The organism is Amycolatopsis sp. N2S4-7 (genome assembly GCF_058119595.1).
In genome coordinates this window covers 9,313,273-9,536,526 of the sequence record NZ_CP172299.1, presented here as the reverse complement: position 1 = coordinate 9,536,526, position 223,254 = coordinate 9,313,273, and the positions used below count along the sequence as shown (strand labels likewise).

Annotated in this window: 220 protein-coding genes, 1 tRNA gene, 4 pseudogenes and 1 riboswitch (1 of these 226 only partly in view); of the genes and pseudogenes, 87 read left to right on the top strand and 138 right to left on the bottom strand. The window is 72.5% G+C overall.

Annotated elements, in window-relative coordinates; translation table 11 throughout:
• The 4 genes from ACH54P_RS44990 to ACH54P_RS44975 form a co-directional block, all read left to right on the top strand.
• Positions 1-411, top strand: partial view of a MarR family winged helix-turn-helix transcriptional regulator gene (locus tag ACH54P_RS44990; protein ID WP_489909405.1) — the 3' portion only. It extends 30 nt beyond the left edge of the window; 411 of the gene's 441 nt are visible here — the last part of the coding sequence; its start codon lies off the left edge, out of view; it ends in the stop codon at positions 409-411.
• Positions 408-1,214, top strand: coding sequence for an ABC transporter ATP-binding protein (locus ACH54P_RS44985; protein ID WP_489909404.1), 807 nt, complete (start codon positions 408-410; stop codon positions 1,212-1,214). Before ACH54P_RS44990 ends, ACH54P_RS44985 begins: the two co-directional genes overlap by 4 nt.
• Positions 1,174-1,995 carry an ABC transporter permease gene (locus ACH54P_RS44980; RefSeq protein WP_489909403.1) on the top strand — a complete coding sequence of 274 codons (822 nt, stop codon included), beginning with the start codon at positions 1,174-1,176 and terminating at the stop codon, positions 1,993-1,995. Before ACH54P_RS44985 ends, ACH54P_RS44980 begins: the two co-directional genes overlap by 41 nt.
• A 72-nt stretch (positions 1,996-2,067) precedes the next feature.
• A complete protein-coding gene (locus tag ACH54P_RS44975) occupies positions 2,068-4,146 on the top strand; it encodes a transglycosylase domain-containing protein (protein WP_489917003.1) in 2,079 nt (692 codons plus the stop codon).
• A 7-nt stretch (positions 4,147-4,153) separates the two neighbouring features.
• On the opposite strand, the gene ACH54P_RS44970 is transcribed toward ACH54P_RS44975, so the two are convergent.
• Positions 4,154-4,579 (bottom strand): nitroreductase/quinone reductase family protein, encoded by a 426-nt coding sequence (locus ACH54P_RS44970; protein WP_489909402.1) that lies wholly within the window; start codon positions 4,577-4,579, stop codon positions 4,154-4,156.
• Between the two features lie 157 nt (positions 4,580-4,736).
• On the opposite strand from ACH54P_RS44970, the gene ACH54P_RS44965 reads away from it, so the two are divergent.
• Positions 4,737-5,162: a zinc ribbon domain-containing protein gene (locus tag ACH54P_RS44965; protein WP_489909401.1), complete on the top strand. Its 426-nt coding sequence runs from the start codon at positions 4,737-4,739 to the stop codon at positions 5,160-5,162.
• 362 nt (positions 5,163-5,524) lie between these two features.
• Here the strand turns inward: ACH54P_RS44965 and ACH54P_RS44960 are convergent, their stop codons facing one another.
• Entirely contained in the window at positions 5,525-5,755 is a 231-nt protein-coding gene (locus tag ACH54P_RS44960; RefSeq protein ID WP_489909400.1) for a hypothetical protein, read from the bottom strand.
• Positions 5,756-5,881: 126 nt separating this feature from the next.
• Here ACH54P_RS44960 and ACH54P_RS44955 point away from each other — a divergent pair, with 126 nt between their 5' ends.
• The 3 genes from ACH54P_RS44955 to ACH54P_RS44945 all read left to right on the top strand — a co-directional run bounded on the left by ACH54P_RS44955 (position 5,882) and on the right by ACH54P_RS44945 (position 8,106).
• Entirely contained in the window at positions 5,882-6,316 is a 435-nt protein-coding gene (locus tag ACH54P_RS44955) for a single-stranded DNA-binding protein (protein ID WP_489909399.1), read from the top strand.
• 184 nt (positions 6,317-6,500) lie between these two features.
• A complete protein-coding gene (locus ACH54P_RS44950; RefSeq protein ID WP_489909398.1) occupies positions 6,501-6,782 on the top strand; it encodes a hypothetical protein in 282 nt (93 codons plus the stop codon).
• 313 nt (positions 6,783-7,095) lie between these two features.
• On the top strand, positions 7,096-8,106 hold the full coding sequence (locus tag ACH54P_RS44945) for a pirin family protein (protein WP_489909397.1): 1,011 nt from the start codon (positions 7,096-7,098) through the stop codon (positions 8,104-8,106).
• On the opposite strand, the gene ACH54P_RS44940 is transcribed toward ACH54P_RS44945, so the two are convergent.
• Complete coding sequence (locus ACH54P_RS44940) at positions 8,080-8,919, bottom strand: alpha/beta fold hydrolase (RefSeq protein ID WP_489909396.1); 840 nt, start codon at positions 8,917-8,919, stop codon at positions 8,080-8,082. The genes ACH54P_RS44945 and ACH54P_RS44940 overlap by 27 nt on opposite strands.
• Positions 8,920-8,951: 32 nt before the next feature.
• The gene (locus ACH54P_RS44935; RefSeq protein WP_489909395.1) at positions 8,952-9,614 is read right to left on the bottom strand and encodes a GntR family transcriptional regulator; all 663 of its coding nucleotides are present in this window, start codon (positions 9,612-9,614) and stop codon (positions 8,952-8,954) included.
• 14 nt (positions 9,615-9,628) lie between these two features.
• Here ACH54P_RS44935 and ACH54P_RS44930 point away from each other — a divergent pair, with 14 nt between their 5' ends.
• Positions 9,629-11,299, top strand: a complete 1,671-nt coding sequence (locus tag ACH54P_RS44930; protein ID WP_489909394.1) for a thiamine pyrophosphate-dependent enzyme — start codon at positions 9,629-9,631, stop codon at positions 11,297-11,299.
• On the opposite strand, the gene ACH54P_RS44925 is transcribed toward ACH54P_RS44930, so the two are convergent.
• Together ACH54P_RS44925 and ACH54P_RS44920 are read right to left on the bottom strand one after the other, a co-directional pair.
• Positions 11,296-12,681, bottom strand: a complete 1,386-nt coding sequence (locus ACH54P_RS44925; protein ID WP_489909393.1) for a pyridoxal phosphate-dependent decarboxylase family protein — start codon at positions 12,679-12,681, stop codon at positions 11,296-11,298. The genes ACH54P_RS44930 and ACH54P_RS44925 overlap by 4 nt on opposite strands.
• Positions 12,682-12,907: 226 nt before the next feature.
• The gene (locus ACH54P_RS44920) at positions 12,908-13,819 is read right to left on the bottom strand and encodes a phosphatase PAP2 family protein (RefSeq protein ID WP_489909391.1); all 912 of its coding nucleotides are present in this window, start codon (positions 13,817-13,819) and stop codon (positions 12,908-12,910) included.
• Between the two features lie 110 nt (positions 13,820-13,929).
• On the opposite strand from ACH54P_RS44920, the gene ACH54P_RS44915 reads away from it, so the two are divergent.
• The 3 genes from ACH54P_RS44915 to ACH54P_RS44905 all read left to right on the top strand — a co-directional run bounded on the left by ACH54P_RS44915 (position 13,930) and on the right by ACH54P_RS44905 (position 16,501).
• Positions 13,930-14,619, top strand: a complete 690-nt coding sequence (locus tag ACH54P_RS44915; RefSeq protein ID WP_489909390.1) for a response regulator — start codon at positions 13,930-13,932, stop codon at positions 14,617-14,619.
• A gap of 65 nt (positions 14,620-14,684) precedes the next feature.
• The gene (locus ACH54P_RS44910; protein WP_489917001.1) at positions 14,685-16,019 is read left to right on the top strand and encodes an ATP-binding protein; all 1,335 of its coding nucleotides are present in this window, start codon (positions 14,685-14,687) and stop codon (positions 16,017-16,019) included.
• The gene (locus tag ACH54P_RS44905) at positions 16,016-16,501 is read left to right on the top strand and encodes a hypothetical protein (RefSeq protein WP_489909388.1); all 486 of its coding nucleotides are present in this window, start codon (positions 16,016-16,018) and stop codon (positions 16,499-16,501) included. Before ACH54P_RS44910 ends, ACH54P_RS44905 begins: the two co-directional genes overlap by 4 nt.
• Before the next feature lie 45 nt (positions 16,502-16,546).
• Here the strand turns inward: ACH54P_RS44905 and ACH54P_RS44900 are convergent, their stop codons facing one another.
• The gene (locus ACH54P_RS44900; protein ID WP_489909387.1) at positions 16,547-17,137 is read right to left on the bottom strand and encodes an NADPH-dependent FMN reductase; all 591 of its coding nucleotides are present in this window, start codon (positions 17,135-17,137) and stop codon (positions 16,547-16,549) included.
• A gap of 98 nt (positions 17,138-17,235) precedes the next feature.
• On the opposite strand from ACH54P_RS44900, the gene soxR reads away from it, so the two are divergent.
• Positions 17,236-17,718: a redox-sensitive transcriptional activator SoxR gene (gene soxR, locus ACH54P_RS44895; protein ID WP_489909386.1), complete on the top strand. Its 483-nt coding sequence runs from the start codon at positions 17,236-17,238 to the stop codon at positions 17,716-17,718.
• 1 nt (position 17,719) lies between these two features.
• Here the strand turns inward: soxR and ACH54P_RS44890 are convergent, their stop codons facing one another.
• From ACH54P_RS44890 to ACH54P_RS44880, 3 genes are all read right to left on the bottom strand, one after another.
• Positions 17,720-18,229 (bottom strand): mycothiol transferase, encoded by a 510-nt coding sequence (locus ACH54P_RS44890; RefSeq protein ID WP_489909385.1) that lies wholly within the window; start codon positions 18,227-18,229, stop codon positions 17,720-17,722.
• A 71-nt stretch (positions 18,230-18,300) separates the two neighbouring features.
• The gene (locus ACH54P_RS44885; protein WP_489909384.1) at positions 18,301-18,852 is read right to left on the bottom strand and encodes a hypothetical protein; all 552 of its coding nucleotides are present in this window, start codon (positions 18,850-18,852) and stop codon (positions 18,301-18,303) included.
• A gap of 2 nt (positions 18,853-18,854) precedes the next feature.
• The gene (locus ACH54P_RS44880; RefSeq protein WP_489909383.1) at positions 18,855-19,577 is read right to left on the bottom strand and encodes a hypothetical protein; all 723 of its coding nucleotides are present in this window, start codon (positions 19,575-19,577) and stop codon (positions 18,855-18,857) included.
• 262 nt (positions 19,578-19,839) lie between these two features.
• Between ACH54P_RS44880 and ACH54P_RS44875 the strand changes: the two genes are divergently transcribed.
• Entirely contained in the window at positions 19,840-20,586 is a 747-nt protein-coding gene (locus tag ACH54P_RS44875) for an SDR family oxidoreductase (protein ID WP_489909382.1), read from the top strand.
• Here ACH54P_RS44875 and ACH54P_RS44870 read toward each other — a convergent pair.
• The gene (locus tag ACH54P_RS44870; protein WP_489909381.1) at positions 20,583-21,011 is read right to left on the bottom strand and encodes a DUF6314 family protein; all 429 of its coding nucleotides are present in this window, start codon (positions 21,009-21,011) and stop codon (positions 20,583-20,585) included. The genes ACH54P_RS44875 and ACH54P_RS44870 overlap by 4 nt on opposite strands.
• Before the next feature lie 69 nt (positions 21,012-21,080).
• On the opposite strand from ACH54P_RS44870, the gene recQ reads away from it, so the two are divergent.
• Complete coding sequence (gene recQ, locus ACH54P_RS44865; RefSeq protein ID WP_489909380.1) at positions 21,081-22,922, top strand: DNA helicase RecQ; 1,842 nt, start codon at positions 21,081-21,083, stop codon at positions 22,920-22,922.
• 1 nt (position 22,923) lies between these two features.
• Here recQ and ACH54P_RS44860 read toward each other — a convergent pair whose 3' ends face one another.
• Positions 22,924-23,139: an antitoxin gene (locus ACH54P_RS44860; protein ID WP_489909379.1), complete on the bottom strand. Its 216-nt coding sequence runs from the start codon at positions 23,137-23,139 to the stop codon at positions 22,924-22,926.
• Positions 23,140-23,314: 175 nt separating this feature from the next.
• Between ACH54P_RS44860 and add (ACH54P_RS44855) the strand changes: the two genes are divergently transcribed.
• A complete protein-coding gene (add, locus tag ACH54P_RS44855; protein WP_489909378.1) occupies positions 23,315-24,289 on the top strand; it encodes an adenosine deaminase in 975 nt (324 codons plus the stop codon).
• On the opposite strand, the gene ACH54P_RS44850 is transcribed toward add (ACH54P_RS44855), so the two are convergent.
• Together ACH54P_RS44850 and ACH54P_RS44845 are read right to left on the bottom strand one after the other, a co-directional pair.
• Entirely contained in the window at positions 24,267-25,634 is a 1,368-nt protein-coding gene (locus ACH54P_RS44850) for a vWA domain-containing protein (RefSeq protein ID WP_489909377.1), read from the bottom strand. The genes add (ACH54P_RS44855) and ACH54P_RS44850 overlap by 23 nt on opposite strands.
• Positions 25,631-26,512, bottom strand: a complete 882-nt coding sequence (locus tag ACH54P_RS44845; RefSeq protein WP_489909376.1) for an AAA family ATPase — start codon at positions 26,510-26,512, stop codon at positions 25,631-25,633. The genes ACH54P_RS44850 and ACH54P_RS44845 overlap by 4 nt, the downstream gene beginning before the upstream one ends.
• Before the next feature lie 63 nt (positions 26,513-26,575).
• Between ACH54P_RS44845 and mgrA the strand changes: the two genes are divergently transcribed.
• The 4 genes and pseudogenes from mgrA (at position 26,576) to ACH54P_RS44825 (ending at position 29,572) form a co-directional block, all read left to right on the top strand.
• On the top strand, positions 26,576-27,604 hold the full coding sequence (gene mgrA, locus ACH54P_RS44840) for an L-glyceraldehyde 3-phosphate reductase (protein ID WP_489909375.1): 1,029 nt from the start codon (positions 26,576-26,578) through the stop codon (positions 27,602-27,604).
• A 141-nt stretch (positions 27,605-27,745) separates the two neighbouring features.
• Entirely contained in the window at positions 27,746-28,411 is a 666-nt protein-coding gene (locus ACH54P_RS44835; protein WP_489909374.1) for a TetR/AcrR family transcriptional regulator, read from the top strand.
• Positions 28,412-28,424: 13 nt separating this feature from the next.
• Positions 28,425-29,297: pseudogene (locus ACH54P_RS44830) on the top strand (TIGR03564 family F420-dependent LLM class oxidoreductase); the annotation flags it as partial.
• A complete protein-coding gene (locus ACH54P_RS44825) occupies positions 29,294-29,572 on the top strand; it encodes a cyclic-phosphate processing receiver domain-containing protein (protein ID WP_489909373.1) in 279 nt (92 codons plus the stop codon). The pseudogene ACH54P_RS44830 and the gene ACH54P_RS44825, both read left to right, overlap by 4 nt.
• A 7-nt stretch (positions 29,573-29,579) precedes the next feature.
• Here ACH54P_RS44825 and ACH54P_RS44820 read toward each other — a convergent pair whose 3' ends face one another.
• From ACH54P_RS44820 to sigC, 6 genes are all read right to left on the bottom strand, one after another.
• Positions 29,580-30,359 (bottom strand): SDR family NAD(P)-dependent oxidoreductase, encoded by a 780-nt coding sequence (locus ACH54P_RS44820; RefSeq protein WP_489909372.1) that lies wholly within the window; start codon positions 30,357-30,359, stop codon positions 29,580-29,582.
• Entirely contained in the window at positions 30,356-31,207 is an 852-nt protein-coding gene (locus ACH54P_RS44815; RefSeq protein ID WP_489909371.1) for a helix-turn-helix domain-containing protein, read from the bottom strand. The genes ACH54P_RS44820 and ACH54P_RS44815 overlap by 4 nt, the downstream gene beginning before the upstream one ends.
• Before the next feature lie 76 nt (positions 31,208-31,283).
• Complete coding sequence (locus ACH54P_RS44810) at positions 31,284-32,513, bottom strand: PucR family transcriptional regulator (protein ID WP_489909370.1); 1,230 nt, start codon at positions 32,511-32,513, stop codon at positions 31,284-31,286.
• 135 nt (positions 32,514-32,648) lie between these two features.
• A complete protein-coding gene (locus tag ACH54P_RS44805; RefSeq protein ID WP_086863103.1) occupies positions 32,649-33,107 on the bottom strand; it encodes a (2Fe-2S)-binding protein in 459 nt (152 codons plus the stop codon).
• 11 nt (positions 33,108-33,118) lie between these two features.
• Positions 33,119-35,356, bottom strand: coding sequence for a xanthine dehydrogenase family protein molybdopterin-binding subunit (locus tag ACH54P_RS44800; protein WP_489909369.1), 2,238 nt, complete (start codon positions 35,354-35,356; stop codon positions 33,119-33,121).
• A gap of 163 nt (positions 35,357-35,519) precedes the next feature.
• Complete coding sequence (gene sigC, locus ACH54P_RS44795) at positions 35,520-36,077, bottom strand: RNA polymerase sigma factor SigC (protein ID WP_489909367.1); 558 nt, start codon at positions 36,075-36,077, stop codon at positions 35,520-35,522.
• A 58-nt stretch (positions 36,078-36,135) separates the two neighbouring features.
• On the opposite strand from sigC, the gene ACH54P_RS44790 reads away from it, so the two are divergent.
• Positions 36,136-36,828: a zf-HC2 domain-containing protein gene (locus tag ACH54P_RS44790; protein WP_489909366.1), complete on the top strand. Its 693-nt coding sequence runs from the start codon at positions 36,136-36,138 to the stop codon at positions 36,826-36,828.
• A 29-nt stretch (positions 36,829-36,857) separates the two neighbouring features.
• Here ACH54P_RS44790 and ACH54P_RS44785 read toward each other — a convergent pair whose 3' ends face one another.
• The gene (locus ACH54P_RS44785) at positions 36,858-37,598 is read right to left on the bottom strand and encodes a DUF427 domain-containing protein (RefSeq protein ID WP_489909365.1); all 741 of its coding nucleotides are present in this window, start codon (positions 37,596-37,598) and stop codon (positions 36,858-36,860) included.
• A 100-nt stretch (positions 37,599-37,698) separates the two neighbouring features.
• On the opposite strand from ACH54P_RS44785, the gene ACH54P_RS44780 reads away from it, so the two are divergent.
• Together ACH54P_RS44780 and ACH54P_RS44775 are read left to right on the top strand one after the other, a co-directional pair.
• Positions 37,699-38,898: an ROK family protein gene (locus ACH54P_RS44780; RefSeq protein WP_489909364.1), complete on the top strand. Its 1,200-nt coding sequence runs from the start codon at positions 37,699-37,701 to the stop codon at positions 38,896-38,898.
• 322 nt (positions 38,899-39,220) lie between these two features.
• A complete protein-coding gene (locus ACH54P_RS44775; RefSeq protein ID WP_489909363.1) occupies positions 39,221-41,209 on the top strand; it encodes a P-loop NTPase fold protein in 1,989 nt (662 codons plus the stop codon).
• A gap of 4 nt (positions 41,210-41,213) precedes the next feature.
• Here ACH54P_RS44775 and ACH54P_RS44770 read toward each other — a convergent pair whose 3' ends face one another.
• Positions 41,214-41,675, bottom strand: coding sequence for a pyridoxamine 5'-phosphate oxidase family protein (locus ACH54P_RS44770; protein ID WP_489909362.1), 462 nt, complete (start codon positions 41,673-41,675; stop codon positions 41,214-41,216).
• Here ACH54P_RS44770 and ACH54P_RS44765 point away from each other — a divergent pair.
• Both ACH54P_RS44765 and ACH54P_RS44760 read left to right on the top strand, forming a co-directional pair.
• A complete protein-coding gene (locus tag ACH54P_RS44765; RefSeq protein WP_489909361.1) occupies positions 41,674-42,156 on the top strand; it encodes a MarR family winged helix-turn-helix transcriptional regulator in 483 nt (160 codons plus the stop codon). The two genes, ACH54P_RS44770 and ACH54P_RS44765, sit on opposite strands and share 2 nt — an antisense overlap.
• A gap of 51 nt (positions 42,157-42,207) precedes the next feature.
• Positions 42,208-42,543 carry a nuclear transport factor 2 family protein gene (locus tag ACH54P_RS44760; protein ID WP_489909360.1) on the top strand — a complete coding sequence of 112 codons (336 nt, stop codon included), beginning with the start codon at positions 42,208-42,210 and terminating at the stop codon, positions 42,541-42,543.
• On the opposite strand, the gene ACH54P_RS44755 is transcribed toward ACH54P_RS44760, so the two are convergent.
• Entirely contained in the window at positions 42,540-43,046 is a 507-nt protein-coding gene (locus tag ACH54P_RS44755; protein WP_489909359.1) for a PaaI family thioesterase, read from the bottom strand. The genes ACH54P_RS44760 and ACH54P_RS44755 overlap by 4 nt on opposite strands.
• 131 nt (positions 43,047-43,177) lie before the next feature.
• On the opposite strand from ACH54P_RS44755, the gene ACH54P_RS44750 reads away from it, so the two are divergent.
• Genes ACH54P_RS44750 through ACH54P_RS44740 form a run of 3 tightly spaced genes read left to right on the top strand, consistent with a single transcriptional unit; the run spans position 43,178 to position 46,686 of the window.
• Positions 43,178-43,546: an ArsR/SmtB family transcription factor gene (locus tag ACH54P_RS44750; RefSeq protein WP_489916999.1), complete on the top strand. Its 369-nt coding sequence runs from the start codon at positions 43,178-43,180 to the stop codon at positions 43,544-43,546.
• Between the two features lie 9 nt (positions 43,547-43,555).
• Positions 43,556-44,287, top strand: a complete 732-nt coding sequence (locus tag ACH54P_RS44745) for an HAD family hydrolase (RefSeq protein ID WP_489909358.1) — start codon at positions 43,556-43,558, stop codon at positions 44,285-44,287.
• A complete protein-coding gene (locus ACH54P_RS44740; protein WP_489909357.1) occupies positions 44,284-46,686 on the top strand; it encodes a glycoside hydrolase family 65 protein in 2,403 nt (800 codons plus the stop codon). The genes ACH54P_RS44745 and ACH54P_RS44740 overlap by 4 nt, the downstream gene beginning before the upstream one ends.
• On the opposite strand, the gene ACH54P_RS44735 is transcribed toward ACH54P_RS44740, so the two are convergent.
• Both ACH54P_RS44735 and ACH54P_RS44730 read right to left on the bottom strand, forming a co-directional pair.
• Positions 46,667-46,849: a hypothetical protein gene (locus tag ACH54P_RS44735; protein ID WP_489909356.1), complete on the bottom strand. Its 183-nt coding sequence runs from the start codon at positions 46,847-46,849 to the stop codon at positions 46,667-46,669. The two genes, ACH54P_RS44740 and ACH54P_RS44735, sit on opposite strands and share 20 nt — an antisense overlap.
• Before the next feature lie 41 nt (positions 46,850-46,890).
• Positions 46,891-47,832, bottom strand: coding sequence for a Ppx/GppA phosphatase family protein (locus tag ACH54P_RS44730; RefSeq protein WP_489909355.1), 942 nt, complete (start codon positions 47,830-47,832; stop codon positions 46,891-46,893).
• 253 nt (positions 47,833-48,085) lie between these two features.
• On the opposite strand from ACH54P_RS44730, the gene ACH54P_RS44725 reads away from it, so the two are divergent.
• Complete coding sequence (locus ACH54P_RS44725) at positions 48,086-48,682, top strand: class F sortase (protein ID WP_489909354.1); 597 nt, start codon at positions 48,086-48,088, stop codon at positions 48,680-48,682.
• Positions 48,683-49,154: 472 nt separating this feature from the next.
• On the opposite strand, the gene ACH54P_RS44720 is transcribed toward ACH54P_RS44725, so the two are convergent.
• The 3 genes from ACH54P_RS44720 to ACH54P_RS44710 all read right to left on the bottom strand — a co-directional run bounded on the left by ACH54P_RS44720 (position 49,155) and on the right by ACH54P_RS44710 (position 58,115).
• Positions 49,155-50,195: an LLM class F420-dependent oxidoreductase gene (locus ACH54P_RS44720; RefSeq protein WP_489909353.1), complete on the bottom strand. Its 1,041-nt coding sequence runs from the start codon at positions 50,193-50,195 to the stop codon at positions 49,155-49,157.
• An 88-nt stretch (positions 50,196-50,283) separates the two neighbouring features.
• Positions 50,284-51,495, bottom strand: coding sequence for a fumarylacetoacetase (gene fahA / locus ACH54P_RS44715; protein WP_489909352.1), 1,212 nt, complete (start codon positions 51,493-51,495; stop codon positions 50,284-50,286).
• Positions 51,492-58,115 carry a DUF885 domain-containing protein gene (locus tag ACH54P_RS44710; RefSeq protein ID WP_489909351.1) on the bottom strand — a complete coding sequence of 2,208 codons (6,624 nt, stop codon included), beginning with the start codon at positions 58,113-58,115 and terminating at the stop codon, positions 51,492-51,494. Before ACH54P_RS44710 ends, fahA begins: the two co-directional genes overlap by 4 nt.
• A 134-nt stretch (positions 58,116-58,249) precedes the next feature.
• Between ACH54P_RS44710 and ACH54P_RS44705 the strand changes: the two genes are divergently transcribed.
• The gene (locus tag ACH54P_RS44705; protein ID WP_489909350.1) at positions 58,250-59,284 is read left to right on the top strand and encodes an Lrp/AsnC family transcriptional regulator; all 1,035 of its coding nucleotides are present in this window, start codon (positions 58,250-58,252) and stop codon (positions 59,282-59,284) included.
• Here ACH54P_RS44705 and ACH54P_RS44700 read toward each other — a convergent pair.
• The 11 genes from ACH54P_RS44700 to ACH54P_RS44650 all read right to left on the bottom strand — a co-directional run bounded on the left by ACH54P_RS44700 (position 59,281) and on the right by ACH54P_RS44650 (position 73,448).
• Positions 59,281-60,210 carry an RluA family pseudouridine synthase gene (locus tag ACH54P_RS44700; RefSeq protein ID WP_489909349.1) on the bottom strand — a complete coding sequence of 310 codons (930 nt, stop codon included), beginning with the start codon at positions 60,208-60,210 and terminating at the stop codon, positions 59,281-59,283. The genes ACH54P_RS44705 and ACH54P_RS44700 overlap by 4 nt on opposite strands.
• On the bottom strand, positions 60,207-60,836 hold the full coding sequence (gene lspA / locus ACH54P_RS44695; RefSeq protein WP_489909348.1) for a signal peptidase II: 630 nt from the start codon (positions 60,834-60,836) through the stop codon (positions 60,207-60,209). Before lspA ends, ACH54P_RS44700 begins: the two co-directional genes overlap by 4 nt.
• A 23-nt stretch (positions 60,837-60,859) precedes the next feature.
• A complete protein-coding gene (locus tag ACH54P_RS44690; protein ID WP_489909346.1) occupies positions 60,860-61,504 on the bottom strand; it encodes a hypothetical protein in 645 nt (214 codons plus the stop codon).
• Positions 61,504-62,055 carry a hypothetical protein gene (locus ACH54P_RS44685; protein WP_489909345.1) on the bottom strand — a complete coding sequence of 184 codons (552 nt, stop codon included), beginning with the start codon at positions 62,053-62,055 and terminating at the stop codon, positions 61,504-61,506. Before ACH54P_RS44685 ends, ACH54P_RS44690 begins: the two co-directional genes overlap by 1 nt.
• On the bottom strand, positions 62,001-63,470 hold the full coding sequence (locus ACH54P_RS44680) for an aminotransferase class V-fold PLP-dependent enzyme (protein ID WP_489909344.1): 1,470 nt from the start codon (positions 63,468-63,470) through the stop codon (positions 62,001-62,003). The genes ACH54P_RS44685 and ACH54P_RS44680 overlap by 55 nt, the downstream gene beginning before the upstream one ends.
• A 39-nt stretch (positions 63,471-63,509) precedes the next feature.
• Positions 63,510-63,624: riboswitch (SAM riboswitch) on the bottom strand.
• 81 nt (positions 63,625-63,705) lie between these two features.
• Positions 63,706-64,371, bottom strand: coding sequence for a M23 family metallopeptidase (locus tag ACH54P_RS44675; protein ID WP_489909343.1), 666 nt, complete (start codon positions 64,369-64,371; stop codon positions 63,706-63,708).
• A 239-nt stretch (positions 64,372-64,610) separates the two neighbouring features.
• The gene (locus ACH54P_RS44670; protein WP_489909342.1) at positions 64,611-66,089 is read right to left on the bottom strand and encodes a potassium/proton antiporter; all 1,479 of its coding nucleotides are present in this window, start codon (positions 66,087-66,089) and stop codon (positions 64,611-64,613) included.
• A 97-nt stretch (positions 66,090-66,186) separates the two neighbouring features.
• The gene (locus ACH54P_RS44665) at positions 66,187-66,876 is read right to left on the bottom strand and encodes an ArsR/SmtB family transcription factor (RefSeq protein ID WP_489909341.1); all 690 of its coding nucleotides are present in this window, start codon (positions 66,874-66,876) and stop codon (positions 66,187-66,189) included.
• Positions 66,877-66,939: 63 nt separating this feature from the next.
• Positions 66,940-68,565 (bottom strand): penicillin-binding transpeptidase domain-containing protein, encoded by a 1,626-nt coding sequence (locus ACH54P_RS44660; protein WP_489909340.1) that lies wholly within the window; start codon positions 68,563-68,565, stop codon positions 66,940-66,942.
• Positions 68,566-68,719: 154 nt separating this feature from the next.
• A complete protein-coding gene (gene ileS / locus ACH54P_RS44655; protein WP_489909339.1) occupies positions 68,720-71,887 on the bottom strand; it encodes an isoleucine--tRNA ligase in 3,168 nt (1,055 codons plus the stop codon).
• A gap of 238 nt (positions 71,888-72,125) precedes the next feature.
• On the bottom strand, positions 72,126-73,448 hold the full coding sequence (locus tag ACH54P_RS44650) for an MFS transporter (protein ID WP_489909338.1): 1,323 nt from the start codon (positions 73,446-73,448) through the stop codon (positions 72,126-72,128).
• 64 nt (positions 73,449-73,512) lie between these two features.
• Between ACH54P_RS44650 and ACH54P_RS44645 the strand changes: the two genes are divergently transcribed.
• Positions 73,513-74,259, top strand: coding sequence for an ArsR/SmtB family transcription factor (locus tag ACH54P_RS44645; protein WP_489909337.1), 747 nt, complete (start codon positions 73,513-73,515; stop codon positions 74,257-74,259).
• A gap of 50 nt (positions 74,260-74,309) precedes the next feature.
• On the opposite strand, the gene ACH54P_RS44640 is transcribed toward ACH54P_RS44645, so the two are convergent.
• The 11 genes from ACH54P_RS44640 to ACH54P_RS44590 form a co-directional block, all read right to left on the bottom strand.
• A complete protein-coding gene (locus tag ACH54P_RS44640) occupies positions 74,310-74,903 on the bottom strand; it encodes a hypothetical protein (protein ID WP_489909336.1) in 594 nt (197 codons plus the stop codon).
• Between the two features lie 124 nt (positions 74,904-75,027).
• Positions 75,028-75,882, bottom strand: a complete 855-nt coding sequence (gene wag31, locus ACH54P_RS44635) for a DivIVA-like cell division protein Wag31 (protein WP_489909334.1) — start codon at positions 75,880-75,882, stop codon at positions 75,028-75,030.
• Positions 75,883-75,934: 52 nt separating this feature from the next.
• Positions 75,935-76,210, bottom strand: coding sequence for a YggT family protein (locus ACH54P_RS44630; RefSeq protein WP_072477845.1), 276 nt, complete (start codon positions 76,208-76,210; stop codon positions 75,935-75,937).
• Positions 76,211-76,325: 115 nt separating this feature from the next.
• Entirely contained in the window at positions 76,326-76,928 is a 603-nt protein-coding gene (locus ACH54P_RS44625; RefSeq protein WP_489909333.1) for a cell division protein SepF, read from the bottom strand.
• Positions 76,929-77,025: 97 nt separating this feature from the next.
• Positions 77,026-77,760, bottom strand: coding sequence for a YggS family pyridoxal phosphate-dependent enzyme (locus tag ACH54P_RS44620; protein WP_489909332.1), 735 nt, complete (start codon positions 77,758-77,760; stop codon positions 77,026-77,028).
• A gap of 31 nt (positions 77,761-77,791) precedes the next feature.
• Entirely contained in the window at positions 77,792-78,496 is a 705-nt protein-coding gene (gene pgeF / locus ACH54P_RS44615; RefSeq protein ID WP_489909331.1) for a peptidoglycan editing factor PgeF, read from the bottom strand.
• An 81-nt stretch (positions 78,497-78,577) separates the two neighbouring features.
• The gene (gene ftsZ, locus ACH54P_RS44610) at positions 78,578-79,885 is read right to left on the bottom strand and encodes a cell division protein FtsZ (protein ID WP_489909330.1); all 1,308 of its coding nucleotides are present in this window, start codon (positions 79,883-79,885) and stop codon (positions 78,578-78,580) included.
• Positions 79,886-80,126: 241 nt separating this feature from the next.
• Complete coding sequence (locus tag ACH54P_RS44605; RefSeq protein ID WP_489909329.1) at positions 80,127-80,897, bottom strand: anti-sigma factor; 771 nt, start codon at positions 80,895-80,897, stop codon at positions 80,127-80,129.
• Positions 80,894-81,502: an ECF RNA polymerase sigma factor SigK gene (sigK, locus tag ACH54P_RS44600; protein ID WP_489909328.1), complete on the bottom strand. Its 609-nt coding sequence runs from the start codon at positions 81,500-81,502 to the stop codon at positions 80,894-80,896. The genes ACH54P_RS44605 and sigK overlap by 4 nt, the downstream gene beginning before the upstream one ends.
• Entirely contained in the window at positions 81,495-82,229 is a 735-nt protein-coding gene (locus ACH54P_RS44595) for a DUF1365 domain-containing protein (RefSeq protein ID WP_489909327.1), read from the bottom strand. Before ACH54P_RS44595 ends, sigK begins: the two co-directional genes overlap by 8 nt.
• Positions 82,223-83,491 (bottom strand): NAD(P)/FAD-dependent oxidoreductase, encoded by a 1,269-nt coding sequence (locus ACH54P_RS44590; RefSeq protein ID WP_489909326.1) that lies wholly within the window; start codon positions 83,489-83,491, stop codon positions 82,223-82,225. Before ACH54P_RS44590 ends, ACH54P_RS44595 begins: the two co-directional genes overlap by 7 nt.
• A gap of 82 nt (positions 83,492-83,573) precedes the next feature.
• Here ACH54P_RS44590 and ACH54P_RS44585 point away from each other — a divergent pair, with 82 nt between their 5' ends.
• Both ACH54P_RS44585 and ACH54P_RS44580 read left to right on the top strand, forming a co-directional pair.
• The gene (locus ACH54P_RS44585; protein WP_489909325.1) at positions 83,574-84,839 is read left to right on the top strand and encodes a class I SAM-dependent methyltransferase; all 1,266 of its coding nucleotides are present in this window, start codon (positions 83,574-83,576) and stop codon (positions 84,837-84,839) included.
• Positions 84,839-85,600, top strand: coding sequence for a DUF1295 domain-containing protein (locus tag ACH54P_RS44580; protein WP_489909324.1), 762 nt, complete (start codon positions 84,839-84,841; stop codon positions 85,598-85,600). Before ACH54P_RS44585 ends, ACH54P_RS44580 begins: the two co-directional genes overlap by 1 nt.
• On the opposite strand, the gene ACH54P_RS44575 is transcribed toward ACH54P_RS44580, so the two are convergent.
• The gene (locus ACH54P_RS44575) at positions 85,587-86,090 is read right to left on the bottom strand and encodes a DinB family protein (protein ID WP_489909323.1); all 504 of its coding nucleotides are present in this window, start codon (positions 86,088-86,090) and stop codon (positions 85,587-85,589) included. The two genes, ACH54P_RS44580 and ACH54P_RS44575, sit on opposite strands and share 14 nt — an antisense overlap.
• 239 nt (positions 86,091-86,329) lie before the next feature.
• Here ACH54P_RS44575 and ACH54P_RS44570 point away from each other — a divergent pair, with 239 nt between their 5' ends.
• Both ACH54P_RS44570 and ACH54P_RS44565 read left to right on the top strand, forming a co-directional pair.
• A complete protein-coding gene (locus ACH54P_RS44570; RefSeq protein ID WP_489909322.1) occupies positions 86,330-86,788 on the top strand; it encodes a MarR family winged helix-turn-helix transcriptional regulator in 459 nt (152 codons plus the stop codon).
• A complete protein-coding gene (locus ACH54P_RS44565; protein WP_489909321.1) occupies positions 86,775-87,209 on the top strand; it encodes an OsmC family peroxiredoxin in 435 nt (144 codons plus the stop codon). The genes ACH54P_RS44570 and ACH54P_RS44565 overlap by 14 nt, the downstream gene beginning before the upstream one ends.
• Positions 87,210-87,260: 51 nt before the next feature.
• Here the strand turns inward: ACH54P_RS44565 and ACH54P_RS44560 are convergent, their stop codons facing one another.
• Positions 87,261-87,797: a CGNR zinc finger domain-containing protein gene (locus ACH54P_RS44560; protein ID WP_489909320.1), complete on the bottom strand. Its 537-nt coding sequence runs from the start codon at positions 87,795-87,797 to the stop codon at positions 87,261-87,263.
• A 79-nt stretch (positions 87,798-87,876) separates the two neighbouring features.
• On the opposite strand from ACH54P_RS44560, the gene ACH54P_RS44555 reads away from it, so the two are divergent.
• The gene (locus tag ACH54P_RS44555; RefSeq protein WP_489909319.1) at positions 87,877-89,046 is read left to right on the top strand and encodes an MFS transporter; all 1,170 of its coding nucleotides are present in this window, start codon (positions 87,877-87,879) and stop codon (positions 89,044-89,046) included.
• Here the strand turns inward: ACH54P_RS44555 and ACH54P_RS44550 are convergent.
• The 17 genes and pseudogenes from ACH54P_RS44550 to ACH54P_RS44470 all read right to left on the bottom strand — a co-directional run bounded on the left by ACH54P_RS44550 (position 89,043) and on the right by ACH54P_RS44470 (position 107,720).
• A pseudogene (locus tag ACH54P_RS44550) lies at positions 89,043-89,874 on the bottom strand (NAD(P)H-binding protein). The gene ACH54P_RS44555 and the pseudogene ACH54P_RS44550 sit on opposite strands and share 4 nt — an antisense overlap.
• A 136-nt stretch (positions 89,875-90,010) precedes the next feature.
• The gene (locus ACH54P_RS44545) at positions 90,011-90,847 is read right to left on the bottom strand and encodes a cell division protein FtsQ/DivIB (protein WP_489909318.1); all 837 of its coding nucleotides are present in this window, start codon (positions 90,845-90,847) and stop codon (positions 90,011-90,013) included.
• 3 nt (positions 90,848-90,850) lie between these two features.
• Entirely contained in the window at positions 90,851-92,248 is a 1,398-nt protein-coding gene (murC, locus tag ACH54P_RS44540; RefSeq protein ID WP_489909317.1) for a UDP-N-acetylmuramate--L-alanine ligase, read from the bottom strand.
• Complete coding sequence (gene murG, locus ACH54P_RS44535; RefSeq protein ID WP_489909316.1) at positions 92,241-93,365, bottom strand: undecaprenyldiphospho-muramoylpentapeptide beta-N-acetylglucosaminyltransferase; 1,125 nt, start codon at positions 93,363-93,365, stop codon at positions 92,241-92,243. The genes murC and murG overlap by 8 nt, the downstream gene beginning before the upstream one ends.
• Positions 93,362-94,876 carry a putative lipid II flippase FtsW gene (ftsW, locus tag ACH54P_RS44530; protein WP_489909315.1) on the bottom strand — a complete coding sequence of 505 codons (1,515 nt, stop codon included), beginning with the start codon at positions 94,874-94,876 and terminating at the stop codon, positions 93,362-93,364. Before ftsW ends, murG begins: the two co-directional genes overlap by 4 nt.
• Complete coding sequence (gene murD / locus ACH54P_RS44525) at positions 94,860-96,269, bottom strand: UDP-N-acetylmuramoyl-L-alanine--D-glutamate ligase (protein WP_489909314.1); 1,410 nt, start codon at positions 96,267-96,269, stop codon at positions 94,860-94,862. The genes ftsW and murD overlap by 17 nt, the downstream gene beginning before the upstream one ends.
• A 2-nt stretch (positions 96,270-96,271) precedes the next feature.
• The gene (gene mraY, locus ACH54P_RS44520) at positions 96,272-97,354 is read right to left on the bottom strand and encodes a phospho-N-acetylmuramoyl-pentapeptide-transferase (RefSeq protein ID WP_364564743.1); all 1,083 of its coding nucleotides are present in this window, start codon (positions 97,352-97,354) and stop codon (positions 96,272-96,274) included.
• Complete coding sequence (locus tag ACH54P_RS44515) at positions 97,351-98,859, bottom strand: UDP-N-acetylmuramoyl-tripeptide--D-alanyl-D-alanine ligase (RefSeq protein WP_489909313.1); 1,509 nt, start codon at positions 98,857-98,859, stop codon at positions 97,351-97,353. The genes mraY and ACH54P_RS44515 overlap by 4 nt, the downstream gene beginning before the upstream one ends.
• Positions 98,856-100,400: a UDP-N-acetylmuramoyl-L-alanyl-D-glutamate--2,6-diaminopimelate ligase gene (locus ACH54P_RS44510; RefSeq protein WP_489916996.1), complete on the bottom strand. Its 1,545-nt coding sequence runs from the start codon at positions 100,398-100,400 to the stop codon at positions 98,856-98,858. The genes ACH54P_RS44515 and ACH54P_RS44510 overlap by 4 nt, the downstream gene beginning before the upstream one ends.
• 236 nt (positions 100,401-100,636) lie before the next feature.
• A complete protein-coding gene (locus tag ACH54P_RS44505; RefSeq protein WP_489909311.1) occupies positions 100,637-102,559 on the bottom strand; it encodes a peptidoglycan D,D-transpeptidase FtsI family protein in 1,923 nt (640 codons plus the stop codon).
• Positions 102,559-103,290, bottom strand: a complete 732-nt coding sequence (ftsL, locus tag ACH54P_RS44500) for a cell division protein FtsL (RefSeq protein ID WP_489909310.1) — start codon at positions 103,288-103,290, stop codon at positions 102,559-102,561. The genes ACH54P_RS44505 and ftsL overlap by 1 nt, the downstream gene beginning before the upstream one ends.
• Positions 103,287-104,240: a 16S rRNA (cytosine(1402)-N(4))-methyltransferase RsmH gene (rsmH, locus tag ACH54P_RS44495; protein ID WP_489909309.1), complete on the bottom strand. Its 954-nt coding sequence runs from the start codon at positions 104,238-104,240 to the stop codon at positions 103,287-103,289. Before rsmH ends, ftsL begins: the two co-directional genes overlap by 4 nt.
• A 213-nt stretch (positions 104,241-104,453) precedes the next feature.
• Positions 104,454-104,885 carry a division/cell wall cluster transcriptional repressor MraZ gene (gene mraZ, locus ACH54P_RS44490; protein ID WP_086670270.1) on the bottom strand — a complete coding sequence of 144 codons (432 nt, stop codon included), beginning with the start codon at positions 104,883-104,885 and terminating at the stop codon, positions 104,454-104,456.
• 615 nt (positions 104,886-105,500) lie between these two features.
• On the bottom strand, positions 105,501-106,226 hold the full coding sequence (locus ACH54P_RS44485) for an ESX secretion-associated protein EspG (protein ID WP_489909308.1): 726 nt from the start codon (positions 106,224-106,226) through the stop codon (positions 105,501-105,503).
• Positions 106,223-106,780, bottom strand: a complete 558-nt coding sequence (locus tag ACH54P_RS44480) for a PPE domain-containing protein (protein ID WP_489909307.1) — start codon at positions 106,778-106,780, stop codon at positions 106,223-106,225. Before ACH54P_RS44480 ends, ACH54P_RS44485 begins: the two co-directional genes overlap by 4 nt.
• 12 nt (positions 106,781-106,792) lie before the next feature.
• Positions 106,793-107,377 (bottom strand): DUF3558 family protein, encoded by a 585-nt coding sequence (locus ACH54P_RS44475; RefSeq protein ID WP_489909306.1) that lies wholly within the window; start codon positions 107,375-107,377, stop codon positions 106,793-106,795.
• Positions 107,370-107,720, bottom strand: coding sequence for a hypothetical protein (locus tag ACH54P_RS44470; RefSeq protein WP_489909305.1), 351 nt, complete (start codon positions 107,718-107,720; stop codon positions 107,370-107,372). The genes ACH54P_RS44475 and ACH54P_RS44470 overlap by 8 nt, the downstream gene beginning before the upstream one ends.
• 315 nt (positions 107,721-108,035) lie before the next feature.
• Here ACH54P_RS44470 and ACH54P_RS44465 point away from each other — a divergent pair, with 315 nt between their 5' ends.
• The 3 genes from ACH54P_RS44465 to ACH54P_RS44455 all read left to right on the top strand — a co-directional run bounded on the left by ACH54P_RS44465 (position 108,036) and on the right by ACH54P_RS44455 (position 113,063).
• Entirely contained in the window at positions 108,036-109,103 is a 1,068-nt protein-coding gene (locus tag ACH54P_RS44465; protein ID WP_489909304.1) for an AAA family ATPase, read from the top strand.
• 29 nt (positions 109,104-109,132) lie between these two features.
• On the top strand, positions 109,133-110,407 hold the full coding sequence (locus ACH54P_RS44460) for a DUF58 domain-containing protein (protein WP_489909303.1): 1,275 nt from the start codon (positions 109,133-109,135) through the stop codon (positions 110,405-110,407).
• Positions 110,408-110,573: 166 nt separating this feature from the next.
• Entirely contained in the window at positions 110,574-113,063 is a 2,490-nt protein-coding gene (locus ACH54P_RS44455; RefSeq protein WP_489909302.1) for a transglutaminase TgpA family protein, read from the top strand.
• A gap of 348 nt (positions 113,064-113,411) precedes the next feature.
• Here ACH54P_RS44455 and ACH54P_RS44450 read toward each other — a convergent pair whose 3' ends face one another.
• The 3 genes from ACH54P_RS44450 to ACH54P_RS44440 form a co-directional block, all read right to left on the bottom strand.
• Complete coding sequence (locus ACH54P_RS44450) at positions 113,412-113,816, bottom strand: SCO2097 family morphological protein (protein WP_489909301.1); 405 nt, start codon at positions 113,814-113,816, stop codon at positions 113,412-113,414.
• A gap of 639 nt (positions 113,817-114,455) precedes the next feature.
• Positions 114,456-115,670, bottom strand: a complete 1,215-nt coding sequence (dinB, locus tag ACH54P_RS44445; RefSeq protein WP_489916994.1) for a DNA polymerase IV — start codon at positions 115,668-115,670, stop codon at positions 114,456-114,458.
• A 106-nt stretch (positions 115,671-115,776) separates the two neighbouring features.
• Entirely contained in the window at positions 115,777-116,505 is a 729-nt protein-coding gene (locus tag ACH54P_RS44440) for a methyltransferase domain-containing protein (RefSeq protein WP_489909299.1), read from the bottom strand.
• Between the two features lie 140 nt (positions 116,506-116,645).
• Between ACH54P_RS44440 and ACH54P_RS44435 the strand changes: the two genes are divergently transcribed.
• The 5 genes from ACH54P_RS44435 to ACH54P_RS44415 all read left to right on the top strand — a co-directional run bounded on the left by ACH54P_RS44435 (position 116,646) and on the right by ACH54P_RS44415 (position 121,585).
• On the top strand, positions 116,646-117,539 hold the full coding sequence (locus tag ACH54P_RS44435; RefSeq protein WP_489909298.1) for a ParA family protein: 894 nt from the start codon (positions 116,646-116,648) through the stop codon (positions 117,537-117,539).
• Between the two features lie 3 nt (positions 117,540-117,542).
• Positions 117,543-118,352 (top strand): DNA-formamidopyrimidine glycosylase family protein, encoded by an 810-nt coding sequence (locus tag ACH54P_RS44430; protein WP_489909297.1) that lies wholly within the window; start codon positions 117,543-117,545, stop codon positions 118,350-118,352.
• A gap of 122 nt (positions 118,353-118,474) precedes the next feature.
• On the top strand, positions 118,475-119,533 hold the full coding sequence (gene add, locus ACH54P_RS44425) for an adenosine deaminase (protein ID WP_489909296.1): 1,059 nt from the start codon (positions 118,475-118,477) through the stop codon (positions 119,531-119,533).
• A gap of 388 nt (positions 119,534-119,921) precedes the next feature.
• Positions 119,922-120,482, top strand: a complete 561-nt coding sequence (locus tag ACH54P_RS44420; protein WP_489909295.1) for a GNAT family N-acetyltransferase — start codon at positions 119,922-119,924, stop codon at positions 120,480-120,482.
• A 65-nt stretch (positions 120,483-120,547) separates the two neighbouring features.
• Entirely contained in the window at positions 120,548-121,585 is a 1,038-nt protein-coding gene (locus ACH54P_RS44415; protein ID WP_489909294.1) for a quinone-dependent dihydroorotate dehydrogenase, read from the top strand.
• Here the strand turns inward: ACH54P_RS44415 and ACH54P_RS44410 are convergent.
• From ACH54P_RS44410 to rimO, 7 genes are all read right to left on the bottom strand, one after another.
• Positions 121,557-122,990, bottom strand: coding sequence for an allophanate hydrolase-related protein (locus ACH54P_RS44410; RefSeq protein ID WP_489909293.1), 1,434 nt, complete (start codon positions 122,988-122,990; stop codon positions 121,557-121,559). The genes ACH54P_RS44415 and ACH54P_RS44410 overlap by 29 nt on opposite strands.
• A 405-nt stretch (positions 122,991-123,395) precedes the next feature.
• Positions 123,396-124,382 (bottom strand): phage shock envelope stress response protein PspM, encoded by a 987-nt coding sequence (pspM, locus tag ACH54P_RS44405; RefSeq protein WP_489909292.1) that lies wholly within the window; start codon positions 124,380-124,382, stop codon positions 123,396-123,398.
• 32 nt (positions 124,383-124,414) lie between these two features.
• Positions 124,415-125,260, bottom strand: coding sequence for a PspA/IM30 family protein (locus ACH54P_RS44400; RefSeq protein ID WP_489909291.1), 846 nt, complete (start codon positions 125,258-125,260; stop codon positions 124,415-124,417).
• Between the two features lie 228 nt (positions 125,261-125,488).
• A complete protein-coding gene (locus ACH54P_RS44395) occupies positions 125,489-125,956 on the bottom strand; it encodes a helix-turn-helix domain-containing protein (RefSeq protein WP_489909290.1) in 468 nt (155 codons plus the stop codon).
• Positions 125,957-126,055: 99 nt separating this feature from the next.
• Positions 126,056-126,502, bottom strand: a complete 447-nt coding sequence (locus ACH54P_RS44390; protein WP_489916992.1) for a CinA family protein — start codon at positions 126,500-126,502, stop codon at positions 126,056-126,058.
• An 83-nt stretch (positions 126,503-126,585) separates the two neighbouring features.
• Positions 126,586-127,227: a CDP-diacylglycerol--glycerol-3-phosphate 3-phosphatidyltransferase gene (gene pgsA / locus ACH54P_RS44385; RefSeq protein ID WP_489909289.1), complete on the bottom strand. Its 642-nt coding sequence runs from the start codon at positions 127,225-127,227 to the stop codon at positions 126,586-126,588.
• The gene (gene rimO, locus ACH54P_RS44380; RefSeq protein ID WP_489909288.1) at positions 127,224-128,660 is read right to left on the bottom strand and encodes a 30S ribosomal protein S12 methylthiotransferase RimO; all 1,437 of its coding nucleotides are present in this window, start codon (positions 128,658-128,660) and stop codon (positions 127,224-127,226) included. The genes pgsA and rimO overlap by 4 nt, the downstream gene beginning before the upstream one ends.
• Positions 128,661-128,744: 84 nt before the next feature.
• Here rimO and ACH54P_RS44375 point away from each other — a divergent pair, with 84 nt between their 5' ends.
• From ACH54P_RS44375 to ACH54P_RS44365, 3 genes are all read left to right on the top strand, one after another.
• A complete protein-coding gene (locus ACH54P_RS44375; RefSeq protein WP_489909287.1) occupies positions 128,745-129,266 on the top strand; it encodes an amino-acid N-acetyltransferase in 522 nt (173 codons plus the stop codon).
• A 102-nt stretch (positions 129,267-129,368) separates the two neighbouring features.
• Positions 129,369-129,803, top strand: a complete 435-nt coding sequence (locus ACH54P_RS44370; protein WP_489909286.1) for a phospholipase — start codon at positions 129,369-129,371, stop codon at positions 129,801-129,803.
• Positions 129,804-129,829: 26 nt separating this feature from the next.
• Positions 129,830-130,441 carry a nitroreductase family protein gene (locus ACH54P_RS44365; RefSeq protein WP_489909285.1) on the top strand — a complete coding sequence of 204 codons (612 nt, stop codon included), beginning with the start codon at positions 129,830-129,832 and terminating at the stop codon, positions 130,439-130,441.
• On the opposite strand, the gene ACH54P_RS44360 is transcribed toward ACH54P_RS44365, so the two are convergent.
• Positions 130,434-130,874 (bottom strand): hypothetical protein, encoded by a 441-nt coding sequence (locus tag ACH54P_RS44360; RefSeq protein ID WP_489909284.1) that lies wholly within the window; start codon positions 130,872-130,874, stop codon positions 130,434-130,436. The genes ACH54P_RS44365 and ACH54P_RS44360 overlap by 8 nt on opposite strands.
• A 40-nt stretch (positions 130,875-130,914) precedes the next feature.
• Positions 130,915-133,392, bottom strand: a complete 2,478-nt coding sequence (locus ACH54P_RS44355; protein ID WP_489909283.1) for a DNA translocase FtsK — start codon at positions 133,390-133,392, stop codon at positions 130,915-130,917.
• A 373-nt stretch (positions 133,393-133,765) separates the two neighbouring features.
• Here ACH54P_RS44355 and ACH54P_RS44350 point away from each other — a divergent pair, with 373 nt between their 5' ends.
• The 4 genes from ACH54P_RS44350 to ACH54P_RS44335 all read left to right on the top strand — a co-directional run bounded on the left by ACH54P_RS44350 (position 133,766) and on the right by ACH54P_RS44335 (position 137,671).
• Positions 133,766-134,581: a lysophospholipid acyltransferase family protein gene (locus ACH54P_RS44350; RefSeq protein WP_489909282.1), complete on the top strand. Its 816-nt coding sequence runs from the start codon at positions 133,766-133,768 to the stop codon at positions 134,579-134,581.
• 34 nt (positions 134,582-134,615) lie between these two features.
• Positions 134,616-135,230, top strand: coding sequence for an NAD(P)H:quinone oxidoreductase (gene wrbA, locus ACH54P_RS44345; RefSeq protein WP_489909281.1), 615 nt, complete (start codon positions 134,616-134,618; stop codon positions 135,228-135,230).
• A 49-nt stretch (positions 135,231-135,279) separates the two neighbouring features.
• On the top strand, positions 135,280-136,227 hold the full coding sequence (locus ACH54P_RS44340; protein ID WP_489909280.1) for an EamA family transporter: 948 nt from the start codon (positions 135,280-135,282) through the stop codon (positions 136,225-136,227).
• 76 nt (positions 136,228-136,303) lie between these two features.
• A complete protein-coding gene (locus ACH54P_RS44335) occupies positions 136,304-137,671 on the top strand; it encodes an amino acid permease (RefSeq protein ID WP_489909279.1) in 1,368 nt (455 codons plus the stop codon).
• 6 nt (positions 137,672-137,677) lie between these two features.
• Here ACH54P_RS44335 and ACH54P_RS44330 read toward each other — a convergent pair whose 3' ends face one another.
• The 9 genes from ACH54P_RS44330 to thyX all read right to left on the bottom strand — a co-directional run bounded on the left by ACH54P_RS44330 (position 137,678) and on the right by thyX (position 148,797).
• On the bottom strand, positions 137,678-139,378 hold the full coding sequence (locus tag ACH54P_RS44330; RefSeq protein WP_489909278.1) for a hypothetical protein: 1,701 nt from the start codon (positions 139,376-139,378) through the stop codon (positions 137,678-137,680).
• Positions 139,379-139,453: 75 nt separating this feature from the next.
• Complete coding sequence (locus ACH54P_RS44325; protein WP_489909277.1) at positions 139,454-141,100, bottom strand: substrate-binding domain-containing protein; 1,647 nt, start codon at positions 141,098-141,100, stop codon at positions 139,454-139,456.
• 326 nt (positions 141,101-141,426) lie between these two features.
• A complete protein-coding gene (locus ACH54P_RS44320) occupies positions 141,427-143,124 on the bottom strand; it encodes a ribonuclease J (protein WP_489909276.1) in 1,698 nt (565 codons plus the stop codon).
• Positions 143,121-144,134: a 4-hydroxy-tetrahydrodipicolinate synthase gene (gene dapA, locus ACH54P_RS44315; protein WP_489909275.1), complete on the bottom strand. Its 1,014-nt coding sequence runs from the start codon at positions 144,132-144,134 to the stop codon at positions 143,121-143,123. Before dapA ends, ACH54P_RS44320 begins: the two co-directional genes overlap by 4 nt.
• Positions 144,135-144,236: 102 nt before the next feature.
• Positions 144,237-145,727, bottom strand: a complete 1,491-nt coding sequence (locus tag ACH54P_RS44310) for a serine/threonine-protein kinase (RefSeq protein ID WP_489909274.1) — start codon at positions 145,725-145,727, stop codon at positions 144,237-144,239.
• Positions 145,728-145,805: 78 nt separating this feature from the next.
• On the bottom strand, positions 145,806-146,249 hold the full coding sequence (locus ACH54P_RS44305; protein WP_489909273.1) for a hypothetical protein: 444 nt from the start codon (positions 146,247-146,249) through the stop codon (positions 145,806-145,808).
• Between the two features lie 24 nt (positions 146,250-146,273).
• A complete protein-coding gene (locus ACH54P_RS44300) occupies positions 146,274-147,515 on the bottom strand; it encodes an Nramp family divalent metal transporter (protein WP_489909272.1) in 1,242 nt (413 codons plus the stop codon).
• A gap of 131 nt (positions 147,516-147,646) precedes the next feature.
• A complete protein-coding gene (locus ACH54P_RS44295) occupies positions 147,647-148,045 on the bottom strand; it encodes an ACT domain-containing protein (RefSeq protein WP_489909271.1) in 399 nt (132 codons plus the stop codon).
• Positions 148,045-148,797: an FAD-dependent thymidylate synthase gene (thyX, locus tag ACH54P_RS44290; RefSeq protein ID WP_489909270.1), complete on the bottom strand. Its 753-nt coding sequence runs from the start codon at positions 148,795-148,797 to the stop codon at positions 148,045-148,047. Before thyX ends, ACH54P_RS44295 begins: the two co-directional genes overlap by 1 nt.
• 122 nt (positions 148,798-148,919) lie before the next feature.
• On the opposite strand from thyX, the gene ACH54P_RS44285 reads away from it, so the two are divergent.
• The 3 genes from ACH54P_RS44285 (at position 148,920) to ACH54P_RS44275 (ending at position 150,801) form a co-directional block, all read left to right on the top strand.
• Positions 148,920-149,432, top strand: a complete 513-nt coding sequence (locus tag ACH54P_RS44285) for a toxin-antitoxin system HicB family antitoxin (protein ID WP_489909269.1) — start codon at positions 148,920-148,922, stop codon at positions 149,430-149,432.
• 11 nt (positions 149,433-149,443) lie between these two features.
• Positions 149,444-150,349 carry a DUF4097 family beta strand repeat-containing protein gene (locus ACH54P_RS44280; RefSeq protein WP_489909268.1) on the top strand — a complete coding sequence of 302 codons (906 nt, stop codon included), beginning with the start codon at positions 149,444-149,446 and terminating at the stop codon, positions 150,347-150,349.
• 104 nt (positions 150,350-150,453) lie between these two features.
• A complete protein-coding gene (locus ACH54P_RS44275) occupies positions 150,454-150,801 on the top strand; it encodes a CU044_2847 family protein (RefSeq protein ID WP_489909267.1) in 348 nt (115 codons plus the stop codon).
• Positions 150,802-150,804: 3 nt separating this feature from the next.
• On the opposite strand, the gene ACH54P_RS44270 is transcribed toward ACH54P_RS44275, so the two are convergent.
• Both ACH54P_RS44270 and ACH54P_RS44265 read right to left on the bottom strand, forming a co-directional pair.
• A complete protein-coding gene (locus tag ACH54P_RS44270) occupies positions 150,805-154,668 on the bottom strand; it encodes a trypsin-like peptidase domain-containing protein (RefSeq protein WP_489909266.1) in 3,864 nt (1,287 codons plus the stop codon).
• Between the two features lie 100 nt (positions 154,669-154,768).
• Positions 154,769-155,983, bottom strand: a complete 1,215-nt coding sequence (locus ACH54P_RS44265; protein ID WP_489909265.1) for a winged helix-turn-helix domain-containing protein — start codon at positions 155,981-155,983, stop codon at positions 154,769-154,771.
• A 59-nt stretch (positions 155,984-156,042) separates the two neighbouring features.
• Between ACH54P_RS44265 and ACH54P_RS44260 the strand changes: the two genes are divergently transcribed.
• Positions 156,043-156,600 (top strand): GNAT family N-acetyltransferase, encoded by a 558-nt coding sequence (locus tag ACH54P_RS44260; protein WP_489909264.1) that lies wholly within the window; start codon positions 156,043-156,045, stop codon positions 156,598-156,600.
• Between the two features lie 66 nt (positions 156,601-156,666).
• Here ACH54P_RS44260 and ACH54P_RS44255 read toward each other — a convergent pair.
• Positions 156,667-157,260: pseudogene (locus tag ACH54P_RS44255) on the bottom strand (GtrA family protein); the annotation flags it as partial.
• Between ACH54P_RS44255 and ACH54P_RS44250 the strand changes: the two are divergent.
• Entirely contained in the window at positions 157,214-157,732 is a 519-nt protein-coding gene (locus tag ACH54P_RS44250) for a hypothetical protein (RefSeq protein ID WP_489909263.1), read from the top strand. The pseudogene ACH54P_RS44255 and the gene ACH54P_RS44250 overlap by 47 nt on opposite strands.
• A 65-nt stretch (positions 157,733-157,797) precedes the next feature.
• Here the strand turns inward: ACH54P_RS44250 and ACH54P_RS44245 are convergent, their stop codons facing one another.
• From ACH54P_RS44245 to ACH54P_RS44190, 12 genes and pseudogenes are all read right to left on the bottom strand, one after another.
• Complete coding sequence (locus ACH54P_RS44245; protein WP_489909262.1) at positions 157,798-158,250, bottom strand: tetratricopeptide repeat protein; 453 nt, start codon at positions 158,248-158,250, stop codon at positions 157,798-157,800.
• The gene (gene dapB / locus ACH54P_RS44240) at positions 158,247-158,987 is read right to left on the bottom strand and encodes a 4-hydroxy-tetrahydrodipicolinate reductase (protein WP_489909261.1); all 741 of its coding nucleotides are present in this window, start codon (positions 158,985-158,987) and stop codon (positions 158,247-158,249) included. Before dapB ends, ACH54P_RS44245 begins: the two co-directional genes overlap by 4 nt.
• On the bottom strand, positions 158,984-160,348 hold the full coding sequence (locus ACH54P_RS44235; RefSeq protein ID WP_489909260.1) for a M16 family metallopeptidase: 1,365 nt from the start codon (positions 160,346-160,348) through the stop codon (positions 158,984-158,986). Before ACH54P_RS44235 ends, dapB begins: the two co-directional genes overlap by 4 nt.
• 91 nt (positions 160,349-160,439) lie before the next feature.
• Positions 160,440-162,707: a polyribonucleotide nucleotidyltransferase gene (locus ACH54P_RS44230; protein ID WP_489909259.1), complete on the bottom strand. Its 2,268-nt coding sequence runs from the start codon at positions 162,705-162,707 to the stop codon at positions 160,440-160,442.
• Positions 162,708-162,941: 234 nt separating this feature from the next.
• Positions 162,942-163,211, bottom strand: coding sequence for a 30S ribosomal protein S15 (gene rpsO / locus ACH54P_RS44225; protein WP_003084034.1), 270 nt, complete (start codon positions 163,209-163,211; stop codon positions 162,942-162,944).
• A gap of 131 nt (positions 163,212-163,342) precedes the next feature.
• Complete coding sequence (locus tag ACH54P_RS44220) at positions 163,343-163,846, bottom strand: 2'-5' RNA ligase family protein (RefSeq protein ID WP_489909258.1); 504 nt, start codon at positions 163,844-163,846, stop codon at positions 163,343-163,345.
• A complete protein-coding gene (locus ACH54P_RS44215; protein ID WP_489909257.1) occupies positions 163,846-164,319 on the bottom strand; it encodes an XRE family transcriptional regulator in 474 nt (157 codons plus the stop codon). The genes ACH54P_RS44220 and ACH54P_RS44215 overlap by 1 nt, the downstream gene beginning before the upstream one ends.
• A gap of 122 nt (positions 164,320-164,441) precedes the next feature.
• Positions 164,442-165,404, bottom strand: a complete 963-nt coding sequence (locus tag ACH54P_RS44210; RefSeq protein WP_489909256.1) for a bifunctional riboflavin kinase/FAD synthetase — start codon at positions 165,402-165,404, stop codon at positions 164,442-164,444.
• A 28-nt stretch (positions 165,405-165,432) separates the two neighbouring features.
• Entirely contained in the window at positions 165,433-166,338 is a 906-nt protein-coding gene (truB, locus tag ACH54P_RS44205; protein ID WP_489909255.1) for a tRNA pseudouridine(55) synthase TruB, read from the bottom strand.
• 54 nt (positions 166,339-166,392) lie between these two features.
• Positions 166,393-167,718 carry an MFS transporter gene (locus ACH54P_RS44200; protein WP_489916990.1) on the bottom strand — a complete coding sequence of 442 codons (1,326 nt, stop codon included), beginning with the start codon at positions 167,716-167,718 and terminating at the stop codon, positions 166,393-166,395.
• 165 nt (positions 167,719-167,883) lie between these two features.
• A complete protein-coding gene (locus tag ACH54P_RS44195; protein WP_489916988.1) occupies positions 167,884-169,203 on the bottom strand; it encodes an MATE family efflux transporter in 1,320 nt (439 codons plus the stop codon).
• 95 nt (positions 169,204-169,298) lie between these two features.
• Positions 169,299-170,287: pseudogene (locus tag ACH54P_RS44190) on the bottom strand (DHH family phosphoesterase).
• A 25-nt stretch (positions 170,288-170,312) separates the two neighbouring features.
• Here ACH54P_RS44190 and ACH54P_RS44185 point away from each other — a divergent pair.
• Entirely contained in the window at positions 170,313-171,344 is a 1,032-nt protein-coding gene (locus ACH54P_RS44185) for a TRM11 family SAM-dependent methyltransferase (protein WP_489909254.1), read from the top strand.
• 12 nt (positions 171,345-171,356) lie between these two features.
• Here the strand turns inward: ACH54P_RS44185 and ACH54P_RS44180 are convergent, their stop codons facing one another.
• Both ACH54P_RS44180 and ACH54P_RS44175 read right to left on the bottom strand, forming a co-directional pair.
• The gene (locus ACH54P_RS44180) at positions 171,357-172,505 is read right to left on the bottom strand and encodes an SPFH domain-containing protein (protein WP_489909253.1); all 1,149 of its coding nucleotides are present in this window, start codon (positions 172,503-172,505) and stop codon (positions 171,357-171,359) included.
• 20 nt (positions 172,506-172,525) lie between these two features.
• Positions 172,526-172,753 (bottom strand): hypothetical protein, encoded by a 228-nt coding sequence (locus ACH54P_RS44175; RefSeq protein ID WP_489909252.1) that lies wholly within the window; start codon positions 172,751-172,753, stop codon positions 172,526-172,528.
• Between the two features lie 174 nt (positions 172,754-172,927).
• Here ACH54P_RS44175 and ACH54P_RS44170 point away from each other — a divergent pair, with 174 nt between their 5' ends.
• Complete coding sequence (locus ACH54P_RS44170; RefSeq protein WP_489909251.1) at positions 172,928-173,470, top strand: TetR/AcrR family transcriptional regulator; 543 nt, start codon at positions 172,928-172,930, stop codon at positions 173,468-173,470.
• Positions 173,467-174,090, top strand: coding sequence for a class I SAM-dependent DNA methyltransferase (locus ACH54P_RS44165; protein ID WP_489909250.1), 624 nt, complete (start codon positions 173,467-173,469; stop codon positions 174,088-174,090). Before ACH54P_RS44170 ends, ACH54P_RS44165 begins: the two co-directional genes overlap by 4 nt.
• Here ACH54P_RS44165 and ACH54P_RS44160 read toward each other — a convergent pair.
• The 7 genes from ACH54P_RS44160 to rimP all read right to left on the bottom strand — a co-directional run bounded on the left by ACH54P_RS44160 (position 174,082) and on the right by rimP (position 180,858).
• Positions 174,082-174,906 (bottom strand): alpha/beta hydrolase, encoded by an 825-nt coding sequence (locus ACH54P_RS44160; protein WP_489909249.1) that lies wholly within the window; start codon positions 174,904-174,906, stop codon positions 174,082-174,084. The two genes, ACH54P_RS44165 and ACH54P_RS44160, sit on opposite strands and share 9 nt — an antisense overlap.
• Before the next feature lie 3 nt (positions 174,907-174,909).
• Positions 174,910-175,386 (bottom strand): 30S ribosome-binding factor RbfA, encoded by a 477-nt coding sequence (rbfA, locus tag ACH54P_RS44155; RefSeq protein WP_489909248.1) that lies wholly within the window; start codon positions 175,384-175,386, stop codon positions 174,910-174,912.
• Between the two features lie 18 nt (positions 175,387-175,404).
• Positions 175,405-175,698, bottom strand: coding sequence for a DUF503 domain-containing protein (locus ACH54P_RS44150; RefSeq protein ID WP_364526562.1), 294 nt, complete (start codon positions 175,696-175,698; stop codon positions 175,405-175,407).
• Positions 175,699-175,781: 83 nt separating this feature from the next.
• Complete coding sequence (gene infB, locus ACH54P_RS44145) at positions 175,782-178,799, bottom strand: translation initiation factor IF-2 (RefSeq protein ID WP_489916986.1); 3,018 nt, start codon at positions 178,797-178,799, stop codon at positions 175,782-175,784.
• A gap of 78 nt (positions 178,800-178,877) precedes the next feature.
• A complete protein-coding gene (locus tag ACH54P_RS44140) occupies positions 178,878-179,132 on the bottom strand; it encodes a YlxR family protein (RefSeq protein ID WP_489916984.1) in 255 nt (84 codons plus the stop codon).
• Positions 179,133-179,272: 140 nt separating this feature from the next.
• On the bottom strand, positions 179,273-180,319 hold the full coding sequence (gene nusA, locus ACH54P_RS44135; protein WP_285998235.1) for a transcription termination factor NusA: 1,047 nt from the start codon (positions 180,317-180,319) through the stop codon (positions 179,273-179,275).
• Positions 180,316-180,858 (bottom strand): ribosome maturation factor RimP, encoded by a 543-nt coding sequence (gene rimP, locus ACH54P_RS44130; protein ID WP_489909247.1) that lies wholly within the window; start codon positions 180,856-180,858, stop codon positions 180,316-180,318. Before rimP ends, nusA begins: the two co-directional genes overlap by 4 nt.
• A gap of 108 nt (positions 180,859-180,966) precedes the next feature.
• Here rimP and ACH54P_RS44125 point away from each other — a divergent pair, with 108 nt between their 5' ends.
• Positions 180,967-181,899 (top strand): ferritin-like domain-containing protein, encoded by a 933-nt coding sequence (locus ACH54P_RS44125; RefSeq protein ID WP_489909246.1) that lies wholly within the window; start codon positions 180,967-180,969, stop codon positions 181,897-181,899.
• A 51-nt stretch (positions 181,900-181,950) separates the two neighbouring features.
• On the opposite strand, the gene ACH54P_RS44120 is transcribed toward ACH54P_RS44125, so the two are convergent.
• From ACH54P_RS44120 to ACH54P_RS44100, 5 genes are all read right to left on the bottom strand, one after another.
• Positions 181,951-182,547: a hypothetical protein gene (locus tag ACH54P_RS44120; RefSeq protein ID WP_489916982.1), complete on the bottom strand. Its 597-nt coding sequence runs from the start codon at positions 182,545-182,547 to the stop codon at positions 181,951-181,953.
• A 181-nt stretch (positions 182,548-182,728) separates the two neighbouring features.
• On the bottom strand, positions 182,729-183,742 hold the full coding sequence (locus ACH54P_RS44115) for an aminotransferase class V-fold PLP-dependent enzyme (RefSeq protein ID WP_489909245.1): 1,014 nt from the start codon (positions 183,740-183,742) through the stop codon (positions 182,729-182,731).
• Positions 183,743-183,773: 31 nt separating this feature from the next.
• A complete protein-coding gene (locus ACH54P_RS44110; protein ID WP_489909244.1) occupies positions 183,774-184,538 on the bottom strand; it encodes an isocitrate lyase/PEP mutase family protein in 765 nt (254 codons plus the stop codon).
• A gap of 222 nt (positions 184,539-184,760) precedes the next feature.
• Positions 184,761-185,414, bottom strand: a complete 654-nt coding sequence (locus tag ACH54P_RS44105; protein ID WP_489909243.1) for a GOLPH3/VPS74 family protein — start codon at positions 185,412-185,414, stop codon at positions 184,761-184,763.
• Between the two features lies 1 nt (position 185,415).
• Positions 185,416-186,858, bottom strand: a complete 1,443-nt coding sequence (locus ACH54P_RS44100) for an ArnT family glycosyltransferase (RefSeq protein ID WP_489909242.1) — start codon at positions 186,856-186,858, stop codon at positions 185,416-185,418.
• A 166-nt stretch (positions 186,859-187,024) separates the two neighbouring features.
• Here ACH54P_RS44100 and ACH54P_RS44095 point away from each other — a divergent pair, with 166 nt between their 5' ends.
• Both ACH54P_RS44095 and ACH54P_RS44090 read left to right on the top strand, forming a co-directional pair.
• Positions 187,025-188,260 carry a sensor histidine kinase gene (locus ACH54P_RS44095; RefSeq protein ID WP_489909241.1) on the top strand — a complete coding sequence of 412 codons (1,236 nt, stop codon included), beginning with the start codon at positions 187,025-187,027 and terminating at the stop codon, positions 188,258-188,260.
• Positions 188,235-188,885 (top strand): response regulator, encoded by a 651-nt coding sequence (locus tag ACH54P_RS44090; RefSeq protein WP_489909240.1) that lies wholly within the window; start codon positions 188,235-188,237, stop codon positions 188,883-188,885. Before ACH54P_RS44095 ends, ACH54P_RS44090 begins: the two co-directional genes overlap by 26 nt.
• Before the next feature lie 309 nt (positions 188,886-189,194).
• Here ACH54P_RS44090 and ACH54P_RS44085 read toward each other — a convergent pair whose 3' ends face one another.
• The 3 genes from ACH54P_RS44085 to ACH54P_RS44075 form a co-directional block, all read right to left on the bottom strand.
• Positions 189,195-189,566, bottom strand: coding sequence for a winged helix-turn-helix transcriptional regulator (locus ACH54P_RS44085; protein WP_489909239.1), 372 nt, complete (start codon positions 189,564-189,566; stop codon positions 189,195-189,197).
• A gap of 37 nt (positions 189,567-189,603) precedes the next feature.
• Positions 189,604-190,179, bottom strand: a complete 576-nt coding sequence (locus ACH54P_RS44080; protein WP_489916980.1) for a TetR/AcrR family transcriptional regulator — start codon at positions 190,177-190,179, stop codon at positions 189,604-189,606.
• 66 nt (positions 190,180-190,245) lie between these two features.
• Positions 190,246-190,686, bottom strand: coding sequence for an SRPBCC family protein (locus tag ACH54P_RS44075; protein ID WP_489909238.1), 441 nt, complete (start codon positions 190,684-190,686; stop codon positions 190,246-190,248).
• Positions 190,687-190,709: 23 nt separating this feature from the next.
• Here ACH54P_RS44075 and ACH54P_RS44070 point away from each other — a divergent pair, with 23 nt between their 5' ends.
• The 6 genes from ACH54P_RS44070 (at position 190,710) to ACH54P_RS44045 (ending at position 195,757) form a co-directional block, all read left to right on the top strand.
• Positions 190,710-191,243, top strand: coding sequence for a TetR/AcrR family transcriptional regulator (locus tag ACH54P_RS44070; RefSeq protein WP_489909237.1), 534 nt, complete (start codon positions 190,710-190,712; stop codon positions 191,241-191,243).
• A 10-nt stretch (positions 191,244-191,253) separates the two neighbouring features.
• Entirely contained in the window at positions 191,254-192,999 is a 1,746-nt protein-coding gene (locus ACH54P_RS44065; protein ID WP_489909236.1) for a CocE/NonD family hydrolase, read from the top strand.
• 69 nt (positions 193,000-193,068) lie between these two features.
• Positions 193,069-193,476: a hypothetical protein gene (locus tag ACH54P_RS44060; RefSeq protein WP_489909235.1), complete on the top strand. Its 408-nt coding sequence runs from the start codon at positions 193,069-193,071 to the stop codon at positions 193,474-193,476.
• Positions 193,473-193,658, top strand: a complete 186-nt coding sequence (locus ACH54P_RS44055; RefSeq protein WP_489909234.1) for a hypothetical protein — start codon at positions 193,473-193,475, stop codon at positions 193,656-193,658. Before ACH54P_RS44060 ends, ACH54P_RS44055 begins: the two co-directional genes overlap by 4 nt.
• A 45-nt stretch (positions 193,659-193,703) precedes the next feature.
• Positions 193,704-194,390 (top strand): response regulator, encoded by a 687-nt coding sequence (locus tag ACH54P_RS44050; RefSeq protein ID WP_489909233.1) that lies wholly within the window; start codon positions 193,704-193,706, stop codon positions 194,388-194,390.
• Positions 194,387-195,757, top strand: coding sequence for a HAMP domain-containing sensor histidine kinase (locus tag ACH54P_RS44045; protein WP_489909232.1), 1,371 nt, complete (start codon positions 194,387-194,389; stop codon positions 195,755-195,757). The genes ACH54P_RS44050 and ACH54P_RS44045 overlap by 4 nt, the downstream gene beginning before the upstream one ends.
• Here ACH54P_RS44045 and ACH54P_RS44040 read toward each other — a convergent pair.
• The gene (locus ACH54P_RS44040) at positions 195,723-196,139 is read right to left on the bottom strand and encodes an ester cyclase (protein WP_489909231.1); all 417 of its coding nucleotides are present in this window, start codon (positions 196,137-196,139) and stop codon (positions 195,723-195,725) included. The genes ACH54P_RS44045 and ACH54P_RS44040 overlap by 35 nt on opposite strands.
• An 82-nt stretch (positions 196,140-196,221) precedes the next feature.
• Here ACH54P_RS44040 and ACH54P_RS44035 point away from each other — a divergent pair, with 82 nt between their 5' ends.
• From ACH54P_RS44035 to ACH54P_RS44005, 7 genes are all read left to right on the top strand, one after another.
• Positions 196,222-196,764, top strand: coding sequence for a TetR/AcrR family transcriptional regulator (locus tag ACH54P_RS44035; RefSeq protein ID WP_489909230.1), 543 nt, complete (start codon positions 196,222-196,224; stop codon positions 196,762-196,764).
• Positions 196,765-196,936: 172 nt separating this feature from the next.
• Positions 196,937-197,842, top strand: coding sequence for a LysR family transcriptional regulator (locus tag ACH54P_RS44030; protein ID WP_489909229.1), 906 nt, complete (start codon positions 196,937-196,939; stop codon positions 197,840-197,842).
• A gap of 117 nt (positions 197,843-197,959) precedes the next feature.
• Positions 197,960-199,114: a CaiB/BaiF CoA transferase family protein gene (locus ACH54P_RS44025; protein ID WP_489909228.1), complete on the top strand. Its 1,155-nt coding sequence runs from the start codon at positions 197,960-197,962 to the stop codon at positions 199,112-199,114.
• A 13-nt stretch (positions 199,115-199,127) separates the two neighbouring features.
• Positions 199,128-199,877, top strand: coding sequence for a crotonase/enoyl-CoA hydratase family protein (locus ACH54P_RS44020; RefSeq protein ID WP_489909227.1), 750 nt, complete (start codon positions 199,128-199,130; stop codon positions 199,875-199,877).
• A gap of 2 nt (positions 199,878-199,879) precedes the next feature.
• Complete coding sequence (locus ACH54P_RS44015; protein WP_489909226.1) at positions 199,880-200,626, top strand: acetoacetate decarboxylase; 747 nt, start codon at positions 199,880-199,882, stop codon at positions 200,624-200,626.
• Positions 200,623-201,534, top strand: coding sequence for a 3-hydroxyacyl-CoA dehydrogenase NAD-binding domain-containing protein (locus tag ACH54P_RS44010; protein WP_489909225.1), 912 nt, complete (start codon positions 200,623-200,625; stop codon positions 201,532-201,534). The genes ACH54P_RS44015 and ACH54P_RS44010 overlap by 4 nt, the downstream gene beginning before the upstream one ends.
• A 1-nt stretch (position 201,535) precedes the next feature.
• Positions 201,536-202,726, top strand: coding sequence for an acyl-CoA dehydrogenase family protein (locus tag ACH54P_RS44005; protein ID WP_489909224.1), 1,191 nt, complete (start codon positions 201,536-201,538; stop codon positions 202,724-202,726).
• 9 nt (positions 202,727-202,735) lie between these two features.
• On the opposite strand, the gene ACH54P_RS44000 is transcribed toward ACH54P_RS44005, so the two are convergent.
• Together ACH54P_RS44000 and dprE2 are read right to left on the bottom strand one after the other, a co-directional pair.
• Positions 202,736-203,944, bottom strand: coding sequence for an LCP family protein (locus tag ACH54P_RS44000; protein ID WP_489909223.1), 1,209 nt, complete (start codon positions 203,942-203,944; stop codon positions 202,736-202,738).
• Between the two features lie 206 nt (positions 203,945-204,150).
• Positions 204,151-204,894 carry a decaprenylphospho-beta-D-erythro-pentofuranosid-2-ulose 2-reductase gene (dprE2, locus tag ACH54P_RS43995; RefSeq protein ID WP_489909222.1) on the bottom strand — a complete coding sequence of 248 codons (744 nt, stop codon included), beginning with the start codon at positions 204,892-204,894 and terminating at the stop codon, positions 204,151-204,153.
• A gap of 39 nt (positions 204,895-204,933) precedes the next feature.
• Between dprE2 and ACH54P_RS43990 the strand changes: the two genes are divergently transcribed.
• Positions 204,934-205,932: an RNA polymerase subunit sigma-70 gene (locus tag ACH54P_RS43990; protein ID WP_489909221.1), complete on the top strand. Its 999-nt coding sequence runs from the start codon at positions 204,934-204,936 to the stop codon at positions 205,930-205,932.
• A gap of 172 nt (positions 205,933-206,104) precedes the next feature.
• Here ACH54P_RS43990 and ACH54P_RS43985 read toward each other — a convergent pair whose 3' ends face one another.
• Together ACH54P_RS43985 and ACH54P_RS43980 are read right to left on the bottom strand one after the other, a co-directional pair.
• On the bottom strand, positions 206,105-206,368 hold the full coding sequence (locus ACH54P_RS43985) for a WhiB family transcriptional regulator (RefSeq protein ID WP_003056777.1): 264 nt from the start codon (positions 206,366-206,368) through the stop codon (positions 206,105-206,107).
• A 193-nt stretch (positions 206,369-206,561) separates the two neighbouring features.
• A complete protein-coding gene (locus tag ACH54P_RS43980) occupies positions 206,562-207,194 on the bottom strand; it encodes an endonuclease (protein ID WP_489909220.1) in 633 nt (210 codons plus the stop codon).
• A 158-nt stretch (positions 207,195-207,352) separates the two neighbouring features.
• On the opposite strand from ACH54P_RS43980, the gene ACH54P_RS43975 reads away from it, so the two are divergent.
• Both ACH54P_RS43975 and shbA read left to right on the top strand, forming a co-directional pair.
• Positions 207,353-207,841, top strand: a complete 489-nt coding sequence (locus ACH54P_RS43975) for an RNA polymerase sigma factor (protein ID WP_489909219.1) — start codon at positions 207,353-207,355, stop codon at positions 207,839-207,841.
• Positions 207,842-207,987: 146 nt separating this feature from the next.
• Entirely contained in the window at positions 207,988-208,584 is a 597-nt protein-coding gene (gene shbA / locus ACH54P_RS43970; RefSeq protein WP_489916978.1) for an RNA polymerase sigma factor ShbA, read from the top strand.
• Here the strand turns inward: shbA and ACH54P_RS43965 are convergent.
• On the bottom strand, positions 208,581-209,414 hold the full coding sequence (locus tag ACH54P_RS43965; RefSeq protein ID WP_489909218.1) for a LysR family transcriptional regulator: 834 nt from the start codon (positions 209,412-209,414) through the stop codon (positions 208,581-208,583). The two genes, shbA and ACH54P_RS43965, sit on opposite strands and share 4 nt — an antisense overlap.
• Positions 209,415-209,510: 96 nt before the next feature.
• Here ACH54P_RS43965 and ACH54P_RS43960 point away from each other — a divergent pair, with 96 nt between their 5' ends.
• Complete coding sequence (locus tag ACH54P_RS43960; protein ID WP_489909217.1) at positions 209,511-210,485, top strand: bile acid:sodium symporter family protein; 975 nt, start codon at positions 209,511-209,513, stop codon at positions 210,483-210,485.
• 12 nt (positions 210,486-210,497) lie between these two features.
• Here ACH54P_RS43960 and ACH54P_RS43955 read toward each other — a convergent pair whose 3' ends face one another.
• Both ACH54P_RS43955 and ACH54P_RS43950 read right to left on the bottom strand, forming a co-directional pair.
• Complete coding sequence (locus ACH54P_RS43955; RefSeq protein WP_489916976.1) at positions 210,498-211,391, bottom strand: phage baseplate protein; 894 nt, start codon at positions 211,389-211,391, stop codon at positions 210,498-210,500.
• A gap of 140 nt (positions 211,392-211,531) precedes the next feature.
• Positions 211,532-211,810: a hypothetical protein gene (locus tag ACH54P_RS43950; protein WP_489909216.1), complete on the bottom strand. Its 279-nt coding sequence runs from the start codon at positions 211,808-211,810 to the stop codon at positions 211,532-211,534.
• A 187-nt stretch (positions 211,811-211,997) separates the two neighbouring features.
• On the opposite strand from ACH54P_RS43950, the gene ACH54P_RS43945 reads away from it, so the two are divergent.
• Positions 211,998-212,071, top strand: a tRNA-Ile gene (locus ACH54P_RS43945).
• Between the two features lie 71 nt (positions 212,072-212,142).
• Here ACH54P_RS43945 and ACH54P_RS43940 read toward each other — a convergent pair.
• A complete protein-coding gene (locus ACH54P_RS43940) occupies positions 212,143-213,102 on the bottom strand; it encodes a hypothetical protein (protein WP_489909215.1) in 960 nt (319 codons plus the stop codon).
• Positions 213,103-213,278: 176 nt separating this feature from the next.
• Here ACH54P_RS43940 and ACH54P_RS43935 point away from each other — a divergent pair, with 176 nt between their 5' ends.
• Positions 213,279-214,268, top strand: a complete 990-nt coding sequence (locus ACH54P_RS43935; protein ID WP_489909214.1) for a hypothetical protein — start codon at positions 213,279-213,281, stop codon at positions 214,266-214,268.
• Positions 214,269-214,387: 119 nt separating this feature from the next.
• On the opposite strand, the gene ACH54P_RS43930 is transcribed toward ACH54P_RS43935, so the two are convergent.
• Positions 214,388-214,582, bottom strand: coding sequence for a hypothetical protein (locus ACH54P_RS43930; protein WP_489909213.1), 195 nt, complete (start codon positions 214,580-214,582; stop codon positions 214,388-214,390).
• Positions 214,583-214,646: 64 nt separating this feature from the next.
• Positions 214,647-215,162: a hypothetical protein gene (locus ACH54P_RS43925; protein WP_489909212.1), complete on the bottom strand. Its 516-nt coding sequence runs from the start codon at positions 215,160-215,162 to the stop codon at positions 214,647-214,649.
• 207 nt (positions 215,163-215,369) lie between these two features.
• Here ACH54P_RS43925 and ACH54P_RS43920 point away from each other — a divergent pair, with 207 nt between their 5' ends.
• Positions 215,370-215,651, top strand: a complete 282-nt coding sequence (locus ACH54P_RS43920; RefSeq protein WP_489909211.1) for an early set domain-containing protein — start codon at positions 215,370-215,372, stop codon at positions 215,649-215,651.
• A 3-nt stretch (positions 215,652-215,654) separates the two neighbouring features.
• Here ACH54P_RS43920 and ACH54P_RS43915 read toward each other — a convergent pair whose 3' ends face one another.
• A complete protein-coding gene (locus ACH54P_RS43915) occupies positions 215,655-216,362 on the bottom strand; it encodes a LysR substrate-binding domain-containing protein (RefSeq protein ID WP_489909210.1) in 708 nt (235 codons plus the stop codon).
• Positions 216,363-216,404: 42 nt separating this feature from the next.
• Between ACH54P_RS43915 and ACH54P_RS43910 the strand changes: the two genes are divergently transcribed.
• From ACH54P_RS43910 to ACH54P_RS43895, 4 genes are all read left to right on the top strand, one after another.
• Positions 216,405-216,776, top strand: coding sequence for a DUF5997 family protein (locus ACH54P_RS43910; RefSeq protein WP_489909209.1), 372 nt, complete (start codon positions 216,405-216,407; stop codon positions 216,774-216,776).
• A gap of 68 nt (positions 216,777-216,844) precedes the next feature.
• Positions 216,845-218,056 (top strand): kynureninase, encoded by a 1,212-nt coding sequence (locus tag ACH54P_RS43905; protein WP_489909208.1) that lies wholly within the window; start codon positions 216,845-216,847, stop codon positions 218,054-218,056.
• A 62-nt stretch (positions 218,057-218,118) separates the two neighbouring features.
• On the top strand, positions 218,119-218,565 hold the full coding sequence (locus ACH54P_RS43900) for a MarR family winged helix-turn-helix transcriptional regulator (RefSeq protein ID WP_489909207.1): 447 nt from the start codon (positions 218,119-218,121) through the stop codon (positions 218,563-218,565).
• Positions 218,562-219,401, top strand: coding sequence for a haloalkane dehalogenase (locus ACH54P_RS43895; protein WP_489909206.1), 840 nt, complete (start codon positions 218,562-218,564; stop codon positions 219,399-219,401). Before ACH54P_RS43900 ends, ACH54P_RS43895 begins: the two co-directional genes overlap by 4 nt.
• Before the next feature lie 3 nt (positions 219,402-219,404).
• On the opposite strand, the gene ACH54P_RS43890 is transcribed toward ACH54P_RS43895, so the two are convergent.
• The 4 genes from ACH54P_RS43890 to ACH54P_RS43875 are packed head-to-tail and all read right to left on the bottom strand — an operon-like array spanning position 219,405 to position 222,772.
• On the bottom strand, positions 219,405-220,031 hold the full coding sequence (locus ACH54P_RS43890) for a TetR/AcrR family transcriptional regulator (RefSeq protein ID WP_489909205.1): 627 nt from the start codon (positions 220,029-220,031) through the stop codon (positions 219,405-219,407).
• Position 220,032: 1 nt separating this feature from the next.
• Positions 220,033-221,187, bottom strand: a complete 1,155-nt coding sequence (locus ACH54P_RS43885; protein ID WP_489909204.1) for an NAD(P)/FAD-dependent oxidoreductase — start codon at positions 221,185-221,187, stop codon at positions 220,033-220,035.
• Entirely contained in the window at positions 221,184-221,372 is a 189-nt protein-coding gene (locus ACH54P_RS43880) for a ferredoxin (protein ID WP_489909203.1), read from the bottom strand. The genes ACH54P_RS43885 and ACH54P_RS43880 overlap by 4 nt, the downstream gene beginning before the upstream one ends.
• Complete coding sequence (locus ACH54P_RS43875; RefSeq protein ID WP_489909202.1) at positions 221,372-222,772, bottom strand: fatty acid desaturase; 1,401 nt, start codon at positions 222,770-222,772, stop codon at positions 221,372-221,374. Before ACH54P_RS43875 ends, ACH54P_RS43880 begins: the two co-directional genes overlap by 1 nt.
• 121 nt (positions 222,773-222,893) lie before the next feature.
• On the opposite strand from ACH54P_RS43875, the gene ACH54P_RS43870 reads away from it, so the two are divergent.
• The gene (locus ACH54P_RS43870) at positions 222,894-223,190 is read left to right on the top strand and encodes a PASTA domain-containing protein (RefSeq protein ID WP_489909201.1); all 297 of its coding nucleotides are present in this window, start codon (positions 222,894-222,896) and stop codon (positions 223,188-223,190) included.
• Positions 223,191-223,254: the final 64 nt, after the last annotated feature.

The following is a 223,254-nucleotide window of genomic DNA, read 5'->3' as shown; positions in this document are numbered from 1 at the left end:
GCCGTCCAGGGAATCCGCCGGGTGGTGCGCCGCCGGGCGCGCGCCGGCGTCCCGGGCACGCCGCTGCCCGGCGCCCAGGTCGAGGTCCTGCGCGTGGTGGCCGACCACCCCGGCATCGGCGTCGCCGCGGCCGCGCGGGAGCTGCACCTGGCGAACAACTCCGTCAGCACGCTGGTGAACCAGCTCGTCGACGCCGGGCTCCTGCGCCGCGAAGCCGACCCGGCCGACCGGCGCGCGGCCCGGCTGGAGATCACCGCCGCGGCCGCCGACCGGATGGCGGCCTGGCGCCGCGCGCGGACCGGGCTCGTCGCCGACGCCCTCACCGGACTGTCCGATGAGGACCGGACGGCGATCGGCAAGGCCCTTCCCGCACTGGAAAAGCTCATGGGCATCCTGAAGGAGCAGGCATGACCGACCCCGCGGCGGTGCGCTGCACCGACCTGAGCCACACCTTCGGCACCACCCGCGCCGTGGACGGCGTCGACCTGGAGATCCACGCCGGCGAGGTGTTCGGCCTGCTCGGCCCGAACGGCGCCGGCAAGACCACCACCCTCCGGATGATCACCACGCTGCTGCCCACCGCGCCGGACCGGATCACCGTCTTCGGCGTCGACGTCGCGCGCCGCCGGATGGCCGTGCGGCGGCTGATCGGCTACGTCCCGCAGCAGCTGTCCGCCGACGGCGCGCTGACCGGCCGCGAGAACGTCGCGTTGTTCGCCCGGCTCTTCGACGTGCCCCGGGCGCAGCGCGCCCAGCAGGTCCGCCTCGCCCTGGAGCTGGTCGGGCTGGCCGGCGACGCCGACCGCACGGCCAAGACGTACTCCGGCGGCATGATCCGGCGGCTCGAACTGGCCCAGGCCCTGGTCAGCTCGCCGCGGCTGCTCATCCTGGACGAGCCGACGATCGGGCTCGACCCGGTCGCCCGCTCGTCGGTGTGGGAGCGCATCGCCGAGATCCGGGCGGCGACCGGCATGACGGTGCTCGTCACCACGCACTACATGGACGAAGCCGAGCAGTACTGCGACCGCGTCGCGCTGATGCACGCCGGCCGGATCCGCGCGCTGGGCACCCCGGCCGAGCTGGAGGCCGGCCTGGGCCCGGAGTCCACTTTGGACGACGTGTTCCGCGAAGTCACCGGGAACCGGCTCGGGAGCGAAGAAGGAGGGATCCGCAGTGTCCGTGCCACTCGCCGCACCGCCCGCCGTCTCGGCTGACCCGGGCCCGCTCGGCCGGCTGCGCGTGCTCGGCGCCCGCGTCGGCGCGATGTGCCTGGTGGAGCTGCAGAAACTGCGCCGCGACCAGACCGAGCTGCTCACCCGGGCGATCCAGCCCGCGCTGTGGCTGCTGATCTTCGGGGAGACGTTCACCCGGCTGCGCGCGATCCCGACCGGCTCGACGCCGTACCTCGACTACCTGGCGCCGGGCATCCTCGCGCAGTCGGCGTTGTTCATCGCGATCTTCTACGGCATCCAGATCATCTGGGAGCGCGACGCGGGTGTGCTGGCGAAGCTCCTGGTGACGCCGACGCCGCGCGCCGCGCTCGTCGCCGGGAAGGCGTTCGCCGCCGGGGTCCGCGCGCTCGTGCAGGCCCTGATGGTGCTGGTACTGGCGGCGATCCTCGGCGTCGGGCTGACCGCGAACCCGCTGAAGCTGCTGGCCATGGCCGTCGTCCTGGTGCTCGGTTCGGCGTTCTTCTGCTGCCTGTCCATCGTGATCGCCGGGATCGTCCTGTCGCGGGAGCGGCTGATGGGCATCGGGCAGGCGATCACGATGCCGCTGTTCTTCGGCTCGAACGCGCTGTACCCGGTGGACCTGATGCCGCCGTGGCTGAAGGTGCTCAGCCACGTGAACCCGCTGAGCTACCAGGTCGACGCGCTGCGCGGGCTGCTGATCGGCACCCCCGCGCACCTGGGGCTCGACTTCGGCGTGCTGGCCGCCGCGACGGCGGTGGCGATTTCGGTCGCTTCGGCACTGCTCGGCAGGTTGGCCCGGTGAGGCACATGTCTCACCGAACGGAAGCTTCATTCCCCGGTGGCTAATCTCGGTTTCGTGAATGGTCGCCCTGGCGTGTTCTCTTTGGCCGGATTGTGCGTTCTCGCCGGAATCCTCGTGGCCGGAACGGTGGCGCCCGCCGCCATCGGCGCGGGACTGGTGTCGAATCAGGTGAGCGATTCGGTGGACGCCATTTCCGCCCAGCTCGCCGCGGCCGATCCCCCGCTCACCACGACCGTGACCGATCGCGACGGCACCCCCATCGCGACGCTCTACTCGCAGTACCGCCTCCCGGTCACCGCGGCGGGCGTCGCGACAACCATGAAGGCCGCGATCATCGCGGTCGAGGACCGCCGGTTCTACACCGAAGGCGGCGTCGACCTGCAGGGGATGCTCCGCGCGGCGGTCAACGACAGCACCGGCGGCGCACTGCAGGGCGCGTCGACGATCACGCAGCAGTACGTCAAGAACTACCTCGTGAACGTCGTCGACCGGACCGACCCGGCGGCGCAGCAGGCCGACCGCGAAGATTCGCTCGCGCGCAAGCTGCGGGAGGCGAAAATGGCCGTCCAGCTCAACGACACCACGAGCAAGGACGACATTCTGGCCGATTACCTCAACGTGGTCGAATTCAGCGGAACGGTGTACGGGGTCGGCGCCGCAGCGAAAGCCTACTTCGGGACGACGGCGGACAAACTGACCGTGCCACAGGCGGCGTTGCTCGCCGGAATGGTGAACAACCCGAGCATCTACAACCCGTACACGCACCCGGACCGCGCGCTGCAGCGGCGCAACCTGGTCATCGACGACATGGTCACCAACGGCTCCATCCCGGCGGCCTACGCCGCGACGGCCAAGGCGGCGCCGCTCGGGCTGCTGCCGAACGGCCCCGTGACGCCGTCCGGCACCTGCCTGGGCGCTGCGCCCGACGCGGGGTTCTTCTGCGCCTACGCGGAAAGCTACCTCGTGCGAGCAGGGTTCACCGCGGATCAGCTGGCCACCGGCGGGTACACGATCAAGACGACGCTCGACCCGCGCGTCTCGCAGGTGACGAAGGACGCCGTCGACGCGAACGTGCCGACCACCCAGGACGGCGTGGCCAACACCTTCGCCGTCGTGCAGCCGGGTTCGACCGGCCACCAAGTGCTCGCGATGGTCGCCAACCGGAACTACGGGACCGACCCGGACCAGGGCGAGACGTCCACGAACATCGTGGCCGACGCGAGCAACGAGTTCGGCGCGGGTTCGTCGTTCAAGATCTTCACCTCGGCCGCGGCGCTCGTCACCGGCAAGGCGGGTCTCGAGACGCCGCTGCCCAACCCGGACAGCCAGTGCTTCCCGGTGCCGGACGCGCATTCGTCCTGCTACACCGTCCACAACGACGGTCACTACGCCGACCCGATCACCCTCGCCGACGGGCTGGCGACGTCACCGAACGTCGCGTTCGTCGGGCTGGAGAGCCAGGTGGGGATGCCCGCCGTGCTCGACATGGCCGCCAAGCTCGGGCTGCGGAACACCCTCGCGACCAACGACGCCGGGCGCACGCCGGACCCGGCGTCGGGCAACCCCCAGTTCAGCGAGCCGCAGTCGCAGTACTTCCGGAACCTGCTGTCGTTCACCCTCGGCAACAGCCCGGTGAGCCCGCTGGAGATGGCGAACGTCTCGGCGACGCTGATGAGCGGCGGCGTCTGGTGCCCGCCGAACCCGATCCTCTCGGTGACCGACCGGGACGGCAATCCCGTTCCGGTGGCGCAGCAGGGGTGCGAGCAGGTCATCCCGGCCGGGGTGGCGAACACCCTCGAAGCGGGCCTGAGCAAGGACACCACGGACGGGACGTCCGCCGAAGCGGCGCGCGCGGCCGGCTGGACCCGGCCCGACATCGGCAAGACGGGCACGACCCAGCAGAGCGAGTCCGTCGCGTTCGTCGGCGGCGTCGACGACTACGCGGTGTCGTCCATGGTCTTCGCCGACGGGCCGCACCCGCGGGAGATCTGCCCGGGCACCCCGGTCCACCTCGGCGACTGCGGGCACGGCGCGTTCGGCGGCACGGTCGCCGCGCCGCCGTACTTCCACGCGATGAGCCGGTTGCTGGCGGGCGTGCCGGACCAGCCGATCCCCGGGCCCGATCCGGCGTACCTGACTGCGCGGTCCTAAGGCGGTCCTACCGGGGCTCGAGGAACACGAGCGGGATCTCGCGCTCGGTCTTGGTCTGGTACTGCGCGTAGTTCTTGAAGTCGCCGGTGATCTTCGGCCACAGCTTCGCGCGCTCTTCGGCGTCGGCGATCCGCGCACGCATCGGCCGCTTCGGCGCGCCCTTGAGCGACACCTCGACCTCCGGGTTGTCACGCAGGTTGAGGAACCACGCGGGGTGCGTGTCGTCCCCGCCGCGCGAAGCCACGACGACGAGCGTGTCGCCGTCCTGGTGCGGCGAGGTCAGCATCACCGAGCGGGGCTGCCCGCTCTTGCGGCCGACCGTGGTGAGCTCGAGGACCGGCATGGCGGCGTTCCAGCCCACCCGCCCGCCGGTGAGCTTGATCAGGCCGCGGTGCACGGCGTTCATGGTCTTGAGGACGAAGTCGCTCGGCATGGCCCCAATCTAGTGCGGGCCCACCGCCGACACCGTTCGAGCCGAATGTCCACTTTGCCGGGTCCTTGTCCGGACGGGTTCGCGAAAACCGCCACCGCGCACCGCACGGGTGTGCGACGCTGCGCGGCGAACAAGCGAACCGACAGGAGAAACACCGATGCTGATCTGGGGCTGGCGCACGCGCATCTACGTGCTGGCGATGACGACGTTCTTGTGCGGCCGGTGCGGCAACCCCGCCTCGCACGCGGTGCGCAAGGCGGTCACGAAGTTCACGCTGTTCTTCATCCCGCTCTTCCCGATCGGCGTCAAGTACACCGCCCAGTGCACCTTCTGCGGCATCGAGAACCGGATCCCGAAGGAAGACGCGGTCCGGCTGCAGGCCCAGGAGGAGCAGGGCCAGGCCGGGCAGCAGCAGGCCGCGCCGGGGTACCCGTCCCAGCCGCAGGGGTACGAGCAGCCGCAGCACCCGTCCCAGCAGGGCTACCCGCAGCCGCAGCACCCTTCGCAGCCGCAGGGCTTCCCGCAGCAGGGCCAGTACCCCCAGCAGGGCCAGCAGGGCCAGTTCCCGCAGCAGGGCCGCTGACCGTCCCGGTCAGCCGGAGATCCACCGCCTGGCGGCGTCGACGTGCGGCGCCGCCAGGACACTGACCGGTCACCGTCAGCTTGGGATCCGCTGCCCGGCGGCACAGTCGTCCGCCCGCCAGGCCACTGACCGGCCCACTCGCGCAGCTCCGCTCCGCCACCTCGGCGAGCGCGGCCGCGTCGTCCAGCCCCGGCGGCGCCCTCTCCGGAGAGCACCGCCCCAGTGCCCACGCGGCGGCCACCGCGTGCGTGCCCAGCCGGGGCGAGCGCGGGCCGGGCCGCCGCCGGGCTCCGCGACCTCCCACGCAAGACCACCCATCCGAGTGGGATCTGCGACGACGTGAACGGCGGCGGCGACTGCCTTCACCTCGTCTCGCGTGGCGCGTGCAGGGCCGCCAGCGCACACGCCTGGTCCTCGCACGCGGCCCCCAGCGCGGCCATCGCGACAGCGTCTTCTCGCGCCCGTCCGCCCAGCGTGTGGTCACTTTCGAGGACCGAGCGCGCGGCCTCTTCGAGCGCGCTCGCGACGAGGGCGCACAGGTCCGCCGGCCGGTGGGCCGGCGTGACCAGCTCCTTCTGGAAGGCCGTCGGCACGGCGGCAGGAAACACCCCGGACGGGGGACCGGCATCTCGTCGCCCCGGCCCGGAATTGTCGGTCCCCCGTGCTCTCCTCGACGGCGAGAGCGGTGCACCCCGCACCCGGAGGAGAAGGAGAGACCGATGGCAGGCGAAACGACGGTCACCGTGGTCGGCAACCTGACGGCCGACCCCGAACTGCGCTTCACCCCGGCCGGCGCCGCGGTCGCGAACTTCACGGTCGCGTCCACGCCACGCGTGTTCGACCGGGAGTCCGGCGCCTGGCGCGACGGCGACGCGATGTTCCTGCGCTGCAGTCTGTGGCGGCAGTACGCGGAGAACGTCGCGGAGTCGCTCGGGCGCGGAACGCGCGTGGTCGTCCACGGCCGGCTGAGACAGCGGTCGTACGACACGAAGGAGGGTGAGAAGCGCACCGTGACGGAGCTGGACGTCGACGAGATCGGCCCGTCGCTGCGCTACGCCACGGCGAAGGTGACGAAGGTCAGCCGCGTCACCGGGAGCGAGGGCAGCACGTCGTGGACGCCCGAGCCGGTGGCCGTCGGCGGGCCCCCGTTCTGAGCCCCATCCGCGCGCGGCCGGGATCCGAACAACCGTCGACAGGAAGTCGACTCGGCCTGTATCGGCGGCGGCGACGATGAAGAGGACGCTCCGGCCGGATCTCACCGGATGTGCTGTCGAAATCCCGTCAGCTGGTTCGACGCACAGGTAGGACGAAGCCGAACCACGAGCGGGAGGGACCGACATGAACGGGAACGAGAAGACCGGAACGCCGTCTCTGGTGAACCGCCGGATGCTGGCGATGCTGCGAGCGGTCGGTGCCGGCCGCGGCCGCGTGTCGTGCAGCAGCGAGCCCGACCTCTTCATCGACGGCCTGTCCTGCGGCGACCAGTTCGCGGCCCACGCGCTGGCCCACCAGGGCCTGGTCCGCGCGGCCCGCCCCGGCCGCCCCGGCGAGCTGGTCCCGGCAGTCCTGACCACGGCAGGCCGAGCCATCCTCACCACAGAGCAGCAGCAGGCCGCCTGACTGGCGACCGGCACGACGTTTGACAACTCCAGAAGGAAACGGGCAGCCGCACTCCGGGCGGGGACGCCTGGATCGCTCGCGCCGCCCATGACAGCGGTCGCCGCGGCCGAGGCCGGCCCGGGCAACCGCACGCGCCCTGCCCGAAGGGCCGCCCCGGCGCTCCGGGCGACTTGGCCCCACCCGGCGACATCCCGGACCCGGACGATCGTCGCGGCAGACACCAGTCCGCCGGCCCCGGCCCGAGCGCAGGTTCCGGCACCCGGCCCAACCGCCGGTCCCGGCCCCGCCCGGGATCGCGACTACCGTGGCGGACATGAGCAACACCGAGGCCGCCCCCGCCGAGCTCGCCTGTGGCGACCGGCCGACGGCCGCCGACCCCGATCGGCCGGCCGTCGAGGTCCTCGCCGCGCGCGAGGTGCCGCTGGGCGGTCCGCGGGCGATGCGGGTCCGGCGGACGCTCCCCCAGCGGGCCCGGTCGCTGATCGGCGCCTGGTGCTTCGCCGACCACTACGGCCCGGACGAGGTCACGGCACCGGGCGCGATGGACGTCGCGCCCCACCCGCACACCGGCCTCCAGACGGTGAGCTGGCTGTTCGACGGCGAGATCGAGCACCGCGACAGCCTGGGCACGCACGCGATGGTCCGGCCGGGCGAGCTGAACCTGATGACCGGCGGGCACGGCATCTGCCACTCGGAGGTCTCGACCGCGGCGGCGAAGACCCTGCACGGCGTCCAGCTCTGGGTGGCGCTGCCGGAGCGGCACCGGCACACGGGCCGCGCCTTCGACCACTACGTGCCCTCCGTGAACCGGATCGAAGGCGCCGAGATCCGGGTGTTCCTCGGCTCGTTGGCCGGGCGCACCTCCCCGATCCCGACGTTCAGCCCGCTGCTGGGCGCGGAGATCGTGCTGGGCCCGGACGCCCACATGTCCCTCGGCGTGGACCCCCGGTTCGAGCACGGCGTCCTGGTCGACACGGGCGACGTCGTCGTGGCGGGCACCCGCGTCCGCGCGACGGAGCTGGGCTACCTCGGCGTCGGCGTGCGCTCCCTGACGCTCAGCAACCGGGGCGCCGGACCGGCGCGGTTCCTCCTGCTGGGCGGCACCCCGTTCGACGAAGAGATCCTGATGTGGTGGAACTTCGTCGGCCGCACCCACGAAGAGATCGCGGAGTTCCGCGAAGCCTGGCAGGCGGAGTCGGACCAGTTCGGCAGCGTCACCGGCTACACGGGCACCCCGCAGCGGCTCCCGGCCCCGGAGCTCCCGGCGGTGCGCATCAAACCGCGCCGCAACCCGGCGTCAGGTCAGGAAGCCCGCCACGGCTGACCCGAACGCGGCGGCGTCATCCAGCCAGGGGTAGTGCGCGGCGCCGGGCAGGGCGACGGCCCGCCCGTCCGGGAAGAGCGCGGCGAACTCGACGGCGACGGCGGGGCTGGCGATCCAGTCCAGCTCACCGGCCAGCACCAGCACCGGAGCGTCGACGGCGCCGAGGGCGGCCCGGGTGACCTCGGGTTCGAAGGCGCCCTCGGAGTTGTAGACCCGCGCGGCGGCGCCGTTGCGCTGGCCGGCCTCGGTGGCCTGGTGCCGCCGGGCGGCGTCGTCCCAGCGGCCGTAGTACACCGGCGCGACGGTGGCCCAGTCGACGCTGGTCGCCGCCCGGGCGGCGATCGCCTCGTAAGCCGCGGCGGCGTCGGCGAACCAGGGCTCACCGGCCCGTCGCGCCATGATCCGCCGCCGGTCGGCGACGGGCAGCTGCAAACCGACGGCCCGCGGGCTCGGCGCGACGAGCGCGAGCCGCCGCAGCCGTCCGGGATACCGCGCGGCGTAGAGGACGGCCAGGCTCGCCCCGGCCGAGTGCCCGAGCAGGTCGAACCGTTCGAGGCCGAGGTGCTTGCGCAGCGCCTCGACGTCCTCGACCTGGCGGTCGCACCGGTAGGTCCCGGGGTCGCCGGGTTCCTCGGAGTCACCGGTGCCCCGCAGGTCCAGCACGACCAGGCGCGCGCTGAGCCCGCCGAGATCTCCGAGGTAGGCACCGGCCCGCATCGGGCCACCGGGCAGGCACACCACCGGTGCCTCGGCACCGGAGCCGGACCGGCGGAAGGCGAGCCCGGTCCCGTCCGGCGCGGAAAAGATCGGCATGCTCCCGACCTTCTCAGGGACGGGCACCCCTGTCACCGCTCCCGGGCAAGGTAGGCCTCCAGCGTCGCCAGCCGGTGCCCGCGGGCGAACCGCTCGACCTCGTCCGGTGTTCCCCCGCCCTCGATCAGGTCGAGCAGCCGGTCGTGCTCCTCGACCGACGCCGGTGCGCGCCCCGGGACGGACGAGAACGTGCTGTCGCGGACCGCGGCCAGCCGGGTCCAGCAGCGTTGCACCAGGTCGACCAGGTTCGGGTTCGGGCAGGCGCCGAACAGCACCTCGTGGAACTCGGCGTTCAGCGCGGTGAACGCGAGCGGGTCGAACTCGGCGAGGCTGCGGCGCATCCGGTCGTTGAGCCCGCGGGCCCGCGCCAGTGCCTCCGGCGTGAGCAGCGGCGCGGCGAGGCCGGTCGCCGCGCCCTCGACGATCGCCACGGTCTCCATCGCGTGCCGGTACGCGGTGGGGTCGATCGCCACCACCCGGGCGCCGACGTTCCGCTCGAACTGGATCAGCTCCTCGGCCTCCAGCCGGCGCAGGGCCTCGCGGACGGGCACCGCGCTGACGTCGAGCTCGCGGCCGATCTGGTCGAGCACCAGCCGGTAGCCGGGCCCGTAGCGGCCGTCGAGGATCCTGGCTTTGATCGTCTCGTAGGCCAGCTGGGACTTCGTGACCGGTCTTCCCGAGGACGCGCTGATCATGTAGGAAACCGTATATGGTCCTGCCGACGGACGACGCCCAGGAGGCCGCGCCGATGCCGATTCCCCAGCCCGCCCCGACCGCGGCCGACCTGATCGTCGACGGGCTGCGGGCCCACGGCGTCGACACCGTCTTCGGCCTGCCCGGCGTGCAGACCTACGACCTGTTCGACAGCCTCGCCCGGGCCGGCGACGAGATCCGTGTGATCGGCGCCCGGCACGAGCAGACCGTCGCCTACATGGCGTTCGGGTACGCCCAGGCGACCGGGCGCCCCGGCGTCTACACGGTGGTGCCGGGCCCGGGGGTCCTCAACTCGTCGGCCGCGCTGCTCTCGGCGCACGGGGCGAGCGCACCGGTCGTGTGCCTGACGAGCGAGATCCCGCGCGCGTACCTCGGCCGCGGGCTCGGGCACCTGCACGAGATGCCCGACCAGCTGGCGACCCTGCGGACGATGACCAAGTGGTCGGCGCTGGTCGAGCACCCGGCCGAGGTCCCGGACGCGCTGGCGACCGCGTTCCGGGAGGCGGCGGGCGGGCGGCCGCGGCCGGTTTCGCTGGCGGTGCCGTGGGACGTGCTGGGGCTGCGCGCCCCGGCCGAAGCCGCCGGCCCGCTGCCGTTGCCACGTCCGGCCGTCGACCCGGTCGCCGTCGAGAAGGCCGCGGACCTGCTGGCCGGCGCGAAGAACCCGATGATCATGGTGGGCGGCGGCGCCCGGCACGCCGCCGCCGAAGTCCGCGCGCTGGCCGAACGGCTGCAGGCGCCGGTGGTGCCGTTCCGCGGCGGGCGCGGCGTCGTCGGCGACGACCACCCGCTCGGCTTCACCTGCGTCTCCGGCTTCGAGCGGTGGGCCGAGACGGACGTCGTGGTGGGCATCGGCTCGCGGATGGAGCTGTCCTGGTTCCGCTGGCCGGACAAGCCCGCGGGCCTGAAGACGATCCTGCTCGACATCGACCCGCGGCAGGCGACCCGGCTGGAGGCGGACATCGCGATCGTCGCCGACTCCGCCGACGCCACGGCCGCGTTGACCGCAGCCCTCGGTCCACAACGGACGGACCGGACCGCGGAGTTCACGGCCCTGAAGGTTGCGGTGGCCGAGCGGGTCGGCGACGTCGGGCCGGAACTGGAGTACCTGCGGGCGATCCGGGACGTCCTGCCCCGTGACGGCTTCTTCGTCGAAGAGATCTGCCAGGTCGGGTTCGCGTCCTACTTCGGGTTCGAGGTCCACTCCCCGCGCACCTTCGTCACCTGCGGCCACCAGGGCACGCTCGGCTTCGGCTACCCGACGGCGCTCGGCGTGCAGGCGGCCTTCCCCGGCCGTCCGGTGGTTTCGGTGGCCGGGGACGGCGGCTTCATGTTCGCCGCGCAGGAGCTGGCGACGGCCGTCCAATACGGACTGAACGTGGTGGCGGTCGTGTTCGACAACGGCTACTACGGCAACGTCCACCTCGACCAGGAGCGGCTGTTCGAGGGCCGGGCGCTGGGCGGCCGGCTGCGGAACCCGGACTTCGCGCGGCTCGCCGAGACGTTCGGCGCGCTCGGCCTGACCGCGCGCACCCCGGACGACCTGCGCGGCGCGCTGGACAAGGCGTTCGCCGCGGGCCGGCCGGCGCTGGTGCACGTGCCGTGCGACCTGGGTGCCGGCGCGTCGCCCTGGAAGTACCTGATGCCGAAGTCGGACCGCAGCTAACCGGCGGTCACGCGCTCCAGCGCGGCGAAGATCCGCTCGACGTCGGCCGCGGTCGTCCGCCAGTTGCTGAACGCGGCCCGCAGCGCGGGGCGGCCGTCGTACACGGTCGGCGTGAGGAACGTGGTCCCGTCCTCGGCGATGGCGCGGACGAGGGCGTCGATCCGGTCCTGGGTCACCTCACCGGCCGGGGTGAAGCAGACGACGTTGAGCCGTACCGGCGCGAGCAGTTGCCAGCGGGGCGAGCCGTCGATCCGCGCACCCAGGTCGCGGGCGAGCGCGACGCAGCGCTCGACGATCTCGCGGTGCCCTTCGCGGCCGTAGGCCACCAGCGAGAACCAGGCCGGGAGGGCGCGCAGGCGGCGGGAGTTCTCCGGCGTGAGGTGCAGGAAGTCCGGGGTGTCGCCGATTTCGCCGAGGTAGGCCGCGTTGTTGCTGAACACCCGCAGCTGCAGGTCGCGGCGCCGGGTGAACTGGACGGCCGAGTCGTAGGGCACGTTGAGCCACTTGTGCAGGTCGATGACCACGGAGTCGGCCTGGTCGAGACCCGCGGTCAGCGCCGCGTGCTCCGGGGCGAGCGCGGCGAACCCGCCGAACGCGGCGTCGACGTGCAGCCAGAAGTCGTACTGGTGCTTGAGCGCGGCGATCGCGCGCAGGTCGTCGAAGTCGACGGTGTTGACCGTGCCCGCGTTCGCGACGACGACGGCCGGGCCGTCGAGCGTTTCGAGCGCCTCGGCGAGCTTCGCGACGTCGACGGCTTCGCGCCCCGGAAGCACCGGAACCCTCCGCAGCGAGGAACGGCCCATCCCAAGGAACGACAACGCCTTGAAGATGCTCGAGTGCGGCGAGCCGGACAGGACGGTGACCGGGCCGAGCGCGGCGGCGCCTTCGTCGGAAACCGTCACGCCGGCCCGCTCGCCGAGCCATTCGCGCGCGATGGCCAGTCCGGTCACGGTGGACATCGTGGCCCCGGTGACGAACGCGCCGGAGAACTCCGGGCCGAGCCCGAACAGCTCGGCCAGCCAGCCGACGGTCTCGCGTTCCAGGTCCTGGGCCGAGGAGTCCATCCCGCTGGCGGGGTTCTGGTCGTAGGTCGCGGTGAGCCAGTCCCCGGCCAGCGAGGCCGGGGTCGCGCCGCCGGTCACGAATCCGAGGTAACGGGGTCCCGCGCTGCCCGCGAAACCGGGCTCCCAGCGCTGCGCGAACTCCTCCAGCGCGGCCCGGCCCCCGATGCCGTCGACCGGCAGCGGCGCCACGGCCGCGGCGGCGGGCGGAACGGCGGCGGCCCGTTCGGGCAGCCCGGCGAGCGCTTCGCCGGCGAGTTTCCTTGCGGCGTCGAGGAGATCGGGCAGGGAGTTCAGGTCTTCGGCGAGCCTCGGGTGCATCTCCCCGACGCTAGGCGCGGAAAGGACCGCTGTCGCGGTCCAATCCCCCGAAACTGGCCCGCTCCCCTCCCGTTTCGCCCCAGCTCACGCTGATGCCCCACCAATCACAAGTGATGCCCCTTCGATCACAGGTGATGCCCGCGCAATCACGCGAGATGCCGTTCCAATCACGCGACCCGACGGCCCGGCACGCCAGCCGACCATCGCCACACGCCTGCCACAGCGGTCACTGGCGGCGAAGCCTGCGGACCCGTCCCTCGGCCGGGTCGAACGTCACCCGGCGCAGCGGCCCCGTGAGCAGCAGCACCACCGCCATCGACGACAGCGCGGCCAGCACCATCGCGGCGACGAACTGGGCTGCACCGGACGTCGCCGTGCCCAGGACCGCGAAGCCGACCAGCACCAACGCCGCCGGTGCCAGCAGGCCACCCAGGACCGGCAGCAGCGGCACCCGGTCACCGTCGGGGCGGCGGGCGGACACCACCGCCGCCCCGGCGCAGGTGACCGCGGCGACCAAAAGACAGCCGCCGACGGTGTCGCTCAACCGGTGCCAGCCCAGTGCCACGGCCGCGGCCGAGACCCAGGCCACCCCGATTCCGCCGGCCACCATGGCCGGCAGGCGGAACCGGCGGGGCAAAACGATCGCGAGCGACACCAGCACGGCCATCGCCGCGCTGACGTGCCCGCTCGGGAAGCTGTTGTGGCTCGCGACGCCGAACCGGTCGCCGGTGCTCGGGCGGTCCAGCACGTAGAGCTTGAGCAACTGCGCCACCACCAGGGGCGCGGCGAGCAGGAGCAAGGCCATCACGCCGAGGGCGAACCGGCGCCGCACCAGGGAGATCACCATGATCAGCACCGCGACCGCGCCGAGCAGGACCACCAGATCGGTTTCCCGCAGCGGGGCCGCCCAGTCGACGGTGGGCCCCGCGGTCTGGGCGCTGCGGACGACGCCGTTCTCGACGCCGCGGCCGGCCTCGGTGCGGACGAAGAGCAAGTAGGCCGCGACGAAGGCGAGGGTGAACCCGGCCGCGCTCGCGGCGAGCACGGCCGTGCGGGACGCGGCCCGGGTCACGAGCGCGTGGCGGGTGGTGCCGGCCGACGGGGTGGCGGGTGGCGCCTCGAAGAAGATCACTGCCATGTCTCCGAGTCTGGCGACGGCATTTCGAGATCGCGTCAGCGCGATGTCATGGTTTTGCTACAAGATCCGCCCGGGTCGCGACGACGTGCGCTTTTCCGAATAATGGCGCCGTGGCCGAGGTACTGGTGGTGGAAGACGACGCGGCGGTGCGAGAAGGCCTGCAACTGGCCCTGCGCCGGCAGGGACACGTGGTGCACACCGCGGAATCGGGCGAGCTCGGCATCGAGGTGCTCGTGCACCACCGGCCCGACATCGTCGTGCTCGACCTGATGCTGCCCGGCATGGACGGCTTCGAGACCTGCCGCCGGATGCGGGCGTCCGGCCCGGTCCCGATCATCATGCTCACCGCGCGCAGTGACGACTTCGACGTCGTGGCCGGGCTGGAAGCGGGCGCGGACGACTACGTCGCCAAGCCGGTCGAGCCCCGCGTCCTGGACGCGCGGATCCGGGCCGTGCTGCGCCGGGCGGTCGGCGAGCGGCCCACCGAACCGTCCCAGCCCGAGGAACGGCACGGCGACCTGGTGATCGACCGGGCCGCGCTCGAGGTGACCAAGCGCGGCACCCCGGTGTCCCTGACCCCGACCGAGCTGAAACTGCTGCTGGAGCTCTCGCGCACGCCCGGGCAGGTGTACAGCCGGCAGCAGATCCTCTCCGCCGTGTGGGACCACGACTACCTCGGCGACTCCCGGCTCGTCGACGCGTGCGTGCAGCGGCTGCGGGCGAAGATCGAGGACGTGCCGGCGAAACCGGAGTACGTGCAGACGGTCCGCGGGTTCGGCTACCGGTTCGGCCGGTCGTGAACCAGCGGATCCTGTCGTGGCTCGCCGGGCTGAGACCCCGGCTGGTCGCCGCCTTCGCGGTCATCATGATCCTCGGCGCCACCGCCGCGGCCGGCGCGAGCTACGTCTCCGCGCGCAACGCCATCCTGAAGGGCATCCAGGACCAGACGATGCTGAAGCTGCGCGACCAGATCGTCGCGTACCTGCCGACCGTGTCGCTGCCGCCGTCGCAGGCCACGATCGACTCGTTCGCGGCGACGCTCAAGCCCAGCTCCGCCCTCGTCGTCTACCACGACCTGCACTCGACTTCGGGCATGTCGGTGGACGACGTGCCCGCCGACCTGCGCCACGCCGTGGCCACCAGCACGAACATCCAGTTCCAGCGGGTCGACGTCCGGGGGTTCCCCCTGTTCTTCGTCGGGATCCCGGTGCAGACGGGCAACGAGCCGAGCGGCCTCGAGGTCTACGCGGTGGTGTCCCTGGACCAGGAGCAGGCCGCGATCGACGACCTGGCCCGGACGGCCTGGCAGACCGCCGCGCTCGCCCTGCCGTTCGCCGTGGGGCTCGCGCTGCTCGCGGCGCGGCAGGTGCTGCGGCCGGTGCGCGCGCTGAACACCGCGGCGAGCCAGCTCGGCCGGGGACGGCTCGACGTGCGATTGCGGGTGAAGGGCTCCGACGAGCTCGCGCAGCTGGTCACGACGTTCAACAACACCGCGGCGGAGCTGGAGCGCACGGTGGGCACGCTGCGCGCGATGGAGGCCGACGCGCGGCGGTTCGTCGCCGACGTCTCGCACGAGCTGCGCACGCCGCTGGCGGCGATGAACGCCGTCACCGACGTCCTCGACGAAGACGCCGGTCAGCTGCCGCCGGACACCGCGGTCGCGGCGCGGCTGGTGTCGGCCGAGACGCGGCGGCTGACCCGGCTGGTGCAGGACCTGATCGAGATCTCCCGGTTCGACGCCGGGCGCGCGGAGCTGCGCCGGGAGGAGCTGGACGTCGCCGCGGCGGTCACCGAAAGCTTCGCCGCGCGGGGCTGGGAACCCGGCGCCGACCTGGTCGCCGACCTGCCGTCCGGGATCACGGCCCGGCTCGACCGGCGGCGGCTGGACATCGTCGTGGCGAACCTGGTCGGCAACGCCCTGCGCCACGGCGCGCCGCCGGTCGAGGTGACGCTGCGGCACGACCGCGGTGACGTCGTGCTCACGGTCATCGACCACGGGCCGGGCATCCCCGAGGACGTGCTGCCGCGGGTCTTCGACCGCTTCGCCAAGGCCGACACGGCACGCGCGCGGTCCGAGGGCAGCGGGCTCGGCCTGTCCATCGCGCGCGAGAACGCGCGGCTGCACGGCGGCGACATCGTCGCGGCCAACACCGGCACCGGCGCCCGGTTCGAGCTGCGGCTGCCCCGGGAGGCGTGGTGAAGAAGCTCCTGGCCCTGGCGGTACTGCTGCTGGTGAGCGCGTGCGGGGTCAAGCCGACGCCGGTGATCGAGGCCGGGCCGGCGCCGACGTTGCGCGGCCCGGCGAGCAACGGGCACGGCGCCGACGTGATCCTCTACTTCCTCATCGGCAACCGGGTGGCGCCGGTGGCGCGGCCGGCCAACGGCGAGGTGACCGTCGAGTCGGCGCTGACGAGGCTGCTGGACGGGCCGTCCGCCGCCGAGGCGGCGGACGGCTACACGACGGCGCTCCCGCGCCGGACCGGCACGATCACCCTGGCCCCCGGCTCGCCGGGGTCGATCAACTTCTCGTTCCCCCTGAGACCGATCACGGGCGCCGGGATCAACCAGCTGGTGTGCACCGCGTTCGCGGCTTTCGCGGCCGAGGGCCGCTATTCCATCGACGGCACCATCGCCCTCTCCGGGACGGACATCCAGCTGCCGTACCAGACCTGCCAGGCCTGAGCGAGTTCGTCCACAAAGGACCAAGGCCCGGCAGCCGCAGGAGCCTCAGCCGGGGTAGGGCCGGACCAGCTTGGCCTCCGCCAGCGACCGGGCCCACCAGCCCAGCTGGTCGAGCATCGCCTTCGCCGCGACGGCCGCGCCCTCGTCCGTCGGCCGGCCGTCGGGGCCGAACCGCGCGTGGGCGCCGTGGAAGCTGACCGTCTCGCGGATGGTGACCGCGTGGAGCTCGGCGAAGACCGCCCGCAGGTGCTCTACCGCGCGCAGGCCGCCCGAAATCCCGCCGTACGACACGAACGCGACCGGCTTGGCCGCCCATTCCGTCCGGTGCCAGTCGATCGCGTTCTTCAGCGATGCCGGGTAGCTGTGGTTGTACTCCGGGGTGACCACGACGAACGCGTCGGCGGCTTCGAGCCGCGGGGTCACCTTCCCGACCTCGGCGACGACCGTCGCGGCCGGGGCGGCGCCGAACGCCGGCATCGCCAGCGGCAGGTCGGGCTCGGCGAGGTCGACGATCTCGACCTCGAACGCGCCGTGCTCGCCCGCGACGCCGGCCAGCCAGTCCGCCACCACCGGACCGAACCGTCCTTCCCGGACACTGCCCACGATCACCGCGACCCGCACGGGAGCTTCCGACACGTTTCCTCCTTGGCACAGCGGCGTTGTTGCCGTCCGTGCCAGGATGAGACCTCAAGTTCGCTTGAAGTCAAGCGTGCGGCTGTGGTTGGCTGGGCGGCATGGTGAACGCCACGGCCCGGACCCTGCCCGACCTGACGGTCGGCGAACTCTCCCGGCGCAGCGGGGTGCCCGCGTCGGCCCTGCGGTTCTACGAAGACGAAGGCCTCATCCGCAGCCGGCGGACCGCGGGCAACCAGCGCCGCTACTGCCGCGACGCGCTGCGGCGGGTGACCTTCATCCGGATGTCCCAGCGGATCGGCATGCCGCTGTCGACGATCCGGGAAGTGCTCGCCCTGCTGCCCGACGACCGCACCCCCACCCGCGCCGACTGGGCCCGGATCTCCCGCTGCTGGCAGGAGGACCTGAACGCGCGGATCCGCCAGATGGAACAGCTGCGCGACCAGCTCGACGACTGCATCGGCTGCGGGTGCATGTCACTGGCCAAGTGCCGGCTCGCCAACCCGGGCGACCGGCTCGGCGCCGACGGCCCGGGTCCGCAGCGGCTCGCCGACCACCGCGGCGACGGCTACGAAGGCTGCTGAGTCACCGGCGCTCCAGCACGCCGCGGACGAACATCGCCTGCCCGGCGTGCTGGATGTCGTCGTCGAGGACGCTGACGAGCCGCACGCCCAGCGACACCGGCGGGTCCCACGCCTCGTCGACGATCCGGTCGAGCGCCGCGCCGTCGAGGCCGGTGACGAACCGGACGGTCTGCTCGTGCACCGCGTCGTAGTAGCCGGTGAGCAGGTCCGGCTTGGCCACCCGGACCGCCTCGACGTCGGCCGGGCGGTGGCCGTAGCCGGTGTCGCCCGCCGGGAACGGGAGACCGAACCGCGAAAGCCAGTCCTGGCCGGTCCACACCTGCTCGGTCCCGGCCACGTCGGCGACGTGGTCGTCCTGGACACGGGTCAGGTGCCACACCAGCCAGGCGATCGAGTTGGCCTCGTCGTCCAGCCGGGTCCGGAGCTGCTCGGCGGTGAGTCCTTCCACCGCCGCGTGCACCGTGCCCTGGACCCGGCTGAACCCGTCGACGAGCAGATCGGCCACGTTCATCGGCTGCCTCCCGTTGCTGACGCCGTTCACCGGCGTGCTACCCGATCATGCCCGCCGGCAAACGGTGTCCGCTAGCGCGGCAGCAGCTGGTCGAAGAACGAGCGGTAGCGCCGCAGCGCGATCCGCAGCTCCTCGGTGGCCGGCTCACCCTGCTGCCACTGGGCTTCCAGATCGCTCTTGTGCTCGGCGAACGTGGTGGCCAGCGCGCTGATCACGGCCGCGACCAGTTCGTCGGCTTGCCGGACGGCCTGCTTCGGGTCGTCGACGAAGCCGGTCTGGACGTTCTGCCAGCGGTCCCGGAAGCCGGTGACCTTCTCCTCGTCGATGAGCGCCGGCGTCTGGTCGCCGCTGTCGTCGGCACCCGGGCGGTCGTTGCCCACGCGGGAAGAGTCCGACGCGTCGGACGTGTCCGGCCGCGCCGAAGCCGAAGCCAGATCGGCGGTGCTCAGGTTCTGGTCGGTGCCGGTGCCCTCGTCGGTGCCCGGCTCGCGGAAGCCGGCCCGGTCCTGACCGGGGACCTCGGGAGCGTTGTCGTCGCGCAGATCGCTCTGCTCCCGGACGTCGTCACGGTCGGTGAAGTCGTCGTCGTGGTCGGTGTCATGCCTCGTCAGGTGCTCGGTCATGGTCAGCGTCCTCCGTTCCATTCGGTCCGCGGCTGCGCGGACGCCTGGCGCTCGGTGTCTTGTCGGTCGGTGTCGCGGCGGTCCGCGGCCCGGCGGTCGGTGTCACGACGGTCCGCGCGGTCGCGGTCGTGCCCGTTGTGGTCGTGCCCGTTCCGGCGCTCGTGATGGCCGTGGTCGTGGTCGGGGCGCTGGTCGTCGTCACCGTCGGTCAGCAGGTCCTCGAACACGGTGCGGTAGTGCACCATCGCGTCCCGGAGATCCTCAGTGGACACTCCGTCACGCTTCTGCTGCGTCGCGTGTGCGGCGCGGTAGTGCTCCAGGGTCTTCGCGTGCCGCACGGAAAGGTCGGCCACCTGCTGCTCGTACCCTTCGGTCGGGTACCCGCGTTCGGCCATCAGCGCGACCAGGACCCGGTCGGCCTCGGCGACCGCGGTGGACGGCTGGTCGACGAAGTTTTCCTGCACCTGTGCCCATTCCCGGGCGTAGCGCTCACGCGCCGACGCCGAAAGCGGGCGGATGTCGAGCTCCTTGTGCCGGCGTTCCCGCTCGGCGAGTTCGCGCTGCGCAGCACGAGGGCTGTCCTTCTCCTCGACCGTCCGGTCATACTCGGGACCGAACCGCTGCCGCAGCCGTTTCCGTTGCATCTCCTGCGTCACGAGCCAGATCACGGCGCCGAGCACCGCGACGGCCACGACGACGATCAAGACGATCAGCCATGTGGGCATCGCACATTCTCCTTCAAGGATGTCGAGCCCCCCGATGCGTCCGGTGTTCCCGGATCTCACGCTCCGAAAACGGCGGACGAGCTCTGGGCCTCGCGATTCGGCCGACCGGCGGCGTCGGTACGGCCGGATGCCCGCGCCCCGCACGGGTGTGTAACGACGATAACAACTCAAGACTAGCGCCGTTACCATCCGAGTGGTATCGTCGATAACAGAAAGACGGAAGCGGCGATACCGACGCCGCCCGACCCGGAAGAAGGCACCGATGAGCACCACCACCACCGAACCCCGCGTCGCGATCGTCACCGGCGGCTCCCGCGGCATCGGCCGCCAGGTCGCCGAGCGCCTGGCCGCCGACGGCATGGCGGTCGTCGTCAACTACGCCGGCAACGAGAAGGAAGCGAACGCCACCGTCGACGCCATCACCGAGCGCGGTGGCCGGGCGATCGCCGTCCGCGCCGACGTGGCCGAGCCGGCCGCCGTCGCGGAGCTGTTCGACACCGCGGAGCGCACCTACGGCGGCGTGGACGTCGTCGCCCACCTGGCCGGCGTGATGAACGCGCCGACGCCGATCGCGGACACCGACTTCGAGGTCCTCGACCGCGTGCACCGCACCAACATCCGCGGCACGTTCGCGGTGGCCCAGCAGGCCGCGCGGCGGGTGCGCGAGGGTGGCGCCGTGATCACGACCTCGACCTCGGTGCTCGGGCTGAACCTGCCCGGCTACGGCGTGTACAACGCGACGAAGGGCGCGGTCGAGGCGATCACCATGATCCTGGCGCGCGAGCTGCGCGGCCGCGACATCACCGTGAACACCGTCGCGCCCGGCCCGACCGCGACCGCGCTGTTCCTCGATGGCAAGGACGAGGAGACCATCGCCCGGATGGCCAAGCAGCCGCCGCTCGAGCGGCTCGGGCGGCCCGGGGACATCGCCGAGGTCGTGGCGTTCCTCGCCGGCCCGGCCCGCTGGGTGAACGGCCAGGTGCTGCGCGCCAACGGCGGCATCGTCTAACGGGTGAACCGGCTGACGATGACGTGGTCCTTCGCCGGTCCGCGCACCGCCCACCGCTGCTGCCAGTGCGCGGCGCCGGCGACGCGGTACTCGCCGCGGTAGAAGTCGGCGCGGCAGGGGTGGTCCGCCGTCCAGCGGCCTTCGCGCAGGTCGAGGTCGTGGAAGAACCCGCCGTGGTCGAAGTGCACCGACGCGCGGCCGGGGCCCGCCGGGCGGTAGTGCAGGGTCCGCGTGACCGGCCCCGTGTAGCCGCCGAGCCGCAGCTCACCCTCCTCGTGGTAGACGAGGACGCCGTCGGCTTCGGTGAACGTGGCGGTGCCGGTGACCTCGCCCGCCGGGTCGCCGTCCGCGGTGCGGATTTCCCGGTCCAGCCGCCACTCGCCGCCGAAATACGCGGCGAGGTCGGGCACGGGGAAGGACGCCATGGGCCCCAGTCTGCCACCCGGCGGCGGGGCGGCCCGGAACTGTCGGACCCCCGCTCTATAGTCGGGCGGGTGGCAGAGACCGAGCTCGCAACGCCGACCGCGTCCGACGCGCTGGAGACCCTCCGGCGGGTGTTCGGCTACGACAGCTTCCGCGGCGACCAGGCGGCCATCGTCGAGCACGTGATCGCCGGCGGCGACGCGCTCGTGCTGATGCCCACCGGCGGCGGGAAGTCGTTGTGCTACCAGATTCCCGCGCTCGTGCGGCCCGGCGTCGGCGTGGTGGTTTCACCCTTGATCGCGCTGATGCAGGACCAGGTGGACGCGCTGCGCAACGCCGGCGTCCGCGCCGGTTTCCTCAACTCCACGCAGGACTACGCGGCCCGGCAGGAGGTGGAGTCGGCGTTCCTGTCCGGCGAGCTCGACCTGCTCTACCTGGCACCGGAACGGCTTTCGGTCGAATCCACCGTGCGGCTGCTCGACCGCGGCAAGATCTCGCTGTTCGCGATCGACGAAGCGCACTGCGTCGCCCAGTGGGGCCACGACTTCCGGCCCGACTACCTCCAGCTCTCGGCGCTGCACGAACGCTGGCCGGACGTGCCGCGGATCGCGCTGACCGCCACCGCGACCGAGGCCACGCACAAGGAGATCTCCGCGCGGCTGCGCCTCGACGAGGCCCGGCACTTCGTCGCGAGCTTCGACCGGCCGAACATCCAGTACCGGATCGTCGGCAAGAACTCGCCGCAGCGGCAGCTGCTGGAACTGCTGCGCACCGAGCACCAGGGGGACGCCGGGATCGTCTACTGCCTGTCCCGGAACTCGGTCGAGAAGACCGCGGAGTTCCTGGTGCAGAACGGGATCCCGGCGGTGCCGTACCACGCGGGGCTGGACGCGCGCACCCGCGCGAAGCACCAGTCGCGGTTCCTGCGGGAGGACGGCCTGATCGTGGTCGCGACGATCGCGTTCGGGATGGGCATCGACAAACCGGACGTCCGGTTCGTCGCCCACCTCGACCTGCCGAAGTCGGTCGAGGGCTACTACCAGGAGACCGGCCGGGCGGGCCGCGACGGCCTGCCGTCCACCGCCTGGCTCGCGTACGGGCTGCAGGACGTCGTCCAGCAACGCAAGATGATCGACACGTCCGAGGGCGACGAGGCGCACCGGCGGCGGCTGGGCGCGCACCTGAACGCGATGCTCGCGCTGTGCGAGACGGTGGAATGCCGGCGCGTGCAGATCCTCAACTACTTCGGGCAGAAGGGCGAGCCCTGCGGCAACTGCGACACGTGCCTGAACCCGCCGGAGAAGTTCGACGGCACGATCCCGGCGCAGAAGCTGCTGTCGACGATCGTGCGGCTGCGCAACGAGCGGCGCCAGAAGTTCGGCGCCGGCCAGGTCATCGACATCCTGCTCGGCAAGTCCACGCCCAAGGTCACGCAGTTCCAGCACGACACGCTGAAGACGTTCGGCATCGGCACCGAGCTGCGCGAGCCGGAGTGGCGCGCGGTGGTGCGGCAGCTGCTCGCCCAGGGCCTGCTCGCCGTCGAGGGCGACTACGGCTCGCTCGTGCTCACCGAAAGCAGCGCGGAGGTGCTGGGCGGTGACCGCCAGGTGATGCTGCGCCGCGAGCCCGAGCGGGCCGCGGCGGCGAAGGTCCGCAGCGCCAGGAAGGCCGCCCCCGCGGCGGACATGCCCGCGGAGGCGGCCCCGCTGTTCGAACGTCTGCGTGCCTGGCGGGCCGGCGTCGCGAAGGAGCAGGGCGTGCCCGCTTACGTCATCTTCCACGACGCGACCCTGCGCCAGATCGCCACGCAACGGCCGTCGTCGCTGGCCGATCTGGGTACGGTCAGCGGAGTCGGCGAGAACAAGCTCGCCAAGTACGGCGAGGGCGTCCTCGAGGTGCTGACCGCCGAGTGAGCTACCGGCCGGTCGGGCGCGGCTGACCCGGCTGCTGCCCGGTAACCGTGTTGACCTTGCGGACCGCTCCCGCGATCTGCTGGCGGTACTTGCCCTTGGTCTTGTCATCGACGAACTTCGCGGCCTTGCCGACGACCTGGTTCACCTTTTCGGGGTTCTTCTTCGCGTAGGCACGGGCCGCGCCGGCTGCGCCGGCCAGCATGGTCAGCTTCTTCATCAAAGGCACGGTGGCCCTCCCTCATCGGTTCCGGTCATCCTGACAACGCGGACGAACCACCCGGAGGTTCCCCGTGTGACGAGGCCCAAAACCTCAGGGCCCGCCGAGCCCGGCCGCGGGACCCGGCCGGAAAATGGCGCGCGGAGCCCCGCCGCGCGGTCCTAGGCTCGCGATCATGCGCGATCTGGCCGCCCTCCCGAAGGCCCACCTGCACGTCCACCTGGAGAGCACGATCCGCCCGGACACGCTCCGCGAGCTCGGCGAGGCGAACGGCGTCGACGTCCCGGACGGGCCCCCGGTGTTCGACGGCTTCCGCGCCTTCGCCGACTACAACGCGCTCATCCGGTCCTGCCTCCGGCGTCCGGAAGACTTCGAACGCATCGCCCGCGAGTACTGCGAGGACGAAGCCGCCCAAGGCACGCGCTACGCCGAGGTCACCTTCACCGCGGCATCGCACGGAGAACGCCTGGGCGACCTCGAAATGCCTCTGGAATCCGTCCTCAAAGGACTGTCGCAGAGCGAGGGCCTGGAGTGGCGGCTGCTGCTCGACCACTCGCGGCGCCGGTCGGTCGAACGGGCCGAGCGCACCCTCGACCTCGCGCTGAAGTACGACGAAGTCTTCGCGATCGGCATGGCGGGCGAGGAAAACCACTCACTGCGTCCGTTCGCGACGCTCTTCGAGAAGGCCCGTGCGGCCGGGATTCACCTCCTTCACCACACCGGCGAGGACGCCGGACCCGCCAGCATCCGCGAAGCCCTCGAAGTGGGCTACACCGAACGGCTCGGCCACGGCATCCGCGTCCTCGACAACCCCTCACTGGTGACCGAAGTACGGGAGCGGGGGCTGGCCCTGGAGGTGTGCCCGTCCTCGAACGTGACGCTGGGGCTCGTGCGCTCGCTGCCCGAGCACCCGCTCCCCCGGCTCGTGGAAGCCGGGCTGACCGTCACGCTCAACACCGACGTCCCGTCGGTCACCGGCGCGAACCTCGCCGAGGAATACCGCCGCGTGCAGCAGGCCTTCGGCTACGACGACGCCACGATGGCGGACTTCGCGCGGGCGAGTGTCACGGCGTCCTTCGCGCCCGAAGCGACGAAGGAAACGATCCTCGAGGACATCGACGCCTGGCTCACACCGGCAGCAGGCGGGTGACCAGCGCGCCGAGCTGGTGCACCGTGCGGCACTCGTGCATCTCCACGACCTCGGCGTACTCCAGCGCCGCCGAGTCCCCGGTGGACCACAGCGACCGGCGCTCCGGGTTCAGCCAGTAGACGTGCCGGGCGCGGGCCTTGATCTCGCGGACGGCGTCGAGGTTCGGATCGCCGCCGTTGGTGCGGGCGTCGCCGAGGATGAGGACCGAGGTGCGCGGGCCGACCGCGTCGAGCCAGTTCGCCGTGAACTGGCGCAGCGAGCCGCCGTAGTCGCTGTGGCCGTCCCAGCGCACCAGGGCCGCTTCGGACAGCATGCGCGCGCCCAGGTGCTCGGGGTCGGCCACGCCGGTGGTGACCAGGTGGGTGACCTCGTCGGTGCTGTCGACGAAGGCGAACACACGGATCTTGCTGAACTGGTCGCGCAGCGCCTGCACCAGCAGCATCGTGAAGTTCGCGAACCCCGCCACGGACCCGGACAGGTCGCACAGGAGCACGATTTCCGGCCGTCCGGGCCGCCGGCGGCGATAGGCGGGCCGCAGCGGCACGCCGCCGGTCGTCAGGGACCGCCGCAGCGTGCGGCGCAGGTCGATCTGGCCCCGCGTCATCCGGCGGCGCCGCGCGGCCAGGCGCGTCGCCAGCTTGCGGGACAGCGGCTGGATCGTCCGCCGCAGCTCGGCGAGCTGGTTGCGGCTGGCGATGAGGAAGTCGACCCGGTCGGGTGAAGGGGCGATGGCGTGCTTGGCGACGCGCTCGCGGCCGCGGACCTCGGCCGCGCGGCGCCGCGCCTCGGTGCGGACCTGGCCGCGGAAGCCTTCGACGCGGCGGCGGATCTCGTCGCGGTCGAGCCGGTCGGTGAACTCGCCGCGGGCGCCGCCGCCGCGCACCGCGGCCAGCACCCGCGCGATCAGGGTCTGCGGCTGGAGCCGTTCCAGGGTCTGGTGGGCGGAGAAGCCCCCACCGGGTCCGGACGCCGAGCCGTACTGGCCCAGCATGTCGACGGCGAGCCCGGCCAGCTGGGACAGGGCCTGCTGGTCACCGTCGGCCAGCGCCGCGGCCAGCTCCTCGCGGAGCTCCTCCAGGGTCTCCGGACGGTCCTCGCGGGCCCGCTCGGGCGCGCCGATCCCGGCCGGGAAGTACAGGTCGAAGGCGGCGTCGAACACCGCGCGCTGCCCGCCGCGGCGGACCAGCGCCGCCGCCAGTCCCTCGCGGACCAGCGACCGGTCGTCCATGCCGAGGACTTCCAGCGCGGCCGCGGCGTCGACCGTCTCGGCGGGACCCGCCGGGATGCCCTGGACCCGCAGTGCCCGGACGAACGACGCCAGCCGCTCCGGCACGCCGCCGGTCACGACGCGTCCAGGACCTGTTCGAGCTTGAGCCCGGCGCCCGCCTTGGCGATGTCGTCCTGGTGCTTGAGCACGACGCCGAGGCTCTCGCGCACGACCTGGTCGTCCAGCGTGGACGCGCCGAGCGCGAGCAGGGTGCGCGCCCAGTCGATGGTCTCCGCGACCGACGGCAGCTTCCGCAGGTCCATCGCGCGCAGCGCGGCGATCACCCGGACCACCGAGTCGGCGAGGGCGGCGTCGATGCCGGGGACCTTGAGCCGGACGATGTCGCGTTCGAGGTCCTCGTCCGGGAAGTCGATGTGCAGGAACAGGCACCGGCGGCGCAGGGCCTCGGACAGCTCGCGCGTCGCGTTGGACGTCAGCACGGCGAACGGCGCGCGCGTGGCGGTGATCGTGCCCAGCTCGGGCACGGTCACCTGGAAGTCACCGAGCACCTCCAGCAGCAGGCCCTCGACCTCCATGTCGGCCTTGTCGGTCTCGTCGATCAGCAGCACGGTCGGCTCGGCCGAGGAGATCGCCGTGAGCAGCGGACGGCGCAGCAGGAACTCCTCGCCGAAGATGTCCGTGCGGGCCTCCTCCCACGTCTCGTCGCGGCCGGCGGTGATCCGCAGCAGCTGCTTCGCGTGGTTCCACTCGTACAGCGCGCGGGCCTCGTCGATGCCCTCGTAGCACTGCAGGCGCACCAGCCGCGAGCCGCTGACCTCGGCGACGGCCTTGGCCAGCTCGGTCTTGCCGACGCCGGCGGGGCCCTCGACCAGGAGCGGCTTGCCGAGCCGGTCGGCCAGGAACACGGTGGTCGCCACGGCCGTGGACGCCAGGTAGCCCGCCCCGGCCAGTTTGGCCGACACGTCGTCGACGGAGGTGAAGAATCCGGTGCCCACCACTGACCTCCTAAGCGGTCGCTCACCAGGAGGGTACCCGACGCGCGGGCTAGCATCGGCCGTGTGACCTACGTTGCGGCTTCCGGCCGATACGACTCGATCCCCTACCGGCGCTGCGGGCGTTCCGGGCTCAAACTGCCGGCGATCTCGCTCGGGCTGTGGCACAACTTCGGCCACGACCGCCCCCTGGAAACCCAGCGCGCGATCACCCGCCGCGCCTTCGACCTCGGCATCACGCACTTCGACCTGGCCAACAACTACGGCCCGCCCTACGGCTCGGCCGAGGAGAACTTCGGCCGGCTGCTGGCCACCGACTTCAAGCCGTACCGCGACGAGCTGGTGATCTCCACCAAGGCGGGCTACGACATGTGGCCCGGCCCGTACGGCGAGTGGGGCTCCCGCAAGTACCTGCTGTCCTCCTTGGACCAGTCGCTCGGCCGGATGGGCCTGGACTACGTCGACATCTTCTACTCCCACCGGTTCGACCCCGAGACGCCGCTGGAGGAGACCGTCGGGGCGCTCGACAGCGCCGTCCGCGCCGGGAAAGCGCTCTATGTCGGGATCTCGTCGTACAGCTCGGAGCGCACCGCCGAGGCCGCGCGGCTGCTGCGGGAGCTCGGCACGCCGCTGCTGATCCACCAGCCGTCGTACTCGATGCTGAACCGCTGGATCGAGGAGGACGGCCTCCTCGACACCCTCGAAGAGGCGGGCGCGGGCTGCATCGCGTTCTCGCCGCTCGCGCAGGGGCTGCTGACGGACAAGTACCTGAAGGGCGTCCCGGCGGATTCGCGGGCGGCTCAGGGCAAGTCCCTCGACCCGGGCACCCTCGACGAAAACCGGCTGGGCCGGGTCCGCGCGCTCAACGACATCGCCGCCCGCCGCGGCCAGTCGCTGGCGCAGCTGGCGCTGGCCTGGGCGCTGCGCGACAGCCGCGTGACGTCGGTGCTGATCGGCGCGAGCAGCGTCCGGCAGCTGGAGGACAACGCCGGCGCGCTGGGCAACCTGGAGTTCTCCTCGGAGGAGCTGACGGAGATCGACGGCCACGCGACCGACGCGGACATCAACCTCTGGAAGCGTTCGTCCGACTCCTGAGCCCACCTGACGGGGGGTGCCCGCGGGGGCGCCCCCCGTCTTCGACTCTACCGGCAGGTACCGACATTTCGGCCGGGTCGCCGTCGCCGCCCGCTCGGCTGACGTTTGACCAAATTTCGCATTTGGTCATACGATGGGCGCATGCCTCCCGCCGAAGACCGGGCCGAACGGGCCGAGCGCATCCTCGACGCGGCCGCCGAGCTGCTCCTGCGCGCCGGCTACCGGCGGACGACGATCGAGGACGTCGCCGTGCGGGCGGACGTCGGGAAGGGAACCGTCTACCTGCACTGGAAGAACCGCGAGGAGCTGTTCCTCGCCGTCCTGCTCCGCGAGTCGGTCGGGGTGCTCGAAGACCTCGTCGCCACGATCACGGCCGACCCGCTCAGCGTGCGGCTTTCGCGCCTGACGGAGATCCAGTACGCCAACGTGCTTTCGCGTCCGCTGCTCCGGGCCGGGTACGCCGACGACACCGAGACACTCGGCAAGCTGCTGCCGAAGCTGCACGGCAAACTCGACCCCCGCCACGGGGAAGCCTTCGTCGAGTACCTGGAACTGCTGGCCGCCAACGACCTGCTCCGCACCGACCGGCCGGTCCGCGAGCTCGTCGTCGCCTTCCAGGCCGTGCTGCTCGGCTTCCTCGGCCGCACTCCCCCGCCCGAGCCCGCCCTGATCGCCGACACGGTCGCGCACGCCTTCGAGCCGCTCGCCGTGTCGACGAGGCAGCTGCGCGCCGTGGCACCCCGGGCGCTGGCGCTGTTCACCGAAGCCGTCGCGCTCGACCGCAAACAGCTCGAACGCGCCTACTGAAAACCCTGGAGGGCCCGTGCGCACCGGAATCCTGATCGACGAACTCGGCGTCGGCTTCGACGCCGTCACGGCACAAGCCCGCGAAGCGGCGAAGCTCGGCTACGGCACGCTGTGGGTGGCGCAGCGCGGCGGCTGGGACGCGCTCACGGCGCTGCCCGCGCTCGCCGCGGCCGCCCCCGGCGTCGGGCTGGGCACGTGCGTCGTGCCGACGTACTCGCGGCACCCGATCACCATGGCGGCGCAGGCTTTGACGGTCCAGGCGGCGGCCGGGGTGCCGGTCCACCTCGGCGTCGGGCTGAGCCACAAGTTCATCGTCGAGGGCGAGTTCGGCTACTCCTACGACCGCCCGATCCGCCACCTGCGCGAGTACCTGCAGGCGCTGAACCCGTTGCTGCGCGGGGAAAAGGCGGACGTCCACGGCGAGTCGCTGACGGCCGCGGGCGCGGTGGACGCGCCCGGGACCGAGCCGCCCGCGGTGCTGGTCGGGTCGGTGAGCCCGCAGTCGACGCGCCTGGCCGGCGAACTCGCCGACGGCGTGATCACGACCTGGGCCGGCCCGCGGGCGATCGGCGAGTTCGTGGTGCCGGCGCTCGGCGCGGACCGGCGGATCGTCTCCGGCCAGCTGATCTGCGTGACGTCCGAAGTGGACGAAGCACGGAAGCGGATCGAGGAGCTGTACGGCGGGGCGGGCAACATCCCGGCGTACCGGGCGATCCTCGACCGCGAGGGCCACGAGCGGGTTTCCGGCACCGCGATCGTCGGCGACGAGGAAACCGTGCGCCGCCAGGTGAAGTCCCTCGAAGACGCGGGCGCGACCGAACTGCTGGTGATGCCGTTCGGGTCACCGGAGGAGCAGTCCCGCACGCGCGAGCTGCTGGCCTCGTGAGCCGTCTCTGGGTGGACGACCTGCGCCCGGCCCCGCCCGGCTGGACGTGGGCGAAGTCGAGCGCGGCCGCGATCGCGCTCCTGCGTGACGGCGAGTTCGCCGCGATCTCCCTGGACCACGACCTCGGCGGCGACGACACGACCCGCCCGGTCGTGCTCTGGCTGTGCGAACACGACCGCTGGCCGGCGGAGGTGCGCGTCCACACGGCGAACCCGGTCGGCCGCGACTGGCTGACCGGGATGGCCGAGCGCTACGGCCCCGGCGTCCGCCGCTGAGCCGGGCTCAGGCGGTCCGGTAGCGCGTCGCGAGTTCCGGGCTCTGGCCCCCGAACGCCGCCAGGTCGGCCCGGAAGACCGCCTCCAGGAGACTCGCGTCTTCGACGCCGGGAGCGCAGACGACCTCCCCGAGCTCCAACCCGCGCAGCGAGGCGGTCACGACGTCGGCCGCGCTCATCCGGGGGATCGCGCTCAGGTCCATGCCCTGCCGCTCGTGGAACTCCGTGGCGACGACGCCGGGGCACACGACCTGGACCCGGACGCCGGTGCCTTCGAGCTCGGCGCTGAGCGTCTGGGACAGGGCGACCAGGTGCGCGAGGCTCCCGGCGTAGACGGCGCGGCGGGGCATCACCGAATGCGGCGCCGGACCGCTGAACGCGATCATGCCGGCGACGTTGACGATGGCGCCCCGGCCGCGCTCCTGCATGCCCCCGACGGCGGCGCGGGCGAGCAGGGTGGGCGCGAGCACCTTGACCTTGACCAGCTCGCGGGCCTTGTCCGCGGGCAGGTCGGCCAGTGGCATGTAGTGCGCGACACCGGCGTTGTTCACCAGCAGGTCGAGCGGCTCGGCGGCGGCGATCTCCGCCACGGCGTCGATGCCTTCGTCGGTGGACAGATCCGCGGCCACGGTGTGGACCTTGACGTCGGTGCAGGCGGCGGCGAACTCGTCGAGCCGGTCCTGGCGCCGGCCGACGAGCACCAGGTCGTGGCCGTCCGCGGCCAGGCGTTCGGCGAACGCCCGGCCGATGCCGGAGGTGGCGCCGGTGACGAGTGCGAGCTTGCTCATGCGTGGTGTTCCTTCTGTTCGGATCGGGTGGGAGCGGCGGCGGAGCCGAGGAGGGCCAGCTTGTCCGCGGCGTCCGTGCCGGGATCGGGGTGGTAGACGGCGAGCACGAGGCCCGGCGCCTCGCTGACGAGGAGCTTCTCCCGGTTCAGGACCAGCTCGCCGACCAGCGGGTGGTCGAACCGCACGGTCGCGCCCCGGCGGTTCTCGACGTCGTGACGCGCCCACAGTTCACGGAACCGCGGGCTCGCCAGGGAAAGCTCCCCGACGAGTTCGATGAACCGGGGGTCGTCGATCGCGGTGCCGACGGACTGCCGGAAGCCGGCGACCAGCGCCCGCGTGGCGAGGTCCCAGTCCGGGAAGAGCGCCCGCTCGGCCGGATCGAGGAACACGTCCCGCAGGCGGTTGGCGCCCGGGACGAGCCGCGGTGAGATCGCCGCGGCGAGCGGGTTGGCCGCCAGCACGTCGAGATAACGCCCTTCGACGAACGCGGGCAGGGACAGCGCCGCCAGGAACTTGACGGTGCTCGCCGGGACGGTCTCCTTCCGGGGACGCCGCCGGCGGCGTGCGGGCCGGTCTTCGGCGAGGCCGATCAGGTACGCCGTCGTGTCGTCGTCGAGCTGCAGCACCCGGGCCAGGGACTCGAGGACCTGCCTCGACGGGTTGCGGTCCCTCCCCTGCTCCAGGCGCAGGTAGTAGTCGGCGCTGATCCCGGCCAGCATCGCGACCTCTTCCCGCCGCAGGCCCGGCACCCGCCGCGGCCCGGCGGCCGGGATGCCCGCCTGCTCGGGGGTGAGGAGTTCACGGCGGGCGCGGAGGAGGTCGCCCAGGAGGTTCGGTTCGCCGGTCACGCCGACCACGGTAATCAGCGCCCGCCGCGCGCGCCTGGTCCTGTCACCCCCAGGAACGCCGGGGACACCCGGAAGTTCAGCGCGGCGCCGGGAGGTGCGTCGCCTCGGGGAAGAGGTTGAGCGCCCGCAGCGCCGCACCCAGCTCGGCGATGTCCGCCGGGTCCGTCAGGGACCGGCCCAGTTCCTCGGTGATCCGCTTCAAGCGGTGGCGGATCGTGTTGGGGTGGCAAAACATCCGCTCCGACGTCAGTTTCGTCGAGCCCTGGCAGTCGAACCACGCGCGCAGCGTCAGCAGCAGCACGTTGCGGTCGTCGCCCGGGAGGTCCAGCACCGGCTGGAGCACGTGGTGGGCCAGCTGCACGGACGCCTCCGGCGAGCTGGCCACCAGCCCGGCGAGCGGCGACTCGGTGAACTGCACCAGGCCCGGGGTCTCCGGCGCCATGCTCGACAGCGCCACCCTCGCGAGGTGCAGCGCGCGGGCGGTGTTGCCGAGGCCGGTGAACACCGGGCTCATCCCGACCCGGCCCACGGGGTGCTCGCGGACCAGTCCCACGATCGCCTTCGACGCGCTGGGGTCGCGCAGGGACACCACGCCCACCTGCAGGTCCGGGGTCAGCCGCCACGCCGACGCGTGGTGCAGCGAGCGCAGCCGGGCCTCGATCTGCGGCAGCGGCTCCTGGCCCAGCCGCGGGGTTTCCGCCGCGACGACGACGAACGTGCCGTCGAGCGACAGGTCGAGCACGCGGGCGATGTCCCAGAGCGTGCCCTCGGTCGCCGACCCGCCGGCGAACAGCGCCTCGACCAGTGCCGAACGCCGGTTCTGGTGCGCCACCAGCACTTCCGCCGTCGTGTCGCGGTAGGACGTCGTGAGGGCTTCGGCGAGGTTGTCGATCAGGGCCCAGATCGCCGTCGTCGCGGCGACCAGCCCGGCGAGGTCCTGCTGATCGCCGCGGGCGGTCAGCTCGACGAACCGGTGCCACACCTCGGTGAGCCCGATCCGGTAGGCCCGCAGCAGCTCCGGCAGCGGCGCGCCCTGCAGCGCCCGGGCCCGGCCCGTCGCGCGGGCCTGGGCCAGGTCCGGGACGTCCGAGCCGCGGAGCGTGCGCATCACGTAGTCGAGGTTCGCGCGCACCGAGTTCCGCAGCTCGGTGTGGGAGACGAACCGGGCGTCGGAGTAGACGGGCATCTCGGCGAGGATCTGCCGCACGGTGCCGTCGATGAGCTCCGGCATCTTCCGCTCGACCTCGGCGGCCAGGGAGGCGACCCTGGGCGCGAGCCCGTCGGCCAAAAGCGCCTGGTAGTGCATGGTGCCCTCCGGTCCAGGACCTCCTCGTCGAGGCCTGAGACCGACATCTAACCCGAAGGCGACGCCCACGACCGGGTGAACTTTCTACAGGAACCGCGAATGCGGAGGTTCTTCTGTAGAACCTCCGCATCCGCGTCAGGCCATCTTGGCGGCCGCGCTCTTGATCGCCTCCCGGATCCGGAAGTAGGTGCCGCAGCGGCACACGTTCTGGATCGCGTCGATGTCCGCGTCCGTCGGGTTCTTCGTCTTCTTCAGCAGCGCGACCGCCGCCATGATCTGCCCGGGCTGGCAGTAGCCGCACTGCGCGACGTCCTGCTCCAGCCAGGCCTCCTGGACCGGGTGCAGCTCGTCGCCGTCGGCCAGCCCCTCGATCGTGGTGACCTCCTTGCCCGCGCAGTCGGAGACCGGCGTGACGCACGGGTTGAACGCCTCGCCGTCGAGGTGGCTGGTGCAGGCCTTGCAGACGTTGATGCCGCAGCCGTACTTCGGCCCGCGGACCTTGAGCTTGTCGCGCAGCGCCCACAGCATCGGCAGGTCGGCGGGCGCGTCGACGGTGACGGTCTTCCCGTTCACCACGAAGGTGTAGTTCGGCATGGAGACTCTCCTCAGCGCGGGAACGGGTCGAAGTCGACCGGGAAGGTGATCGGGAAGCTTCGGGGCTTGATCCCGGTGGCCCTGGCGTAGGCGTTGGCGATCGCGCCGACCGGCGCCGGCAGGCCGAGCTCGCCCGCGCCGCCGATGTCACTGCCGCCGGCCGGCATGACGTGCACGGTGACGTCGGTCGGCGAGTTCTTCTGCCGCGCGTAGTGGAACTGCGAGTAGCTGCCCTCGAGCGGCAGGCCCTTGTCGATGTGCAGGCCCGCGGTGAGCGTCGTCGAAATCGCGTCGGTCAGGCCGCCGAGCATCTGCGCCTGGATCCCGCGCGGGTTCACCGGCTTACCGACGTCGACCGCGATGGTCGCCTTGGTGACCCGCGGGTGCTTCGGGTCGCGCGCGTCCATCTCGACCAGGCAGGCGGTGTAGGACTTGTACTCGCCGTGCACGGCGATCCCCTGCGCGAACCCGGCGGGCATCTTCTTGCCCCACTCGCCGAGCTCGGCGACCTTGTCGAGCACCGCGCGCTGGCGTTCCTCCTTGATGAACTCGCGGCGGAACTGCACCGGGTCCTTGCCGAGCTTCTTGGCGATCTCGTCGACCATGATCTCTTCGGCGCCGCGCGTGTTCGCCGAGTAGACCGACCGCCACGCCGAGGTGTGGAACTTCAGCGGCACCTCGTTGAGCAGCTGCGTGGTGACGCCGAAGTTGTACGGCGACTTGATGGTCAGCAGGAACACCGTCTGCGCGAAGCTGAGGTTGCCGCCGACGGGCAGCTTCGCCGCGAACGCCGTGAGGATCTCGCCGAGGCCGTGGCTCCAGTCGGTTTCGACGCTGGCGACGCGGTGCTCGAACGTGAGCACCTGCCCGAGCGCGAAGGTGGCGCGGATCCGGTGGTAGCTGGCCGCGCGCCCGCGGCCGTGGCGCATGTCGTCGATCCGGCTCCACATGAGCCGGACGGGCTTCTTCATCGCCTTAGAGATGTGCGCGGCCTCGAGGGCGGCGTCGAAGAACAGCCGGCGACCGAAGGACCCGCCGCCCTGCTGGACGTGCACGGTGACCTTGTTCTCCGGCAGGCCCAGCTCCTTTGCGATGGTCTGCTTCGCCACGATCGGCGACTTCAGGCCGGCCCAGATGGTCGCGCTGTCCTCGCGGACGTCGGCGACCGCGGAGTTCGACTCCATCGGCGCGTGGCTGGCGAACGCGAAGTCGAACTCGCCGTCGACGTACTGCGTCAGCAGCGGCGGCACCGCGAACGGCAGCGCGGCCGCGCGCAGCTTCTTCTTGATGGTCTCGTTGTTCTCGCCGTCGACCGTGCCCGGGCCCCACGTGACGTCGAGGGCGTTCTTGCCGTCGAGGGCCTGCCCGAACGTCTCGGCCATGACCGCGACGCCGGTCGGCACGACCGCGATGTCGATGATCCCGGGCATGGCCCGGACCGCGGCCTCGTTGTTGACCTTCTGCACGGTGCCGTTGATGGTCGGCGGGCGCCGCACCATCACCGGGTTCGCGCCGGGGACGTCGAGGTCGAGGGTGTAGACCTGCTTGCCGGTGACCATCGCGCGGGCGTCCTTGCGCGACGTCGGCGTCCCGACCAGGGTGTGCGCCGACTCGGCCTTGGGCTGCACCGCACCGGTCGTCAGGTCGGACCGCGACGCGGGCCCGGCGAGCACGCCGTAGGAGGCGTTGCGCCCGTCGGGTGCCCACACCGCACCGTCGCGTGTGGACAGCCGCGACGCGTCGGCACCCCACTGCGCCGCGGCGGCGGCGACCATCCGGGCGCGCGCGGTCGCCGCGGTGACGCGGACCGGGTCGTAGAGCGAGCGCATCGTGTTCGAGCCGCCGGTGAGCTGGTTGAACAGCAGCTCGGTGCGGGCGTCGGAGAGCACGACGTCGACTCGGTCGAGCGGCAGGTCCAGCTCTTCGGCGACGAGCATCGCGTTCGCGGTCGTGATGCCCTGGCCGACCTCGGCGCGCGGCAGCTGCAGCCGCGCCCGGCCGTCGGAGGTGATCTCGAGGACGAGCATCCCGGCGGTCGGCGCGCACGACAGCGTCAGCACGTCGCCGAGGTCGAGGATCTCCGCGGGCTGCGGCAGCGTCGGGATGACGGCCTCGGCCCGGGCGGGGGCGACCGCGTCGGCGGTGAGCTTCGTGGCGACGGTGAGCGTGGGCGCGGCGACGAGGTAGGTGAGGAAGCGGCGGCGGCCGACCTGCCCTGGCTCGGCGGGTTCGGTGGTGGGACTGGCCATCGGGAATCCCTTGCTGGGTGGTGGCGGGTTCGCGCCACGCTAAGCAGGTGTTGTCAGCTCGTCAACGCGGGGTAGTCGCGTTCACCCATCTCTGTGACGAGATGACAGTGGAAGCCCCCGAATGTGTGTGCCGCCACAGTGCCGGACGGCCTAACGGGCTGGTTCAGCCGGCGTCGGACCCGCGTTCGCGGCGGGCTTCGAGCAAGTCCTCGCGGGCGCGGGCGACGCGCGAGCGGACGGTGCCGACCGGGCAGCCGCAGACGTCGGCGGCCTCGGCGTACGACAGGCCGAGCACCTGGGTCAGGACGAGCACCTCCCGCCGCTCCGGCTCCAGGCCGTCGAGCAGCAGGCCGAGCTCGACGAGGTCCTCGAAGCCGGCCGCGGGGCCGCGGGTGCGTTCGGCGGCGGTTTCCCAGTCGGTGTCGGCGATCTTGGGCCGCGCGCCGGCGGCCCGGAGCTGGTCGACAACCACCCGGCGCGCGATGGACAGCAGCCAGGTCCGCGACGACGAGCGTCCGGCGAAGCGGCGAAGGCTGCCGAAGGCGCGCAGGTAGGTCTCCTGCGTCAGGTCGTCGGCGGAGGCGACGTCGGTGAGGTGCGCGAGGAAGCGCCAGACGTCGGCCTGCGTCGCGCGGACCCACTCCTCGAGGGCCCGCCGGTCACCGCGGCCGGCGGCCAAGGCCAGTGCCGTGACGCGTTCGTCGTCCTCACCGCGAGTCATGCCGCGGAACCTAGCAGTGACCGGGAACCCGCGGGACCCGCCGTCCGACTAGTGGACCATGAGGTGCGAGGAATGCCGCGAAGCCTTGTCGGCCCGGCTCGACGGCGAGGCCGAGCCGGTTTCGCCCGACGGGCACCTGGAGTCCTGTGCCGCCTGCCAGGAGTGGTTCGCCGGCGCGGAAGCGCTGCGGCGGGCGATGCTGCTGCGCCCGGCCCCGCCGGTCCCGGACCTCACGGCGACGATCCTCGAGCGCACGCCGGCGCCGTCCGGGGAGGGCTGGGGGCTGCGGATCGCGCTGGCCGTCGTGGCGATCGCGCAGCTCGGCCTGGCGTTCGCGCAGCTGCTGGGTACGGCAGGCGGGCACGGCGGCATCCACCTCGACCACGAGAGCGGCGCGTGGAACCTCGCCGTCGGGATCGGCCTGCTGACCGCGGTGGCCCGGCCCAGGACGGCGGGGGGCCAGCTGCCCCTGCTGACCGGGTTCGTCGGCGTGCTGCTGGTGCTGTCGGGCGGCGACCTGGCGGCGGGCCGGGTCACCCTCGCCCGGCTGGCCACGCACCTGCTCGTGGTGCTGGGCCTGGCGTTGCTGTACGCCGTGCACCGAGGTCACCGCGACCGGGGCACCCCGCTCCCGGCGGCCACGGCGGACGACGGCGCGGCGACCTCCGGCTCCACTGTGGACGCTCCGGCCGCGGGACGGCCGCGTCCCCGCCCCTTCCGGCGCCAGGCCCACGGCCGCCACGCGGCCTGAGCCGTGCGATATAGAGCGTTATACGCGACTCAGGCGAACTTGGTCTTCGGGCGGTCCTGGCGGACGCCGTCGACGTAGACGTCGACCTTCTCGTCGAGGAAGGCGATGAGGCCGGCGGCGCGGGTGCTCTCCGGCAGGGGCGTCGGGTAGCTCCAGGCGAGGTCCTCGTGCCCGTTCACGTCGAAGTGCTCCGCGGCGCCCTTGTACGGGCAGTGCGTCACGGTGCCGATCTTCTCGAGGAGGTCCATCCGGACGTCCACGCGGGGCAGGTAGTAGCGGGTCGGCAGGCCGGTCTCGAACAGCAGGTGCGGCCGCACCGTGTCGGCGACGGTGACGCCGTCGACCTCGATCCGGACGTGCCGTGAGCTGGGCAGGATGTCGACCCGGACGCCGGGGTCGCGCGGGTGGGTGAAGATCTGTTCGTCCTCTTCGAACCAGTCGAAGGCGCCGAACTCGAACCGGACGTGGCCGCGGAGCTCCTCGATCGGCGAATCCGGGTACTCCAGCGCGGCGTCCACCGCCTCGGCTCCGCCACCCTTTATCGTCGACAGAACCGCTTCGCCGCGGCTGGGCGAGTGCGACGTCCGGCCGGAGGGGGCGAGCACGCCGCTCACGACGTCCGCGCGCGGGATGTAGTACGTGGGGTAGTAGGGAACTTCCCACACCAGAAGGGGGTGCACCGTGTCCGCGACGAGCTGTCCGCCGAGGAACACCCGTACCCGCTTCGCGCCTTGTGCCACGCGGACCCGGCCGCGTACCGGAGTGCTCATGCTCCGGTCAACGGGTCCCGGCCGGGACGTATTCCGGCGGGACCGTGGCCGGGGCGGCTAGCGTGGCAGCAAGCACGAGGACGACTGGAGGCGGGCACGGGTGGCCGGCGTAGAAACTCCCGCGGTCGGTACCCCCGCCGGGATGCGCAAGATCAACCAGCGGGCGGTGCTCGACCTGCTGCGGCGCAGCGGGCCGGCGACGCGGCCGCAGGTGGCGAAGGACACGGGGCTGTCGAAGCCGACGGTCAGCCAGGCTCTGCTGGCGCTCGAAGCGGCGGGGCTGGCGCGGCCGACCGGGCAGACGTCGACCGGCACGGGACGCTCGGCCGTGCTGTACGAGGCCGATCCGACCGCGGGGTACGTGCTGGGCGTCGACATCGGCCGCGAGCACCTGCGCGTCGCCGTGGCGGACCTCGGCGGCACGCTCGTGGCGCGCCGCGACGAGCGCAACACGGCGCGTTCCGGCGCGGCCCTGGTGACCGCGGTCGGGAAGATCGCGGCTTCCGCGGTCGCGGAGGCCGGTCTTTCCGCCGACGACATCGTCGTCCGCGTGGTCGGCTCCCCCGGTGTCGCCGACCCGGACAAGCGGTGCTTCCGGCACGCGCCGAACCTGCCGGGCTGGGGGCGGGCGGGGCTGATCGACGACCTCGAAGCCGCGCTGGGCCCGGACCTGATGGTGGAGAACGACGCGAACCTCACCGCCGTCGGCGAGTGGGAGAGCGGCGCCGCGCGCGGCGCGTCCGTGTTCGGCTGCATCACGATCGGCACCGGCGTCGGCATGGGCATGATGGTCGACGGCCGGGTGTTCCGCGGCGCGACCGGCGCGGCGGGCGAGATCGGCTACCTGCCGTACGGCCGCACGCGCGCGGCCGACGAGCCCGGCGCCCCGCCGGCGCGCGGCCACCTCGAAGAGGCGACGGCGGCCCAGTCGGTGGTCCGCGGCGCCCGCGAACTCGGCCTGGGCACGGCGAAATCGGCCCGCGAGGTGTTCCGGCTGGCCCGCGAAGGCGACGAACTCGCCCGGCGCGCGGTGGAGACGGAAGCCGACCGCCTGGCGTACACGGTGGCCTCGGTGGCGGCGGTGATCGACCCGGAGCTGATCGTCCTGGGCGGCGGTATGGGCACGGCGGCGGACCTGCTGCTGGAGCCGATCGACCGGGCGCTGCGGGCGTTCACGCCCCTGGTACCGAAGGTGGTCCAGGGCGAGCTGGGCGAGGACGCGGTGTTGACGGGGGCGATCAGCGTGGGCTTGAGAGCGGCGGAAGGCCTGGTCTTCGACCTCCGCGTCGGGGCCGCCTGAACCGATGGCGATTCCGGTTTCGCGCGGCTTCGTCACGCGGTTGCAGCAGCTCAACCCGCCCGCCGAGGACCAGATCTTCCGGTCACTGAAGCAGCTCGAAGGAGTTGATCCAAGTCAGCTGACCCAGCTCAGCGAAGTGGATCCGAGGCTTCGCGGTATGCACCTCGAGGACGGTCGGTTTCTTGTGTGCGCGGCGACGGATCAAGGTCTCATCGCCTTGGACGTGTTGCCTGAAACGGAAGCTCGAGCATGGGGCAGATGGAGACGGGTCGAGGCTGACGATCTCGATTTGTTCGAGCCACAGATGGACATATGGGTACCGATGAACGAGCGGGCCCGCCTCATCCCGGGCTTCGCCGGGGAAACCACGAGCGGCACCGACCGGCTCGGCATCACCTACGACGCGCGGGCGTTGGCCGCGCTCCTCGCGGCGAAGTCGCTCCAGCCGCCTCTCGCGGTCGGCCTCTACGGCGAGTGGGGCACCGGCAAGACGTTCTTCATGCGGACCCTCGAGGCCGAAATCTCGGCGCTCGACAGCTTGAGCTGCTGCCACAACGTGGCGCACGTCTGGTTCAACGCCTGGCACTACGCCGAAGGCAACCTCTGGGCGAGCCTGGTGCACCACATCTTCGTCTCCCTGCACCAGGAAGACTCCCCGCAGGAGAAGGCACTCACCGCGGCGCTGGACCGGATCCAGGGCATCCAGCGGACCAAGGACGAGGCGCTCGCCCAGGTCAGTTCGGCCGCCGAAGCGGTCGCCGCCGCGCGTGACGCCGTGGAACGCCTCGAGGGCGAGCGGGAAGCGGCCCTGGAGCAGACCGGCGCGGTCACCGCGAAGGACGTGTGGACGAGCATCGAGGTCGACCCCGCGCTGCGCGCCCGCCTCACCGACGCCGCCGGGCAGCTCGGGCTGACCGGCATCGGGGAGAACGCCCGCGAACTCGCCCGCACGGCCCAGGACATCCGGGACACCGTGCGGCGCGGCGGGATCCTGGCGACCGCCCGGCCGTGGTGGCGCTCGCCCCTGGTGCTCGGTCTGCTCGCCGGGGTGGTGATCTGGGTCGCGGGCATCGCCGTGACGGCCGCCGCCGGCTGGGTCCAGCCGTGGCTCGCGCCGGTGACGGCCGCGCTCGGAGCGGCCGTGACCTGGCTGACCGGTCAAGCGCGCCGGCTCCGGGAGCTGCTCGCGCCGGCCGAGCGGATCCAGGCCGAACTCGACACGCGCGTCGCCGAGGCCGAAGCCGCGTACCGCGCGAAGGTGGCCGAGGCACGCCAACGCTTCGAAGCCACCGAAGCGGACCTCGCCGCCGCCCGCGCGGCGTTGCTGGCCGCCGAGCAGCGGGAGGCCGCCGCCCAGGCGGATCTCGGCGACCTGGCCGGATCACGGCTGCTCGAGCGCTACCTGTCCGAGCGGGCGGGCAGCGACGACTACCGGCGGCACCTCGGCGTGGTCGCGCTGGCGCACCAGGACCTCAGCGACCTCGACGACTACCTCCGAGCCGCGCTGGCGGACGAAACCGCCGAGTCCCCGATCGACCGGATCGTCCTCTACATCGACGACCTCGACCGGTGCTCACCCGAGACGGTGGTCCGCGTGCTCGAAGCGGTGCACCTGCTGCTCGCGCTGCCGATGTTCGTCGTCGTGCTCGGCGTCGACCCGCACTGGCTGACCCGGTCCATCGAGGCCCGGCAGCCCGACGCCGGCGAGGGAACCGCCCGCCAGTACCTGGAAAAGATCTTCCAGCTGACCTACCGGCTCCCGCACATGAACGTGGACACGTGCGCCGACCTCCTCCAGCACACCGCCGAGGCGACCCAGCCCGAGCCGCCCGCCACCGACGTCACCACGCCACCGACCGGCTTCGGGCTCCCCGCGGAGATCCGGCGCACCTCCTTCGCCCGGAGCTTCGGGCTCGACCACACCGAGGCGCTGTCGCTGACCGACGACGAGATCCACCGGATCCGGCTGGTCGCGCCGCTGGTGGGCACGTCGCCGCGGCAGGCGAAGCGGTTCGTCAACGTCTACCGGCTCAGCAAGGCCCGCGTCCTCGGCGAACCCGGCAACCAGCTGCCGGATCAGGCGGTCAGCGGGCTGATCGTCCTGGTCGCGCTCCAGCTGGGCACCCGCTGGCCCTTGCCGGTCGCGCGCCCCGACGACGCCCGGACGCTCGAGGACTGGCTCGCCGAGCACCTGGCCCCCGAGGAACTGAAGGAGCTCGTCAGCACGGCGAACGAGCTGACCTCCCTGCCCTTGACGACGGTCGTCCGGTACCTGCCGCAGGTCGAGCGGTTCACGTGGCAGGCCGCGTAGGGGCCTAAGCCGCGCGCCAGGACTCGCCGCCGGTGGACAGGCGCCACGGGGTCAGGCGCAGCACCGTGATCTTCGGGTCGCGGAAGTCCTCGCCGCCGAGGATCTTCGGGTCGTAGCCCAGGGGTTCCGGGGTCGAGGCAAACCGGTCCCAGAGGTGCTTGCGGCTCTCTTCGTCGTCGGCGAATTCGGCGCGGCACTCCGCCACCGCCACTTCGTGCTGCGGGTCCCAGTACGAGCACGACACGTACGGCGACGCCGTCAGGTGCGCCACCTTCAGCGGCGTCGGCCGCGTGAACAGCCGGCCCGTCAGGCCGCCGGGCGTCCGCTCCCAGATCGGGTGGACGATCCGCGACCGCGGGCGGCCCCGCCGGTCGACGGTCACCAACGTGCACCAGACGATCCGGTGCGCCACGCGGACGAACGCTCCGGCCAGCTCGGCCGGCACTCTGCTAGATTCCACAACCATGGTTGTGCATCCTAGGCCGGACGACCTCGACTTGTCACTCACCGCCCTCTTCGCGGGGTGGGCGATGACCGACGAGGTGCAGCGCCGGCTGGCCGGGCGCGGGTACGGCGACCTGCGGTTCAACGACGGCGTCGTGATCCAGCACGTCCTCGCCGCGCCCCTGTCGATCACCGCGCTGGCCGAGCGGATGGACGTCACGCAACAGGCGGCGTCGAAGGCGGTCGCCGATCTCGAACGCCGCGGGCTCGTGCGGCGCGAGCCCGATCCGGCCGACGCGCGCACGAAACTGCTGCACCTCACCGAGCACGCCCGCAGCGCCGTCGACGCGACCCGCGCGCTGCGCGCGGAACTTCAGGACGAACTGGTCGCGGAGTACGGCGCCGAGCGGATCGCCGACGCGCGAGCCCTGCTGGCGGCGGTCATCGGCCGCTTCGGCGGCGGCGAGGCGATCCGCGCGCGGCGGGTCCGCCCGCCGCGGTGATTACCCCGCGCGTAATCGACTCACGCGGCACCGGGAAGCAGGATCGGCGGCATGAGCGAAACCGCGAAGAACCGCATGATCGTCGTCGACTGCCTGGAAAACCTGTTCGTGCACAAGGACTTCGACGCTGCGAAGGCCGCGCTGCACCCCGGCTTCGTCACGCACAGCCCGGGTCTGCCCTCCGGCCGCGACGCGTTCACCGACGCCGTGCAGAACTCCCCGCTGGCCGGCGCGACCGCCGAGATCAAGCGGGTTGTCGCGGAGGACGACCTCGTGGTGGTCCACCTGCACCTGCGGCGGCCGGAAGGCGAGCTCGCCGTCGTCGACATCCTGCGCGTCGAAGACGGCCTGCTCGTCGAGCACTGGGACGTCAAGCAGCCGGTCTAGCGGGTGATGACGCAGGTCCCCGACGCCGTCGCCAGCAGCTTGCCCCCGGCGTCGCGGATCTCCCCCTCCGCGAACGCGATCCGCGAGCCCTCCTTCACCACGCGGCCCGTCGCCCGGATCTCGCCGCGGCCCGCGTGGATCGCCCGCAGGTAGCTCACCTTCAGCTCCACGGACGCGTAGCCGACGCCGGCCGGGAGCGTCGTGTGCACCGCGCAGCCGACCACCGAGTCCAGCATCGTCGCCGCCACGCCGCCGTGGACCATGCCGATCGGGTTGTACAGCGACTCGTCGGGCTCGAGGACCGCGACGACCTCGCCCGGCCTGATGCTCTCCCAGCGCATCCCGAAGTGCGCCGCGATGGGTGCGCCCGGGACGCGCCCTTCGGCGATCGCGGTCATGTACTCGAGACCGGACATCGTGGCGCCGAGCCGGGCGGTGGGCAGCGGGTCCTCCCAGGTGATGGTCTTCGAGCGGGTCTGCGCCCCGGCCGCCACGTCGGTCATCTCGGCTCCTCGGATTATGACAGCTGTCTTAACGCCCAGCGTCGCCCGCGGGGCCGGACGGCGTCAAGCGGGCGTGACCCAGGCCACCGGTGGTCCGGTCGCGGCCCGGGTGGAATCATCCGGGGGTGAGCATCGAGCCCGGCCGCAAGCTGATCGACCCGGAACGGGTGGCCGCGGCGATCGACGGGCTGGGCGATCGCGCCGTGATCGACGAGTGGGCCCGGCGCTTTTCCGTCGTCGCCGACCCGTCCCGGCTGGCGCTGCTGGTCTCGATCCACTACGGCCGCGAGATCAGCGTCACCGACCTCGCCGCGGCCACCGGCATGACGGACACCGCGGTGTCCCAGGCCCTGCGGCTGCTGCGGGCCCACGGCCTGGTCACCGCCCGGCGCACCGGCCGGGTCGTCCGCTACCGGCTGGCGGACGCGACCGTGCACGAACTCATCCATCGGGTGCGCCCGCACCCCGAACAGCCCGCGCCCGGCGCCGCGGACCGGTAGCGTGCGGGCATGACGGGATTGCCGGAGACCATCACCGCGTGCCTGTTCGACCTCGACGGAGTGCTGACCGGGACGGCCGTTCTCCACCGCGAAGCCTGGAAACGGACGTTCGACGAGTTCCTCCGCGTCCGCGACGGCGCCGGGTTCGCCGAGTTCACCGACCACGACTACGCGGCCTTTGTGGACGGCCGCCCGCGCGCCGACGGCGTGCGGGAATTCCTGCGCTCACGCGGGATCGTGCTGCCCGAGGGCGAACCGGACGACCCGGTGGACGCCCCGACCGTCAACGGCGTCGGCAACCGCAAGAACGAGCTCGTGCTCAAGATCATCGACGAGCGCGGCGTGAACCCCTACCCCGGCTCGGTGCGCTACCTCGAAGCGGCCAAGGCCGCCGGGCTGCGGATCGCCGTGGTGACGTCGTCCGCGAACGGGGCGAAGGTGCTCGACGGCGCCGACCTCAGCCGGTTCGTGGAGGCCCGCATCGACGGCATCGTGATCCGCGAGCAGCACCTCAAGGGCAAGCCGGCACCGGACTCGTTCCTGGCCGGCGCCGCCGCGCTCGGCGTCGAACCCGCGCACGCGGCCGTGTTCGAGGACGCCCAGTCCGGCGTCCAGGCCGGCAAGGCCGGCGGCTTCGGGTACGTCGTCGGCGTGAACCGGGCGAACCAGGCCGCGGAACTGAAGGCCCACGGGGCCGACATCGTCGTCGACAACCTCGCCGACCTCCTGGAGGACCGATGACCGAAGAACCACACGGCTACGAGTGCGCGCCGTGGGAGCTGCGGTGGCGCGGCATGGACGTCGACGCCCTGCAGCGCACCGAATCGGCGTTCGCGGTGTCCAACGGCCACATCGGGCTGCGCGGCACCCTCGAGGAGGCCGAGCCGCGCGGGCTGCCCGGCACCTACCTCAACGGCTTCTACGAGCAGCACGAACTCCCCTACGCCGAGGCCGGCTACGGCTACCCCGAAGAGGGCCAGACCGTCGTCAACGTGACCGACGGCAAGATCATCCGGCTGCTCGTCGAAGACGAACCGCTGGACATGCGCTACGGCGCCGCCACCGCGCACGACCGGGTGCTCGACTTCCGCAAGGGCACGCTGAGCCGGACCACGGAGTGGTCGTCGCCGACCGGGCGGCGGGTCCGCGTCCGCACCGAGCGGCTGGTGTCGTTCACCCAGCGCGCGATCGCCGCGATCCGGTACGAGGTCGAGCCGCTCGACGAGGACCTGCAGCTGGTCGTCCAGTCCGACCTGCTGGCCAACGAGCCGATCGAGTCGGACACGAGCGATCCGCGGGTGGCCGCCGCGCTGGAGTCGCCGCTGGTGGGCGAGTTCCACCGCGCGTCCGAGTACAACGCCGTGCTGGTGCACCAGACCCGCCGGTCCGGGCTGCGGATGGCCGCGGCGATGGACCACAAGATCGAGGTGGACGACGGGATCCGCGCCCGCATCCACAGCGAAGAGGACCTCGCGCGGCTCACCGTCGCGGTCGACGTGCCGAAGGGCGGGCGCCTGCGCATCACCAAGTTCCTCGCCTACGGCTGGTCGGCGCAGCGCTCGGTGCCCGCGCTGCGCTCGCAGGTGGAGGCCGCGCTGGCCGGGGCGCGCCAGACCGGCTGGAAGGGCCTGCTCACCGAGCAGCACGCCTTCCTCGACGACTACTGGGCCACGTCGGACATCGAGATCGAGGGCGATCCCGAACTGCAGCAAGCCGTCCGTTTCGCGTTGTTCCACCTCCTGCAGGCCGGGGCCCGCGGCGAGAGCCGCGCGATCGCCGGCAAGGGCCTGACCGGCCCCGGCTACGACGGGCACGCCTTCTGGGACACCGAATCGTTCGTCCTGCCGGTGCTCACCTACACGATCCCGGACGCGGCGCGCGACGCCCTGCGCTGGCGTCACTCCACAATGGACAAAGCACGGGAACGCGCGCACCAGCTGGGACTGCGCGGAGCCGCGTTCCCGTGGCGGTCGATCAACGGCGCGGAGTGCTCGGCGTACTGGCCGGCGGGCACGGCGGCGTTCCACGTCAGCGCCGACATCGCCGACGCCGTGCTGCGCTACCTCAACGCGACCGGCGACGAGGACTTCGAGCGCGACTACGGCACCGAGCTGCTGCTGGAAACCGCCCGGTTGTGGGCGTCACTGGGCCACCACGACCGGCACGGCGCGTTCCGCATCGACGGCGTCACCGGGCCGGACGAGTATTCGGCGGTGGCGGACAACAACGTCTACACGAACCTGATGGCGCGGCGGAACCTCCTGGCCGCGGCGGAGTCGTGCGAGCGGCACCCGGACGTGGCGGCGCGGTTCGGCGTCGACACGGTCGAACTGGACACGTGGCGCGCGGCCGCCGCGGCGATGTTCCTGCCCTACGACGAAGAACTCGGCGTGCACCCGCAGTCGGAAGGGTTCCTCGACCACGACGAATGGGACTACGCGGGCACCGATCTCGCCCACTACCCGCTGCTGCTGCACTTCCCGTACTTCGACCTGTACCGCAAGCAGGTCGTGAAGCAGGCGGACCTGGTGCTGGCGCTGCACCTGTGCGGCGATTCGTTCAGCCTGGAGGAGAAGGCCCGCGACTTCGCCTACTACGAAGCCAGGACCGTGCGCGACTCCTCGCTGTCGGCGGGGACCCAGGCGGTCGTCGCGGCCGAGGTGGGCCACCTCGACCTGGCCTACGACTACCTCGCCGAAGCCGCGCTGACCGACCTGCACGACGTGCACAACAACGTCCGCAACGGCCTGCACATGGCGTCGCTGGCCGGGGCGTGGCAGGGCGCGGTGGCCGGGTTCGGCGGCCTGCGCGACCACGGCGGGACCCTGTCGTTCGCGCCGCGGCTGCCGTCGCAGCTGGCTCGCATCACCTTCCGCCTGATGTTCCGCGGCACCCGGTTCCAGGTCGAGATCGACCCCGACGGGGCCACCTACCACGTGCTGGCCGGCGATCCGCTGGAAGTGCTGCACCACGGCGAGCGCGTCACGATCACCGCCGAACCCCGGCAGCTGGCGATCCCGAAGATCGACGCGGGCGACCCGCCGAAGCAGCCACCGGGCCGCGCGCCGATGCGGCGCGACTCCGAGAAGGTGCGTCAGTACGCGGAGCCGACCAACCCGGTCACTGCGGAAGGTCGCTGACGACGTCCCGCCCGGGTGGGGCCGGGACCTCTTCGGTCCCGCCCGGGTTCACGTCCGGGTCCGGCGCGGTGGGCACGTCGTGGGTCAGCTGGCCGGGCTTCGGCAGCTTCGGGAGTTCGTCTTCGTCGTCTTCGTGGGCGTGGATGCGCTGCTGCTCGCTCATGCCTTCCGGAATACCCGGTTTTCCCGGCCGCGGCCAGGGGGTCAGGCCGCTTGCTTCCCCGCTGCGGCTTTCGCCTTGTCCTGGAGGGTGAGCAGCAGGCCGTCCCGGGTCGACCAGGGGCAGATCGTCACCTTGCCGCCCGCGACCGTCAGCAGCGCCTCCGCCACGATCGCGCCGGCGAGGGCCTGGTGGGCACGGCTGCGGGAGATGCCCGGCAGCTCCGCCCGCCGCGACGGCGGCAGCGCGGCGAGCCGCGGGATCCAGGCCCGCAGGTCGTCGAGCCGCAGTTCGTGGCACCGGCCCGGGCGGGCGCCGGCCAGCCGCGCGAGCTGCCGCAGCACCTTCGAACAGCCGACAACCCGCGGGTCGTCGACGTCCGCGGCGCCCAGGGTGGTGGACACGACGTCGAGTGCGTGCGTGCGCAGCGCCCTGACCTGCTTGTTCGACACGCGCTCGGACGGCAGCCAGTCCCGCGTCATCGAGCGGGCGCCCAGCGGCAGCGAGCGCGCGAAGCCAGCCTTCTCGCCGGAGCCCGCGGCCAGCTCGACCGTCCCGCCGCCGATGTCGAGCACCAGCAGCGGCCCGGTGGCCGCGCCGTACCAGCGGCGGGCGGCCAGGTAGGCCAGCTCGGCCTCGTGGCGGCCGGTCAGGAACCGCAGTTCGACGCCGGTTTCGCCGGCGACGTGCCGGACGACGTCCGCCGCGTTGGCCGCGTCGCGGATCGAGGACGTCGCCAGCGGGTAGACGCCGCTGACGCCGTGGCGGTAGGCCGTGGTCATGCCCGCGGCGACCGCGGCCGTGACGGCGGCGATGCCGCGGTCGGTGAGCCGCCCGCGGCCGTCGAGCTCGCGGTCGAGGCGCAGCCGCGTCTGGTGGTTCAGCACCGGCTCCCGGGGTGAGCCGTCCACCGGCACCACCACCAGCCGGGCACTGAAGGACCCGACGTCCAGCACGCCCACCGCGGGCTCTTCGATTTTTCGCACAGTCCGGCGCACCTCACTTCCGCCCGGTGAATATCCCCACCCCGGCGAGTCGAAACCAGTAATGATGTCCGATCTCACGTCCCCGTGCGCGGTGATTTCGCCAATGGGACCCTCCGGAGGCGCCTGTTTGACGCGAAGGTCACAGTGCGATAACCCGATCGAGTGAACCCCGCCACGCGTGGACACGATTCGGTAACGCTGCCCGTCGTCCTGCGATTATCCGGTCAACGGAACCGGCGTGGAGCAGGCGAACGTGAGCGAACGACCCGAACGGCGAGCCGAGCTCGTGCGGCCGGTGGCCGCCGTGCTCGCGGTGGTGGCCGGCCTCGGGTGCGTCCTCCTCGGCGTCACGGCGGTGCTGGCCCCGGCCACGGCGGTCACACCGGGTGCGGAGCGCCCCGCCTTGGGCGCCGGCACCCCACCGGCGGCGCTGCTGATCCCCGACCTGGGCTTGGAACTGACCCACGTGATCAGCCTCGGCCACGTGGAGGGCCGCCGAGAGCAGCCGGGCACGGCCCTCGGCATCGGCTGGTTCGCGGACGGCCCGATCCCGGGCACGCCGGGCGTCGCGGTGCTGTCGGCCCACGCAGGCTTCGGCTACTCGAGCGGCGCGTTCGCCCGCTTGAGCACATTGAAGCCAGGAGCACCAATCACCATCCGCGACGACGACGGCCACGAGTCCCGGTTTTCGGTCCGCAGGACGGCATTGTTCCCGGCGAACGAGCCGGACACCACGCTCATCGCCCCGGAGGGGCCGGGGGCTGAGCTGAGGCTGATCACCAGCGACGGAGTTCACGACAGCGCCGCCCTCGGCGGGGCACGGGTGGCTGTGTACGCGGTTCCGGCCTGAGGCAGTTCCGGCCCACGCGGTGCCAGCCTGAGGCGGTCCCGGCCCGCACGGTTCCAGCCCGCGGCGGCCCGGCCCGCACGGTGCCAGCCCGAGGCGATCCCAGCCGGAAGCGGTCTCGGCCCGCACGGTGCCACCCCGCGGCGGCCCGGCTGGCACGGTGCCAGCCTGAGGTGGTCCCGGCCCGCACGGTGCCAGCCCGAGGCGATCCCAGCCGGAGGCGGTCTCGGCCCGCACGGTGCCAGCCGGAGGCGGTTCCGCCCTCGCCGCTGTTCCCGCCCGCGCAGTTCCCGCCCGCGCAGTTCCGGCCCGCGCGGTCCGGCCCCAAGCAGACCCCGCCCTCCCTGGGGGCAGGCCCTGTGTCCAGTCTATCGGGGGTGGGCGACCAAACGCCGGAAAAGCCCTGGCTGGAGGCTTGTTGTCCACATCGCGGCGGGGGTGTGGACAACTGCCCGGCCAACAGCCGCCGCAGACCTCAGTCGATCAGCTCGCGCAGCTGTGAGACCGCCGCCACGCGGGCTTCGCGGCCTGGCTGGAGGGGGTTCACCACCATCGTCGTCACGCCCGCCTCGGCGAAGGCCGCCAGGCGCTCCTTTACGTAGCCCGCCGGGCCGACCAGGGAAATCGCGCGCAGCAGCTCCAACGGGACCGCCGCCGCGGCTTCTTCCTTCTTGCCGTCGAGGTAGAGGTCCTGGATCAGCTTCGCCTCGGCTTCGTAGCCGTAGCGGCACGCCAGGTCGTTGTAGAAGTTCTTGCCCCGCGCGCCCATCCCGCCGACGTACAGCGCCACCATCGGGCGCACGTAATCGAGGAGCTGCTCGACGTCGTCGCCGATGGCCAGGGCCGCCATCACGAACGTGTCCAGCTCGCCCAGGGCCGGGTCGCGCTTGGCCTTGCCCTCGGCCAGGGACGCGCCCCAGACGTCGGCCGCCTTCTCCGGGTGGAAGAAGATCGGCTGCCAGCCCTCGGCGATCTCCGCCGTGAGCGCGACGTTCTTCGGCCCGAGCGAGGCCAGCAGCACCGGGATCCGCTCCCGCACCGGGTGGTTGATCAGCTTGAGGGGCTTGCCGAGCCCCGTACCCTGCTCCGGCGGCAGCGGGATCGTGTAGTGCTTGCCCTCGTGCACGACGCGTTCGCGGCGCCACACCTGGCGGCAGATCTCGACGATCTCGCGGGTCCTGGCCAGCGGCGCGTCGTACTTCACGCCGTGGAACCCCTCGATGACCTGCGGGCCGGACGCGCCGAGCCCGAGGATGAACCGCCCGTCGGAGACGAAGTCGAGGCCGGCCGCGGTCATCGCGGTGAGGGTCGGCGTGCGGGTGAAGATCTGGAAGATGCCGGACGCCAGCTGGACGCGCTCGGTCCTGGCCGCCAGGTAGCCGAGCTGGCTGACGGCGTCGAACGAGTACGCCTCCGGCACGAAGACGACGTCGAGGCCGGCTTTCTCCAGTTCGACGACGTCGGCGACGCTCTCGGCGAAGCCTCCGGCGTAGCTGATCGCGGTCCCGATCCTCATGGGCGTCCTCCCGTGCTGAGCAAGCGCTTAGTCCGGGTCATTATGCGGCACATCGGCGGGCCGCCGTTGTGCGCAGCGCCACTTTCGCTCAGCCGGGGACCACCGTCCCCCGGACGTCGCCGAAGCCGATGCGCGTGCCGCCCGGGCCGGGGGCCGTCGCGCTGATGACGACCTCGTCGCCGTCCTCCAGGAACGTCCGCGGCACCCCGCCCGGCAGCTCGAACGGCTCCCGGCCGCCCCACGACAGCTCGAGGAACGACCCCCGCTGGTCGCGCTCCGGCCCGGTCACCGTGCCCGACGCGAACAGGTCGCCCGCGCGCAGGCTCGCGCCGTTGACCGTCATGTGCGCCAGCTGCTGCGGGGCCGTCCAGTACTGCGACGCGAACGGCGGGCTCGAGACCAGGTGGCCGTTGAGCCGGATCTCCAGCGCGAGGTCGAGCCCCCACTTCTCCGCGGTGCGCAGGTACTCGAACGGCTCCGGGTCCTGCGGCGGCCCGTCGACGCGCGCGTGCTCCAGCGCCTCGAGCGGGACGATCCACGGCGACACCGACGTCGCGAACGACTTGCCGAGGAACGGGCCCAGCGGCTGGTACTCCCACGCCTGGATGTCGCGCGCCGACCAGTCGTTGACCAGGCAGACGCCGAACACGTGCGCGGCGAAGTCCTCTGTGGACACCCGCGTGCCCACAGTGGACGGAACGCCGACGACGAACCCCACCTCCGCCTCGATGTCCAGCCGCTGCGAGGGGCCGAACGACGGGGTGTCGGCGTTGCGCGGCTTGCGCTGGCCGTGCGGGCGGACGATCGGCGTGCCGGACGCGACCACCGTCCCGGCCCGGCCGTGGTAGCCGATCGGCAGGTGCTTCCAGTTCGGCGGCAGCTCGGCCGCGTCGGGCCGGAAGATCCGGCCGGCGTTGAGGGCGTGGTGCTCGCTGGAGTAGAAGTCGACGTAGTCGGCGACCTCGAAGGCCAGGTGCGTGGTCACCTCGGCCAGGGGCACGAGGTGCGGCCGCAGCCGGTCGGCGTGGCGCGGTTCGGTCAGCCACTCCCGGACGCGTTCGCGGACCTCCCGCCAGGTGCCCGGCCCGGCGGCCAGCAGCGGGTTGAGCACGCCGCCGGTGAGCAGCGGCGCGAAGGGGGCCGCCGTTTCCGCGGCCGCCGCGGTCAGGTCGAGCACCTGCTCCCCGACGGGCACCCCGATCCGGCGCTCGGGGGCGCCGCCCACGGAGAAGACGCCGTAAGGCAGGTTGTCCAGGCCGAACGGCGTGTCGTCGGCGAGGTCGAGCCAGGTCACAGTCACTCCTCGTCTCGGGCGGCTCGCGCCGCCACCCAGTCGGCCACCACGTCCGCCAGCACTGGCAGCGGCAGGGTTCCGCTGCCGAGCACCGTGTCGTGGAACTCGCGGATGTCGAACCGGTCGCCCAGCGCCTGCTCGGCCTCGGCCCGCAGGCGCTCGATCTCGAGGCGGCCCACCATGTAGCCGAGCGCCTGGCCGGGGAGCCCGGCGTAGCGGTCGACCTCCGCCTCGATCTCGATCCGTGCCATCGGCGTGTGCTCGACCAGGAAGTCGACCGCCTGTTGCCGGCTCCAGCCCAGCGCGTGCAGGCCGGTGTCGACGACCAGGCGTGCCGCTCGCATCGAGTCCTGCGTCAGCAGGCCGAGCCGGGAGACGTCGTCGGAGTACAGGCCCATCTCGTCCGCGAGCCGCTCGGCGTACAGGCCCCAGCCCTCGGCGTACGCGTTGAACATGCAGATCCGGCGCAGCAGCGGCACGCCCGTCAGCTGCTGGGCGAGCGTCAGCTGGAAGTGGTGGCCCGGCACGGCTTCGTGGAAGGCGACCGACTCGCTCAACGTCCGCTGCCGCTGGTCCGCGTCGTGCGTGTTGGCGTAGTAGGTGCCCGGCCGCGAGCCGTCGAGCGACCCGTCGATGTAGTAGGCGATCGACCCGCCCTCCGCCTCCGCGTCGGGCACCGGAGCCACCTGGCACTTCTGCTCGGGGACACGCGAGAACCACTGCGGAGCCACGGCTTCCGCCCGCGTGATGCTCTCGCGGGCGGAAGCCAGGAGTTCGTCCCCGTCCCGCCAGCGCAACGCCGGGTCCGTGCGGATCCGCTCGAAGATCGCGGCGAGGTCGGTCGTGCCGAACACCTTCGCGCCCAGTTCGCGGTACTCGTCCGCGAGCCGCTCGATGATCGCCAGCCCGGTTTCGTGCAGGTCCTGCGCCGTGCGCTCGGTCGTCGTCTCCGCGCGGATCAGCGCGGCGTACCGCTCCGGCCCGCCCGGCAGGTCGCCGATGCCCGGCGAAGTCTCCGGCCGCCCGGCCGGGACGACCTCGCCGGCCAGGAAGTCGCGGTACCGCGCGTACGCGGGCCGCACGACTTCGGCCAGCAACCGGTCACGCTCGGCTTCGAGGCCGTGGACCGGGACCTTCAGCGGGTCGTTCTCCGGCGCGCCGAGGTACCGCTCGACGTAGCCGACGCCGACGCGCGCCAGGAACTCCGGCGGCGTCAGCCCTTCGGCGAGCGCGGCCCGCTGCCGCTCGATCACCTGGTCCAGGTACGGGCCGATCGCGGCGAGCCGGCTCAGGTAGCCGCGGGCCTTGGCCTCGTCGTCCAGCACCGTCTGCGGCAGGAGCGTCAGCAGTTGCAGGGCCGGCGCGTCCAGCCCGTCGTTCACCGCGACGTCGGCGCGGCCGGACGCGCGCACGTCCATCTCGACGCGCGCCTGCCAGATCACGACGTCCCGGGTGACACGCTCGGCCTGCGGCAGCGTCGCCGCGTCGATCGCCTCCGCCCGCGCGATGATCCCGGCGAGCGCGGCGCGGTACCGGGCGGCCGCCCCGGCGGTCTGGTCGGCGAGCTTGTCGTGCGCTCCCGGCAGCCCGTGCAGCGACGGGATCAGCGGCTGGGCCTCGAACATCAGCCCGAGGAGCTCGTCCGCGAGCGAGTCCGGGGTGTCCCGCCGGCTCGCCACCCAGTCGGCGACGACGCCGGACAGCACCGGCAGCGGGAGCGTCCCGCTGCCGAGCACGGCGTCGTGGAACTCGCGGATGTCGAACCGGTCCCCCAGCGCCCGCTCGGCCTCGGCGCGCAGCCGCTGGATCTCCAGGCGCCCCACCATGTACCCGAGCGCCTGCCCCGGGTTGGCGGTGTACCGGTCGATCTCCGCCTCGATCTCGAGCCGCGCCATCGGCGTGTGCCCGACCAGGTAGTCGACCGCCTGCTGACGGCTCCAGCCCAGCGCGTGCAATCCCGTGTCGACCACCAGACGGCCGGCGCGCATCGAGTCCTGGGTGAGCATGCCCAGCCGCGAGACGTCGTCGGAGTACAGGCCCATCTCGTCCGCGAGCCGCTCGGCGTACAGGCCCCAGCCCTCGGCGTAGGCGTTGACGTCGGCGATCAGGCGCAGCAGGGGCAGGCCGGTGAGGCCCTGCGCGAGGCACAGCTGGAAGTGGTGCCCCGGTACGGCTTCGTGGAACGCGACGGCCTCGCTGGTGAACCGCGGCCGCTTCGCGGCTTCGTGGGTGTTGGCGTAGTAGACGCCCGGGCGTGTCCCGTCGAGCGACGGCCACAGGTAGTACGCGATCGTGCCGCTGGTGGCCTCGGCCGCGGGCATCGGCGCGACCTCGCACTGCTGCTCCGGGACGCGCGAGAACCACTGCGGGGCCACGGCTTCCGCGCGGGTGATGGCGGCCCGGGCGGCAGCCAGGAGCTCGTCGCCGTCCCGCCAGCGCAACGCCGGGTCGGTCCGGATCCGGTCGAAGATTTCGGCGATGTCGGTGGTGCCGAACAGCTTCCCGCCCACCTCGCGGTACTCCTCCGCCAGCTGCTCGATCAGCGCCAGCCCGGTTTCGTGCAGGTCCTGCGCCGTGCGTTCGGTGGTCGTCTCCACGCGGATCAGCGCGGCGTACCGCTCCGGCCCGCCCGGCAGGTGCCCGATGCCCGGCGCCGTCTCGGGCCGGGCCACCGGCGCGACTTCGTCGGCCAGGAACGCGCGATAACGCCCGTACGCCGGCCGGACGACCTCCGCGAGCAAGCGGTCGCGTTCGGTCTCGAAGCCATCGAGCGCGTACGGCGGTGTCACCCGCAGGGGGTCGCTCTCGGGCGCGGCGAGGTACCGGTCGACGTAGCCGATGCCGACGCGCACCAGGAAGTCCGGCGGCACGAGCCCTTCGGCCAGCGCGGCGCGCTGCCGGCCGATGAGCGCGTCGACGTACGCCCCGATACCGGCGAGCCTGCTCAGGTAGCCGCGGACCTTCGGCTCGTCGTCCAGCACCGTCTGCGGCAGGTACAGCAGCAGCTGCAGCGCGGGCGCGCCGAGGCCGTCGCTCACCGCGAGGTCGGCGCGGCGGGAGTCGATCTCGTCGATCTCGGACTTCGCCTGGGAGAGCACGACGTCCCGGGTGACCCGCTCGACGGCCGTCAGCCCGGCGGGGTCGATCGCCTCGGCCCGCGCGGCGATCGCCGCGTACCCGGCGCGGAAGCGCGCCTCGGCCGCCGGATCGGGCAGCCGGTCGTGGTCGCCGGGCAAGCCGAACACCGACGGGTAGAGCGGCTGCCGCTCGAAGTTCAGCGCCACCAGCTCGTCGGCGAGGCCATCGGGCGTGTCGCCCTGCGCCGCCACCCAGTCCGTGACGACCTTGGCCAGCGCGGACAGCGGCAGCATGCCGTGGCCCAGCACGACCTCGTGGAAGCCGCGGATGTCGAACCGCTCGCCCAGCGCCCGCTCCGCCTCGGTGCGCAGCCGCTGGATCTCCAGGCGCCCCACCATGTAGCCGAGCGCCTGGGCCGGCCAGCCGATGTACCGGTCGATCTCGGCCTCGATCTCCAGCCGGGCCATCGGCGTGTGCTCGACCAGGAAGTCGATCGCCTGCTGCCGGCTCCAGCCGAGCGCGTGCAGCCCCGTGTCGACGACCAGCCGGCCCGCCCGCATCGAATCCTGGGTGAGCATGCCGAGCCGCGAGACGTCGTCGGAGTACAGGCCCATTTCGTCGGCCAGCCGCTCGGCGTAGAGGCCCCAGCCTTCGGCGTAGGCGTTGAACATGCCGATCCGCCGCAGCAGCGGCAGGTCCCGCAGCTCCTGCGCCAGGCTGAGCTGGAAGTGGTGGCCCGGCACGGCTTCGTGGAACGCGATCGCCTCGCTGGTGAACCGCGGGCGCTTCTCGGCCTCGTACGTGTTGGCGTAGTAGGTGCCCGGCCGCGAACCGTCGAGCGACGGCTGGAGGTAGTACGCGATCGTGCCGCTCGCCGCGTCCGCCTCCGGGACCGGTGCGACCTCGCACTTCTCCCCCGGGACGCGCGAGAACCACTGCGGGGCCACGGCTTCGGCCCGGGAGATCGCGTCGCGGGCCGCGGACAGCAGCTCCTCGCCGTCCCGCCAGCGCAGCTCGGGATCGGTGCGCAGGCGCTCGAAGATCTCCGCGAGATCGGTGGTGCCGAACAGCTTCCCGCCCAGCTCGCGGTACTCCCCCGCGAGCCGCTCGATGATCGCCAGCCCGGTTTCGTGCAGGTCCTGCGCCGTGCGCTCGGTGGTCGTCTCCGCGCGGATCAGCGCCGCGTACCGCTCCGCGCCGCCCGGCACGTGGCTGATGCCGGGTGCGGTGTCGGGCCGCCCGGCCGGTTCGACCTCGGTGCGCAGGAAGTCGCGGTAGCGCGCGTACGCGGGGCGGACCACCTCCGCGAGCAGGCGATCGCGTTCGGCTTCGAAGCCCTCGACGGCCGCCGTCGTATCCACCTTCAGCGGGTCGCCGTCCGGTGCGGCGAGGTAGCGGTCGACGTACTCGGCGCCGACGCGGGCGAGGTAGGCCGGCGGCACGAGCCCGTCGGCCAGGCTTTCGCGCTGGCGCTCGGTGAGCGTGGCCAGGAACGGCTCGATCGCGGCGAGCCGGGTGAGGTAGCCGCGCGCCTTCTTCTCGGTGTCCAGCTTGTAGTACGGCAGGTACATCAGCAGGCCCAGCGCCGGAGCGGTCAGCCCGTCGCTGACCGCGATGTCGGCGGTCCGCGCCCCGAGCCGGTCGGCTTCGACCTCGGCGGAGGCGATCACGACCTCGCGCGTGACGGCCTCTTCCGGCGTCAGGTCGCCGGTGGCCAGCGCCCGCGCGCGGGCGGCGAGCGCGCGGTAGGCGGCGAGGAACCGTTCCTGGGCCTCCCGCGTCTGGTCGCCGAGCCGGTCGTGGTCGCCGGGCAGGCCGAGAACCGAGGGGTGCAGCGGCTCCTGCTCGAACACCAGCTCGACGAGCTCGCTCGCCAGTCCGTCGGCGGTGTCACCGTGCCCGGCGACCCACTCGTCGACGACGGAGGCCAGCACCGACAGCGGCAGCGCGCCCCCGGCGAGCACGACGTCGTGGAAAGCGCGGATGTCGAACCGGGAGCCGAGCCGCTCCTCGGCGCGGGCGCGGATCCGCTGGATCTCCAGCCTCCCGACCATGTACGCCAGCGCCTGGCCCGGCCACGCGATGTAGCGGTCGACCTCGGACTCGATCTCGGGGAGCGCCTCCGGCGTGTGCTCGGCCAGGTAGTCGACGGCCTGCTGCCGGGTCCACCCCAGTGCGTGCAGGCCGGTGTCGACGACCAGCCGGCCCGCCCGCAGCGAGTCGCCGGCGAGCATGCCGAGCCGCGCGATGTCGTCGGAAAAGAGCCCCATCTCGTCGGCGAGGCGCTCGCTGTAGAGCCCCCAGCCCTCGATGTAGGCGGTGAACGAGCCGATCCGCCGCAGCAGCGGCAGCCCGGTGAGGCTCTGCGCGGTGCTGAGCTGGAAGTGGTGGCCGGGCACGGCTTCGTGGAAGGCGATCGTTTCGGCCGGGTGCCGGAACCGCTGGGTGGCCTCGTGGGTGTTCGCGAAGTAGATCCCGGGCCGGGAGCCGTCGTCGGCCGGCCGCAGGTAGTACGCCGCGGGCGCGCCGGGCGCGGCTTCCTCCGGCACCGCCTCGACCGTGCACTCCTGCGCGGGGATCCGGCCGAACCACTTCGGCGCCTCGGCGGTGGCCCGGGCGACGGCCGCACGGGCGGTGTCCAGCAGCTCGTCGGCGGTGGTCCAGCGCAGGCCCGGGTCGGTGCGCAGCCGCCGGAAGATCTCCGCCAGGTCGTCGGTGCCGAACACCCTGAGCCCCAGCTCGCGGTACTCGGCGGCGAGCGACTCGATGACGTCGAGCCCCGTCTGGTGCAGCTCCGCCGGGGTGAGCTCGGTGGTCGTGTGCACGCGCGCGAGCCGCGCGTAGGTCTCTTCGCCGCCGGGCAGCCACGACAGGCCGGGCCGGTCGGCGGGCCGCCCGTGCGGCCGCACCTCGGTGACGAGGAACTCGCGGTACTCGGCGAAGGCGGGCCGGACGACGTCGGCGAGCAGCTCGTCCCGCCGCCGCCCGAACTCCTCGTCCGGCGCCGGCTGGCGGCGCAGCGGGTCGGCGTCCGGTTCGGCGAGGTAGCGGTCGAGGTGCGCGACCGCGGCGTCGACCAGGTGGGCCACCGGGACCAGGCCGTCGGCGATGCCCCTGGCGTGCCGGTGCGCGGCCTGGCGCAGGTACGCGGGGATCGCGGCGAGCCGCTCGAGCTGGGCGGCCGCCGTCTCGCCCGCCGCCACGGTCGTCATCGGCAAGGTCAGGAGGAGCAGAGCCGCCGGCCCGATCGTGAGGTCGGTGACGGTGAACTCGGCCGTCCGGCTGTCGATCACCGCGATGCGGGCTTCGGCGGAGGTGATCAGGACGTCCCGGGTGACGCGGTCTTCGGCCGAAAAGCCGTCGGCCGCCAGCTCCCGCGCCCGGCCGAGCAACGCCGAGAGCCGCTCCCGGAACGCTTGCTCGGCCTCGGCGGACAGGTCCGGCAGGCCGGGCTCCGCCGGGCGGACGCCCAGCACCGCCGGTGTCAGCGGATCGGCGGCGAACAACGCCTCGACGAACTCGTCGGCGAGTTCGGTGACCGCGGTCATGGCAGGACCCCCAGCTTCGGCTGATGTGCTCTGGGCCGACCCTAACGGAGATCACCGACAAGAACGGCGGGTCGTTCGCCGGGGGCGGACGGCCTTCGGCACGGGCGGATCCGTCAAGCGGTAGCGTTCTCCGAGTGGCTGTGACCGATCCCGTGGATACCCGCCTGCTCGCCGCGCTCGCCGACCTCGGCAAGGCCGCCGTGCACGAGCTCGCGGCGAAGGTCGGCATGGATCCCCGCGAGGTCGCCTACCGGCTGGTCGCCCTGTCCGGCAGCGGGCTCCCGCTGCTCGTCGGCGTCGAGAGCGACCCGAACGGCCTGCGCGCGGCCATCGCCGGCGCGCCGCCGTCGTGGGCGAACCGGCCGCCCGCCGCGCCGCAGTTCCCGCCGTCGCAACCGGTGCCGCAGCAGCCCGGACCGCCGATGCCCCCGCCGGTCCAGGGCGCGCCGTCCGGGCCGTACAACGTCCAAGGCGTCCCATCCGGGCCGTACAACGTCCAAGGCGCGCCCTCGGGCCCGTACAACGTCCAAGGCGCCCCGTCGGGCCCGTACAACGTCCAAGGCGCCCCGTCCGGCCCGTACAACGTCCAGGGCACGCCGTCCGGGCGCTACGCGGGCCCGCCGCCCCGGCCGCCCCAGCAGTTCACCCCGCCGCCGGTGCGGCTCGACCCGGCCGTCAGCACGTGGGGCGTGCCGCAGACGGCGTCGTGGGCTCGCGGCGACGAGCCCGTCAAGCCCGCCGCCGCGGGCAAGCGCGGCCGGCTCGGCGAGGTCATGGAGACCCAGGGCCTGGAGGGCGAGCAGCTGACGGTGCAGCTCCTCGAGGTCCAGGACCCGGCGGACTACCTGTTCGGCGCGGCGGGCTACCGGCTCGAAGACGGCGAACGCGCGGTGGTCGTGCACACCGAGATCACCAACCGCGGAGCGATCCCGTTCGCGTCGCTGCCGGACAACTACCTCGAGCTGCTCGCCGCCGACGGCACGGCGATCGGCAAGGCCCCGGTGTCGCTGACGTCGCGGCCCCCGCACAAGATCGGCGTCAAGCCCGGCGAAACCCTGGGCGGCCACACGGTCTACGTCCTCCCGGACTCGACCCGCGTGGTCGCGGTCCGCTGGAGCCCGCGGCCCGAACCGGACGAGCGCACGCTGACCTGGTCGATCGAGGACTAGTAGCTTTCCTCGCGCAGGGTCTCGAGGGCCTTGGCCAGGTCATCCGGGTACTCCGACTCGAACTCGACCCACCGGCCGTCCGCCGGGTGCGCGAAGCCGAGGGTCTTCGCGTGCAGCCACTGGCGGTTCAGCCCGAGGTGCCGGGCCAGCACCGGGTCCGCGCCGTAGGTCAGGTCGCCGACGCACGGGTGCCGCAGGGCCGAGAAGTGGACGCGGATCTGGTGCGTCCGCCCGGTTTCGAGCTTGACGTGCGCGAGCGACGCCGCGCGGAACGCCTCGACGACCTCGTAGTGCGTCACGCTCGGGCGGCCGCCCTGGACGACCGCGAACTTGTAGTCGTGGCGCGGGTGGCGGTCGATCGGGGCGTCGATGGTGCCGCGCATCGGGTCGGGGTGGCCCTGGACGATCGCGTGGTAGCCCTTGTCGACCGTGCGTTCCTTGAAGGCGCGCTTCAGGACCGTGTACGCGTGCTCGCTCTTGGCCACCACCATCACGCCGGTCGTGCCCGCGTCGAGCCGGTGGACCACGCCCTGGCGCTCCGCCGCGCCCGACGTCGAGATGCGCAGGCCGGCCGCCGCCAGGCCGCCGACCACCGTCGGGCCGGTCCAGCCGGGGCTCGGGTGCACCGCGACGCCGACCGGCTTCGAGATCACGATGATGTCGTCGTCGTCGTGGAGGATCTGCATGCCCTCGACGGGCGCGGCGACGACCTCCACCGGGTTCGCCGGCTCCGGGAGGGTGATCTCCAGGAGACCGCCGCCGGAGAGGCGGTCGGACTTGCCCGCGGGACGGCCGTCGAGCAGCACGTCCCCGGACTCGGCGAGCTCGGCGACGACCGTGCGGGACAGCCCGAGCAGCTTGGCGAGGCCGGCGTCGACCCGCATCCCGTCGAGCCCGTCGGGCACCGGGAGCATCCGCGACGTCACGCCTGCTCCTCCTGCTTCTTCTTGTCCTTGGTCGACGTGCCGTCGTAGTCCTTGCCCAGCAACGACAGCAGGACGATCAGCGCGCCGCCGACGCAGATGGCCGAGTCGGCGATGTTGAAGATCGCGAAGCCCTTGCCGTTCGGGGCGAACGCCGAGATGAAGTCGACGACGTGGCCCTGCAGGCCGCCGGGCGCGCGGAAGATGCGGTCGGTGAGGTTGCCGGTGGCGCCGGCGAGCACGAGGCCGAGGCCGATCGCCCAGCCGATCGAGCGCAGGCGGCGCGACAGCCAGATGATCGCGATGACGACGGCCAGCGCGACCAGCGCGAGCACCCACGTCATGCCGGTGGCCATGGAGAACGCGGCACCCGGGTTGCGGATCACCTGCAGGTAGATCAGCCCGCCGAGGATCCGGACCGGCTCCTTGCCCTCCAGGTTGGCGGTGACCAGGTTCTTCGTCACCAGGTCGATCGCCCAGAACACGACGGCGACGGCGAACACCCAGCCGACCCGCCGCTTCGGCAGCAGCGGCTTCGCCGGGACTTCCGGCGTCTCCTGCACGGTCTCGGGCGCCACCTCGGCGGCGGCGTCGGTGTCGGGTTCGGAGTGGCTGGGCTCGGTGCTCACCGGTCCATTGTCCACGGCGCTGGTCAGGACGTGTCGGCGGCAGTGTCGTGCGGGCCTCGCAGGAGCACGGCGAACGCGGCCGCGAACAGCACGGCCGCCGCGACCAGCACCCCGGTCACCGGCGGCCGGACCACCATGGTGACCAGGCCGAACACCCCGGCGACGGCCAGCACGAACCGGCTGCGCTCGTACCCGGCCAGCAGCAGGAGCCCGAGCGTGGCCACCAACGCGCCGCGCAGGTCGCCGGCCAGCCGGAACTGCAGCGCCCCGGCCAGGTCCAGCACCGGGAGGGCGAGCAGGGCACCCAGCGTGCCGAGCGCGAACCGCCCGGTCCGCGGCGGCGTGCCCGCCCGGCGCAGGTCGAGCCAGTACCAGCTCGCCACGGCGAGCACGACGCAGGCGAGCGCGGCGAGCCAGCCCAGGCCGGCCGAAGGCGTGCTGCCGGCCGCGACGGCGGTGGCCAAGACCCGCTCGCCGTCCGGGTAGCCGGTGCCGCCCACCCCGCCGGTACCGAAGAGCCCCCGGTTCTCCGGAGTCATCGGCTGGGCACGCAGGCTCGAGAAGAAGCCGGTGGTGGCGTCGTCGGGGGCCTTCGCGAGGGCCACCATCGCCAGCTGGGCGAACCCCAGCGCCGCCAGCGGGAACCAGTACCGCCGTGAATTCCCCATCACCGCAGGGTATCGGGTGCCCGGCGCACGAGGGCCACGAAGGCGGCGGCGAGCAGGACGATCGCCGACAGCAGCGCGCCCACGAGGTCCGCCGAGAGCACGACCGCGAGCACGGCGAACCCGGCCGCGGTGAGCAGCACGAGCACACTGCGTTCGTACGCGGCGAGGACCAGCAGGCCGAGCGTGGCCAGCAGCGGGCCGCGCAGCCCGTCCCCGAGCCGGAACTGCCAGGACCCGACCAGGTCGAGCAGCGGCACGGCGAGCAGCGCGGCGACCGTGCCGAGGACGAACCGCCCCGTGCGGACGGGCCGCAGGGCGAGCGCGTACCAGACCGCCGTACCCCCGACCACCACGCCGAGCGTGACGAGCCAGACCGGCCCGGCGGGCAGCCCCGCGCCCGGCGCGTAGTAGGTGTCCTGCGTGAGCCACTGCGGGTAGCCCGTGCCACCGACGCTGCCGGAGCCGAGGGACTGGTGCACGGGCCCGGTCAGGATGTTCACCGACTCGCTCGCGGCCGGGCTCCGGCGCGAAAGCAGCAGCACCGCCGCCATGCCGATCTGCGCGAACCCCAGCAGTGCCAGCGGAAACCAGAAACGCGGCCCTCTCCCCATCCGCTCAGGCTAGCGCCCCCGGCAGAACGGGGGAGCTCCCGCGGATCGCCCACCGGCGCCCAGCGGCCGTCCGCTTTCGCGTACTCCCAGCGGGCCCCGCGCGCGACGATCTGGCGCAGGGCCAGCACCACGCGGTCGACGTGCTCTTCGGTGCTGCCCAGGCCGAGGCTGACGCGGACGGCCTGCTGCCCGTCGCCGCCGGTGACGCCGATCAGCCGCCGGGCCGCGATGTGGGCGCAGAAGGCGCCGTCGCGCACGCCGATGCCGTACTCGGCCGACAGGACCGCGGCGAGCCAGCCGGGGTCGAAGCCGTCGACGACGAAGCTGACCGTGCCGACGCGGTCGACCGGCGCGTCGAACAGCCGCAGCTCGGCGCAGCCCGGGATGCCCTCGAGACCCTTGCGCAGCCGGGCGAGCAGCGCCTGCTCGTGGTTTTCGATCGCGGCCCAGTTCCCGCTGAGGGTTTCGCAGGCGACGCCGAGCGCGTACACGCCGACGGTGTTGGGCGAACCGGCTTCGTGCCGCTCCGGCCCGGTGTTCCAGACGACCGCGTCCTCGGTGACGAGCTTGGTCGCGCCGCCACCGGCGAGGTACGGCCGGGCGGCGCGCAGCCAGTCGGCGCGGCCGATCAGCGCGCCCGCACCGAAGGGCGCGTACAGCTTGTGACCGGACACCGCGACGTAGTCGACGTCCAGCTCCCTGATCGAGATGCGGCGGTGGGGGGCCAGCTGGGCGGCGTCGAGCGCGATGCGGGCGCCGTGCCGGCGCGCCACGGCCGCGATCTCCGCCACCGGCAGCAGCTCACCGGTCACATTGGACGCTCCGGTGACGACGACCAACCGCGGTCCCTGCGGGGAATCCGCGAGTGCTTCGTCCACAGCGGACACCGCGGCGAGGCGCGTGCGCGGGGTCGGGATCCGCCGGACGTTCGGGCCCTGCCACGGAAGCAGCGCGGCGTGGTGTTCGGTGTCGAACACGATCACCGTGGTGTGCCGCGGCAGGCTGCGGGCCAGCAGGTTGAAGGAATCGGTGGTGTTGCGGGTGAACACGACGGTGTCGGTCCGCCGCGCGCCGACGAACCGGCGCAGGACGTCGCGGGTGCGTTCGTAGAGCTTCGTCGAGACCTGCGACGCGAAACCCGCGCCGCGGTGGACGCTGGCGTACCACGGCAGGAACTCGTCGACGGCGCCGCGGACCGCGTCGAGGCACGGGGCACTCGCGGCGTGGTCGAGGTTGGCGTAGCCGATGTCCCCGCCGGTCACGAGCGGAACCCGCAGCGACGCCCCGGCGACGGCGGGAACGGCTTGGGGCGCAAGGGTTTCGACGGGCTGGGTGCGGTCGATGGCGAGAGTCATCGGGGTGCCTCCTCGGCGGTCCGGGGGACCCCGGCGAGGGGCCCGCGCTTGCCCGTCGCACGACGCGACCGGCCCGGTCTTCACCCGGGGCACCCCACCGCGGTAGGAGGGTTGCCGGCCAGCAAGCCGGGGCTTGACGCTGGCACTCATGACCTAGTCGGAAAGGTAACCGAAACCGCGCCCGGCGGCCAACCCCCGGCTCACATTCTGAGACGCCGCTCACAGGCGCCCGGGTTCAGAGCCGGGCGCGGAAGTTCCCCGGCAGCTGGGTGACGGCGTTGTCCGCGAGGTGCGTCGCGGTGCCTGCGTACTGCTCGGTTCCGGCGGTGAAGCGCCAGCCGCCCAGGGTCTTGCCGTCGACCGGCTCGCCGTAGGCCGCCGCGACCGTCGTCGAGACGGCGCCGAACGCGAGACCGTCCCAGTTACCCGCAGTTGCCGCCGTCGCGTCCGGCAGGGTCCAGAGGGTGAAGTGCACGTGGGCGCCGGTGCTGCTGCCGCCGCACGGCAGCGCGTTGCCGGTCGACCCGAGCACCGTCCCGGCCTCGACGTGCTCGCCGTCGGCGACCGCGATGCCCTCCAGGTGGTAGTACCCGGTCCGCCAGCCGCCGGCGTGGTCGACGGTCACCCAGTCGCCGCCGGAGCAGTGCTGCAGGTGGACGGTGCCGGCCAGCGCCGCGCGCACGGTGCGGTCGGCCGGGCTGAAGTCGATGGCGTTCTTCACGCGGGTGCTGCCGTCGTCGGAGTGGATGCCGGCCGAGTAGACCTGCTGGCCCGCCTCGAACGGCAGGGTCAGTGCCGGGAACGGCGCCACCTCGGCGGTCGCGGCCGGGGCGGCGAGCAGCCCGAGGGCCGCGGTGATCGCGGCGGTCAGGACCGCCGCACGCACGGGAAGGTTCGTCACCGTGTGTACTCCTTTGGCTCTACGCTCACCCATTCGAACTAACCGGATCGAGCGCACAGTAGGCCAAACGTTGGATCACTGGGAAGATCAAGTGAGATTTTTGTGAGCGAACTGCGCGTGGCGAGCGGCGGAACCCGTGCGGAAGGGGCATCACGCGTGATCAGACGGGCATCACGCGTGATGGGCGGGGCATCATCAGTGGTCCGATCGGTGCCGGCGCGGCCACGACCACGAACGGGTTACCGGCCGGACTCGCCCTTCCAGCGGGCCAGGCGCCCGGCCCGGTCGACGGCGCGGAGCCGGCGTTCGACGTCGTCGCGGACCCCGGTCGTCGTGACGACCAGCAGCTGGTCGTGCTCCTGCAGCCGGCTGGTCTTCTGCGGGGTGAAGCCCGCGCCGTCGCGCACGACCAGGCTGACCGTCGCGCCGACGGGCAGCCGCAGCTCGGACAGGTAGACGCCGTGCAGCCGCGACCCGGGCTGGATCCGGACCTGCAGCAGCTCGGCGCCCATTTCGTCCAGCGGCGCCGAGTCGACCTCGATCTCGTGCGCCTCGGACTTCTTGGCCAGCCCGAGCCGGCGCCCGAGCGGCCCGAGCGTCGCGCCCTGCACCAGCGTCAGCACGACGACCAGCACGAACACGGCGTCGACCAGCCGTTGCGCGCCGGGCAGCCCTTCCGAAAGCGGGATCATCGCGAGCACGATCGGCACCGCGCCGCGCAGCCCCGCCCACGACAGGAACGCCTGTTCCCGCCACGGCAGCCGGAACGGCAGCATCGACACCACGACGGAGATCGGCCGCGCCAGCAGCAGCACGACGGCGCCCGCGACCAGGCCCGGCACCACCGCGTCGAGCAGACGCCCCGGGGAGGCGAACAGCCCGAGCAGCACGAACAGCCCGATCTGGGCCAGCCAGCCCAGCCCTTCGGCGAACGACAGCGTGTCCGAACGGTGCGGCAGCCGCGCGTTGCCGAGCACCAGCGCGGCGACGTAGGTGGCGAGCAGCCCGGACGCGTGCAGCAGCTGCCCGGACGAGTACGCCACGACGCACACCGCGACCGTGGCGAGCGGGTAGAGCCCGGTCGCCGGCAACGCGGCCCGGCGCAGCGCGAACCCGCCGAGCCAGCCGAAGGCGAGCCCGATCACCAGGCCCGCGGTGAGCTCGTAGACCACCAGCAGCGGCAGCGTCCAGTCCACAGTGGTGCCCGCGGCCAGCACCACGACGGCGATGTAGGCCGGCGCGTCGTTGATGCCGGACTCCAGCTCCAGCGCGCCGACGAGCCGTTTGCCGATCCCCGCCGTGCGCAGCACGGAGAACACCGCCGCCGCGTCGGTCGACGCGAGCACCGCGCCCCACAGCAGGGAAAGCCGCCAGTCGAGGCCCAGCAGCCAGTGCAGGGCGGCGCCGGTGACCGCGATGCTCACCACGACGGCCACTGTGGACAGTGCGATGCCGATGCCCAGCGAGGGTTTGACCGCCGACCACCGCGTCGTCAGCCCGCCTTCGGCGAGGATCATGACGAGCGCGGCGAGACCGAGCGACTGCGTCAGCTCGGGGTTGTCGAAGCGGATGCCGAAGCCGGCCTCCCCCAGCAGCACGCCGATCCCGAGGTACAGCAGCAGCGACGGCAGGCCGAGCCGGATCGACACGCGCACGGCGAGCACGGAGGCGAGCAGCACGACGCCGCCGACGCCGAGCAGCACGGGAAGCTGGTCCATGCCGCCTCCCTCCCGAGTGCCGTGGGGCCCTCAGAATAGTGAGGCGACCGGGTTAACTCGTTCGTGTACCGCTGCCCCGGGCCGGCCACCCGGTGTGTTAAGGCCCGACGGCACCGAGCGCGTCGAGGTCGACACCGAGCGCTGCGAACGGCTTCGCCGCCCCCGGCAGGACCTTGACCGCGCGGTGGCCGTCGCGGGCGACCCAGCCGGCGTCGACCGCCCGGTCGAGCAGCGCCGCGGGCACCGCCCCGGCGAGGTGGTCCCGGCGCTCCGTCCAATCCAGACAGTCGCGCAGCAGCGGCCGCCGCCCGGCGGCGACCGGCACGCCGAGGCCGGCCAGCACCTCGCGGCCGCGTCCGGTCAGCGCCAGCCCGTCCGCCGTGTCGAGCAGGCCGGCGGCCAGCATGCCGTCGCGGACGGCGACCCCGAGCACACCGGCGAGGTGGTCGTAGCAGGTCCGCGCGAACCCGAGCCGCCGCACCCGCAGCGACGACTTCAGCCCGGTCACCGGGCGGTGCTCGGCGTGCTGGGCGAGGTGCTCGATCAGCTCGGCCACGCGCGGGTCGGCGATCCGGACGTAGCTGGCGCGGCCCTGCTTGACCCGCGCGACGAACCCGGCGTCGGCCAGCCGGGTGACGTGCTCGCTGGCCGTCGAGAGCGCGATCCCGGCCGCCTTCGCCAGCTCGCCGACGGTCCAGGCCCGCCCGTCCAGCAGCACGAGGCACATGGTGGCCCGGCTCGGGTCGGCGAGCACTGCGGCCACCTCGGCCAGCGCGATCGTCTCCATGCCCCCACGGTACGGCCCGGCGACTTCGGCCACGGCCGAACCATCGGCACCCGGACGGCCGGGTCAGAGGGCCTTGAGGAAGCGGGCCGCCAGCTGGACCGCCGGGCCCGAGTCGTTCGAGTCCTCCAGGACCACCGCGAACGCGACGTTGCCGCGGTAGCCGACGAACCAACCCGTGGCGTTCGCGCCGTCGCCGAACTGGGCGGTGCCGGTCTTGCCGAAGACCGCTCCGGCGCCGGCCGCGGCGTGACCGGTACCGCTGGTCACGACCGCGCGCATCATCTTCCGCACCTCGCCGAGCACCGACGCCGGCGGCGGCGAGTAGCCCTTGACGACCGTGGTGCCGACGTCGTGCCACAGCCTCGGCGTGATCGCCTTGCCCGACGCGACCGTGGCGGCCATCACCGCGCCCCCGAGGGCGCTGGCCTGGATCCGGCCCTGGCCGAACCCGTCCTCGACCTGCTCGTCCTTGCTCGCCGCGGGCTCGACCTTGCCCAGCTCGGTGTTGATGCCGGGGATTTCGTAGTCGGCGTTGAGGCCCAGCTCGTCGGCGGCCTTCTGCAGCCCGTTGGCGGGCAGGGCGAGCGCGAGCTGCCCGAACGTCGTGTTGCAGGACCGCGCGAACGCCGTCTGCAGGTTCGTCGCGCCGAGCTCGAAGCCCTCGTTCTTGACCGTCCGCGTGCCGATCGTCGCGACGCCGGGGCAGTCGACCGGCGAGCCGGCGTTGAGCCCGCTCTGCTGGATCGCCGCGACCGACGTCGCGATCTTGAACGACGACCCCGGCTCGTACAGGCCGTTGAGGGCCTTCGGCGCGTCCCCGGCGGCGGCGTTCTGCGCGACGGCCAGGATGTCGCCCGAGCCCGTGTCGAGGGCGACCAGCATCGCCGACCCCTTGGAGTTGTCCACCGCGGCCTGGGCGGCGTTCTGCGCGGCCAGGCTCAGGCTCGACACAAGCGGCTTCGCGCCTTCGGCCGACGCCTTCCCGAACAGCGTCTCGACGCTCTTGCCGCTCGCGTCGACGCGGTCGACGGCGAACCCGCCGCCGGTCGCGGCGGTGACCTGCCCGGTGAGCGCCGAGCGCAGCAGCGGCGCCGGGTTGCCGTCGACCGGGCGCACGCCCCCGGACCCGCTGACGACCAGCGGTTTGCCGTCGCGGTCGGCGACCGCGGTCGTGTCCTGGACGGCCGTGGTGATCACCAGCCGCTGGCCCGCCTCCAGCTTCGGGTGCAGCAGCGACGGCGCCCAGTGCACGAGCCACTTGTCCCCGGTCAGCGCGAGCTGGAACGGGACGTCGTAGGTCCAGACCTTGCCCGGCTTCAGCGCCCAGGACAGGGTGAACGTGCCGCCCGTCAGCTTCGCCCCGGCCGGAGTCGGCTGCAGGACGGTCAGCTTGGTGGTGACGGCGGACGGGTTCAGCGTGTTCCGGGCGTCCCGCAGGGCCACCGCCGCCGCCGCGTTGTCGTCGGTCAGCCGGCTCGCCCCGTCGGGGTTGTTCTCGGAAAGGTCCTGCAGGTACTCGGTGATCGCCGAGTGCGGGTCGAGCGCGCCCGGGCTGTCCACCGAGGTCGCCCCGGTGGCCGCCTCGGGGGTGGAACCCCCGCTGTTCAGCACGAACAACGCCGCCACCACGACCACGACAACCAGCAGCGCGCCGCCGAGCAGGATGCCCCGTCTCTTGGCAGGACTCATTGCCGCGAACCCCTCCCCCTGCGCACACCTCCCGCGCGCACAACGGCCCAGCTTGCCCATTCGCGGCGCGGCGGGCACGTGCCCGGGGCAGAAAGCGACCGATTCGTGATCAGCCGGGGGTGGGGGTGATCCGCCCGGATCACCCCCACCCGCCTCAGGCCTTGGCGACCGCGGCGGTCACCTTCGTGCCGTCGCCGACCGTGCCGGCGAAGCCCTCGCTCACCGAGCCGTAGGTCACCGACGTCGCCAGCGTCTCCGAGGCCAGGAACTCCTCTTGCCGCTTCGCCGCCTCGACCACCTCGGCAGGAGCGTCGACCGTCAGCGCGATCCGGTCGGCGACGTCGAGCCCGGCGTCGCGGCGCGCCTGCTGCACGACCCTGACCAGGTCGCGGACCAGGCCCTCCGCCGCCAGCTCCGGCGTCACCTCGGTGTCGATGAGGACCAGCCCGGACCCGCCGGGCAGCTCCGCCGCCGCGCCGCCGCCCTTGGCGACCAGCCGCCGCTCGAACTCGCTCTCTTCGAGGGTGATCCCGGCCGCCTCGACCTTGCCGCCGACGAACGTCCAGTTCCCGGCCTTGACCGCCTTGATCACCGTCTGGACGTCCTTGCCCAGGCGCGGGCCGGCGGCGCGGGCGTTCACCGCGACCTCGAACCCGCCGTGCGCGGCGACGTCGGTGGTCAGCTCGACCTCCTTGACGTTCACCTCGTCGCGCAGGATGTCGGCGAAGCCCGCCAGCGACTCGGCGTCGTCCGCCGCCACGACCAGCGAGGACAGCGGGAGCCGCACGCGCAGCTTGTTCGCCTTCCGCAGCGACAGCGCCGACGACGCCACCTGCCGCACCCGGTCCATCGCGGTGACCAATGCCGCGTCCGCGGGCAGGTCGAGCGCGTTCGGCCAGTCGGTCAGGTGCACCGAGCGGCCGCCGGTGAGGCCGCGCCAGACCACCTCGGTGGTCAGCGGCAGCAGCGGCGCGGCGACCCGCGACGTCACCTCGAGCACGGTGTGCAGCGTGTCGATCGCGTCCTGGTCACCCGCCCAGAACCGGTCGCGGGAGCGCCGGACGTACCAGTTCGTCAGCACCTCGAGGAAGTCCCGCACGGTCTGGCACGCGCCCGCGACGTCGTAGCTGTCCATCGCGTACTCGACGTCGGTGACCAGCTCGTGCGTCTTTGCCAGGACGTACCGGTCGAGCACGTTCGGCGAATCCGTGCGCCACTTGCCCTCGACGCCTTCGGCGTTCGCGTACAGCGCGAGGAAGTAGTACGAGTTCCACAGGGGCAGCACGGCCTGGCGGACGGCGTCGCGGATGCCCTTGTCGGTGACGACCAGGTTGCCGCCGCGCAGGATCGGGCTCGCCATCAGGTACCAGCGCATGGCGTCGGAGCCGTCGCGCTCGAACACCTCGTTGACGTCCGGGTAGTTGCGCAGCGACTTGGACATCTTCTGCCCGTCCGAGCCGAGCACGATGCCGTGCGACACGCAGGCGCGGAACGCCGGCCGGTCGAACAGCGCCGTCGCCAGCACGTGCAGCAGGTAGAACCAGCCGCGGGTCTGCCCGATGTACTCGACGATGAAGTCGCTCGGGTAGTGGTGCTCGAACCAGTCGGCGTTCTCGAACGGGTAGTGCACCTGGGCGTAGGGCATCGAACCGGAGTCGAACCAGACGTCCAGGACGTCCTCGACGCGGCGCATGGTGGACTTCCCGGTCGGGTCGTCCGGGTTCGGCCGGGTCAGCTCGTCGATGTAGGGCCGGTGCAGGTTGTCCAGCCGCACGCCGAAGTCCGCTTCCAGCTCGTCGAGCGAGCCGTAGACGTCGGTGCGCGGGTAGGCCGGGTCGTCCGACTGCCACACCGGGATCGGCGTGCCCCAGTAGCGGTTGCGCGAGACCGACCAGTCGCGCGCGTTCTCCAGCCACTTGCCGAACTGGCCGTCCTTGACGTTCTCCGGGTACCAGGTGATCTGCTGGTTCAGCTCGACCATCCGGTCCTTGAACTGCGTCACCGCGACGAACCACGACGACACCGCGCGGTAGATCAGCGGGTTGCGGCAGCGCCAGCAGTGCGGGTACGGGTGGTCGTAGGTCTCGTGCCGCAGCAGCAAAGCACCCTGCCGCGCCGCCGATCCCGTGCCGTTCTTGAGGTCGCGGATGATGTTCGGGTTGGCGTCGAACACCTGCTGGCCGGCGTAGTCCGGCACGGTCGCGTCGAACTTGCCCTGCGCGTCGACCGGCGTCACCGGGGCGATCCCGGCGGCGTCGGTGACGACCTTGTCCTCTTCACCGTAGGCGGGCGCGATGTGCACGACGCCGGTGCCGTCTTCGGTGGTGACGTAGTCGGCGGCCAGCACGCGGTGGGCGTTGTCGGCCCCCAGGAAGTACGGGAACGGTGGTGCGTAACGGGTTCCGAGCAGCTGCTCACCGGTGTAGCTCGCGACGACCGCCGGCTCTTCGCCGAGTTCCCGCGCGTACGCGGCAACGCGCGCTTCGGCGAGCAGGAACCGCTTGCCGGGGAAGTTCTCGCTCTCGACGACGACGTACCGCACCTCGGGGTGCACGGCCGTGGCCATGTTGGACGGCAGCGTCCACGGCGTCGTCGTCCAGATCAGCAGGTAGGTGCCGTCCAGTTCGGACTCGTTGCCCTCCAGGCGGAAGCCGACCGTGACGGCCGGGTCCTGCCGGTTCTGGTAGACGTCGTCGTCCATCCGCAGCTCGTGGTTGGACAGCGGCGTCTCGTCGCGCCAGCAGTACGGCAGGACGCGGTAGCCCTCGTAGACGAGTCCCTTGTCCCACAGGCGCTTGAACGCCCAGAGCACCGACTCCATGTAGGTGACGTCGAGCGTCTTGTAGTCGTTGTCGAAGTCGACCCAGCGGGCCTGGCGGGTGACGTACTCGCGCCACTCGTTCGTGTAGCGCAGCACGGACTCGCGCGAAGCCTCGTTGAACTTCGCGATGCCCATCTCTTCGATCTCGGCCTTCTCCGTGATCCCGAGCTGGCGCATCGCCTCGAGCTCGGCGGGCAGGCCGTGGGTGTCCCAGCCGAAGCGGCGCTCGACCTTGCGGCCCTTCATCGTCTGGTACCGCGGCACCAGGTCCTTGACGTACCCGGTGAGGAGGTGACCGTAGTGCGGCAGGCCGTTCGCGAACGGCGGGCCGTCGTAGAAGACGTACTCGTTGTCGCCGTGCTCGCCCGCGGGGCGCGCGTCGATGGTCGCCTGGAACGTCCGGTCCGTCTCCCAGTAGGCGAGGACCTGCTTCTCCAGCGCGGGGAAGGACGGCTGCGACGGCACGCCCGCGCCGTCGTCGAGCTGGGCCTGGGGGTACATCCGGGTGCTCCTCGGTTCGTCGCTCGCGTACGGACGACCGGCTCCCGCACCGGTCACCCACACGGGGACGAGACGCCTGGCGGCGCACCGCGGTACCACCCCGCTTGCCTGCTCGCGCAGGCCACTTCGTTCGACGGCTGTCACGGGCCGCACCCGTCCGGTTCTACTGGGAGCTCGCGCTCGGTTCTTCCGGAGGCTCCCCGGTGATGGCCGGATCGACGCCGTGTTGCCTACCAGGTTAACCGGCCTGCGCAACCGGGTTGTCACGAGGGGCACGGACCCCGGCCAGCGTCACGCCGATCGCCACCAGCCACAACACCCCGGCGATCACCCCCACCTCGTGCAGCCCGGCGAGGAACCGGCCGCCGGGTTCGCCGGCGACCGCGCCGAGCACCGCCACCCCGAGGGCGCCGCCGGTCTGGCGGGCCGTGTTGTTGACGCCGCTCGCGACGCCGGCCCGCCCGGGCGGGATGCCGCCGACCGCGGCCGTCACGACCGCCGTCGTCAGCAGGCCCATCCCGACGCCGAGCCCGAGCAGCGTCGGCAGCAGCGCCGCGTAGCCGCTGTTTCCGTTGAGCCGCACCAGGTTCAGCATGCCGAGCGCGCCGAGCGCCAGCCCGGCGGCCATCAGGGGCCGCGGCCCGAACCGGCCGGTGAGCCGGCCCGCGACCGGCGCCAGCAGGGAAAGGGGCCCGAACAGCGGCAATACCGCGAGCCCCGCTTCCAGCGGCCCCAGGTGCCGCACACCCTGCAGGTACAGCGTCAGCACGAGGATCGCGCCGATCCCGGTGAAGTTCATCGCCGCCGCGACGAAGTTCGCGCCCGACGTCCGCCGGGCGACGTCCCAGGGCAGCATCGGGTCCGGCGAACGGCGCTCGGCGAGCAGGAACGCCACCAGCGCGACGACCGCGACCACCCCGGCCACGACGCTCCGGCCGATGACCGCGTAAACGCCGGCGCCGAGCGCGGGCACCGCCGTGGCGACGCCGGCGACGTCGATCCGCCGGCCGGGCACGCGGTCGCCGCGCGGCGCGAGCCGCCGGGTCGCGACGGCGGCCGCCAGCACCACCGGGACGTTGAGCCAGAACACCGGCCGCCAGCCGGCCACGGTGACGACGGCGCCACCCAGCACCGGACCGGCCGCCAGGGCGAGCGCCGACACCCCGGCCCAGACGCCGAGGGCCCGCGCGCGCTCGGCGTGTCCCGGGTGGGCGTTCGTGATCACGGCGAGCGTGCCGGGCAGCAGCAGCGCGGCGCCCAGGCCCTGCCCGGCGCGGGCGGCGACGAGCCACGGGGCCGCCCCGGCGAGCCCGCACGCGGCCGAGGCCGCGCCGAACAGCGCGAAGCCCGCCAGAACGACCCGGCGGTGGCCGAAGACGTCGCCGAGCGCGCCGCCGGTGAGCAGGAACGCGGCCAAGACGACCGCATAGCCGTCGACCACCCACTGCAGCGCCGCGAGCCCGCCGTGCAGGTCGGTGCCGATGGCGGGGAGGGCGACGTTGACGACCGTGACGTCCAGCTGCACCAGGAACATCCCGGCGCACATGGTGAACAGGAGCATGCCCCCAGTGGACCGCCGGGACACTTCCGTCGCGGTGGAAGTGTGGCGGGGGCATCCTGGGGACGTGGAAGGCGACGCCGACATCGCCCGCACGGCCGCGTTGTTCGCGGATCCGGCGCGGGTCCGCGTGCTGCTCGCGCTCGGCGACGGCCGGGCGCTGGCGGCGTCCGTGCTGGCCGCCGAAGCCCGGCTGTCCGCCCAGGGCGTCAGCGCGCACCTGGCGAAACTGCGGGCGGCCGGCCTGGTCGTCGCCGAGAAGTCGGGGCGTCACCGGTTCTACCGGCTGGCGGGCCCGGACACCGCCGAACTGCTGGAGACGCTGGCGCGGTTTTCGCCGTCCCAGCCGGTGACGTCACTGCGCGAGGGCACCCGCGCGGAGGCGCTGCGCACGGCCCGGACCTGCTACGACCACCTGGCTGGCCGGCTCGGGGTGGCCGTCACGTCGGCGTTGCTCGCGCGAGGAGCGCTCGCCGGGGCGTCCGACACGCGACGGCGACCGGGCGACCGGATTTCGGCTCCGCTGCGCGAACACCCGTACACGCTGGGTCCGTCCGCGGCACCGGTGTTCGCCGCCTTGGGCGTGGACCTCGACGCGGTCGCCGCGGGACGCCGTCCGCTGCTGAAGTTCTGCCTGGACTGGAGCGAGCAACGGCACCACCTGGCGGGCGCGCTGGGCGCGGCGGTGGCGTCGCGGTTCGTGGAGGCGGGCTGGGTCGAGCGCCGGGCCAAGGCCCACCGCGCTCTTCGCCTGACGCCGGACGGCGCGCGGGCCCTGGAATCGCACCTCGGCTTGGCGGACCTGGCCGCCTGAGGGGCAGCACGCGTGCTCAGCGAGGCATCACGCGTGATTGAAGGGGCATCTCAGCGGTGGGCGGCCACCAGGGTCGCGTCGGGGGTGCAGCGGGCGCACGGGGTGAAGCCGAGCTGGCGGGCTTCGCCGACGCCGATCGGGATCAGGTCGCGGCTGCCGAGCCAGCCGCAGGTCCGCAGGTGGTAGCGCGGGTACTCGTCGACCACCACGACCTCGTCGTCGAGGTCGGCCAGGACGGCGACGTCGGCCGCCGGGGTCTCTTCCACGCCGGGCTCGGCCTCGGCTTCGGCGGGTTCTTCCGCCACGGTTTCCGCTTCGGGCTCGGGCGTGTCGGCCGGGTCACCCAGGTCACCGGAAGCCGGGATCAGGGTCGTCTGTTCTTCTTCGGCGGGTTCCCCGGGCTCCGGTTCCGGTTCCGGTTCGGCCGGCGCGGAGTCGGTCTCGGCCGCGGGAGCCACGGGATCCGCGGCAGCCGCAGGAGCCGCGGCCCGGCGACGGCGGCGCAGCCAGTCGGCCACCAGGAGCAGCCCGGCCAGCACCGAAAGACCGATGGAAACCCACGCCCACAGCGAAGAAGCGGTGATCAGCGCGGTGACGAGCAGCCCCAGAGCCGCCAGTACCAGTACCAGCACGATGTAGAGCACGGTGAATTAGAGCATGGACCGCCGGGGTTCGGACCACGACCCGCCCACGTGCGGTACCGGATCGGCTCCGAACCGTGGCCCACCCCACCGGCCATCGCCGGCGGGGTGGGCCCGGAGGGAAAACTCAGCCCGCTTCGGCCCGCGGGCCGAACGAGTAGCCCTGGCCACCGCTCGAAGAACCGGACGACTGGCCGGAGTTCGACGAAGCCGACGCGGGTGCGGCGGAGCCGCGGTCGTCGAGTTCGCGCAGCTGGGACTCGAGGAACCCGCGCAACCTCGTGCGGTACTCCCGCTCGATCGTGCGCAGCTCTTCGATCTTCTTGCCCAGCCCGCCCTTCTCGGCGTTGAGGCTGTTCATCGTCTCGGTGTACTTCCGCTGCGACTCGCGTTCCAGCGTCGTCGCCTTGTCGCGCGCCTGGCGCTCCAGCGTCTCGGCCCGGGTCCGCGCGTCGTTCAGCATCGTGTCGACGCGCGTGCGCGCCTCGTTCACCATCGAGTCGGACTTCGCCCGGGCGTCCGAAAGCAGCTGCTCGGACTTGGTGCGGGCCTCGGCCAGCATCCCGTCGGACTCGGTCTTCGCCTCGGCGGTGAGCCGGTCGGCCATCTCCTGGGCGAGGCCCAGGACCTTGGCGGCCTGCACGTTCGGCTCGGTGCTGTCACCGACCATCGAATGTGCCTGCGTCTGCTCCATGGCGGACTGCGGCGGCGGCACCGGCGCCAAGCGCCGGGACGGCTCTTCGCGCATCGGGGGCGCACCGACGTTCGCCTTGGCGTTTTCGAGCTCGCTACGAGTCGATTCGAGCTCGGCGTCGAGCTGCTCCATCTGCTGGCGCAGCTCGTTGTTGTCCTCGATCAAGCGGGCCAGCTCGGTCTCCACCAGGTCGAGGAACGCGTCCACCTCGTCCTCGTTGTAGCCCCTCTTGCCGATGGGCGGCTTGCTGAACGCGACGTTATGCACGTCAGCGGGGGTCAACGACATCAGATCACCTCACGCACTCCATGGCCTGCAGGGTCCACCCAAGTCTCCCCGATCAACTTGGAGTCGCCAGTTGCATCGCGAAGAACACAACCAACAGCAGCACCATAATCGATAAGTCCAGTCCGACGCCGCCGATCCGAACCATCGGAATGATTCGCCTGAACAGTCGAACCGGCGGGTCCGTCACTGTGTAGATGGTCTCGAGCGTGACCGCAACCCCTCCGGCCGGATGCCACTCACGGGCGAACGTCCGGACGAGTTCGATCACGATGCGCGCCGTAAGCAGCAGCCAGAAGGCGAACAGCACGTACCAGACGACCAGCCACACAGCTTCCACGTACCTACTCTAACCGGGCGTCCTCTTCGAAGACGCACTTGAGGGGGTCGACGCGGCATCGGGTCGACAAAATCACGTCTGCTTGCGCTCAGCGGTCCGCGCGACTTCAGCCGCGCAGGAACAATCCGCCCTCGGCAATCCGCCGACGGTCTTCGGCGGTCACGTCCACATCGGGCGGTGAGAGAAGGAACACCTTGTTGGTGACCTTGTCCATCGACCCGCGGAGCGCGAAGGCGAGCCCGGCCGCGAAGTCGACGAGCCGCTTCGCGTCCGCGTTCTCCATCTCGGTGAGGTTCATGATCACCGGGATGCCCTCGCGGTAGTGCTCGCCGATCGCGCGTGCCTCGGCGTAACTGGTCGGGTGCAGCGTGGTGATCCGGCTCAACGGATCACGCACCGGCTGGCGCACGACCGGCTCGGTGACCGGTCGCAGGCGGGCCACGGGTTCCGGCTGCCGGTCCATCGCGAGCGCGCCGTGGACGGCCGGCTCCGACGCGGCGACGGAGCGTGACCGGCTGCGGCTGACGGGCTCGTCGTACGTGTCGTCGACGTCGCGGTACCGTGAGCGCGACGACCGCGGAGCCGGCTCCTCGTAGGAGTCGTAGTCGTCGTCCGCATAGCCGCGGCGGTAGTCGTCCTCGACGTCGTAACCGTCGTCGTCAGCGGGCACCATCCCGAAGTAGGCCTTCAGCTTCTGCAGCGCGCTCATGCCTCTCCCTAGCCCTAGCCGCTCCCGCACCAACGCTTCTCCACGCCGTCAGTGCCCCGCGCGGGCGACCACGAAACGTGACAACCGCGCGAGCTCCCTACGGCGAGGCTAAACCGCGCCCGCCGAGCAGCGCGGTTCCGACACGCACACAGGTCGAGCCGTGCGTGATCGCCTGCTCGAGATCATGGCTCATCCCGGCGGAGACTTCTGCGGCATTCGGGTGATCTTCACGCAGTCGCTGAGCGGCGCGGGCGAGCCGTTCGAAGGCGGCCGACGGGTCCACGCCGAGGGGTGCCACGGCCATCAGGCCGCGAAGCCGCAGTTCACCCGTGTGAGTGACGTGCTCGGCCAGGGCGCCGAGCTCGTCGAGCGGGCAGCCGCCCCGTCCGGGGTCGTCGTCGAGACTCGCCTGGATCAGCACATCGAGGGGTTCCTCACGTTTACCGCCGGCACGCGCGGTGTGCACCGCCTTCGCGAGCGCGTCGGCCAGCCGGGCCGAGTCCAGGGACTGCACCTGCTGTGCCCACTCGACCACGGACCGCGCCTTGTTCCGCTGCAGCCGGCCGACCATGTGCCAGCGCAGGTTCGCGTCCGGCCGCAGCCCGGCGACCTCGGCGGCCTTCGGCCCGGCCTCCTGGTCGCGGTTCTCCCCCACGTCGGTCACGCCGAGGTCGGCCAGCAGCGCGGCGTCCGAGGCGGGGAACGTCTTGGTCACGGCGACCAGCCGGACCTCCTCGCGCGCGCGGCCGGCGGCCCGGCACGCGTCGGCGATCCGCGCCTCGACCTCGGCCAGGTTGGCGGCCAGCTCGGCCTTGCGGTCGACTGTGTTCATTCCGCCTCCGCGGGAGGAAGTACGTCGGCGGTCATGCCTCGACCCAGGTGATGCCCGCGATCCGCCCGGTCGTCCCGTCGCGGCGGTAGCTGAAGAGCGTCTTGTCCTCGTTCGTGCACCGCGGGTCGAGGCCGATCTTGCCGACGCCCAGGTCGGCGAGCTGCCGCCAGAGCCCGGCGCGCAGGTCGAGCCCGGGGGTGCCCTTGCGGGTTTTGCAGGCGCTGCCGGGGACGTGCTTCTCGACGTCGGCGGCCATTTCGGCCGGGACCTCGTAGCAGTCGCCGCAGATGGCCGGGCCGAGCAGGGCTTCGATGCGGTGCGGCTCGGCGCCCGCCTCACGCATGGCGGCGACCGAGGCCGGGACGACGCCGACGCGCGTGCCGACGCGGCCGGCGTGCACCGCCGAGACCACCCCGGCCTCGGCGTCGGCCAGCAGGATCGGGACGCAGTCGGCGACGAGCACCACGAGCGCGACGCCCGGCGTCGCCGTCACCAGCGCGTCGGTCGCCTCCGCGGCCTTCGTCTCCGAACCGTCCACGATGGTCGCCGTGCGGCCGTGGACCTGTTCCATCCAGGCGAGCTTGTCCTCGGTCAGGCCCAGCTCGGTGGCGAGCCGCTTGCGGTTGGCGTAGACGTTCCCCTCGTCGTCGCCGACGTGGTCGGCCAGGTTGAAGGTGTCGTACGGCGGGCGCGAAGCGCCGCCCGCCCTGGTCGTGACGACCCGCCTCACTCGCATGCCTTCATCCTCCCAAACGCCGTGAAGGCCTCCTTCCCGGCCTGATGCACCGGTAAGGAGGCCTTCACGGACCGACTGTGGCTAGCGCCGCATGAACGGCGGGACGTCGACCTCGTCGTCCGACGGGTTGTCGTGCACCGGCATCGCGCGGCCGGGCAGGCTGCCCTGGGTCGCGTTGGAGCCCATCGGCGAGTAGCCGCGCGAACCGCCGCCCGGCTGCGGGAGCCCGCCCGAAGGCTGGTTCCCCGTGGCCGACGGCAGCGGCGAGTGCGACCGCGGCGGCGCCACCGGGTAGCCGGAGCTGCCGGCCGACGGCACCGGCGTGGCCCCCGACGGCGGCGTCGAGGGGTTCGAGACCTGGCCGGCCGAGGCCGACGCGGTGGTCCCCGAGGCCCGCGAGCCGGACCCGAAGGTCGACGGGTCGAGCTTCTTGTGCGTCGGCGCGCCGGCGTCGAACCCGGCGGCGATCACCGTGACGCGGACCTCGTCGCCGAGGGAGTCGTCGATGATCGTGCCGAAGATGATGTTCGCGTCCGGGTGCGCGGACTCCTGCACCAGCGACGCGGCCTCGTTGATCTCGAACAGGCCCAGGTCGGAGCCGCCCGCGATGGACAGCAGCGCGCCGTGGGCGCCGTCCATCGACGCCTCCAGCAGCGGCGAGTTGATCGCCTTCTCCGCCGCCTGGATGGCCCGGCCCTCACCGCGTGCCGAGCCGATGCCCATCAGCGCGGAGCCCGCGCCGGACATGACGCTCTTGACGTCGGCGAAGTCGAGGTTGATCAGGCCCGGGGTCGTGATCAGGTCGGTGATGCCCTGGACACCGGACAGCAGCACCTCGTCCGCGGAGCGGAACGCGTCCATCAGCGACACGCCGATGTCGCCGAGCTGCAGCAAGCGGTCGTTCGGGATCACGATGAGCGTGTCGCACTCGTTGCGCAGCGCCTGGATGCCGTCTTCGGCCTGCTTGCCGCGGCGCTTGCCCTCGAAGGTGAACGGCCGGGTCACGACACCGATGGTCAGCGCGCCCAGCTTGCGGGCGATCTGCGCCACGACGGGGGCGCCGCCGGTGCCGGTGCCGCCACCTTCGCCCGCGGTCACGAACACCATGTCGGCGCCCTTGATGACCTCTTCGATCTCTTCGCGGTGGTCTTCGGCGGCTCGCTGGCCGACCTCGGGGGCGGCGCCCGCGCCGAGGCCACGGGTCAGCTCGCGGCCGATGTCCAGCTTGACGTCGGCGTCGGACATGAGCAGTGCCTGGGCGTCGGTGTTCACCGCGATGAACTCGACACCCTTGAGGCCGACCTCGATCATGCGGTTCACGGCGTTCACGCCGCCACCGCCGATGCCGACCACCTTGATCACCGCAAGGTAGTTGTGCGGGGGCGTCATCGAAGTCCGCCTTCCTGATCGTTGTGCCCGTACAGCCCGCCGGCCGGTGATCACCCTCAACCTCAACCCCAGATTGAGAGTTATGTCAACTGCCGACGTTAGGCAGGACGGTAGGCACCAGGCACGCTCTAATCCAGTAGGCACGCCGTGTGTCGCAAAGGTGTTTTGCCACAACACGTTCGAGCGCGCAAGAGCGGGGAGCCGGGAGCACCGCCCCGGCCCGATCTGCTATGGCGCAAGATCAGGCGGGCACGGGCATGCTCATCAGGACGCCGGAGGGCGCTCCGGTGGCCGATCCGCCGGGCGGCTCGACGCTCAGCGCGACGTGGTCGGCGTTCCCGGCGCCGTCCGCCACGACCAGGGAACCGTCCGCCGCGCCGGGGATCACCCCGGCCGAGCGCGGGGCGGCCGAGCCGGTGATCAGCCAGGCTTCGTACACCTTCCCGCCCGGCTGCGACGGCAGGCCGGCGTCCATCACCATGACGCGGTCGAGCGACCGCGAGGAGATGACGGTCACACCGCCGCCGATGGGCGATTCGCCGTGCGCGGTCTTCGCGTCCGGCGCCGCGAGCAGCGCCGCCACCGGCTCGAACCGCTCCTTGGCCTGGTCGAGCCGGCTCTGGGCGGCCTGCAGCTCGTGCTGCTGGGTCAGCGCGATCCCGCCGAACACCCCGCCCGCGGCGAGCCCGACGACGGCGGCCGCGGCCGCCACGACGACCGCCCAGCGCGGCGCCCGCGCCGAGCGGCGGTGCCGCTCGGGCGAGCCGGGCCGGGTCCGGGGCGGCAGCTGGCGGGTGGCGTGCATGGCCGTCAGGACGCGGTCCTTGAACTCCGGCGGCGGCTCCTCGGCCATCGCCGCACCCAGCCGGGCCGCGGTCGCGCGCAGCTCGGCGACCTCCTGCGCGCACGACTCGCACTGCTCGAGGTGGCGGGCGAACTCCGCGCGCTCGACGTCGGAGACGGCGTCGAGGGCGAAGGCGCCGGCCAGGGTGTGCATCTCCGGTGTGCTCACGCGGTCACCCCCAGGCAGTCCCGCAGGCGGATCAGCCCGTCCCGGAGCCGCGTCTTGATGGTTCCTTGCGGCGTCGACAGCACTTCGGCCACCTCGCGATACGTATAGCCCTGGTAGTAGGCGAGCAGCACGGACTCGCGCTGCAGATCGGTCAGGAAGGACAGGCAGCGGCGCACCTGGGAGCGTTCTAGCCGCGCGGTGACGGACTCGGCGACCTCGTCGAACGGACGGCCGCGGGCGGCTTCGAAGGTCGCCTTCTGCTCGCGTTCGGTGCTGGCCCGCGCCGAGCGGACGCGGTCGACCGCGCGGCGGTGCGCCAGCGTCATCGCCCAGTTCAGCGCCGACCCCTTCTCCGGCGCGTACCGCGTCGCGGTGCGCCACAGCTCGACGAGCACCTCCTGCGCGACCTCCTCGGACTGGGCCGCGTCGCGCACGATCCGCCGGACGAGCCCGAAGATCGGCCCGGCGAGCTGGTCGTAGAGCAGTTCGAAGGCCCGTTCGTCGCCCTTCGCGACCCGCACCATGAGGTCTTCGGCGGTGGGCCCGGCGGCGTCGTCGGGGGCGGGCACCGGAGCCATGCGGCGCGGGCGAGCCGGCTCATCCATGCAGCTGTCCTCCGGCGTTCTGCGGCGTGCGCGGCGCGACCGCGGCCTTCCGCAGCCACAGCGCGACGCCGTGGCGGCGGATCAGCGCGGACACCCGCTGCGGGAGCAGCGGCCGGGCCAGCACCAGCCGGGCCAGCCACCGCGGGTTCACCGGGCGGCGAACTCCCCGCAGCGTAGCGACCAGCGGGGTCGAGGTCCCCCGGCGCAACGCGACGGTGAGGTCGAGCAACGCCTCCGGGTGGGGCAGGCGCATCCGGTACTCGCCCTCCATCTCCTGGAACGGCGAGACGTAGAACTCCTTGGCCGCGCGGGCGAGACCGGCGTCGTCAGGGCGCAGCAGGTAGGCGTGCCGGCCGCCGTAGGTGTTGTGCACCTCGGCGACGACGCACTCGAGGCGGCCTCCGGGGTCGTGGCACCAGTAGACGCTGATCGGGTTGAACACGTACCCGAGCACGCGCGCGGCGGCGAGCATGACGACCTTCCCGCCGCGCAGGTCGACCTCGCGTTCGGCCAGCCACGCGTCCAGCTTCTCCCGGATCCCGCGCGGGTCGCCCGCGACGAAGTGGTCCCGGCGGTCGAAGCGGGCGAACGGCCGGGACCACCACGGCAGCCGCGGCAGCGCGTCGAGGTCGACCAGCCAGAGGTACACGCGGTGCGCGAACGCGTGCGGCGGGTCGATCCGCCGCACGTGCGCGACCGTGGCGTCGTAGAGCGCGTTCGTCACCACACGACTCCCAGGCTTTCGGCGGCGCGGGCGCCCGAGGAGCAGCCGTCTTCGTGGAAGCCCCAGCCGTGGTAGGCGCCCGCGTAGGCGAGCACACCGTCGTTGAGCTCGGGCAGACGTCGTTGCGCCGCAACGGATTCCGGCGTGTAGACGGGGTGTTCGTACGCCATCCGCGCGACGAGGTGCTCTTTTTCCGGACCGTCACCGGGGTTGAGCGTGACGACGTACCCGGTCGGCTCGTCGAGGCGCATCAGGCGGTTCATGTCGTAGCTGACCTGGACCGCGCCGGTGGGCGCACCGCAGGCCGGGGCGCGGTAGTTCCACCCCGCGCGCGCGTCGGCCAGCGAAGGCAGGACGCTCGTGTCGGTGTGCAGCCAGGCTTCGTTGGCCGAGTAGCGGAACGCGCCGAGCACCCCACGCTCGGCCTCGGTCGGGTTGGCCAGCAGGGACAGCGCCTGGTCGGCGTGCGTGGCGACGACGACCCGGTCGACCCGGTGCGGGGTGTCGGCGTCGTCGCGGATTTCGACGCCGCCGCCCGTCCGCAGCACCGAGCGCACCGGCGTCGACAGGTGGACCGCGGTGAGCTGCTTCGCCGCGCGCTCGACGTACTCGCGGGATCCGCCGGCCACGGTCCGCCACGACGGCGAGTTCCGCACCGAGAGCATGCCGTGGTTGCGGAGGAACTCGAACAGGTACCGCGCGGGGTACCGGAGGGTGTCGGTGCGGTCGGCCGACCAGACCGTGGACACCAGCGGCAGCATGAAGTGGTCGACGAAGTAACGGGTGTAGCCGCCGACGGCGAGGAACGCGCCGAGCGTGAGGTCACCGGCGTCCTTCGCGTCGAGCAGCCGCTTCGCGTGGCGGTGGAAACGCTTCACCTCGGCCAGCATCCGCAGGTAGCGGCCGCGGACGAGGTTGCCGCGCTGGGCGAACAGCCCGGGCAGCCCCTTCGCGCCGGCGTACTGCAGGCCGCAGCCGTCGCAGCGGACGCTCATCGACATCTCGGTGTCGCGGGTGTGCACCCCGAGTTCGGCGAACAGCTTCAGCAGCGTCGGGTAGGTGCGCTCGTTGTGGACGATGAAGCCGGAGTCCACGCCGACCGTGCCGCCGTGCGAGCTCGGCACGTCGTGCGTGTGGGCGTGCCCGCCCAGCCTGCTGTCGGCTTCGAACAGCAGCACCTCGTACTTGCGTTGCAGCAGGTAGGCCGCGGTCAGCCCGGCCACCCCGCTGCCGATGACGCCGATGCGTTCTCCCGTGATCTCCACACCGGTGCTTCGGGACCGCGGGCTCCTCGGATTGGCAGGGTGGGCGACCAATCCACCGCGGCGGGGAGAGCGAATCCCGGACATGCCGAACAGCACCGCGCACCGCCTCGCCTCGTTCGCCGGAAAGCTCCTCGGCGGGCAGCTCCCCGTGGCCTTGCGAACCTGGGACGGAACCCGCGCCGGCCCAGTGGACGCACCGACGGTGGTGCTGCGCAACCGCCGCGCCCTGCGCCGCCTGCTCTACGCGCCCGGCGAGCTGGGGCTCGCCCGCGCCTACGTCACAGGTGACCTCGATGTCGAGGGAGACCTGACGGACGGCTTCCGCCGGATCTGGGACCTCACCCGCGCGGGTGAGCTCAATCGGGTGAAGCTCGGGCCGCGGGAATGGGCCGGGGCCGTCTCGCTCGCCGCCCGGCTGGGTGTCTTCGGGCTCCCTCCCCGGCCGCCGGCCGAGGAGGCCCGGCTGTCGGGCAAGCTGCACAGCCCACTCCGCGACAAGTCCGCGATCGCGCACCACTACGACCTCGGCAACGCCTTCTACCAGCTCCTGCTGGACGAGTCGATGGCCTACTCCAGCGCGTACTTCACCGCCGAATCGCAGAGCCTCGAACAGGCGCAGCACGACAAGCTGGAGCTGATCTGCCGCAAGCTCGGGCTGCGGCCGGGCATGCGGCTGCTCGACATCGGGTGCGGCTGGGGCTCGCTGCTGGTCCACGCGGCCAAGCACCACGGCGTGCACGCGGTGGGCATCACGCTCTCGGCCGAGCAGCTGCAGCACGTCCGCGGCCGGCTCGCCCAGCACGACCTGGCCGACCGGGTCGAGGTGCGGCGGCAGGACTACCGCGAGCTGCCGGACGCGCCGTTCGACGCGGTCGCGTCCGTCGAGATGGGCGAGCACGTCGGCGAGATCAACTACCCGGCGTACGCCGCGACGCTGTTTCGCATGGTGAAGCCGGGCGGGCGGGTGCTGCTGCAGCAGATGTCGCGCGGCGCCGACGCGCCCGGCGGCGGCGCGTTCATCGAGCGCTACATCGCCCCGGACATGACCATGCGGCCGGTCGGCCGGACGCTGGACCACCTCGAGTCGGCCGGGCTCGAGATCCGGGACGTGCACGCGATGCGCGAGCACTACGTGTGGACGGTCCGGGCCTGGGCGGAGACCCTGGAGCGGAACTGGGCCGACGTCGTCGCGCTCATCGGTGAGACCGGCGCGCGGGTGTGGCGGCTGTACCTGGCAGGCGGGGCGCTGGCGTTCGAGGAGAACCGGATGGGCGTGGACCAGATCCTCGCGGTGCGACCGCACCCGGACGGCACGAGCGGCATGCCCGCGACGCGGGAGTGGTCCTGATGCCGCAGCTGCTCGTCACCGCCGCCGTCACGCTCGTGGCGGTCGCGGTGACCTTCGGGATCGCGCTGGCGCGCAAGCGGTACGACACGATCGACACGTTCTGGGGACTCGGCTTCGCGATCGTCGCCGCCGTGGCGTACCCGTTCGGGGACGGTCCGCCGGCCCTGCGGCTCGTAGTCGTCCTCCTGACGGTCGCCTGGGGCGTGCGGCTCTCGCTGCACCTGCACCTGCGCAACCACAAGCTGCCCGAGGACCCGCGGTACGCGCGGATGGGGCACGGGCGGCTGCGGATGTTCGTCCGCGTGTACCTGTTCCAGGCGGTGGTGCTGTACTTCGTCTCCCTTCCGGTGCAGTTCGCGGTGGACGGCACGGGGTTCGGCGTCCTGGGCCGGCTCGGCGTCGCCGTGTGGATGCTCGGGTTCGCGTTCGAGACGATCGGCGACGAGCAGCTGCGCCGGTTCAAGGCCGCCCCGGCGAACCGTGGCCGCGTGCTGGACACCGGGTTGTGGCGCTACACGCGGCACCCGAACTACTTCGGCGACGCGTGCGTGTGGTGGGGCCTCTACCTGCTGGCGTGCTCCACGTGGCCGGGCGTTTCGACGATCCTCTCCCCCGTGGCGATGACCTTCACGCTCGCCCGCGGCACGGGCAAACCGATGCTGGAGAAGGGCATGGCGAAGACCCGGCCGGCGTACGCGCACTACGTCGAGCGGACGAGCGGCTTCTTCCCGTGGCCGCCCCGGCGCGTCACTCCCCGGTGAGACCGTCGGTCAGCTCGCGCAGCACGTCGAGGTGGCCGACGTGCCGCGCGGTCTCCTCGATCATGTGCGTGATGACCCAGCGGACGTTGAAGGTCTCGTCCTTGTGCGTCACTTCGTCGTCGAGGCCGTGAGCGGCAGTGATGTTGCGGCTGCGGGCGCACTGCTTCTCGTAGCCGGCGAGGAGGGTTTCCAGCTCGGTGTCGGGTGGGACCCGGAACTCCGCGTCCGGGTCCTGCTCGAGTTTCGCCTCCCAGGTGTCCTCCTCACCGTCGACGACGACGCCGAACCAGAACCATTCGTTCAGCGTGAGGTGGGCGACCAGGCCGGCGATGGTCGTCAGCTCACTGGGCAGGTGGACGCGGCGGGCCTGCTCCGCCGTGAGCCCGCCGCTCTTCCACGCGACCGTCGCGCGGTGGTAGTCGAGCAGGTTGGTGAGGATTTCGCGCTCCCCGCCGGTCAGCGGGACCTTCGGGCGCTCGGGTCTGGTCATGCCCGGGACTGTGCCAGAGGGGCCCGACAGTTCCGGTCACGCAGCGGGCCCCTGCCGCTCGTCTCGAACGACTCACACCCTCATCTCGGGCTTCTCGGTCAGCCAGCCCGAATTCAGCATCCGCGTCAACATCGGGTAGAGCACGCCCGACCGGACCCCGGCGCGTCGAGACAAGTCGTAGGCCTGCCGCTGACAGAAATACCTTGTGCACGATGTAATCGTGGGCTAGGTTTACGGACGTGCCGGACGAGTTCCTCCTGGATGAGCAAGCCTGCTTCGCGCTCTACGCGGCGTCTCGAGCGGTGACGGACACGTACCGTCCGCTGCTCGGCGAACTGGGTCTCACCTACCCGCAGTACCTCGTGCTGCTGGTGCTGTGGGAGTCCGACGCCCGGCCGGTCAAGGAGATCGGCGAGGCGCTGCACCTGGACTACGGCACGCTTTCCCCGCTGCTCAAACGACTCGAGGCGAACGGGCTGGTGACGCGGGCGCGCCGGCCCGCCGACGAGCGCACCGTCGTGATCAGCCTGACCGAGGAGGGCCGTTCGCTGCGCACCCGCGCGGCGGGCGTCCCGTCGGCCGTCGGCTGCGCGCTGGGCCTCGACGACGGTTCGCGGCGGGAACTGATAGCGACCCTGCGGCGGCTGACGGCGTCGGCCATCGCCTACACACATGGAGGCCCTGATGCCCAGCCGTGACGCGACCACCCACTGGGTCGGCGGACTGCAGAACGGAAAGGGCGAGGTCACGCTGGACTCGTCCAACGCCGGCACCTTCGCCGTCTCGTTCCCGACCCGCGCGGGCAACCCCGAGGGCCAGACGAGCCCGGAGGAGCTCATCGCGGCCGCGCACTCGTCCTGCCTGACGATGAACCTGTCGGGCGTGCTGGAGGCCCAGAAGCTCACCGCGGACTCGATCGACGTCAGCGCCGAAGTCACCCTCGGCCCGGCCAAGGGCGGCGGCTTCGAGATCAGCGGCATCGCGATCACGCTGCGCGCGTCCATCCCGGGCGTGACGGCGGAGCAGTTCGCCGAGTACGCGGAGACGGCGGAGAAGACCTGCCCCGTCACCAAGGCCCTGGCGGGCACGACGATCACCCTGGACGCGGCGCTCAACTGACGCGTCTTCCGAGAACGGCCCCTTCGCGTCCGGCGAGGGGGCCGTTCCGCGTCAGCGGGTCGTCGCCTTGGCTCGATAAGTCGACTTCTTCGCCTGGTTCCCGCAGATCTCCATCGAGCACCACCGCCGCGTCCCGGGCCGGGATGTGTCCAGGAACAGCGCGCCGCACCGCGGTCCCGCGCAGGGGCGGACCCGCGCGAACTCCGGTGACGTCACCAGGTCCAGCGCGTCACGGACCAGCAGGGCCAGCATCGCCGACGACGGATCCTCGGCCTGCCAGCGGAGTTCGCCCGACGCCGTCAGCGAAGGGGCGGGCACCGGCAGGGCCGCGAACCGGTTCAGCCGCTGCCGGGTCGAGGGGCGCACCGAAGTCGTGAGCAGCTCGTGGATCGCTTCGCGCACGACCCGGGCGTCGTGGACCGACGCCGGGCGGACCGGGGTCCCGAACGGACCCAGCTGGTCGATCCAGGCGCCCCACGCCGGCGCGTCCGGCAGCTCCTCGAGTTCCTCCGGGGTGCCGCGGTAGCGCGCGGTCCGGACGAAGTCGAGGCACAGCCTGCCCGCGCCGCTGCGGAATCGGTCCGTCATACGGGTCACCGTACGCCGGAACCGGTTTGACTGGTACCGTCGGGAACCGATCAAACCGGTTCCAGCACGCGGGGGCACGATGACCGAGACCAAGCAGGACGCACCGCCGGGGTGGCTCGTGCTGCTGCTGGCCGTCTCCTGCGGGCTGACGGTCGCCAACCTGTACTACGCCCAGCCGCTGCTCTCGGAGCTGCGGCAGACCTTCGGGGTCGGCGAGGCCGCCGCGGGCGGAGTCGTCACCGCGACCCAGCTCGGCTACGCCGCCGGGATGCTGCTGCTCGTCCCGCTCGGCGACCGGCTCGAGAACCGCGGCCTCGTCGCGACGCTGCTCGCGCTCGCCTGTGCCGGGCTGGTGGTCACCGGGGTCGCGCCCGGCTTCGCCGTGCTGCTGATCGCGTCCCTGCTCGTCGGCGCCGCGTCGGTGGTCGTGCAGATCCTCATCCCGTTCGCCGCCGACATCTCCCCGGACGACATCCGCGGCCGGATCGTCGGGCGCGTGGTGAGCGGGCTGCTGTTCGGGATCCTGCTCTCACGCGTGGTCGCCAGCCTGGTCGCCGAGGTGACGAGCTGGCGCGTCGTGTTCCTGATCTCGGCGGCGGCGATGGCCGCGCTCGCCGTCGTCCTGCGATTCATCCTGCCGCGCCGCGCCCCCAAGACCGACGTCCACTATGGACAGCTGATCCGCTCGACCCTCGCCATGGCGCGGAAGCACCCGGCGCTGCGCCACCGGGCCCTCTACCAGTCGGCGATGTTCGGCGCGTTCAGCGCGTTCTGGACGACCATCGCGTTCGTGCTGACGGCGCCGCCGTTCAACTACACCCAGCTCGGCGTCGGCCTGTTCGCGCTGGCCGGGGCGGCCGGCGCCGCGGTGGCACCGCTGGCCGGGCGGTGGTCGGACCACGGCCACGGCCGGCGGCTCACCGCGGGGGCCTTCGTGCTCTGCGCCGCGGCCTTCGCCCTCGCCGGGTTCGGCGCGCACAGCGTCATCCTGCTGGCGATCGCCGCGATCGCGGTCGACATGGCGGTCCAGGCGACGCTGGTGACCGGCCAGCACGTGATCTACCAGCTCGATCCATCGGCCCGCGCCCGGGTGAACAGCGTCTACCTGGGCACGTTCTTCATCGGCGGCGCAATCGGCTCCCAGGCGGGCTCGATCGCCTACCACCTCGGCGGCTGGACGGCGGTCGTGGTCTTCGCCGGTGTGCTCCCGCTGCTCGGCCTGGCCGGGATGACGCGCACCCGGGTCTAGGCGAACACGGCCCGGTTCGCTGCGACCCACTCGGCGTAGGTCGTCCCCGGGCGGCCGAGCAGGTCCTCGACCACCCCGGTCGACACCTGCGGGTGCCGCAGCGTCTCCTCGAAGCCGTCGAGGAGCCAGTCGACGGCGACCTCCGGAATGCCGAACCCGACCCACTGCGCGCGCTGCTCCGCGCGGGTCAGCTCGTGGAACCGGATTTCCTTGCCCAGCACCGATCCCAGCGTCGCGACCTGCCCGCGCAGGCTGATCGCCTCCGGTCCACTGAGGACATACGTGGCGCGGGAGTGCCCTTCGGTGGTGAGCACCCGGGCGGCGACCGCGGCGATGTCGCCGAGGTCGATCGGGGTCTGCGTCGCGTCGCCGTAGGCCATGGCGACCTCGCCGGCGCGGACCATGCCCGCCCAGTCGAGCGTGTTGTTCATGAACGCGCCGGGCCGCAGGAACGTCCAGGTGAAACCGGCTTCCCGGACCGCCGCCTCGACCGCGCCGTACTCGTTGCCGCTGGAGCCGTCGTGGCCGTCCCCGACACTGCTGCCCGACAGCGCGACAACCCGCTCGACGCCCGCCTCCCCCGCCAGTTCGCAGAACCGCCGTACGGTCCGCGCCATCGGGGCGAGGTACACCGCGTCGACGCCCTTCAAGGCCACCGGAAGCGTCGACGGCTTCGCGAGAGAACCGACAACCACCTCGGCTTCCGGCGGCAGCTTCGCCCCGCCCGGGGTCGACGGTCAGCGCCCGCACGGAGGCCCCCGCCGCCAGCAGTTCGTCGACCACCAGGCGGCCCACGCTGCCGGTCGCGCCCGTCACCAGGATCGTCATGACACCCCTCCTCATATCCGTATGCCGTACGAGATCGTACGGCATACGGGAAGACGGATGCACATGGTTTCCGCTCCGACGATCTCGCGCACGCCCAGCCATGCTGCGCAGACGAGGAGCCAGCGAACCCCGAACTTCAGGAGGTGATGGTCGGCAGTTCCGGCGCCGCGACGTCGTAGATCTTGCCCTCCTGGGTGAGCAGGGCCGCCAGGACCTTGGCCTTGCGGTCCGTCTGCTCCGCCGTTCCCCAGCGGACGATCTTGCCGCTGGCCAGCGTGAACTCGACGCTCGCCGGGGTCTTCGCCGTCGCCGTTGTCACCTGCTTCAGGAGCTGCTCCGGGATCACGCCGAGGACCGCCGTCACCGCTCGGGTCACCGGGTTGTCGGCCGACACCTTCGGCAGGCGGAGCTCCGGCAACCCTGGCGGGCGCGCGGCGACCGTCTTGAACACCACGCCGCCGCCGTCGACGAGGTGGACGCCGTCGCCGCCCGGGCCGCTGTCGAAGAACGCGATCGCCGTGCGCTCGGTCACCGTGATCTCGACCGTGTTCGGCCACGAGCGCGACACCTCGACCGTGGCGAGGCCCGGCATCCCGGCCACCCGGTCACGGATCTCGTCGGTGCTCAGCCGCAGCATCGGCTTGTCGGCCGGGACCGCCGCCACCGTGCGGATCTGGTCGGCCGGGACCGTGCGCGCGCCGCTCACCGAGACGTCCTTCACCCCGAGCATCGAGCTGAAGAACAGCAGGTAGACCAGGGCCACCACGGTCAGCACGCTGAGCAGCGCGACCCAGCGGCGGCGGATCTCCACCTGCCGGTTGGGGCGGTTCCGGGTCCCCGCCTTCGGCCGGGCGGCCGTGCGGGTGCGGCGGCGTTCCTCTTCGGACCGCCGCCCCCGCCGTTCCCGCGCCAGGGCAGCGCGGTCCCGTTCGTCCTCTTCGGACGGACGACGGCGTTCCCTGGTCGGACTCATGGGTCAGCGCTTGTCCAGCTCGGCGATGATCTCGGGCCCCAGCTGCGTCACGTCCCCGGCGCCCATGGTGACGACAAGGTCGCCCGCGCGCACCAGGCCGGCCACCAGGCCCGGAGCGACGTCGAACGCGGGCTCGTAGTGCACCGGCACGGTGACGCGGTCGGCGATCAACGCGCCCGTGACGCCCGGCTCCGGCTCCTCGCGAGCCCCGTAGACGTCGAGCACGACGACCTCGTCGGCCAAGGACAACGCGGCCGCGAACTCCGCCGAGAACAGCTTCGTCCGCGAGTACAGGTGCGGCTGGAACACGACGACGACCCGGCCGGCCCCGGCCGCGGTCCGCACCGCGCGCAGCTGCGCGGCGACCTCGGTCGGGTGGTGGGCGTAGTCGTCGTAGACGCGGACGTCGCCGGCGCGGCCCTTGAACTCGAAGCGGCGACGCACACCGCCGAACGCCGCGAGCCCTTCCACCAGGCCGGGCACGGGGGCGCCCAGCTCGATCCCGGCGAGCAGCGCCGCGACCGCGTTGAGCGCCATGTGCTCACCCGGCACGGCGACCCGCACCGAAACCTCGGCACCGTCCAGCAACAGGCGCACGACACCGCCGTCCGGCGCCGGGGCGTAGTCCAGCACACGCGCGTCGCCGGAATCGGTCACCGTGCGGCCGTAGCGGCGCACGCGGACGCCCAGGTCGGCCGCCTGCGTGCCCAGTTCGTCCGCCGCGGGGTCGTCCCCGCAGACGATCAGCAGGCCGCCCGGCACGATCCGGCCGACGAACTCGGTGAACACCTTGGTGTACGCCTCGGCCGTGCCGTGGTGGTCCAGGTGGTCCGGCTCGACGTTCGTCACGACCGCGACCGACGGCAAGTAGGTCAGGAACGAGCCGTCGCTCTCGTCGGCCTCGGCGACGAACACGCCACCCTCGCCGTGGTGGGCGTTGGCCCCGGACTCGTTGAGGTCGCCGCCGATGGCGAACGACGGGTCGAGCCGGCAGTGCTGCAGCGCCACGGTGAGCATCGACGTCGTCGACGTCTTGCCGTGCGTGCCCGCGATGCAGGCGACGCGGTGGCCTTCCATCAGCCCCGCGAGGGCCTGCGCCCGGTGCAGCACCGGGATGCCGGCGGCCCGCGCCGCGGCCAGTTCCGGGTTGGTCTCCTTGATCGCCGTCGAGACGACCACGGCCGACGGCGGCTCCGCCAGGTCGGAGATGTTCGAAGCGGCCTGGCCGACGAACAGCTCGGCGCCCTGGGCGCGCAGCGACAGCAGCGCGCGCGACTCCTTGGCGTCCGAGCCCGACACGAAGGCCCCCCGGGCCAGCAGGATCCGCGCGATACCGGACATGCCGGCGCCGCCGATCCCGATCAGGTGGGCCCGGCGCAGTTCTTCGGGCAGTTCAGGCACCTGCGGCCTCCAGGACGATGCGGGCGAGGGTCTCGTCGGCTTCGCGGTGGCCCATGCCGACCGCCGCCGCGCCCATCTTCGCGACGCGGTCCGCGTCGGTGACCAGGGGGACGACCAGGTCGGCGACCTTGGCCGGGGTGAGGTCGGCGTCGAAGACCATCAGCGCGGCCCCGGCGTCGACGGCCGGCCGGGCGTTGGTGGCCTGCTCGCCGTTGCCGTGCGGCAGCGGGACGAACACCGCGGGCAGCCCGACCGCCGTCACCTCGGCGACGGTCATCGCGCCCGAGCGGCACACCGCGACGTCGGCGGCCGCGTAGGCCAGGTCCATCCGCTCCAGGTACGGCACCGGCACGTACGCCGGGCGGCCCGGGAATTCCTGCACGACCAGGGTGTTCTTGGGGCCGTGCGCGTGCAGCACGCCGACGCCGGCGTCGGCGAGGTCCTTCGCCGCGCCGGAGAGCGCGGCGTTGATCGACTGCGCGCCCTGCGACCCGCCGAACACCAGCAGCGTCGGGGCGTCCGGGTCCAGCCCGAAGTGCTTGCGCGCCTCCGCCCGCAGGCCGGCCCGGTCGAGCGACGTGATCGACCGCCGCAGCGGGATCCCGACGACCTCGGCCTTCGGCAGTGGCGTGCCCGGCACGGCGACGGCGACGCGCTTGGCGAACCGCGCGCCGACCTTGTTCGCCAGGCCCGGCGACTGGTTGGCCTCGTGCACGACGATCGGGACGCGCCCGCGCGCGGCGAGGTAGGCCGGCAGGGCGACGTAGCCGCCGAAGCCGACGACGACGTCCGCGCCGACCCGGTCCAGCACCTCACGGGTCTTGCGCACCGAGTCACGGACCTTCAGCGGCAGCCGCAGCAGCTCCGGGGTCGGCTTGCGGGGCAGCGGCACCGGCGGGATCAGCTCCAGCTCGTACCCCCGCGCGGGGACGAGCTTGTTCTCGAGGCCGCGCTCGGTCCCGAGGGCGATGACCGTCGCGTCCGGGCGCAGCCGCTTGACGGCGTCGGCCAGGGCGAGGGCGGGTTCGATGTGTCCTGCGGTGCCACCTCCGGCGACCACGACCACGGGCGCCTTGCCCGCGGCGGCTCGCTCGGCTCCCTTGACGGGGTTACTCACCAATGACCTCTCCGGTTCGCGGTACTCCGGGTACCACGGCTCGCTGTTGTCCGCGCGGTCCCGCCGCGAGACGTGCTCGTGCGGGCCGCGCTCGTCCGTGCCGCGCTGCGGCGCACCGGCTCGCGGACCGACCTCCGTCGTTCCTGCGCCGGGGCTGGCCGCGCCGCACGGGGCGCCGGCCTGGCCGCCTTCGCCCCACTACGCCCCGCCGCCTTGCGCGTGGCGGGCGGGCGGTACGGGTCGGGCGCGGGCAGCCGCAGCAGACGCCCGAATTTACCCGGCCCCTGTGTGCGCAGTGCGGCCACCGCCTCCGGTTCGTGCCGGGCGGCGTTCGCGAGCACGCCCATGATGAGCATGGTGATCACCAGCGAGGTGCCGCCGTAGGAGATCAGTGGCAGCGTGACGCCGGTGACCGGCAGCAGGCCGACGACGTAGCCGATGTTGATGCCGGCCTGCGCGACCAGGAAGACGGTGAGGGTGCCGGAGACGATCCGGATCCACGGGTCGATGTTGCGGGTGGCGATCCGCAGCCCGACCACGGCGACCCCGGCGAACAGGCTCAGCACCACGATGCAGCCGATGAAGCCGAGCTCCTCGCCGATCAGGGCGAAGATGAAGTCGTTCTGGACGTTCGGCAGGTAGCTCCAGCTGGCCGCGCCCTGGCCGAGGCCCTTGCCGAGGAAACCGCCGTCGGCGAGCGCCAGCTTGGCCTGGTTGGCCTGGAAGCCCTCGGCGCTGGTGTCGGCGTCCGGCGAGAGGAACGACATGACCCGGGCGAGCCGGTAGGGCGCGATGAGGGCGAGCACGAGCACGCCGGCCAGGCCGCCGGCGAGGATCACGCCGAACAGCCGTTTCGGGGCGCCGGCGAACCACAGCAGCGCCAGCAGGACGACGGCGAGGGTCACCGTGCCGCCGAGGTCGGGCTGCAACATGACCAGGGCGAACATCAGCAGCGCGATCGGCACCACCGGCACCAGGAGGTGGCGCCACTGGTGGATCACGTTGTACTTGATCACCAGGATGTGGGCGCCCCAGAAGGCCAGCGCGACCTTGGCCGCCTCGACCGGCTGGAACGTGAAGTCGCCGATCCGGAACCAGCCCTGCGAGCCGTTGACCGTCGAGCCCAGCGGCGTGAGCACGAGCACCAGCAGGCCGAGGCAGATCACCGTCGCGGTGGCCGACATGCGCCGGATCCGCTCGAGCTTCACCCGCAGGCCCAGCCAGAACACCACCGAGCCGATGGCGACGAACACCAGGTGCTTGACGAACAGCGAGTACACCCCGCTGCCGGTCTTCGGGTTGTAGGACTCGACCGACGACGCCGACAGCACCATCACGATGCCGATGACGGTCAGCACGCCGGTGAGGGCGAGCACGAGGTGGAACGACGCGAGCGGGCGCGAAAGCCACGCGGTCAGCGCGGTCCGGAAGGCGACGAACCCGCTCTCCTTGCGCTCGCGGCGCGGCCGCTTCGGCGGTACCTGAGGCTTCGGCTCAGCTGTCGTCGTCACTCGGCTCTCCCGCTGCGTCGTCGCGAAGGACGTGCACCGCCGCGGCGAACGCGTCGCCGCGTTCGCCGTAGTTGCGGAACATGTCCAACGACGCCGCGGCGGGTGCCAGCAGCACCACGTCACCTGGCCGGGCCATCGCGCTGGCCGCACTCACCGCCGCAGTCATGGGTTCATGGTCACCCGGACGGAGGCTGTTCACCGGGACATCCGGCGCGTGTCGCGCCACCGCGGCGGCGATCACGGGTGAATCGACCCCGAGTAGCACAACTCCGCGGAGGCGGCCAGCGATGCTGCTCACGAGTTCGTCGACCGACGCGCCCTTGAGCTGGCCCCCGGCGATCCACACGATGCTCTCGTGGGCGCGCAGCGACCCGGCGGCCGCGTGCGGGTTGGTCGCCTTCGAGTCGTTGACGTACCGGACCCCGGCGACCTCGGCGACCTCGACCGCCCGGTGCGGCGCCGGCTGGTACTCGCGCAGGCCCTTCAGCACGGCCTCCGGCGAGACGCCGTGGGCGCGGGCCAGCGCGGCCGCCGCGAGGGCGTTCGAGACGTTGTGCGGGCCCGCCGGGCGCACGTCGGAGAGCGTCGCGAGCTCCTCGGCGCTGGTCGCCGGCTCGGCGACGAAGGCGCGGTCGACCAGCAGGTCCTCGACCAGGCCCAGCTCACCGGCGCGCGGGGTGTCGAGCCGGAAGCCGACGCGGCGGGCGCCTTCCGGGGCGTGTTCCCCGGCGATCCGGGTGGACCACTCGTCGTCGGCGTTGTGCACGGCGACCTCGGCGCGGGTGTAGACCCGGCCCTTCGCGGCCGCGTACTCGTCCATCGAGCCGTGCCAGTCGATGTGGTCCTCGGCGAGGTTCAGCACCACGGCGGCGTCCGGGGAGAGGGTCGACGACCAGTGCAGCTGGAAGCTCGACAGCTCCACGGCCAGTACGTCGTAGCCCGCGCGGACCGCGTCGAGCGCCGCGTAGCCGATGTTCCCGCAGGCCACGGCGTGGGCGCCGGCGGCCTTGAGGATCGACTCCAGCATGCCGACGGTTGTCGTCTTGCCGTTGGTCCCGGTGACCACGAGCCACGCCGGCGGGTGGTCGCGCAGCCGGCCCACGCGCCAGGCGAGCTCGACGTCGCCGATGACCTCGACGCCCGCCTCGGCGGCGGCCACGAGCAGCGGCGACGTCGGCCGCCAGCCCGGGCTGGTGACGACGAGGACGACGTCGGACGGCGGTTCGGTCAGCCCGGGCACCAGCTCGGCGCCGAGGCCCGTCAGCTCGGCCAGGCGCTCGGTGTTGCCGTCGGTGACGGTGACGCGCGCACCCAGCTCGAGCAGCACGGGCACCACCGACTTGCCGGTGACCCCGGCCCCGGCGACCAAGACGTGACGACCGGCGATCTCCAAGGTCAGCCCCCGAGACCCAGCTGCTCGCTGTAGAACAGGCCGAGCCCGAACATGCAGCAGATCGCCGAGAGCAGCCAGAACCGGATGATCACCGTGGTTTCGGCCCAGCCCGCGAGCTCGAAGTGGTGGTGGAACGGCGCCATCCGGAACAGCCGCCGCCGGGTGGTCCGGAACACCGCGATCTGGGCCACCACCGAGATCATCTCGACCATGAACAGGCCGCCGATGACGATGGCGAGCAGCTCGGTGCGGGTGGTCATGGACAGCCCGGCGACCAGGCCGCCGAGGGCCAGCGAACCGGTGTCGCCCATGAAGATCTTCGCCGGGGCCGCGTTCCACCAGAGGAACCCGACGCAGGCGCCGGCCGCCGCGGCGGCCACCACGGCCAGGTCCAGCGGGTCGCGGACGTCGTAGCAGGCGGCGGCCGGGCCGTTGGCGCAGGACAGCCGCTCCTGCCAGAACGAGATGACGACGTAGGTCGCGAGCACCATCGCCGCCGCGCCGCCGGCCAGGCCGTCGAGGCCGTCGGTGAAGTTGACCGCGTTCGACCAGCCGGAGATCACGACGTAGCAGAAGATCACGAAGATCACCGACGGGAAGGTGATCAGCGCGAGGTCACGGACGTAGGAGAGGCTCTCCGACGCCGGCGTGATGCCGTGCTCGTTCGGGAAGTTCAGCGCCAGCACCGCGAACGCGATGGTGACCACCAGCTGCCCGACCAGCTTCGCGGTCTTGTTCAGCCCGAGGTTGCGCTGCTTGCGGATCTTGATGAAGTCGTCGAGGAACCCGACGATCCCGAGGCCCACCGCGAGCATCAGCACGAGCAGCCCGGAGGCCGTCGGAGCGCCGCTGCGGGAGTTGAACATCCAGTTGATCAGGTGCGCGGCGAAGTACCCGACGACCATCGCGATGATGATCGCGACACCGCCCATGGTCGGGGTACCGCGCTTGGACTTGTGTCCCTGGGGGCCTTCCTCGCGGATCTCCTGGCCGAAGCCCTGCCGGGAGAAGACCCGGATCAGGTAGGGCGTGAGCAGGATGGAGATCAGCAGGCCCGCCGCGGCCGCGATCAGGATGCTGATCACGCGTCACCACCGTTCGAGCGTTCCGTGGAGTTGTCTGGGGAGGTTTCCCGGGGTTCGAGCAGGGCTTCGGCGACGCGCCAGAGACCGGCGGCCTTGGACGCCTTGACCAGCACGACGTCCCCGGGACGGAGCTGATCATGCAGCAGGGCGACGGCGGCCTCGACGTCGGGTACCAAGGTGGATTCCTCGCCCCAGGAACCCTCCTGGAACGCGCCCTGGTGCATGGCCGCCGCCTCGGGACCGATCACGACGAGCTTGGCGATGTTGAGCCGCACGACGAGCCGGCCGATCTCGTCGTGCGCGTTGACCGCGTCCGCGCCGAGCTCGCCCATCACGCCGAGCACGGCCCAGGACCGGCGGCCGCTCTCGCGGGTCATCGCGGCCAGTGCCTTCAGGCCGGCCCGCATCGACTCGGGGTTGGCGTTGAAGGAGTCGTTGAGGATGGTCACGCCGTCGGGGCGGGTGACGACCTCCATGCGGCGCGCGGAGCGCCGCTCCACGGCCGACAGCCGCGTGGCGATCTCGTCCGGCGACGAGCCCAGCTCCAGGGCGATCGCGGCGGCGGCGAGCGCGTTGCTCACGTGGTGCTCGCCGTGCAGCGGCAGCCGCACGTCCGCCTCCCCGGCCGGGGTGACCAGCCGGAAGGACGCGCGGGCCTGGTTGTCGAGCGTGGTGCCGGTCGCCCGGACCTGCGCGGACGCGCTTTCGCCGAAGAACACCACGCGGGCCTTCGTGCGGCTCGCCATGGCCGCGACCAGCGGGTTGTCGAGGTTGAGCACCGCGACGCCGTCCTCGGGCAGGGCCTCGACCAGCTCGCCCTTGGTCTTCGCGATGCCTTCGCGCGAGCCGAACTCGCCGACGTGGGCGCTGCCGACGTTGAGCACCGCGCCGATCCGCGGCGGGGCGATCTCGGCGAGGTGGGCGATGTGCCCGGGCCCGCGCGCGGACAGCTCCAGCACCAGGTGCCGGGTCTCCGCGTCGGCGCGCAACGCCGTCCAGGGGTGGCCCAGCTCGTTGTTGAACGAGCCGGGCGGCGCGACCGTCGGGCCCAGCGGCTCGAGCAGCTGCGCGATCAGGTCCTTGGTCGAGGTCTTGCCGGACGAGCCGGTGACGCCCACGACCGTCAGATTGCCCTCGGCCAGGCGCTGCACGACGTACCGGGCGAGCTTGGCGAGCGCGCCCAGCACCGCGGCGCCGGAGCCGTCCTTGTCGCCGGTCAGCGCGACCGAGCGCTCGTGGGCCTCGCCCGCGGCCAGTGGCGGGACGACGATCGCGGGCGCGTCGACCTCGCGGGCGGCCAGCACGGCGACGGCACCGGCCTCGACGGCCTGCGCGGCGAAGTCGTGGCCGTCGACCTTCTCCCCCGGCAGGGCGACGAACAGGCCGCCGGGGACGAGCTTCCGGGTGTCGAACTCCACGCCGCCGGTCACCTGCGCGCCCGGGTCGGCGCGGTGCAGCCGGCCGCCGACGACGTCGGCGATCTCGGCCAGGCTGAGCACGATCACACACTCACCTCGAGTTTGTTGCGGATGGCCGCGGCCAGCTCGTCGCGGTCGGAGAACGGGTGCACGACGCCGCCGGCCTCCTGGCCGGACTCGTGCCCCTTGCCGGCGAGGAAGACGATGTCGCCCGGCCCGGCGAGCGAGACGGCGTGCGCGATGGCCTCGCGGCGGTCGGCGATCTCGACGACCTCGCCGCCCTCGGCGGGCCCGACCGCGCGGGCGCCGGCGAGCATCGCGGCGCGGATCGCCGCCGGGTCCTCGGAGCGCGGGTTGTCGTCGGTGACGATCAGGACCTCGCTGCGGCGGGCCGCCGCCTCGCCCATCATCGGGCGCTTGGCGGTGTCCCGGTCGCCGCCGCAGCCGAGGACGGTGATGATCCGGCCCTCGGCGCGGGCCCGCAGCGCGTCCAGGCCCTGGGCGACCGCGGCCGGCTTGTGGGCGTAGTCGACGACGGCGGTGAACTCCTGGCCGACGTAGACCCGCTCCATCCGGCCCGGGACCTGCACCTCGGCGAGCCCGGTGACGATGTGCTCCAGGCTCACCCCGGCGGTGCTCAGGATCGCCGCGGCGAGCACCGCGTTGGCGACGTTGAACTCGCCGGGCAGCGGGATCCGGGCCGGGGCGCTGAGGCCGTCCGGGCCGTGCAGGGTGAACGTCTGCTCGCCGTTCGGGGTGGCCTCGAGGTCGGTGGCCTTCCACGCGGCCTCGGTGCCCGGATCGGTGGTCACGGTGATCGTCCGCGGCGTGAGCAGCGCCTGGCCCCACGCGCTGTCGACCACGACGACCTCGGTGGTCGAGCGGCCGTCGAACAGCAGCGACTTCGCGGCGAAGTACTCCTGCATGTCCTTGTGGAAGTCCAGGTGGTCCTGGGAGAGGTTGGTGAACGCGCCGACCGCGAACCGGGTGCCGTTGACGCGGCCCAGCGCGAGCGCGTGGCTGGAGACCTCCATCGGCACGTGCGTGACGCCGCGCTCGAGCATCACCGCGAGCAGCGCCTGCAGGTCCGGCGCCTCCGGCGTGGTGAACCCGCTGACCAGGCGTTCGCCGGCGATCCGGGTCTCGACCGTCCCGATCAGGCCGGTGGTCAGGCCGGCGGCCTGGAGGCCGGCGTCGACCAGGTAGGACGTCGTGGTCTTGCCGGAGGTGCCGGTGACGCCGAGGACGGCCAGGTTCAGCGAGGGCTCGCCGTAGATCCAGGCGGCGATCTCGCCGAGGGCGGCGCGCGGGTCGGGGTGCACGAGGACCGGGACGCCGGCCTCGCGCAGGGCGGGCCGCTCGGCGCCTTCGGCGTCGGTGAGGACCGCGACGGCACCGGCGGCGACGGCCTGGTCGCTGAAGTCGGCGCCGTGGGCGCGGGCGCCGGGCAGCGCGGCGAAGAGGTCGCCGGGCAGCACGTGCTGGGCGCGCAGGGTGGTGCCGGTGACGGTCAGCTCGGCCGCGTCGGGGCGGTCGGCGATGAGGCGGGCGTCCGCCCTGGCGAGGAGGGTCGCCAGCGGGACCGGGTCGATGCGCGCCGGGCGCGGCGGCGCGGGGACCGCTTTCACCGGGCTTTCCGGCACCTGGGAACTGGACGAGGACACGGACACGGCCAAGAGGCTACCGGCGGCCGGTTCGGGGGCCCGCACGCGGTACGGCGATTGCGTGCGGGCTCGGCACATGTGCTAGACGCGGTTCCGCACCTCGTTGCGCCGCAAGGACTTCTCCGGCGCTGCGGACCGATGTGGACGTTGGACGCGAGAAAGCCCCCTCACGTGCGTGAGGGGGCTTTGACGCTCAGTGCCTACTGGACGATGAGCGGAACCTCCGGCGACGGGCCGTCCGACAGCGGGATCTGGTACCGCTGCGTCAGGTACGACGCGATGCTGTGGAACAGCGGCGCCGCGGAGTGGCCCACCGGGAGCGTCGTGTCCGGCGCGTCCAGCCGGATCCCGACCACGAACCGCGGGTGGTCCGCGGGCAGGATGCCGGCGAAGGTGATGTTGTAGAGGTGGTCGCTGTAGGCCTTGGTCCGCGGGTCGACCTGCTGGCCGGTGCCGGTTTTCCCGGAGATCTGGTAGCCCTCGACCGCCGCCGACGGGGCGGTGCCCTTCTGCAGGCCCTTGCCGTTCTGGGCGACCGCGCGCATCATGTCGCGCACCGTCTTGGCCGTCTGCGGGCTGACCACCTGGACCGTCTTGGGCGCGGGCTCCGGCACGGTCGTCCCGTCCGGGTTGACCTTGGCCTTGACGATGCGGGGTTCGACGCGCAGGCCGTCGTTGGCGATGGCCTGGTACATCCCGGCCATCTGCAGCACGGTCATCGACAGGCCCTGCCCGATCGGCAGGTTGCCGAAGGTGGTCGCCGACCACTGGCTGCGCGCGGGCACGACGCCGGCGCTCTCGCCCGGGAGGCCGACGCCGGTGCGCTGGCCTAGGCCGAACCTCTTGAGCAGCTCGGAGTAGCGCTCCTCGCCGATCTTCTGCGCCAGCAGCAGCGTGCCGATGTTGGACGACTTGGCGAAGATGCCGGCCGTGGTGAACGTCTGCGTGCCGTGGGTCCAGGCGTCGTGCACGGTCTTGTCGGCCACCTGCAGCGCGCCGGGCACCTGGATCGTCGACTCCGGCGTCGCGATGCCTTCGTCGATCGCCCCGGTGGCGGTGACGACCTTGTTGACCGACCCGGGTTCGAACGGCGTGGTGACCGCGGGGTTGGCCAGGTTGTCGGTGGTCCAGGTGCTCTGGTCGTTGGGGTCGAACGTCTTGTCGTTGGCCAGGGCGTAGACCTCGCCGGTCTTGGCGTCCATGACGACGGCCTGCCCGCCCTTGGCGTGCGACTGCTGGACGTAGTCGGTGAGCTGGCGCTGCACCTCGTACTGCAGGTCGGAGTCGAGGGTCAGCTCGAGGTCCGAGCCGGGGACGGCGGCCTGCAGGTCGTGCTCGGTGCCCGGGATGACGACGTTGTCGCTGCCGTTCTTGGTGTTGACCATCATCCGGCCCGGCGTACCCGCCAGGTCGTTGTCGCGGACGAGTTCGAGCCCGACGAGGCCGTGCAGGTTGTGCTTGGACACGTCCGGGTCGTCGGAGCGCCAGTTCGCGGCGCCGACGATGTTCGCCGCCAGGCTGCCGCCCGGGTACTCGCGCAGCGCGCGCTTCTCGACGCCGATCCACGCGAAGTGCTTGACGATGTCGGCGGCGATCGACGGCTCGACGTTGTTCACCAGGTAGGTGAAGGACGCCTGCTTGTGGAACAGGTCCAGCAGCTGCTGCTCGCTGATCTTGTCCGGCACCTTGCCGGCGATGTACTTCGCGGCCGCGGCGGTCTCGCTGTCGAACGTCTTCGGCGTGCCCGGGTTCTTCGCGGCGTAGTCGTCCATGTTCTTGTGCAACGTCTTCAGGTTCACCGAGAGCGTGCGCACCTCGACGCTGAACGCCAGCTTGGCGCCGTTGCGGTCCACAATGGACCCGCGCTGGGCGGGGATGTCGATGGTCTGGGTGCGCTGCCGCTCGGCCGCCGCGGACAGCGCCCCGGCCTCGAACCACTGCACCTGCACCAGTTTCGCGCCCGCGACGAGCAGCAGGGCCACCAGCAGCAGGCGCACGGCGGAGAACCGGGTGCGGTGCCCGCCGTTGCCCCGGCGCGCGGCCGCGCTGCGGGTCCCGGCGGCGTAGGTCCGCCGCGCGCTGCCCGCGCCGCGGGCGCGGACCTGTCCCCGGCCGGACGCCATCACTGGCCGCCCCCGGGCTGCGCCGGCGGTGCGGGCTGCTCTTCGGCGGGCACGGCGGGCTGGTCACCCTCGATCGGCGCGCCCTGCTGCGACTGGGTGCCGGCGGCGGGCGCGGCCGGCGGCGCGACCGGCACCGCCGGGGTGTCCGCCTTGGCCTTCTTGGGCTCGCCGACGAGCGAGGTCTTCCCGTCCGGGCCGACGACGATGCGCGCCGGGTCGCCGCCGGGCACCATGCCCTGCTGCTGGGCCGCGGGGGCCAGCGAGGCGGGCGACTCGGCCTTCGCGACGTCGCGCTGCAGCTGTTCCTTCGTCTCGGCCAGGTTCGCGTTGGTGGTGCGCAGCTGCTCGAGCCGGTAGGAGTCGGCGATCGCCTGCGTGGTCAGCCACAGCGTGGTCGCCACGCCGACGGCCAGCAGCGCCATCATCATCAGCACGAACGACGCCCGCGACTTCGGCAGCCGCAGCTTGAGCTTGAAGGTGCGCTCGCCCGGCTCGGTCCGCTTCGGCTCGGGCCGCGGCTCGCGGTCCTTCAGCAGGTCGGCGCGCTGGGCGCGGCGCGCGTAGGCGCGCTCGGCCGCCGAGGTGCGGCCCCGCGACGCGCGGCGCGGCGCGGCCTTGCCCGGCTCGAGGGTCTGCGGGTCCGGCTCGACGGTGGTCGAGGTGCGGGCGGCGTCGCTGCGTCCCCGCGTCGCCGGCGCGTTCCGGCGGCGGGACTTCGTGGGAGCGGTCATCGCGGCTCTCCGATCCTCTCTGCGGCCCGCAACCGCACCGAAGCGGCGCGCGGGTTACGTTCGATCTCCTCTTCGCCGGCCTTTTCGGCGCCGCGGGTCAGGAGCTTGAACTCCGGCCCGTGTCCCGGCAGCTCCACCGGAAGGCCCTCCGGGGTGCGGGACTTCACGAGCGCGGCCAAGGCCTGCTTGACCAACCGGTCTTCGAGGGACTGGTACGACTCGACGACGATGCGTCCACCCACGGGAAGCGCGCCCAGCGCGGCGGGCACGGCCCGGCGGAGCACCTCCAGCTCGCCGTTGACCTCGATCCGCAGCGCCTGGAAGGTGCGCTTGGCCGGGTGCCCGCCGGTGCGGCGGGTGGCGGCCGGGACGGCGTCGTAGAGCAGCTCGACCAGGCGCCCGCTGTTGGTGAACGGCTCCTGCTCGCGCGCGGCCACGACGGCCTTGACGATCCGCTGCGCGAACCGTTCCTCGCCGTAGTCCCGCAGGATCCGGATCAGCTCGCCCGGCGCGTAGGTGTTGAGCACGTCGGCGGCGGTGAACCCGGTGGTCGGGTCCATCCGCATGTCCAGGGGCGAGTCCTTGGAGTAGGCGAACCCGCGCTCGGCCCGGTCCAGCTGCATCGACGAGACGCCGAGGTCGAAGAGGATCCCGTCGGCCTTGGTGAGCCCCAGCCCGGCCAGCGCCTCGGGGAGCCCGTCGTAGACCGTGTGCACGAAGTCGACGCGGGCGCCGTGGCGGGCCAGGCGTTCCGCCGACTTCTCCAGCGCCGCCGGGTCGCGGTCCAGCGCGACGAGGCGCAGCCGCGGGAAGGCTTCGAGGAGGGCATCGGAATGCCCGCCGAGGCCGACCGTCGCGTCCACGAGGATCGCGTCGCGGTCGGCGAACACGGGAGTGAACAGCTCGACGATCCGGTCGAGCAGCACCGGCACGTGCTCGGGTGCCGTCATCGTTCCCTCCCCCTTTCTCGCCTGGGCGGCCCGGGGGAAAGACGGCGGATGCCGTCAGGTCCCTGTCCGCCCGCTGCTGACCTGGTACCGGGGAAGGTGCACCAGGGCCATTGAGCGGACAGAGGCCTCACGGCATCCGGGTGGGCTTCCCCTTGTCGCGCGGACGGCGAACCTGTCGTCCCCCGACGACGAAGGTGCACCGCGACCGCCCGCCTAGAAGACGCCCGGCAGTACTTCCTCTCGAGCCTTCGCGTAGCTGTCTTCGTGCTCCTCCAGGTAGCCCTGCCACGCTTGGGCGTCCCAGATCTCCAGCCTGGTGATCGCCCCGATCACCACGCACTCCTTGCTGAGCCCCGCGTAGCGGCGGAGCTCGGGCGCGATGCTGATGCGCCCCTGCCCGTCCGGGCGTTGTTCGTCCGTCCCGGCGAACAGGTAGCGCTGGTAGGCCCGAACCGCCTCGTTCGTGAACGGGGCCTCGGCGACCTTGCGCGCCATCTGCTCGAACTCGGCGCGGGGGAAGACGAAGAGGCAGTGGTCCTGCCCCTTGGTGAGCATCAGCCCGCCGGCCAAGGCGTCGCGGAACTTCGCGGGCAGCGCGAGCCGCCCCTTGTCGTCCAGTTTCGGGGTGTGGGTGCCGAGGAACACGGCCTCCACCTCCCTACCGCCCCCGGCGGCGAACCACCTCGGACGGCCACGGGGCTTCCCTTCCGCCCCACTGGCCACCACCGTACCCCACTTTTCACCACAGTCAACGCGACAAACGGGCAGACCACTCCGTCGTGTGTTCCGTTTGCGCAGGTCAGCAAGGTGGGGGCCGGTGGGGGCCGCGGTGGGGGACGGTGGCCAAGATCCCCCGCACCGGGGGCCGGAGCAACCTCAGCTGTTCCCCATGCGTCCGCATAACGGCCGCGAAAGAACCCTCCACCCCCAAATCCGGCCCCGTGGGGCCTCCGGTGGGGCCCGGTGGGGACGCGGGTGGAGCAAGGTGGGGAACCGCGGTGGGGCCCGGTGGGGACACCGATGGCTCCAAGTGGGCCCGGGGCTGGGACCCGGTGGGGACCTACGCGTGATCAGCGGGGCATCACCCGTGACTGAGCGGGCATCACCCGTGATCCGGCAGGTATCACGCGGATCCAGCAGGCATCACGCCGATGCCCTCCCCACCACGCGTGATGCCTCTCCAGTCACGCGTGATGCCTCTTCAATCACGCGTGATGCCTCTCCAGTCACGGGTGATGCCCGGCTGATCACGAGCGAACTTCAGTCCGGCGGGGTGAGGAGGGCGGCGAGGCGGGATGCCAGGCGGGTGCTGTCGACCGGGGTCACCGTCACCCAGTCCGCGCCGCCCCGGCCCGGGGTCTTCGTCGCGCAGTACGCGCCCACGTCCGTGTCGAACCACGTCAGCCCGCCGAGCCGCGCCACCCGGCCCGACGGCGACCGGCGGCTGACGCTGAACTGCCCCGCCGCGTACACCGGCCGGGCCTGGATCGCCCGCACCTCCTGCAGCTGGGCCGCCGAAGCCGCCGAGGAGGCCTCGCCGGACAGGCTCGACGCCGGGAGGCTGACGCCGTAGCCGGGGCCCGCCGTCAGCTCGGGCAGCACGTCGACCAGAGCCGTGCAGAGCTCGCCCTCGCGGATCGAGTCCAGGCCGATCGTCTGCTCCGGCTGGGTCGCCAGGACGCCGTGGCGGCCGCGGACCGCCGTCACCCCGCGGAACGGCGTCGACGCCGTCATGTCCGCCAGCGCTTCGCACGCGACGAACACGTCCGCCGCCGCGAGCAGGTTCAACCGCGAGGACAGCGCCGGCTCCAGCCGGGACCCGTCGTAGAGGCCCCGCTCGGCGAGGTTCTCGTACACCGCCTTCCGCACCTCGGCGCGTTCCTCGTCGGTCCCGCCGACGCTGCGGACGCTCAGCGGCTCCGGCGGGCGGTCGTGGCCGAGGTCGGTCCAGAGGATGTCGAACGCCGAGGCGGAAACCCGGATCAAGCCTGCCCCAGCCGCGGCGGATCGTCGAAAGCCGCGGCCGGCACATGGCCGCGCAGGGCCGCGTCCCGGGTCCGGAGGACGTCGATCGCCTTCTGCCGCGCGGCCTCGGCCTCGGCGCGGCGGGCCGCCATCTCGTCGGCCAGCCCGGCCAGGACGAGCACGTTCCCGGCGCCGGCGGCGTCCCGGATCATCGCCGCCGGGTCGTACTCCACCGGCGGTGGCATGTCGGCCCTGGCCCGCGCGGCGACGTCGGCCTGGGCGCCGATCGAGCCGCCGACCGACGCCGACACCGCCGCGGAGTGCGACAGCCACCGCGCGGCCCGGCCCAGCGCGGCGCGGGCCGCGTCCCCGGCGCCGCCCCGCCAGTTCTCCTCCGAGGAGGAGATCAGCGCGGCCAGGTCGGCGGTGGACTCGTGGAGCCGTTTCGCCAGCCCGTCCCAGCGCGCGCCCGCCTCGCCCGCGGCGACCGGGTCGTTGCCCCGCTCGACCTCCGCGGCCATCGCCTCGTGGCTGTAGGACTCGTACCGCGCGGTGGGAACGGGGGGTTCGGACACGGCGTACCTCTCTCAGGGCAGCTTCGGTTCGACCAGCCCGGCCACCGTGCCCGCGCGGCGGCACGCGAGCGGGGTGTCCGAGAAGCCGGTGTTGCTGACGTCGATCTGGACGTTGGCCGCGTCGCCCACCCCGAGCAGGACGGCGCAGGTCCCGTCCGCGGCCCGCTTGTCCGCCACCTTCAGCGCCGGGCGGGTGCCGTAGGTCGTCTTCGTGACCGTCTTCTTCACGAGGTCGAGGTCGGTCAGCCCGTGCTTCTCGTCGAAGGTCACGGTGACGCCGAAGGTGCCGGGCACGGTCCAGTCGCAGGCCCGGGCCCCGGCGATGTCCTTGGGTTTGCCGAGCACGTTCACCCCGGCGGCCGACCGGTCCTGCGGGGAGAGCAGCGCGCAGGGGTCGAGCGCGGCCAGCGTCGCGGGCGCGGCCGAGGGTGGCGCCACCGGAGGCGCCGACGCCTGCGAAGACGCGTGAGCCGCCGAAGCCGGCGGGGTGGTCTGCGACCCGCACCCGGCGAGCAGCAGGAGAGCGGGGACAGCGTACCGGCGGAGCAGCGTCACCCCGCGCTGCTCCGCGACCGTCCGTTCCACGCGCTCAGCCACCCGAGCAGTCCACGCCGTCCGCCGCCTGCTCGTCGGCGTGCTGGTACTTCGCCAGCGCCTTGCCGATCTGCTGCTTGAGCGTCTCGAGCTCCTTGCCGAACGCGGTCAGCTGCTGCACGGCCGAGCCCTGCCCGCCGATGCCGTACTCGGCCATGAACTCGCCGATCTCGCCGGCGTACCCGCCGCCGAGCGGCACGGTCCGGCCGAGCACCTTGGCTTCGCGGACCATCTCGCCGACGGCGTCCTGCAGCGCGCCGAGCTTGGCGTAGGCGTCCGTGGCCAGCTCGGGGGCGACCGCGAACCCGCGGACGTCGAACGGTGGCTGCGTTCGCACCTCGCTCATAAGCGGTTACGCCTCTCCGAAAGCGGACACAGTCGGGCGACCTCCCACAAAAGCGTACGACAGTGCAGGGTGTCATCGGGACCGCCCAGAAACGGGTGACAACACACCCGATCGGGGTATCGTCCCTGCTTGCGCAGTGTCATCAACCGCAGTGCCGGGCGTGATCCCCCGGGCTTCGCGGGGTTCCGCCCCCTGGTTCGCCCGGGTTTGACACACTGGATGGAAGGCTGGTCGCTGCGCGCGGACAGCAGCGAGGGGGCCGTTCGGCCCGGCGGTGCGCACAGTGCGCGCGGCCACGCGCCACCAGGAGGTCGAGTGACGTCGAGAATCCAGTCTGCGGCGCCCGGATCGGGCGAGCAGGCATCCGAGCGACCGCCCTACCCGGCGGAGGCCTCGGTCAACGGGCGGCCCCACGCCCGGCCCGGCAGAGTGTCGCTGGACGAACTGCACGAGACCGCGCGGCGGATCGCCGCGAACGTGGAGCGGGTGCTGGTCGGCAAGCCCGACGTCATCCGGATCGCGCTGGTCACGCTGCTCGCCGAAGGCCACCTCCTGGTCGAGGACGTGCCCGGCGTCGGCAAGACGTCGCTGGCCAAGGCCCTCGCCCGGTCGATCGACTGCACGGTCAGCCGGATCCAGTTCACCCCGGACCTGCTGCCGAGCGACGTCACCGGTGTCTCGATCTACAACCGCCAGTCCGGCGAGTTCGACTTCCGCCCCGGCCCGGTGTTCGCGAACATCGTGGTGGGCGACGAGATCAACCGCGCTTCGCCGAAGACGCAGTCGGCGCTGCTGGAGTGCATGGAAGAGCACCAGGTCACCGTCGACACCTCGACCTACCGCCTCGAGCAGCCGTTCATGGTGATCGCCACCCAGAACCCGATCGAGATGGAAGGCACGTACGCCCTGCCCGAAGCGCAGCGCGACCGGTTCACCGCGCGGGTCTCCATCGGCTACCCCGACCAGCAGGCCGAGCTGGCCATGGTCGACGAGCACGCCGGCCACAACCCGCTCGAAGAGCTGCAGCCGGTGTCCGACGGCCAGACCGTGCACCGGCTGATCGAGACGGTCCGCGGCGTGCACATGGCGCCGGAGGTCCGCCGGTACGCCGTCGACGTCGTCTCGGCCACCCGGCAGGTGCCGGAGATCCGGCTCGGCGCGTCCCCGCGGGCGACGCTGCACCTCGTCCGCGCGGCGCGGGCGCAGGCGGCGCTGTCCGGGCGCGACTACGTCGTGCCGGACGACCTGCACACGGTCGCGGTCCCGGTGCTGGCGCACCGCCTGGTGCTCACCACCGAGGCCCACGCGGCGCGCCGGTCGGCGACCGACGTCGTGCGCGCGGTGCTGCACCGGGTACCGGTGCCGCAGGGCTCCCGGCCCTAGTTCTCACCGGCGAAGGGGAAGAGAACGGCATGCTGCGTGCCCTGTCCGGCCTGACCACCCGCGGCCGCTGCCTCCTGGCCGCGGGGATCGCCGCCGCGGTGTGCTCGTTGGTGCTCAACGAGCGCGACCTGCTGCGCGTCGCCGTGTTCGTGGTGGCGCTGCCGCTGCTGGTCGCCGCGTTCATCTCGGCGACCCGGCTGCGGATCGGCGCGACCCGCGCGCTGCACCCCCAGCGGGTGGCGGTCGGCGGGAACGGCGAAGTCCAGCTGGAGCTGTGGCGCAGCGGGCGGCTCCCGGCCGGCGAGATCCTCCTCGAGGACGGCGTGCCGTACGCACTGGGTTCGCGGCCGCGGTTCGTCGTCGAGCGGCTGCCGCACGACCGGCGGGTCGCGCTGCGCTACCCCCTGCAGCCGGTGCAGCGCGGGATCCAGCAGGTCGGGCCGCTGCGCGCGACGATCACCGACCCGTTCGGGCTGTGCGAGTTCGAGCGCGAGCTGATCGGGCACTCGCGGCTGGTCGTCGTGCCCCGGGTGGTCGCGCTGTGGGGCCTGCCGAGCGGCGCGGGCATCGGCGTCGGCGACGACGGCACGGTCCGGCTGCACGCCGGGCAGGGCGAGGCCGATGTGATCGTCCGCCAGTACCGCCAGGGCGACGACCTGCGGAAGGTGCACTGGCGCTCGACAGCCCGTCGTGACGAGATCATGGTGCGCGTCGAGGAACGGCCGTGGCGCGGCGGCACCACGGTGCTGCTCGACCACCGCGCCGCCGCCCACCACGGCAGCGGCCCGGCCGCCAGCATGGAGTGGGCGGTGTCCTTCGCCGCGTCGGCCGCGCTGCACCTGCGCCGGTCCGGGCACCGCGTCCGGCTGGTCACCGAGCACGGCCTCACGCTCGCCGACACCCCCGGCGACGGCGGCGACCACTACGACCACGTCGTGCTCGACGCCCTGGCCGCGCTGCAGCCGGCGCACCAGCGCGACATCACGCTGGCCGGCGACCCGGCCGAGGGGCAGGAGCTGATCGCCGTGCTCGGCACGGTCAGCACCGAGGCCGTCCACGAGCTGGCCCAGTTCCGCCCGCGGGGCATCCGCAGCCTCGCCGTCCTGCTCGACACGCCCACGTGGTCGGCCGGGGTGAGCGCGCCCGAGCAGCGGGCGGCCGCCACGGAGGACTCGGCGGCGCTGCTGCGCGCGGCCGGCTGGGGCGTGGTGATCGCCGGTCCCGGCTCGCCGATGCCCCAGGTGTGGGCCGAGCTCTGCCGCAGCGGCGCCGGCCGCGGCACCCTGATCGGCGGTCTGCGATGAACGCCGTTGTGCCGACGCACGAATTCGACCGGCCCGCACTCCGCCGCAACACCACCGTGTCGCCGCGCGAATTCGACCGGCCCGCACTCCGCCGCAGCACTGCCGCGTCCCTGCGCGAGCTCGACCGGCCCGCGCACCGCCGCAACACCCCTACCGGGAGCCCGCGATGAGCACCGCCGCGCCCCCGCGCAAGTTCGACCGGCCCGCTCCGCGCCGGCAACGTCCGCTTTCGGCCTGGCGCAGCAGCGTTCTCGCCCCGGTCGCCGCCGGGATCGCCACCCTCTGCGCGGCGACCTCCGTGACGAGCGTCGTGGCCGGACTGGCCTGGTTCGGCTACCTGTTCGTCGCCGTCCTGCTGATCGGCGCGACCGGCCTGGCGCTGCGCTCGCTGCAGGTGCCGACCGTGCTGGTCGGCCTCGGCCAGCTGCTCGTGCTGCTCTTCCTCGTCACCGGGGCGTTCACCACGCACGGGATCCTCCAGATCATCCCCGGCCCGGACGCGTTCGGCGAGATCGGGAGCACGCTGTCGGCCGCCGCCGAGCAGATCCGCGTCGGGTTGCCGCCGGTCGAGGGCAGCCAGCCGATCCTCTGCCTCGTGACGATCCTGATCGGCCTGGTCGCCGTCCTGGTCGACACCCTGACGGTGGCCGCCGCGGCGCCCGCCGCGACCGGGCTCGTGCTGCTCTGCGTCTACGCCGTGCCCGCCGCGTTGAGCGAAGAAATGCTGCCGTGGTGGACGTTCCTGTTCGGCGGCGCCGCGTTCGCCGGCCTGCTCGCCGTCGACGGCAACCACCGGCACCAGCGCTGGCGGACCCGGGAGGCCCCCGGCCGCAGCGGCAAGCCGGGCGTGCTGTCCGCGCCGGTCGCGGTGGTGGCCGCGGCGATCGTGCTCGGCCTGTTCGGCGGAGCGATCACGTGGGTCGGCACGGTCGGGCGCATCCCCTTCGGCAGCGACGGCAACGGCGCCGGCGCGGGTTCCGGCGGCTTCGGCATCCAGCCGTTCACAGAGCTGCGCGGCATGCTCGACCAGGGGTCCAACCGCGAGCTGTTCAAGGTCCGCGGCCTCGGCACCGACCGGCGGCTGCTGCGCGCGATGACGCTGGACACCTACTACCCCAACAAGGGCTGGGGCCTGCACGACGAAGGCCGTTCCCAGCAGGGCGTCCCGGTCGGGCCGCAGCTGCCGCCCGCTCCGGGCGACGACGGCAGCGGCGCCGCGCGGCGGATCGACGTCGAGCCGACGAGCTGGCGGGACAACTGGCTGCCGGTGTACGGCGCCCCGCGGGTGATCGACGGCGCGGCCAACGGCTACCTCTACGACCAGGTCAGCGGCACGGTGTTCACCACGCGCAGCGAGGTTCCGCCGTCCTACGTCGAATACGCGTCGCTGAAGGAGCCGACGGCCCAGGAGCTGCGCGTGACCCCGCGGGTCGACGACCTGCCGCCGCGCTACACGGAGATCGACCGGGTCGACAACCGCGTCCGCGCGAAGACCGAGCAGCTGATCGCCAACGAGGCCAACGACTTCGACCGGGCCTCGGCGATCTGGCGGTACTTCACGGCGCAGAACGGGTTCGTCTACGACACGAAGACCGCGCCGGCGAACGACGCCGACGCGCTCGCCGACTTCATCCTCAACGGCAAGCGCGGCTTCTGCGAGCAGTTCGCCTCGGCGATGGCCGTGATGCTGCGGGTGGCGGGCATCCCGTCGCGGGTGGCGATCGGTTTCACCCCCGGCGTCCAGGTCAACGACTACCTGTCGATCAGCACCCAGGACGCGCACGCGTGGGTCGAGGCGTACTTCGGCGACCGGGGCTGGGTGACGTTCGACCCGACGCCGCTGTCCGACGGCCGCGGCATCACCCCGTCGTACCTGCAGGCGGGCACCCAGGACGGCAACCAGCCCGACGACACCCAGGTGGCGCCGAGCACGGTCCAGTCGAGCGCGGCGCCGACCGGCGCCCCCCGCGACACCGAGCAGAACGCGCAGGCCCAGGGCCCGCAGGAAGCCGAGTCCGGCACGCCGGGCTGGGTGTGGGCGCTGGTGCTGCTGCTCGTCGCCCTCGCGGTGCTGGCGACGGCCCTGGTGGTCGTCTCCGGACGGCGTCGCCGGAACCGGCCCGAACGCGAACCGGCGGCGTCCGGGCTCGGCGCCGTGCTGAAGAACTGGCTGCCGCTGATCACGGCCGCGCTGTGGGTGACCGTGCTGGGCGTCCTGACCTGGCTGGTCGCCTGGTGGTTCAGCCTGATCGTCGTGCTGCTGCTGGCCGGGCTGCTGGGCCCGTCGGCGGCGCGGGACGTCGGCCGTCGACGGCGGCTGCAGGAGATCGTCGGGCAACGGCCGGGCGCGGCGGACGCGGCGTGGTCCGAACTGCGGGCCGAGTGCGCCGACCGCGGGCTGCCGATCCCGCCGAGCGACACGGTCCGGGTGGCCGGGCAGAAGCTGGCGGCGAAGCACCACTTGGACGACGAAGGCCGCGAAGGTCTCCGCACGGTCATCGGCGTGGTGGAGCGCTCCTGGTACGGCGAAGACGGCGAAGGCGACCCGACGCTGCCCTCGGCGTTCGACCACCTGCGCCGCAGCCTGCACCGCAACGCACCGCTGTCCTGGAAGGGCCGCCTGTTCCCCCGGTCCCTCTTCCGCAACCGCGACTGAGCGGGCATCACGCGTGTCCCGAGGGCATCTCGCGTGATCAGGCGGGCATCAGCCGTGTCTGGAGAGGCATCGCGCTGATGCCCCGCAGGACACGCGTGATGCCCCGCTGATCACGCGTGATGCCCGCTCGATCACGCGAGTCACGTCTCTGATCACGCGAGTTACGGCTTCGACCACGCCAGTTACGCGGCTGATCACCGCGGGACCCGGGTTTGGGGCCCGGCTCACCCGGGCGGGGGTCACCCGCTGTCACCGTCGTCGGCGGCGCGGGGCCCGGGTGAGGTGAGCACACAAGAAGATCCGCGTCCCACCAGGGCGGTGGGACGCGGATCTCGTGGTCTTGCGGCGCTACTGCTCTTCGAAACGCTGGCGGAAGCGCTCCTCCATCCGCTGGGTGAAGGAACTCCGGCGACCCGTCTGCTTGCCGCCGCGGGAGCCCGATCCACCGCCCTTGCCGTCCGCTTCGGCGCCGTGCCGAAGCGATGTGACGGCCAACATGACCCCGAAGAACATCACGAGGAACCCGAGCACGCTGATCAGCGGAATGTCGGCCACCCGGAACTGCGGCACCACCACGCCCAGCACCAGCAGGGCCACGCCCACTACGAACAGGGCGATGCCCTGGATACGCCGTCGGCGAGCGGGGCGACGCAACCGGGTGCCACGCACCGTGGATGCGAACTTGGGGTCCTCGGCATAGAGCTCGCGCTCGATCTGATCGAGCAGCCGCTGCTCATGCTCGGAGAGTGGCATCTTTCCTCCTCCGGCACAGCTGTCGCGGGCGCCGGGCCGCGCAACGTCCTGGACCCAACAGCCAACCCCAGGCGGGGTGGCACTGTCCAGGATACGAGGCCCGCGCCCGCACGACTACCCGATCCCGCATCCAGAAGGGATCGAATTGGGCTAATTCCGGACCGGAGCAGGTTGACGGACTGTCACGGTCGCCGATCGTGACCTTTTCACGGCTCTCGCGGCCTCGCCGGGGCCGCCTGCCGAGCCGAAGATCACGCCCCGTGCCCGGCCCCCGCGGACGGCTGTGACGGGGTCCGCGCGGCGAGGGCCGGACTTCAGCCTTCGGCGACCGCCGCGGCCGGGGAACGGCGGCGGCCCGGTGAGCGCCCGCGGTCGACCAGCCACTCCGGGGCGGCGGCCCGGTGAGCGGGAGCAGCCGACCAGCCACCCCGGGGCGGCGGCCCGATGAGCCAGGCGGCGGAGTCCTGCGCAGCACCGCCCCGCCAAGCCGCGGACCCCGCAGCGCCGACCACGTCTGCCCCTTGGCCGGGCGCGGCACCGCGCGGCCACCCGCCCTACCCGAGGCCCGGTGAGCGCCCGCGGTCGAGCGGGCGGCGGTGTCTGGTCGGCCAGCCACCCGACGGCCCCCGCGGATCCGGCTCACTGCTCCCGCGGTGCCAGCAACGAGGCAGGCCGGATCGCCGCCGAGCCGAACTTCGACCTCGCGATGTCCGCCGCGACCTCGGCGTCCCGCCAGCGCGGCGCCGGCGAGTCGAACACCAGCTGCTCCCCCGCCTCCCCCGTGTCCAGCCCCTCGACCCGGACGCCGATCAGGCGGACCGCCCCCGTCGGGGCGTGCTCGGTGAGCAACGCCACGGCGACGGCGTGGATCTGGCGGGCGACGTCGGTGGCCGAGACGAGCGTGCGGGCCCGGGTGATCGTCCGGAAGTCGGCGAACCGCACCTTGATCGAGACGGTCCGGCCGCGCACGCCCCGCGCCCGCAGCGTCGCCCCGACGCGCTCGGCCAGCCGCAGCAGCTCTAGGCCCAGCTCGGCCCGGTCGTGCCGGTCGACGTCGAAGGTGTGCTCGGCGCCGATCGACTTGTCCGGCGAGTCGACCACCACCGACCGCTCGTCGACGCCGTGCGCGAGCCGGTACAGGTGCTCCCCGGCCGCCGTGCCCAGCGACTTCTTCAGCCGGTCCGGCGGGAACGCGGCGACGTCGGCGATGGTGTCCAGGCCCAGCCGTCGCAGGTGCTCCTCGGTCCGCGCGCCGACGCCCCACAGCGCCGACACCGGCAGCGGGTGCAGGAAGGCCAGGGTCTCCGCCGCGGGGACGACGACCATGCCGTCCGGCTTCGCCATGCCCGACGCCAGCTTCGCGACGAACTTGACCTTCGCCACCCCCACGGAGCAGGTGATCCCGTGCTCGGCCGCGACCCGCGAGCGGATCTGCGCGCCCAGCGAAGCCGGCGTCGCCCCCAGGCGCCGCAACGCCCCGCTGACGTCCAGGAAGGCCTCGTCGAGGCTCAGTGGTTCGACCAGGGGCGTCAGCTCGCGGAAGATGCCCATGACGCCGCGGGAGACCTCGCCGTAGAGCCCCGAGGTCGGCGGGATGTTGATCAGGTGCGGGCACAGCCGCTTCGCCGTGGAAAACGGCATGGCCGAGCGCACACCGAACTTCCGCGCCGGGTAGTTCGCCGCGGCCACGACGGCCCGCGGCCCGCCCCCGGACACGACGACCGGCTTGTCCGCGAGTTCGGGCCGGGTGCGCAGCTCGACGGACACGAAGAACGCGTCCATGTCGACGTGCAGCATCCCGCACCCGGTGTCGTCCGGCGGCGGTTCTCCCGGCCGGACCCGGAACCGGCCCATCCCGCCCGGCAGCTCAGCGTTTCTCCCCACGACGAGGACGCTACCCGGCACCACCGACAGTTTCGGATCACCCGCGAACGCGACGGCCGAAACCCGCCGGCAGGGGTCAGGCCGGCGGCCGCGCGACGGCGTGCAGCCGGCTCGCGATGTCGCGCAACGCCGGCGTCCCCACCGCCGCGCGCTCGAACTCCGCCAGCTCGTCCTCCCGGACGTCGCCCGTGACCAGGTCGGCGATCACCCGGTCGCCCTGCAGGAGCGTCACGTCCAGGCCCGCCGCCACCAGCTGGGCGCGCAGGCCCTCGGGGTCGAAGCGGCGCAGGACCGTGTCGCCCGGGACGACCCCGTCCACGCTCTCGAGCAGCCGCTGGGCCTCGCCGACCCGGCCAGCGAGCGCGCGGTGGAGCACCGCCGCGTGGCGGTTCGCGACCAGCACCGACACGGCGCCGCCCGGCGCGACCGCCGTCGCCAGCGCGGTGAGCACCGTGGCCGGGTCGTCGACGATCTCCAGCAGCCCGTGCGCCAGCACGAGGTCGGCCGAACCGGCCTCGACGTGCCTGCCGAGCGCGTCGGAGTCGTCCGCGATCACCGTGATGAGGTCGGAGACGCCCTCCTCCTCGGCCCGGCGCTGCAGCGTGGCCAGTGCGTTCGGGCTCGGCTCGACGACGGTCACCCGGCAGCCCGCCGCCGCGAACGGCACCGCCCAGCCACCGCTGCCGCCGCCCACGTCGACGACGCGGGGGTGCTCGGCGCCCCGGGCGCGGGCGGCCTTCAGCTCGGCCTCGAGCACCCGGCGGACGGCACCCGAACCCCGGGCGGCCACGGTCTCCGTCTTCATGCCGCACAGGGTAGTGCCCGGCCCGCACCACCTCCCCGGCTCCTCCCTTCGAGTGAACGCACCCCACCGGACCAGTCGTGACGACGATCGCCCGACCTTGCCGGGCGGCACCCCTCGCCCGCACCCGTAGGCTGGTCACCGTGCACACGGTCGCCGTACTCAGCCTCAAGGGAGGCGTCGGCAAGACGACGGTCGCTCTCGGTATCGCGTCCGCCGCCTTGCGTAGGGGCACGCGGACGCTGGTGGTCGACCTGGACCCGCAGGGCAACGCCACCACCTCCCTCGACCCGCCGTACACCGACGCCACCCTCGCGGACGTGCTCGAAGACCCCAGCCGGGCGATGCTCGAACGCGCGATCGCGCCGAGCGTCTGGAGCGAGGACGTCGACGTCCTCGTCGGCGCCGAAGAGCTGGAGCTGCTCAACGACCCCGACGCCGGCAGCGAGCGGCTGGCGAACTTCTCCCGCGCGCTGGACGAGCTGGACCGTTCGCCGCTGCGCGAGACGCCGTACGAGCTGGTCGTCCTCGACTGCCCGCCGTCGCTGGGCCGGCTGACGAAGTCGGCGCTGGTCGCCGCGGACAGCGCGCTGATCGTCACCGAGCCGACCATGTACGCCGTCGCCGGCGCGAACCGGGCGCTGGAGGCGATCGAGAAGATCCGCAAGGAGCTCAACCCGGACCTGCGCGCGATCGGCGTCCTGGTGAACAAGCTGCGCGTGCGCTCCTACGAACACCAGTTCCGGATCGCCGAGCTGCGCGAGAACTTCGGTTCGCTGGTGATGCCGACGGCGATCACCGACCGGCTGGCCGTGCAGCAGGCCCAGGGCGCGTGCAGCCCGATCCACGAGTGGCACTCGCCCGGCGCCCAGGAGATCGCGCTCACGTTCAACATGGTGCTGGCCAAGATCCTGCGCTCCAACCGGGCCGGCCGCCACCGCATCGCCGCCGAGGAGGCCGAGGGCCCGGACTGGCCGGAGGGCCCCGCACCGGAGACGCCGGAAGCCCCCGCCGAGGTGTCCGAATCCGCGGGGTGAGCCGTGCCCGAAGGTGACACCGTCTACCTCGTCGGAAAGCGCTTCGACCGGGCCCTAACGGGGAAGACGCTGCTGCGCGGGGAGTTCCGCGTGCCGCAACTGGCCACTGTGGACCTCGCCGGCCGCGACGTGCTCGGCGTCGCGACGGTCGGCAAGCACCTGTTCACCCGCTTCTCCGGCGACCTGACCCTGCATTCGCACCTGATGATGGACGGCATGTGGGACGTCTACCCGGCGGGCGCGAAGTGGCGGCGGCCCGGCCACCACGCCCGCGTGATCCTGACGGCGGCGGACGTCCAGGTGATCGGCTTCCGCGTCCACGACCTCAAACTCGTGGCCACCGCGAAGGAAACCGGGCTCGTCGCCCACCTCGGCCCGGACCTGCTGGATCCACAGTGGACGGACGAGCACGCGGCCCGCGCGGCCACGGCGCTGGCCGCCGACCCGGCGCGCGAGCTCGGCGTCGCCCTGCTCGACCAGCGCGTGATGGCCGGCGTCGGGAACCTCTACAAGTGCGAAATCTGCTTCCTGCTCGGCGTGACCCCGTGGACTCCGGTGTCCGAAGTGGACGCCGGCCGCACGGTCGCCCTCGCCCGGAAGCTCCTGCTGGCCAACGCCACCGCCGGGCGCTTCGACCAGAGCACCACCGGCCACCTCGACCGCAACCGCAAGAACTGGGTCTACGAGCGCACGCGCCAGGGCTGCTTCCGCTGCGGCGGCCGGCTCCTGGTCCGCACCCAGGGCGACGGCGTCCACGGGCGCCCGACGTGGTTCTGCCCGAAGGACCAGCCGGGCCCGTACCCGGCGAAGTAGGCTGGGCACCGTGACGACGTTCAAGCTCCCGCTCTACGGGACCGACACCGAACGCGGCGACCTCGCTCCCTGAGCCGCGCGCGTCCCCGTCCGTCACCTCCGATCTCCCAGGGAGCTCAGTCATGCCCGGAATCCCGGCCGGGCAGGCGCTGCGCGCGTTCGCGCACGCCCTGCCCAAGGTCGAACTGCACGTCCACCTGGTCGGTTCGGCGAGCCTGCCGACCGTCCTGGAGCTGGCCCGGCGCCGTCCGGCGGCCGGCGTCCCCACCGACGAGCGCGCCCTCGCGGAGTTCTTCACCTTCCGCGACTTCGCGCACTTCGTCACCGTCTACCTCGCGGTCACGTCGCTCGTCCGCGACCGCCACGACATCCACACCCTGGTGACCGGCCTGGCGGCGGATCTCGCCGCGCACAACTGCCGCTACGCCGAAGTCACCGTGACGCCGTACAACCACCTGCTCGACGGCGTGCCCGGCGACGAACTGCTGACCGGGCTCGAAACCGGCCGGGCCGGCGCCGCCGAACTCGGCGTCGACCTAGCCTGGTGTTTCGACATTCCGGGCGAAAAGGGCGTGCGGGCCGGGCTGGAGACGCTCGTGTTCGCGCTGCGCGAACGGCCCGGCGGCCTGGTGTCCTTCGGGCTCGGCGGGCCGGAGCTCGGCGTCGGGCGGGCGCAGTTCGAACCGTTCTTCACGCGGGCACGGGAAGCCGGGCTGCACAGCGTCCCCCACGCCGGCGAAAGCACCGGTCCCGCCACGATCTGGTCCGCGCTGCACGACCTCGGCGCCGAGCGGATCGGCCACGGCACCAGCTGCGTGGCCGACCCCGCGTTGCTGGAACACCTTGCGGTGCACCGGATCCCCCTGGAGGTGTGCCCGACGTCGAACGTGCGCACCGGCCAGGTCCCGGCCATCGCCGCGCACCCGGTGCGGCGGATGCTCGACCACGGCCTCGTGGTGACGCTCAACACCGACGACCCGCCGATGTTCGGCGCGACGCTGACCGGCGAGTACGTGGCCGTCGCGGAAGCGCTGCGGCTCACCACGGCCGAGCTGGCCCGGCTGGCGGAGAACGCCGTCGACGCGTCCTTCCTCGGCGAGGCACGGAAAGCGCTGCTGCGAAGCGAGATCCGTGCGGTGCCCGGAGAAATGACCTTGCCGGACCCCGGGAACTTCGCCTAGCGTGGAAGTACACGAGAGAGGAGGTGGTCCAAAGTTGTATTCCAACAGGACTCGTGAGGTGGCTGTCCGCTAGCGGATGGCGCGTGATGGGACTTTGAGCAGCGATACAACCGAGCCACCTTCGGCTCATCGCCTGCTTCACGTGTTGCCTGAGAGCGAATACCAGGCAGTCACCGGACCCCCAGGGTTCCCGGGCACCGGTCCGGCCCGGGCTCGAGCGTTTGACGGCGCTCGAGAGGCACCCTGGGGGCCACCCTTTTCCGCTCATTTGTGCAGGTCATGCCGTCCGTCGGCGGCGAACGACCGTCCGGCGATCCGACCCCGGGATTCGACGAACGCGTCGCGCTGTTCCATCCCGCTGGCGACTCTCGCTCGCTAGCCTGGAACCATGCTCAGGCCCGACTACCCGATCACCACGGCACGCCTGCTCCTGCGCCCGTTCACGCCCGACGACCTCGACGCGTTGAACTCCTTCCAGTCCCGCGCCGACGTCGCCCGCTACCTGTACTGGGGCCCGCGAAGCCGCGCCGAATCGGCCGCCGCGCTCGCGAAACGCGTGCACAGCTCGACGTTGACGAAGGAAGGGCAGTTCCTGGCCGTGGCGGTCGAGCTGGCGGCGACCGGGCAGCTGATCGGCGACCTGAACCTGGAGTGGCTGAGCAGCGAGCACCGGCAGGGCGAGATCGGGTTCGTCTTCCACCCGGACCACCACGGCAAGGGCCTGGCCGCCGAGGCGACCACGGAGCTGCTGCGGCTGGGCTTCGAGGATCTGGGGCTGCACCGCATCATCGGCCGCTGCGACGGCCGCAACACCGCGTCCGCCGCGCTCATGGAACGCCTCGGCATGCGCCAGGAGGCGCACCTGAGGGAGAACGAGATCGTCAAGGGCGAGTGGACCGACGAACTCGTCTACGCGATGCTCGAGGACGAGTGGAAGGACCGCGACTAGTGGTCCCCTTCACGCGGGAGTGACGCTCCGGTAGCGCGTCCCGCGTCGTTTGGCAGCATGGGGACGTGCTCTTCGACAAGATCGTCCGCCCCGCGCTGTACCGGCTGTCCTACCACGACCCCGAACTGGTGCACGAGCGCACGATCGGCGTCCTGTCCCGGCTCGGCAAGGTCGCGCCGGCGGTCGGCGGCGCCTTCCGCGTCGACGACCCGGTGACCGTGCTGGGCCTGCGGTTCCCCAACCGCGTCGGCCTCGCCGCCGGGATGGACAAGAACGGCCGTGCGCTGCCCGCGTGGGCCGCGCTGGGGTTCGGGTTCGTCGAGGTCGGCACGGTGACGCGGCTCGCGCAGCCGGGCAACCCGAAGCCGCGGCTGTTCAGCCTCCCCGCCAGCGACGCGGTGATCAACCGCATGGGCTTCAACAACGACGGCGCGGAAGCCCTGGCCGCCAAGCTCGCCCGCGACGGCAAACCCGGCGTCCCGCTGGGCGTCAGCATCGGCAAGTCGAAGGTGACGCCGCTCGAGGAAGCCGTCGAGGACTACCGGTTCTCGCTGCGCGCGCTGCACCCGTACGCGGACTACTTCGCGATCAACGTCAGCTCGCCGAACACCCCGGGGCTGCGGCAGCTGCAGGACCGCGCCGCGCTCGCCGAGCTGCTCGGCGAGCTGCGGGCGACGTCCACCGAGCTCGCCGGCGCGGGGACGCCGACGCCGCTGCTGGTGAAGGTCGCGCCCGACCTGACCGACGACGCGCTGGCCGAACTCCTGGAAGTCGCGCTCGAGCACGGCGTCGCCGGGATCATCGCCACGAACACCACGCTGGCCCGCGACGGCATCGTGCCCGCGGAAAGCAGCCTGGCCGGGCAGGGGGGAGGCCTGTCCGGCCGGCCGCTGACCACCCGCGCGGCGGAGGTCGTGCGGTTCGTGCACGACCACACCGGCGGGAACCTGCCGATCATCGGCGTCGGCGGCGTCATGGGCCCGGCCGACGCCGTCCGGCTCGTGGACGCCGGCGCGTCACTGGTGCAGCTCTACACCGGGTTCGCGCTGCACGGGCCGGGCCTGGTGCGCCGCGTCAGCCGGGGTCTCGCAGCCCGGCGGTAGACGCGAACCGCACGTAGCCGCGCCAGGACTCGTAGCGGTCCAGCCCGGTCCCCGCCACCGTCGGCGCGCACCGCACCGCCACCGGCGTGGACCCGTCCTCCAGCTCGACGCGGTCGAGCACGAAGGGCTCCTCGAGCGTCGCGGCGAACCGCTCGAACGCGGCCGGCGACAGCCGCCAGCGCTCGCCGTCGAGGCCGGCGCTGCCCTCCAGCAGGCCCGGCTGCGGCGGCTCGGTGTCCAGCAGCACCATCCGGTAGCGCTCGGCCGTCCGGACCGGTCCGCCGAACCGGGCACCGAGCTCGGTGAGCCGCCCGTTGAGCGGCTGGCCGCGCAGGTGCGCGCCGAACACGACGACGTCTTCGCCCGGTTCGGGGTAGGGCGTCATGGGCTCGTCCGTGCAGACGGTCGCGAGGTCGAGGCCGATCTGGTCCTCGAACGCCCGCGTCAGGAAGGTGACGCCGAACGGGCGGCGGTCGCCCGGCAGCACCGGGACGGTGACCGCGGCCAGGTCGAGGAGGTTCGCGAAGGCCGTGCACGCGGCCAGGCGGTGCCACATGGCGGCCGGGTCGGCCAGTGCCTCGGCGAGCTCCGGGTGGTCCGGCACGGTGGGCAGCAGGAGCGCGTCCTCGAAGTCGTGTTCGTCGTGGGAGATCGGTTCGAGGCGGGCGCCGGCTGCGGTCAGCCGCTTCACGACGGACTCGAACGCCATCGCCGCGGCGGCGCTCAGGGGCAAGTCGTGCGGGTAGGCGATCCGGGGGTGCTCGCCGGCGCCGAGGCGGACGTCGGCGGGCCAGGTGCGGGTCGCGGAGACGCCGTCCGGTCCGGTCATCAGGACGAGCGCGCGGCGGCCGGCGACCAGGCCCTTCGCGTACACGGAGACCGGTTCGGAGGCGCGGACGCCGGTCATGGGCAGCAGGCCGCGGGTCGGTTTCAGCGCGACGACCGCGTTCAGCGCGGCCGGGACCGCGCCCGCGGTGCTCAGGGCCAGGTCGACGATGCCGAGCGCGACGGCGACGGCGGCACCGCGGCCGCCGGCCTTGGTCCGGTCCCAGGCCGAGGCCACGGGGGCGGCCCCGGTCTTGCCGAGCACGACGGCGCCGGCCGCGGTGAGCCGGGAGACGACGGTGGCGCTGGTTTCCGGGACCGAGCGGCCGGACGGCTGTCCGGCGACGTCGATCAGTTCCGGCACGGCGAGGACGGTGCCCGCCAGCGGCAGGTGCTCCCCCGCCTTGACGCGTTCGTCGACGGCCTTCGCGTCGACCAGGACGTCCTCGACGGCGCGCAGGGTGGACCAGAGGTCGGGGCGGGCGGCTTCGGTGATGCGCTCGAAGGCCGCGATGACGCGCTCGGAGGCGGTGGGTGGGGTGGTGGGGGCGGGATCCGGATCCGGCGGGAGCGTGTTCACGGGGCGTCCTTTCCTCGGCGGGTCGAGAAAGTCCACTGTGTACGGTCGGCGCCGGCGAACCTCAGTCCACGGCTGGCCTCGCGGCTGGTGCCACCTCTGCATGCATGACAGAAACGTTAGTTCGCCGACGTTTCCGTAGCCACCAGTTTCCGATTACGCCCGTGTTTCGGCACCAAGAGGTGAACAGGGCGCGACGCCGGGGTGAAACGCACGATCACGCACGCCGGGTGACGACGAGGCCGTGCCCCCGGATGGCGGCACTCGATCGGCCGAGTTTGAGATCCGAACGGCGCAACGAAGGCCGAATTCGCGTGATGGAGCCCGGAACTCACGTGGTTGAGGCCGTTCCGGCTCTGATCACGCGCGTTACGGCTGCGCTCACGCGGGATCCGAGGACTCCCGGGATCAGGAGAGTTCGCGCAGGGCCATGGCCAGGCCGGCCAGGCGGTCGGTCGCGTCGGTGAGGGCCTGTTTGGACGTCACCAGGCCGTCGCTGGAGGCGGCGACCGTGTGGCCGGCCGCGGCGACGAGGCCGCGGTAGCCCTCGAGGCCGTCGTCCAGCTGTTCGCGGAGCTTGCCGACCGCCGCGTCCAAAGCCGCCTGCTCGCGGGCGGGAGCGGAGTTGCGGCCGCGTTCGATCGCCTGGATGCGGGCCGCCAGGCCGCGGAGCGCGGCCGCGGCCTCGGTCGCCGTCTGGCGGGCGTCCGCGACGGACACCTCCGAAACCGGGACCGTCCCGATCGAGGACGGCACCGAGAGCTGACGAAGCAGCTCGCCCAGGGACGCCTCGCACTCGGCGAGCCGCTCCATCGGCTGGCGCGCCACGGACCCGGCCGGGGGCAGCGGCGGCGGCCCCGCCGGCGCCAGCGGCACCGGGGTGCGCTTCAGCTCGCGCAGCTTGAGTCCCGACCGGACGCTGAACGTGCCGAACACGACGGCCGCGGCGAACGCCACGATCGCCTGCGGCATCATCGGCGCGCCGGCGGCGCTCATCCACCCCATCCCGGCCGCCACGGTGAGGACGCCGCACAGGATCGTCAGCAGGATCCACAGCGTCATCGCGCGGGACGTCCGGCGCTTGCGGCGTTCGAGCTTCGCGGCCGGGTGGTTCCAGCGGTCCCACTTGGCCCGGGCTTCGGCGAACGCCGGGACCTGGCTCGCCATCGACGACAACGTCGGCGGCACGGCGGGCCGGCGCACCGGGGGCCGCTGCAGCGGGTTCGGGCGCCCGGGTGCGGGCTTCCCGCCGGCCTGGTCGGCCGGCGGGAAGTACTTCTGCACCTTCTGGAGCTTCTCCTGGGCGCGCACGGCGTAGTCGGGCAGCTTCTCGATGTGCTTCTCCAGCTTCGCGCTCAACTCGCTGAAGTCACGACGCCTGCCCTGCTGCCCCATGCTCGCCCCCTTCGAAACGGCCGGACCCGCCGTCAGGCCGGGTTCTTGCCCTGCTCGGCCTGCACGCGCGCCTGGATCTCGCGCTGGATGTCGGCCGAGCTGCTGCTCGCCGGCTTCTGGGCCGCCGCGCCGCCGTCGGTCACCTGGGCGACCGACTCGCCGCGCATCGACGAGCGGATCTGCTCGAGCCGCGAGTGCCCGGCCAGCTGCGTGGTGGAGGCCTGGACCTCCATCATGCGCCCCTGGACGGAGTTCTGGGCGAGTTCCGCCTGGCCCAGCGCCGTGGTGTAGCGCTTCTCGATCTTGTCGCGGACCTCTTCCAGCGACGGCGTGTTGCCCGGCGCCGCCAGCTGGCTCATCTGGTTCAGCGAGGCGGAGACCTGCTCCTGCATCTTCGCCTGCTCCAGCTGCGAGAGCAGCTTGGTGCGCTCGGCCAGCTTCTGCTGCAGCATCTGCGAGTTGCGCTCCACGGCCTTCTTGGCCTGGGCCGCCGCCTGCAGCGACTGGTCGTGCAGCGTCTTCAGGTCCTCGATGTTCTGCTCGGCCGTGACGAGCTGCGTGGCGAAGCTCTCCGCGGCGTTCTCGAACTCGACGGCCTTCTGCTCGTCACCCTTGGAACGCGCCTCGTCCGCGAGGACGAGCGCCTGCCGGGTGGACGCCTGCAGCTTCTCGACGTCGCCGAGCTGCCGGTTGAGCTTCATCTCCAGCTGCCGCTGGTTGCCGATCACGGAGGCGGCCTGCTGCGTCAGCGCCTGGTGGTTGCGCTGCGCCTCCTCGATGGCCTGCTGGATCTGTACCTTCGGGTCGGCGTGCTCGTCGATCTTCGACGAGAACGCCGCCATCATGTACTTCCAGAACTTCACGAACGGGTTGGCCATCTCCTCCGCCTGCCTTCTTGCGTCCCACGGGCCTTGAGTACGGGGTGGGGCGTCGCTCCCCTGCTCATGCAACGCACCGACCCCGGCGTTGGGTTCCATCGTGTCAGGTCGGCCACGTCCATTCCAGGCGACCCCGGGGGATTTCAGGGTTCGCCCCTGATCACCCCTGGACATAACGCCGACGGCCCCGGGCGGGTTGCCCGGGGCCGTCATCGCGTCCGATCCGATCTACGCGGCGATCGTCGAGGCCAGTTTCGGCTGCCCGATCGTCGTGCGCAGCGTGGTGTTCATCCGTGGCGCCGGGGAAACCCGCAGGTCGGCGAGGTCGTTCCCGATCAGCTCGGACATCAGGCGACCGCCTTCGATGCCGGCTGCCGAGGCCTCGGCGCCGCGCTCGGGCACCTTCTCCCGGGGCGCGCCTTCCACGATCCGCTCGTCGACCGGTGCGACCTCGACGTTGTCGAGGGCCGAAACGTCCGCCGCCACCTTGTGCAGCAGCTCGCCGAGCGGAAGGTCCAGGGCCTGGCAAATGGACGCGAGCAGCTCGCTCGACGCCTCCTTCTGGCCCCGCTCCACCTCCGAGAGGTAGCCGAGGCTGACCCTGGCGGCGCGGGAGATGTCGCGCAGCGTACGACGCTGGTTGGTGCGGGCATGACGGAGCCGATCACCGATCGCCTCACGCAACAGCACGGTCATCACGCGCCTCCCTTCCGAACAAGTACCCCCTACGTTACCCAGAGCGGCGCCCCGGGCGCAGGAGTTGGCGTGTCCGTACGCCAAGGGCGAACGCCGGTTTCACGCCAGATGTTCCCCGAGCAGGGCAAACGCCGCCCGGACCGATTCGGTCCTGATCAAGTCCCGGTCGCCGCTCAGGGCCAGGGTACGGACTGTACGTGTTCCCGGCCCGGCCAGCCCGACGTGCACGGTGCCCGGCTCGACGCCGTCCTGGGCCGACGGCCCGGCCACCCCGGTGAGCCCGAGGCCCCAGGTGGCGGCGCAGCGGTCGCGGGCGCCCTCGGCCAGCTGCGCGGCGACCTCCGGGTGGACGGCGCCGTGCTCGGCCAGCAGCCCGGCGTCCACGCCGGCGAGGACGGTCTTCAGCTCGGTGGCGTAGACCACGAGCCCGCCGCGGAGGGCCGCGCTCGCGCCGGGGACGCGGGCGAGGGTGGCGCAGACGAGCCCGGCGGTGAGCGACTCGGCCGCGGCGACGGTCTCGCCCCGCGCGGTGAGCGTGGCGATCAGGGCGGCGGCCTGCTCGTCGCCGGCCGCCGCGCTCCGGTCCGGCGCTCCCCCGCCGCCGGGGGCCGGTGCCTGTCCGGCCACGCTCAGCTCCCGGTGACGCGGCGCCCGGCCGCGCGCAGCCGCACCGCCCGGACCAGGTAGTCGACGCCGGTGACCACGGTCAGCACCAGGGCCAGGCCCATCAGGGCCCAGCGGACCGGGTCGGCGCCCGCGGGCAGCGGCAGCAGGTAGGCGACGATCGCGGCGATCTGGGCCATGGTCTTGGCCTTGCCGCCGCGGCTGGCCGGGATCACGCCGTGGCGGATCACCCAGAACCGCAGCAGCGTGACGCCGATCTCGCGGACCGCGATGACGATCGTGACCCACCAGCCCAGCTCGCCGAGGACGCTCAGCCCGACCAGCGCGGCGCCGGTGAGGGCCTTGTCCGCGATCGGGTCGGCGATCTTGCCGAAGTCGGTGATCAGGCCGTACTTGCGGGCCACCCAGCCGTCGAGCTGGTCGGTGAAGGACGCGACGGCGAACAGCCCGGTCGCGAGCGCGCGCCAGGTCGTGTCGTGGCCGTCGCCGGTGAACAGCGCGACGACGAACAGCGGCACCAGGACCAGCCGCGACAGCGTGAGCAGGTTCGCTACGTTGAGCGTCGGGACGGGGGTGGGCTCGGGGACCTGGGCGGGCGCGTCGTGCGTCACGCCCTCGTCGGCGGCGTCGCTGGGGACCGCACTCACCGGTCGGCGTCCGGTACCGCGCGGACGACCAGGTCGACGCCCGCCGAGTCGACGACCTCGCAGCGCAGGAAGTCACCGACCTCCGTCTTCTCCGGCGCGTCGAGGACGACGCACTCGCCGTCGACCTCGGGCGCCTGGTGCGCGGCGCGCCCGGTGAGCTCGCCGTCGTCGTCCCGCTCGACGAGCACGTCGACGAAGGTGCCGATCCGGTCCTCGGCGCGCTGCGAGGTCAGCTCCTCGACCAGCGCGGAGATCCGCGTGACGCGCGCAGCGACCTCGTCGGCGTCGAGCTTGCCGTCGAAGGTCTCGGCCTCGGTGCCGTCCTCGTCGGAGTAGCCGAAGACGCCGACCGCGTCGAGGCGCGCCCCGGTGAGGAAGCGCTCGAGCTCGGCCAGGTCGTGTTCAGTCTCGCCGGGGAAGCCGACGATCACGTTGGTCCGGATGCCCGCCTCGGGGGCGTACTCGCGGATCTGCTCGGTCAGCGCGAGGAACGAGTCGGTCGAGCCGAACCGGCGCATCCGGCGCAGCACCTGCTCGCTGGAGTGCTGGAACGACAGGTCGAAGTACTCGGCGACGCCCGGCGTGGTCGCGATGGCCTTGACCAGCTGCGGGCGCGTCTCGGCCGGCTGCAGGTAGGAGACGCGGACGCGCTCGATGCCGTCGATCCCCGCCAGGCGCGGCAGCAGCCGCTCCAGCGCGGTGGCGCCGTCGCGGCCGAAGTCCTTGCCGTAGGACGTCGAGTTCTCGCTGACCAGGAACAGCTCCTTGACGCCGTGCCCGGCGAGCCACATCGCCTCGGCGACGATCTCGTCGGGCTGCCGCGACACGAAGGAGCCGCGGAACGACGGGATCGCGCAGAACGAGCAGCGCCGGTCGCAGCCGGAGGCGATCTTCAGCGCGGCCACCGGCGAGTCGTCGAGGCGCGTGCGCAGCACCCGCGGGCCCCAGCCGTGCTGCGCGTGGCCCGGGACCTCGACGGTCTCGGCCGCGGCGGGCCGCTGGACCGGGCTGATCGGCAGCAGCTTGCGGCGGTCGCCGGGGGTGTGCGAGGCGATCTTGCGGCCGGCGACGACGTCGTCGAGCCGGTCGGAGAGCTCGGCGTAGTGGTCGAAGCCCAGCACCGCGTCGGCCTCGGGGAGGCTGTCGGCGAGCTCGTGGCCGTAGCGCTCGGCCATGCAGCCGACCGCGACAACCTTCTTGCCCGTGTCGGACGCCGCGAGCAGCGTGTCGACCGAGTCCTTCTTCGCCGACTCGACGAAGCCGCAGGTGTTGACCACCACGACGTCGGAGTCCTCGGGTTCGGCCGCCAGCTCCCAGCCGCCGGCCGCCAGCCTGCCCGCCAGCTCCTCCGAGTCGACCTCGTTGCGGGCGCAGCCCAGGGTCAGCAGGGAGACGCGTCGGGTGGCGGCGGGGTCAGTGGCAGGAGAAGGCACGACGTTCAGGGTAGCCGCCGGGCCCGGACGGGCCGACGACGGCGTAGCCCGGTCGTGTCGGCGCCCGCGCCGGGCGATGTGGCAATGTTGACGATCGTGCCGTCCGACTCGCCCCTCCCGACCGTCCGCCGCGCGCGGATCGCCGACGTCCGCAAGATCAAAGCACTGGTGGACTCGGACGCCGGCCGCGTCCTGCTGGAGAAGGACCTGGTCACGCTGTACGAGGACGTCCAGGAGTTCTGGGTCGCCGAAGTGGGTGACGACGTCGTCGGCGCGGCCGCGCTGCACGTGCTGTGGGAAGACATCGCCGAGCTGCGCACGGTGGTCGTCGACAAGGCCGTCCGGGGTCAGGGGGTCGGGCGGGTGCTGGTCGCGCGGCTGGTGGACGAAGCCCGTGAGCTGGGTCTCAAGCGGCTGTTCGTGCTGACCTTCGAGACCGGCTTCTTCGCCGGGCACGGGTTCGTGGAGATCGACGGCACCCCGGTTTCGCACGAGGTCTACGAAGAGATGCGGCGCTCGCACGACACCGGCGTCGCCGAGTTCCTCGACCTGCCCTACGTCAAGCCGAACACGCTGGGCAATTCACGCATGTTGCTCGAACTCTGAGGGAAAGTTTCCCGACAACCTCCTTTCGGGCGGTGACGTGCGCCACCCCGAAGCCCGAAGCTGATCAGGCACTCGTCACTTGACCGGCAAGGGATGCACGCGATGCGCACGACACTGCGGAACCTGGGGGCCACCGTGACGGTGGCCGTGACCGTCGGCGCGGGAGCCCTCCTGGGCACCGGCACCGCGGCGGCCGTCGACATCCGGACGGTCACCGACCAGTACCTCTTCCACACCTCGCTGTCCGGCTTCGAGTCGGTCCGGGCGCAGGCGCCCTACTCCGGCCAGCTCGACTGGTCGTCCGACGGCTGTTCCTGGTCGCCGGACACGCCGTTCGGCTTCCAGTTCCTGCCCGGCTGCCACCGGCACGACTTCGGCTACCGCAACTACAAGAAGCAGGGCCGGTTCGACGAGACGACCCGCAAGCAGATCGACGACAACCTGTACACGGACCTGAAGAGCGTCTGCGGCTCGAACGTGGCCTGCAAGGGCACGGCCTGGACGTACTACGAGGCCGTGCGCAAGTTCGGCGGCTGAGCGGGGACCGGGCCACGATGGTGATCATGGAGATCGATCACCTGCTCAGCACGACCCGTGCGGTCCGCCGCAAGCTCGACCTCGACCGGCCGGTCGAGCCCGAAGTCCTCGACGCGTGCCTGAACCTCGCCCTGCAGGCGCCGACGCCCGGCAACGTCCAGGCGTGGCGCTGGCTGGTGGTGCGCGACCAGGGCGTGAAGGACCGGCTGGCGGTGCTCTTCCGCGAGGTGGGCGAGGCCTACCTCGCGGACCGGGCGAAGGACTCGCCGGCGCGGGCCCTGGCGTCCGGGCGGCACCTGATCGACGTGATCGAGCGGGTCCCGGTGTTCGTGATCCCGGTGCTGAAGGGCCGCCCGGCCGGGGACAACGCGCTCGACGCGGCGTTCTACGGCGGCATCTTCCCGGCGGTGTGGAACTTCCAGCTGGCGCTGCGCTCGCGCGGCCTGGGCTCGACGCTCACGACGTACCACCTGTCCCGCGAGGCGGAGGCGGCGGAGATCCTCGGCGTGCCGGAGGGCTACACGCAGGTCGGGCTGCTGCCGGTGGCGTACACGACGGTGCCGGACTTCAAGCCGGCCGCGCGGATCCCGCTGTCCGAAGTGGCTTACCAGGACCGCTGGGGCACGCCGCTCAGCTGATCCGGACGGTGGCTTCGCCGCCGTCCTCGGACACCGACACCAGCTCGATCCGGCTGGCCGCGAACGTCGTCGCCCGGGGGCCGGTGCGCGGGCCGCTGTGCAGCTCGGCCGTGGTGCTCTCGCCGCGGCCGGGCTCCTTCAGCAGGAACGCCAGCGTCGCCTCGCCCTGCCAGAAGCACTGCATGCCGGGCCGGCACCGGGAGTCGGCGACGAGCCGGGTGTAGCGCACCGTCAGGTCCTTCCCCTGGACGGCGGCCTCCTGCCCGAGGCGCAAGGTGACGTCCTGCCCCTGCGCGGCGCTGACCGTCGTCGAGGCGGACGCGGGCGGCGGGGCGGGCTCGGGAGCGGCCTGCCCGGCGGCGACCGAGCTCCCGGCGCCCACCGTGACGACGGCGAAGGCGAACAGTCCGGCTACGAATCGCTGTAGGTCCACGTGCTCAGGACGGAACGAACGCCACGGCGGTTGCACCGGGCTATTCGTCGTCGTCCGCGTCCGCGGAAACCGGGTCGCCGCCGCGGATCATGAACAGCACCGACTCCAGCTCCTCCGGCTTGATCAGCACGTCACGGGCCTTCGAACCCTCCGACGGGCCGACCACGCCGCGGCTCTCCAGCAGGTCCATCAGGCGGCCCGCCTTGGCGAACCCGACGCGCAGCTTCCGCTGCAGCATCGACGTCGACCCGAACTGGGACGTCACGATCAGCTCCGCCGCCTGCAGCAGGACGTCGAGGTCGTCGCCGATGTCCGGGTCGATCTCCTTCTTCTCGCCCGCCTTCTGCGCCGTGACGCCGTCCTGGTACTCCGGCTGCGCCTGCTCCTTGGCGTAGTTGACGACCGCGGAGATCTCCTCGTCGCCGACGAACGCGCCCTGGATGCGGACCGGCTTCCCGGCGCCCATCGGCAGGTAGAGCGCGTCGCCCATGCCGATCAGCTTCTCGGCGCCCGGCTGGTCGAGGATGACCCGCGAGTCCGTCAGCGACGACGTCGCGAACGCCAGCCGTGAGGGCACGTTGGTCTTGATCAGGCCGGTGACGACGTCGACCGACGGCCGCTGCGTGGCCAGGACCAGGTGGATCCCCGCGGCGCGCGCCTTCTGGGTGATCCGGACGATCGCGTCCTCGACGTCGCGCGGGGCGGTCATCATCAGGTCGGCGAGCTCGTCGACGATCGCCATGATGTACGGGTACGGCCGGTACTCGCGCTCGGACCCCGGCGGCGCGGTGATCTCGCCGGACTTCACCTTCTTGTTGTAGTCGTCGATGTGCCGGACCTTGTTGACCTGCATGTCCTGGTAGCGCTGCTCCATCTCCTCCACCAGCCAGGCCAGCGCGGCGGCGGCCTTCTTCGGCTGGGTGATGATGGGCGTGATCAGGTGCGGGATGCCCTCGTAGGGCGTCAGCTCGACCATCTTCGGGTCGATCAGGATCATCCGGCACTCGTCCGGCGTCGCCCGGGCCAGCAGCGACACCAGCATCGAGTTGACGAAGCTCGACTTACCGGAACCGGTGGAGCCGGCGACCAGCAGGTGCGGCATCTTCGTCAGGTTCGCGGTGACGAAGTGGCCCTCGATGTCCTTGCCGAGCCCGATCACCATCGGGTGGTTGTCCTTGACCGTGGACGGCGCGCGCAGGACGTCGCCGAGGCGGACCATCTCGCGGTCGGAGTTGGGCACCTCGATGCCGACCGCGGACTTGCCTGGGATCGGCGCCAGCAGCCGGACGTTGTCGGTGGCCACCGCGTAGGCGATGTTCTTGGTCAGCGCCGTGATCTTCTCGACCTTCACGCCCGGGCCGAGCTCGACCTCGTAGCGGGTGACGGTCGGGCCGCGCGTGAAGCCGGTGACCTGCGCGTCGACGTTGAACTGCTCCAGCACGCCGGTGATCGCCTCGATCATGGCGTCGTTGGCCTTGCTGCGGGACTTCGGCGCGTCGCCGAGCTTCAGCAGGTCGGGCGGCGGGAGCTGGTAGTCGCCTTCGACCGTGCGGGTCACCGCGAGCGGCGGCTCCGGCGCCTTCTTCGGCTTCTTCTCGGGCACCTCGGCGGGCTTCGCGACGGGCTTCGGCGGCTTGATCGGCGTCGGCGCCTCGGCGAGCATCGTGTCGAGGTCCAGCTGCTCGGGGTCCGCGTCGGCGGCCTGGCGGCGGCGCGACGGCTTGCGCAGGCGCGCGGCCTTCGGATCGGCCTCGGTGACGGTGTCCTCGTCGGTGGCGAAGCCGGGCTTCTGGGCTTCGGCGATCTCGTCCTCGTCGAGCCCCCAGTTGCGGAGGCGCTGCGGGATCTCGCGGACCGGCGTGCCGGTGAACACGAGCACGCCGAAGGCCAGCGCGAGGATCAGCAGCGGCACGGCGACCCAGGTGGTGACGCCCATGGTCAGCAGGCCGCCGGAGAAGGCGCCGACGATCCCGCCGGCGTACATCCGGCCGTCGTTGGTGGCCGGGAGCGCGGTGAAGATGTGCAGCATCCCGAGCACCGACAGGACGACCATGATGGTGCCGATCACCATCCGCGGCCGCGTCTCCGGGTGCGGTTCGGACCGCATCAGCGCCACGGCGACGACGACGAGGACCAGCGGCAACGTCACGGCCCCGGCCCCGAGGACGGTCCGGGTGGCGATCTCGACCCCGGCCCCGATCGGCCCGGCGGCCCGCCACCAGACCCCGACGGCCGCGACGATCGCCAGGGCGATCAGGCCGAGCGCCAAGCCGTCGCGCCGGTGCTCCGGTTCGAGCTCCCGGGTGCGGCCGACCGTGCGGGCGAGGGTGCCGATGCCCTTGGCCAGCAGGTTCCAGGTGCCGCGGACGCCCTTCCCGAAGACCCCGGGTGTCTTGCGCCTCGGCGCCGGCTTGCGAGCGGAGGAGGTACGTGGCTTCGCCGGCGTACGCGGCTTACGCGCCGCTGCCCCCTTCGCGCCGCTTCCCGTGCTTCGCTTCCTCGTCGCCGACCCAGCCATGCGTCAACGGTAACCGGCCGTGGGCGTTCGTCCCATACGCCACTCTCGGCTCAGGGTGAACTTCTGCCTCACGGGTCGGGGTTGGCGGCTGTTTGGGTGAGGGGGCGGGTGGGCGGGGATGGGCCGTTCGTGCTGGTGGGGTGGGCGCGAAAGGCCACTCGCGCCCTTCCGAGAGCACGAAAGGGCCACTCGCTCCCCCGCCACCAACGAGCCGCCCGCGCCGCAAACCGCGCCAACGGACCGTTCGCACCACACCCCGCGCACCAACAGCCCCTCCCCGCCCCGAAAAGGTCTGAAAGAGGCCCAAACCGCCCCGCCCGCTCACACCGTGAGCGCCCATCCGGGTGAAATCGGCGTCTGCCATGCTCTGCCCATGTTCGCGCTGCACCAGGACGACGTTCCCCGCCGTGCCCCGGCCATCTGGCGGACCATGCTGAACATCGACCGCGGGCTGGTGAACGTGGTCGGGCGGCTGACCGTCACCGGCCGGATCCCGGCCCAGCTGCGGGGGCGGCCACTGCTGATGGCCGCGAACCACATCGGGGTCTTCGATGCCTTCGTCCTCATGGCGGCGTGCAAGCGGATCGGCATCAACCCGCGGTTCATGCTGGCCGGCGGCATCCTGGACGCCCCCGTCATCGGCCCCGCCCTCAAGCTGAGCGGCCACCTGCGCGTCGACCGCAAGCACGCCGGCACCGCCGTCGGCCAGTTCACCGAGGCCGTCGAGGCGCTGAAGACCACGCGCGAGCCGATCATCGTCTACCCGGAGGGCCGGATCAGCCACGACCCGGGCCTGTGGCCCGAGCGCGGCAAGACCGGCGCCGCCCGGCTGGCCCTCGCGGCGGACGTGCCGGTGATCCCGATCAGCCAGTGGGGCGCGCACGAGGCCGTCTACTGGGGCACCGAGACCGTCAACGGCCCCGCCGACCTGGTCCCGCTCGCCCGCTCCGGCCTCAGCGCGCCGCTGCGCCGGCCGAAGTTCCGCGTGCACTTCGGCGACCCCGTCGACCTGTCGGACGTCGAGCCGGCGCGCCCCGGCGCCGGGGTCCGCGCGCACGCCAAGATCATGCAGGCGATCACCGACGGCCTCGTCCCGCTGCGCGCCGGCGAGCTCGACCGGCCCCGCTTCCACGACCCGACGCGGCCGACCGACACCGTCAGCCCGTGGAAGCCGAAGTCCGGATACTGAGACACCCGATCCGGCACCCCTAGAGTCGGCGGACGTGAGCACACGGATACTCGTCGTCTACTACAGCGCGACCGGGAACACCGCGGCCCTGGCCGAGTCCCTCGCCGCGGGCGCCCGCGAGGCCGGCGCCGACGTGCGGGTGCGGACCGTGCCGGAGACCGTGCCCGCCGACGCCATCGCGCAGAACCCGCGCTGGCGGGCCTGGGTCGAGTCCGGGCCGCACCACGAGCTCGCCACGCTCGGCGACCTCGAGTGGGCCGACGGCCTCGCGGTGGGCAGCCCGACCCGGTTCGGCGGCCCGGCCGCGCAACTGAAGTCCTATTTGGACAGCACGGGTGGGTTGTGGGCGCAGGGGAAGCTGGCCGACAAGGTCGCGACGTCGTTCACGACGGCGTCCACCCGCCACGGCGGCCTGGAGTCGACGCTGCTGGCGATCAACAACGTCTTCTACCACTGGGGCGCGATCGTCGTGCCGCTCGGTTACGCCGATCCGCACCTGATGGAGTCGGGCAATCCGTACGGCGGCTCGTTCGTCTCCCGCAAGGCCGCGGCGCCGGACGAGCCGGCCCTCGGCGCGCTGCGCGTCCAGGGGCGGCGGCTGGCCACCATCACGACGCACGTGGCGACCGGGCTGAAGCGAGCCGAGTAACCGGAAAAACCGTTTCGGCAGTGACGCGCGGGGCCCTACAGTCGCGACGGTGACCACCGAGCTGCCCGTCCTCGCGCCACCCCGGGTCGCCCACCGCGGCCGCGGGACCGTCCTCGTCCTGCTCGCCGCCCTGTTCTTCAGCACGTCGGGCACCTTGGGCAAGTCCGCGATGTCCGCCGGGTTCACCCCGGAGCAGGTGGCCGCGGCCCGGATCGCGCTGGCCGGCTTCGTGCTGCTCGCCGGGGTGGCCCTGGTGGCGCCGCGGAAGCTGCGGGTCCGGCGGGCCGAGCTGCCCGTCCTGATCGGCTACGGCCTGCTCGGCGTGGCCGGTGTTCAGCTGCTCTACTTCGTCGCCGCGGGCCGGATCCCGGTCGGCATCGCGATCCTGCTGGAGTTCGTCTCGCCGGTGCTGATCGCGCTCTGGGTGCGGTTCGTGCGCCGCCACCGGCTGCCGCGCTCGGTGTGGGGCGGCATCGCGCTGGCCATGCTCGGGCTCGCGCTGGTCGCCCAGGTCTGGCAGGGCCTGACGCTGGACCTCGTCGGCGTGCTCGCCGGCGTCGGCGCGGCGATCTGCTCGGCCGGCTACTTCCTGCTCGGCGAGCGCGCGGTGGCCGACATCGACCCGCTGGGCCTGGTCACCTGGGGCATGGTGCTCGGTGCCGTCGCGGTCTGCGTCGTCGCGCCGCCGTGGACGTGGCCGGTCCAGCTGCTCGGCGTGGACGTCGAGTTCGGCGCCTGGCACCCGCCGGTCTGGCTGCTGCTCACCCTGCTGGTCCTGGTGGCGACGGTCCTCGCCTACGTCTGCGGCATCTCGGCGCTACGGCACCTGCCGGCGTCCGTGGCGAGCGTGCTGGGGCTGGTCGAGCCGATCATCACGACGGTCGCGGCGTGGGTGCTGATCGGCGAGGAGCTCGCCTGGCCGCAGCTGCTCGGCTCGGCGATCCTGCTCGCCGGCGCGTACATCGTGCAGCGGAAGTCGGAGATCCTCGCGCACTGACTTGCGCAAATTCTTCACCGGATAGCTCCCGGGTGCGAGAATCCCGCGATCCGCGCTCATCCGGGGAGGAAGCACCTTGGCGACGAAGTCCGGGCTGCGGCCCGATCTGCGGCAGCGGCACGTCCGGATGATCGCCCTCGGCGGCATCATCGGCGCGAGCCTGTTCATCGGCAGCGGGGCGGTGATCCACACCGTCGGCCCGGCCGCCGTGCTCTCCTACGCCGTCGGCGGGCTGCTCGTCGTGCTCGTCATGCGGATGCTCGGCGAGATGGCGACCGCCGCACCGGCGCTGGGCTCGTTCATGGAGTACGCGCGGGAGTCCCTCGGCGGCTGGGCGGGCTTCACGATCGGCTGGCTCTACTGGTACTTCTGGGTCGGCGTGGTCGCGTTCGAGGCGGTCGCCGGCGCGAAGATCCTGCAGGGCTGGATCCCCGGCGTGCCGCAGTGGGTGTTCTCGCTGGCCCTGATGCTGCTGCTGACGGCGACGAACCTGGCGTCGGCGCGGTCGTTCGGCGAGACGGAGTTCTGGCTGGCGTCGATCAAGGTCGCCACCATCGTCGTGTTCCTGGTGCTGGGCCTGCTGTTCGTGCTCGGGCTGTGGCCGGGCGCGCACTTCTCGGTGGGCAACCTCGGCCTCGACGGCTTCGTCGCGAACGGCCCGTTTTCGGTGGTGCACGGCGTGGTCATCGTGATCTTCTCGTACTTCGGCGCGGAGATCGTCACCATCGCCGCGGCCGAGTCCGACCAGCCGGAGACGGCGGTCCGCAAGGCGACGTCGACGATCGTGTGGCGGGTGATCGTGTTCTACGTCGGCTCGGTGGCGCTGCTGGTGATGATCACGCCGTGGCGCGAGGTGCCGAGCGAGACGAGCCCGTTCGCGGCGGCGTTCGGCCGGTTCGGCATCCCGGCGGCGTCGACCCTGGTCAGCGTGGTGGTGCTGACGGCGGCGCTGTCGGTGCTGAATTCGGGGCTGTACACGGCATCCCGCATGCTGTTCGCCCTCCGGCGGCACGGGTGGGCCCCGGCGTGGGTCGCGGACACGAACGGGCGCGGCGTGCCGTGGAAGGCGATCCTGGCGTCCACTTCGGTCGGTTACGTGGCCGTGGTGATGAGCTACGTGTCCCCGGACAAGATCTTTTATTTCATCATCAATTCGGCGGGCGCGGTGGCGCTGTTCGTGTACGCGATCATCTGCGGCTCGCAGTTGCGGATGCGACGACGGCTCGAAGCGTCGGCGCCGGAAGCGCTGAAGCTGCGGATGTGGGGGTATCCGTGGCTGAGCTGGCTGACACTGGCGCTGACGGTGGCGGTGGTGGCGTCGATGCTGTTCGTGGACTCGGATACGCGGGCGCAGCTGTACTTGAGTTTGATCAGCCTGGCGGTGATTCTGGCGGTCTACGCCCTCATCCGCCGCCGTGCTTCGCTCGATGTCGAGGCCGGATAGCGAGCGTCAAGCGGCTTTGCGCACCAGCCCGGTGTAGCCGGCAAGAGCAAGTGTCGCCAACGCCCATACCCCCGCCTGCACGAGCCACACGGCGGCGGTGAACGCAGCGCCCCAGGATGTGTCGGCGTTGAGGTCGCAGCGGCCGCGCACCCCGGTCGAGGAAAGTGGCAGGCCCCGGTCGAGGCCGACACCGACGAGTTCCATCGTCGTGCAGGGCACGCCCACGACGTTCGTGAACGAGGCAGTGCGTTCGATGGTGTGGTGCCGGCCGTCGCCGACGTGCCCGGCCCACAAACCGAGCGCGCCGGCTGCCAGCAACGCCAGCAGGAGCGCGGCCGCCGTGCGACGCGCCAGGTAGCCGTACCCCGCCAACGCACCCCACAGCCGGTGGAACCGGCGAGCCCACCAGTTACCGATGGCATCGGGGGCACGCTGATAGAGATCCCGTTGCTGGGAAATGAGAATCCGGCGGGCGTTGCCGTCGTGCCCGGCGGCCCGTTCCACCGCCGCCAGCTGCTGGTACGGCCCGGGACGGTAGAACTCGGTGTGGAACCGGATCACGTGCAGCCACTCCCGCCACCCGGCCGCGTCGAGTCCGCCGAACTTGAACCGGTCGAGATCCACGTGGCGGGTGTTCGTGCAGGCGAGGCCGGGCCGCCCCGCGGCGCACACGGTGAAGATCGGCATCGAGACCGCCGCGACGTCCGCGTCGTGGACGTCCACCAGCAACCGGCCGGCGGTGTTGACCACTTCCGCCGAACCGAGGTCGAGACAGCCTTTGATCTGCGCGTTGCCGAGACGGATCGCGCCGGCATCACCCGCGCCGGTCAGTCGCCCGCCGCGAAGCTGCACGTCACCGCCGGCCTGCAGACGGCCGGCGTGCAGGGCCGGACCACTGTCGTTGAGGATCGCGGCGGACTCGAGGTCGACATCGGCACCGACGTCGGCACCGAGGAGGCGGACGGCGCCAGCCTCACCCGAACCCGAGACCTGCAGCTCTCGGAGATTCACGGTTCCCGCGACTTCCAGGCGATCGGCGTACAGTCCAGGACCGCTTTTGTTGATCACCTCCGCGTTGCTGAGGGCCACCTGACTGCCGATCCGGGCACCGACCAACCGGATCGCACCCGTCTCACCCGCGCCTGAGGCCCGGAGTCCCCGAAGGTACAACCCGCCACCGACCTGCAGCCGGTCCGCGAAGAGAGCGGGGCCGCTCACGTTGACCACCTCCGCTCGGTCGAGGTCCACGTACCCGCCGACGTGGGCACCGCGAAGCCGGATCGCTCCGGACTCGGCATCGCCGGAAGCCTGGACACCTCGCAGCTTCAGATCACCGTCGACCTGCATGCCGTCGGCCAGCAGACGCCGGAGCCGGCTGTCCTGCACGGCGACCCGGGGAAACCGGCTTCCGGTCAGAGTCACCGTTTCGGCGACCACACACCGTCTCAGTGAGAAGCCCGTGATGGCCGCGACCTGATCGAGCATCAGCTTGCCGACGATCCTGAGGCCCACCAGCCGAACGCCTCGTGGGTCAAGCGGCCCTCGACGCCCGAGCAGCAGCTCTCGCAGCAATTCCGCGCGCACCTCGTGGTCGGTCTGGCCGCCTCCAGACAGCTGTTCCAAGGTGAGCCCACTGCTTCTCAGCTCGACGCCACGTCGTGCCGCGTCCACTACTTTCTCTTCCCGGTCGGTCAGATCGGCCAGCACGGGTAGCGGAGAGAAGTCAGTCACCTGTACCAAGTCGCCGCGGAATGCCGCCTTGCTACACGCGTGGTGACCCGCTCAGCCGCCGGCTATGCGGCTTAGGGCTGCGAAAAACACGTCCGTGATCTTTGCCGGGTCCGGGGCCACGAAGGCCTGGCCGCCGGTGGCTGCGGTCAGCTGGTCCAATTCCGTCTTGTCCGCGTCCGGGCCGATGCCCACTCCGATCAGGGGGATCGGGCGGCGGGGGTCCTGCAGCTCACCCAGCTGGGCCAGCAGCTCCGGCCGGGAGATGCCGTGGGGGTCTTCGTTGCGGCCGTCCGTCATCACGATCACCAGGTTGAGGCGGCCGGGCTCCCATTCGCGGCGGGCCGTGCGGTACGTGTCCAGGACGCTGTCGTACAGGCCGGTGCCGCCATTCGGGGTGGCCTTCACCTGGCTCAGGCGGTCCAGCGCGCCGCTTGCCAGGTGCTGGGCGACCGGGGCCATCGGGAGCAGCTCGCGGTAGTCCTTGTCGCCGTCCAGGCGGGTCGAGAACGCCAGCATCCGCAGCTGCGTCGCCGATTTGAACAGGTGCATGGCCTTCGCCGCGGCCTGCATCGTCACCTGCATCCGGTTCAGCCCGATTCCCGGCACCTGCGCGTTCATCGACCCGGACACGTCGACGAGCACCTGCACCCGCGCGCTCAGGTTGACCCCGGCCCACTGGTTGAGCAGCTCGTCGACGGCGTCGGCGGGCGGCAGGTTCGCGGCCCGGATGCCGGGCGGGGACACCCGCGGGTCCTCGTTGTGCTCGCGCAGCGCCTGCCCGCCCGCCGCGCGCAGGCCGGTCTTCGCGATCGCGTCGGCGCCCGGGTCGCCCAGCATCGCCTCCCGCAGCGCGTCGACGATCGGGCGCTGCTTCGGCGTGATCCCGCCCAGCTCGGCGAACGGGAAGTCCAAAGTGGGCACCGCGGTCGAGTAGACGGCGACGAGCCGCGACGACGGGTCTTCGACGTTGTGGCGCAGCAAGGAGTTCTCCGACGCGGGGAAGGCCGTCACCGCGGCCGTGCCGCCGCCGTCGCTGGAGCCCGGCAGCCGCGCGATCAGGTCCGTCTCGCCGCCGAGCGTGTTGGCCGAGAACCGCCGCAGCAGCGCGACGTACGCGGCCGAGGGTTCGGCGGCCGCCTTGACGCTCTCCCGCAGCCCGAGCAGCGCCGCCGCGCCGACCGGGTCGCGGGCCGGGTCGGGCATCCCCGGGACGACGCCCGGCGCGGCCAGGACGTCCGCCCAGGTCGGGGTGCGCTCGGGCCAGCCGATGCCCTTGGCGACGTCTTCGGCGACGGCGAGCACCACCGGCGAGCTGGCCACCGACGCCCCGGTCTCGGGAACGCCGGTGGCGCCGAGCTGGTAGGCGCGGCGCAGCGCGAGGGTGGAGTCCGGCACCCAGACCTGCGGCCGCGGGCTGCCGTCGGAGAGGGCGAGCCGCTCGGCGGCCTGGGTCGCCTCCCTGGTCTGGACCTCGACGGTGCCGCACCGCAGTTCGAGCCCGCGCACGACGAGCGACAACGCGGGCGCGATGTCCGAGGACGCGGTGACCAGCACCTTCGCCGGGTCCACGCACGACGGCCGGGAGTTCACGGCCGACACGGTCACCCAGGCGGCGGCGCCGAGGGCGACCACGAGACCGGTCGCCAGGGCGGGCACGAGCAGCCGGCGTCGTCGTCCGTCCGGCGAGTGACGTCCCATCGGTGCGGCCTCTCTGCGCGAGGCGAGGTGGGACCAAGGTTATCCCGCGGCAAAGCCCCCGCATGTGCGCCGGACGGCCTAACAGGGGCGGCGAACTCATCCCCGGGAGGGACGCGGTCCCACCCGGAGCGGGATGTCCCCGGCGGCGGACGCCGAAACACTGGACCGCATGAAGCCGACGAGAGCCGAACAACGCAGGGCGCGCCGGGCGCTGCTGCGGCAGACCGTCACCGTGACCGTCGCGCTGCTGCTGGCCAACGCGACACGCTGAAACGCGGAACGCCTCCGCGCTCGGGACTCGAGCGCGGAGGCGTTCCGGACGAACCTCAGACCGGGATGACCGTCGGGACGATCATCGGGCGGCGGCGGTAGGTGTCGGCCACCCAGCGGCCGACCACCCGGCGGACCGCCTGGGCGATGCGGTGCGTGTCGGTGATGCCTTCGGCCTCCGTGCGCGCCAGCTCCATCTCCACCAGCGGCACGACGGCGGCGAGCGCCTTCGGGTCGTCGGAGAAGCCGCGGCCGGACACCGTCGGGCTGCTGACCGGGCGGCCGGTGCTGGAGTCCACCGCCACGCTGATCGAGATGAACCCGCCCTCGCCCAGCACCAGCCGGTCGGACAGGGTCGACTCGCCGACGTCGCCGACCGAGAGGCCGTCGACGTAGACGTGCCCGACCTCGACGCGGCCGGTGCGCGACGCCTTGCCGTCGACCAGGTCGACGACCACGCCGTCTTCGGCGATCACCACGTTGTCCGGCGCGACGCCGGTGCGGATGGCCAGCTCGCCGTTCGCGCGCAGGTGCTTCCACTCGCCGTGCACCGGCATGACGTTGCTCGGGCGCACCGCGTTGTACAGGTACAGCAGCTCCCCCGCCGACGCGTGGCCGGACACGTGCACCTTGGCGTTGCCCTGGTGGACGACGTTCGCGCCGAGCCGGGTCAGGCCGTTGACCACGCCGAACACGGCGGTCTCGTTGCCCGGGATCATCGAGCTGGCCAGCACGACGGTGTCGCCCGCGCGGATCGAGATCTGCCGGTGCTCGCCGCGCGCCATCCGCGACAGCGCCGAGAGCGGCTCGCCCTGCGAACCCGTCGAGACGAACAGGACCTTGCTCTCGGGCAGGGTGCTCGCCTGGTCGAGGTCGACCAGCAGGCCCTCGGGCACGTTCAGCAGGCCCAGCTCGGCCGCGATCCCCATGTTCCGGACCATCGACCGGCCGACGAACGCGATCCGGCGGCCGTGCCGGTGGGCGGCGTCCAGCACCTGCTGGACGCGGTGCACGTGGCTGGCGAAGCAGGCCACGATCACGCGCTGGTCGACGCGGCGGATGACGTCGTCGAGCACCGGGCCGATGTCGCGCTCGGGCATGACGAACCCGGGTACCTCGGCGTTGGTCGAGTCGACGCAGAACAGGTCGACACCCTCGTCGCCGAGCCGGGAGAACCCGGCCAGGTCGGTGAGGCGCCCGTCCAGCGGGAGCTGGTCGAGCTTGATGTCACCGGTGTGCAGCACCACGCCGGCCGGGGTGCGGATGGCCACGGCCAGCGCGTCCGGGATGGAGTGGTTGACCGCGAAGAACTCGAGGTTGAACGCGCCGACGTCGCGGCGCTCGCCCTCGCGGACCTGGATGAGGTGGGGCCGCTGCCGGTGCTCCTTGGCCTTCGCCGCGAGCAGCGCGTTCGTGAACTTCGAGCCGTAGATCGGCAGGTCCGGCCGCAGGCGCAGGAGGAACGGGACGGCACCGATGTGGTCCTCGTGCCCGTGGGTGAGCACCAGGCCGTCGATGTCGTCGAGGCGGTTCTCGATCGCGCGGAAGTCGGGCAGGATCAGGTCGACGCCGGGCTGGTCGTCCTCGGGGAAGAGCACCCCGCAGTCGACGATGAGCAGCCGGCCGCCGTACTCGAAGACGGTCATGTTGCGCCCGACTTCGCCGATGCCGCCCAGCGCGACGACGCGCAGGGCCCCGGCGGGCAGTTCGGGCGGGGCGTTGGTGGGGCCTGGACCTTGGGGAAGTGAGCTCACCGAGGCAGGGTCCCAACGCTGGTGTGCGAGGTCGGCGCGATGTAGGCCGCTCGCGAATCTGCTTGTGCCACCCGCTCACCATGCCAGTCCTGGGCCGCCGTGTCGCCCAGCGGCACGCCGCCCTGGGTGAGATCGGCGGCGATCAGGGCGGTCTGCTCGGCGGTCGGCGCGACGATCGGCAGCCGCGGGTCGCCGATGTCGAAGCCGCGCAGCCGCAGCGCCGCCTTGCTGAACGCGACCCCTCCGACCCGCGACATCGCACGCAGCACCGGCAGCATCGCGCGGTGGTTGGTGCGCGCGGTGGACGTGTCGCCGTTCTCGTAGGCGTCGATCATCGCGCCGATCCGGCCGGCGACGACGTGACCGATCACACTCACCACGCCGACGCCGCCGACGGAGATCCAGGGCAGGTTCAGCCCGTCGTCGCCGGAGTAGTAGGCGAGGTGGGTGTTGGCGATGACCTCGGAGCCGGCGATCAGGTCGCCCTTGGCGTCCTTGACCGCGAGGATCCGCGGGTGCTCGGCCAGCCGCAGCAGCGTGTCGACCTCGATCGGCACGACCGAGCGCGGCGGGATGTCGTAGAGCAGCACCGGCAGGCCGCTGCTGTCGGCGACGGCGGTGAAGTGCGCGTACAGCCCGGCCTGGCTGGGCCGCGAGTAGTACGGGGTGACGACCAGCAGGCCGTGGGCCCCGGCCTCTTCGGCCTGCTTCGCCTGCTCGATGCTGTGCGCCGTGTTGTTGGTGCCCGCCCCGGCCACGACGGTCGCGCGGTCGCCGACGGCCTCGACCACGGCGCGGACCAGGTCCTGCTTCTCCGCGTCGCTCGTGGTCGGGCTCTCGCCGGTGGTGCCGTTGATGACGAGGCCGTCGTTCCCCAGCTCCACGAGGTGCTCGGCGAGCTCCTGCGCCCGCTTCAGGTCCAGCGCCCCGTCGGCGTCGAAGGGGGTGGCCATCGCGGTGAGCACTCGCCCGAACGGCCGTCCGGGCGCTGCGGTAGGTGGGTTGGACATGCTCCAGACGGTACCTCGTCCCCCCGACAAAACCGCGCCGACCTGGTCGGGTCCGGCGAAGTGCGGAGGATTTCCCGGGCCCGGCCGCTCGTCGCGGAACTTCTACTTGACCTTGGTCACGATCGGCGCGGAGATGGGCCCGCCGTCGGCCTTGGCCAGCACGCAGTAGAAGTCGCGGCTCGGGTCGGTGCTGCCTTCGGGCTGGAGGTTCCACTCGGCGGCGGTCGGCACGATCGCCCGGTAGACGAGGTCCGCGCGCTTGTCGGCCGGGACGACCGAGGACCGGAACGACTCGGCGCAGCGGGCCTCGGCGAAGGCGGTGAGCGCCGCGAAGTCGGGGTACTGCGCCACGGCCGCGTCGGAGTCGCTGTAGCTCGTGGTCGGCAGCACCCGTTCGATGTCGTAGATCTCGAGCGTGTGGCTCTTCGCGCAGGTGCTCGCCTGGGTGTCGGTGCCGATCACGACGTTCGGCTGGATCGCCGTGTTGTAGCAGCGGTTGTAGTCCGAGCCGTCGCCGATCTTGAGGTAGCCGCCCACGCCGTAGGTGACCGTCTCGCGCTTCTGGGCGTCCAGCACGGGCGCCTCGAACGCCCTGCCCGCGAAGAAACCGCCGACCAGGGCACCCACGACCAGCACCGCGGCGGCCGAGAGCCACAGCGCTCTCCTGCTCTTCGCCGGCGGCTGGGGCGCCACCTGGGTCACCGGGGCACCCAGCATCGCGGTGCCGCCCGGCGGGGTCGGCCGCACGCCCTGCGCCGTGGTCAGCAGGTTCTGGGCCTGGGCCGCGGTCAGCCGCGCTTCGGGGTTCGCGACGAGCAGGCCGAGGATCGCCGCGGCGATCGGGCCCTGGCCGCGGGTCAGGTACGGGATCTCGGTCATGATCGCGTGCAGCGTCGCGGCGGTGGTCGCCCGCTCGAACGGGATGGTGCCTTCGACGGCGAAGAACAGCGTCGCGCCGAGGGACCACAGGTCGGACGCGGGCAGCGCTTCGCGGTCTTCGACGCGCTCCGGGGCCATGAACGCCGGCGAGCCGACGATCATGCCGCTGGTGGTCAGGCGCGGGTCGTCGACGGCGTGGGCGATGCCGAAGTCGGTGAGCTTCACCCGGCCGTCCGGCGCGACGAGGATGTTCGCCGGCTTGACGTCGCGGTGCACGATCCCGGCGGCGTGCGCGGCCTGCAGCGCGGCCAGCACCCGCTCGCCCAGCTGCGCGGCCTGCGCGGCGGGCATCGGGCCGCGCCGGCGCACGAGGTCGGCCAGCGACGGCGCCTCGACGAGCTCCATCACGATGAAGGTGGTGCCGCCGTCGGTGACGACGTCGTAGACGGTGACGATCGCGGAGTCGTTGAGCCGCCCGCCGGTGCGCACCTCGCGCAGGGCGCGTTCGGAAAACACGGCCGCGGACTCGGCGTCGGGCAGCCGCAGCTCCTTGACGGCGACCTGGCGGCCGATCACCTGGTCCTGCGCCCGCCACACGACGCCCATGCCGCCCCGGCCGAGCTCGCCCAGCAGCAGGTAGCGGCCCGCGACAACCCGCTGACCAGGCGTGGCGGGCGCCGCGGGAGGGTACGGCCGGGTCTGTTCGTCGGTCACGGTGCTCCTTCGGGCGGCGGTCGCGCAGATGCTAGTCGGACCGTCGCGGGCCGTCGGAGGTTCCGGGCATTTCGTCCCTCAGCGGGCCGGCGGGTAGGTCTCCCCGCGGTAGGGGATCCACCGGTAACCGGGGGCGAAGTCGCTGAACTCGGCCCGCTTCCCGGTCGCGGCCCAGATGTCCTCGCTCACGACGAGACCGGGGAAGGCCGTCAGGTCCTCTTCGGCCATGAGCTCGTCGTGGGTGCGGAACGAGCCGGTGTCGACGCCGGCGAGGGCGTAGCGGTAGACCGGCGGCGCGGTCCGGAGCAGCCAGTAGAGCCGCCGTCCCGACGCGGTCATCTCCGCGGCCTCCGCGACGGAGTCGCCGCCCGTCCGGCTGAGGCCTTCGGGCACCACCCCGCACCACCAGCCCGTGCCGTGCCGGTAGACGCGTGCCTGCCAGCCGTCGAAGTGCCGGGCGAGGTCGCGGGCGTGGGTCTCGCGCTCTCCGCATTCGGCGTTGAGGGCGAAGATCCGGGCCATCGCTGCGGTCTCCCTGTTCGTGGGTCAGCCGGTGAACGTGAGGTAGATCAGCACCAGGTTGAGGGCGATGATGATCGCGGCGATCACCGACGCCGCCACCGTCGTCAGCCGGCGGTTGGCGTCCGCCCCCATCAGATCACGGTCGGCCGTCAGCCGGATCAGCGGCACCAACGCGAACGGGATTCCGAAGGACAGCACCACCTGGGAGACGACCAGCGCGGCGCTCGGATCGGTGCCGAGGGCGAGCACGACGATCGCCGGGATCAGCGTGACGAGCCGACGCAGGACCAGCGGGATCCGCTTGTGCAGCAGGCCCTGCATGATCATCGCCCCGGCGTACGCGCCCACCGACGTCGACGCCAGGCCGGACGCCAGCAGGCCGATCGCGAACATCAGCGCGATGCCGGGGCCGAGGGCCAGCGCGACGGCGCCGTGCGCGCCCTCGATGCTGTCGACGCCGTCCTGGCCCTGCAGGTTCGTCGCGGCGAGCAGCAGCATGCCGAGGTTCACCGCGCCGGCGAGCAACATCGCCAGGCCGACGTCGGCGCGGGTGGCGCGCAGCAGGCGGCGGCGGGTGGTCACGTCGGGCAGGCCGTGGCGGTCGCGGACCAGGCCGGAGTGCAGGTAGACGGCGTGCGGCATGACGGTCGCGCCGAGCATCGCCGCGGCGATGAGGATGCTGCCGGCGCCGTCGAACCTCGGCACCAGCCCGCCGATCGTCTCCGGCACCGACGGCGGCTCGACGAACAGGCTGGCCAGGAAGCCGATCGCGATCACCGCCAGCAGGCCGGTGACGACCCGCTCGAACGTGCGCTGGCCGCCGCGGTCCTGGACCGCCAGCAGGGTCAGCGAAACCGCGCCGGTGATCAGGCCGCCGGCGATGAGCGGCAGGTCGAACAGCAGGTTGAGCGCGATCGCGCCGCCGACGACCTCGGCCAGGTCGGTGGCGATGGCGACGACCTCGGCCTGCAGCCAGTACGCCAGCCGCGCGGGCCGGGACAGGCGGGCGCGCAGGGCCTCCGGCAGCGACATCCCGCTGACCAGGCCGAGCTTCGCCGACAGGTACTGCACGAGCACGGCCATCAGGTTCGCCGCGACGATCACCCAGACCAGCAGGTAGCCGTAGCGGGCGCCGGCGCTGATGTTGGAGGCGACGTTCCCCGGGTCGACGTAGGCGATCGCGGCGACGAACGCCGGGCCGAGCAGCGCCGACCCGGTGCGCAGGCGCGTCACCAGTCTCGGGCGGACAGCCTCGGTCACCGCCATGACGCCTGCCTCTCCACCGGATGTCGGGAAACCCAAACCGGAGTTTAGGCATGCCGAACTTTCGATTTCAAGGGTGACGGCTCCCACCCTCGGCCGCCGGATACCCGCCGGCGGCCGAGCCAACCACCGGTTCAGGGGTGGGCGACCTCGTGGCCGGATTCGCGCAGCGCCTTCACGGCGTGGTCGAGATCGGTGGCGCGGACCAGGATGTGGTCGGTGTCGAAGGTCGACATCGAGAACAGCGCGACACCGGCCGCGGCCAGCTCGGAGGCCAGCGCGGCGATGATGCCGGTGAGCGTGAACTCCAGCGGCCCGCGGACCGAAAGCAGCCGCCAGCCGTCCTCCGCCGCCGTGCTGCCGGCGGGTTCGCGGCCGGCCGGGCAGATCACCGACAGCTCTTCGGGCGTGCGGGTCACCGAGACGAACGCCGGTTCGCCGGGGGCGAGCAGCTCCGCGGGCACCGGGGCGTCCGCGGGCAGGCGGACGACGGCGTACTCACCGGGACGGACATCGATCGCTAGACGCTTCATCAGCCTTCGAACACCTTCGGGCTCGTGGCGATCTCGGTGCCGTCGGGCAGCGTCGAGATGGTGAAGTCCGCGAACACGTTCGCGGCGGCTTTCTGCAGCTGCCGCAGGCATTCCACGGCCAGTTCACGGATTTCGACGTCGGCGTGCTCGGTGGCGCGCATCCCGACGAAGTGGCGCCAGGCCCGGTAGTTCCCGGTGACGACGATGCGGGTCTCCGTCGCGTTCGGCAGCACGGCGCGCGCGGCCTGGCGGGCCTGCTTGCGGCGCAGGGTCGCGGCCGGGACGTCGGCGAACTTCTCTTCGAGGCCGGCGAGCAGCTCGTTGTAGGCGTCGACGCTCGCCCGGGTCGCGGCGAGGAACTTCTCGTGCAGCACCGGGTCGTTCGCGATCACCTCCGGCTCGACGAACTCGGCGTTGCGCTCGGGGACGTACCGCTGCGACAGCTGGGAGTAGGAGAAGTGGCGGTGCCGGATCAGCTCGTGGGTCAGCGAGCGGGAGATCCCGCTGATGTAGAAGGTCACCGAACCGTGCTCCAGCACCGAAAGGTGGCCGACGTCGATGATGTGCTCGAGGTAGCCGGCGTTGGTCGCGGTGGCGGGGTTCGGCTTCTTCCACGACTGGTAGCAGGCGCGGCCGGCGAACTCGGCGAGCGCCTCGCCGCCGTCGGCGTCGGTCGACCACGGCACGTCTTCGGGTGGGAAGAACTCGGTTTTCGCGATCAGCTGCACCCTGGGTGACACGGTTCCGGTCACGTCCGCACTCCTTCTCCGAGACTCCCCGCGCAGCCTAACCGCGCGGGGGCCGCCACTCCCGGGGGATCCGTGACATCACCGCCGTCCTTGACTGACACCACCGATGACGTCATAGTGGTGTCATGGACCTGACGCCGTACATCGCCAACCTTCGCGAGGACCTCGCGAACACGGCTGCCGCCGGGGACGAGCAGACCCGGCGGGCGGCCGCGCTGCTGTCCTCCGCCCTCGAGCCCGCCGTCCGCCTCACGCTGATGAACGCCCTTGCCGACCTCGCCGCCGAGGTCACGGCCGCGTTGCCGGGCCAGGTGGTCGACGTGCGCCTGGACGGCCGGGACGTCCGCGTGGTCGTCACCGGAGCCGCCGAGGAGGCGGCGTCACCCGAGACACCACGTGACACCACTCCGCCACCACCGATCGACGGCGGTGACATCACGCGCATCACGCTGCGGCTGGTCGAGCAGATCAAGGGCCAGGCCGAGCGCGCGGCGGCGGCGCAGGGCGTCTCGCTGAACACGTTCGTTTCCCAGGCCGTCCAGGGCGCGCTGGGCCACGGCCCGCGCGGCGCGGACTACAAGAACCTGGGCAAGACGACCCGGCCCGGGTCGCGCCTGCACGGCTGGGTCGAAGGCTGAGGGGATCGAAGATGAGCGACGAAGAACAGAACGGCGAACTGGTGCGGATCGACGAGTTCGAGACGGACGTGCCGCTGGAGCTGGACGTCAGCGTGACGATCGGCCGCGTCGAGATCGTCCTCGAAGGCGATTCCGGGGCGCGCGTCGAGGTGCGGCACGACGAGGGCGAGCAGCAGCCGTGGGTGGCGGGGGTCAACAGCCTGCTGTCGTGGGTCGGCGAGCGCTTCGGCGACCAGCTGGGCGTCGACCCGGCGGCTTCTCCCGCGGAAGCGGTGCGGCAGAGCCGGATCGAGAAGCTCGGCAACCGCCTGGTCGTCCAGGCGCCGAAGGCCTGGCAGCTGCGGAACGTCGCGCTGGCGGTGAAGGTGCACGCCCCGGCGGGCTCGCACGTCGACGTCCGGGCGGGCGCGGCGGACGTCACCGTGACCGGCTCGGCCGGGCGCGTCGACCTGCTGACCGGCTCCGGCGAGGTGAAGCTCGACCGCGCCGACGGCTCGGCGACGATCCGCACCGGCAGCGGCGGTGTCAAGCTCGGCCCGACGCTGGGCGGGCTGCAGCTGCGCAGCGGCAGCGGCCACGTCGAGGCGTCGTCGATCGCCGGCTCCGCGACGCTGGCGACCGGCACCGGCGACGTCTGGCTGGGCGCGGTCTCGGGCGAGGTGATGGCCCGCACGGGCAGCGGCGACCTGTCGGTGGCCGACGCGGCGTCGGGCTCGCTCGACCTGATCACCGGCTCCGGCGAGGTCCGGATCGGCATCCGCGGCGGAACGGCCGCGGAGGTCGACCTGACCTCCAGCGGCGGCAAGGTGTCCAGCGAACTGGACGTCTCCGACACCGCCCCGGAAGGCGGCGTGAAGCTGAAGGTGCGAGCCCGCACGGGCTCCGGCAACGCCGTGGTGACGCGCGCGGCCGGCTGAGGAAAAGGGGGTGACGGGCCGTTCCCGGTGGGGGCCGGGAACGGCCCGTTCCATGCCGCCGTCTCGGCGATACGCCTGGCTTTCGCACCCACCTGCCCGCCAGGATGATCCGCGTGGACGACTACCGGGGGACCCCGCGGACGCACTTCCTGCCCGTTCAGCTCGACGACCGCACGCTCTACGTCGAAGCGACGCCCGTCGGCGACGGCGACGAGGAGGTCGCGGGGCGGCTGCTCAAGTTCGAAGGCTTCACCGAGACCCTGAGCAAGGTCGCGAACACCGTGACCGACGCCGTCCAGGCGGGGCTGACGAAGGTCAAGCCCGCCAAGGTGACCGTCGAGTTCGGGTGCGAGGTCGGGATGGAAAGCGGTCAGCTGACGGCGATCCTGGTGAAGGGCACCGCGAAGGCGAACCTCAAGGTGACGATGGAGTGGAAACCCGGCGGCGACTGATCATCAGCGAAGCTTCCGAAGCGCCTTCTCCGCCTTCGTGCGGACGGCCTTCGGGGTCTTGCGGTCGTCGACCAGAGCTTGCAGGACGTCTTTTCCCTGGCCGGGATGGAGTTTCGCCGCCTCGGCCGCGGCGGCGAAACGCTCGTCCGGCTTGAGCTTCCGGTCCCCCGCCTGCGCCACCCGCATCCGCAGCTGCTGCTTCTTGCTGAGCCCGGAAACGTCGTCCGCGGCACCGGGTGCCTCCGAGCGTGACGTCGCCGGTGGCGCCGAAGTCAGCCGGGCGGCCCGGTTCACCGCGGTCAGCTTGGTCCGGTAACCCACGCCCGACGTCGCGGCCACGCGCTGGTACGCGGCGGCCGCCGCCGGGCGGTCGAGGTCCTCCATCCGCGCGATCACCTCGAGGGCCTGGTCCCCCGGCAGGTCGGCCGCGAGCCGCCTCAGGAGCGCGAGCCCTTCCGCGGGGTCGAGCGCGACCACCTGGACCGCGAAGTCGGTGCGCCGGTGCGCCGGGATCCGATCGTCCCGGGCGAGGGTGGCGTAGGCGTCGGCTCCGAGACGCGGCTGGACCGACGTCAGCTCCGCGGCCGCCTTGCCCCTCATCCGCACCGACTCGTCGCCGGATTTCACGATCGTCTCCAGGAGCGTGATCGCCCGCTCATCGTCACGGCCGTCCGCGAGGTCGGCGAGGGCGGCCATCCGGTTTTCCGACGGGCCCGGGCGCATGGCCAGCTCGGTCAGCGCACCGACGCCGCGCACCGGGTCCAGTTCGTGCAGGGTCTGGGCGGCGAAGCGGCGGATGGCGAATTCCACCTGCTCGTTCCCCACCAGCTCGGTCAGCAGGCCGAGCGCCCGGTCGCGGGCCTCCGGGCGCTCCGCGGCGGCCTTCGCCGCGTCGACCTGCCAGGCGTCGAGCCCGAGGTCGCCGGCGAGCGTGACGAGCACCTCGAGGCCCGCGTCCGGATCGACCTCGGCCAGAGCGCTCGCCGCGTCGAACCGGTCCTCCGGAGCTTCCTGCGCCGCCAGGGCCAGCTCCCGCAGGATCGGGACCGCCCGGAGGTCGGCGTCGCCCAGGGCCCGGGCGGCGCGGCGGCGGGCGGCCGCGGGGTGCCGGGGGTCCGCCGCCAGTTCGGCCAGCAGGTCGGTGCCGAGCGCGCGCCGGTGCCGTCCCGCCGAAACCGCCGCGGCGCACCGGGTTTCGAACCCGACGGTGGCGTCCCGGCTCAGCAACGCCAAGGTGGCCACCACCAGGTCCGGGTCGTGCGCGCACAGCGTCTCGGCCGCGGTCAGCCGGGTCTTGTCCGGGCAGCCGGGGTCTTCGACCAGGCGCCGCAGGATTTCCCGGGCGCGCCCGGGATCTTCGGCGGAGACCAGCTGCGCGGCTTCGAACCGGAGGGCGCGCAGCTCGGGCGTGGCGGCCAGCCGGGCCAGGGTCCGCACTCCGTGCGGCCGGTCGAACTCGAAGACGATCTTGGCCGCGCGAAGCCGGTCGCCGGCGACCATCCCGTCGGTGAAGACGAGGTAGTTCGCGGCCGTGATCCCCCGGCTCCGGTCCAGTTCGAGCAGCAGCCGCAGGGCTTCGAAGCGCGCGACGCGCTGTTTTTCCTCCCGGAGAACGGCTTCGAGCTGGTCCGCGGCGTCCGCCGGTTCGAGCTGCGCGAGTTCGGTGACCGCTTCCCGCCAGTCGTCGAGCGTCTGCGGGTGGGTGACCTGCTCGACGAGCCCCCGGCGCAGCCGCTCGCGCACCTTCGGCGGCACCGGCAGACCCTGGCGGACCACGTCGACCACGAACCCGTGGTTGTGCTTCCAGTGGCGCCGCCGCAGGAGGCGGCCGAGCACCCGCGTGACGTCCTTGCCCTCGGCCGCCCAGAGGCCGACCAGGAACAGCTCGACCTCCCAGTTCTTCCAGGCGTGCAACCGGGGCCGCAGGTGCCGGCGCCGCGGCCGGGGGTGGCGTTCCACCAGGTGGCGTGCCGCGAGGTATTCGAGAATGGTCTGGTGCAGGAACTCCGGGCCGCCGCGCCGGCTGATCAGCAGGCTGGTGGCGAGGAACACCTCGTGGACGAGCTTCGTCCATTCCTGGTCCGACACCGTGTCCGCCGGCTTCGGCACGTGGCGCGACGCGACGTCGACGAGGGTCGGCACCGGCCGTCCCAGCGGTGATTCGGCGGTCGCGGTCTCGTGGTGCGCGTACGCCCATTCGCGCAGCACGGGACGCGCCTTGCCGAAGAGCTCGTCGACGGCCTGCTCGGCCGCCGCGCCGCTGCGGCCGGCCCACTCCCGCAAGCGTTTGCGCGCGGTGGGCCGGCGCTTCTCGTGCAACAGGTCGACGAACTGCCCGTACAGGCCGACGCGATCCGACGGCAGCCGTCTCCCGGGTTCCTGGGCGTACAGCACGCACATCATCGTGGCGATCAGCGGAATGGTGGCCAGGTCACGGAGTCCGGCTTCGTCGGCGCGCGTCACGAAGCGCGCCGACTCGGCTTCGGCGTCCGGCACTTCCAGCGCCTCGAACCAGGCCTTCGCGAACTCGCCGAGCTGCTCGCGGGCGAACGGCTCGATGACGAACGTCGGGTAACGGCCCTTCTCCGCGAGCTTGGTGTGGTAGTCCACGCTGGTCGGCCTGGTCGTCAGGAGGAAACCGAACCGGTCTCCCGCGCGCTGCCGGCGCACCAGGTCGGCGACGAGACGGCGGTCGTAGGGATCGACGATCTCGTCGAGCCCGTCGGCGAGCACGAGCCAGCGCGCCCCCGGCGCCGGATCGGCCGCGAACAGCTCCTTCAGGAGCGGCCGGTCGAGGTCCAGGTCGAAGCTGCGCACGCCCTTGGCCAGCTTCTCGGTGAGGTCGCGGTGGCCTCGCAGGGCTTCGGCGGGCACCGGGACGGGGACGAACTCGCCGCCTTCACCGCGCAACCACTGTTTCGCGATCTCCGCGGTGAGGTGCCGGACCAGGCTCGACTTCCCCGCGCCCGGGCCGCCGAGGACCTGCACCCCGGGGTAGGTCCGCAGCAGGCCGTCGGCGTCGACGCGCGCCGGATCGTCGTCCGGGCTTCCGTAGCGGCTGGTCTGCTGGCGCAGGTACACCTTCCACAACGGCGGAGTCACTTCGGTCCCGGCGAGCTCGGCGTGCGGATGCCGGTCATCGGCGGTGCTCGCGGCCTCGAGGTACCGCCGCAGCCGGGGGCCGGGGTACCGGATCCCCAGTTCTCCCAGCTGGTCGTCGTCGAGGAGCCCGAGCCAGCCGCGGTTGCCCGGTGACGCCGTCCGGTGGACCGGTTCCAGGGCGGGGTGGGCGGCGAACACCGACCCCACCGGCACCAGCCGCGCGGTGTCCCCGTGTTCCCGGTCCCGGTACCGCACGACCCCGCAGACCGCGCCGGTCCGCCAGTTCAGCACCGGGCCGCCGCTGTAGCCCGGGCCGACCGGCCCCTGGACCGTCTTCAGCAGTTCGGCGCCCTCGGTCCGCCGCGACGGCCCGGCCAGGCTCAGCGTCGCCGAGTCACCGGCGCGGTACCGGCCCGACGGATAACCGAAGGCCCACAACGGGTCGCCGGGCTCGGCCGCCGGGTGGAGCACCACGTGTGCGCCGGCGACGTCCGCCTCGGCCTGCAGCAGAACGAGGTCCGCGCCGCCGGGGTCGTTGACGTGGTAGGTGCCGGGGATGACGCGGAACTCGGTGGCGGGGATCCGCTCGGTCGCCTCCGACCGCACGACCTCGGCGGCGCCGGAGGCGTCGGTGATGACGTGCGCGCAGGTCAGGACCACACCCGGGGCGACGAAGAATCCCGTGCCCTCGGCGCCGGACGGCGCGACCAGCGGCACGGTGACGGCGCGCAGGGCGTCCGCCAGCTTCGCCCGTCCTCCCTCCATCCCACCCCCCGCTCGAGCGCCCGGCGACCCACCATCTTGGCAGCTTCCCGGCCGCATCGGAACGGCCATTTTCCCTGCGGGGAAAGGATCTTGGGCGCGGTCAGCGCACCAGTTTCGCCAGTGGCCGGGCCAGGTCGCCGCGGGGGCCCACCGTCACGCCCGACAACCCCAGCCACTCCGCCATGTGGCGCAGCTCCGCCGCCAGCTCGGGGAGCACCCGGGCGACGTCGACGCCCTCCTCCGCGAACGCTCCCTGGACCCGCAGCACCCCCGCCGCGCGGTCGGATTTCAGGTCCACCCGGGCCACCAGAGAGCCGTCCAGGAGGAACGGGAACACGTAGTAGCCGTACACCCTCTTCGGCTCCGGGACGTAGATTTCGATCCGGTAGTGGAACCCGAAGAGCCGCTCGGTGCGGGCGCGTTCCCAGATCAGCGGGTCGAACGGGCACAGCAGGGCCCGGCCCGGCACCGCCCGCGGCGTGCGCGCCGCCGTGTGGCGGTAGGCCGTGGCCTTCCAGCCGTGCACGGCCACCGGTTCCAGGATCCCGGACTCCACCAGCTCGGCCACCGCCTGGCGGGCCGGGGCCGGGCCGAGGCGGTAGTAGTCGCGCAGGTCCGTCTCCGTCGCGACGCCGAGGGCCCGCGCCGAGCGTTCGATCAGCCCCCGCGCGCCTTCCTCCGCCGAGACCGAGCGGGCCAGGATCTCCGGCGGGACCACTCGCTCCGTCAGGTCGTACAGCCGCTCGAACGACCGGCGCGTGCCGGTCGTCAGCTGGCCGACGCCGAACAGGTACTCACAGACGCGCTTGACCTCCGACCGCTCCCACCACGAGCCGGGGCCCCGCCGCTGCGCGTCCGCCGCCACCTCGCGCTCGATGCCGCCGGCGCCGATCGGGCCCAGCTCCTTGACCACCGAAAGGATCTCGTCGACCAGACCCGGCGACTTCTCGATCAGCGGGCCGTAGTGCCGCCACCAGCCGTCGCGCTTCGCGCCCGAGCGGATCAGCGGCCAGTCTTCGATCGGGAGCAGGCTGGCCTCGTGCGCCCACGTTTCGACCAGCAGCCGGGGCTGACGCGCCGAATGCGACCACGCCGCCGCGTCGAGCAGCGCGGGGTCGTACGCGCCGAGCCGCGAGAACACCGGCATGTAGTGCGCCCGGACCGCGACGTTCACCGAGTCCAGCTGCAGCAGCTGGACGCGCGAAAGCACGCGTTTCAGGTGCCGCCGGGACGGCACGACGGACGGACGCGGGTCGGCGAAGCCCTGCGCGGCCAGGAAGGTCTTCCGGGCCGTCGCGACACTGATCGTTTGCATGGTGCGAGTCATGGTGCCACCCACCACCGACAAAAACGCGCACCACTAAGTTCTCTGACATGAGCGACGCCGCCGTCCGCCCCGCCGACCTGTCCGACGCCGCGGAGATCGCCCGCATCCAGCGCGAAACCTGGCACGCCGCGTACGAGGACCTCCTCGGCAAGCAGGCGCTGGCCGAACTGGACGCCACCGACCTCGTCGGGACCTGGACCGAGACCATCGACTACCCCGGCAGCCTCGTCTACGTCGCCACCGAAGGCGAGTTCACCGTGGGCTTCTGCGTCGCGGGCCGGGCGCCCGAAGGCGAGGTCGCCGCCGCGGACGGCAGCCTGCCCGAGGACGCGGCCACCACCGGCCTGATCGCCACCCTGCTCGTCGAGCCGCGGTGGGGGCGGCGCGGCCACGCCGGGCGCCTACTCGCGACGGCGGCCGCGGGCCTGCGGGCCGACGGGGCCGGCCGCGGCATCGCCTGGGTCGCCCAGGGCGACCACGCCTCCCTCGGCTTCTACCGGCGGGCCGGCTGGAACCCCGACGGCACGGTCCGCACCCTCGACACCGGCGAGCGCATGGTCCGCGAGGTCCGCCTCACCGGCGCGCTCGACCTCGCGCTCGCCTGAGTCCCGGAAGATCACCCACCGCATCACGGCGTACATGAAGACGCCTTCGCAGGCGCCCGCGAGCAGCCGCGACAGGTGGTATTCGACGCCCAGCGCCGTCAGGCCCGCGCCCACCCCCAGCAAGAACGCCGCGTAATTGACAACGATGGCACCGATGTAAAGGACGAGCTGCATTCCGACGGCCGCGTGGGAATGGAAGTTGAACGTCCGGTTCAGCACGAAGCTCAGCCCGAACGCGCAGACGTACGCCAGCGTGATCGCCAGCCACACGGGCCAGCCGAGCCAGCCGTGGAAAACGGTGAGCAACGCCAGGTCGACCCCGAACGTCAGACCGTTGATGAGGCAGAAGCCGAGAAACGTCGGGGCGATGATCCGCGACAGACCCAGCGGCAGCACGCCCACGACGGCCTCGCACCGGGCGCCGAATCGGTCAGCGGGCGTACGGGGTTGTTCGGCGGCCACGTCGCCAGCGTGGCAGCGGGAGGTGGCCGGAAGCCGTCGAGCAGGTGATCTTCTGGTGCTGACCACCCGCCGAAGACGGGGGCCAACCCCCGTGCGCGGAGATTTCGAACTGATAACGTGAAGAACGCGAGTGATTTTCGGAGGTGACACGATGAGCTGGATCCTGCTGACGCTGGGCGTCGCGTTCGGCTCCGCCATCGTGCCGCTGATCAACGCCGAAGTGTTCCTCCTCGGGCTGTGCGCGAGCCAGCCCGGGCTGCACTGGCTGTGGCTCGGGGCGGCGGTGGCGGTCGGGCAGATCGCCGGGAAGACGCTGTACTACCTCGCCGCGCGCGGGACGATCAAGCTGCCGAAGCCGTTGCACGACCGGCTGCACCGCGAACGCCCGATGACGCCGAGGCGCGTGCGCTGGCAGCTGCGGACGAAGAAGCTGCGCGGCCGGGTCGACGCCCTGCGCGAGCGCTGCCACCGGCACCCGCACTGGATGGCCGGCACCTACGGCGTGAGTTCCCTGGTGGGGTTGCCGCCGTTCATGGCGACGAGCGTCCTGGCGGGCCTGGTCCGGATGCGGCTCGCGACGTTCTTGACGGCCGGGCTCGCGGGAAGGTGGATCCGCTTCAGTTTGATAGCGGCTTCACCCGCGGTGTTCGCCGGCTGGATGCACCACTGAGACGGTGAGCTGCCCGGGTTGACGGGCTTCCGGACCCCCGGCGGCGACGGTCACGAACCGGGGCGTCAGACCGCCCGGTCGGCGGCTTCCAGCTCCACGGCCTTCTTCATCGTCTCGCGCGCCCGGCGGCGGTCGCCGGCGATGTCGTACGCGTAGGCCAGCTTGTACCAGGCGCGCCAGTTCTCCTGGTCGGCCTCGACCTCCGCGCGGCGCTCCTCGAACCACGCGTCGGCCGCCGTGCGGTCGACGCGGCCCGAGGGGCGGCGCGGCAGGTCCGAGACGTCCGGGAGCGCGCCCTCGGCGTCCAGGCGACGGGACAGCCGCTGGATCTGGAGGCCGTTGCGCCAGGTCACCACCACGATCCAGATGCCCAGGATGGGCAGGAGCAGCACGCCGGCCCCGAGGGCGATGCCCGCGCCGGTGCCGGACGCGAACAGCGCGAACGCCCGGTCCGCCAGCAGGACCAGGTACACCACCAGCGCCGCGGTCAGCAGCAGCGCCACATTGCGGGCCTTCACAGGTCGAGGACGTTTTCCAGGCCGACCGTCAGGCCGGGCTTCGCCACCACCGTGCGCACGCCGAGCAGGACGCCCGGCATGAACGACGTCCGGTCGAGGGAGTCGTGCCGGATCGTCAGGGTCTCCCCCTCGCCGCCGAACAGGATCTCCTCGTGCGCGACCAGGCCGGGCAGCCGGACCGAGTGGACGCGGACCTCCTCGACCGAGGCGCCGCGGGCGCCGTCGAGCTCCGACGTCGTCGCGTCCGGCCCCGGCGTCACGCCCGCCTCCGCACGCGCCGCGGCGATCATCCGGGCGGTGTGCGCGGCGGTGCCCGAAGGCGCGTCGGCCTTGCGGTTGTGGTGCAGCTCGATGATCTCCGCCGACGCGTAGAACTTCGCCGCCTGGGCCGCGAAGCGCATCGCGAGAACCGCGCCGAGGGCGAAGTTCGGCGCGATCAGCACGCCCAGCGACGGCTTTGGCTCCAGCAACGCCCGCAGTTCCGAAAGACGCTCTTCGCTGAAGCCCGTGGTGCCCACGACCGCGTGGATGTCGTGCTCCACCAGGTACTTCAGGTTGTCCATGACGGCGTCGGGGTGGGTGAAGTCGACGACGACCTGAGCCTCGGCCAGCGCCGCGAAGTCGTCGCCCGCGTCCAGGGCGGCGACGAGCTTCATGTCCGAAGCACCTTCGACGGCGTTCACCACCGTCGCACCCATCCGGCCCCGGGCGCCGAGCACACCGACGTTGATGGTCATGAAGCGATCACCTCGTGCAGGTCGTCAGGCAGGTCGTCGGCGTGAGCGTACGGCCCCACGACCGCCGCCGCCGAGACCCCGCCCGGGCGCGCGAACAAAGTGCGAGCGAGCGCACACACGTCCTCGGTGGTGACGGCGTCGATGCGCGCGATCGTGTCGTCGACGCCCAGGTAGTGGCCGTAGTTGAGCTCGTTCTTGCCGATCCGCGACATCCGCGACGACGTGTCCTCCAGGCCCAGCACGAGCCCGCCGCGCAGCTGGCCCTTCGCGCGGGCCACCTCGGCTTCGGTCAGGCCGTCGACGCCGACCTTGTCGAGCACCTCGCGGATGACGCCGGCGACGTCGCCGAGCTTCTCCGGCTGGCAGCCCGCGTACACGGCCATGTGGCCGGTGTCGGCGTAGCTCGCGACGGACGAATACACCTGGTAGGCCAGCCCGCGCTGCTCGCGGATCTCCTGGAACAGCCGCGACGACATGCCGCCGCCGAGGGCCGCGTTGAGCACCGACAGCGCGAAGCGGCGGTCGTCGTGGCGCGACAGCGACCGCAGGCCGAGCATGACGTGCGCCTGCTCGGTGTCGTCGGTGTGCAGGGCCAGCTTCGGGACGGTCTTGATCCGGGCGCGGCCTTCGCGCGGCCCGACCGGCGTCGCCGTGCCGTCCAGCCGGCCGCGGAGGGCCTTGCGCACCAGGCGGAGCACCTGGTTGTGGTCGACGTTCCCGGCCACGGCCAGCACCATGCGCGGCAGCGTGTACCGGCGCTTGTAGAAGTTCCGCAGCGCGGCCGGTGACATTTCCACGATCGACTTCTCGGTGCCGAGCACCGGGCGGCCGAGCGGGTGGTCGCCGAGGATCGCGCTGACGAACGTCTCGTGCAGCAGGTCTTCGGGGTCGTCGTCGCGCATCGAAATCTCTTCGAGGACGACGCTGCGTTCCATGTCCATGTCGCGGTCGGTGCAGAGCGCCTCGAACACGACGTCGGTGACCAGGTCCACGGCGAGCGGCAGGTCGGCGTCGAGGACCTGCGCGTAGTAGCAGGTGTGCTCCTTCGCCGTGAAGGCGTTGAACTCGCCGCCGACGGCGTCGATCTCCTCGGCGATCTGCGTGGCGTCGCGGTTCTTCGTGCCCTTGAACAGCAGGTGCTCGAGGTAGTGCGCGGCGCCGGCGACGGCGACCGGCTCGTCGCGGGAGCCGATGCCGACCCACAGCCCGACCGTGGCCGAGCGGGACGCCGGGACGTGCTCGGTGATCACCCGCAGGCCGCCGGGGAGGACGCTGCGCTTGACGACCGCACCGTCCGGAGTGGACTCCAGCGTGCGGGTGGTGCCGACGGGCTGCTCGTGCCCGGAAACCTGCCGTGCCATGGGTTCCTTACTCACGATGCCGTGAAGGCCTCCTCACCGGGAAGCGGCGAGGAGGCCTTCGACGGAACTGTCTTGCCGGACGAGCCGGGACTTACTGCGCGTCGGCCTTCTCGGCGTCGGCGTTCTCGGTGCCGGACTTCGACGCGTCGCCTTCAGGCTTCGCGGCGTCCTCGTCCTTGACCACGATCAGGCTGATCTTGCCGCGGTTGTCGATGTCGGCGATCTCGACGCGGAGCTTGTCGCCCACGTTGACGACGTCCTCGACCTTGTTGATCCGCTTGCCGTTGCCCAGCTTGGAGATGTGCACCAGGCCGTCCTTGCCCGGCAGCAGCGAGACGAACGCGCCGAACGCGGCCGTCTTCACCACGGTGCCGAGGAAGCGCTCGCCGACCTTGGGCAGCTGCGGGTTGGCGATGGCGTTGATCAGGTCGATCGCCGCCTCCGCCGACGGGCCGTCGGCCGCGCCCACGTAGATCGTGCCGTCGTCCTCGATGGAGATGTCGGCGCCGGTCTGCTCGGTGATCGAGTTGATCATCTTGCCCTTCGGGCCGATGACCTCGCCGATCTTGTCCACCGGGATCTTCACGCTGGTGACGCGCGGCGAGTACGGGCTCATCTCGTCCGGGCTGTCGATCGCCTCGGCGATGACCTCCAGGATCGTGAGGCGAGCGTCCTTCGCCTGCTTCAGCGCGGCGGCGAGCACCTCGGAGGGGATGCCGTCGAGCTTCGTGTCCAGCTGGAGCGCGGTGATGATGTCCTTGGTGCCGGCGACCTTGAAGTCCATGTCGCCCATGGCGTCCTCGGCCCCGAGGATGTCGGTCAGCGCGACGTAGCGGGTCTCACCGTCGACCTCGTCGGAGATGAGGCCCATCGCGATGCCCGCGACCGGCGCCTTCAGCGGCACGCCGGCGTTGTACAGCGCCATCGTGGACGCGCAGACCGAGCCCATCGACGTCGAGCCGTTGGAGCCCAGCGCCTCGGAGACCTGGCGGATCGCGTACGGGAACTCGTCCCGCTTCGGCAGCACCGGCACCAGGGCGCGCTCGGCGAGCATGCCGTGGCCGATCTCGCGGCGCTTCGGCGAACCGACGCGGCCGGTCTCACCGGTGGAGAAGGGCGGGAAGTTGTAGTGGTGCATGTAGCGCTTGTGCGTCTCCGGGGACAGCGAGTCGATCTGCTGCTCCAGGCGAAGCATGTTCAGCGTGGTGACGCCCAGGATCTGGGTTTCCCCGCGCTCGAACAGCGCCGAGCCGTGCGCCCGCGGGATCACGGCCACCTCGGCCGAGAGCGACCGGATGTCGGTGAGGCCACGGCCGTCCATGCGGATCTTGTCCGTGAGGACGCGCTTGCGCATGACCTTCTTGGACAGCGCCTTGAACGCGGCGCCGATCTCCTTCTCGCGGCCCTCGAAGGCTTCGCCTTCGCCGATGCCGACCTTCTCCAGCACGGCGGCCTTGACCTCGTCGGTCGCGGCGTCGCGGTCCTGCTTGCCGGCGATCTGGAGCGCGTTCGCCAGGTCGTCGGTCGCGATCGCGGCGACGGCGTCGAAGGCGTCCTGCTCGTAGGCCAGGAAGACCGGGAACTCGCCGGTCGGCTTGGCGGCCACGTCGGCCAGCTTCTGCTGGGCCTCGCACAGCACCTTGATGAACGGCTTGGACGCCTCGAGGCCCTCGGCGACCGAGACCTCGTCCGGCGCCTTGCCGCCGTCGGCGATCAGGTCGAGCGTGTTCTCGGTGCCCTCGGCCTCGACCATCATGATCGCGACGTCGTCACCGACGATCCGGCCGGCGACGACCATGTTGAAGGTCGCCTTCGCCAGCTGCGACCAGGTCGGGAACGCGACCCACTGGTCCTCGACCAGCGCGACGCGCACGCCGCCGACCGGGCCCGAGAACGGCAGGCCGGCGATCTGGGTCGACGCCGAGGCGGCGTTGATGGCCAGCACGTCGTACGGGTCGTCCGGGTTGAGGCTCTGGACGGTGATGACGACCTGGATCTCGTTGCGGAGACCGTCGGTGAACGACGGGCGCAGCGGCCGGTCGATCAGGCGGCAGGTCAGGATCGCGTCGGTCGAGGGACGGCCCTCGCGGCGGAAGAACGCGCCGGGGATGCGGCCGGCCGCGTACATGCGCTCCTCGACGTCCACCGTCAGGGGGAAGAAGTCGAAGTGGTCCTTCGGGTGCTTCGACGCCGTGGTCGCCGAGAGCAGCATGGTCTCTTCGTCGAGGTAAGCCACGACGGCGCCGGCGGCCTGCTTGGCCAGGCGGCCCGTCTCGAAGCGGACGGTGCGGGTGCCGAACCGGCCGTTGTCGATGACGGCTTCGGTCTCGTGCACGGTGACTCCGGTGGAGTCGGTCATAGGGTGTTTCTCCTCTTTAGTTCCTTCGTACGACGCGAGTCTCCCACCCTGGGACCCGTTTCGCCGAGGACGCTCGAGGACGGAGTGCCGGTCTTCGATCGAAGCTCCCGGGATCGCTGCCCGGGAACCACTACCGAGGACCGGCGAAGGAGATCCTCGTGCGCGCTCGCGCCGTTTCTTTCTCTGCTTGGACCGAGGGGGAGCGACCGGCGGTCGCTCCCCCTCGGACAACAGCTATCGGCGCAGGCCGAGGCGCTGGATCAGCGCACGGTAACGCTCGATGTCCACCTTCATCACGTAGTTCAGCAGCCGGCGGCGACGGCCGACCAGCAGCAGGAGCCCGCGACGCGAGTGGTGGTCGTGCTTGTGAGCCTTGAGGTGCTCGGTGAGGCCGACGATCCGCTTGGTCAGCAGCGCGACCTGGGCCTCGGGGGATCCCGTGTCCGAGTCGTGCACGCCGTACTCGGCCAGGATCGACTTCTTCTCTTCGGTGGACAGCGCCACTTGTGTTGCTCCTCGAAATAATCAGTGCCGTGCGGCCCCGGACGTGGATGAACGCCGGGAAGACGGTCACGGCCGCCACGGACTGCAGCCGGACCCGATCATTGAGGTTACCAGCCCGCTGAACAGCACCTTCAGGCGCCGTTCAACTCGAACGCGCGGGCCACCCGGTAGCGGGTGCCGCCCGGTTCGCGCTCGCTGGTCATCAGCACCACCTGGGTGGCCTGCCAGCGCCGGCTCGTGAAGCCGGCCAGTCTCCCGGTCCAACGCTGCGCGAGGCCCGGTTCTTCCCGGGGGAACCGCGCGAGCGTCAGGTGGGCCGTGTACGGCCTCGCTCCGGCGTCGGCACCCGCGGCGTGCGCGAGCGGCGTCAGGTCCGGTCCGGCGACAGTCAACCACAGCACCCCGGGGAACGTCGCGGCCTTTTCCAGCCGGACGTCGACCGCGGCGCGGCCGGCCAGCCGGTCCGCCAGCCAGGCGCTCCTGGTCACGACGTCGTCCTGCCCGTAGTAGGCGAGGGTGACGTGCCAGCGCTCCGGCGGCTCCCAGCGCAGGCCGTCCCGCGGGTCGCCGAGCGCCTCGGCGACCGCTTCGACGACGTCGTCCGGCGGGAGAAGTGCGCTGAACAGGACCGGCATCAGGCGCCGTTGCCCGCCCGGCGGAGCAGGTCGGCGATGGCCGGGAAGTCTTCGTCGAGCCGCTTGGCGGCCTCGCCGAGGTCCTCGTCCTCGGCGACGTCGCGCAGGTAGGCGAGGACCTTCTGGTATTCGTTGACCACCGGGATGTTGTCGCGGCCGACGGTGGGGCGGGAGTCGCGGACGTCCTCCATCGCGGCCAGCATCGCGTCGCGGTTGCCGGCGGCGACCTCGGGCACCAGGATCTTGCGCTCGAGCATGATCATCCTGGCCAGCACGACCGGGTTGCCGATCTTCGCCCGCCGCCCGCTCATCACCTGGCTGAGCATGGGAGCGCTGATCCCGAGGACTTCGGCCAGGAACGCCTGCGAAACGTCGAACGCGACGACGAGGCGGCGCACCCGGTCGCCTAGCGGCTCGCCGTACCATTCGCGCTGCAGCGCGATGTTCCGCTGGACGATCTTGTGGTCCTCCACCAGTTCCGCTCCCCTAAACCCGCTCGCCCGGACTGCTTGCGCGCACCGTCCGTGAGCATCTTGCCATCACCCTCACGTGCGTGAACGCGAAATCCCCGATTCGCCCCCCGGTCGGGGCCACCTCAGCCGGCGTCCGGCAGCACCTTGCGCGTCTCGACGACGTCTTCGTCGATCTGCGCGACCAGCCCGGCCGAATCGGCGAACCGCACCTGGTCGCGCAGCCGCGTCACGAAGTCGATCGCCACGTGCTGGCCGTAGAAGTCCTCGTCGACGTCGAGGACGAACGCCTCGACCGTCCGCTCGCGCCCGGAGAACGTCGGGTTGGTGCCCACCGAGACCGCGGCGCGCAGCCGGCGCACCGGGTCCGCCGAGCGGGTGAACCAGGCGCTGTACACGCCGTCGGCCGGGACGGCGGCGAAGCGCGGTGTCGACAGGTTCGCCGTCGGGTAGCCCAGTTCGTGGCCGCGGCCGTCGCCGCGGACGACGATGCCCTCCAGGCGGTGCGGGCGGCCCAGCGCCTCGGCGGCGGCGACCACGTCACCGGCGTCGATGCAGGACCGGACGTACGTGCTCGAGAACGTGATCGCGGACTGGTCCTCTTCGGACAGTTCCTTGCCCTGGAGTTCGGCGCCGTACGCGGCGAAACCGAAGCGGCGGCCGAGGGTGCGCAGCAGCGCGACGTCACCGGCCGCCTTGGCGCCGAAGGTGAAGTTGTCGCCGACGATCACCGCGGCCGCGTGCAGCCGGTCGACCAGCACCTCGTGCACGAACTCCTCCGGCTGCAGCCGGGACAGCTCCAGGGTGAACGGCAGCACGCAGAAGACGTCGATGCCGAGGCCCTCGACGATTTCCGCCTTGCGCCGCAACGTGGTCAGCTGCGCCGGGTGGCTGCCCGGGCGCAGGACCTCCGACGGGTGCGGGTCGAACGTCAGCATGACGCTCGGCAGCCCGCGCTCGGCCGCCGCCGCCACGGTCCGGTTGATCAGCTCCTGGTGCCCGCGGTGCACACCGTCGAACACGCCGATGGTGACCACGCACCGGCCCCAGCCGCCGGGGAGGTCCCCCAGTCCACGCCACCGCAGCACGTCACACTCCCGTCTTCTCGAGCCCACCCTAGGCGGGCAGCAACACGACCACTGCGCGGGACACGCCCTGCTCGTCGGCCGCCAGGGCGAGCACCCGGCCGTCGGGCCCGAAGACCCCGTAGGTGCCCTCGATCCCGGCCGCCGGGACGCGCTGGCCGTGGCGGACGGCCTTCGCCGTCGCCGCGTCGAGGTCGCGCCGCGGGAAGGCGGCGGCGACGGCGGCGTCGAGGTCCAGGCTCAGTTCGGGCTGCTCCTCGAGCTGGTCGAGGGTCCTCGCCTTGGCGAGCGTGAAGGGGCCGACCGTGGTGCGCCGCAGCGCCTTCAGGTGGCCGCCGACGCCGAGGTCCGCGCCGAGGTCGCGGGCGAGCGCGCGGACGTAGGTGCCGGACGAGCACTCGACGACGGCGTCGACCTCGACGTGGTCGTCCTCGTGGCGGACGGCCAGGACGTCGAAGCGGTAGACGGTGACCGGGCGCGGCGGGATGACGACGTCCTCGCCGGCGCGGACCCGGGCGTAGGCGCGCTTGCCGTCGATCTTCACGGCGCTGACCGCGCTGGGCACCTGCTGGATGTCGCCGGTGAGCTTCTCGACGCCGTTCGCGATGTCGTCGTCGTCCACGGCCTTCGTGTCCGCCGTGGTGAGGACTTCGCCCTCGGCGTCGTCGGTCGTGGTGCTGCTGCCGAGGCTGAGGGTCGCCAGGTAGGTCTTGCGGTCGAGCGCCAGGTGGCCGAGGAGCTTGGTCGCGCGCTCGATGCCGAGCACCAGCACGCCGGTCGCCATCGGGTCGAGCGTGCCGGCGTGCCCGACCTTGCGGGTGCCCATGATCCGGCGGGCGCGGGCGACGACGTCGTGCGACGTCATGCCGGCGGGCTTGTCGACGATGAGCAGGCCGGGTGGCGGGGCGGGGCGGCGGGGCGGTTTGGGGCTCGACACGCGGCAAACCCTAGCGGCCGCCGGTCGTGGAACGGACGACGGTCGCTCCCCGGATCAGGCGGCCACGATCGGGGTCTCCGGGAGCGCGGCGTCCCAGCGGCGGCGGGTGATGCGGACCGGCAGCTCCTCGCCGCGGGCCGCGGCCAGGAACAGGTGGGCGCGGGTGCGGCGCCACCACACGAGCATCTTGGCCGTACCGAGCGCGAGCACCGCCACGATCGCCAGCAGCGACAGCCGGAAGCTCCCGCCGGTCAGCTGCAGCAGCACCCCGACGGCGAGCGCGGCGATCGTCGTCGCCACGAACCCGCCGACGTTGACCACGCCCGTCGCCGTGCCGACCCGGCTGAGCGGGTTGTAGTCGCGGGCGAGGGCGAAGCCGATCATCGACGCCGGGCCGCCGAGGGCGAGGAAGGCGAACGCGGGCACCAGCACGGCCACCGGCACCTGGCCCGGCCAGCTCAGCAGCACCGCCCAGAGCAGCGCGGCCCCGCCGATGTACCCGCCGACCAGCGGCATCCGCAGCGACGGGCGGCGGCCGATCAGGCCGCCCAGCAGCGGCCCGCCCGCCATCGACCCGAAGACGAACACGGTGAGCAGCGCGCTCGCGGCGGCCTTCGACTGGCCCTGGCCCTGCACCAGCCACGGCACGCCCCAGAGCAGCGTCAGGGCGTTCGGGGCGAACATCGTGCTGAAGTGCACCCAGAAGCCCAGGCGCGTCCCCGGCGTCCGCCACGCTTCGGCGACCTGGTGCGCGAGCTCGCGCGGGCGGACCTCTTCGCGGACGGGCGGCTGCTCCCCGGCCGGGACGTCGCGGACCCGCAGCGTCACGACGACGGTGTAGAGGACCGTGACGGCGCCGACGGCCAGGAAGGTGGGGGTCCAGCCGGCGCTGTCGAGCAGCAGGGAGAGCGGGACGGTGGCGGCGAGGTTGCCGATGTAGCCGACGGCCGCGGTGAACGACGTCAGCAGCGCGTACTGGCGGCCCGGGAAGTGGGCCGCGACCAGGCGCAGGACGCTGACGAAGGTGAGCGCGTCGCCGAGGCCGAGCACGCCGCGGGCGAGCAGGCCGAGGCCGTAGGAGTCCGCGACGCCGAGCAGGAGCTGGCCGGCGCCGAGCACGAGCACCGCGACGGTGAGGACGCGGCGCGGGCCGTAGCGGTCGACCAGGACGCCGGTCGGGATCTGCATCGCGGCGTAGACGCCGACCTGGAGCACGGTGAACGTGCCGAGCGCGGCCGCGCCGACGCCGAAGCGCTCGGCCGCCTGCAGCCCGGCGACGCCGAAGGAGGTGCGGTGGAAGACCGCGAGGAGGTAGACGGTGACGGCGGACAGCCAGATCAGCCAGGACCGGGCGGTGGCGCGGCCGGTGGCGGGCGGCACGAGGACCTCCAGGGTTTCGGCGTTCGGTGGTGCGGACGCCTGCGCTGCCGTCCCCACTACTTGTATCGCCTAAGCAACGTCGAAACATACCCGTGACCCGGGTGGTTTTCACCACAGGTCGCGGGCGTCACCCGTGCTCAGCGAGGCATCACGCGTGTGATGCCTTCAGGCGGGGCGGGTGGCGCCGGTGATCGCCCAGTTGCCCGAGCGCCAGCGGGCCAGGACCGCCGCCAGGCGGAGGACCATGAAGAGGGAGAGGCCGGTCCAGATGCCCGTCAGGCCCCAGCCGAACCCCAGGGACGCCCAGATCAGCGGCAGGAAGCCCAGGGCCGCGCTCCCCAGGGTCGCGTTGCGGAGGAAGGCGGCGTCGCCCGCGCCCAGCAGGACGCCGTCCAGGGCGAAGACCACCCCGGCGATCGGCTGCAGCGCGACGAAGAACCACCACGCGTGCGGGATCTCGGCGAGCACGCCCGGGTCGGACGTGAACGCGTGCGGCAGCACCCACGACAACGCCGCGAACAGCACGCACAGGAAGCACCCCAGCAGCAGCCCGTACCCGGTGATCTGGTTGGCGACCCCGCGCGCCCGGCCCGCCGCGCCCGCCCCGAGCGCGGCCCCGACCAGCGACTGCGCCGCGATCGCCACCGAGTCCAGGACCAGCGCGAGGAACGTCCACAGCTGCAGCACCACCTGGTGGGCACCGACCGCCTCGGTCGACGTCCGGGCCGCGACGGCCGCCGCCGAGACGAAGCACGCCTGGAACGCCAGGCTGCGCAGCACCAGGTCCCGGCCGAGGCCGAGCTGGGCGCGCATCACCTTGAAGTCCGGGCGCAGCCCGACCTTCTCCTTCGCCAGCGCGACGACGAACAGCGACGCCGAGATCACCTGCGCGACGACGTTCGCGATCGCCGAACCTTCCAGGCCGAGCCCGGCCCAGTACACGAGGACCGGGCACAGCACGGCCGAGATCCCGTTGCCCGCCAGCACGTACCGCAACGGTTTCGCGGCGTCCTGCACGCCGCGCATCCAGCCGTTGCCGGCCATGGTGACCAGGATCAGCGGCGCCCCGAACAGCGCGATCCGCAGCCACGACACCGCCGCGCCCGCGATCTCGTCGCTGCCCGACAGCGCCCGCGCGATCGGCCAGGCCAGCAGCTGCCCGGCGACCAGCACGAAGAGCCCGACGAGCAGCGCCAGCCACGTCGCCTGCAGGCCTTCCCGGACGGCCTCGGTCCGGCGGCCGGCGCCGTGCAGCCGGGCGGTGCGGGACGTCGTGCCGTACGACAGGAAGGTCAGCTGACCCGACACCTGGGCCAGCACGACACCGCCGAGCGCGAGCCCGGCCAGCGACAGCGCGTCGAGGTGGCCGACGACGGCGGTGTCGACCAGCACGTACAACGGCTCGGCGGCCAGCACCCCCAGCGCGGGCACGGCCAGGCCCAGCACGCGCTTCGCCGGAACCCGCTCGGTCTCCTCCACGTTCACCACGAACCGGACTCTAACCGCCCCCACCGACAATCCTGACCGGCGGGAAGGCGGGAACTTTCCGGCCCCGCCGGCCGACGGGGCCGCGGTACCGGTCAGAGCAGCGGGGCCCGCTCCAGGGCCTCCCGCAGCCCGGCGAGGACCTCCTCGGCGGTGCCCGCGATCGTGCAGCCCGCGGCCTGCCGGTGCCCGCCGCCGCCGAACTCCGTGGCCACTGCCGAGACGTCGATGCCGATCGAGCGCAACGAGATCTGCCACTGCCCGGGGTTCGCCGGGTCCTGTTTGAGCACCGCCGCGACGGCGGCCTCGCGCACCGAACGGATGACGTCGATCACCGACTCGACCTCTTCGCCGCGCACCGTCCGCGCCGCGTCGAGCCGGACCACCGCGTGCACGAACCCTTGCCCTGCGCCGCTTCCGGCTCCAGCTCGGCCTCGCTCAGCACGGAGGACAGCATCGGCAGCCAGGTGAACGGCCGCTCGTCGACGATCCGCCGCACCACCTTCTCCGGGTCGACGCCCGCCTCCAGCAGCCGCGCCGCCATCCGGTGCGTCTCCGGGCTCGCCCGGCGGAACCCGCTCGTGTCGGTGACGATCCCGGCGTAGATCCCGCGCGCGATCGGCTCGTCCAGCTCGGCGCCCAGCGCGTCCAGGAGCCGGAACACGAGGATCGCGCTGGCCTCGGCGCTTTCGTCGACGACGTTGCAGGTGCCGTAGAAGGTGTTGGTCGCGTGGTGGTCGACGACCAGCACCGCGCCGGCGAGCTCGACGCGTCCGGCGAGCCGCCCCAGCCGCTTCGGCGTCGGGGTGTCGACGCAGACCAGCAGTTCCTCGGTGTCCGGCAGGTCGTCCGGGTGGGTGAGCAGGCCGTCCTCGTCGAGCCACCGCAGCGTCTCCGGGGCCTCGTCGGGCTCGCCGAACGAGACGCGCACGCGGGCGCCGCGCTGCCGCAGCGCCCGGCCGAGGGCGAGCGCGCTGCCGAGCGCGTCCGCGTCCGGCCGCACGTGCCCGAGCACCGTCACGTCGCCGGCCGACGCGAGCAACGCCGCCGCGTCCCGGATGTCCTGCGCCAAAGTAGGGGTCACGGTGCGTCACGCTACGCTCTGCGGGATGCCTGAGTACGCGATGCTGGTCTACCCCTCGGCCAACCGGGTCTACGCCGCCTCCGCCCCCGCGCTGCTGCGCGCCGAGCTGGCGGTGTTCGGCGCGGGCCTGGCGGCCGAGCTGTCCGCGATCGAAGACGTCGAGCTCGGCGGCGTCGGCTACGTGCGCTTCACCAGTTCGGTACCCCTGGGTGAGCGGGACCTCTCGCTCCTGTCGAACCTCTCGTCGCTGTACGCGCTGTTCGAGGTGGGCGACGGCGTGCTGCGGCCGGTGACCGTGACGCCGCTGGCGAAGGCCGATTCGGACCTGCTGACCATCCAGAAGTACGCGGGCAAGACGAACGAGCTGTTCACGAAGCTGCTGGTGAACGTCACGCTGATGGCGACCGCGGACCCGTTCTCCGACCGGCCGAAGTACCTGCTCGACCCGCTGTGCGGCCGCGGCACCACGCTGAACCAGGCGATGATGTACGGCCTGCACGCCACCGGCCTGGACGTCGACGCCAAGGACTTCGAAGCCTACGAGGCGTTCATCAAGACGTGGCTGCGGAACAAGCGCGTGAAGCACACCGCCGAGTCGGGACAGCTGCGGCGCAACAAGGTCCGGCTCGGGCGGCGGCTCGACATCGAGTACGCGCTCACCAAGGAGGAGTACAAAGCCGGCGACACCCGCAAGCTCACGTACTTCAACGCCGACACGCTGACCACCGACGAGGTGCTGCGGGCGAACTCCTGCGACGTGATCGTCACGGACGCGCCGTACGGCGTCCAGCACGGCAGCCACCGCGAAGCCGGTCTGCAGCGCAGCCCGCGCGACCTGCTCGCGGCGGCCGTGCCGGTGTGGACGCGGGTGCTGAAGCCCGGCGGCGCGCTCGGGATTTCGTGGAACACGACCGTGCTGCCGCGGGAAGAGCTCGTCGAGGTGCTCCGGAAGGCCGGGCTCGACGTCCGCGAAGGCGGGCCGTGGGAGGAGTTCACCCACCGCGTGGACCAGGCCATCCTGCGTGACCTGGTCGTCGCGGCGAAACCGGCTTCCTGAGTCGACAAAGCGCTATTGGGTGAGTTCACCCTTCACCGGCGCCTGCCCGTTCTCCGCCGGCGCCCCGGTGGGAGCCGGCGGCGGGGTGCTCAGGCCGCGCTTCACCGAGTCCAAGATGGACAGTCCCTGGCCGACGAGGCCCGCGGCCATCTCGCCGAGGCCGTCGGCGCCGTTGAGGATGTTGACGTTGGCCCCCGACAGCCCGCGCCCGGCCTCCTTGACGATCTGCGGCAGCTGGTCGATGAGCATCCGGTCGAGCGCGACCCGGTTGTTCGACGCGGCCGCCTCCGCCTGCACCCGCATCTTCTCCGCCTCGGCGAGCGCCAGGATGCGGATCCGCTCGGCCTCGGCGTCGGCCGGCTTGATGACCTCGGCGACCAGCTGCTGCTGCCGCAGTTCGGCCTCGCGCTGGGCCAGCTCGGTGCGCGCGTCGATGACCTCCTGCTGCGCCTTCGCCTGCGCGAGCGGACCGGCCTGGGCCGCCTGCGCCTGCGCCGCCTCGACCTCGGCGCGGTACTTCGCCTGCACGATCGACGTCTGCCGGGCGTACTCGGCCTGCGTCCGCTGCGACTCCTGCTCGGCCTCCGCCGCGGTCTTGTTGGCCACGGCCTGCGCGATCTGCGCGTCCCGCTGGATGGCGGCGTTGTGCGGCGCGGCCATCGCGGCGATGTAGCCGAGCTTCATGTCGTCGATCGACTGGATCTGCAGGGCGTCGACGGTGAGCCCGATCTTCGCCATCTCCACCGCCGAGCCGTCCAGCACCTCGGTCGCGAGCTTCTGCCGCTCGGTGATGATCTCCTCGACGGTCATCGACCCGATGATCGAGCGCAGGTGACCGGCGAAGATCCGGCCGGTCAGCACGGACATCTGGTCCTGGTCGGAGAGGAACCGCTGGCCGGCGTTGACGATGCTCTCGGTGTCGTTGCCGACCTTGAACGCGATCACCGCCCGCACCGTGAGGGCGATGGCCTGCTTCGTCACGCACACTTCGGTCACTTCGGCCTCGCACATGGCGAGGGTGAGGAACCGGACTTTCCGGAAGACGGGCATGACGAACGCGCCGTGGCCCGTGACGACCCGGAACGGCGACGTGCCCTTGCTGTTCTTGCCCCCCGCGATCAGCATCGCTTCGTTGGGGGCCGGCACGCGATAACCGAACATCGGTTGTCCTTCTGCGAGCACTAGGAAGAGGGGTCCGAGGCGTCCCACGCCACGACGTCGACCGTGCGCCGTCCCCGGGTTTCCACGACCAGGACGGTCGTGCCCTTCGGCAGCTCCGTGTCGGACCAGGCCAGGAAGGTTTCCAAGCCGCCCCGGATCCTGATCAGCACCTCCCCGGGGCCCCGCTGCCCGCGGGTGCCGACCAGGAGGACTCCGTTGCGGCCGGACGGGGTGAGATCGGAGTGCATGGGTGCCGACCTCCCTCGGTGGCCGCCTCGACGCGGGTGCGTCAGCCGCCCCCGCTCTCTTCATTGTGCTCCCGGCGGAGGCGGCGGGTGGGCACTGTGAGGTTCCGATCAGGAGGCAACCCAGCGGTCCTCTCACGCGTGGAGGGGCCTTCCGGCCCGGCTATACTCCGGCGTGTGACCGTCGAGCAACGTCCCCTGCGCGCGGACGCCCGGCGCAACCGGGAGGCGCTCGTCGCGGCCGCGCGGGAGGTGTTCGGCGCCAAGGGCGTCGACGCCCCGCTCGACGAGATCGCCCGCCGCGCCGAGGTCGCGATCGGCACCCTCTACAACCGGTTCCCGACGCGCGCGGACCTCGTCGAGGCGGCGTTCCTGCCGACGCTGGAAGAAGCCCAGACCGTGACCGAAGAGGCGCTCGCCCTCGACGATCCCTGGGACGGCTTCGTGCTCTTCCTCGAACGGTCGGTCCTGATGCTGGTCAGCGACCGCGGGTTCACCGAGGTCTGTTCGCGGGCCTTCGATCCGGCGTCCCGGCTGGAGAAGGCCAAGCAGGCCAACGGTTCCCGGATGAACCGGATCATCACCCGGGCCCAGGAGGCCGGGGTGTTGCGGCGCGACTTCCGCGCCGAAGACCTGGCGATCGTGTTCGCCGCGGCGACGGCGACCCCCGACTGGCGGCGCGCGCTCGGCATGGTCCTCGACGGGCTGCGGGCGCGATGACCTGGCTCGCGGACACCCGGACGTCGTACGACACGGTGGCGGAGAGCTACGCGGATTTCGTGGCGGACGCTCTCGACAAGCAGCCGTACCTGCGGGCGGCGCTGACGCTGTTCGCCTCGGAGGTCGACGGCCCGGCGCTGGACGCCGGCTGCGGCCCCGGCCACTTCACGGCGTTCCTCCACTCGCTCGGCGTCGACGCCTCCGGCATCGACCTTTCGCCGGCGATGATCGACCTCGCTCGCCGGACCCACCCGGGACCGCGGTTCGAGGTCGGCTCGATGACGGACCTGGCCCTGCCCGACGCGTCGGTGGCGGGCGTGCTGGCGTCCTGGTCGCTCATCCACGTCCCGGACGACGACGTCCCGGTGGCCCTCGGGCACTTCCGGCGCGTGCTGCGGCCCGGCGGGCTGCTGGTGATCGGCTACCACGTCGGCGTGGGCACCCGGCTGAAGACCGAAGGCTACGGCGGCCACCCGATGCGGGTCCACGTCCACCTGCGGCAGCCGTGGTGGCTGGCCAAGCGGGTGCGGGCGGCGGGGTTCACGATCGAGGCGGAGTGGGCGCTCAGCCCGGAAAACAAGGTGTCGCAGGCGATCCTGTTCGCGCGCGCGTCAGCTTAGCCGCTCTCCCATGAACTTCAGGACGTCCGGCAGGATCCCGCGCCAGTACTCGTCCTGGTGCCCGCCGGGCGAAAACCTCGACACGGCAGGCGAAACCGCCTTCACCAGCTTGCGGTCCGCGCCCAGGAACGGGTCGGACTCGCCGCACCAGACGCCGAGCTGCCCCGCGCGCAGTTCTCCCGTGTGCAGCAACGGTTCTTCCGCGCGCCAGTTCGCCTCGTCCGCGAACACCTTGCGGCTGCGGGCGTCCGGCCAGCTGACGAACAGCGCGGCACTCGCCGTGGCGACCGCCTTCAGGTCCGGGTGGGCGCGGGCGAACCGCAGGGCGCCGAAGCCGCCCATGGAAATGCCGAACACCGCCGACGCGGGACGCAAGGCGCGGCCCGCCAGCCAGCCCGGAACCTCGTCGGTGAGCATGCGCTGAGGGTCGTCCTCGGAACCGACGTCGACCCAGTAGTGGTCGCCGTCGACCGCCGCCACCGCGAACGGCGGGGTGCCGGCGCGGACCGCCGCCGTCAAGGCCGCGGGGACACCCAGCTCGAGGAACGTGCGCGCGCGGGCGCCGCGGCCGTGCAGGGCCAGGCACACCGGCAGGCCCGACGCCGGGACGCCTTCGGGTGTGATCAGCACGAGGTCGACGTCGGTACCGCGGGCGGCCGAGCGCATGCGCTGGACCGTCACCGGGTCGGACAAAGGTGCCGGACCGGTCGGGACCGGCACCGGCGGCGGACCGGGAGGCGGCCCCGAGGGAGCCGACGAGCAGCCCGCCAGCAGCGCGAGTGCGCTGCCGGCGAGCAGGCCGCGGCGGGAGAGCACGGGTCAGCCCCGGCTCTCCTCGTCCGCGAGTTCGTCGTCTTCGGTCTCTTCGCGAGGCGCCTTGTACGGGTCGGGCTCGCCCGCGTGCTGGGCTCCGGCCGAGCGGCGGGCGACCTCGGCGTCGGCCTCGCGGGCCTTGGCGAGGAGGTCTTCGATCCGCTTCGACTCCTCGGGGATCGTGTCGGCGACGAAGGTCAGCGTCGGCGTGTAGCGGACCCCGGTGCCCTGCCCGACCTTCGTGCGGAGCATCCCGCGCGCCGATTCGAGCGCGGCGGCGGCGCCGGCGAAGTCCGGGGGGACGTCCAGCTTCTCACCGAGCACCGTGTAGTACACCGTGGCGTCGTGCAGGTCGCCGGTGACCTTCGTGTCCGTGATGGTCACGTAGTCCAGCCGGGTGTCCTTGACCTCGTGTTCGATCGCGGACGCCACGATCTGCGAGATCCGCTTGGCGAGCTTGCGGGCCCGAGCAGGATCAGCCATGTCGTTCTCCTAGAAAAGTCAGTCGTCCGGGCCCAGCAGCCGGCGGTGGGCGGAGATCAGTTCGAACTCCGGCCTGCTCGCCACGTACCGCTCACACGAGTCGAGCACGTCACGGACGTGCTCGCCACCTTCGGCGACCACGGCCACCCCGATGAGGGTCCGGCGGTGCAGGTCGGTGTGCCCGGCTTCGGCCACCGACACGGCGAAGCGCTTGCGCACCTCGGCCAGCACCGGACGGACCACGGATCGCTTCTGCTTCAGCGAATGAACGTCACCGAGCAGGATGTCGAGCTCAAGGGCTCCGACGAACATAAGCAAATGAGGTGGTGTCGTAGGGATGGGAAGCGAAGACCCCGGGTGCGCGGTGCGAAACCGCACACCCGGGGACACACGCCTTACGCCCGCGGCTTCTCGCGCTGCTCGTACGTCTCGATCAGGTCGCCGACCTTGAGGTCGCCGTACGAACCGAGCGTCAGACCGCACTCGTAGCCCTCGCGGACCTCGACCACGTCGTCCTTGAACCGCCGCAGCGAGCTGATCGGCAGGTTCTCCGCCACGACGGTGCCGTCGCGGAGCAGACGGGCCCGGGCGTTGCGCCGGATCTCGCCGGACATGACCAGGCAACCCGCGATCGTGCCGATCTTGGAGGACTTGAAGACCTCGCGAACCTCCGCGCGGCCCAGCTCGACCTCTTCGTACTCCGGCTTGAGCATGCCCTTGAGGGCCTGCTCGATCTCGTCGATCGCCTGGTAGATGACCGTGTAGTACCGGACGTCGACGCCCTCGCGGGTGGCCCGCTCGGTCGCCTTGCCCTGGGCGCGGACGTTGAACCCGAGGACGATCGCGTCGGACGCGGTCGCCAGGTCGATGTCCGACTCGGTCACGCCACCGACACCGCGGTGGACCACGTTCAGCTCGACCTCGTCGCCGACGTCCAGCTGGAGCAGCGAGGCTTCGAGGGCCTCGACCGTACCCGAGTTGTCACCCTTGATGATCAGGTTGAGGCTGTTCGTCTCCTTCAAGGCGGAGTCGAGGTCCTCGAGGCTGACCCGCTTGCGGCGCGACGCGTTGAGCGCGTTCCGCGTGCGAGCCGACCGGCGCTCGGCGATCTGCCGGGCGACGCGGTCCTCGTCGACCACCAGGAAGGTGTCGCCCGCGCCGGGCACCGAGGTGAACCCGATGACCTGGACGGGACGCGACGGCAGCGCCTCGGTGACGTCGACGTTGTGCTCGTCGACCATCCGGCGGACGCGGCCGTAGGCGTCACCCGCCACGACCGAGTCGCCGACGCGCAGCGTGCCGCGCTGGACCAGGACGGTGGCCACCGGGCCGCGGCCGCGGTCGAGGTGCGCCTCGATCGCGACACCCTGGGCCTCCATGTCCGGGTTGGCCCGGAGGTCCAGAGCGGCGTCGGCGGTCAGCAGGATCGCCTCGAGCAGGCCGTCGATGTTGATGTTCTGCCGCGCGGAGATCTCGACGAACATCGTGTCGCCGCCGTACTCCTCGGCGACCAGGCCGTACTCGGTCAGCTGCTGCCGGATCTTGTCCGGGTTCGCGCCTTCCTTGTCGATCTTGTTGATCGCGACCACGATCGGGGCCTTGGCGGCCTGCGCGTGGTTGATCGCCTCGACCGTCTGCGGCATCACACCGTCGTCGGCCGCCACCACGATCACCGCGATGTCGGTCGAGTTGGCACCACGGGCACGCATGGCGGTGAACGCCTCGTGACCCGGGGTGTCGATGAAGGTGATCAGGCGCGGGTTGCCCTCGAGCTCGGTTTCGATCTGGTACGCACCGATGTGCTGCGTGATGCCGCCGGCCTCGCTCTCGCGGACCTTCGTCTTCCGGATCGTGTCGAGCAGGCGGGTCTTACCGTGGTCGACGTGACCCATGATGGTCACGACCGGCGGCCTGACCTGCAGATCCTCTTCGCCACCCGCGTCGTCGCCGTAGGTGATGTCGAAGGTCTCCAGCAGCTCGCGGTCCTCCTCCTCGGGGCTGACGACCTGAACGTTGTAGTTCATTTCGCCGCCGAGCAGCTCGAGGATGTCGTCCGACACGGACTGCGTCGCGGTGACCATCTCGCCGAGGTGGAAGAGCACCTGCACCAGCGAAGCCGGGTTGGCGTCGATCTTCTCGGCGAAGTCGGTCAGCGAGGCACCGCGCGGCAGCCGGATCGTCTCGCCCTGGCCCTTGGGCAGGCGGACGCCGCCGACGCTGGGCGCCTGCATGTTGTCCATGTACTCCTGGCGCTTCTGCCGCTTCGACTTGCGGCCCTTGCGCGAGGGACCACCCGGGCGCCCGAAGGCACCCGCGGTACCGCCACGGCCACCGGGGCCACCACGGCCACCGCCGCCGCCACGGAAACCGCCGCCACCGGCCGGGGCACCGGCACCGGGGCCGCCGCCACCGGGGCGGAAGCCGCCACCGCCGCCGCCACCACCGGGACCGCCGCGGAAGCCACCGCCGCCGCCACCGCCACCGGGGCCGCCACGGAAACCGCCGCCGCCACCACCGGGACGACCGCCGCCGCCACCGGGGCCGCCACGGGCGCCGCCACCGGGACCACCGCGAGCGCCGCCACCGGGACCGGCCGGGCGCTGCGTGCGGCCCGGCATCATGCCGGGGTTCGGCCGCGGGGGCATGTTGCCCGGGCTCGGCCGGTTGCCACCGGCGCCGCCGCCGGGCCGCGGGGCCGGACGGTCACCGGCACCCTGACCGCCACCGGGACGCGGCGGGCGGTTGTCGCCGCCCTGACCGCCACCGGGACGCGGGCCCTGCGGGCGCGGCGGAGCGCCGGAACCGACGCCGAAGGGGTTGTTGCCGACCCGCGGGGTGCGCGGACCGGGCTTGGGGCCACCGGGCTTGGGGCCCTGCGGCTTCGGCGGGACGACCGAACCGGTCGACGCCGCCGGCGGAGTGGCCTGCTGCGGCGCGGCAGGCGGGGTGGCCTGCTCGGCGGCCGCGGCCGGGACCTGCTCCTGGGGTGCGGGCGCGGCGGGCTGCTGACGCGGGCCGGGCCGGGGGCCGGGACGCTGTCCCGGGCCGGCCGGCTTCGACGCCGCGGGCGCCTGCTGCTGGGGTGCGGCCGGAGCCGCCTGGACCGACGGGGCCGGGGCGGGAGCCGCCTGGGCCGCCGGAGCCTGCTGGGCAGGCGCGGGGGGCTTCGGGGCGGCCGGGGCACCGGGCTTCGCGGCCGGCGGACCGGGGCGCGCCGAGGGGCCGGGGGTCGGAGCGGGCTTCTTGCCGCCCTTGGCGGCATACGCGTCGCGAAGACGGCGGGCGACGGGCGCCTCGACCGTGGACGACGCGGACTTGACGAACTCGCCTTGTTCCTTCAACTTCGCGAGAACGTCCTTGCTGGTGATGCCGAGCTCTTTGGCGAGCTCGTGTACGCGGGCCTTGCCTGGCACAACTCTCCTCATCTAGGGGAGGCCAGGCGGGGAACCCGCTGACCTCGTCCTTATTGTCTGACGCTCATGGCTTCAGCTTCACGGCTGACTCATGACGGGTCGACCTGCTTCCTTGATTCCTCGCGAACCCGGGGATGTCCCGGCTTCGTGGTGCGGAGTGGTGCGCTCGACGTGCTCGCGAACTTCACGAGCGTCGAGCGCCCCGGGAGCCCGCAAGGCTCTCGGGAAGGCTCGCCGCCGTTCGGCCTTGGCCAGGCAGTCCGGGTCGGGGTGCAGCCATGCTCCCCGGCCCGGCAGCCGCCGACGTTCGTCGACGACCACCCGCCCGGCCACCGCGACCACGCGCAGCAGCTCACCGATCAACGCCCGCCGCTTGCAGCCGACACAAGTCCGCACCGGGCAATTCCGGTGGGGCTGGTGCTCGGCTACCCGCCGCGGGCTTCGAACCACTCCTGAGTCTAGCGCTTCGACCTTCACTCAGCCGAACCGGTTGTCGCGGCGGGCCGCGACGGACTGGCGTGGTCTTGATCACCCTCGTCGTCCGCCGGTGCGGCGTCGCTGCGGATGTCGATCCGCCAGCCGGTCAGACGGGCGGCGAGGCGGGCGTTCTGGCCCTCCTTGCCGATCGCCAGCGACAGCTGGAAGTCCGGCACCACGACGCGGGCGGTCTTCGCCCGCTCGTCCACGACTCGTACGGAGACAACCTTCGCGGGGGACAGCGCATTCCCCACGAACCGGGCCGGGTCCTCGGAGTAGTCGATGATGTCGATCTTCTCGCCGGCCAGCTCGCTCATCACGTTCCGCACGCGCGCGCCGACCGGGCCGATGCAGGCGCCCTTGGCGTTGACGCCCGGCACGGTGGACTTGACCGCGATCTTCGTGCGGTGCCCGGGCTCGCGGGCCACGGCGGCGATCTCGACGGTCCCGTCGGCGATCTCCGGCACCTCCAGCGCGAACAGCTTGCGCACCAGGTTGGGGTGCGAGCGCGAGAGCGTGATCTGCGGGCCGCGGTTGCCGCGCGAAACCGTGACCACGTACGCCTTGATCCGGCTGCCGTGCTCGTAGGACTCCCCCGCCACCTGCTCGGCGGAGGGCAGCACGCCCTCGGTGTCACCCACCTGGACGACGACCATGCCGCGCGCGTTGGCGCGGGCGTCGCGCTGGATCACGCCGGCGACGATCTCGCCCTCCTTGGTGGAGAACTCGCCGAAGGTCTTCTCGTGCTCGGCGTCGCGCAGCCGCTGCAGGATGACCTGGCGGGCGGTGGTCGCGGCGATCCGGCCGAACCCCTCGGGGGTGTCGTCCCACTCCTCGTCGACCTGGCCGTCGTGGGTCAGCGTGTGCGCGAGGACGCGCACCAGGCCCGTCTTGCGGTCGATGTCGACGCGGGCGTGCGGCTGGTGGCCCTCGGTGTGCTTGTACGCGGTGAGCAAGGCCGTCTCGATGGCCTCGATCACCGTTTCGAAGGGGATGTCCTTGTCCCGTTCGATCGCCCGCAACGCGGCGATGTCGACGTTCACTTCGACCCCTTCTCCGTCTCGGCCTGACCGGCGCCGATCATGCCGGACGCGTCGTCTTCCAGCAGTTTCAGGTCTTCGGCTGGCGGCTGCTTGAACTCGATCTCCACGACCGCCTTCGCCACGTCGGCGTAGCGGACGTCGCGGAGCTTGCCGCCGGCCAGGACGCGCGCGGCGTCCTCGCCCGCGTGGCCGACCCGGCCGACGAAGGGCGCGCCTTCGACGGGGCTGATCTTGACCAGGCGGAACCGCGCGCGCCGCCAGTGCCGGGCCTGGGTGAGCGGGCGGTCGAGGCCCGGCGAGGTGACCTCCAGCGTGTAGGCGCTCGCGAGCACGTGCTCGTTCTCGTCGAGCGCGGCCGAGACCGTGCGGCTGATCTCGGCGACCTCGTCCAGCCCGACACCGTCGTCGGAGTCGACGACGACCTTGACCAGCTGCCGCCGGCCGGCCTGCTGCACCTCGAACGAGTCGAGGTCGAAACCCGCGGCGGTGACGGCTTCGGCCACTATCGGCTGAAGCCGGCTGGCGAGTTCTCCTGGCACGTGGGGCTCTCCTGTCTCGGGCGGGTCGTGGTGGACCAGCTTATCCGGTCGCCCCGTCACCCCGCGCGAGCGGCGGGGCCGCCCCGGGGCCTGGCAGGATGGGCCGACGTGACCGGAAGACCGACCGACCTGACCCGTCGAGCCGCCCTCCGCGCGGGGGCACTGGCCGCGCTGGCCGTCCCGCTGGCCGCCTGCGGGCCCGGCTACGACGAAAGCCCCGACCCGTTGCAGCCGCTGCTGGCCGCCGCCGAGGCGGACGCCGCCGCCGCGCGGGCGCTGGCCACGGGCAAGGACGCCGACGCCGCCGGGCAGCTCGCCGACGCGCGCGCGGCGCACGCGGCCGCCCTGAAGTCCGAAGTGGACCGGCTGAACCGGCCGAAGCCGTCGCCGTCGGCGGCCCCGCCGGCACCCGCGTCGCTGGGCGACCTGAAGGAGCGGCTGGCGACCGCCCGGAAGCAGGCCGAAGACCTCGTCGGCGGGCTGCCGCGCTACCGCGCCGGGCTGGTCGCGGCGGTCGCGGCGGGCTGCGCGGCGCTGCAGCGGACCGCCCCGGCGCTGGGCCCCGGCGAAGACGCCCCGGCGCTCACCGCCCCGTCCGGAGCGGCGCCCGCGGACGCGGTGGACCCGCTGCAGGTGGCGCTGGCCGCCGAGCACGCGGCGGTCTGGGTGTACGGGCTGGTCAGCGCGTTCCTGCCGGGCGACTTCGGCGACGCCGAGAAGAGCGGCGCGGCGGAGCACGCCCTGCGCCGCGACCTGCTGCAGACGCTGCTCGCGGCCTCCGGGGCGACCCCGGTGGCGCCGGAACCGGCGTACGTGCCGAAGAAGCCGGTGACCGACGCGGCGTCGGCGGCCCTGGTGGTGGCGACGGCCGAAGCCGACTGCGCGTCGGCGTGGCACGCGGTGATCAACCACACCGACGACGCGGGCCTGCGCACGACGGCCCTGCACGCGCTGGTGGCGGCTTCGCGGCGCGGCACGCCGTGGCGGTCCGAGGCGGGCGAGAAGCCGGCCGCGATCGCCATGCCGGGTCAGACGAGCTGAAAACGGCCGGGGTCACCTCGGGGGACGTCCTCGAGGTGACCTCGCGGCCGGTCAGCCGTGGAAGTCGGCCGACAGGCGCAAGGCGTCGTCGGCGATGGCTTCGAGCAGGTTCTTGTCCGTGTGCTCGGCGTAGAAGTCGGCCAGCACGATCGTCGTGTTCGTGCCGTCCGTCTTCGACGCGTAGGCCGCCTCCTCGCCGCTCACCTTGGGGGCGCCGGCGCCGGTGAAGGTCTTGTCCCGGACCAGGTCGGTGACGTTGCCGGTGTTGTCCTGCTCGGTCAGGGTCTTGAGGGCCTTCGCCTTCGCCGAGTCCGGCATCCCCACCAGCACCACCGACACCAGCGCCTTCGCGCCGCCCGACTCCGTCGTGTACAGCGCGCGGACCAGCGACTGGCACGGGTTGTCCTGGAAGAAGTCCTTCGTCTTGCCGTAGGACTTGGCGACGCAGTCCGTGGAGTTCTCCGGCCCGGCCACCTTCGTGAACGTGAACTGCCCGGTGTTCTGGGCCGGCGGCTGCGCGACCGGCTCGTCCGGCGTCGAGTCGTGCCGGATCAGGAACCACAGCAGCCCGGAGACGACCGCGATCGCGACCAGCCCGGCGCCCTTGAGCAGCAGGGAGCGGGTGTCCCGCGCCGGCGGCCCCGGCACGGGCGGGCGGGGCTGCGGGGGAACCGCGCCCAGCGGGGCCGTGTCGGACGGGCCTGGGGTGAAATGCGCACCAACCACGGGGCCATACGGTAGTGCTTTTCCTGGGGGCGCCGCCCCCAGACCCCCGCCGGGGCCTTCGCCCCCGGGCGCCCGGGGTGGTAGCCGACTCCCGCCGAGCCGTTCACTCGAATGCGCGTAAGACGCGTTCGACGTCGTCAGCGGTGTTGTAGAGGTGGAACCCGACCCGCACCCGGCCGCCCCGGACGCTGGAGACGATCCCGGCCGCCGCGGCCCGCTGCGGGTCGGCGTCGAGCGAGACGATCGCGGTGCCGCGCGGCGGCAGCCCGAGCTTCTCCAGCAGCGTGTCGGCCAGGCCGGTGTTGTGCGCCGCGACCGCCGCGAGGTCGAGCCCGTCGAAGTACTCCAGCGCCGCGGCCGCGCCGACCTGGGCGAGCCACACGGGCGAGAGGTCGAACGCGCGGGCGTCGCCGGCCAGGCGCAGCGGGAGGCCGTAGACCGTGGCCCACGGGTCCTCCCCCGCGTACCAGTTCGCCGCGACCGCCCGCGTCCGCTCGCGCGCGTCCGGCCGCACGGCGAGCCACGCGCTGCCGCGCGGGGACAGCAGCCACTTGTAGCCCGCCGCGACCACCCAGTCCGCCCAGGCGACGTCCAGGGGCAGCCAGCCCACCGCCTGGGTCGCGTCGAGCAGGACCGCCGCCCCGGCGGCCTCGGCCGCGGCGCGCAACGCCGGGAGGTCGGCGATCCGGCCGTCGGCGGACTGGACGACGCTCACCGCGACGACGTCGTGGCCGTCGACCCGCGACGGCAGGAGGTCGAGGGGCACCTCGGTCACCGTGATGCCGGGGTTCGCCGCGAACGGGAACGTCACGCTGGTGAAGTCGCCCTCGGCGGCGAGCACGCGGGTGCCGGCCGGCAGCGCCGCGGTGACGTTGGCGATCAGCTGCGAGACCGACGCGCCGATCGCGACGTGCCCGGGTTCGACGCCGAGCAGCCGCGCGAACCCGGCCCGCGACCGGGCGACGTGCTCGTCGAAGTCCCCCGGCCGGTTCGCGCCGGTCCGCCACGCCTCGACCGACTCGGCGACGGCCGCGGCCACCGGCGCGGGCGGGATGCCCACGCTGGGCGTGTTCAGGTATCCGGGCGGGACGGCGAAGTCGGTTCCGAAAGCGCGCATGGTCCGAGCCAAGCAGACCGGCGCAAGCCGTTTACGGCAGCAGCGCGGTGACGTCGGCGTAGGACGGCGGGCTCAACGGCAGGTCACGCCCGTCGCGCACCGCCAGCGCCGTCCCGGCGGCGGCCGCGAGGGCCATCCGGTACGGCAGGGAACCCAGGCTGACCCGGGCCGCACCCAGCTCCGCGAGCCCGGCGAGGGTGACCTTCCCGGGCAGGAACAGCAGGTTCAGCGGGAGCCCGGCGGCGACGATCCGCTCGACGTCCGCCGGCTCGGCCAGGCCGGGCACGAAGACGCCGTCCGCGCCCGCCGCCGCGTACGCGCGCACCCGCGTCTCGGCTTCCGCGACCGAGCGGTCGCCCGCCCAGTGGGTGTCGGTCCGGGCGTTGACGAACAGGCCCGGCACCCGTTCCTTCACCGCCGTGACCAGCGCGCACTGGACGTCGACCGGGGCGAGGGAGCCGTCGGCGCGGCCGTCCTCGAGGTTGACTCCGACCACGCCGGCGTCCGCCAGCTCCGCCGCGAGGTCGGCCACCGCGGCCGGATCCGCGCTGAAGCCGTCGGCGATGTCGACGCTGACGAGCGCGTCCAGCCGGGCCAGGCGGCCGGCCAGGGCGACGGTCGCGTCCCGCGTCGACGGCGCGCCGTCGGGCTCCCCGGCCGCGGCGGACACGCCGAGGCTGGTCGTGCCGAGGGCGCGGAAACCCTGCGCGGCGAGGAAGGCGCCGACGCCGAACTCCCAGGCGTTCGGCAGCAGCAGCGGGGTACCGGGGACGTGCAGGGCACGGAATTCGTCCATGCCCCGAACCTAGGTCCGCGACGCTTCGGCGGGCACCGAAGCGAACGGTTCCAGGACGCCCGGCCCGGCCGCCACCGCGAGCCCCTCGGCGGCATCGGCGTCGCGAATCGACCAGTCGCCAGCGCCCGCCGCGGCGGGCGCCGGAACACCGCCGGACGACACGCGCACCCCACCGGACGACACGGTGCGGCCGAAACCTCGCGCGGCGTGTCGTCCGGAGCGTCAGCCCCCGCCGCCCCCGGAAGCGGCCGAGATCGCCGCCGCGCGGGCCGCCTTCACCTCGCGGACCACCTTGCGCAGGGCCGGGACCGCGGCGCCGGCCGACTCCTCCAGCCGGGCGAGGCGCGCGCGGTGCCGGCGGCGCTCGGCGCGCGGAAGCACCGTGCCCAGCTCGACCGCCGCGGCGAGGGCGGTCAGCGCGGCGACGTCCGGGGCCACCGGCGAGTCGCTCCGCAGCGCCGACGCCACCTGCTCGTGCAGCCCCGCCGCCGTCGCGCGGTCGCGGACCACCGGGCGGCGGCGCGGGAACAGCCCGAGCACGCGGGACGTCCGCAGCGAGATCGTGCCCGCCGCGTCGAGCTGGGCCTCCAGGGACTGCAGCGTCGCGCGGGCGCCGCGGCGGACCCGGGCGCGCAACTTGCGGTGCGGGTCCGCGGCCAGCTCGGCGAGCAGGTCGTCGAGCACCAGGTGGCCGGTGCCGCCGGCGCCGGTCACGACCGGGCGGCCGCCGTCGTCGGCGACCAGGCCGCGCAGCACCAGGTCCGTCAGCGCCGCCGCGCGCACCAGCAGCGCCACGCGTTCGCGGTCCGGCAGCCGGTCGCGCCGGACGTCGCACGCCAGCAGGTACGCCCGGGCGGGCAGGGACAACTCGGTCATTTCACTCCCGTTCCACTGAGGGCCAGATCCGGGCCCACGGCGCCGTCCGGCCGTCGTACTTCCACAGCAGCCCGTCGACCACCGGCGTCTCGTGCGCGAAGTAGGGCCGCAGCAGGCCCGGGTCGAACCCGGCAAACAGCACCGCGTCGGCCGATTCCGGCGGCGGCCCGAAGTACCAGTACGCCCGGTGTCCACTGTAGACACGCTGGATGCCGTACGGCGCCCCGTAGAACTCGGTCACCGCCGCGAACGGGTAGATCTCGGCGTACACCGCGGTCCGCGCGCGGGCTTCGGCCGGCAGCGCGGCGTAGGTCTGCCCGATCAGCTTCGCCAGCTCCTGCTGCGGCAGCTCGCCCCCCGCGTACGTGCTGCCGAGCAGGAAGGGCCCGAACGACGGCCGCGCCGAAGCCGGCCACACCGGCAGCGCCACCAGCGTGACGACGGCCGACAACACGAACACCGGCCACACCACGGCCTTCCACCACCGGACCAGGTTCCGCCGGGTCAGCTCGGTGGCCGCCGCCGCGAACGGCACCGCGTACAACCCCATGACGTAGTTCGCCCGGCCGTGCGACACCAGCACCGCCACGGCGACCAGCGGCACCGCGACGCCGAGGTACCGGTACGGCCGCAGCTCCGGCGACCGCAGCAGCCGCCAGACGCCGTAGAGCAGCGCGAGCACGCCGGCACCGACCCCGGCGCCGAGGAGCGCGTCGCGCGCGAAGCCGCCGTAGCCGGGGAACTCCGCCGCGACGACGTCGCTCATATGGGTGTACGGCCAGCCGTGCGTGGCCTGCCAGACGAGCGTCGGCACGGTGGCGGCGACGGCGATCGCCGCGCCCAGCCACAGTTTCGGCCGCGTCGGCAGCTCCCGCGGGCCGAGCCACAGCGCGGCCAGGAGCACGGCCGCCCACAGCGCGGGGATCAGGAACTTGGTCTCCAGCGACACCGCCGTCACCACCCCGGCCCAGAGGAGCAGGCCGTCGCGGCGGGTGCGGGTCCAGCGGACCAGCAGCCACGTCACGACCGTCCAGAGGAACGGGTCGAGCACGTACGTCGCGAGCCAGTGGCTGGAGATGACGATCCCGGACGTCGCGTAGCAGGCGGCCGCCATGGCCTGCGCGCCGCGGCCGCCGCCGAACTCGCGGGCGATCAGGGCCGTGACGACCACGCCGGCGGCCGCGGCCAGCGTCATCGGCAGCCGCAGCGCCACCAGCGAGCCGGGGAACAGCGCGTCCATCCCGGCGGCGAGCGCCGGGACGAGCGGTGGCTGGTCGAAATACCCCCAGCTCAGGTGATCTCGACCAGCCACCAGGAAGTAGAGCTCGTCGAACCCGCCGGCGTAGCGCCCGCTGGTCAGCAGCAGCGCTAGGCCGGCCAGGCCCGCGATCGCGAGCACCGGGGCGGCGGCGAACGTCGTCGTCGGTCGCGTTAGGACAGTCACTGGTTCCCCCCTCGCCGTGTGCCCCTCACTCCACCGGTTCGGCGGCCTTCGCCGTAACCGGGCATCGGAGGTGATCGCGGCGACGAAAGTTGCGCGCGCCGGCCGCGGCCGCAACTTTGGTTGCACATCCGGGGTGACGGCCCGGCGCAGCGGTTACCGTGACGGCGTGACCACCGCCCGGCGGCCGCTGTGGCCGAGCCGCTCCGACGCCTTCTGGCTGTTCTTCGCCGCCTTCGCGTTCGCCGGGATGAACTCGCTGCTCTTCGCGCTCGGCGACCGGACCACGGGGGCGCTCGGCCCGGCGGCCGGGCTGGTGCTGCAGATCGCCTGCGACCTGTCGCTGGTGCTGCTGTTCCGGTTTCCCGGCTGGGTGTGCGCGGGCGTCACCGCGGCGGCGTTCGCGATGCTCGCGTCCGACACCTTCGCGCCCGGCCTGCTCGTGCCGGTCCACCCGCTCGCCCTGACGACCGTGCCGACGATCGCCCCGGTTGTCCTTTCGCAGGCGGCGCGGGTGCGCGACCGGCGGACCGTGCTGTGGGTGGCCGGCGTCCTGGCCGTGGTGGCCGCGCGGCCGTGGGCACCGAGCTGGGCGACCACGCCGTTCGGGCTGCTGAGCACCGCGCTGCCGGCCCTGGTCTCGCTCTACTTCGAGGCCCGGCGGCAGTTGCTGCAGTCGTTGCGCGACCGGGCCGAACGCGCCGAACGGGAGCAGCACCTGCTCGCCGAGCAGGCCCGCGCGGAGGAACGGCGGCGGCTCGCCGGCGAGATGCACGACGTCGTCACGCACCGGCTCAGCCTGATGGTGCTGCACGCCGGGGCGCTCGGCGTGACCTCGGCCGACCCGGCGGCGCGGACGGCGGCCGAGGACATCCGCCGCGAAGGCGCCCTCGCGCTGGACGAACTGCGGGACCTGGTCGGCGTCCTGCGCAACGGCGTCGAACCCGGGCCGCGGACGCTGAGCCCGGAGGAGCCCGGCGACCCGGCGCGGCTGGTCGAGGAGTCCCGGTCGGTCGGGGTCGCGACGGAGCTCGCGGTGGACGGCGACCCGGCGCAGGTGTCGCCGACCGTCGCGCGCACCGCGTACCGGCTGGTGCAGGAGGCTTTGACGAACGTGCGCAAGCACGCGCCGGGCGCGTCGGCGGCGGTCTCGCTGCGCTACCACCCGGGTGGTCTGGACGTCTCGGTGGACACCACGGCGGCGGCGCGCCCGCCCGACCCGGCGCTGGCGGGCAGCGGGTCCGGCGCCGGGCTGGCGGGGCTGCGGCAGCGCGTCGAGCTGGTCGGCGGGCGGTTCGAAGCGGGCCCGGCACCCGGCGGCGGGTTCCGGGTCGGTGCGATACTGCCCGCCTACGTTCCGACGGCGGAAGGCACGCACTGTGATCCCGGTGCTCGTGGTCGATGACGAGCCGATGGTGTGCGCGCACCTGCGCACGATCCTGGGGTCGGCGGGCGACATCGAGGTCGTCGCCCAGGCGGCGGACGGCGCGGAAGCCGTCGAGGCGGTGGTCCGGCACCGGCCGCGCGTGGTGCTGATGGACCTGCGGATGCCGGGCGTGGACGGCCTGACGGCGATCGCGCGGATCACGGCGCTGCCGGACCCGCCGGCGGTGGTGGCCCTGACGACGTTCGACGCGGACACGTACGTGATCCGCGCACTGCGAGCCGGCGCGGCGGGCTTCCTGGTGAAGTCGACGCCCCCGGAGGACCTGATCGGCCTCGTCCGCGTGGCGGCGGACGGGCACACGGTGCTCTCGCCGTCCGCGGCTCGCCGGTTGGTGGCGCTGTCTTCGGACGGAAACGAGCGCGGCGAGGACGCGCGTCGCCGGACTTCGGGGCTCACGGAGCGGGAGCGGGACGTGCTGGCGTGCCTGGGCGAGGGACTGTCCAATGCGGACATCGCGGCCCGGCTGCACCTGGCGGAGGCGACGGTGAAGAGCTACGTGTCGCGGATGCTGGTGAAGCTGGACTGCGCGAACCGGACCCAGGCGGGACTGCTGGCCCACGAGGCCGGGTTGGTCTCGCGCTAAGGCCACAGCAACGGGAAGGCCGCCGATCTCACTGGTCAGCAGCAGCCACGCTTGGGTGTACGCGATGCCGCTCTGCAGCCAGCCCGGGGCCCAGCGCAAGGCGGAGAACACGACCGCTCCCACCAGGACGACCGCGGCCGCGAACAGCGCGGTGCCGCCGACGAGCCCCCACCCGGGCGCCGGGACGGTCTCGTTGAGCACGGTGAACGCGGACGTCATGGTCACCCCCCGGGGAGCCGTTCTCCCCAGCGTCGCCCGGTCGGCGGGCCGGGCCGGAGCCCGGCGGAAACTGTCCTTGAGCTGTCCGGGTCAGGCCGACGCGGGAGTGTGCTCCGCGTCGTAGGCGTCCCGGGCCTCCTGGACCGACGACATGTGCTGCCGCGCCCACTGGTCCAGCACGTCCAGCGGCTCGGAAAGGTTGCGCCCCAAAGAGGTCAGCTCGTACTCCACCTTCGGCGGGATCGTGGCGTACGCCGTGCGGGTCAGGATGCCGTCGCGGACCAGGCTGCGCAGCGTCTGGGTCAGCACCTTCTGGGAGATCCCGTCGACGCGGCGGCCGATCTCGGTGAACCGGAGCGGGCCGTTCTTGAGGGCGCCGACGATCAGCACCGTCCACTGGTCGCCGATGCGGTCGAGGAGCTGGCGGGTCGGGCAGTTGCGGTCGTACGGATCCGGTCCCATGGGAAGCCTCACTTTCCCAGGGAGAGTAACACGCCGTTCAGGCGGTGGCGGCCATCAACGTCGTGAACAGAAGGCGCAGGTGGCGGCGGCCGCGTTCCCAGCGCGCCTCCAGCTCCTCCTGGTCCTTCGTCGCCCAGCTGGCGATGAGGATGCCGCGCACGACGTCCATCGCCGTGTACACCGCGTGCAGGAACTCGTGGTGCGCCGCGTGCTCCGGCAGCAGCGCCTTGCCGAACTCGACCAGGCTGGACGTCGCGATCGGCTCGACCTCCGCCATCTGACGCCGCAGCTCCGCGTCCGTGCGGGAGGCGACCCACAGCTCCACCGTCGCCGAGAACACCGGCCCCTGGTGCATCTCCCACATCAGCTGCAACGCGTCGCCGACCGGGTCGCTCGACGCGCGGAGCCGGTCGATCTCGGCCATCGCGACCTCGGTGCGCTTCGCCGCCAGGTGCCGGATCGCCGACGTCACCAGGTCGGCCTTCGTCGGGAAGTGGTGCACCTGCGCGCCGCGCGTGACGCCGGCGCGGTCGGCGACGCGGGTGGTCGTCGTGCCCGCGTAGCCGTACTCGACCAGGCAGTCGACCGTCGCGTCGAGCAGCCGGACGCGCATCGCCGCGCTGCGTTCCTCCTGCGTGCGGCCGGTCGATCCCCGTCGTGGCGCTGACATGCGCCTACTTTATGGGGCCACGCGCGCCTCGGCCGCATCGACCAGCCCGGCCACCACCCGCTTGATGAACACCCCCAGGAACCGCCGGTAGAACCAGCCGGTGCCGGGGACCTTCGCGGTGAACGTCGAGTGCCAGTGGATCTCGGTGCCGCCGTCGCGCGGCGAGAGGTCGACGTAGGCGACGTAGTCCCGCAGCGGCAGGCCGTGCTCCAGCGCGTAGCCGAAGCGGCGGCCGGGCTCCAGCGCGACGATCTTCTCGTACGAGCGGGTGCGCCCGGTGCGGAACAGCCGGACCGCGCCGAGGCCCTCGGGCTCGTCCTGCCCCTCGCTGACCAGCTCGAAAGACCCGAGCGGCGACCACTTCGGCCAGCTCGCGCCGTCTCGAAGCAGGGCGTACACGGTGTCGGCCGGCGCCGAGGTCCGGCCGCGCACGGAGATGCGTTGTACCATTTGGTACGTGTACCATCTGGTACATGATCGACGCAAGCCCGCGCGCGAAGCTCCTCGACGCGGCGATCGACCACATCGCCCACCACGGCGGCGCCGGCCAGAGCCTGCGCGCGCTGGCCGCGGACCTCGGCACCAGCCACCGCATGCTCATCTACCACTTCGGCTCGAAGGAAGGCCTGCTCACGGCCGTCGCCCGGGAGGTCGAGGCCCGGCAGCGGGCCGCGCTCGCCGGCCTCGGCCCGGCGGAGTTCTGGCGGCGGCTCACCGCCGACGACCTGCGCGCCAACGAAAAGCTCTTCTTCCAGCTCTACGGCCAGGCCCTCGGCGGCACGCCGGGGACGACCGGGCTCCTCGACGGCGTCATCGACGACTGGCTCGGCCCGATCGAAGCCCAGCTCGCGCAGTACGGCGTCCCGGAAGCCGAGCGCGCCGCCCACGCCCGGCTCGGCCTCGCGGTGGCGCGTGGACTGCTGCTCGACCTGGTCACGACCGGCGACCGGGAAGCCGTCGACGCCGCGATGGAGAAGTTCCTGGCGATGTTCGAACGGAGCACGTGATACTGGCGCGATGCGTCTGCTTCTGGGGTTGCTGGTCGCTTTGGTCACGACGACGGGGTTCGTCCCCGCCGCGGAAGCGGCCGAAAGCCGTCCGATCTACGACTACGGCCGCGCGATCCGCGAAACGGCGTGGGTGGAGACCGGCACCGACCACGACCGCGACGGCAAGGCCGACCGCGTCGCCGCCGACGTCGTCCGGCCGGACGCGCGCGGGCGCGTCCCGGCGATCCTCGACGTCAGCCCGTACTACGCGTGCTGCGGCCGCGGCAACGAGTCGCAGAAGAAGACGTACGCGGCGGACGGCACCCCGGAGCAGTTCCCGCTGTTCTACGACAACTACTTCGTGCCCCGCGGTTACGCGGTGGTGCTGGCCGACGTGGGCGGCACGAACCGGTCGTCCGGCTGCTTCGACGACGTCGGCTCCGGCAACGCGGTCGTGAACTGGCTCAACGGCCGGGCGAAAGCCTTCGACGCGCCCGAAGGCGGCCACCCGGTGACAGCGGACTGGGCCACCGGGAACGTCGGTGCCATCGGCAAGTCCCAGGACGGGGCCACCGCGATCGGCATGGCCGCCGCCGGCATCGACGGCCTCAAGACCGTGGTGCCGATCGAGGGTGTCGCCGACAACTACGCCCAGCTCGTCGCGAACGGCGCTCCCCTGGCCACGCCGGAGCACACCGGCTCGTCGTTCACCTACAACGAGCGCGCCGCCGGGCTGTGCCGGCCGTTCGAGGCGGATCTGAAGGCCCGCATGGGCACGAACGGCGACTACAACGCCTACTGGCGGAGCGTGAACTACGTGCCGCGGCCCGTCCGCGCCAGCGTGCTCGTCGCGCAGGGGTTCGGGGACAGCGTCGTGGGGCCGAACCAGTTCGCCGCCTGGTGGGACGCGCTGGGCCGGACCGGCGTCCCGCGCAAGGCGTGGCTGAGCCAGGCCGGGCACGTCGATCCGTTCGACCTGCAGCGGAAGCAGTGGGTCGAGACGCTGCACCGCTGGTTCGACCGCTGGCTGCTCGGCATCCGCAACGGCGTCGAGCACGAGCCCGCCGTGCACCTGGAGACCGCGCCGGACCGCTGGACCGACGTCCGGAGCTGGCCGCCCGCGACCACCACCACGACGCTGCGGCCGTCGAGCGACGGCACCCTCGGACCGCGTGGAGCCGGCACGGCCACCGTCGCCGACAACCCCGCGGTGGGCCGCGAGCAGTGGGCGGCCGGGGTGTCGGCCGCGGTGTTCACCGGCGCTCCCCTGGCCTCGGCGGTGCGGATCGCCGGGTCGCCCTCGGTGACGATCACGGCGTCGTCGGACAAGGCGGCCGCGCGGCTCGGCGTCGCGCTCGTCGACTACGGCCCCGCGGACCTGCGGAACACCGCGAACTACGGCAGCGGCGTCAGGAATCTGGCGACGCGCTCGTGCTGGGGCGCGAGTTCGCCCGGTGATTCCGCGTGCTTCCTCGACACGGCCGCCGACGTGGTGCCCGTCGACCACCGGATCGTCGCCGCGGGCTGGGCGGACCTCGGGCACCACGCGTCGCTGCGGCACGGCGCACCACTGGTCCCGGGCCGGGCGTACTCGATGACGTTCACGCTGACCGCGCTCGACCACGTCGTCCCGGCGGGACACCGGCTCGGGCTGCTGCTCGGCGGCACCGACGGGCAGCTCTTCGACCCGGACCTGCCGGCGCCGGGCGACACGCTGACGGTCGACCTCGCGCGAACCTCGGTCACCCTCGGCCTTACACAGCCCGAACATTAGGCGGACACGCTCCGAACACCGCGCGGCGAAAGTACTCCCCGTACCCGGAACTTCAGACGAGGAGTCACGATGCGAGGAACCACCTGGACGCGGCGGCTGGCGCTGGCGGGCAGCGGGAGCGCCGCCTGCCTGCTGGCGCTGGCGCCGCTGGCCTCGGCCCAGACCACGTCCCCGGCGCCGGTCGCGCCGATCACGCTCAGCCCGGAGGAGTCGCAGCAGGTCTGCTCCGACTGGGTGCCGAAGCTGCAGAAGAAGGCCGACAACCTGAAGACGCGGATCAACGGCGGCGCCGAGATCACCGGCTCGGTCGCCAACCTCAAGGCCCGGGCCGCCGACCAGCGCGCCAAGGGGCACACCGCCCGCGCCGACCAGCTCGACCAGCGCGCCACCAAGCGCCAGGGCCGCGTCGGCGAGCTGGACGCGGCGAAGCAGAAGCTCGACGCCTTCGCGGCCGCGCACTGCAAGCCGGCGAAGTGAGGGGCGCGAGGGTTGCGGCGGCGGTCGGGGCCGCCGCGCTCATCGCGCTCGGCTGCTCGGGCTGCCGCGACAACCTGATGGGCTCGCCGGACACCGGGAGCCCGGCGTCGTCGGAGCTCAGCGGGGTCGAGTCGACACTCAACGGCATCGAGTCCGACATGAACAGCGATGGCTCCCCCTGACCGGCTAGCGTCTCCCCTCTGACAACGGCGGAGACGGGAGCAGGCATGGGGTCACCGGGACGCGGCCTCGTCCTCGTGGTCGAGGACGAGGCCGCGATCGCCGAGCTGGCGGCGCTCTACCTCAGGCGCGACGGCTTCGGCGTGCACGTCGAGGCGGACGGCGGGCGGGCGCTGGACGCCGTGCGCCGCCTCAAGCCGGTGGCGATCGTGCTCGACATCGGACTGTCCGGAATGGACGGTATCGAGATCTGCAAGGCGCTGCGCGCGGCCGGGGACTGGACGCCGGTGCTGTTCGTCACCGCCCGCGACGACGAGCTCGACCGCCTGCTGGGCCTGGAGATCGGCGCGGACGACTACCTCACGAAGCCGTTCAGCCCGCGCGAGCTGGCCGCCCGGGTCCGGACGGTGCTGCGCCGCGCTTCGGGGACGACGCCGGCCGCGGAGACGTTCACCGTCGGCGGCGCGCGCGTCGACGTCACCAGCCGCCGCGCGTGGGCGGGCGACGTCGAGATTTCCCTGACTTCGACGGAGTTCGACCTCCTCACGCACCTGCTCCGGCACCCGGGGCAGGTGCTTTCGCGCGACCAGCTGCTCAGCGCCGTCTGGGGGTACGCCGCGGCGGCGGGGACGCGCACGGTGGACGTCCACGTGGCGCAGCTGCGGGCGAAACTGGGTGCGTCGAGTCCGATCAGGACGGTGCGCGGTATCGGCTACGCGGCGGACCCGGCATGAAGTACCGCGGCTCGCTCGCCGGGCGGATCACGCTGGTGTGCCTGGCCGTCGCGGGGGTGGCGGTGATCGTCGCCGGGCTCGTCGCGGCCCGGCTGATCCGGACCACGGCGGACAACGTGCTGCAGTCGTCGCTGGCCGCGCAGGCCGACGTCCTCGCGTCGCAGCTCGACGAAACCGGCATCGGCAACCGGCTGGGCGTCGGCAAGGTGGCCGACGTCGTGCGCGGGCAGGGCATCGCCGTGGTGGTCCGGCGCGCGGGCGGGCAGGCGATCGGGGAAGCCGTCGCCGTGCAGGCCGCGAACAAGCTCGGGCTCGGCGCGGACCACTCCGGGCGCGCCACGGCCGGCGGCGCGCAGTACCTCGTCGAGACGCGGGTGGTCGGCCCGCGCGGGGCGGCGTTCGCACTGGTGCAGCCCGCGCGCAGCGCCGAAGCGACGCAACGGGCGCTCGTGCGCAACATCGCGCTGGCGCTGGGCATCGGGCTGCTGGTGGCGGCCCTGGCCGGCTTCGTCTCCGGGCGCCTGCTGGGCCGTCCCCTTCGCCGGGCGGCTCTTGCTGCGGGATCGCTGCGGGCGGGCCGGCGCGACGTCCGGGTGCCGGTCGAGGGACCGCGTGAGGTGGCCGAGGTCGCCGGGTCGCTGAACTCGCTCGCCGACGCTCTGGCGCAGAGCGAGGCCCGGCAGCGCGACTTCCTGCTGTCGGTGTCGCACGAGCTGCGGACGCCGCTGACCGCCGTGACGGGCTTCGCCGAGGCGATCGCGGACGGCGTCGCGGCCGGTCCCGATGCCGTCCGGGCCGGGCAGACCATCCAGCGGGAGGCGGCGCGGCTGGAGCGGCTGGTCACCGACCTGCTGGAGCTCGCCCGGCTGGGGGCCGACGAGTTCCGGCTCGACGTCGCTGTGCTGGATCTGAGCGCGCTCGTCCGCGACTGCGCGGAGGTCTGGCAGCTGCGGTGCGCCCGGGAGAACGTGCGGCTGTCCGTCTCGGCGCCCCCTTCCCCGGTCCCGGTGCCGGCGGACGCGCGACGGCTGCGTCAGGTGGTCGACGGGCTGGCGGAGAACGCACTCCGCGTGACCCCGGCCGGGGCACCGATGGTGTTTTCGCTCGTGGTGTCCGGTTCAACCGCCGCGTTGTCGGTCCGTGACGGCGGCCCGGGCCTGGCACCGGAGGACTACCCGGTGGCGTTCGAACGCGGGGTGCTGAACGCGCGCTACCGCGACCGCCGTCCGGTCGGATCGGGCATCGGTCTGGCCCTGGTCCACGGCCTGGTCACGCGCATGGGCGGGGAGCTGACGGCGGGGCCGGCACCGGAAGGCGGAGCGGCGTTCACGATCACGTTCCCGCTGGTTCCCCCGCGGCCGGCCTGAGCTGGGCGGCGCGGGCGGTGACGTCCATGAGGGCCCAGTGCTCGACGACCCGGCCGTCGCGGACGCGGATCATGTCCATGCTGGTCACGGCGTAGCTCCGGCCGGTCGAGAGCTGCGTGCCCGAGCTGGTGTAGCGGTTCACCGAGAATTCGCCGTCGGCGACGTTCTGCTCGACCCGGACGTCGACGTCCCGGAAACCGGCGAAGAAAGCGCCGTCGGCCATGGCCGCCCACTTGGCCCGCCAGGCGTCGATGCCGTGGTGGTCGCCTTCGGCGCCGCCGCGGTGGTCGACGACGTCCGGGTCGATGTAGCGCAGGCCGTCTTCGAAGCGGCGGGCGGTCCAGAGTTCGATCAGGCGGGCGTGCACTTCGGCTGGGGTCATCGCGACCTCCGTCAAGTGGGGAGTTCCCCGGTTAGGGTGGGGCTACGCTAACCGGGGAGTTCCCCAGTTGGCAAGGAGTGCGATGCCCGGACGAGCCCGCCGAGCCGACGCCCGGGACAACCACGCGCTCCTGCTCGCGGCGGCGAAGGAGGTGTTCGCCGAAGACGGCCCCGACGCCCCGCTCGACCGGATCGCCCGGCGCGCGGGCATCGGCAACGCGACGATGTACCGGCACTTCCCCAGCCGCCGCGAACTGGTCATCGCGGTGTACGCCGACGAAGTCGCTGCGCTGTCGAGCCGCGCCCGGCTCGACGCGGCCGACCCGGGCGCGGAGTTGTTCGCGTGGCTCGGGTTGTTCGTCGAGCACGTCCGGGACAAGCGCGCCCTGGCCCTGTCGCTGACCACCCCGGCGGGCGACCACGAGACGTTGTTCGCCCGCTGGCACGAGACGATGAACGAAACCGCGGCGGCGCTCGTCGAGCGCGCGAAGGCTGCCGGCGCCGTGGACCCGGACACGGACGCGCTCGACCTCCTCCTGCTGGGCACCGGCGTCGCCCTCGCCAACGCTCCGGGCCGTACGGACCGCCTGCTGGCGCTGGTCCGCCGGGGCGTGGCACCCGTCTGAGCCCGGAACTCGCGTGCTCGGGGCCGGAAGTCGCGTGATTGGGGACGTGACTCGCGTGATTGGGACGGCATCTCGCGTGATCGGGACGGCATCTCGCGTGACTGGAGGGGCATCTCGCGTGCCCGGGGCGTCGGCTGGCGTGCCTGGAGGGCCGGCTCGTTAGGGTCGGGGCATGGAGATGCTGCACCTGCGCTACTTCGTCGCGGTCGCCGAGGAACTGAACTTCTCCGCCGCCGCGCGGAAGCTGCACATGGCCGCCTCTCCGCTCAGCCAGCGGATCAAGGACCTCGAGCACGAGCTGGGGCAGCAGCTGTTCGACCGCAGCACCCACCACGTCACCCTCACCGCCGCCGGGGCCGCGCTACTGCCGCTCGCGCGGGAGGTCCTCGAGCAGGTCGGCGCGATTCCCTGGAAGCTCCGGGAGGCGATGAAGCCGCAGCGCAGCACGGTCTTCCTCGGCATGCCCGCCGGGGTGCACCCCGAGCTGCGCGATCGCGTCAACACCCTCGCCGAGCGGGTCCGCGAACGCTACGAACTCAAGCGCTGGCCCGGGACCACCGCCGACCTCGTGCAGGGGGTGCACGAAGGCAAGCTCGCGCTCACCCTCGCCCGGCTGCCGGTCACCGATCCGGCGCTGGAGCAGCTGCCGGTGATGTCGGAACGGCTCGGCGCGGTCGTCCCGGCCGACCGGTTCGCCGGCCGGGACTCGGTGAGCCTGGCCGAGCTCACCGAATTCCCGTACGTCGCCTCACCCGGGGAGATCACCCCCGCCTACTTCGACCAGCTCGACCACCAATTGAACGAACTGGGCGTCAAGAAACGCATCCGCCTCACCAACACCGGTTACGGCGGAACGTCCGAAATCATTTCCAGCGGCGAAGCATTTTCCATTTCCATGCTCGACGCCAAATCCCCGATGCACGGTTACCGGCTCGACAACGTCATCGTCCTGCCCTTCACCGACTTTCGTCCCCAGCTGGACACCGGCCTGCTCTGGCGGCGCGATCGCACCGACGGCGACCTGCGAGAACTCGTCGAAGCCGCGAAGGATGTCTTCAACGACCCGATCAACACCTGAAAGAATGGTATGACCGCTGCGGTCACACCATTGTTCGTATCATGATCATTCCCTTTCGCGCCGCCCGCGCCTACGTTCGTAAGTAGAGCGAAACAGCAAGGCGCGAAAGGACGAACGATGACGGACATGAGCACCGCGACCGGCCCGCTGGACGGCGTGCGCGTGATCGACCTCTCGACCGTGGTGATGGGCCCGTACGCGGCCCAGATCCTCGGCGACCTCGGCGCCGACGTGATCAAGATCGAGTCCCCCGCGGACACCGTGCGGGTGGGCCAGTACCGCACCACGCCGGGCATGACCCCGCTGAACCTGAACGTCAACCGCAACAAGCGCAGCGTGGCGCTCAACCTCAAGGACGAGACCGAGCGCGAGCAGGCGCTGAAGCTGATCGACACGGCCGACGTGCTGATCACCAACATGCGCCCCGGCGCGCTGGCGCGGCTCGGGCTGAACTACGCCGACGTCGCCGAGCGCAACCCGCGCCTGGTCTACGCCCACGCGCAGGGCTTCCGCGGCGACTCCCCGCAGGCCGGGAACGCCGCCTACGACGAGACCGTGCAGGCGTCCTCGGGCCTGGTCGACGTGGCCAACCGTGCCCTGGGCGAGCCGGTCTACCTGCCGACGATCATCGGCGACAAGGTGTCGTCGCTCACCATCGCCTACAGCGTGCTCGCCGCGCTGGTCCACCGCGACAAGACCGGCCAGGGCCAGCAGATCGAGATCCCGATGACCGACACGCTGCTCGCCTTCAACCTGGTCGAGCACCTCGCCGGGCACACCTACGAGCCGGCCGAGGGGCCCACCGGGTTCGCGCTTTCGATGACGAAGGGCCACGCCGCGGTCCGCACCAAGGACGGCCTCGCCTGCGTGATCCCCTACAACCCGGCCAACTTCCGCGACTTCTTCGCCGCGGCCGGGCGCCCGGACCTCGCCGCGGACCCGCGGGTGAACGGCGAAGCCATCGACCGCGCCGACAACGAGTGGCTGAGCGAGCAGATCGCGCTGTGCGCCCCGGCGCTGACCACCGAGGAGTGGGCCGAGGTGTGCGCGAAGCACAGCATCCCGATGGCCCCGGTGCTCGAGCTGGACCGCGCCCACGAGGACCCGTACGTCCGCGACGGCCACTTGCTGGACACCGTCGAGCACCCGAGCGAGGGCGCGATCCGCACGGTCGGCATCCCGGTCCGGTTCTCCGCGACGCCCGGCTCGATCCGCCGCCTGGCCCCGCTGGCCGGGCAGGACACCGCAGAAGTCCTCGCGGAACTGAACTGAGAGAAGCACCACCATGACCGAAGTACGTACCGAACGGATCGGCAGCACCCTGCTGATCACGATCGACCGGCCGCAGGCCCGCAACGCGGTGAACGCCGCCGTCGCGGCCGGGCTGGCCGCGGCCCTGGACGAGCTGGAAGCCGACCCGGCGCTCCGGGCGGGTGTCCTGACCGGCGCGGAGAACACCTTCAGCGCCGGCATGGACCTCAAGGCCGCGCTCAAGGGCGAGTCCCCGGAGATCCCGGGACGCGGGTTCGGCGGCCTGACCGAGGCCGAGCCGAGCAAGCCCCTGATCGCCGCCGTCGAAGGGTTCGCCATGGGCGGCGGGTTCGAACTCGCTCTGGGCTGCGACCTGATTGTCGCCGCCGAAGACGCGAAGTTCGGGCTCCCGGAGGTGAAGCGCGGCCTGATCGCCGCGGGTGGCGGCGTGATCCGGCTGCCGAAGCGGATCCCGCACCACCTGGCGATGGAGTTGCTGCTCACCGGCGAGCCCGTCACCGGCCGCCGCGCCGGCGAGCTGGGCCTGGTCAACCGGGTGACGCCGAACGGCGACGCCGCCGCGGTCGCGCTCCAGCTGGCCGGGAAGCTGGCGGAGAACGCGCCCCTCGCGCTGGCCGCCGTGAAGAAGATCGTGCGCGGCTCGGAGGCCGAGGCGTTCGCCGTGCAGCGCGAAGAGACGAAGAAACTGATGCAGTCCGCCGACGTCCGCGAGGGCATGACCGCCTTCGCCGAGCGCCGCGCTCCGAAGTGGACAGGCGAATAACCATGAAGATCGACGAAGTCCGCAGGCACGTGACCACGCCCCTGACCGCCCCGGCGTTCGCGCCGGTGGTCCCGAGGTTCACCAACCGCGAGTACCTGAACATCGTCTACCGCACCGACGCCGACGCCCTGCGCGCCGTCGTCCCGGAGCCGCTGCAGGTCGAGGAACCGTTGGTGCGCTTCGAGGTCATGAAGATGGGCGACGTCTCCGGCTACGGACCGTACACCGAGTCCGGCCAGGCGATCGAGGTCGGCTTCGACGGCGAGCGCGGCGAGTACCTGCACGCGATGTACCTCGACAACTTCCCGGCGACGGCGTCCGGGCGCGAGGTCAGCGCGTACCCGAAGACGGCCGGCAGCCCGGATCTGTATGTCGACAACGGTGTCCTGGTGGGCACTTTGGACTACGGGACGCTCCGGGTGGCGACCGCGACCATGGGCTACAAGCACCACGAGCTGGACGCCCGCGAGGCGGAAAAGCAGATCACCGTCCCGACGTTCATGCTCAAGACGATCCCGGGCTACGACGGCGCGCCGCGCGTGCAGGAGCTGGTCCGCACCGAGATCACCGACGTGGTCGTCAAGGAGGCCTACACCGGCCCCGCGCGGCTGCAGCTGTTCCAGCACGTCCTGGCCCCGCTGGCCGACCTGCCGGTGCTGGAGGTCGTCTCCGCCAGCCACATCCTCACCGACCTGACGCTCGCCCCGGTCAAGCCGGTCTTCGACTACCTGAAGGGAGCTCAGTCGTGAAGTTCCGCAACGCGGCCGTCATCGGCGCGGGCACCATCGGCCTGTCCTGGACGGCGCTGTTCGCCCACCACGGCCTGGCCGTCCGCGTCACCGACCCCCGCCCGGACCTCGCCGAGGCCGTCGAGGACGCGCTGGCGAAGTTCGCCCCGCACCTGGGCACGACCGCCGCCGACCTGGCAAGCCGGGTGACCGTCGCCCGAGACGTCACTGAATCGGTGGAAGATGCGGACGTCGTGCAGGAGAACGGGCCCGAGGACGTCGAGTTCAAGAAGAACCTCTTCAAGCAGCTCGTCGAAGAAGCTCCGGAACACGCGCTGCTGCTCAGCTCGTCGTCCGCGATCCCCTCGACCGCGTTCACCGGCGAGATCGACGGCAGCCGGGTCCTCATCGGACACCCGTTCAACCCGCCGCACCTGATCCCCCTGGTCGAGGTCGTCCCCGGCGAGCACACCAGCGACGAGTCGGTCGAACGAGCCGTCGGGTTCTACACGTCCCTCGGCCGGACGCCGGTCGTGGAGCGCAAGGAGATCCCCGGGTTCGTCGGCAACCGGCTGCAGAACGCGCTGAGCCGCGAGGCGATCTACCTCGTCGAGCAGGGCGTGGTGACGCCGGAGGAACTCGACAAGGTCATCACCCATTCGCTCGGGATCCGCTGGGCGACCGTCGGGCCGTTCCTCGGCTCGCACCTCGGTGGCGGTCCCGGCGGCTACCGGCACATGGCCGAGCACATCGGCAAGTCCATGAAGAAGATGTGGGCCGGGCTGGGCAACCCCAGCCAGAGCCCCGAAGAGCAGGAACGGCTCATCGAAGCCGTCGAACAGGCTTACGGCTCCTCCACGTACTCGGAACTGGCCGAGACGCGCGACCGCAAGCAGCTCGCAGTGCTGAACGCAGTGGAGGAGAACTGACATGGAACCGCTCACGGACAAGCTGACCGCCGACTTCTACGACTTCGAGGCGCTGCTCCCGGACGACGAGCGCAAGCTCCTCGTCAAGGCGCGCGAGTTCATGACCAACGACGTCAAGCCGCTGGTGAACGAGAACTGGGAAGCCGGCACGTTCCCGAAGGAACTCATCGGGATGTTCCGCGACTCCGGGCTCGCGGGCCTGCCCTACGAGGGCTACGGCGAGCACAAGCCCGCGGTCAGCCACCTGCTCACCGGCATGATGGCGATGGAGATGAGCCGCACGGACGCGTCCGTGGCGACGTTCTTCGGTGTCCACAACGGACTCGCGATGTACTCCGTCTACAGCGGCGGCAGCCAGGAACAGCGCGACCGCTGGCTCCCGGAAATGGCCGCGATGGACAAGATCGGCGCGTTCGCGATGACCGAGCCGCTCGGCGGCTCCGACGTCGCCGGCGGCATGCGCACCACCGCCAAGCGCGACGGGGACAGCTGGATCCTCAACGGCGCCAAGAAGTGGATCGGCAACGCGACCTTCGCCGACTACGTCGTCGTGTGGGCGCGGGACGTCGACGACAACCACGTCAAGGGCTTCGTCGTCGAGAAGGGCACGCCGGGCTTCGTGCCGGAGAAGATCCAGGGCAAGACCGCGTTCCGGATCGTCGAGAACGCCGAAATCACCCTGACCGACGTCCGCGTGCCGGAGGAGAACCGCCTGCAGGGCATCGACTCCTTCCGGGACGTCGCGGAGATCCTGCGCGCCACCCGCGGCGGCGTCGCCTGGCAGGCACTCGGCGTGATGATCGGCGCCTACGAGGCCGCGCTGGCCTACTCGCAGGAGCGCAAGCAGTTCGGCCGGCCGATCGCGCGGTTCCAGCTGGTGCAGGACCTGCTCGTGAAGAGCCTCGGCAACATCACCGCGTCGTGGGGCATGCTCGTGCAGCTCGCCCGCCTGCAGGACGCCGGGATCTTCAAGGACGAGCACTCGTCGCTGGCCAAGGCGTTCGTCACTTCGCGGATGCGCGAGGTCGTCGCCTGGAGCCGGGAGATCTTCGGCGGCAACGGGATCGTGCTCGGCTACGACGTCGCTCGGTTCTTCGCCGACGCCGAAGCGATCTACTCCTTCGAGGGCACGCGCGAGATGAACACCCTGATCGTCGGCAAGGCAGTGACAGGGCAGAGCGCGTTCGTGTGAGGTGAGCTTCTAGTTGACGCAGCCGGCGGCCGCCGTGGTGGTCGCCGGCTGCTTCGCGTCCGAGGCGGCCGGGGCCTTGGTGCCCGTGGCCGCGACCGGCTTCACGCCGCCGGTCGTGTCGTCGCCCGAGGCCTGGACCGCCGGGGTGCTGATCGCCGTGCGCACGAACTGCTGGACCTGCGCCGGGTCGACCTTCACGGCGTCGCCGTCGGACGGCGTCTGCAGCGACAGGCTCTGCACCGGGATCGTGACGAACGCGATCGCCCCCGACGTCATCCCCCGCAGCTGCTGGGCGAAGCTCAGGACGTCCCAGCCCTTGTCGAGCACCACCGCGCCCTGCACCGCGCCGAGCAGCGCGTTCAGCTTCGACGGGTCGGTGAAGGTGCCGGCGTTCAGGACCTTGCCGGCCATCCCGGACAGGAACGCCTGCTGCCGCGCGATCCGGTCCAGGTCGCCGTTGAGCAGGCCGTGGCGCTGCCGGACGAACGCGAGCGCCTGCGGGCCGGACAGCGTCTGGCGCCCGGCCGGGAAGTCCGCGCCGGAGTAGCTGTCGTGCACCGGCGCCTTGAGGCAGACCTCGACGCCGCCGACCGCCTGCGACAGCGCGTCGAACCCGGCGAGGTTGATCGCCGCGTAGTGGTTGATCGTCAGCCCGGTGAACTTCTCCACGGTCTGGATCGCGGTCTTCGCGCCGGCCGCGTTGGCCGCCACCTCCAGCTGCGCGCCGGAGAGCCCCTCGGCGCGCAATCCGGACATCGCGGCGTTCTTGCCGCGGCTGTACGCCGAGTTGATCTTGTGCTTGCCAGAGCCGCCCGCGATGTCCACATAGGAGTCGCGCGGGATCGAGATGGCGGTGGCCGCGGCGCCGCCCGCCGGGATGTGCACCACGATCATCGTGTCGGTGGTGTCCCCGCCGTCGTCACCGCTGCCCGCGTGCAACGCGTCGAGCACGTTCTGTGGCAACGGGTTGCCGTACGCGTCGGTACGCGCGTCGATCCCGACGAGAAGGATGTTCTGGGCGACCTTCAGCGGCTCGCCCGCCGGGCTGTCTTCGTCGTCGATCCGGGCCGACGGCGGGATGACGTCGGCGGTGACGATGCCGTCGTCCAGCTTGCTCAGCTGCGTCCACGCGTAGCCGGTGGCGGCGAGCACCAGCGTCGACACGACGCCGAGCACGACCCGGCCACCGATGCGGCGCCCCCGCGACGACAGCAGCACGACACTTCCCCTTGCTTCCCTTGATGCCCTCTCTTCGAGGATCACCGCGTTAGCTGGGAATCAGCTGAGAAAGTTGTTGGAAGCCTGTGACGCTGCCCGATCGGCCGAGCCGAAAACGAGCCCATCGGCGGATTTCGCCACGGACCGTACCCGCGCGGGCACGGGAAAGCGCTGTGGCGCCTGACACAGTGGACGCCGCTAGCGCGTCACCGCGGCATCCTGCGCCAGATCGCGCGCGGCAGCAAGCGCATTCCGAAGAAGACCGGACGGAGTACCCCGGGCACCCAGACGACCCCGCGGCGGCGGCGCAGCGCGGCGACCGTCGCGTCGGCCACCTGGTCCGGGGTGCTGGAGAACGGCGCCGGTGTCATCCCTTCGGTCATCCGGCCGATCACGAAGCCGGGGCGGACGAGCAGCAGGTGGACGCCGGAGCCGTGCAGGGCGTCGGCGAGGCCGCTCGCGAAGCCGTCGAGACCGGCCTTCGCCGAGCCGTAGACGTAGTTGGCGCGGCGCACGCGCACGCCGGCCACGGAGGAGAACACGACCAGGCTGCCGTGCCCCTGGGCGCGCAGCAGGTTCGCGGCGTGGGTCAGGACGCCGACCTGCGCGACGTAGTCGGTGTGCACGATCGCGGCGGCGTGCGCGGCGTCGCTCTCGGCGCGCGCCTGGTCACCGAGGACGCCGAAGGCCAGCACGACGACGTCCAGCGGGCCGTGCTCGGCGGCGACCTTCTCGAGAAAGGGGCCGTGCGCGCCGAGTTCGTCGGCGTCGAAGTCGGCGGTCTCGACGGTTTCGGCCCCGGCTTCCCGCAGCGCGGCGACCTCCCCGGCCAGGTCCGCACCCGGCCGCGCGGCCAGCACGAACCGTCGCGTGTCCCCGTTGACCAGGCGTTTCGCCACGGCCAGCCCGATCTCGCTGCGTCCGCCCAGCACCAGCACCGTTCCGCTCACCGCAGCAGTCTCGCAGCCCGGGTGCGCTAGCGTGCCGGGGTGGGTCACGCACCGGACTTCGAGACGCTCGTCGTACGGCACCGCCGGGAGATCCAGGTGCACTGCTACCGGATGCTCGGTTCGCTGAGCGACGCCGAAGACCTCGCGCAGGAGACGTTCCTGCGGGCGTGGAAGGCCCGGGACGCGTTCGAAGGCCGGGCGAGCGTGCGCACCTGGCTGTACCGGATCGCGACGAACGCGTGCCTCGACGCCCTCGCGCGGCGGCCCCGGCGGGTGCTGCCCGACCAGCTCGGGCCGGCCGGGGAGCCGGCCGGCCCGATCGCGGCCGCCGACCTGCCGTGGCTCGAGCCGTACCCGGACCGGCTGCTCGACGAGGCGGGGCCGGACGCCGCCGTCGTCGAACGGGAGACGATCGAACTGGCCTACCTGGCCGCCCTCCAGTACCTGCCGCCGCGGCAGCGGGCGACGCTGGTCCTGCGGGACGTGCTCGGCTGGTCGGCGAAGGAGACGGCGGCACTGCTGGAGACGAGCGTCGCGTCGGCGAACAGCGCGCTCCAGCGAGCCCGCGCGACCCTGCGTGAGCGGTTGCCCGCACGCCGTGCCGAGTGGACGGCGGGCGATCCGACGGCCGAGGAAACGGCGCTGCTCAAGCGGTTCATCGCGGCGTACGAGCAGGGCGACCCGAACGCGGTGGCGCGGCTGCTGCACGAAGACGCGCAGGCGATCATGCCGCCGTACGAGCTGTGGTTCGCGAGCCGGGCGTCGATCGTCCGGGCGCTTTCGCTGTCGATGGACCCGGCTTCCCCGCACTGCGTCGGCAGCTTCCGGATGCGGGCGACGCGCGCGAACCGCCAGCCCGCGGTGGCCACCTACCTGCGCCGCCCGGGAGAGCACGATCACCGGTGGTTCGGGGCGACCCTGCTGACCGTCGAAGGCGGGCTGGTGACGGCGATGGCCGCGTTCGAGTCGCTGCCGGCGGCCGCGTGGGGACTGCCGGAGCGGTGGCCGGCCGAGCACGATGACCACGGGTCCGAATGACGGCGCCGGGCCGGGGCGGAGAATGACCCGCCCACCCGCCGGCGGGAAATGAAATGCCCGGGCGGGTGATTCGGACAAGAATCACCCGCCCGGGCACACACGCTCCCGGAATCGATTTTCTCCGGATTGGTGTTTCGCTCGAGGCCGCCGGGAAGAGGTCACCGGGCGGCGGTCAGGCAGCTCGGTGCCGCTGTGGGGCGGTGCGGACCAGCCGGCGGCGTTCGTCCGCGGTGGTGCCGCCGAAGACGCCGTGGTCGAGACCGTTGTCGAGCGCGTAGCCGAGGCATTCGGCGCGCACCGGGCAGCGCGCGCACACGGCCTTCGCCTGCGCCGTCTGCCGGGCGCCGGGGCCGACCTCGGAGATCGGGAAGAACAGTTCCGGGTCCTCGTCCTTGCAGGCCGCGAGTTCCGCCCAGCCCGTCATCGTGGCTTCCATTTCCTTCGTTCACCTCCCTCTACTTCTTCTGTTTCCCATTGTCATGGCGCGTCAACCGACTTGACTGCGACAGGCGCGCGTGCGCACCCGCTTGGGTCAAGGGGGTTTTGGCTTCGGTCCCCGGCTCACCCTCCGGGCAACCAAGACTGCAACACATGAGAGTACGCCTTCCTTCCCGGGATCTCGATGTCGATCACGTCACCCGATCGGCGAGACCGCGTTCCAGCGTGACCCGCACCAGGGCCGCGGCCAGCGGGGCCAGCCGGTCGCCGCCGACGAGCCGCGCGAGAGCTTCCGGCCGTCCCGGCAGGCCGAGCTTCTCCGCACCCTGCAAGGCTTTCCGGTCCAGGTGCGGCCGAAACTCCGGCCACACCAGCTGGACCTCCCTGGCGAAGATGTCGGCCCCGACGGGCCCGAGCCGCGGCACCTCCTGCAGCCGCCGCGCCAGTGACCGGAATTCGCCGTTCGCGGCCTCGCGCAGGCGTCTCAGGTCGCCGCCGTACTCGTCGAGGACCAGCTGCGCGCCCTCGCCGAGCGCCGTCGCCGTCTGCTCGTCGTAGCGCTTGTAGTGCGCGCGGCCGAGCGCGGCCACCCGCGAACGCCAAGTCGCCCCGGCCATCGCCGCGGGCGTGCCCATCCCCGCGGCCCGCAGTTCCCGGGCCGCGTCGACGGCGATGGCCGCCTTGATCCGCGTCGAGAGCAGCACCGACAGGACCAGCAGCCCGTACAGCGGCGCCGGCTTGTCGGTGAGCTTGATCCCGGCCTCGGCGGCGTACGTCGGGCCGGCCTCCCGGAGCAGGCGCTGGATCGTGTCTCGCTGGGTCATCGAGATCGGGTACCCGACATCGCCGCGGCCATTCGTCACATCGCGTCACCGATGCGACGCAGCCCATTACTCCTACCGAGGAGTCTTGACCGAATCGTTACACGTAGCGGTCACCTCAGCGCACCTGTCCTTGTGAGGCGAGGGGCGGTGAGGGGTCCGTGTGCGGTCACGACGAGTTCGACGCGTTCTTCCGCGCCGACTTCGCGCCCCTCGTGGCGTTCCTGTGCAAAGCGGGCTTCGAGGTCGAAACCGCCCGTGACGCCGCCGCCGAGGCGATGCTGCACGCGCTGGAGTCGTGGCCGGACCTCGACGAACCCCGCGCCTGGGTCCGCCGGGTCGCCGGGCGGCTGCTCCGGGCGCCGGGCGACGCGCGCGCGGACTGGACCCTGGCGGGCGACCCGCACGAGGACGAGAAGCTGGCCGCCCTCGTCGACCAGCACGCGGACCTCATCGGCCTGCTCGCGACCCTCCCCGGCCAGCAGCGGATGGTCCTGGCCTGGTCCCTCGACGGGTTCACGCCCACCCAGATCGCGGAAGCGCTGCGGATCGCCCCCGCGACCGTCCGGTCCAACCTCCGCCACGTGCGGGAACGCCTCAAGCGCCACCGAACCGCGCGACCCGAAGACCAGCGGGACAGGGAAAGGTGAGCAGGATGCCGGCAACCGAGTACGGGGATCAGGCGATCACCGAGCTGCTGCGGGAGTCCAACGCCGCGCTGCACGACTCGCTGCGCGCCGGCCTCGACGTCGAGGGCGCGCTGCTGCGGGTGCGCAGCCGGGCGCTGGTCCGGGAGATCGCCGCGAGCCGGCCCCCCGACGAGTTCCCCGCCCACTGGCGGCGGCACGACGAACCGGTCGCCGACGCGATCGCCGGTGACGACGCCGCGACCGCCCGCCTGCTCGCCACCATCCGGCCGCTGGTGGTGCGCTACTGCCGGGCCCGCGTCGGGCGGCACGAGCGGTCGTTCGCCTCGGCGGACGACGTCGCCCAGGAGGTGTGCGTGGCCGTGCTCACCGCGCTGCCGTCCTACCGCGACCAGGGGCGCCCGTTCCTCGCGTTCGTCTACGGCATCGCCCAGCACAAGGTCGCCGACGCCCACCGCGCCGCGGCCCGCAACCGGAGCGATCCGGTGGCCGACGTCCCCGACAGCGTCTCCGAGACCGCCGGGCCGGAGCAGCGGGCGCTGCGGTTCGAGCTGAACGAACGGCTGGCCCGGCTGCTCGACGTCCTCCCGGCGAAACAGCGCGAGATCGTCGTGCTGCGGGTGGTTGTCGGGCTGTCCGCCGAGGAGACGGCCGCGGCGGTGGGCTCGACGCCCGGCGCCGTGCGCGTCGCCCAGCACCGCGCGCTGGGCCGGCTCCGAAGACTCTTGACCGGCGACGACGACTAACGCCGCACGCGCTCCAGGACGAACTCCTCCAGGGCCGCCGCCGGCCCCTCCATCGACTCCCGCGACAGCAGCATGAACTCGATGTCGCCGGGTTCGGGCAGGCCGCTCAGCTCGACCAGGTCCGCCGGGACGAGGCTGCGCGCGTGGAGGGTGACGCCCAGCCCGGCCGCCGCCGCGGCCCGCAGGCCGGTCAGGCTCGACGTCTGGCACGCGGCGCGCCATTCGAGGCCGGCGCGTTCGAGGCACTCCACGGCGAGCTGCCGCGTGATCGACGGCATCGGGTACTGCACCAGCGGCACCGGCCGGCCGGGCTCCAGCACCGTGGCGGCCGACCCGATCCACACCAGGGGCTCCCGCCAGAGCAGCCGGCCGTGGTGCGCGCCCGGGCGGCGCTTGCCCAGCACGAGGTCCAGCTGCCCGGCTCGCAGCCGTTGCGCCAGGACGTCCGACAGCTCGACCGTCAGCTCGACGTCCACCAGCGGGTGACTGCGGCGCAGCCGGTTCAGGATCTCCGGCAGCTCGCCGAGCGCGAAGTCCTCCGAGACGCCGAAACGCACCCGGCCGCGCAGCTCGGCGCCGCGGAAGTGCCGCTCCGCACGCTCCTCGGTGTCCACGACGGTCTGCGCGAACCCGAGCATCGCCTGCCCGCGCGCGGTGAGCTCGACGGTGTGGGTGTCGCGCGCGAAGAGCACCCCGCCCGCGTCGCGCTCGAGGCGCCGGACGTGCTGGCTGACGGTGGGCTGGCCGACGCCGAGCCGCCGCGCGGCCGCGGTGAAGCTGCGCGTCTCGGCGACGGCGAGGAACGAACGGCACAGGCGTGGGTCCAGCACCCGGCCAGCTTATCGCGATCGGCGATAACAGTCAGTCCGGTCATCGGGGTTCACAATGAGCGTGCGGTCGCCGAGAATTGCTGTGGAAGGAGATCCATGTCCCGGTTACGTCTCGACCCGTTCGTCCTCGCCATCCTCGCGACCGTCGGTGCCGCCACCCTGCTGCCCGCCTCCGGCGTCGTCGCCGACGGCTTCGGCACCGCGACCACCGTCGCCGTCGGGCTGCTGTTCTTCCTGTACGGCGCCCGGCTGTCCACGCAGGAGGCCGTGGACGGGCTGCGGCACTGGCGGCTGCACGCGGTCGTGCTCGCCGCCACGTTCGTCCTGTTCCCGCTGCTCGGCCTGGGTCTGTTCCTGCTGCCGCCGTCCGTGCTGCCCGCCCAGCTCGCCGCCGGGGTGCTGTTCCTGGCCGTGCTGCCCTCGACCGTGCAGTCGTCGATCGCGTTCACCTCGATCGCCCGCGGCAACGTCGCGGCGGCGATCTGCAGCGCGTCGCTGTCCAACCTGGCCGGCATCGTGCTGACGCCGCTGCTGGTGGCGCTGCTGCTCGCCGGCGACGGCGCCGGGGTCGACGGCTCGGCCGTGCTCGGGATCGTGCTGCAGCTGCTGGCGCCGTTCGTCGCGGGCCAGCTGGCGCGGCGCTGGATCGGCGAGTGGATCACGCGGCATTCCGCGCCGCTGAAGCTGTTCGACCGCGGCTCGATCCTGCTGGTCGTCTACACCGCGTTCAGCGCGGGCATGACCGAGGGCATCTGGCACCGGCTCGACGCCGGCCCGCTGCTCGTGCTCGTCGTCGTGTGCTGCGCACTGCTCGCGGTCGTGCTGGCCGTGACCGGGCAGGCCGCTCGCCTGCTGGGCTTCGCCCGCGCGGACCGGATCACCATCGTGTTCTGCGGGTCGAAGAAGAGCCTGGCCAGCGGCCTGCCGATGGCGACGGTGCTGTTCGGGCACGCCCAGGTGGGGCTGATCGTGCTGCCGCTGATGCTGTTCCACCAGCTGCAGCTGATCGTCTGCGCGACCCTGGCGCGGCGCTATGCCGGATCCGCCGCCGAGGAGCTCGTACCCGCGTGAGTGTCCGGTGCGTCAGCTCACCAGGACGTTCTTGTAGAACAGGTTGGCGTACCGGTTGACGTCGTCCATGCTGCTGCGCGAGCCGAATCCGAGGAACAGCCGGGTTTCGCCACCGGCCGTGCGGTAGACGGCCAGGCCTTCCGGTTCGCGGTAGACCAGCGACTGGCCGGCCTTGGTCAGTGCGCGGCTCTTCACGGCGCCGGTGGTCATGTCGACGCACGTCACGTAGGAGTCGATGTCCGCGGCGTCGGCGTGCCCCGAACCGTCCAATGTGTACAGGTAGTTGCCGAGGATCGTGCAGCCCTGGAAGACGACGCTCGACGCGCTCAGCACAGGCTGCGGGAAGTGCGCCAGCGGCGCGGAGAAGTCACCGGCCGCGGCGCTCGCGAGCGGGTGGACGCTGCAGGTCATCTTGCCGCCCTCGCTGCGGCGCACGGCGATCCGCCTGTACACCGGGTCGGTGGCGCAGGTGATCGTCTTGCTGCCGGTGAGGAACTTCTTCGTCGACGGCGTGCCGCCGTCGACGAACTCGAAGCGCGCGAGCGCGGTGCCGCGGGCGTCCGTGGTGGTCCCGTCGGCGTCGCACTCCATCCAGATGCAGGAGGCGGTCCCGACGGGCTCGACCCCGATCGACACGCCGTGCCCGGCGTGCGGCAGGTGCATCGAGCCGAGCAGCTCCCCGCCGAAGCCGACCTGGTTGACGCAGAGGTCGTCGCCCCGCTTCCGACCGCGGCGACGACGGCTCCGGCGCGGAACAGCGACCGCCGGGAAAGCGCTCGCTCGGTCAAGCTCGGCATGGAGGTGTGCGGCACACTCGCCTCCTGGTTCGGACGTCTGACGAGTGAGCCTGCCGGGGCGGCGTACAGACGACGTACAAACCGGGGTTACATCGAGCTTCGGTAACAGCGGAGAGCGGCGGAGCGACTGCGGAACCGTCGTTCGAAGGGGAGGAACCGTCAGGGGAACCGCGCTCGCCGCGCTGGCCGGCGCCTTGGCGGACGCTGAGCGGAATCCGTGGTTTCCGCCTTACCCGCCAACGACTTCCGTCACCGCGGGCGGGGGGACGGTTTGTCCCGCAGCTCTTCCGCGAAGATCGCGTCGACCCGGGAGCCCGCCCGGCGGAGGGCTCGGACGGCCACGCGGATCACGTAGCCCAGTGCGAACGTCAGGAGCAGCGCCAAGCCGACAACCGCGGAATTCGCCACGAGCGCCTCCCGGTACTGGTGCGCGAGGTAACCCAGGCCCGCCCCCGCGGTGAGTGCGTCCAGCAGCGCCAGCCGGAATGCCCGGCGGCCGGGCGGAGTGGTCCGTGGGGTGGCGACCATCGTTCATCCTCCCGCCGTTCCGGTCAGCGGTGACGCCCTTGCAACCTAGACGAGCGTGCGCCGGTCGGCGGGCACTTCAACCTGTTTGGCCTACCGGATCTGCCCGGATGGCCGCTGTGATAACTTGAAGCGAACTGAGTCTTCTGTGCAGACGCAAATCCTCGTGCCGCCTGCGCGCCGGGGCCAGGGGGCGGTAGCTCAGTTGGTTAGAGCAGGGGACTCATAATCCCTTGGCCGCGGGTTCGAGCCCCGCCCGCCCCACCCAGCTGCAGCTTCGACCGCCCACCAGGGCGTCGACCTGCGATTTTCCGTGTCCACAAGGGACAGCCGGGTCACGGACCGAGCCAGCGCAGCCCGTACGCGTACCCGAGCTGCGGCGCGGCGAAGTCCTGCGCCACTTCGCAGGCGCCGTCCAGGGGCAGCGTCTCCCCCGGCTGGGGCGGGTCGGCGAGCACCGAGGGCGGCACCCGGTCCAGCCGCCACACCGCCCGCGGCGGCCGCCGGGGGTCGAAGCGGACGCGCACGGTGAACGATTCGCACGTCACCAGCGGCACGAACGCGTACGACGGCCGGATCGGGCGGCCGTCGCGGATGCGGAACACCAGTGAATAGGTGTGGCTGTCGCCGCGGGACAGCGGCCGCGGCAGGTCGAGCAGCCAGCGGAAGTGCCGCTGGCCCACCCGTTTCTCGTCGCGGATCAGGGCGCCGTGCTGGGCGTCGGCGGCCACCTGCCGCTCGCCGTCGAGGCCGTCTTCGGTGCGGGGAACCGTGAACCGCGCGGAAATCCGGCTCAGCCCGTCGCGGGTGGCCACGATCAGCCGTTCCTCGATCAGCTCCGGCTCGGCCGTGTCCAGCCGCACGAGTGCCTTGAGCCGCTTGACGAACCAGCCCTGATCCGGGTCGGGCGGGCCCTCGCCGGGCTGCGCGCCGGCCTCGATTTCGGCGGCGAGCCGGGCGAACGCGCGGTCGATGCGCCGCCGCGCCGTGCGCTCGGACACGCGCAGCCGGTCGGCGAGGACGGCGACCCGATCGCTGAGCAGGGCGTGCTGCGCCCCGGCGGCGATGCCCAGCGCGACGTTCACCGCCAGCCGGTCGTCGGCCGGGAACTCCGCGGTCGCGGCCGAAATCGCCTCACGCAGCACGCGCCGCGCCTCGCGATCGCTCGTCGTCCGGTGGATTTCGCCCCACCCGGAGACGAGCGGCCCGAGCCGGCTCCGCAGCCGTTCGGCTTCGAGCCCCCAGCCGCGGCGCAGCGCGGTGAGTTCCCGGAGCAAACCGTCCTCGTGTGCCATGGGAATTCGATTGTGGCACGCGGACTTCCGGGCGATCGGCGGTACGGGCTGCGCCGATCAGGTGATTCCGCGGTGGCCAGCCGCTGGCCAGTCCGGCCGCGATTCGGCCCCGCAGCGGCCTTTTCCCGTTCTCCGGCTGACCGACCATTTTCCGGTCGACGACATCGGGAGGAACGTTGCTCGACAGCATTCGCCCCGCGACCGCGCCGGCCGACGTCGCGGGGGTGCGCCGGCTGGCCCGCGACGGCCTGCTCGCCGGCTCGGCCTCGGCCGCCTCGCCCGGCGCGCTCGCCGGGTTGCGCGGCGCGGTCTACAGCGTCGCCTGGCCGCTGGTCTTCGCGCGGATCACCCGGCCGCTGGAACGCCGGCGCCGTCACCCGGACTGCGCCCGTGGCCTCGAGTGGCTGCGGCCGGACTGCCTCGACCGCTTCCACGACGACGTCGAGGCCGTCGTGGAGCACGCGCTGCGGCGCGCCACCGACCCGATCGACAACTTCGAAGGCTGGCTGGCGACCCGGCTGAACCCGGCGACGGTCGACGCGCACCGGCGGCGGCGCGGCGAAATCGGGGCCCTGCAACGCCCCCGCCTCCCGGCCTGGCTCGCCGACGCTCTCGGCGGCGATCCGTGGCTGGGCGACCTCGCCGTGCAGATCCTGATCTGGGCGGGCGTGCCGTCGACCGCGGGCGCCGAGCTGTGGCCGCTGGACGGCTGGGCCGCGCGGCGCGCCGAGGTCACCGGGGAGCCGGTGGCCGACCGCGACACCCTCGACCGCGAGGTGCGGACGGTCCTGGCCGCCATGCGGACCCGGCCGAAGTGGCACGCCGAGCACGTCGAACGCCCGCTCGGGCACAAGCAGGCGCCGCTCGCGCCGATGCCGTCGGACGGTTCGGCCGAGCTCCCGGCGCTGGCCCTGGTCGGCCCGCACGAGGTCGAGGACGCCCGGCTCGCCGGGCTGGCCGAGCAGGCGCTGAGCGCGATCGAAGCCCGGCTGGAGCGGGGCGACGACCCGGCGACGGCGGTCACGGCGGTGGTCCGGCTGGTGTTCGGCGGCGGCCCGGTGCCGCACCGCGGATCCAGCCGCGACGACTGGCTCGCCGCCGCACTCGCCGACCCGGCCCGGCTCGACCGGATCGTGGCCACGGTCCGGGCCGTGCTGAAGCGCTGAGGAGCGCCCGGCCCCGGTCGGCCGGATCGGGGGCATGGTCTCGGCCGCACTCGAGCAACGACCGCACCGGCCGGATCGCGACCACTGTCCCGGCCGTGCCAGAACCCTCAGCGGCTCACTCAACCGCCGCACTCGAGACCGTCCTGGGTCACCGCGTGCCGACGCGCGTCGAAGATCGCCATCAACGTCTCCGGCGGGCAGCCGGCGGCGAACGCGTTCCTCCGTGCCAGGGTCAGCTCGGCCAGCAGCAGCGCACGCGCCGCCGCGCGGGCCGCGTCGGGGAGTCTCGTGAGCGGGGCCACTGGTTCGGTCACCCCGGCCTCCTCTCGCCCGGCGCCGGCTTCCGCCGGCCCAGCCATCCCCTGACGGACACGGACCTCAGCGCCACCACGGCGGTGCGGGCACCGGCAACCGCAGGGGGCAGCCCGTGTGGCGGCCCGTCCAGCAGTCGGCGAGCCAGCGGGTCAGCGCGACCGGGCCGAGCAGGCTGTCCTCCCACACCGGGGTCAGCTCGCCCGCCCGGCGCAGCACCGCTTCGGCGGTGCCGCAGAAGGAAACGATCGCGGCGACCGCGGCGTCGGCCCGCTCGCCGGACCAGGCGACCGCGGCCCCGGGCAGCCGGGCCGGGATGGCCAGGCCGGTGCCGACGGTGCAGTTGCGCGCCAGCTGCACGGCGAGGTCGAACTCGACCGCCTCGGCGTGGCGCTGCCGGGCCTGCCAGCGGGGCGAAGCCAAGGCGGCGTGCAGCCCGGCCAGCCGGGCGGCGACCAGCCCGTCCCACACCGTCAGGAGCACCCCGCGCGTGTCCGCCGGAGGAAGGACGGCGAGCTCGTGGGCGACGGCTCCGAGCCAGGCACACGGGTCCTTGACATGACGATCAACGGTGACGGTCACGGCAGTCAGTCTCGCACCTGAGCGCACGTCCGGCAGTGAAATGATCATGGTTCGGGGCAGGACCACCCGGTCGGTGGCGAACCGTTGAGCGGCGTCGTAACCCCATCGGGCACTGCACGTGACCGAATCGTCACAGCTGTGTCATCATGTCGGCGCTCAGTGCCGAGCACGTCCTCCCGACCGTTTCCGCGAAAGGCCGTTCACCGAGTGATCAAGATCAGCAAGAGCCGGGCCGGCACCCAGCGCGTCACCTTCAGCCTGCCGATCGGCGCGCCACCCGGGCGGGTGAGCGTCGTGGGGTCGTTCAACGACTGGACGCCCGGCCGCCACCACCTCACCCCGCGGTCCAACGGCCGCCGTTCGGCCTCGGTCGACGTCGCGCCGGGCACCGTGCTCCAGTTCCGCTACCTCGGCGAGGACGGCTTCTGGTTCGACGACCCGGATCTGCCCGACCGCGCCGACGGCAACTGCGTCTGCGCGACCTCCTGACGCTCAGGACTTGCGGCGCGGCCTCCCGCGCTTCGGCGCGGCGCCGCGCCGGGCCGGTTTCGCCGCCGCGGGCTTGCGTTCCGGGCGTTGGCGTTCCACGGGCGCCTGCGGGCGTCCGCGCGTGCTGTTGACCGTGCGGCCGCGGACGATCCCGATGAACTGCTCCATCAGGTCGGTCGTCTCGTCGTCCGGCCACGACAACGCGACGCTCGACTGCGGCGCGTCCGCGACCGTCCGGTAGGTGAGGTCGCGGCGGTGGTGCAGCCGGGCGAGCGACTGCGGGACGACGAGCACCCCGACGCCGGCGGCCACCAGCTCGATCGCGTCCGCCGTCGTCGCCGGGCGCTGCGCCGCCGGGCGGCCCGGCAGGGGCGCCCACTCGAGGGTGTCGTCGAGGGGGTGCAGCACGACCTCGTCGGCCAGGTCCACGGTGGACACTTCGTCCGCCGCCGCGATCAGGTGGTCCTTGGGCACCACGACCACGGTCGTCTCGGTGTAGAGCGGGATCGCGTGCAGGCCGTCCCGGTCGATCGGCGAGCGGACCAGCGCCGCGTCGGCGCCGCGCTCCCGCAGCAGGGCCGCCGCGTCGGCGGCGGCGACCGGGACGAGGGTCAGCGGGACCGACGGCACCCGCTCGGCCCAGGTCCGCACCCACTTGGCGGGGGTCGCGCCCGGGACGTACGCGAGCTTGAAAGAGGCGGGGTCGGTCACCGGGTCAGGTTACCGGGGGTGACGCTGGCTACCCTGGACGGCATGACGTCGCACAAGACCACCCAGACGATGAAGCCCGCGACCGCGGCGAAGAAGCTGGGTGTGTACCTCGAAGCCACCCCCGCGGAGTTCCGGGAGGGCCTCGTCTCGCGCGACGAGCTGAACGCGCTGCAGGCCGACCCGCCCGAGTGGCTGCGGGAGCTGCGCCGCACCGGCCCGCACCCGCGGCAGGTGGTCGCGGCGAAGCTGGGCATCTCCATCGGCGGCCTCACCCGCGGCGGGGTCACCGAAGCGCTCACCACCGAGCAGATCGAGGCGCTGAAGGCGGAAAGCCCCGACTGGCTGGTGCGGGAACGCGCCACGCAGGCCGAGGTGCGCAAGGAAGCCGTGCGGGTCAAGGAAAAGAACGGCTGAGCCGGCCCCGGGCACGGTGCAGCACGCCCGCGGGTGCCGCCCGGTGCGCGCCCGTCATCATGGCGGACATGACCGACACCTCCGCCGAGCGGGCCGCCCGCCTGGACGCCGAAGACGAGCTCGCCGCGTTCCGTGACCGGTTCGTCCCGATCACCGACCCCGGGGTCGTGGCCTACCTCGACGGGAACTCGCTGGGCCGTCCGCTGCGCGCCACCGCCGCGCGGCTGCAGGAGCTCGTCGGCCAGGAGTGGGGCGCCCGGCTCATCCGGTCCTGGGACGAGCGCTGGCTCGCCCTGCCCGAGGAGATCGGGGACGAGCTGGGCCGCGTCGCGCTCGGGGCCGCGCCCGGGCAGACCATCGTCGCCGACTCGACGTCCGTCTGCCTCTACAAGACGCTCCGGGCCGCCGTCGCGCTCCGGCCGGGACGCGACGAGCTCGTCACCGACACCGCGAACTTCCCCACCGACCGGTTCCTCGTCGAGAGCGTCGCCGCCGAACTCGGCCTCGCCGTCCGGTGGATCGACGCCCAGGAGGTCCGTCCCGAAGACGTCGCCGCGGTCACCGGGCCGCGCACCGCGGCGGTCGTGCTGTCCCATGTGGACTACCGGTCGGCGGCGATCGCCGACCTCGCCGGCGTGACGCGGCTGGTGCACGAGCGCGGCGGCCTCGTCGTCTGGGACCTCTGCCACAGCGTCGGCTCGATCCCCGTCGAGCTGGACGCGGCCGGCGCCGACTTCGCCGTCGGCTGCACGTACAAGTTCCTCAACGCCGGGCCGGGCGCGCCCGCGTTCCTCTACGTCAACGCGCGCCACCACGAGACGTTCGGCCAGCCCATCACGGGCTGGATGGGTGCGGCCGACACGTTCGGCATGGCGGACCGGTACGTGCCCGCGCCCGGGATCCGGCGGGCGCTGTCCGGCACCCCGCCGGTGCTCGGCATGGCCGGCGTCCAGGAAGGTGTGGCGCTGCTGGCGGAAGCGGGCATCGACCGCGTCCGGGCCAAGGCCGTGGCGCTCGGCCGGTGGGTGCTCGTCCTCGCCGACGCCTGGCTGGTCCCGCTCGGGTTCACGGTCGCCTCGCCGCGCGACGACGACCGCCGCGGCGGCCACGTCACCCTCCGCCACCCGGACGCCGAACGGCTTTCGCGCGTCCTCATCGAGCACGGCGTGCTCATCGACTTCCGCCGTCCCGACGGCATCCGCATCGGGCTGAGCCCGCTCACGACCGGCTTCGCCGAGGTGCGGGCGGCCATGGACCGCATCCGCGAGCTGGCCGGCTGACGGCCGGCAGCGGCCCGCCCGGATAGTAGCCATGTACTTAGTAGCCATGTACAGTATCTGGCATGAGCACTCCCGGCCACCTCGTCTGGCGGCTCTCGATGAAGTGGCGGGTCGCGGTGGACCGCGCCCTCGCGCCGATCGGGCTGACGCACGCGCAGTACGTCTTCCTGTCCTCGCTCTTCGGCCTGGAACGCGCCGGAACCAGCCCCAGCCAGCGTGAGCTGGCCGACCACACCGGACTGGAAGCGCTCTACGTCTCCAAGCTCGCGCGCGCCCTCGACACCGACGGGCTCGTCGAGCGCACCCGCGACCCCGCCGACACCCGGACCGTCCGGCTGAGCCTCACCGCCCGCGGGCGCGAGGTGGTCGAGCCGGCGATCGCCACCGTGGCCGAGCTGCTCGACCGGCTCCTCGCACCCCTCGGCGGCCGGGACGGCGCCCGCACCGCGGCGCTGAGCCGCGAACTCGGCCTCCTGCTCGACACCCCGCTGGAAGGGACACCGCAATGACCGAAATCCTCCACCACACCGAGTCCGGCACCGGCAGCCCGATCGTCTTCCTGCACGGCAACCCCGGTTCGTCGCACGGCTGGCGCCACGTCCTCCCCCACGTCGGCGGCGGCCGGCTCCTGGCGCCGGACCTCATCGGCATGGGCCGCTCGGCCAAGCCGGACATCCCGTACGCCTTCGCCGACCACGCCCGTTACCTCGACGCCTGGTTCGACGCCCTCGGCCTGGACGACGTGGTGCTCGTCGGCCACGACTGGGGCGGCGCGCTCGCCTTCGACTGGGCGGCCCGGCACCCCGGCCGCGTCCGCGGGCTCGCCTTCTTCGAAACCATCGTGAAGCCGATGGCCTGGGACGACCTGACGCCGCAGGCGGCCGAGCGGTCGCGCAGGATCCGCACGCCGGGCGTCGGCGAGGACCTGGTGCTGACCCAGGACCTGTTCATCCGCCAGGCGTTCACCGGCGGGGTGCGCACCCCGGTCGGCGACGACGACCTGGCCGCCTACCTCGCCCCGTTCCCGACCCCGGAGAGCCGCCGCCCGGTCCTCGCCTGGGCCCGCCAGCTGCCGCTCGGCGGCGACCCGGCCGGGCTCGTCACGCGGATCGAGGCCTACGACGAGTGGCTGGCCGGCAGCACCGGCACCCCGAAGCTGCTCCTGACCTTCGAAGGCTCGCCCACGCTGCTCATCGGGGAGGAGCTGGCGCGCTGGTGCGCGGGGCACATCGCCGCGCTCGACGTCGTCGCCTGCGGGGAGGCCGGGCACCACGCCCAGGAGGACCGGCCGAAGGAGATCGGCGCGGAGATCGCGGCGTGGCTGGACCGGCACGGGCTCCGCTGAGCGTCAGGTGTGGCGCAGGGGCGGGGTCGCGTCCACGCCGAGGACCCGCGCCGCGACCCACGCCAGCGCGTCCGCCGTGCGGGCCGGGGTGTCCGACGGCTGCATGACGTGGCTGAGGACCGTGCGGACGACCAGGTCGATCACCACGGCGACCTGCTCGTCGGTGAGCGGCGGCCGGTAGGCCCGCACCCGGGCGGCCAGCATGGTCTTCGCCTGGGTGAGCAGCGTGCCCGCCTGGGTGGTCAGCAGCGGCAGGAGCTCGGTGGCGGTGCCGTGCGTCGCGGACGCGATCGCGCGCAGCAGGATGTTGTCGTCGGCGAGCTCCAGCACCGCGCGGACGGCGTCGTAGATCGCCTCGACGAGGTCGTCCGGGTGACGCTCGAAGGCCGCGTCGACGACCGAGAGGAACCGCTCGAGCTCGTGCGCGACCATGGCCTCGGCCAGCGCGGCCTTGGAACCGATCTCGTTGTACACGGTCTGGCGGCTGACGCCGGCCAGCTCCGCCAGCCGGGCCATGGTGACCGCCGACCACCCGGACCGCGCGGTCAGCCCGATCGCCGCGGTGATGATCGGCCGCCGGTGCTGACCCGCTCCGGGCGGTGCCGGAAGTGCCCCGCTCATGATCGTCATTCTAGGCCGCGCCCAGGAAGGCCAAAGCCTCAGGCCAGGCGGCCCGGGCGGCGATCCGCCTGCGGTGCTTCATGATCTCGCGCGGGCGGTCGACGGTGAGCGCGCCGACGATCCGGTCGCCGCGGCGGTAGAGCGTGGTGTCCCCGGCCGTCACGACCTCGTCCGCGTGCGGGGTGCCGACGAACTGGATCCGGTGGCCGTACCAGTCGGACCAGAAGTACGGCACGGCTTCCAGGGGCCGCGCGCCGGCCGGGTCGAGCGCGTGGCGAGCGGCGGCCGCACCCTGCTCGGCCGCGTTCGTCCAGTGCTCGAGCCGCAGCACGTCGCCGTCGAACAGCGGGTTCGGCGCGTGCGCGACGTCGCCCGCGGCGTAGACCCCCGGTGGTCCGGCGGCCAGGGTCGCGTCGCACACCACGCCGCGGTCGCGCTCGTGCAGCGTCAGTCCGCTGCCTTCGAGCCAGCCGGTGGCCGGGGCCGCGCCGATGCCGGCGACCACGAGATCCGCGGGCAGGACCTCGCCGGTCGACAGCCGGACGCGGCCGCCGTCGATGCCGGTGACCTCGGTGCCGAGCCGCAGATCGGTGCCGGCCGCGTGGTGCAGCCCGGCCAGCGCCGCCCCGGCCGCCTCCCCGACCGCGCGGGCGAGCGGGACGGCCGAAGCCTCGACGATCGTCACCGGCAGGCCGCGCTCGCGGGCCGCGGACGCGACTTCCGAGCCGATGAACCCGGCGCCGATCACGACGGTGCGCGCGCCGCGGTCCAGTGCGGCGCGCACCACGGCGGCGTCTTCGGCCGTGCGCAACGGCCTTGCTCCCGGGAAGCGCCGGGCGCTCGCCCCGGTGGCGATGACCAGCGCTTCGTAGCGCACGGTCGTGCCCGCGACGGCGACCTCGCGGGCGTCGGTGTCGAGACCTTCGGCCGGGGCACCCCGCCTCAGTTCGACGCCGAGTCCGTCCCGGAGCGCGGCTTCGGAGCGGAACGGCTCGACGCGACCGGAGTGGTCCGGGCCGAGGAACGCCTTCGACAGCGGCGGCCGGTCGTAGGGCAGGTGCTCCTCGGCGCCGATCAGCACGATCCGGCCGCGGTACCCGGTGCGGCGGGCGGATTCCACCGCGCGCAGCCCGGCCAGCGAAGCCCCGACGACGACGAACGTCATCGCAGCTTCAGGGCCAGCACGGGGCAGGCGTCGACCGCGGCGGCGACGTCCTGCCGGTGTTCGTCACCGGGCCGCTCGTCGAGGACGACGACGGTGCCGTCGTCGCCGACCTCGAAGAAGTCCGGGGCCATCGCCTCGCACATGCCCAAGCCGTCACACCGGCCGCGATCCGCTTCGATCCGCATCACGCACCCACCCGGCCCGGGGCGACGAAGTCGACCTTCTCGCGCACGCCGCAGTCGGGACAGCACCAGGAATCCGGGATCGCCGACCACGGCGTGCCGGCCGGGAAGCCTTCCCGCGGGTCACCGAGCGCTTCGTCGTAGACGTACCCGCAGCCCGGGCACATGCCGCCCTCGGTCGCGTCCCCGCGCGTGTCGGCCCGCTCGGGCGCGGCCGCCGTGACGCGGGTCCCGTACCGCGCGAGGATCTTCGCGCGCTTCGACGGCTGGATGTTGGCGCGGGAGATGTCGCCGTCGAAGTGGGCGAGCACCCGCGGGTCCATCACGCGGCGCCACAGCGGCGGGACCAGCGCCAGCACGATCATCCCGGCGTACCCGGTGGGCAGCACCGGTGATTCGGCGAAGTCGCGCAGGGTCTGGTAGCGGCGGGTCGGGTTGGCGTGGTGGTCGCTGTGCCGCTGCAGGTGGTAGAGCAGGACGTTGGTGGCGATGTTGTTGGAGTTCCAGCTGTGACTGGGATCCACCCGCTCGTGGCGGCGCCGTCCGGGCGCGCCCACCTGCTGCCGCAGCATGCCGTAGTGCTCCATGTAGTTGACGACCTCCAGCAGCGAGAACCCGACGACGGCCTGGATCACCAGGTAGGGCAGGACTCCGACGCCGAGCCACGCGATCATCGCGGCCCACAGCACCGCCGACATCAGCCAGGCGTTGAGGACGTCGTTGCCGAGGCGGAACGGGTGCTTGCCGCGCCGGGCGTAGCGCTTGCGCTCCAGCCGCCACGCCGACTTCAGCGAGCCGAAGACGGTGCGGGGCCAGAAGCGGTAGAAGCTCTCGCCGACGCGGCTGCTGGCCGGGTCCTCCGGCGTCGCGACGCGGACGTGGTGGCCGCGGTTGTGCTCGATGTAGAAGTGCCCGTAGAAGCTCTGGGCCAGCGCGATCTTCGACAGCCAGCGCTCGTGGCTCTCCTTCTTGTGGCCGAGCTCGTGCGCGGTGTTGATGCCGATCCCGCCGATGCAGCCGATCGACACGGCGAGCCCGATCTTGTCCGCCACCGTCAGGTCGCCCCGGGCGATCAGCCAGAACGCGGCGACGAAGCCGAGGTACTGGACGGGCAGGAAGGCGAAGGTGATCCACCGGTAGTAGCGGTCGTTCTCCAGCTGTTCGAGCACGTCGTCCGGCGGGTTACCGCGGTCCAGCCCGGCGACCAGGTCGATCACGGGGACGATCACGAGGATGACCACCGGCCCGATCCAGAACCACGCGCCCCAGCCGGTGGCCGCGTGCAGCCCGATGGCGAGGAACGCCAGGGACGGCACCACCAGGCCGATCAGCCACAGGTACCTCTTGCGATCACGCCACAGCTCGGTCGAACCGGCGGGCACGGTCCCGGTCGTCTCGCTCATCACACCCTCCTCCGTTGGCTGGCTTTACAGGAAGATAGAGGATGTACAGCCCAGTTGACAATAGGCTCGAGTTTGTCAAAGGCTTGCCTTGCTCGATATCCTGGAGCACGGGTGAAGAGCAGTGGCGGACGAACCGGTCATCGTGCCGAACTTCCGGGGCAGGCAGGCCCTCGACGCGTGGCTGTCCGGCCACGACGCCGGGCTCCTGTTGCAGGGCCCCGACCCCGACAGCCCGCACCCCCTCCTGAACGGCCTGGTGGTGGCCCAGCTCCCGCCGGCCGGCACCCGGCTGGCCCGGTGGGGAACGGTGACCGTCTGGATCGCCGGCGGCGGGGACCCGAGCGGGGTCCGCGAGCCGCGCCGGCCGTTGCCGGAGAGGCGGGAAGACGTCGGCCACGGCGAACCCGCGGACGGCTGAGCCGGCTCTCCCGCAAGACCGCCGGGGCAATCGCGCTGCCCCTTCTTTCCCGCGCCACGACTAC

Excerpts from the sequence above, each read along its gene's own strand:
- ACH54P_RS44985 (WP_489909404.1), top strand. The coding sequence starts at position 408 with ATGACCGACCCCGCGGCGGTGCGCTGCACCGACCTGAGCCACACCTTC.
- ACH54P_RS44970 (WP_489909402.1), bottom strand. The coding sequence starts at position 4,579 with ATGCCGAGCGACTTCGTCCTCAAGACCATGAACGCCGTGCACCGCGGC.
- ACH54P_RS44965 (WP_489909401.1), top strand. The coding sequence starts at position 4,737 with ATGCTGATCTGGGGCTGGCGCACGCGCATCTACGTGCTGGCGATGACG.
- ACH54P_RS44955 (WP_489909399.1), top strand. The coding sequence starts at position 5,882 with ATGGCAGGCGAAACGACGGTCACCGTGGTCGGCAACCTGACGGCCGAC.
- ACH54P_RS44950 (WP_489909398.1), top strand. The coding sequence starts at position 6,501 with ATGAACGGGAACGAGAAGACCGGAACGCCGTCTCTGGTGAACCGCCGG.
- ACH54P_RS44945 (WP_489909397.1), top strand. The coding sequence starts at position 7,096 with ATGAGCAACACCGAGGCCGCCCCCGCCGAGCTCGCCTGTGGCGACCGG.
- ACH54P_RS44940 (WP_489909396.1), bottom strand. The coding sequence starts at position 8,919 with ATGCCGATCTTTTCCGCGCCGGACGGGACCGGGCTCGCCTTCCGCCGG.
- ACH54P_RS44935 (WP_489909395.1), bottom strand. The coding sequence starts at position 9,614 with ATGATCAGCGCGTCCTCGGGAAGACCGGTCACGAAGTCCCAGCTGGCC.
- ACH54P_RS44930 (WP_489909394.1), top strand. The coding sequence starts at position 9,629 with ATGGTCCTGCCGACGGACGACGCCCAGGAGGCCGCGCCGATGCCGATT.
- ACH54P_RS44925 (WP_489909393.1), bottom strand. The coding sequence starts at position 12,681 with ATGCACCCGAGGCTCGCCGAAGACCTGAACTCCCTGCCCGATCTCCTC.
- ACH54P_RS44920 (WP_489909391.1), bottom strand. The coding sequence starts at position 13,819 with ATGGCAGTGATCTTCTTCGAGGCGCCACCCGCCACCCCGTCGGCCGGC.
- ACH54P_RS44910 (WP_489917001.1), top strand. The coding sequence starts at position 14,685 with ATGATCCTCGGCGCCACCGCCGCGGCCGGCGCGAGCTACGTCTCCGCG.
- soxR (WP_489909386.1), top strand. The coding sequence starts at position 17,236 with ATGGTGAACGCCACGGCCCGGACCCTGCCCGACCTGACGGTCGGCGAA.
- ACH54P_RS44890 (WP_489909385.1), bottom strand. The coding sequence starts at position 18,229 with ATGAACGTGGCCGATCTGCTCGTCGACGGGTTCAGCCGGGTCCAGGGC.
- ACH54P_RS44885 (WP_489909384.1), bottom strand. The coding sequence starts at position 18,852 with ATGACCGAGCACCTGACGAGGCATGACACCGACCACGACGACGACTTC.
- ACH54P_RS44880 (WP_489909383.1), bottom strand. The coding sequence starts at position 19,577 with ATGCCCACATGGCTGATCGTCTTGATCGTCGTCGTGGCCGTCGCGGTG.
- ACH54P_RS44875 (WP_489909382.1), top strand. The coding sequence starts at position 19,840 with ATGAGCACCACCACCACCGAACCCCGCGTCGCGATCGTCACCGGCGGC.
- ACH54P_RS44870 (WP_489909381.1), bottom strand. The coding sequence starts at position 21,011 with ATGGCGTCCTTCCCCGTGCCCGACCTCGCCGCGTATTTCGGCGGCGAG.
- ACH54P_RS44860 (WP_489909379.1), bottom strand. The coding sequence starts at position 23,139 with ATGAAGAAGCTGACCATGCTGGCCGGCGCAGCCGGCGCGGCCCGTGCC.
- add (WP_489909378.1), top strand. The coding sequence starts at position 23,315 with ATGCGCGATCTGGCCGCCCTCCCGAAGGCCCACCTGCACGTCCACCTG.
- ACH54P_RS44835 (WP_489909374.1), top strand. The coding sequence starts at position 27,746 with ATGCCTCCCGCCGAAGACCGGGCCGAACGGGCCGAGCGCATCCTCGAC.
- ACH54P_RS44820 (WP_489909372.1), bottom strand. The coding sequence starts at position 30,359 with ATGAGCAAGCTCGCACTCGTCACCGGCGCCACCTCCGGCATCGGCCGG.
- ACH54P_RS44810 (WP_489909370.1), bottom strand. The coding sequence starts at position 32,513 with ATGCACTACCAGGCGCTTTTGGCCGACGGGCTCGCGCCCAGGGTCGCC.
- ACH54P_RS44805 (WP_086863103.1), bottom strand. The coding sequence starts at position 33,107 with ATGCCGAACTACACCTTCGTGGTGAACGGGAAGACCGTCACCGTCGAC.
- ACH54P_RS44800 (WP_489909369.1), bottom strand. The coding sequence starts at position 35,356 with ATGGCCAGTCCCACCACCGAACCCGCCGAGCCAGGGCAGGTCGGCCGC.
- sigC (WP_489909367.1), bottom strand. The coding sequence starts at position 36,077 with ATGACTCGCGGTGAGGACGACGAACGCGTCACGGCACTGGCCTTGGCC.
- ACH54P_RS44790 (WP_489909366.1), top strand. The coding sequence starts at position 36,136 with ATGAGGTGCGAGGAATGCCGCGAAGCCTTGTCGGCCCGGCTCGACGGC.
- ACH54P_RS44785 (WP_489909365.1), bottom strand. The coding sequence starts at position 37,598 with ATGAGCACTCCGGTACGCGGCCGGGTCCGCGTGGCACAAGGCGCGAAG.
- ACH54P_RS44775 (WP_489909363.1), top strand. The coding sequence starts at position 39,221 with ATGAACGAGCGGGCCCGCCTCATCCCGGGCTTCGCCGGGGAAACCACG.
- ACH54P_RS44765 (WP_489909361.1), top strand. The coding sequence starts at position 41,674 with ATGGTTGTGCATCCTAGGCCGGACGACCTCGACTTGTCACTCACCGCC.
- ACH54P_RS44770 (WP_489909362.1), bottom strand. The coding sequence starts at position 41,675 with ATGGTTGTGGAATCTAGCAGAGTGCCGGCCGAGCTGGCCGGAGCGTTC.
- ACH54P_RS44760 (WP_489909360.1), top strand. The coding sequence starts at position 42,208 with ATGAGCGAAACCGCGAAGAACCGCATGATCGTCGTCGACTGCCTGGAA.
- ACH54P_RS44755 (WP_489909359.1), bottom strand. The coding sequence starts at position 43,046 with ATGACCGACGTGGCGGCCGGGGCGCAGACCCGCTCGAAGACCATCACC.
- ACH54P_RS44745 (WP_489909358.1), top strand. The coding sequence starts at position 43,556 with ATGACGGGATTGCCGGAGACCATCACCGCGTGCCTGTTCGACCTCGAC.
- ACH54P_RS44740 (WP_489909357.1), top strand. The coding sequence starts at position 44,284 with ATGACCGAAGAACCACACGGCTACGAGTGCGCGCCGTGGGAGCTGCGG.
- ACH54P_RS44735 (WP_489909356.1), bottom strand. The coding sequence starts at position 46,849 with ATGAGCGAGCAGCAGCGCATCCACGCCCACGAAGACGACGAAGACGAA.
- ACH54P_RS44720 (WP_489909353.1), bottom strand. The coding sequence starts at position 50,195 with ATGAGGATCGGGACCGCGATCAGCTACGCCGGAGGCTTCGCCGAGAGC.
- ACH54P_RS44710 (WP_489909351.1), bottom strand. The coding sequence starts at position 58,115 with ATGACCGCGGTCACCGAACTCGCCGACGAGTTCGTCGAGGCGTTGTTC.
- ACH54P_RS44690 (WP_489909346.1), bottom strand. The coding sequence starts at position 61,504 with ATGGGGAATTCACGGCGGTACTGGTTCCCGCTGGCGGCGCTGGGGTTC.
- ACH54P_RS44685 (WP_489909345.1), bottom strand. The coding sequence starts at position 62,055 with ATGGCGGCGGTGCTGCTGCTTTCGCGCCGGAGCCCGGCCGCGAGCGAG.
- ACH54P_RS44680 (WP_489909344.1), bottom strand. The coding sequence starts at position 63,470 with ATGACTCTCGCCATCGACCGCACCCAGCCCGTCGAAACCCTTGCGCCC.
- ACH54P_RS44670 (WP_489909342.1), bottom strand. The coding sequence starts at position 66,089 with ATGGACCAGCTTCCCGTGCTGCTCGGCGTCGGCGGCGTCGTGCTGCTC.
- ACH54P_RS44665 (WP_489909341.1), bottom strand. The coding sequence starts at position 66,876 with ATGGAGACGATCGCGCTGGCCGAGGTGGCCGCAGTGCTCGCCGACCCG.
- ACH54P_RS44660 (WP_489909340.1), bottom strand. The coding sequence starts at position 68,565 with ATGAGTCCTGCCAAGAGACGGGGCATCCTGCTCGGCGGCGCGCTGCTG.
- ileS (WP_489909339.1), bottom strand. The coding sequence starts at position 71,887 with ATGTACCCCCAGGCCCAGCTCGACGACGGCGCGGGCGTGCCGTCGCAG.
- ACH54P_RS44650 (WP_489909338.1), bottom strand. The coding sequence starts at position 73,448 with ATGCTCCTGTTCACCATGTGCGCCGGGATGTTCCTGGTGCAGCTGGAC.
- wag31 (WP_489909334.1), bottom strand. The coding sequence starts at position 75,882 with ATGTCGTTGACCCCCGCTGACGTGCATAACGTCGCGTTCAGCAAGCCG.
- ACH54P_RS44625 (WP_489909333.1), bottom strand. The coding sequence starts at position 76,928 with ATGAGCGCGCTGCAGAAGCTGAAGGCCTACTTCGGGATGGTGCCCGCT.
- ACH54P_RS44620 (WP_489909332.1), bottom strand. The coding sequence starts at position 77,760 with ATGAACACAGTCGACCGCAAGGCCGAGCTGGCCGCCAACCTGGCCGAG.
- pgeF (WP_489909331.1), bottom strand. The coding sequence starts at position 78,496 with ATGCGAGTGAGGCGGGTCGTCACGACCAGGGCGGGCGGCGCTTCGCGC.
- ftsZ (WP_489909330.1), bottom strand. The coding sequence starts at position 79,885 with ATGACGCCCCCGCACAACTACCTTGCGGTGATCAAGGTGGTCGGCATC.
- sigK (WP_489909328.1), bottom strand. The coding sequence starts at position 81,502 with ATGGATGAGCCGGCTCGCCCGCGCCGCATGGCTCCGGTGCCCGCCCCC.
- ACH54P_RS44585 (WP_489909325.1), top strand. The coding sequence starts at position 83,574 with ATGCCGAACAGCACCGCGCACCGCCTCGCCTCGTTCGCCGGAAAGCTC.
- ACH54P_RS44580 (WP_489909324.1), top strand. The coding sequence starts at position 84,839 with ATGCCGCAGCTGCTCGTCACCGCCGCCGTCACGCTCGTGGCGGTCGCG.
- ACH54P_RS44575 (WP_489909323.1), bottom strand. The coding sequence starts at position 86,090 with ATGACCAGACCCGAGCGCCCGAAGGTCCCGCTGACCGGCGGGGAGCGC.
- ACH54P_RS44565 (WP_489909321.1), top strand. The coding sequence starts at position 86,775 with ATGCCCAGCCGTGACGCGACCACCCACTGGGTCGGCGGACTGCAGAAC.
- ACH54P_RS44560 (WP_489909320.1), bottom strand. The coding sequence starts at position 87,797 with ATGACGGACCGATTCCGCAGCGGCGCGGGCAGGCTGTGCCTCGACTTC.
- ACH54P_RS44555 (WP_489909319.1), top strand. The coding sequence starts at position 87,877 with ATGACCGAGACCAAGCAGGACGCACCGCCGGGGTGGCTCGTGCTGCTG.
- ACH54P_RS44545 (WP_489909318.1), bottom strand. The coding sequence starts at position 90,847 with ATGAGTCCGACCAGGGAACGCCGTCGTCCGTCCGAAGAGGACGAACGG.
- ACH54P_RS44505 (WP_489909311.1), bottom strand. The coding sequence starts at position 102,559 with ATGGCGTCCGGCCGGGGACAGGTCCGCGCCCGCGGCGCGGGCAGCGCG.
- ftsL (WP_489909310.1), bottom strand. The coding sequence starts at position 103,290 with ATGACCGCTCCCACGAAGTCCCGCCGCCGGAACGCGCCGGCGACGCGG.
- rsmH (WP_489909309.1), bottom strand. The coding sequence starts at position 104,240 with ATGACGGCACCCGAGCACGTGCCGGTGCTGCTCGACCGGATCGTCGAG.
- ACH54P_RS44470 (WP_489909305.1), bottom strand. The coding sequence starts at position 107,720 with ATGAGCGAGGTGCGAACGCAGCCACCGTTCGACGTCCGCGGGTTCGCG.
- ACH54P_RS44460 (WP_489909303.1), top strand. The coding sequence starts at position 109,133 with ATGCTGCGTGCCCTGTCCGGCCTGACCACCCGCGGCCGCTGCCTCCTG.
- ACH54P_RS44455 (WP_489909302.1), top strand. The coding sequence starts at position 110,574 with ATGAGCACCGCCGCGCCCCCGCGCAAGTTCGACCGGCCCGCTCCGCGC.
- ACH54P_RS44450 (WP_489909301.1), bottom strand. The coding sequence starts at position 113,816 with ATGCCACTCTCCGAGCATGAGCAGCGGCTGCTCGATCAGATCGAGCGC.
- dinB (WP_489916994.1), bottom strand. The coding sequence starts at position 115,670 with ATGGGCCGGTTCCGGGTCCGGCCGGGAGAACCGCCGCCGGACGACACC.
- ACH54P_RS44440 (WP_489909299.1), bottom strand. The coding sequence starts at position 116,505 with ATGAAGACGGAGACCGTGGCCGCCCGGGGTTCGGGTGCCGTCCGCCGG.
- add (WP_489909296.1), top strand. The coding sequence starts at position 118,475 with ATGCCCGGAATCCCGGCCGGGCAGGCGCTGCGCGCGTTCGCGCACGCC.
- ACH54P_RS44420 (WP_489909295.1), top strand. The coding sequence starts at position 119,922 with ATGCTCAGGCCCGACTACCCGATCACCACGGCACGCCTGCTCCTGCGC.
- pspM (WP_489909292.1), bottom strand. The coding sequence starts at position 124,382 with ATGGGGCAGCAGGGCAGGCGTCGTGACTTCAGCGAGTTGAGCGCGAAG.
- ACH54P_RS44400 (WP_489909291.1), bottom strand. The coding sequence starts at position 125,260 with ATGGCCAACCCGTTCGTGAAGTTCTGGAAGTACATGATGGCGGCGTTC.
- ACH54P_RS44395 (WP_489909290.1), bottom strand. The coding sequence starts at position 125,956 with ATGACCGTGCTGTTGCGTGAGGCGATCGGTGATCGGCTCCGTCATGCC.
- ACH54P_RS44375 (WP_489909287.1), top strand. The coding sequence starts at position 128,745 with ATGTTGACGATCGTGCCGTCCGACTCGCCCCTCCCGACCGTCCGCCGC.
- ACH54P_RS44370 (WP_489909286.1), top strand. The coding sequence starts at position 129,369 with ATGCGCACGACACTGCGGAACCTGGGGGCCACCGTGACGGTGGCCGTG.
- ACH54P_RS44365 (WP_489909285.1), top strand. The coding sequence starts at position 129,830 with ATGGAGATCGATCACCTGCTCAGCACGACCCGTGCGGTCCGCCGCAAG.
- ACH54P_RS44355 (WP_489909283.1), bottom strand. The coding sequence starts at position 133,392 with ATGGCTGGGTCGGCGACGAGGAAGCGAAGCACGGGAAGCGGCGCGAAG.
- ACH54P_RS44350 (WP_489909282.1), top strand. The coding sequence starts at position 133,766 with ATGTTCGCGCTGCACCAGGACGACGTTCCCCGCCGTGCCCCGGCCATC.
- ACH54P_RS44325 (WP_489909277.1), bottom strand. The coding sequence starts at position 141,100 with ATGGGACGTCACTCGCCGGACGGACGACGACGCCGGCTGCTCGTGCCC.
- dapA (WP_489909275.1), bottom strand. The coding sequence starts at position 144,134 with ATGTCCAACCCACCTACCGCAGCGCCCGGACGGCCGTTCGGGCGAGTG.
- ACH54P_RS44305 (WP_489909273.1), bottom strand. The coding sequence starts at position 146,249 with ATGGCCCGGATCTTCGCCCTCAACGCCGAATGCGGAGAGCGCGAGACC.
- ACH54P_RS44300 (WP_489909272.1), bottom strand. The coding sequence starts at position 147,515 with ATGGCGGTGACCGAGGCTGTCCGCCCGAGACTGGTGACGCGCCTGCGC.
- ACH54P_RS44295 (WP_489909271.1), bottom strand. The coding sequence starts at position 148,045 with ATGAAGCGTCTAGCGATCGATGTCCGTCCCGGTGAGTACGCCGTCGTC.
- ACH54P_RS44285 (WP_489909269.1), top strand. The coding sequence starts at position 148,920 with ATGGACCTGACGCCGTACATCGCCAACCTTCGCGAGGACCTCGCGAAC.
- ACH54P_RS44280 (WP_489909268.1), top strand. The coding sequence starts at position 149,444 with ATGAGCGACGAAGAACAGAACGGCGAACTGGTGCGGATCGACGAGTTC.
- ACH54P_RS44275 (WP_489909267.1), top strand. The coding sequence starts at position 150,454 with ATGATCCGCGTGGACGACTACCGGGGGACCCCGCGGACGCACTTCCTG.
- ACH54P_RS44270 (WP_489909266.1), bottom strand. The coding sequence starts at position 154,668 with ATGGAGGGAGGACGGGCGAAGCTGGCGGACGCCCTGCGCGCCGTCACC.
- ACH54P_RS44265 (WP_489909265.1), bottom strand. The coding sequence starts at position 155,983 with ATGCAAACGATCAGTGTCGCGACGGCCCGGAAGACCTTCCTGGCCGCG.
- ACH54P_RS44260 (WP_489909264.1), top strand. The coding sequence starts at position 156,043 with ATGAGCGACGCCGCCGTCCGCCCCGCCGACCTGTCCGACGCCGCGGAG.
- ACH54P_RS44250 (WP_489909263.1), top strand. The coding sequence starts at position 157,214 with ATGAGCTGGATCCTGCTGACGCTGGGCGTCGCGTTCGGCTCCGCCATC.
- dapB (WP_489909261.1), bottom strand. The coding sequence starts at position 158,987 with ATGACCATCAACGTCGGTGTGCTCGGCGCCCGGGGCCGGATGGGTGCG.
- ACH54P_RS44235 (WP_489909260.1), bottom strand. The coding sequence starts at position 160,348 with ATGGCACGGCAGGTTTCCGGGCACGAGCAGCCCGTCGGCACCACCCGC.
- ACH54P_RS44230 (WP_489909259.1), bottom strand. The coding sequence starts at position 162,707 with ATGACCGACTCCACCGGAGTCACCGTGCACGAGACCGAAGCCGTCATC.
- ACH54P_RS44220 (WP_489909258.1), bottom strand. The coding sequence starts at position 163,846 with ATGCCGGTCCTGTTCAGCGCACTTCTCCCGCCGGACGACGTCGTCGAA.
- ACH54P_RS44185 (WP_489909254.1), top strand. The coding sequence starts at position 170,313 with ATGCCTGAGTACGCGATGCTGGTCTACCCCTCGGCCAACCGGGTCTAC.
- ACH54P_RS44180 (WP_489909253.1), bottom strand. The coding sequence starts at position 172,505 with ATGTTCGGTTATCGCGTGCCGGCCCCCAACGAAGCGATGCTGATCGCG.
- ACH54P_RS44175 (WP_489909252.1), bottom strand. The coding sequence starts at position 172,753 with ATGCACTCCGATCTCACCCCGTCCGGCCGCAACGGAGTCCTCCTGGTC.
- ACH54P_RS44165 (WP_489909250.1), top strand. The coding sequence starts at position 173,467 with ATGACCTGGCTCGCGGACACCCGGACGTCGTACGACACGGTGGCGGAG.
- rbfA (WP_489909248.1), bottom strand. The coding sequence starts at position 175,386 with ATGGCTGATCCTGCTCGGGCCCGCAAGCTCGCCAAGCGGATCTCGCAG.
- ACH54P_RS44150 (WP_364526562.1), bottom strand. The coding sequence starts at position 175,698 with ATGTTCGTCGGAGCCCTTGAGCTCGACATCCTGCTCGGTGACGTTCAT.
- ACH54P_RS44115 (WP_489909245.1), bottom strand. The coding sequence starts at position 183,742 with ATGCGCGCTTTCGGAACCGACTTCGCCGTCCCGCCCGGATACCTGAAC.
- ACH54P_RS44110 (WP_489909244.1), bottom strand. The coding sequence starts at position 184,538 with ATGGACGAATTCCGTGCCCTGCACGTCCCCGGTACCCCGCTGCTGCTG.
- ACH54P_RS44105 (WP_489909243.1), bottom strand. The coding sequence starts at position 185,414 with ATGACCGAGTTGTCCCTGCCCGCCCGGGCGTACCTGCTGGCGTGCGAC.
- ACH54P_RS44085 (WP_489909239.1), bottom strand. The coding sequence starts at position 189,566 with ATGGGACCGGATCCGTACGACCGCAACTGCCCGACCCGCCAGCTCCTC.
- ACH54P_RS44080 (WP_489916980.1), bottom strand. The coding sequence starts at position 190,179 with ATGCGCGTCCGGCTGCTCGACGCGACGGTCGACTGCCTGGTCGAGTAC.
- ACH54P_RS44075 (WP_489909238.1), bottom strand. The coding sequence starts at position 190,686 with ATGGTACAACGCATCTCCGTGCGCGGCCGGACCTCGGCGCCGGCCGAC.
- ACH54P_RS44070 (WP_489909237.1), top strand. The coding sequence starts at position 190,710 with ATGATCGACGCAAGCCCGCGCGCGAAGCTCCTCGACGCGGCGATCGAC.
- ACH54P_RS44065 (WP_489909236.1), top strand. The coding sequence starts at position 191,254 with ATGCGTCTGCTTCTGGGGTTGCTGGTCGCTTTGGTCACGACGACGGGG.
- ACH54P_RS44060 (WP_489909235.1), top strand. The coding sequence starts at position 193,069 with ATGCGAGGAACCACCTGGACGCGGCGGCTGGCGCTGGCGGGCAGCGGG.
- ACH54P_RS44050 (WP_489909233.1), top strand. The coding sequence starts at position 193,704 with ATGGGGTCACCGGGACGCGGCCTCGTCCTCGTGGTCGAGGACGAGGCC.
- ACH54P_RS44045 (WP_489909232.1), top strand. The coding sequence starts at position 194,387 with ATGAAGTACCGCGGCTCGCTCGCCGGGCGGATCACGCTGGTGTGCCTG.
- ACH54P_RS44040 (WP_489909231.1), bottom strand. The coding sequence starts at position 196,139 with ATGACCCCAGCCGAAGTGCACGCCCGCCTGATCGAACTCTGGACCGCC.
- ACH54P_RS44035 (WP_489909230.1), top strand. The coding sequence starts at position 196,222 with ATGCCCGGACGAGCCCGCCGAGCCGACGCCCGGGACAACCACGCGCTC.
- ACH54P_RS44030 (WP_489909229.1), top strand. The coding sequence starts at position 196,937 with ATGGAGATGCTGCACCTGCGCTACTTCGTCGCGGTCGCCGAGGAACTG.
- ACH54P_RS44025 (WP_489909228.1), top strand. The coding sequence starts at position 197,960 with ATGACGGACATGAGCACCGCGACCGGCCCGCTGGACGGCGTGCGCGTG.
- ACH54P_RS44020 (WP_489909227.1), top strand. The coding sequence starts at position 199,128 with ATGACCGAAGTACGTACCGAACGGATCGGCAGCACCCTGCTGATCACG.
- ACH54P_RS44015 (WP_489909226.1), top strand. The coding sequence starts at position 199,880 with ATGAAGATCGACGAAGTCCGCAGGCACGTGACCACGCCCCTGACCGCC.
- ACH54P_RS44005 (WP_489909224.1), top strand. The coding sequence starts at position 201,536 with ATGGAACCGCTCACGGACAAGCTGACCGCCGACTTCTACGACTTCGAG.
- ACH54P_RS43985 (WP_003056777.1), bottom strand. The coding sequence starts at position 206,368 with ATGGAAGCCACGATGACGGGCTGGGCGGAACTCGCGGCCTGCAAGGAC.
- ACH54P_RS43980 (WP_489909220.1), bottom strand. The coding sequence starts at position 207,194 with ATGACCCAGCGAGACACGATCCAGCGCCTGCTCCGGGAGGCCGGCCCG.
- ACH54P_RS43960 (WP_489909217.1), top strand. The coding sequence starts at position 209,511 with ATGTCCCGGTTACGTCTCGACCCGTTCGTCCTCGCCATCCTCGCGACC.
- ACH54P_RS43950 (WP_489909216.1), bottom strand. The coding sequence starts at position 211,810 with ATGGTCGCCACCCCACGGACCACTCCGCCCGGCCGCCGGGCATTCCGG.
- ACH54P_RS43940 (WP_489909215.1), bottom strand. The coding sequence starts at position 213,102 with ATGGCACACGAGGACGGTTTGCTCCGGGAACTCACCGCGCTGCGCCGC.
- ACH54P_RS43910 (WP_489909209.1), top strand. The coding sequence starts at position 216,405 with ATGACGTCGCACAAGACCACCCAGACGATGAAGCCCGCGACCGCGGCG.
- ACH54P_RS43905 (WP_489909208.1), top strand. The coding sequence starts at position 216,845 with ATGACCGACACCTCCGCCGAGCGGGCCGCCCGCCTGGACGCCGAAGAC.
- ACH54P_RS43900 (WP_489909207.1), top strand. The coding sequence starts at position 218,119 with ATGAGCACTCCCGGCCACCTCGTCTGGCGGCTCTCGATGAAGTGGCGG.
- ACH54P_RS43895 (WP_489909206.1), top strand. The coding sequence starts at position 218,562 with ATGACCGAAATCCTCCACCACACCGAGTCCGGCACCGGCAGCCCGATC.
- ACH54P_RS43890 (WP_489909205.1), bottom strand. The coding sequence starts at position 220,031 with ATGACGATCATGAGCGGGGCACTTCCGGCACCGCCCGGAGCGGGTCAG.
- ACH54P_RS43885 (WP_489909204.1), bottom strand. The coding sequence starts at position 221,187 with ATGACGTTCGTCGTCGTCGGGGCTTCGCTGGCCGGGCTGCGCGCGGTG.
- ACH54P_RS43880 (WP_489909203.1), bottom strand. The coding sequence starts at position 221,372 with ATGCGGATCGAAGCGGATCGCGGCCGGTGTGACGGCTTGGGCATGTGC.
- ACH54P_RS43875 (WP_489909202.1), bottom strand. The coding sequence starts at position 222,772 with ATGAGCGAGACGACCGGGACCGTGCCCGCCGGTTCGACCGAGCTGTGG.